This is a genomic window from bacterium, assembly GCA_019637795.1.
Lineage (GTDB): Bacteria > Desulfobacterota > Binatia > HRBIN30 > CADEER01 > JAHBUY01.
This window is the reverse complement of the sequence record JAHBUY010000003.1, coordinates 516013-746698: the sequence shown is the minus strand read 5'-3', so window position 1 is coordinate 746698 and position 230686 is coordinate 516013. Positions and strand designations below refer to the sequence as shown.

At 71.9% G+C, this 230686-nt stretch carries 192 protein-coding genes and 1 tRNA gene (2 of these 193 running past the window's edge); 93 read left to right on the top strand and 100 right to left on the bottom strand.

Annotation, left to right across the window (positions count from 1 at the left end; translation table 11 throughout):
- The 3 genes in view from KF840_13170 to KF840_13160 are tightly spaced (at most 52 nt apart) and all read right to left on the bottom strand, a layout consistent with a single transcriptional unit that may run on beyond the window.
- A protein-coding gene (locus KF840_13170; GenBank protein MBX3025852.1) for an SGNH/GDSL hydrolase family protein crosses the window boundary here: on the bottom strand, positions 1 to 528 show its beginning. 570 nt of this gene lie to the left of the window's left edge; only the first 528 of its 1098 coding nucleotides appear in the window; it begins with the start codon at positions 526 to 528; the stop codon falls past the left edge of the window.
- Positions 529 to 580: 52 nt separating this feature from the next.
- Positions 581 to 2191 (bottom strand): apolipoprotein N-acyltransferase, encoded by a 1611-nt coding sequence (lnt, locus tag KF840_13165; protein ID MBX3025851.1) that lies wholly within the window; start codon positions 2189 to 2191, stop codon positions 581 to 583.
- Positions 2192 to 2197: 6 nt separating this feature from the next.
- Complete coding sequence (locus KF840_13160; protein MBX3025850.1) at positions 2198 to 2938, bottom strand: hypothetical protein; 741 nt, start codon at positions 2936 to 2938, stop codon at positions 2198 to 2200.
- A gap of 41 nt (positions 2939 to 2979) precedes the next feature.
- Here KF840_13160 and arsC point away from each other — a divergent pair, with 41 nt between their 5' ends.
- Entirely contained in the window at positions 2980 to 3330 is a 351-nt protein-coding gene (arsC, locus tag KF840_13155; GenBank protein ID MBX3025849.1) for an arsenate reductase (glutaredoxin), read from the top strand.
- 26 nt (positions 3331 to 3356) lie between these two features.
- On the opposite strand, the gene KF840_13150 is transcribed toward arsC, so the two are convergent.
- Entirely contained in the window at positions 3357 to 4595 is a 1239-nt protein-coding gene (locus KF840_13150) for a hypothetical protein (GenBank protein MBX3025848.1), read from the bottom strand.
- 162 nt (positions 4596 to 4757) lie between these two features.
- Between KF840_13150 and KF840_13145 the strand changes: the two genes are divergently transcribed.
- Both KF840_13145 and KF840_13140 read left to right on the top strand, forming a co-directional pair.
- A complete protein-coding gene (locus KF840_13145; protein MBX3025847.1) occupies positions 4758 to 5561 on the top strand; it encodes an enoyl-CoA hydratase/isomerase family protein in 804 nt (267 codons plus the stop codon).
- Positions 5562 to 5671: 110 nt separating this feature from the next.
- Positions 5672 to 6559: a HupE/UreJ family protein gene (locus KF840_13140; GenBank protein ID MBX3025846.1), complete on the top strand. Its 888-nt coding sequence runs from the start codon at positions 5672 to 5674 to the stop codon at positions 6557 to 6559.
- A 7-nt stretch (positions 6560 to 6566) separates the two neighbouring features.
- Here KF840_13140 and KF840_13135 read toward each other — a convergent pair whose 3' ends face one another.
- From KF840_13135 to KF840_13125, 3 genes are all read right to left on the bottom strand, one after another.
- On the bottom strand, positions 6567 to 7010 hold the full coding sequence (locus tag KF840_13135) for a host attachment protein (GenBank protein ID MBX3025845.1): 444 nt from the start codon (positions 7008 to 7010) through the stop codon (positions 6567 to 6569).
- Positions 7011 to 7025: 15 nt separating this feature from the next.
- Positions 7026 to 7376 carry a TraR/DksA C4-type zinc finger protein gene (locus KF840_13130; protein ID MBX3025844.1) on the bottom strand — a complete coding sequence of 117 codons (351 nt, stop codon included), beginning with the start codon at positions 7374 to 7376 and terminating at the stop codon, positions 7026 to 7028.
- Positions 7377 to 7517: 141 nt separating this feature from the next.
- Complete coding sequence (locus KF840_13125) at positions 7518 to 7964, bottom strand: helix-turn-helix transcriptional regulator (GenBank protein ID MBX3025843.1); 447 nt, start codon at positions 7962 to 7964, stop codon at positions 7518 to 7520.
- Between the two features lie 106 nt (positions 7965 to 8070).
- Between KF840_13125 and KF840_13120 the strand changes: the two genes are divergently transcribed.
- The 3 genes from KF840_13120 to KF840_13110 are packed head-to-tail and all read left to right on the top strand — an operon-like array spanning position 8071 to position 11770.
- Positions 8071 to 10419, top strand: coding sequence for a molybdopterin-dependent oxidoreductase (locus KF840_13120; protein ID MBX3025842.1), 2349 nt, complete (start codon positions 8071 to 8073; stop codon positions 10417 to 10419).
- A gap of 50 nt (positions 10420 to 10469) precedes the next feature.
- Positions 10470 to 11054, top strand: a complete 585-nt coding sequence (locus KF840_13115; GenBank protein ID MBX3025841.1) for a 2-hydroxychromene-2-carboxylate isomerase — start codon at positions 10470 to 10472, stop codon at positions 11052 to 11054.
- Positions 11051 to 11770, top strand: a complete 720-nt coding sequence (locus KF840_13110) for an SDR family NAD(P)-dependent oxidoreductase (GenBank protein MBX3025840.1) — start codon at positions 11051 to 11053, stop codon at positions 11768 to 11770. Before KF840_13115 ends, KF840_13110 begins: the two co-directional genes overlap by 4 nt.
- Positions 11771 to 11807: 37 nt before the next feature.
- Here KF840_13110 and KF840_13105 read toward each other — a convergent pair whose 3' ends face one another.
- Positions 11808 to 12911 (bottom strand): TIGR04053 family radical SAM/SPASM domain-containing protein, encoded by a 1104-nt coding sequence (locus KF840_13105; protein ID MBX3025839.1) that lies wholly within the window; start codon positions 12909 to 12911, stop codon positions 11808 to 11810.
- Positions 12912 to 13133: 222 nt separating this feature from the next.
- On the opposite strand from KF840_13105, the gene KF840_13100 reads away from it, so the two are divergent.
- The 3 genes from KF840_13100 to rssA all read left to right on the top strand — a co-directional run bounded on the left by KF840_13100 (position 13134) and on the right by rssA (position 20036).
- Positions 13134 to 16454, top strand: a complete 3321-nt coding sequence (locus KF840_13100) for a hypothetical protein (protein MBX3025838.1) — start codon at positions 13134 to 13136, stop codon at positions 16452 to 16454.
- Between the two features lie 5 nt (positions 16455 to 16459).
- A complete protein-coding gene (locus KF840_13095; GenBank protein ID MBX3025837.1) occupies positions 16460 to 18673 on the top strand; it encodes a pentapeptide repeat-containing protein in 2214 nt (737 codons plus the stop codon).
- A gap of 463 nt (positions 18674 to 19136) precedes the next feature.
- On the top strand, positions 19137 to 20036 hold the full coding sequence (gene rssA / locus KF840_13090; GenBank protein MBX3025836.1) for a patatin-like phospholipase RssA: 900 nt from the start codon (positions 19137 to 19139) through the stop codon (positions 20034 to 20036).
- A gap of 38 nt (positions 20037 to 20074) precedes the next feature.
- Here rssA and KF840_13085 read toward each other — a convergent pair whose 3' ends face one another.
- The 3 genes from KF840_13085 to KF840_13075 all read right to left on the bottom strand — a co-directional run bounded on the left by KF840_13085 (position 20075) and on the right by KF840_13075 (position 23279).
- Complete coding sequence (locus KF840_13085) at positions 20075 to 21124, bottom strand: calcium/sodium antiporter (GenBank protein MBX3025835.1); 1050 nt, start codon at positions 21122 to 21124, stop codon at positions 20075 to 20077.
- Positions 21125 to 21148: 24 nt separating this feature from the next.
- Positions 21149 to 21430 carry a hypothetical protein gene (locus KF840_13080; protein ID MBX3025834.1) on the bottom strand — a complete coding sequence of 94 codons (282 nt, stop codon included), beginning with the start codon at positions 21428 to 21430 and terminating at the stop codon, positions 21149 to 21151.
- Positions 21431 to 22298: 868 nt separating this feature from the next.
- Complete coding sequence (locus tag KF840_13075) at positions 22299 to 23279, bottom strand: hypothetical protein (GenBank protein MBX3025833.1); 981 nt, start codon at positions 23277 to 23279, stop codon at positions 22299 to 22301.
- Positions 23280 to 24351: 1072 nt separating this feature from the next.
- Here KF840_13075 and KF840_13070 point away from each other — a divergent pair.
- Positions 24352 to 26535: a hypothetical protein gene (locus tag KF840_13070; GenBank protein MBX3025832.1), complete on the top strand. Its 2184-nt coding sequence runs from the start codon at positions 24352 to 24354 to the stop codon at positions 26533 to 26535.
- 602 nt (positions 26536 to 27137) lie between these two features.
- Here the strand turns inward: KF840_13070 and KF840_13065 are convergent.
- Entirely contained in the window at positions 27138 to 27617 is a 480-nt protein-coding gene (locus KF840_13065; protein ID MBX3025831.1) for an META domain-containing protein, read from the bottom strand.
- Positions 27618 to 27631: 14 nt separating this feature from the next.
- Positions 27632 to 29725, bottom strand: coding sequence for a CBS domain-containing protein (locus tag KF840_13060; protein ID MBX3025830.1), 2094 nt, complete (start codon positions 29723 to 29725; stop codon positions 27632 to 27634).
- Positions 29726 to 29946: 221 nt separating this feature from the next.
- On the opposite strand from KF840_13060, the gene KF840_13055 reads away from it, so the two are divergent.
- Positions 29947 to 31083 (top strand): glycosyltransferase, encoded by a 1137-nt coding sequence (locus KF840_13055; GenBank protein MBX3025829.1) that lies wholly within the window; start codon positions 29947 to 29949, stop codon positions 31081 to 31083.
- Between the two features lie 45 nt (positions 31084 to 31128).
- On the opposite strand, the gene KF840_13050 is transcribed toward KF840_13055, so the two are convergent.
- The 3 genes from KF840_13050 to KF840_13040 form a co-directional block, all read right to left on the bottom strand.
- Positions 31129 to 31341 carry a dodecin domain-containing protein gene (locus KF840_13050; protein MBX3025828.1) on the bottom strand — a complete coding sequence of 71 codons (213 nt, stop codon included), beginning with the start codon at positions 31339 to 31341 and terminating at the stop codon, positions 31129 to 31131.
- A 140-nt stretch (positions 31342 to 31481) separates the two neighbouring features.
- Complete coding sequence (locus KF840_13045; GenBank protein MBX3025827.1) at positions 31482 to 32675, bottom strand: glycosyltransferase; 1194 nt, start codon at positions 32673 to 32675, stop codon at positions 31482 to 31484.
- A 32-nt stretch (positions 32676 to 32707) separates the two neighbouring features.
- Complete coding sequence (locus tag KF840_13040) at positions 32708 to 34543, bottom strand: ABC transporter ATP-binding protein (protein ID MBX3025826.1); 1836 nt, start codon at positions 34541 to 34543, stop codon at positions 32708 to 32710.
- Positions 34544 to 34797: 254 nt separating this feature from the next.
- On the opposite strand from KF840_13040, the gene KF840_13035 reads away from it, so the two are divergent.
- Positions 34798 to 35577, top strand: a complete 780-nt coding sequence (locus KF840_13035) for a glycosyltransferase family 2 protein (GenBank protein ID MBX3025825.1) — start codon at positions 34798 to 34800, stop codon at positions 35575 to 35577.
- 31 nt (positions 35578 to 35608) lie between these two features.
- Here the strand turns inward: KF840_13035 and KF840_13030 are convergent, their stop codons facing one another.
- Positions 35609 to 37702, bottom strand: a complete 2094-nt coding sequence (locus KF840_13030) for an acyltransferase (protein MBX3025824.1) — start codon at positions 37700 to 37702, stop codon at positions 35609 to 35611.
- An 89-nt stretch (positions 37703 to 37791) separates the two neighbouring features.
- On the opposite strand from KF840_13030, the gene KF840_13025 reads away from it, so the two are divergent.
- Positions 37792 to 38640, top strand: a complete 849-nt coding sequence (locus KF840_13025) for an aminoglycoside phosphotransferase family protein (GenBank protein MBX3025823.1) — start codon at positions 37792 to 37794, stop codon at positions 38638 to 38640.
- Between the two features lie 20 nt (positions 38641 to 38660).
- On the opposite strand, the gene KF840_13020 is transcribed toward KF840_13025, so the two are convergent.
- The 4 genes from KF840_13020 to KF840_13005 all read right to left on the bottom strand — a co-directional run bounded on the left by KF840_13020 (position 38661) and on the right by KF840_13005 (position 43271).
- On the bottom strand, positions 38661 to 40979 hold the full coding sequence (locus KF840_13020; protein MBX3025822.1) for an MMPL family transporter: 2319 nt from the start codon (positions 40977 to 40979) through the stop codon (positions 38661 to 38663).
- An 11-nt stretch (positions 40980 to 40990) separates the two neighbouring features.
- Entirely contained in the window at positions 40991 to 41617 is a 627-nt protein-coding gene (locus KF840_13015; protein ID MBX3025821.1) for a TetR/AcrR family transcriptional regulator, read from the bottom strand.
- A gap of 92 nt (positions 41618 to 41709) precedes the next feature.
- Positions 41710 to 42327, bottom strand: coding sequence for a glutathione S-transferase (locus KF840_13010; protein ID MBX3025820.1), 618 nt, complete (start codon positions 42325 to 42327; stop codon positions 41710 to 41712).
- 74 nt (positions 42328 to 42401) lie between these two features.
- Complete coding sequence (locus KF840_13005) at positions 42402 to 43271, bottom strand: phytanoyl-CoA dioxygenase family protein (GenBank protein ID MBX3025819.1); 870 nt, start codon at positions 43269 to 43271, stop codon at positions 42402 to 42404.
- A gap of 120 nt (positions 43272 to 43391) precedes the next feature.
- Between KF840_13005 and KF840_13000 the strand changes: the two genes are divergently transcribed.
- A complete protein-coding gene (locus tag KF840_13000) occupies positions 43392 to 44423 on the top strand; it encodes a DUF354 domain-containing protein (protein MBX3025818.1) in 1032 nt (343 codons plus the stop codon).
- A 414-nt stretch (positions 44424 to 44837) separates the two neighbouring features.
- Positions 44838 to 46259: a hypothetical protein gene (locus KF840_12995; GenBank protein ID MBX3025817.1), complete on the top strand. Its 1422-nt coding sequence runs from the start codon at positions 44838 to 44840 to the stop codon at positions 46257 to 46259.
- Between the two features lie 165 nt (positions 46260 to 46424).
- Here the strand turns inward: KF840_12995 and KF840_12990 are convergent, their stop codons facing one another.
- Both KF840_12990 and KF840_12985 read right to left on the bottom strand, forming a co-directional pair.
- Complete coding sequence (locus KF840_12990) at positions 46425 to 46877, bottom strand: ester cyclase (GenBank protein MBX3025816.1); 453 nt, start codon at positions 46875 to 46877, stop codon at positions 46425 to 46427.
- Positions 46878 to 46956: 79 nt separating this feature from the next.
- Entirely contained in the window at positions 46957 to 47616 is a 660-nt protein-coding gene (locus KF840_12985; protein ID MBX3025815.1) for a cytidylate kinase-like family protein, read from the bottom strand.
- A gap of 511 nt (positions 47617 to 48127) precedes the next feature.
- Here KF840_12985 and KF840_12980 point away from each other — a divergent pair.
- The gene (locus KF840_12980) at positions 48128 to 49363 is read left to right on the top strand and encodes a glycosyltransferase family 2 protein (GenBank protein MBX3025814.1); all 1236 of its coding nucleotides are present in this window, start codon (positions 48128 to 48130) and stop codon (positions 49361 to 49363) included.
- A 66-nt stretch (positions 49364 to 49429) separates the two neighbouring features.
- Here KF840_12980 and KF840_12975 read toward each other — a convergent pair whose 3' ends face one another.
- From KF840_12975 to KF840_12935, 9 genes are all read right to left on the bottom strand, one after another.
- Positions 49430 to 50269, bottom strand: coding sequence for an MBL fold metallo-hydrolase (locus KF840_12975; protein ID MBX3025813.1), 840 nt, complete (start codon positions 50267 to 50269; stop codon positions 49430 to 49432).
- Positions 50266 to 50661 (bottom strand): hypothetical protein, encoded by a 396-nt coding sequence (locus KF840_12970; GenBank protein ID MBX3025812.1) that lies wholly within the window; start codon positions 50659 to 50661, stop codon positions 50266 to 50268. Before KF840_12970 ends, KF840_12975 begins: the two co-directional genes overlap by 4 nt.
- 201 nt (positions 50662 to 50862) lie before the next feature.
- On the bottom strand, positions 50863 to 51654 hold the full coding sequence (locus KF840_12965; GenBank protein MBX3025811.1) for an aminoglycoside phosphotransferase family protein: 792 nt from the start codon (positions 51652 to 51654) through the stop codon (positions 50863 to 50865).
- Positions 51651 to 51812: a hypothetical protein gene (locus tag KF840_12960; protein MBX3025810.1), complete on the bottom strand. Its 162-nt coding sequence runs from the start codon at positions 51810 to 51812 to the stop codon at positions 51651 to 51653. Before KF840_12960 ends, KF840_12965 begins: the two co-directional genes overlap by 4 nt.
- Positions 51813 to 51912: 100 nt before the next feature.
- The gene (locus tag KF840_12955) at positions 51913 to 53172 is read right to left on the bottom strand and encodes a sulfotransferase (GenBank protein ID MBX3025809.1); all 1260 of its coding nucleotides are present in this window, start codon (positions 53170 to 53172) and stop codon (positions 51913 to 51915) included.
- Entirely contained in the window at positions 53169 to 53537 is a 369-nt protein-coding gene (locus tag KF840_12950) for a nuclear transport factor 2 family protein (GenBank protein ID MBX3025808.1), read from the bottom strand. Before KF840_12950 ends, KF840_12955 begins: the two co-directional genes overlap by 4 nt.
- Complete coding sequence (locus KF840_12945; protein MBX3025807.1) at positions 53537 to 54292, bottom strand: SDR family oxidoreductase; 756 nt, start codon at positions 54290 to 54292, stop codon at positions 53537 to 53539. Before KF840_12945 ends, KF840_12950 begins: the two co-directional genes overlap by 1 nt.
- The gene (locus tag KF840_12940) at positions 54283 to 55293 is read right to left on the bottom strand and encodes a Gfo/Idh/MocA family oxidoreductase (protein MBX3025806.1); all 1011 of its coding nucleotides are present in this window, start codon (positions 55291 to 55293) and stop codon (positions 54283 to 54285) included. Before KF840_12940 ends, KF840_12945 begins: the two co-directional genes overlap by 10 nt.
- Before the next feature lie 7 nt (positions 55294 to 55300).
- Positions 55301 to 56557 carry an MBL fold metallo-hydrolase gene (locus KF840_12935; protein ID MBX3025805.1) on the bottom strand — a complete coding sequence of 419 codons (1257 nt, stop codon included), beginning with the start codon at positions 56555 to 56557 and terminating at the stop codon, positions 55301 to 55303.
- A gap of 227 nt (positions 56558 to 56784) precedes the next feature.
- On the opposite strand from KF840_12935, the gene KF840_12930 reads away from it, so the two are divergent.
- Positions 56785 to 58299, top strand: coding sequence for a hypothetical protein (locus KF840_12930; protein MBX3025804.1), 1515 nt, complete (start codon positions 56785 to 56787; stop codon positions 58297 to 58299).
- 110 nt (positions 58300 to 58409) lie between these two features.
- Here KF840_12930 and KF840_12925 read toward each other — a convergent pair whose 3' ends face one another.
- The 10 genes from KF840_12925 to KF840_12880 form a co-directional block, all read right to left on the bottom strand.
- The gene (locus KF840_12925) at positions 58410 to 59882 is read right to left on the bottom strand and encodes an SAM-dependent DNA methyltransferase (GenBank protein MBX3025803.1); all 1473 of its coding nucleotides are present in this window, start codon (positions 59880 to 59882) and stop codon (positions 58410 to 58412) included.
- Positions 59883 to 59886: 4 nt separating this feature from the next.
- Positions 59887 to 60348, bottom strand: coding sequence for a PIN domain-containing protein (locus KF840_12920; GenBank protein ID MBX3025802.1), 462 nt, complete (start codon positions 60346 to 60348; stop codon positions 59887 to 59889).
- The gene (locus KF840_12915) at positions 60348 to 61355 is read right to left on the bottom strand and encodes a hypothetical protein (protein MBX3025801.1); all 1008 of its coding nucleotides are present in this window, start codon (positions 61353 to 61355) and stop codon (positions 60348 to 60350) included. The genes KF840_12920 and KF840_12915 overlap by 1 nt, the downstream gene beginning before the upstream one ends.
- 57 nt (positions 61356 to 61412) lie before the next feature.
- Positions 61413 to 62837 (bottom strand): restriction endonuclease subunit S, encoded by a 1425-nt coding sequence (locus KF840_12910; protein ID MBX3025800.1) that lies wholly within the window; start codon positions 62835 to 62837, stop codon positions 61413 to 61415.
- Positions 62834 to 65560 (bottom strand): DEAD/DEAH box helicase family protein, encoded by a 2727-nt coding sequence (locus KF840_12905; protein MBX3025799.1) that lies wholly within the window; start codon positions 65558 to 65560, stop codon positions 62834 to 62836. The genes KF840_12910 and KF840_12905 overlap by 4 nt, the downstream gene beginning before the upstream one ends.
- Before the next feature lie 231 nt (positions 65561 to 65791).
- Positions 65792 to 69829 (bottom strand): Ig-like domain-containing protein, encoded by a 4038-nt coding sequence (locus KF840_12900; protein ID MBX3025798.1) that lies wholly within the window; start codon positions 69827 to 69829, stop codon positions 65792 to 65794.
- Positions 69830 to 70159: 330 nt separating this feature from the next.
- Positions 70160 to 73291, bottom strand: a complete 3132-nt coding sequence (locus KF840_12895) for a proprotein convertase P-domain-containing protein (GenBank protein ID MBX3025797.1) — start codon at positions 73289 to 73291, stop codon at positions 70160 to 70162.
- A gap of 316 nt (positions 73292 to 73607) precedes the next feature.
- Positions 73608 to 74177, bottom strand: coding sequence for a DUF99 family protein (locus KF840_12890; protein ID MBX3025796.1), 570 nt, complete (start codon positions 74175 to 74177; stop codon positions 73608 to 73610).
- 124 nt (positions 74178 to 74301) lie between these two features.
- The gene (locus KF840_12885) at positions 74302 to 75759 is read right to left on the bottom strand and encodes a DUF2867 domain-containing protein (GenBank protein MBX3025795.1); all 1458 of its coding nucleotides are present in this window, start codon (positions 75757 to 75759) and stop codon (positions 74302 to 74304) included.
- Positions 75760 to 76172: 413 nt separating this feature from the next.
- Positions 76173 to 76901, bottom strand: coding sequence for a Crp/Fnr family transcriptional regulator (locus KF840_12880; protein MBX3025794.1), 729 nt, complete (start codon positions 76899 to 76901; stop codon positions 76173 to 76175).
- Between the two features lie 117 nt (positions 76902 to 77018).
- Between KF840_12880 and KF840_12875 the strand changes: the two genes are divergently transcribed.
- Both KF840_12875 and KF840_12870 read left to right on the top strand, forming a co-directional pair.
- Complete coding sequence (locus tag KF840_12875; GenBank protein ID MBX3025793.1) at positions 77019 to 78611, top strand: arylsulfatase; 1593 nt, start codon at positions 77019 to 77021, stop codon at positions 78609 to 78611.
- 43 nt (positions 78612 to 78654) lie between these two features.
- Entirely contained in the window at positions 78655 to 79035 is a 381-nt protein-coding gene (locus KF840_12870; protein MBX3025792.1) for a hypothetical protein, read from the top strand.
- 198 nt (positions 79036 to 79233) lie between these two features.
- Here KF840_12870 and KF840_12865 read toward each other — a convergent pair whose 3' ends face one another.
- Complete coding sequence (locus KF840_12865; GenBank protein MBX3025791.1) at positions 79234 to 80454, bottom strand: glycosyltransferase family 1 protein; 1221 nt, start codon at positions 80452 to 80454, stop codon at positions 79234 to 79236.
- On the bottom strand, positions 80451 to 81311 hold the full coding sequence (locus KF840_12860; protein MBX3025790.1) for an aminoglycoside phosphotransferase family protein: 861 nt from the start codon (positions 81309 to 81311) through the stop codon (positions 80451 to 80453). Before KF840_12860 ends, KF840_12865 begins: the two co-directional genes overlap by 4 nt.
- 87 nt (positions 81312 to 81398) lie before the next feature.
- Between KF840_12860 and KF840_12855 the strand changes: the two genes are divergently transcribed.
- A complete protein-coding gene (locus KF840_12855) occupies positions 81399 to 81569 on the top strand; it encodes a hypothetical protein (GenBank protein MBX3025789.1) in 171 nt (56 codons plus the stop codon).
- Positions 81570 to 81739: 170 nt separating this feature from the next.
- On the top strand, positions 81740 to 82672 hold the full coding sequence (locus tag KF840_12850; protein MBX3025788.1) for a carboxypeptidase regulatory-like domain-containing protein: 933 nt from the start codon (positions 81740 to 81742) through the stop codon (positions 82670 to 82672).
- Positions 82673 to 82787: 115 nt separating this feature from the next.
- Here the strand turns inward: KF840_12850 and KF840_12845 are convergent, their stop codons facing one another.
- From KF840_12845 to KF840_12835, 3 genes are read right to left on the bottom strand one after another with little or no spacing between them, the layout of a single operon-like run.
- A complete protein-coding gene (locus tag KF840_12845) occupies positions 82788 to 83558 on the bottom strand; it encodes an enoyl-CoA hydratase/isomerase family protein (GenBank protein ID MBX3025787.1) in 771 nt (256 codons plus the stop codon).
- Between the two features lie 5 nt (positions 83559 to 83563).
- Positions 83564 to 85921 carry a CoA transferase gene (locus tag KF840_12840; GenBank protein ID MBX3025786.1) on the bottom strand — a complete coding sequence of 786 codons (2358 nt, stop codon included), beginning with the start codon at positions 85919 to 85921 and terminating at the stop codon, positions 83564 to 83566.
- Between the two features lie 34 nt (positions 85922 to 85955).
- Entirely contained in the window at positions 85956 to 87119 is a 1164-nt protein-coding gene (locus KF840_12835) for an amidohydrolase (protein ID MBX3025785.1), read from the bottom strand.
- 219 nt (positions 87120 to 87338) lie between these two features.
- On the opposite strand from KF840_12835, the gene KF840_12830 reads away from it, so the two are divergent.
- Positions 87339 to 88088, top strand: a complete 750-nt coding sequence (locus KF840_12830) for an outer membrane lipoprotein-sorting protein (protein ID MBX3025784.1) — start codon at positions 87339 to 87341, stop codon at positions 88086 to 88088.
- A gap of 96 nt (positions 88089 to 88184) precedes the next feature.
- On the opposite strand, the gene KF840_12825 is transcribed toward KF840_12830, so the two are convergent.
- The 3 genes from KF840_12825 to KF840_12815 are packed head-to-tail and all read right to left on the bottom strand — an operon-like array spanning position 88185 to position 89152.
- The gene (locus KF840_12825) at positions 88185 to 88700 is read right to left on the bottom strand and encodes a PIN domain-containing protein (protein ID MBX3025783.1); all 516 of its coding nucleotides are present in this window, start codon (positions 88698 to 88700) and stop codon (positions 88185 to 88187) included.
- Positions 88624 to 88872, bottom strand: a complete 249-nt coding sequence (locus tag KF840_12820; protein ID MBX3025782.1) for a ribbon-helix-helix protein, CopG family — start codon at positions 88870 to 88872, stop codon at positions 88624 to 88626. The genes KF840_12825 and KF840_12820 overlap by 77 nt, the downstream gene beginning before the upstream one ends.
- A 22-nt stretch (positions 88873 to 88894) precedes the next feature.
- Positions 88895 to 89152 carry a hypothetical protein gene (locus KF840_12815; protein MBX3025781.1) on the bottom strand — a complete coding sequence of 86 codons (258 nt, stop codon included), beginning with the start codon at positions 89150 to 89152 and terminating at the stop codon, positions 88895 to 88897.
- Between the two features lie 163 nt (positions 89153 to 89315).
- Between KF840_12815 and KF840_12810 the strand changes: the two genes are divergently transcribed.
- Both KF840_12810 and KF840_12805 read left to right on the top strand, forming a co-directional pair.
- Entirely contained in the window at positions 89316 to 89573 is a 258-nt protein-coding gene (locus KF840_12810; protein MBX3025780.1) for a DUF1902 domain-containing protein, read from the top strand.
- Complete coding sequence (locus tag KF840_12805; GenBank protein ID MBX3025779.1) at positions 89574 to 89768, top strand: type II toxin-antitoxin system HicA family toxin; 195 nt, start codon at positions 89574 to 89576, stop codon at positions 89766 to 89768. It begins immediately after the preceding gene.
- Positions 89769 to 90019: 251 nt separating this feature from the next.
- On the opposite strand, the gene KF840_12800 is transcribed toward KF840_12805, so the two are convergent.
- Positions 90020 to 90092: transfer RNA gene (locus KF840_12800), tRNA-Thr, on the bottom strand.
- Positions 90093 to 90167: 75 nt separating this feature from the next.
- Positions 90168 to 90560, bottom strand: coding sequence for a hypothetical protein (locus tag KF840_12795; GenBank protein MBX3025778.1), 393 nt, complete (start codon positions 90558 to 90560; stop codon positions 90168 to 90170).
- Positions 90561 to 90743: 183 nt separating this feature from the next.
- On the opposite strand from KF840_12795, the gene KF840_12790 reads away from it, so the two are divergent.
- The 4 genes from KF840_12790 to KF840_12775 all read left to right on the top strand — a co-directional run bounded on the left by KF840_12790 (position 90744) and on the right by KF840_12775 (position 95772).
- Positions 90744 to 92021, top strand: a complete 1278-nt coding sequence (locus tag KF840_12790) for an ISNCY family transposase (protein MBX3025777.1) — start codon at positions 90744 to 90746, stop codon at positions 92019 to 92021.
- Positions 92022 to 92161: 140 nt separating this feature from the next.
- Positions 92162 to 93253: a DsbA family protein gene (locus KF840_12785; GenBank protein MBX3025776.1), complete on the top strand. Its 1092-nt coding sequence runs from the start codon at positions 92162 to 92164 to the stop codon at positions 93251 to 93253.
- A 130-nt stretch (positions 93254 to 93383) separates the two neighbouring features.
- Entirely contained in the window at positions 93384 to 94976 is a 1593-nt protein-coding gene (locus KF840_12780) for a sigma 54-interacting transcriptional regulator (protein MBX3025775.1), read from the top strand.
- A 130-nt stretch (positions 94977 to 95106) separates the two neighbouring features.
- The gene (locus tag KF840_12775; GenBank protein MBX3025774.1) at positions 95107 to 95772 is read left to right on the top strand and encodes an enoyl-CoA hydratase/isomerase family protein; all 666 of its coding nucleotides are present in this window, start codon (positions 95107 to 95109) and stop codon (positions 95770 to 95772) included.
- A gap of 13 nt (positions 95773 to 95785) precedes the next feature.
- On the opposite strand, the gene KF840_12770 is transcribed toward KF840_12775, so the two are convergent.
- Genes KF840_12770 through KF840_12755 form a run of 4 tightly spaced genes read right to left on the bottom strand, consistent with a single transcriptional unit; the run spans position 95786 to position 99243 of the window.
- Positions 95786 to 96379 (bottom strand): membrane integrity-associated transporter subunit PqiC, encoded by a 594-nt coding sequence (locus tag KF840_12770; protein ID MBX3025773.1) that lies wholly within the window; start codon positions 96377 to 96379, stop codon positions 95786 to 95788.
- Between the two features lie 9 nt (positions 96380 to 96388).
- Entirely contained in the window at positions 96389 to 97324 is a 936-nt protein-coding gene (locus KF840_12765; GenBank protein MBX3025772.1) for an MCE family protein, read from the bottom strand.
- A complete protein-coding gene (locus KF840_12760) occupies positions 97305 to 98117 on the bottom strand; it encodes an ATP-binding cassette domain-containing protein (GenBank protein ID MBX3025771.1) in 813 nt (270 codons plus the stop codon). Before KF840_12760 ends, KF840_12765 begins: the two co-directional genes overlap by 20 nt.
- Positions 98107 to 99243: an MlaE family lipid ABC transporter permease subunit gene (locus KF840_12755; GenBank protein ID MBX3025770.1), complete on the bottom strand. Its 1137-nt coding sequence runs from the start codon at positions 99241 to 99243 to the stop codon at positions 98107 to 98109. Before KF840_12755 ends, KF840_12760 begins: the two co-directional genes overlap by 11 nt.
- A gap of 298 nt (positions 99244 to 99541) precedes the next feature.
- Here KF840_12755 and KF840_12750 point away from each other — a divergent pair, with 298 nt between their 5' ends.
- Both KF840_12750 and KF840_12745 read left to right on the top strand, forming a co-directional pair.
- Positions 99542 to 100705: a hypothetical protein gene (locus KF840_12750; GenBank protein ID MBX3025769.1), complete on the top strand. Its 1164-nt coding sequence runs from the start codon at positions 99542 to 99544 to the stop codon at positions 100703 to 100705.
- A gap of 79 nt (positions 100706 to 100784) precedes the next feature.
- On the top strand, positions 100785 to 101561 hold the full coding sequence (locus KF840_12745; protein MBX3025768.1) for an SDR family oxidoreductase: 777 nt from the start codon (positions 100785 to 100787) through the stop codon (positions 101559 to 101561).
- 23 nt (positions 101562 to 101584) lie between these two features.
- Here the strand turns inward: KF840_12745 and KF840_12740 are convergent, their stop codons facing one another.
- Entirely contained in the window at positions 101585 to 102799 is a 1215-nt protein-coding gene (locus KF840_12740; protein ID MBX3025767.1) for a CoA transferase, read from the bottom strand.
- A 134-nt stretch (positions 102800 to 102933) separates the two neighbouring features.
- Here KF840_12740 and glpX point away from each other — a divergent pair, with 134 nt between their 5' ends.
- The gene (glpX, locus tag KF840_12735) at positions 102934 to 103908 is read left to right on the top strand and encodes a class II fructose-bisphosphatase (protein ID MBX3025766.1); all 975 of its coding nucleotides are present in this window, start codon (positions 102934 to 102936) and stop codon (positions 103906 to 103908) included.
- 35 nt (positions 103909 to 103943) lie between these two features.
- Positions 103944 to 104924, top strand: coding sequence for a sterol desaturase family protein (locus tag KF840_12730; GenBank protein ID MBX3025765.1), 981 nt, complete (start codon positions 103944 to 103946; stop codon positions 104922 to 104924).
- A gap of 69 nt (positions 104925 to 104993) precedes the next feature.
- Here the strand turns inward: KF840_12730 and KF840_12725 are convergent, their stop codons facing one another.
- The 8 genes from KF840_12725 to KF840_12690 all read right to left on the bottom strand — a co-directional run bounded on the left by KF840_12725 (position 104994) and on the right by KF840_12690 (position 113169).
- Entirely contained in the window at positions 104994 to 105518 is a 525-nt protein-coding gene (locus tag KF840_12725) for a chromate transporter (GenBank protein MBX3025764.1), read from the bottom strand.
- Positions 105515 to 106105: a chromate transporter gene (locus tag KF840_12720; GenBank protein ID MBX3025763.1), complete on the bottom strand. Its 591-nt coding sequence runs from the start codon at positions 106103 to 106105 to the stop codon at positions 105515 to 105517. The genes KF840_12725 and KF840_12720 overlap by 4 nt, the downstream gene beginning before the upstream one ends.
- On the bottom strand, positions 106098 to 106961 hold the full coding sequence (locus tag KF840_12715) for a hypothetical protein (GenBank protein MBX3025762.1): 864 nt from the start codon (positions 106959 to 106961) through the stop codon (positions 106098 to 106100). Before KF840_12715 ends, KF840_12720 begins: the two co-directional genes overlap by 8 nt.
- A gap of 168 nt (positions 106962 to 107129) precedes the next feature.
- Positions 107130 to 108284, bottom strand: a complete 1155-nt coding sequence (locus KF840_12710; GenBank protein ID MBX3025761.1) for an acyl-CoA dehydrogenase family protein — start codon at positions 108282 to 108284, stop codon at positions 107130 to 107132.
- A 90-nt stretch (positions 108285 to 108374) separates the two neighbouring features.
- Positions 108375 to 109514, bottom strand: coding sequence for an acyl-CoA dehydrogenase family protein (locus KF840_12705; protein MBX3025760.1), 1140 nt, complete (start codon positions 109512 to 109514; stop codon positions 108375 to 108377).
- Positions 109515 to 109611: 97 nt separating this feature from the next.
- On the bottom strand, positions 109612 to 110805 hold the full coding sequence (locus KF840_12700; GenBank protein MBX3025759.1) for a CoA transferase: 1194 nt from the start codon (positions 110803 to 110805) through the stop codon (positions 109612 to 109614).
- Positions 110802 to 112139, bottom strand: coding sequence for an MmgE/PrpD family protein (locus KF840_12695; protein MBX3025758.1), 1338 nt, complete (start codon positions 112137 to 112139; stop codon positions 110802 to 110804). Before KF840_12695 ends, KF840_12700 begins: the two co-directional genes overlap by 4 nt.
- A 169-nt stretch (positions 112140 to 112308) precedes the next feature.
- Positions 112309 to 113169: a hypothetical protein gene (locus KF840_12690; protein ID MBX3025757.1), complete on the bottom strand. Its 861-nt coding sequence runs from the start codon at positions 113167 to 113169 to the stop codon at positions 112309 to 112311.
- Here KF840_12690 and KF840_12685 point away from each other — a divergent pair.
- The 10 genes from KF840_12685 to KF840_12640 all read left to right on the top strand — a co-directional run bounded on the left by KF840_12685 (position 113163) and on the right by KF840_12640 (position 127926).
- Positions 113163 to 113750, top strand: a complete 588-nt coding sequence (locus KF840_12685) for an RlmE family RNA methyltransferase (protein ID MBX3025756.1) — start codon at positions 113163 to 113165, stop codon at positions 113748 to 113750. The genes KF840_12690 and KF840_12685 overlap by 7 nt on opposite strands.
- 433 nt (positions 113751 to 114183) lie before the next feature.
- Positions 114184 to 115302 (top strand): type IV pilus assembly protein PilM, encoded by a 1119-nt coding sequence (gene pilM, locus KF840_12680; GenBank protein ID MBX3025755.1) that lies wholly within the window; start codon positions 114184 to 114186, stop codon positions 115300 to 115302.
- Positions 115299 to 115952: a PilN domain-containing protein gene (locus KF840_12675; protein ID MBX3025754.1), complete on the top strand. Its 654-nt coding sequence runs from the start codon at positions 115299 to 115301 to the stop codon at positions 115950 to 115952. The genes pilM and KF840_12675 overlap by 4 nt, the downstream gene beginning before the upstream one ends.
- Positions 115949 to 116578 carry a type 4a pilus biogenesis protein PilO gene (gene pilO, locus KF840_12670; protein ID MBX3025753.1) on the top strand — a complete coding sequence of 210 codons (630 nt, stop codon included), beginning with the start codon at positions 115949 to 115951 and terminating at the stop codon, positions 116576 to 116578. Before KF840_12675 ends, pilO begins: the two co-directional genes overlap by 4 nt.
- A complete protein-coding gene (locus tag KF840_12665; GenBank protein MBX3025752.1) occupies positions 116575 to 117270 on the top strand; it encodes a pilus assembly protein PilP in 696 nt (231 codons plus the stop codon). Before pilO ends, KF840_12665 begins: the two co-directional genes overlap by 4 nt.
- Positions 117271 to 117329: 59 nt before the next feature.
- Positions 117330 to 119435: a type IV pilus secretin PilQ gene (pilQ, locus tag KF840_12660; GenBank protein ID MBX3025751.1), complete on the top strand. Its 2106-nt coding sequence runs from the start codon at positions 117330 to 117332 to the stop codon at positions 119433 to 119435.
- A gap of 13 nt (positions 119436 to 119448) precedes the next feature.
- On the top strand, positions 119449 to 119979 hold the full coding sequence (locus tag KF840_12655) for an AAA family ATPase (GenBank protein MBX3025750.1): 531 nt from the start codon (positions 119449 to 119451) through the stop codon (positions 119977 to 119979).
- A complete protein-coding gene (gene aroB, locus KF840_12650; GenBank protein ID MBX3025749.1) occupies positions 119976 to 121061 on the top strand; it encodes a 3-dehydroquinate synthase in 1086 nt (361 codons plus the stop codon). Before KF840_12655 ends, aroB begins: the two co-directional genes overlap by 4 nt.
- Before the next feature lie 60 nt (positions 121062 to 121121).
- Positions 121122 to 121823, top strand: coding sequence for a hypothetical protein (locus KF840_12645; GenBank protein MBX3025748.1), 702 nt, complete (start codon positions 121122 to 121124; stop codon positions 121821 to 121823).
- Positions 121824 to 122001: 178 nt separating this feature from the next.
- Positions 122002 to 127926, top strand: coding sequence for an Ig-like domain-containing protein (locus KF840_12640; protein MBX3025747.1), 5925 nt, complete (start codon positions 122002 to 122004; stop codon positions 127924 to 127926).
- A gap of 94 nt (positions 127927 to 128020) precedes the next feature.
- Here KF840_12640 and KF840_12635 read toward each other — a convergent pair whose 3' ends face one another.
- The gene (locus tag KF840_12635; protein MBX3025746.1) at positions 128021 to 128461 is read right to left on the bottom strand and encodes a nuclear transport factor 2 family protein; all 441 of its coding nucleotides are present in this window, start codon (positions 128459 to 128461) and stop codon (positions 128021 to 128023) included.
- 106 nt (positions 128462 to 128567) lie between these two features.
- On the opposite strand from KF840_12635, the gene KF840_12630 reads away from it, so the two are divergent.
- A complete protein-coding gene (locus KF840_12630) occupies positions 128568 to 129107 on the top strand; it encodes an NUDIX hydrolase (GenBank protein ID MBX3025745.1) in 540 nt (179 codons plus the stop codon).
- A gap of 78 nt (positions 129108 to 129185) precedes the next feature.
- On the opposite strand, the gene KF840_12625 is transcribed toward KF840_12630, so the two are convergent.
- From KF840_12625 to purM, 3 genes are all read right to left on the bottom strand, one after another.
- Positions 129186 to 129590 (bottom strand): CoA-binding protein, encoded by a 405-nt coding sequence (locus tag KF840_12625; GenBank protein MBX3025744.1) that lies wholly within the window; start codon positions 129588 to 129590, stop codon positions 129186 to 129188.
- Positions 129591 to 129592: 2 nt separating this feature from the next.
- Positions 129593 to 132064, bottom strand: coding sequence for a hypothetical protein (locus tag KF840_12620; GenBank protein ID MBX3025743.1), 2472 nt, complete (start codon positions 132062 to 132064; stop codon positions 129593 to 129595).
- 77 nt (positions 132065 to 132141) lie between these two features.
- Positions 132142 to 133236, bottom strand: a complete 1095-nt coding sequence (purM, locus tag KF840_12615) for a phosphoribosylformylglycinamidine cyclo-ligase (protein MBX3025742.1) — start codon at positions 133234 to 133236, stop codon at positions 132142 to 132144.
- Between the two features lie 94 nt (positions 133237 to 133330).
- Here purM and KF840_12610 point away from each other — a divergent pair, with 94 nt between their 5' ends.
- From KF840_12610 to coaE, 10 genes are all read left to right on the top strand, one after another.
- On the top strand, positions 133331 to 133735 hold the full coding sequence (locus KF840_12610; protein ID MBX3025741.1) for a hypothetical protein: 405 nt from the start codon (positions 133331 to 133333) through the stop codon (positions 133733 to 133735).
- On the top strand, positions 133732 to 133956 hold the full coding sequence (locus KF840_12605) for a hypothetical protein (protein MBX3025740.1): 225 nt from the start codon (positions 133732 to 133734) through the stop codon (positions 133954 to 133956). The genes KF840_12610 and KF840_12605 overlap by 4 nt, the downstream gene beginning before the upstream one ends.
- Positions 133957 to 134102: 146 nt before the next feature.
- Entirely contained in the window at positions 134103 to 134363 is a 261-nt protein-coding gene (locus KF840_12600; protein MBX3025739.1) for a hypothetical protein, read from the top strand.
- 11 nt (positions 134364 to 134374) lie between these two features.
- The gene (locus tag KF840_12595; GenBank protein ID MBX3025738.1) at positions 134375 to 134707 is read left to right on the top strand and encodes a hypothetical protein; all 333 of its coding nucleotides are present in this window, start codon (positions 134375 to 134377) and stop codon (positions 134705 to 134707) included.
- Positions 134708 to 134875, top strand: a complete 168-nt coding sequence (locus KF840_12590; protein MBX3025737.1) for a hypothetical protein — start codon at positions 134708 to 134710, stop codon at positions 134873 to 134875.
- Positions 134876 to 134897: 22 nt separating this feature from the next.
- A complete protein-coding gene (locus KF840_12585; protein MBX3025736.1) occupies positions 134898 to 135482 on the top strand; it encodes a hypothetical protein in 585 nt (194 codons plus the stop codon).
- Between the two features lie 14 nt (positions 135483 to 135496).
- Entirely contained in the window at positions 135497 to 137044 is a 1548-nt protein-coding gene (locus tag KF840_12580) for an AAA family ATPase (protein ID MBX3025735.1), read from the top strand.
- Between the two features lie 160 nt (positions 137045 to 137204).
- Positions 137205 to 137489, top strand: a complete 285-nt coding sequence (locus KF840_12575; protein ID MBX3025734.1) for an HU family DNA-binding protein — start codon at positions 137205 to 137207, stop codon at positions 137487 to 137489.
- A 173-nt stretch (positions 137490 to 137662) separates the two neighbouring features.
- Positions 137663 to 138049, top strand: coding sequence for a hypothetical protein (locus KF840_12570; GenBank protein MBX3025733.1), 387 nt, complete (start codon positions 137663 to 137665; stop codon positions 138047 to 138049).
- 105 nt (positions 138050 to 138154) lie between these two features.
- The gene (gene coaE, locus KF840_12565) at positions 138155 to 138742 is read left to right on the top strand and encodes a dephospho-CoA kinase (protein MBX3025732.1); all 588 of its coding nucleotides are present in this window, start codon (positions 138155 to 138157) and stop codon (positions 138740 to 138742) included.
- A gap of 14 nt (positions 138743 to 138756) precedes the next feature.
- Here coaE and KF840_12560 read toward each other — a convergent pair whose 3' ends face one another.
- Positions 138757 to 139053, bottom strand: coding sequence for a hypothetical protein (locus tag KF840_12560; protein MBX3025731.1), 297 nt, complete (start codon positions 139051 to 139053; stop codon positions 138757 to 138759).
- Positions 139054 to 139360: 307 nt separating this feature from the next.
- Here KF840_12560 and KF840_12555 point away from each other — a divergent pair, with 307 nt between their 5' ends.
- Complete coding sequence (locus tag KF840_12555) at positions 139361 to 140860, top strand: hypothetical protein (protein MBX3025730.1); 1500 nt, start codon at positions 139361 to 139363, stop codon at positions 140858 to 140860.
- A gap of 18 nt (positions 140861 to 140878) precedes the next feature.
- Here the strand turns inward: KF840_12555 and KF840_12550 are convergent, their stop codons facing one another.
- Positions 140879 to 142216 carry an HTTM domain-containing protein gene (locus tag KF840_12550; protein MBX3025729.1) on the bottom strand — a complete coding sequence of 446 codons (1338 nt, stop codon included), beginning with the start codon at positions 142214 to 142216 and terminating at the stop codon, positions 140879 to 140881.
- 187 nt (positions 142217 to 142403) lie between these two features.
- On the opposite strand from KF840_12550, the gene KF840_12545 reads away from it, so the two are divergent.
- Entirely contained in the window at positions 142404 to 143420 is a 1017-nt protein-coding gene (locus tag KF840_12545; GenBank protein MBX3025728.1) for a hypothetical protein, read from the top strand.
- Between the two features lie 14 nt (positions 143421 to 143434).
- On the opposite strand, the gene KF840_12540 is transcribed toward KF840_12545, so the two are convergent.
- A complete protein-coding gene (locus tag KF840_12540) occupies positions 143435 to 144277 on the bottom strand; it encodes a hypothetical protein (GenBank protein MBX3025727.1) in 843 nt (280 codons plus the stop codon).
- A 225-nt stretch (positions 144278 to 144502) separates the two neighbouring features.
- On the opposite strand from KF840_12540, the gene KF840_12535 reads away from it, so the two are divergent.
- The 9 genes from KF840_12535 (at position 144503) to KF840_12495 (ending at position 158542) form a co-directional block, all read left to right on the top strand.
- Positions 144503 to 146968 carry a hypothetical protein gene (locus KF840_12535; GenBank protein MBX3025726.1) on the top strand — a complete coding sequence of 822 codons (2466 nt, stop codon included), beginning with the start codon at positions 144503 to 144505 and terminating at the stop codon, positions 146966 to 146968.
- Positions 146969 to 147045: 77 nt separating this feature from the next.
- A complete protein-coding gene (locus tag KF840_12530; GenBank protein MBX3025725.1) occupies positions 147046 to 148686 on the top strand; it encodes a cytochrome P460 family protein in 1641 nt (546 codons plus the stop codon).
- 5 nt (positions 148687 to 148691) lie between these two features.
- Entirely contained in the window at positions 148692 to 150017 is a 1326-nt protein-coding gene (locus tag KF840_12525) for a hypothetical protein (GenBank protein MBX3025724.1), read from the top strand.
- Positions 150018 to 150172: 155 nt separating this feature from the next.
- Positions 150173 to 150499 carry a His-Xaa-Ser repeat protein HxsA4 gene (gene hxsA4 / locus KF840_12520; protein MBX3025723.1) on the top strand — a complete coding sequence of 109 codons (327 nt, stop codon included), beginning with the start codon at positions 150173 to 150175 and terminating at the stop codon, positions 150497 to 150499.
- 25 nt (positions 150500 to 150524) lie between these two features.
- Positions 150525 to 155612 (top strand): hypothetical protein, encoded by a 5088-nt coding sequence (locus KF840_12515; GenBank protein MBX3025722.1) that lies wholly within the window; start codon positions 150525 to 150527, stop codon positions 155610 to 155612.
- Between the two features lie 107 nt (positions 155613 to 155719).
- On the top strand, positions 155720 to 156319 hold the full coding sequence (locus KF840_12510) for a hypothetical protein (GenBank protein MBX3025721.1): 600 nt from the start codon (positions 155720 to 155722) through the stop codon (positions 156317 to 156319).
- A 3-nt stretch (positions 156320 to 156322) separates the two neighbouring features.
- Positions 156323 to 156772, top strand: a complete 450-nt coding sequence (gene hxsD / locus KF840_12505; protein ID MBX3025720.1) for a His-Xaa-Ser system protein HxsD — start codon at positions 156323 to 156325, stop codon at positions 156770 to 156772.
- 22 nt (positions 156773 to 156794) lie between these two features.
- The gene (locus KF840_12500) at positions 156795 to 157037 is read left to right on the top strand and encodes an HxsD-like protein (protein MBX3025719.1); all 243 of its coding nucleotides are present in this window, start codon (positions 156795 to 156797) and stop codon (positions 157035 to 157037) included.
- On the top strand, positions 157034 to 158542 hold the full coding sequence (locus tag KF840_12495; protein ID MBX3025718.1) for a hypothetical protein: 1509 nt from the start codon (positions 157034 to 157036) through the stop codon (positions 158540 to 158542). Before KF840_12500 ends, KF840_12495 begins: the two co-directional genes overlap by 4 nt.
- A gap of 266 nt (positions 158543 to 158808) precedes the next feature.
- Here KF840_12495 and KF840_12490 read toward each other — a convergent pair whose 3' ends face one another.
- Entirely contained in the window at positions 158809 to 159102 is a 294-nt protein-coding gene (locus KF840_12490) for a hypothetical protein (GenBank protein MBX3025717.1), read from the bottom strand.
- On the opposite strand from KF840_12490, the gene KF840_12485 reads away from it, so the two are divergent.
- The 3 genes from KF840_12485 to KF840_12475 all read left to right on the top strand — a co-directional run bounded on the left by KF840_12485 (position 159079) and on the right by KF840_12475 (position 164938).
- The gene (locus KF840_12485) at positions 159079 to 162441 is read left to right on the top strand and encodes a DUF4215 domain-containing protein (GenBank protein MBX3025716.1); all 3363 of its coding nucleotides are present in this window, start codon (positions 159079 to 159081) and stop codon (positions 162439 to 162441) included. The genes KF840_12490 and KF840_12485 overlap by 24 nt on opposite strands.
- A gap of 54 nt (positions 162442 to 162495) precedes the next feature.
- The gene (gene hxsA4 / locus KF840_12480) at positions 162496 to 162822 is read left to right on the top strand and encodes a His-Xaa-Ser repeat protein HxsA4 (protein MBX3025715.1); all 327 of its coding nucleotides are present in this window, start codon (positions 162496 to 162498) and stop codon (positions 162820 to 162822) included.
- Positions 162823 to 162943: 121 nt separating this feature from the next.
- Entirely contained in the window at positions 162944 to 164938 is a 1995-nt protein-coding gene (locus KF840_12475) for a hypothetical protein (GenBank protein MBX3025714.1), read from the top strand.
- Positions 164939 to 165059: 121 nt separating this feature from the next.
- Here the strand turns inward: KF840_12475 and KF840_12470 are convergent, their stop codons facing one another.
- Positions 165060 to 166754, bottom strand: a complete 1695-nt coding sequence (locus tag KF840_12470) for a methyltransferase domain-containing protein (protein MBX3025713.1) — start codon at positions 166752 to 166754, stop codon at positions 165060 to 165062.
- 282 nt (positions 166755 to 167036) lie between these two features.
- Here KF840_12470 and KF840_12465 point away from each other — a divergent pair, with 282 nt between their 5' ends.
- Positions 167037 to 167609, top strand: a complete 573-nt coding sequence (locus KF840_12465; GenBank protein ID MBX3025712.1) for a hypothetical protein — start codon at positions 167037 to 167039, stop codon at positions 167607 to 167609.
- Between the two features lie 58 nt (positions 167610 to 167667).
- Here KF840_12465 and KF840_12460 read toward each other — a convergent pair whose 3' ends face one another.
- A complete protein-coding gene (locus tag KF840_12460) occupies positions 167668 to 168690 on the bottom strand; it encodes a radical SAM protein (GenBank protein MBX3025711.1) in 1023 nt (340 codons plus the stop codon).
- Positions 168691 to 168719: 29 nt separating this feature from the next.
- Here KF840_12460 and KF840_12455 point away from each other — a divergent pair, with 29 nt between their 5' ends.
- Positions 168720 to 169286, top strand: a complete 567-nt coding sequence (locus KF840_12455) for a hypothetical protein (GenBank protein ID MBX3025710.1) — start codon at positions 168720 to 168722, stop codon at positions 169284 to 169286.
- Here the strand turns inward: KF840_12455 and KF840_12450 are convergent.
- Genes KF840_12450 through KF840_12440 form a run of 3 tightly spaced genes read right to left on the bottom strand, consistent with a single transcriptional unit; the run spans position 169283 to position 174744 of the window.
- Entirely contained in the window at positions 169283 to 170866 is a 1584-nt protein-coding gene (locus tag KF840_12450) for a hypothetical protein (protein MBX3025709.1), read from the bottom strand. The genes KF840_12455 and KF840_12450 overlap by 4 nt on opposite strands.
- A 10-nt stretch (positions 170867 to 170876) precedes the next feature.
- On the bottom strand, positions 170877 to 172580 hold the full coding sequence (locus tag KF840_12445; protein ID MBX3025708.1) for a radical SAM protein: 1704 nt from the start codon (positions 172578 to 172580) through the stop codon (positions 170877 to 170879).
- A 52-nt stretch (positions 172581 to 172632) separates the two neighbouring features.
- The gene (locus KF840_12440; protein MBX3025707.1) at positions 172633 to 174744 is read right to left on the bottom strand and encodes a hypothetical protein; all 2112 of its coding nucleotides are present in this window, start codon (positions 174742 to 174744) and stop codon (positions 172633 to 172635) included.
- 118 nt (positions 174745 to 174862) lie between these two features.
- Here KF840_12440 and KF840_12435 point away from each other — a divergent pair, with 118 nt between their 5' ends.
- Genes KF840_12435 through KF840_12420 form a run of 4 tightly spaced genes read left to right on the top strand, consistent with a single transcriptional unit; the run spans position 174863 to position 179836 of the window.
- Positions 174863 to 175816: an aldo/keto reductase gene (locus KF840_12435; protein MBX3025706.1), complete on the top strand. Its 954-nt coding sequence runs from the start codon at positions 174863 to 174865 to the stop codon at positions 175814 to 175816.
- Positions 175817 to 175830: 14 nt separating this feature from the next.
- Positions 175831 to 176253: a gluconate 2-dehydrogenase subunit 3 family protein gene (locus KF840_12430; GenBank protein ID MBX3025705.1), complete on the top strand. Its 423-nt coding sequence runs from the start codon at positions 175831 to 175833 to the stop codon at positions 176251 to 176253.
- A complete protein-coding gene (locus KF840_12425; GenBank protein ID MBX3025704.1) occupies positions 176250 to 178805 on the top strand; it encodes an FAD-dependent oxidoreductase in 2556 nt (851 codons plus the stop codon). Before KF840_12430 ends, KF840_12425 begins: the two co-directional genes overlap by 4 nt.
- Positions 178805 to 179836, top strand: a complete 1032-nt coding sequence (locus tag KF840_12420) for an NAD-dependent epimerase/dehydratase family protein (GenBank protein ID MBX3025703.1) — start codon at positions 178805 to 178807, stop codon at positions 179834 to 179836. The genes KF840_12425 and KF840_12420 overlap by 1 nt, the downstream gene beginning before the upstream one ends.
- Positions 179837 to 179855: 19 nt before the next feature.
- Here the strand turns inward: KF840_12420 and KF840_12415 are convergent, their stop codons facing one another.
- The 10 genes from KF840_12415 to KF840_12370 form a co-directional block, all read right to left on the bottom strand.
- Positions 179856 to 181445, bottom strand: a complete 1590-nt coding sequence (locus KF840_12415) for a glycosyltransferase family 39 protein (GenBank protein MBX3025702.1) — start codon at positions 181443 to 181445, stop codon at positions 179856 to 179858.
- 36 nt (positions 181446 to 181481) lie between these two features.
- Entirely contained in the window at positions 181482 to 182786 is a 1305-nt protein-coding gene (locus tag KF840_12410; GenBank protein MBX3025701.1) for a hypothetical protein, read from the bottom strand.
- Between the two features lie 63 nt (positions 182787 to 182849).
- Positions 182850 to 184391: a His-Xaa-Ser system radical SAM maturase HxsB gene (gene hxsB / locus KF840_12405; protein MBX3025700.1), complete on the bottom strand. Its 1542-nt coding sequence runs from the start codon at positions 184389 to 184391 to the stop codon at positions 182850 to 182852.
- The gene (locus KF840_12400) at positions 184384 to 184620 is read right to left on the bottom strand and encodes an HxsD-like protein (protein MBX3025699.1); all 237 of its coding nucleotides are present in this window, start codon (positions 184618 to 184620) and stop codon (positions 184384 to 184386) included. Before KF840_12400 ends, hxsB begins: the two co-directional genes overlap by 8 nt.
- Positions 184617 to 185066 carry a His-Xaa-Ser system protein HxsD gene (hxsD, locus tag KF840_12395; GenBank protein MBX3025698.1) on the bottom strand — a complete coding sequence of 150 codons (450 nt, stop codon included), beginning with the start codon at positions 185064 to 185066 and terminating at the stop codon, positions 184617 to 184619. Before hxsD (KF840_12395) ends, KF840_12400 begins: the two co-directional genes overlap by 4 nt.
- 125 nt (positions 185067 to 185191) lie before the next feature.
- Positions 185192 to 186136, bottom strand: a complete 945-nt coding sequence (locus tag KF840_12390; GenBank protein ID MBX3025697.1) for a radical SAM protein — start codon at positions 186134 to 186136, stop codon at positions 185192 to 185194.
- A gap of 2 nt (positions 186137 to 186138) precedes the next feature.
- Positions 186139 to 188448 carry a radical SAM protein gene (locus tag KF840_12385; protein ID MBX3025696.1) on the bottom strand — a complete coding sequence of 770 codons (2310 nt, stop codon included), beginning with the start codon at positions 188446 to 188448 and terminating at the stop codon, positions 186139 to 186141.
- A 2-nt stretch (positions 188449 to 188450) separates the two neighbouring features.
- Positions 188451 to 189488, bottom strand: a complete 1038-nt coding sequence (locus tag KF840_12380) for a radical SAM protein (GenBank protein MBX3025695.1) — start codon at positions 189486 to 189488, stop codon at positions 188451 to 188453.
- Between the two features lie 98 nt (positions 189489 to 189586).
- Positions 189587 to 191464 (bottom strand): radical SAM protein, encoded by a 1878-nt coding sequence (locus KF840_12375; GenBank protein MBX3025694.1) that lies wholly within the window; start codon positions 191462 to 191464, stop codon positions 189587 to 189589.
- Positions 191446 to 193257, bottom strand: coding sequence for a hypothetical protein (locus KF840_12370; protein MBX3025693.1), 1812 nt, complete (start codon positions 193255 to 193257; stop codon positions 191446 to 191448). The genes KF840_12375 and KF840_12370 overlap by 19 nt, the downstream gene beginning before the upstream one ends.
- 504 nt (positions 193258 to 193761) lie before the next feature.
- Here KF840_12370 and KF840_12365 point away from each other — a divergent pair.
- From KF840_12365 to KF840_12330, 8 genes are all read left to right on the top strand, one after another.
- On the top strand, positions 193762 to 194310 hold the full coding sequence (locus tag KF840_12365; GenBank protein ID MBX3025692.1) for a hypothetical protein: 549 nt from the start codon (positions 193762 to 193764) through the stop codon (positions 194308 to 194310).
- 37 nt (positions 194311 to 194347) lie between these two features.
- Positions 194348 to 194674 carry a His-Xaa-Ser repeat protein HxsA4 gene (gene hxsA4, locus KF840_12360; GenBank protein ID MBX3025691.1) on the top strand — a complete coding sequence of 109 codons (327 nt, stop codon included), beginning with the start codon at positions 194348 to 194350 and terminating at the stop codon, positions 194672 to 194674.
- A 24-nt stretch (positions 194675 to 194698) separates the two neighbouring features.
- Positions 194699 to 199141 (top strand): hypothetical protein, encoded by a 4443-nt coding sequence (locus tag KF840_12355; protein ID MBX3025690.1) that lies wholly within the window; start codon positions 194699 to 194701, stop codon positions 199139 to 199141.
- Positions 199142 to 199595: 454 nt separating this feature from the next.
- Positions 199596 to 201659: a hypothetical protein gene (locus KF840_12350; GenBank protein MBX3025689.1), complete on the top strand. Its 2064-nt coding sequence runs from the start codon at positions 199596 to 199598 to the stop codon at positions 201657 to 201659.
- A gap of 390 nt (positions 201660 to 202049) precedes the next feature.
- A complete protein-coding gene (locus tag KF840_12345; protein MBX3025688.1) occupies positions 202050 to 202325 on the top strand; it encodes a hypothetical protein in 276 nt (91 codons plus the stop codon).
- Between the two features lie 261 nt (positions 202326 to 202586).
- Positions 202587 to 203075, top strand: coding sequence for a hypothetical protein (locus KF840_12340; protein ID MBX3025687.1), 489 nt, complete (start codon positions 202587 to 202589; stop codon positions 203073 to 203075).
- 128 nt (positions 203076 to 203203) lie between these two features.
- The gene (locus tag KF840_12335; GenBank protein ID MBX3025686.1) at positions 203204 to 203428 is read left to right on the top strand and encodes a hypothetical protein; all 225 of its coding nucleotides are present in this window, start codon (positions 203204 to 203206) and stop codon (positions 203426 to 203428) included.
- A 1216-nt stretch (positions 203429 to 204644) separates the two neighbouring features.
- A complete protein-coding gene (locus KF840_12330; protein ID MBX3025685.1) occupies positions 204645 to 205757 on the top strand; it encodes a hypothetical protein in 1113 nt (370 codons plus the stop codon).
- 477 nt (positions 205758 to 206234) lie between these two features.
- On the opposite strand, the gene KF840_12325 is transcribed toward KF840_12330, so the two are convergent.
- The gene (locus KF840_12325; GenBank protein MBX3025684.1) at positions 206235 to 206531 is read right to left on the bottom strand and encodes a hypothetical protein; all 297 of its coding nucleotides are present in this window, start codon (positions 206529 to 206531) and stop codon (positions 206235 to 206237) included.
- A 346-nt stretch (positions 206532 to 206877) separates the two neighbouring features.
- Between KF840_12325 and KF840_12320 the strand changes: the two genes are divergently transcribed.
- The 9 genes from KF840_12320 (at position 206878) to KF840_12280 (ending at position 215325) form a co-directional block, all read left to right on the top strand.
- Entirely contained in the window at positions 206878 to 207051 is a 174-nt protein-coding gene (locus tag KF840_12320) for a hypothetical protein (GenBank protein ID MBX3025683.1), read from the top strand.
- A 474-nt stretch (positions 207052 to 207525) separates the two neighbouring features.
- A complete protein-coding gene (locus KF840_12315; protein MBX3025682.1) occupies positions 207526 to 207846 on the top strand; it encodes a hypothetical protein in 321 nt (106 codons plus the stop codon).
- Positions 207816 to 208013: a hypothetical protein gene (locus KF840_12310; GenBank protein ID MBX3025681.1), complete on the top strand. Its 198-nt coding sequence runs from the start codon at positions 207816 to 207818 to the stop codon at positions 208011 to 208013. The genes KF840_12315 and KF840_12310 overlap by 31 nt, the downstream gene beginning before the upstream one ends.
- A gap of 35 nt (positions 208014 to 208048) precedes the next feature.
- Entirely contained in the window at positions 208049 to 208375 is a 327-nt protein-coding gene (gene hxsA4, locus KF840_12305; GenBank protein ID MBX3025680.1) for a His-Xaa-Ser repeat protein HxsA4, read from the top strand.
- Positions 208376 to 208399: 24 nt separating this feature from the next.
- The gene (locus KF840_12300) at positions 208400 to 210832 is read left to right on the top strand and encodes a hypothetical protein (protein MBX3025679.1); all 2433 of its coding nucleotides are present in this window, start codon (positions 208400 to 208402) and stop codon (positions 210830 to 210832) included.
- Between the two features lie 359 nt (positions 210833 to 211191).
- Positions 211192 to 211593 carry a hypothetical protein gene (locus KF840_12295; GenBank protein ID MBX3025678.1) on the top strand — a complete coding sequence of 134 codons (402 nt, stop codon included), beginning with the start codon at positions 211192 to 211194 and terminating at the stop codon, positions 211591 to 211593.
- A 37-nt stretch (positions 211594 to 211630) separates the two neighbouring features.
- Positions 211631 to 211957: a His-Xaa-Ser repeat protein HxsA4 gene (hxsA4, locus tag KF840_12290; GenBank protein ID MBX3025677.1), complete on the top strand. Its 327-nt coding sequence runs from the start codon at positions 211631 to 211633 to the stop codon at positions 211955 to 211957.
- 24 nt (positions 211958 to 211981) lie between these two features.
- On the top strand, positions 211982 to 214708 hold the full coding sequence (locus KF840_12285; protein ID MBX3025676.1) for a hypothetical protein: 2727 nt from the start codon (positions 211982 to 211984) through the stop codon (positions 214706 to 214708).
- Between the two features lie 227 nt (positions 214709 to 214935).
- A complete protein-coding gene (locus KF840_12280; protein ID MBX3025675.1) occupies positions 214936 to 215325 on the top strand; it encodes a hypothetical protein in 390 nt (129 codons plus the stop codon).
- 66 nt (positions 215326 to 215391) lie between these two features.
- Here the strand turns inward: KF840_12280 and KF840_12275 are convergent, their stop codons facing one another.
- Complete coding sequence (locus tag KF840_12275) at positions 215392 to 216183, bottom strand: enoyl-CoA hydratase/isomerase family protein (GenBank protein MBX3025674.1); 792 nt, start codon at positions 216181 to 216183, stop codon at positions 215392 to 215394.
- A 108-nt stretch (positions 216184 to 216291) separates the two neighbouring features.
- Positions 216292 to 217755 (bottom strand): sensor domain-containing diguanylate cyclase, encoded by a 1464-nt coding sequence (locus KF840_12270; GenBank protein ID MBX3025673.1) that lies wholly within the window; start codon positions 217753 to 217755, stop codon positions 216292 to 216294.
- A gap of 87 nt (positions 217756 to 217842) precedes the next feature.
- Between KF840_12270 and KF840_12265 the strand changes: the two genes are divergently transcribed.
- Positions 217843 to 218664 (top strand): RluA family pseudouridine synthase, encoded by an 822-nt coding sequence (locus tag KF840_12265; GenBank protein MBX3025672.1) that lies wholly within the window; start codon positions 217843 to 217845, stop codon positions 218662 to 218664.
- On the opposite strand, the gene KF840_12260 is transcribed toward KF840_12265, so the two are convergent.
- Positions 218639 to 219298, bottom strand: coding sequence for a TetR/AcrR family transcriptional regulator (locus KF840_12260; GenBank protein ID MBX3025671.1), 660 nt, complete (start codon positions 219296 to 219298; stop codon positions 218639 to 218641). The genes KF840_12265 and KF840_12260 overlap by 26 nt on opposite strands.
- 61 nt (positions 219299 to 219359) lie before the next feature.
- Between KF840_12260 and KF840_12255 the strand changes: the two genes are divergently transcribed.
- Positions 219360 to 219956: a CoA pyrophosphatase gene (locus KF840_12255; protein MBX3025670.1), complete on the top strand. Its 597-nt coding sequence runs from the start codon at positions 219360 to 219362 to the stop codon at positions 219954 to 219956.
- A 9-nt stretch (positions 219957 to 219965) separates the two neighbouring features.
- Here the strand turns inward: KF840_12255 and KF840_12250 are convergent, their stop codons facing one another.
- Positions 219966 to 220760 carry an iron-containing redox enzyme family protein gene (locus KF840_12250; protein ID MBX3025669.1) on the bottom strand — a complete coding sequence of 265 codons (795 nt, stop codon included), beginning with the start codon at positions 220758 to 220760 and terminating at the stop codon, positions 219966 to 219968.
- A gap of 126 nt (positions 220761 to 220886) precedes the next feature.
- Here KF840_12250 and KF840_12245 point away from each other — a divergent pair, with 126 nt between their 5' ends.
- Positions 220887 to 221672 carry an SDR family oxidoreductase gene (locus KF840_12245; GenBank protein ID MBX3025668.1) on the top strand — a complete coding sequence of 262 codons (786 nt, stop codon included), beginning with the start codon at positions 220887 to 220889 and terminating at the stop codon, positions 221670 to 221672.
- Positions 221673 to 221956: 284 nt separating this feature from the next.
- On the opposite strand, the gene KF840_12240 is transcribed toward KF840_12245, so the two are convergent.
- The 7 genes from KF840_12240 to KF840_12210 form a co-directional block, all read right to left on the bottom strand.
- Positions 221957 to 223510 (bottom strand): hypothetical protein, encoded by a 1554-nt coding sequence (locus KF840_12240; GenBank protein ID MBX3025667.1) that lies wholly within the window; start codon positions 223508 to 223510, stop codon positions 221957 to 221959.
- Positions 223511 to 223573: 63 nt separating this feature from the next.
- Entirely contained in the window at positions 223574 to 224383 is an 810-nt protein-coding gene (gene mutM / locus KF840_12235) for a bifunctional DNA-formamidopyrimidine glycosylase/DNA-(apurinic or apyrimidinic site) lyase (protein MBX3025666.1), read from the bottom strand.
- 6 nt (positions 224384 to 224389) lie between these two features.
- A complete protein-coding gene (rsmA, locus tag KF840_12230) occupies positions 224390 to 225202 on the bottom strand; it encodes a ribosomal RNA small subunit methyltransferase A (protein ID MBX3025665.1) in 813 nt (270 codons plus the stop codon).
- On the bottom strand, positions 225199 to 226221 hold the full coding sequence (gene tsaD / locus KF840_12225; protein ID MBX3025664.1) for a tRNA (adenosine(37)-N6)-threonylcarbamoyltransferase complex transferase subunit TsaD: 1023 nt from the start codon (positions 226219 to 226221) through the stop codon (positions 225199 to 225201). Before tsaD ends, rsmA begins: the two co-directional genes overlap by 4 nt.
- Positions 226218 to 226964 (bottom strand): tetratricopeptide repeat protein, encoded by a 747-nt coding sequence (locus KF840_12220; protein MBX3025663.1) that lies wholly within the window; start codon positions 226962 to 226964, stop codon positions 226218 to 226220. Before KF840_12220 ends, tsaD begins: the two co-directional genes overlap by 4 nt.
- On the bottom strand, positions 226919 to 229222 hold the full coding sequence (locus KF840_12215; protein ID MBX3025662.1) for a PBP1A family penicillin-binding protein: 2304 nt from the start codon (positions 229220 to 229222) through the stop codon (positions 226919 to 226921). Before KF840_12215 ends, KF840_12220 begins: the two co-directional genes overlap by 46 nt.
- A gap of 277 nt (positions 229223 to 229499) precedes the next feature.
- On the bottom strand, positions 229500 to 230686 hold the 3' portion of the coding sequence (locus KF840_12210; protein ID MBX3025661.1) for a DegQ family serine endoprotease. The gene runs 415 nt beyond the window's last position; the window shows 1187 of its 1602 coding nt (coding positions 416-1602); its start codon lies beyond the right edge, outside the window; its stop codon occupies positions 229500 to 229502.

Below are 230686 nucleotides of genomic sequence, written 5' to 3'. Positions count from 1 at the left end.
CGGCGCGTACTGGTTGATCGCCTGCATCGCGAGCTGCTGGTAGGTCGTGCAGGTGGAGAGCGCGCTGTCGAGGACGCCGTAGTTGCAGGTGCCGCTCTGGCCGGCGAAGCTCGAGCGCGCCTGCAGGAAGTCGTTGCCGCACATCTCGAAGGTCACCACCCGGGTGTTGCTCGCCTGCATGTACGAGCGCTCGGAAACGATCTTGTTGTTGTAGATGTCGTCGGCCTTGGCGCCCGACTTGGTGCGGCGGATGACCTCGACGTCGGTGCCCCATTTCTGCGACAGGTATTCGCCGTCGACCCACGGCGCGGCGCGCTTGGCGACGCTCGACAACGAGCCGCGATAGCCGGCGTAGATCGAGTCGCCGTAGGCGACGACGCGATACGTCGTCGACGTGCCCGGGCGGTCGATCGTCCATGACGTGTTCTGCGTGATGGTGCTGGCTGCGGCGACGCTCCCCCAGGCGAGCGCGGCGGCGGGCACCGTGAGCAGCGCACGTGCCACGTGCCTCCTGAGCTCACGAACCATGGCTCCCCCCATTGTGAATGGGCCGCATGAGCGCGGCCGATTTGGACGCGCGCTACCACCGCCCCCCGGCGGTGGTCAACTGCGATGTGGGCGCTGGCGCGCCGGCGGCTCGGCGAGCGAAGAGGGCCGCCGCCAGGGCGGCCGCGGCGAGCAGCGCCGCGGCGCCGAACCAGTCGCCCCAGGCGAGCATCGGCGACCCCGGGCTCGGCCGCGCCACCACCGTGGCGGCGATCGTGCCGCGCTCGCCGACGCCGAGCTGATCGCGGAGCTCGCCGCTCGGGCTGACGACCGCCGAGATGCCGGTGTTGGTGGCGCGCACCTGCCAGAGCCGGGTCTCGATGCTGCGGAACGCCGACACCACCAGGTGGAGCCGCGGTCCGCCGCCGCTGGCGAACCAGGAGTCGTTCGACAGCGTCACCAGCAGCTCGGCGCCGGCGCGGGCGGCGCCGAGCGCCAGCAGCGGATTGACGGCGTCGTAACAGATCTGCGGCGCGATCCGCAGCGTCCGGCCGTCGGCGAGGCGCAGCGGCAGCACGGGGTCGCCGCGGCCCGGCCGCCAGGTGCCGAGCCAGGGCAGGGCGGCGCGGACCGCCGCATGGTCGAGCCAGGCGGGGACGCGTTCGGTGAACGGGAAGAGCTGCGCCTTGCGGTAGGTCGGGTTGGCGCCAGGCGCGTCCCCGGGCTCGAGCACGAAGGCGGCGTTGTACTCGCGGCCGTGCTCGACGTCGTACGAGCCGAAGACCAGTGGGACGCCGAAGCGTCGCACCGCGTCGGCGATCTCCTCGTCGAAGGCGGCGCCGTCGGCGCTCTTCGGGGCGCCGAACGTCGTCGGATAGACGGTCTCCGGCCACACCAGCAGGTCCGGCCGCGCCTCCGCCATCAGTTGCGCCGACAGCGACTCGTGCGCCTCGAGGATCAGGCGCACCGCGTCGTAGGTGCCGATCTCGGCCGCCAGGCGGTCGTAGTGGCTGAGGTCCGCCTGCACGATGCCGGCGCGCAGGGGCGTGCCGGCGTCGTCCGCGAGCTGCGCCAGCCGCAGCGCGCCATAGCCCCAGAGGCCGGCGGTCAGCAGCGCGATCCCTGCCAGCGGTGTCAGGGCGGCGCGCGAGCCGCGCCGTCGCCAGGCGGCGAGCAGCGCTTCGTTGGCGAGCAGCAGGACGAAGGTGAGGCCGGCGGCGCCGACCGCGTCGGCGGCCTGCCGCAGATGGTCGGCGGCGAGAAAGCCGTGGCCGAGGGTGTCGGCGAAGAGCTTCGGCAGCGCCCATTCGGCGCCGACATACGCGCAGGCCGCCAGCGCCGCGACGTGCCAGCGCGCGGCGCCGCGCCGCTGCGCCAGGTGGCGCGCCAGGGCGTGGACGATGAACTGCGGCTGCAGCAGCGGCGCGGTGAGCAGGACCACCGCCAGTCCGACGCCCCAGGGCGCGTTCGCGTAGCCGGCAATCGCGGCGATGAACCACCAGAACACGCCGAGGCTGAAGGCGACGCTCATCAGCCACCCGGCGGCGAGCGCGCCGCGGCGGCTGCGCAACGCGTCGAGCGCCGCGAGCCAGGGGATCAGCCCGATCCAGCCGAGCAGGAACCACGGCCAGGCGACGCGCGCGTAGAGCGCGAAGGCGACCGCGCTCGCCGTGGCGGCGCCCACCGTGCGGGCAACGCGCAGCACGCGGGGTCAGCGATCGGGATCGGCCGGCTCGAACTCGGCGCCGGGAGGCGGCGCTTCGATCAGGTCGACGTGCGTGGGCGGGATCTCGAGCCGCTGCCGCGGCATCCCGGGGGGCGCCAGCTCCGGCGGCACGACGAGATCGGCGGGCAGCTCGATCGCGCGGCCGGCGGCGTCGACCCAGTCGAAGTCGGGGTTGAACATCAGGATGGGTGGCAGCGGCGTGCCGTCGTCCGTGACCTGATGGTGGCGGACGTACCCCGGCGGCAGCGCGAAGTCGTCGGGCACGATGAGGCCGGGCTTGGGCGGGTTGGTGCCGGGCGGTGGAAAGAGGGCGATGCCGCTCGGCTCCGCGCCGCCGTCGGCGCCGCTGCCGTCCGGTGCCCCGGCGCGCGCCGGCGGCGGCGCGGTCTCGGTGTCGGTGGCGGCGCGCGGCGGCGGCGCGGGATTGCCGCGCGGTACGGGGCGCGCCGGTCGCCGGTCGTCGGCGGGATCGGACGCTGGACGTCTGCCGCCCGCGGGCGCGCCGGCGCCGGTCGGCGCGGCCGCTGCGGGACGATCGCGCCCCGCGGCGTCGCGGGCGCCGAGCGGCGGCCGCGCCAGGAGGAGGATGGCCAGCGCGACCAGGGCCAGCGCCGCGGTCACCAGCCAGACGCTGCCGCGGATCTGGTCGGGGCCGTCGGGGGGCTGGCGCGCCATCGCCGCGACCATAGTGACGCCGTCGCCGCCGGTGCAAGCCGCGCCCGCCATGGCGCGTTGCGGCGCGCCGGCGCTTGGTCTAGGGGCGACGCATGGAGCGCGTGACGATCTACCACAATCCCGCCTGCGGCAAGTCGCGCGGCGCCCTCGAGATTCTGCGCCAGCGCGCCGTGCCCTGCGACGTCGTCGAGTACCTGAAGCAACCGCTGGACCGCGCCACCTTCGAACGCATCCTGGCGTTGCTGCCCGATCCGCCGGCGGCGCTGGTGCGCAAGGACAAGCGCTTCGCCGAGCTCGGCCTGGACGCCGCCGCCCATACCAGCCGCGAGGCGGTCATCGACCTGCTGCTCGCTCACCCCGAATTGATGGAACGGCCGGTGATCATCCACGGGGAGCGCGCGGTCATCGCCCGCCCCTCGGAGAAGGTCCTCGACATCCTGTAGGCGAGCCCCGCCGGCTCGCCGGGGAATCAGAAGGACCCGCGGGTGACGGCGCGTTCGACGTCGACGACGACGCCGCCGGTGGGAATCGACGCGCGCCGCGGCATGCCGGCGGCGTCGAGGGTCGCCTGCACCGTCGACTGGCCGAACGACATCTCGCAGCGCTGCTCGGCGGCGTCGTCGCGCGGCAGGCAGCGCATCGTCGCCTCCACCGGCTCGAGCGGCGCGACGTCGGGCTCCCACTTCGGCAGCGACAGCGTGCCGCCGCCCGGCTTCTTGGCGATCAGGCGGGCGATGGCGAGGTCGTCGCGCAGCGGTTCGCCGGCGCGCAGCGTGCCGTCGAGCGCCTGGCCGCCGACCTCGCCGGCGATCGCGTAGGTGCCGTCGGCGGCGCGCGTCAGCTCGAGCGAGTGCAGGGTCTCGCCGCCGCGGATCGCGTCCGCCGAGGCGGCGGTGATGCGCCCCGCCGCATCGGCTACCGTCAGGCGCACCTGATCGAGCCCGACGACCTCGTTGCGCGAGCGCGGACCGATCACCACCGTGCGCTGCAGCGACAGCCAGCCGCCGTCGTCCTGGCGGTAGGCGCGGAGATCGCCGAAGCCGCAGTGCATCGCGCCGACGCGCGCCAGGTAGACCTCGAGATACTCCGGCTGCTCCTCGTCGGTCACCGGCGCGAAGCGCAGCGAGGCCAGCAGGCCGCTGAGCACCCGCTGCACGGTGGCGCGATAGCCGACGCCGACGTGGACGCAGCGCAGGGCGCCGACGCCGACCGGCGCCGCGAACAGCTTCCCCTGGTAGAACGCGTCGCTGCCGTCCTGCTTCGCCAGCCCCATCACGTCGACCAGCAGATACGGGCGGTCGCCGACCACCGAGGCGTCGATGCCGCTGATCTCCTGCTGCGAGGTGTCGGGGAAGAGCTTGCTCGAGGCCAGCGCGCCGAGGGTCGAGCCGATCGCCACCGGGCGCGCGGTGAGCCAGCAGCGGATCGGCGTTTCGGTGCCGATCGGCACGTCGATCTCGTACGAGGCGGTGCCGCTGCCGTCGTCCGGCTGGCGCGCGACGCGCGGCTGGCTGGCCGCTTCCACCTGCAGGCGCACCTGCCCGTCGTCCGAGGTCACCTCGCGCAGCGGCATCGTCGACGGAGCCTCGCGCTGCAGCGCCTCGCGCATCGACGGTCCGCCGGCGCGGCTGCTGCAGCCGAGCGCCAACGCGGCCAGACACGCCGTGCCCACGAGGACCACGAGACGGCCGTGCGCGCACCCCGTCATGGGGTCACCCTGCCACGCCGCCGGCCCTCGTGCGAGGGGGTTTCCCGGCCCGGCCGGCGTTTGCTCAGGGGCGCCGCCCGCTCCCGGAGGGACGCCAGGGGCGCCGTCGTTCGACGCCCCCGGCGATTGACTTCGCCGCGGCCTTCCCGCGATGGCAACGGCGTGTCCTACGTCCTCGTCGATCGGCCGCGGCCGCACGTCAGTCGCATCACCCTGAACCGTCCGGAGCGGATGAATGCCTTGTCCTTCGACACGGTCGGGCCGCTGTACGACGCGCTGCGCGCGGTGGCGGTGGACAACGACACCTGGGTGGTGGTGCTGACCGGCGCCGGCCGCGGGTTCTGCTCGGGGCTGGACCTCGAGGATCACGGAGTGCCGCCGGACTGCGACGGCCTGCCGATGTCGCGCATCGCCATCCGCGCCATGGAGCTCATGTCGAACGTCGTGCCGGCGATGCGCGCCATCCCGCAGCCGATCATCGCGGCGGTGAACGGCGCCGCCTACGGCGGCGGCATGTGCCTGATGCTCGGCGCCGACATCCGGCTGGCCGCGGCCTCGGCGCGCTTCCGCAGCGCCGGCATCACCAACGGCCTGACCGGCACCGAGCTGGGCGTGAGCTGGCTGCTGCCCCGTCTGGTCGGCGCCGCGCGCGCCTGGGACGTCATCCTCAGCGGCCGCGAGGTGGACGCCGCGGAAGCGGAGCGGATCGGCATGGTGTCGCGAGTGCTCCCCGACGACGCGCTGGGCGATGCCGCGCTCGAGCTCGCGGCGCAGATCTGCGGCTGGAGCCCGCACGGCGTCGCCATGACCAAGCGGGTGCTGTGGGCGAATCTCGAGACCGGCAGCCTGCAGGCGGCGATCGACCTGGAGAACCGCAACCAGCTCCTGGTGCGCCTGACGACGCAGAATCTGCAAGAGGCGATCAGCGCCCGCCGGCAGAAACGGCGGCCGCGCTTCGAGGACTGACGATTCGCCACCGGGGGCTCCTCGCGGTCGCGGCCGGCGCGGCGGCGCTGCTGGGCGCGCCGCCCGCCTTCGCGCATGCCCTGGCGCCGGCGCTGCTCGAGCTGCGCGAAGTGGCCGACGGGCAGTACGAGGTGCAGTTCAAGATCTCGGCGCTGCAGGCGCCGGGCAGCGAACCGGCGCCGCTGCTGCCCGCGAGCTGTCGCGCGCTCGGCCCGCCGGTGGCGGCGATGGACGGCGACGCGCTCGTCCGTCGCTGGCGCGTCACCTGCGGCGATCTCGTCGGCGCGCGCCTCGGCATCGCCGGTCTCGACGTCGCGCGCATCGACGGCCTGGTGCGCATCGCGTTCGCCGACGGTCGCGTCGTGCAGGAGGTGGTGCGCGGCGCGACGCCGACCGTGACCGTGCCGGCGCGCGCGGCGCCGCCGGCGATCGCGCGCCGCTTCCTGCGGCGCGGCGCCGTCGCCGTGCTCGGCGCCCTCGACCATCTCTTCTTCCTCGCCGGGCTGTTGCTGCTGGCGCGGACGCGCCGCCTGCGCTGGGAGACGGTCGGCGCGTTCCTGGTCGGCGTCAGCCTGGCCCTGCCGGCGGCGGTCTTCGGCGCCGTGCCGGGGGGGCGCGGCATCGCCCTGGCGATCGCCGTCAGCGTCTTCTGGTTGGCGGTGGAGCTGGCGCGCGACCGGGGGCGGCGGCCGACGCTGGTGCAGCGGCGACCGTACCTCATGGCCGGGGGGTTCGGCCTCGTGCACGGCCTCGGGCTCGCCGCCGATCTGCAGACCGGCGGCCTCCCCTCCGGCGAGGTGCCGCTGGCGGTGATCGCCTTCAACGGCGGCGTCGCCGGCGGCGTGCTGGCGTGCGTCGCGGTCTGGCTGGCCGGCGCCGCGGCGTTGCGCCGGCTCCCCATCGCCTGGCCGCGCTGGCTGCTGCAGGTGCCGCTCTATGCCATGGGGTCGCTCGCCGCGTTGTGGTGCTTCGAACGCGCGGCGGCGTTGGTTCGCTGAGCGGCGGCTACAGCAGGTCGGCGAGGCGCCCGGGCAGATCGCGGTCGGCGACGGCCGACAGATCCTCGTCGCGGCCGGGCGCGAGCAGGGCGCTCACCGGCTTGTCGAGCACGGCGCGCAGGTGGCCGAGGAAGCGCGGCGGCGCGACCAGCACCACGCGCTGCGGGTGGCGGGCGGTCACCGCGTCCGCGAGCGCCGCCGCGAGCTGCCGGGCGAACACCTCGGCCTCGACCTCGTGCGGCGAGGTCTTGGGATCGGCGCCCGAGCGGCGGCCGTCGGCGGTGCTCTGATGGACGCGTCCGGGGCGATCGGTGAGGATGTCCCGATCGTGCACCGCGCCGCGCGGGTGGTCGAAGGCCTCGAGCAGCTCCCAGGAGGGGCGGCTGCGGTGGGCGGCGAAGAGCCGGGCGCGGGCGCTGTCGGCGACGAGTACCAGGGTCTCGACGGTCATGATCGACTCCATCGGTCAGCGGTTGCGCCGCAGATCCTCGCGGTCGGCGGCGCAGGTGACGCAGATGTCGGTGGTCGGCAGGGCGCGGAGACGCGCCTCGGGTATCGGCTGCCGACAGGTCCGGCAGATGTCGCCCTCGCGGCGTTCGATGCGATCGAGGGCCGTCTCGATGGCCGTCAGCTCGTCGCGGTCGTGCTGGTCGAGCCGCGCCGCGAGCTGCGCCAGCATCTCGTCCTGTCCCGCCTCGACCAGCTCCGGCTCGACGTCGCTGTCGAGCCACCGCAGATCGTCCTCGAGCCGCGCCACCTGCCGCAGCAGACGGCGCCGCCGCTCGAGCAGGTCGTGCTTCCTCTCGTCGTAGGACATCTCGACCTCCGCGGTGATTGTAGCGCACCCGGTTGTCCCGCCTAGTCGAGGCGAGGGCGAGCGACGAGAATCGCGTCGGCGGTCGGCGCATGCGATGCCCGGGCCGGCGCCCGACGCTCGCTCGGGATCGGTGGCCGACGCTCAGCGTTCGCGCAGCGCCGGCGTCAGGTCGCGGGGGCCGATCGGGTCGCCGCATTCGGGGCAGACCAGGGTCGGGTGCATGACGTGGCCGCAGGCCTTGTGCCGCAGGCGCAGCGGCGGGCCGGCGTCGTCGGCCATCCAGCGATCGCCCCAGCGCAGCAGGGAGACGATGACCGGGTGCAGCTCGAGACCCTTCTCGGTCAGCCGATACTCGTCGCGCGCCGGCTTCTCCTGGTAGCGGACCTTCTCGAGGATGCCGGCCTCGACCAGCTTGCGCAGCCGGTCGGCGAGCAGATGCCGGGTGACGCCGAGCTGGCGCTGGAAGTCCTCGAAGCGACGGGTGCGCAGGAACGCGTCGCGCAGGATCAGAAGCGTCCAGCGATCGCCGATCACCGACAGCGTCCGCGCCACCGAGCACGGCATCCCTCTGATCTCGTCCCAGCGCACCCCTGCTTCACTACACGAAGTGCTTGCGTTCTGAAAGAGAACGAATTAGTTCCGTTCTGGAACTGACGCTGAGGCCAGCGAGGCCCCCACCCTCTGGAGGAGCGAGATGTCGAGCCGAGCCGTCGACCCATCGATCTCGAAAACGCCGCTGCCCACCGATGCCACCGATCTCGCCACGGTCTGCGTGCTGTGCAGCCACAACTGCGGCCTGCGGGTCGACGTCGCCGGCGGCCGGATCGCCGACGTGCGCGCCGACGCGTCGAATCCGATCACGCACGGTTACATCTGCAACAAGGGCTTCTCGATTCGCCACTACGTCGAGCACGCGCAGCGCGTCCAGCATCCGTTGAAGCGCCAGCCCGACGGCGGCTTCGCGCGCATCTCGTGGGAGCAGGCGATCACCGAGATCGCCGCCCGCCTCGGGGCCATCCGCGAGGCGCACTCGCCGCGCGCCATCGGCCTGGTCGGCATCGGTGGCCAGGCGAATCACATGGACGCGCCGTACGGCCTCACCTTTCTCACCGCGCTCGGCTCCAAGCGCTGGTTCAATGCCTTCGCGCAGGAGAAGACGCAGCACTTCCTGATCGATCAGTGGATGTTCGACGCGCCGCCGTCGACCTTCTTCCACCCCGACATCGAGCAGACGCGCTTCCTGCTCATGCTCGGCACCAACCCCAAGATCTCCAACCGCGGTCACAACGCCACCGAGACGTTCAAGGCGCTCGCCGCCAACCCCCGGCAGACGGTGGTGGTGCTCGACCCACGCGACACCGAGACGACGCGCACCGCCGATCGCCACCTGCGCATCACGCCCGGCTCCGACGCCTACGTGCTGCTCGGCATGGCGGCGGCGATCGTCGCCAGCGAGGGATTGGTCGACGCGCGCGTCGTCGCCGAGCAGACGGTCGGCTTCGAGCCGCTGCGGCAGGCGCTGGCCCAGGTCGACATCGACGAGATGGCGCGCCGCGCCGGCATCGCGCCCGCCGAGCTGCTGCGCCTGGCGCGCGAGTACGCGGAGGCGGAGTCGGCGGCGATCATGTTCGACCTCGCCGTCGAGCACAATCTCTTCTCGACCCTGACCTCGTACCTGATCCACGTCCTCGCCGTGATCACCGGCAACGCCGGCCGCCGCGGCGGCAACGTGTTCTACGAAGCGCTCTCGCCGCCCGACCACAGCCCGAAGCGACACGCCGAGCCGGAGCGCGCGCTCGCCTCCGGCATCCCCGCGATCAGCGCCCTCGGCGGCTACGGGATGTTCTCGCCGTCGCTGGTTCCGGAGGAGGTGCTGCTCGATCACCCGCAGCGTCTGCGGGCGCTCATCGTCGAGGGCGCCAATCCGCTGCTCTCGTTCTCCGACACGGCGCGCTGGCGCGAGGCGCGCGAGCGGCTCGATCTCCTGGTGGTGATCGAGCCGGCGATGACCGAGACGGCGCAGCTCGCCGACTACGTCCTGCCGACCCCGGTCGGCTACGAGAAGTGGGAGATCGCCGGATTCCCCAAGGGCTACCCGCAGATCTACGCGCAGCTCCGGCCGCCGGTGGTGCCCGGCCCGCCCGAGGCGCTGCCCGAGCCGGAGATCTACGTCCGCCTCGCCGAGGCCATGCGCCTGGTGCCGCCGCCGCCGCCCGAGCTGACGGCGCTCGCCGCCGGCGCGCTCGAACCGGAGGGCGCCGCGGCCTATCTCGGCGCCGCCATGCAGGCCGCCGGCGGCAGCCAGGCGCACCTGCTGTTCTGGGGCTATCGCACACTCGGCCCGCATCTGCCGTCGCCGGCCCTGACGGCGGTGTGGGCGCAGGTGCACGCCAATGCCTTCGTCCGCCTCGAGTCGCTGCTGCGCACGCTCGGCGAGGAGTGGCGCCCGCGCGGCCCGTTCGCCGTCGCGCACGAGATCTTCCGCCGCATTCTCGTCCATCCCGAGGGGGTGGAGATCGGCCGCGTCGATCCCGAGCGCGGTCTCGCCGACATCATCGGCTTCGACGACAAGAAGATCCGCCTGGCGCCACCGCCGATGCTGGACGAGATCGGCCGCGCGGCGCGCACCGACCGGCCGCGCGATCCGCGGTTCCCGCTCGTCCTCGCCGCCGGCCTGCGCACGCAGTGGACGGCGAACACCATTCAGCGCGACCCGGCCTGGCGCAAGGGGCGCGGGCCGCACTGCGCCCTCAACCTCAGCCCCGCCGATGCCGCCGCGCTCGGCATCGCCGGCGGCGATCGCGTCCGCCTGGTCACCAAACGCGGCGCCCTCGAGCTGCCGGCCGCGATCGACAAACGCCTGCAGCCCGGCCACGTCTGGGTCCCGAACGGTTTCGGCGCCCGTTATCCGAAGGACGGCACCGGCGAGCTCGAGACCATCGGCGTGAACCTCAACGAGATCACCGCCAGCGACGAGCGCGATCCGTTCACCGGGTGTCCGATGCACAAGTACACGCTCTGCCGCGTCGAGCGCTGCGAGTGAGCCAGCCCTCGGGATCACCCCATTCCCACCCCAGCGCGAGGATTCCGCCGATGCCCCGCCTCGAATACTTCTTCGACTACGTCAGCCCCTTCGCCTATCTCGCCGATACGCAGTTGCCGGCGCTGCGCGACCGCACCGGCGCCGAGATCGTCTACCGCCCGTTCTTCCTCGGCGGCGTCATGCAGGCGTCGAAGAACGCGCCGCCGATCAGTGTGCCCAACAAGGGCCGCTACATGTTCACCGAGATCCAGCGCTGGGCGCGCCGCTACGGCGTGCCCGCCAATCCCAATCCGCACTTTCCGGTCAACACCCTGGGCGCGATGCGGGCCGCCGTCGCGGCGCTCGACGTGCCGGGATTCGCCGACTTCCACCGCGCGATGTTCCGCGCCGTCTGGGTGGACGGCCGCAATCTCGCCGACGAAGCGGTCTTGCGCGCCGCCATCGAGGACGCCGGGCTCGACGCCGCGCGCCTGCTCGAGCGCGCCAGGGACCCGGCGGTGAAGGCGCTGCTGAAGCGGAACGGCGACGAGGCGGTGGAGCGCGGCGCCTTCGGCGCGCCCACCTTCTTCGTCGGCGACGAGATGTTCTGGGGCAACGATCGCCTCGATTTCGTCGAGGAGGCGCTGCGCGCGTGAGCGTCGCCCTGATCGCCGGCGCCGGCGACGGGCTCGGCGGCGCCATCGCCCGCCGCTTCGGCCGCGCCGGCTACCACGCCTGCGTCGTCCGCCGCGACCGCGACAAGCTGGCGCCCCTGTGCGCGGCGATCACGGCCGCCGGCGGCGCGGCGACCGCCTTCGGCGTCGACGCCCGCAGGGAGGACGACGTCATCGCCCTCTTCGACGCCGTCGAGCGCGACGTCGGGCCGATCGACGTGGTGGTGCACAACATCGGCGCCAACGTCTGGTTCCCGATCCGCGAGATGACGGTGCGCACCTTCACCAAAGTCTGGGAGATGGCCTGCCTGTCGGGATTCCTGGTCGGCCGCGAGGCGGCGCGCCGCATGGGGCCACGCGGCCGCGGCACCATCCTCTTCACCGGCGCCACGGCGAGCCTGCGCGGGCGCGCCCAGTTCGCCGCCTTCGCCGGCGCCAAGCACGCCCTGCGGGCGCTGGCCCAGAGCATGGCGCGCGAGCTCGGCCCGGAGGGCATCCACGTCGCCCACGTCGTCATCGACGGCCCGATCGACATGCCGTGGATTCGCGAGCGATTCCCCGACCTGGCGCGCTCGCGCCCCGCCGACGGCCTCCTCCGCCCCGACGACATCGCCGAGACCTACTTCGCCCTGCACCAGCAGCCGCGCAGCGCCTGGACGTTCGAGATCGACCTTCGCCCCTGGGTCGAGCCCTGGTGAGCGCGCCGGACGCCGCCCCGCCGGCGACTCGCTGCGGCTACGACGCCGGTTGGTACGAGCACCAGGGGTCGCTGGCGAGGTGGTTGCCGGTCAACGCGTAGGCGCGCGAGCGCGAGCCGCCGCAGATGCCGCGATACTCGCAGCGCCCGCAGCGGCCGAGCAGCCGGTCGGGATCGCGCAGCTCGCGGAAGAGCGGCGCGTCGCGGTAGATCGCGGACAGGCGCTGCGCGCGGACGTTGCCCGCGGCGAGCGGCAGGAAGCCGCTGGGGAAGACGGTGCCGTCGTGGGCGACGAAGGCGAAGCCGTTGCCGGCGTTGACCCCGCGGGTCGCCAGCCCGACGGTATGGCCGGGTCCTTCGGAGCGCTGGAGCAGGCTCGGCAGCGCGGCGCCGGCGCGATGGTGCTCGCCGTTCGCGTGCTCGCGCTGGGCGACGTAGCGGCGGTAGTGCGGCGCCTCCGTGATCTTGACCACGAACCCGGCCCGCCGCTGCACCTGGTGCAGGATGGCGAACAGATCCTCGCACTGCGCCGGCGTCAGGCCGCCGAGGCGCTCGCCGCGGCCCATCGGCACGAGGAAGAACACCTCCCAGAAGACGATTCCCAGGCGTTCGACGAGCGCCGCCATCTCCGACAGGTAGGGCGCCGAGCGGCCGCACAGCGTGGTGTTGATCTGCAGCGGCAGTCCGGCGCGATGCGCCCACTCGACCGCCTCCATGGTGCGCGCGAAGGCGCCCGGCACGCCGCGGAACTCGTCGTGCAGCTCGCGGCGGGGGAAGTCGAGGCTGAGCGCCATCTGGTCGAGCCCGGCGCCCCGCAGGTCGCCGACCAGCGACTCGGTCAGCCGCGCCGTCGCGGCCGGAATCGTTCCCATGCGCAGCCCGCGCCGCTTGCCGTGGCGGATCAGCTCCAGGAGATCCGGCCGCTTCACGGGATCGCCGCCGCTGAGGATGCAGACCGGGGTGCCCATGTCGGCGACGTCGTCGAGCAGCGCCACGCCCTCGGCGGTGCTCAGCTCGGCCGGGTGTCGCAGCGGCTGCGCCGCGGCCCGGCAGTGCGTGCAGGACAGATCGCAGGCCTGCGTGGTCTCCCAGATCACCAGGAACGGCGCGAGCGCGAAGTCGACGGACAAACCCGGGTGCATACGACCTCCTCGATGATACCTTCGCAGTCGGCTGGGCTCCGGCAAGCGGCGGAAGGCGGTCGCGATGGCCATGCCCGGAGTGCGAGGCCGACCAGCCGGTTCTGGCGGGCGCGCGGCCTGGCGGCCGCGGATCGCCTTGACACGTTTGTTTTGCTCATCGAGTGTGAACGCATGTCGCGCTGAGCTGATCGATGCCCGCGAGGCTGCGGCGGAAGGAGGAACATGGGATCGACGCGACGAACAATCCGCCGCGCCGCCGAGCGCGCCACCGGCGAACGGGCGCAGCGCGAGCTGAGTCGGCGACGGTTTCTGGCCGAAGCGACGCTGGCCGGCGCGGCGCTGACCGTTCCGGGGTGGCTGGCGGGCTGCGGGTCCGACGACCACGGCGCCGTGCGGCCGACCGCGACGCCGAGCCTCACGCCGCCCCCGTCGCCGACGCGCACGCCGGTGCCGGCGCGGCCGCGCGAGCGGCGCACCTTGCACTTCGACTTCTCGCTCGCGCCGTTGCGCGACCTGCGCCTGATCGCGGTGATGAGTGAGTCGAACCGCGCGGCGATCGTCGCCCACACCGCCGAGTCGCGCGCCGCCGCGCGGCAGGGCGATCCGATGCTCGGCGCCGTGCCGGACGAGCGGCTGACGCACTACGTCGCCGACGTCGACCTGCCGGCGGACGCGCTGCAGTTGCTGATGGTGACCGGGGTCGACGCCGACGGCCGGGACGCGCTGGCGGCGCTCTACGTGCACATTCCAGCGTCCGCGCGTCCGGCCGCGGCGCCGCGCACCGTCGCGGCGCCTGCCGGGTCGGGACTGCAGAATCTGGTCATCGGCATCCCCGGCTACATCACGCCGTGGGACACCGCGGTGTCGCTCGTCTTCCACGGCCAGGAGATCATGAATCTCGACGTCGCGCAGGGCGCGGCGATCCTGAACATGATCGAGAGCGCGCCGTGCGGCGCCGCGGACCCGAGTTGCACGCCGTACCTCGCCACCCTGGCCTTCGACATCGCCGCCGCGTGGCCGGCGAAGACGACCGGCGGCTGGGCGACCCTGGTGCAGGTGACCGATCCGAACGGCAAGCCGGTGACCGACGACCAGGGCAACCCGGCCTATCGCTACGATCCCGACGACGCCGTCTCGCAGAGCGTCACGTCGGTGGCGCAGCAGATCAAGCAGGCCATCTTCGACGATGATAGGTTCGAGGGCACCAACTGGCACCCCACCAGCGGGATCACCGAGATCGACGCATCGGGATCGGACGCGCCGGGCGCGGCCGCCGCGGCGCCGTTCTCGGTGACGGCGGAATATCCGCCGGGCACCGGCGTCCACGGCGTGAAGTTCGTCGCCGCCACCGTCGTCGACGCCGCCACCCGCACCGTCGAGTTGCAGTTCCGCAACGACTACATCCGCTACCTGTCGGCCTATGTGGGGTTCGCCAACGAGTCGGGCGATCTGCCGGTGCAGAACCCGACCAGCGACGACACCAGCCGCGCCACGTACCTCGCCTGGATCAACAGCAACTTCACCGTGCTCGGCATTCCGCGCATCGGCGACGACGTTCCCCTCTCCAGCGTGCGCTTCGAGGTGCCGGCGGACGCGTCAATCGCCAAGGTCTACTTCGGCAGTCTCGGCGTCGGCGGCGCGGCCTTCTGCCCCGAGGCGGTCGGCGGCTCGATCCTGACGCTGATCTTCAACATCGGCATTCCGTCGATGATGCTGATCGCCGGCGTCGCCGTGAGCGCCAACATGCTCAGCAAGCTGTCGGGCCAGTTCGGCGTCGGCATCGTGCAGATTCTCAAGGCGTCGCTGCCGCTCATCCTCGGCCTCGCCGGCCCCGACCTCGCCAACGGCATTTTCGGCTCGGCCAACTCGCACAGCGCGAAGGAGGCGCTGATCAGTCTCGGCAATGCCGTGCTGAGCGCTTTCTTCGCCACCGGCGAAGGCGCCGCCGTGCTCGCCTACATCATCGCCAGCGCCATCGCCACCAACGTCGTCGAGTTCACCGGTCCGCTCGGGCTCGCCTTCCGCATCGTCGCCGTCGCCGCCGACGTGGCGACCATCGGCCAGAGCGTCGGCGAGGTGTTCGCCAGCCCGGCGCTGTTCACCAACAAGCTGACCTTGACGATGAACACGACGGTGATCCTCAACCGCGACCCGGCCGACTTCGAGTTCCCGGCGACGGCGCGCGCGTACGAGGTCACCCTGACCTACGATGCGGACTCGAAGGTGACCTTCAAGCGCACCGGCGCGATCGCGCCGGGCCAGGCCGATCCGATCCCGGTGATGTTCGACGGCGTGCCGTCCGGCGGCAACGTCACGGTCGACGTGTTCCTGACCAGCGCCAGCGGCTGCGTCGTCGGCGTGTGCACCGGCGCCAGCGGCGCGCCCGGCCCGTACGGTCCGGTGCCGGCGACGCAGGGCGAGATCAACATCACCATCAAGGAGCTGTTGATCCCGCTCACGTCGGCGACGCAGTACGCGCACGAGCTGAAGCTCGAGTACCAGGACGGCCAGCACGCGTGGGTCGAGACCGCGGCGCCGACCGCCACCATCGCCAGCTTGATGAAGGGGAGCGGCGACGCGCTCAACGACGTCACCGGCATCACCATCAGCCAGCGCACCGGCGCGGCCGGCTACGCCTACGAGGCGGGCGGGCAGGGAGTGCCGTTCTGCGGCGAGGGCAACGGCGGCATCATGCACATGATCCAGAACGTGTCGCTGGCGATCGATCCCGATTCAGGCCTGAAGCAACTGTCGTGCGGCCTGCAGCAGACCATCACCGCGGTCTACGACAAGGTCGGTCCCGCCGGCGGCAGCCGCAACTTCTTCCTCCAGCCGACCCAGCAGGGCTTCTATCTGCAGTCGGTGACGGTCGACGACGACTCCCCCTACAACCTCGACAACCCCCTCACCTGGGGCATCTTCGCCTACGCGCTCGATTCGCTGGTCGTCATGCCGAGCGGCCATGTCGTCGGCGTCGACCGCCAGAACCACAAGATGGAGATCCTCGAGCTCCCCGCCGCGCCGGACGATCCGAACACGGCGCCGCAGGCCGTGCCGTTCTCGTATTCGAAGATGGGCTTCGGCAGGCGGCCCGGCCTGCTCGACGCGCCGGTGGCGGTGACCGTGTTCCGCTCGACGATTCTGATTCTGGAGAACGGCAATCAGCGCATCCAGGCGGTCGACGTGTCGGGCAATCCGGTGGCCCGCTTTCAGGGCGGCACCACCAACATCGTCGAGCTGGAGCGGGGCGCCGGCATCGTCTACCTGGATCTCGGCGTCGAGGGCCTCGGCTACATGTACGTGCTGTCGTACGTGAACGACGGCGCCACGGCGGCGGACTACCGGCTCGATCTCTACGATCCGGCGGGTAACTTCCTGGTGCGCACGACCGGCGTGGCCGCGGCGCGCCTGGCGGTCGACACCTTCCGCAACGTGTACACGCTCAACTACGAGACCATCGCCGGCGCGCCGCGCGTCGAGCCCTCGCTGTCGCACTGGATTCCGGTGACGCCCGGCGGCTGTCCCGCGCTGCCCGTCGCATGAGTCGCGTGTCGATGCGTCGCGCGCTGCCGATCGCGTTCGCCGCCCTGACCCTGCTCGTCGCCGCGTGCGGCGGCGGCGGCTCGAAGGCGTCGAGCGGCGCGCCCGCCGCGCCGCCGCCCGGCGGCATCTCCGAAGCCTACCTGCTGCGGCACCCGCATCAGGCGCTGAACGCCACGCACACGGTCCTGCTCGACCTCGAAGCCGACGCCGCGATGTCGCCGGACACCGGCACCATCGAGGGCGTCGACGAGGTGCCCTACTACTTCGCCCGGCCGACGCGGCTGACCCTGGCGGTCGACGACTCGTTCGCGGCCGCCCCGACCCTGACGTTGCTGAACGAGATGGGCGCCACGGTCATGCAGGTCGGCGGCGCGCCGCGCGCGCAGACCGCGACCGTCTCCGGCGCGCTCACGCTCCAGGTCCGCCACCCGCGCGCCGGCGTGCCGGGGGCCGCGCCGCAGCCCGTGTTCCTGCGGCCGACGATCGGCGGCGCGGACGGCCCCAATCCGGCCGACGTCGAACGCCTGGAAGCCGGGGAGGATTGTGTCGGCTGCGACCTGCGCGGTCTCGTCATGGAGGGCTTTCTGGAGCTGCGGAACCTCGACCTCAGTACGTCCGACTTCACCGGCGCGTCGCTGAGCAGCGGCGTCTTCTTCTACGCCGACACGATGACCGGCGTGATCTTCGATCACGCCAGCTTCGACAGCGTGCTCTTCGGCAGCTCGGTCCTGACCGGCGCCAGCTTCAAGGGCGCGCGGTTCCTGCCGGCTGCTGGCGCGACGTGCCAGGGGCCGAGCTGCCGCACCCACAAGGATCTCGAGCCGAGCGGCTGCTGCGTCATCCACTGCAACACCACCTTCGCCAACGGACTGACGCCGATGGCGCTCGACCGGGCCGACTTCAGCGGCGCGACCTTCGCCAGCGCCTGCCTGGGCACCGCGACGCTGCAGGGGGCCTCGTTCGCCGGCGCGACGTTCGACTACGCGTCGAGCGCCTCGGCCGACTTCGCCGGCAGCGATCTGCGCGGCGCGGTTTTCGACGGCACCGACGTGATGGGGCGCGACGCGTCCGGCGAGCCGGCGGCGGACGGCGCCCCGGCGAGCTTCGCCGGCGCGACGCTGTCGGACGCCACGACCGGCGCGACCTTCAACGGCGTCGACCTCACCGGCATCGACTTCGCCGGCACGGATCTGCGCCAGGCGTCGTTCGCCAACAGCACGCTGACCGGCACCACCAACTTCGCCGGCGCCAACTTCTCCGGCAGCAACTTCGACGGCATCGATCTGTCACGGGTCGACCTGTCGGGCGCGACGCTCTCGTCGACCACCAGCTTCGCCGGCGCCACGCTGTCGGACGGCACCGCGCACGGCGTCAATCTCGCCTGCCTGCCGAGCGGCACCGGCGGCTGCCAGTTCCCGCAGCGGACGACGCAATTCAAGGGCGTCGACCTGTCGTACGCCAACCTGAACGGCGCCGGCCTCGAGGAAGCCGACTTGAGCGGCACCATCCTCGACAACGCCGAGCTGATCGGCGCGCGGCTCAATCTCGCCAGCCTCAAGAACGCCTCGCTGCGCGGCCTCGTCGCCGGCGTGCAGCCGGGCAGCAGCGGCCAGGTCACGCAGCTCGGCGGCGCGTACATGGTCAACGCCGACCTGACCGACGCCGACCTGCGCAGCGCCGATCTCTCCGGCGCGCATCTCTACGGCAGCGCGCAACTGGTGCGCACGCAGCTCGACGCCGCCGATCTCAGCAACGCCATCTGCGCCGGCGCCGCCTTCAGCGGCAGCCTCACCGACACCGTGTTCGACAACGCCGTGCTGGTCAACGCCACCTTCAACGGCGCCGACCTCACCAACGCCAAGCTCGACACCGCCTACCTCCAGGGCGCCGACTTCTCCTCCGCCAGCAGCGTTCTCGGCGCCACCCTGCGCAACGCCGCCGTCGCCACCGCCCCCGGCACCTGGACCTTCACGGAGCAGAACGGCCAACCGTTCAGCTTCGAGTACGGCGCCACCGCCCTCGGCGCCTTCACCACCGACGCCACCGTCATCTGCCCCGACAATGCCAACGGCCCCTGCGACACCGCGGCGTCGCTGGTCCCGGTCGAGAACGGCCCCTTTCCCCCGCAGCCGCCCTGCGTCCCGAGCTACGAGTTCTGCTACGAGAACTGCCTCGACCCACCGGTCTTCGACGTGAAGCCGCCGCAGTGCGGCGGGTAGCCGCTGCGCCGGCGCGCGCTGGCTCGCCCTGGCGGGCGGGCGGCGCGTGTCAGGGGCGCGGGGGCGGCGGCACAGCTTGCCAGGGTCGCCAATGGCCACGCGCGGTGGCGCGCCGGTCGGCCTGGTCGACGCACCCGGCGCACGCGCCCGCCGCGGTCCGGGGCCGGAGCAGGGCGCGCTCGAGGGGGCCGACGTGCCCTCGCACCCCGATCTCGAACGCCGGCAGGCGATGCGCACCCATGGGCAGGTCCTCCGCGGGCGCACGCCGGCTGGGCGCGCCGAAGGAGGAGGGGCGGTGGCCGCGTCCGCGCACCCCGTCGGCGTGCGGGGCGATCACGGCGGCACCGCTCCCGCAGCGAGTGCCTGCGGCATGCGGGCTGGAGCAGTACCAGGCCATGGCAAGGTGGAGTGCGCTGCGAGGACGTGGCGCCGTGATCCCCACGTTCTGATAGACGGTACGGACATGACTGCGCCGCACAGGCCGTGCATCGGGCTCGCACTGGGGAGCGGGTCGGCGCGGGGGTGGGCTCACATCGGCGTCATCCGCGCGCTCGAGCGGGCGGGCATCCAGCCGCAGATCGTGTGCGGGACGTCGATCGGTGCACTGGTCGGTGCGGCCTACGCGGCGGGAGATCTGGATCGACTGGAGCGCTGGGTCCTCGAACAGCGCGTCAGTGACGTGCTCGGGCTACTCGACGTCGGCCTCGGTGGTGGAGTGCTGAGAGGCGATCGCCTCACCCGGTTCTTTCGCCGACATTTCACGGACCGTCCGATCGATGAGCTGCGGGTGCCGTTCGCCGCCGTCGCAACGTGTCTACGGACGGGGGCAGAAGTCTGGCTGCGGCGCGGCTCGTCCGTCGACGCCGTGCGCGCTTCGGCAGCGCTGCCCGGGCTGTTTGCCCCGGTGCGCTGGGAGGGAACGCTCCTCGTCGACGGCGGACTCGTCAACCCGGTGCCGGTGTCGGTCGCGCGCGCCATGGGCGCGGATATCGTGATCGCGGTCGACCTCGGATCCGACATCCTCGGCCGTCGCTTTCGCGCCGCCTCGCAACCCAGCGCGCCACCCGGCGGCGTCGAGAAGTGGATGCGCAAGCTGCAGGAGAACCTCCGCGCCCTCGCACCCGCGGCGTCGTCCGACGAACCGGTGATGCCCTCGATGCTGGACGTGCTCACCACGTGCATGGACATCGTGCAGGTCCGGATTGCGCGCAGCCGCATGGCCGGCGAGCCGCCGGAGGTGGTTGTCGCCCCCCGGCTGGCGCACCTTCGCCTGCTCGATTTCCACCGTGGAAAGGAAGCGATGGAGGAAGGCCATCGCGCGGTGGAGCGGGTCGCGCAGAGTCTTGCTGCGCTCAACGGTTAGACGGCGCGTGATTCGCCGCGAGTCGCGAGCTGGCGAGCTCAGGCGGGGCGCCGCTCGCGCAGGAAGACGACCCCCAGGGTGAGGACGGTCAGCGGCAGGGCGAAGGCGAGCATGGCGCCGCTGAAGGCCGGCAGGGCATCGTGCCGGGAGGCGGCGAGGATCAGGTAGGTCGTGTACGCGAGGTAGTAGGCGAAGAAGATGCCGCCCTCGAGGCGGCTGATGCGGTGGCCGCTGACGAAGATCGGCAGGCAGGCGACGGCCGTGGCGACCATCACTGGCAGGTCGAAGGTGCGCAGCGATGGCGCCACCGCGAGATCGCCGGCGACCACTGCCGCGGCGCCGAGGATGCCGAGCAGATTGAAGATGCAGCTCCCGACCGCGTTGCCGACGGCGATGTCGCGCTCGCCGCGCAGGCTGGCGACCACCGAGGTGGCCACCTCGGGCAGCGAGGTGCCGGCCGCCACCACCGTCAGGCCGACCACCAGCTCGCTGATGCCGGCGGCGTGGGCGAGCGCCACCGCCCCCTCCACCAGCCAGCGGGCGCCGAGCACCAGCATGGCCAGTCCGGCGCCGATCCACAGGAGGTGCGCGGCGGTCGAGCCGCCCGGCGCGGCGTCGAGTTGGACCGCGGCGCCGGCGCGCCGGCCGAGAACGACCGAGTACCAGACGTAGCCGGCCAGGCCGGCGAGCAGCAGCAGCCCCTCTCCGCGGCCGAGGTGGCCGCCGAGGCCGAGCAGCAGGACCAGCAGCGAGACGCCGATCATCACCGGGACGTCCCACCACACCAATTGCGCCGAGACCCGCAGCGGCACCACCAGGGCGCACAGGCCGAGCAGGAAGAGCACGTTGAAGACGTTGCTGCCGACGACGTTGCCGAGCGCGATGTCGCCCTGGCCGTTCCGGGCCGCGGCGACGCTCACCGCCAGCTCGGGGGAGCTGGTGCCCGCCGCCACCACCGTCAGGCCGATCACCAGCGGCGACAGCCCGATCGCCAGGGCCAGGCGCGAGGCGCCGCGCACCAGCGCCTCGGCGCCGGCGATCAGCAGCACGAGACCGACGAGGAAACGGACCAACAGCTCGGCGTCCACGCGCGGCTCGTCACTGCCCCTCGATCAGCGGCAGGAGCTGGGCGACGTCGATGGTGCGCGCCTTCGATTCGACCTCGCGTCGGAGCGGACCAGGTCCTCGATGGTCAGCCCGAACAGCGGTGCCCCGAATGACTGCACGGCGCGCAGCGCGCGCTCGGCATTGTCGGGTGTCGGACGCACCCAGATGTCGATGTCGCCGGTGGCGCGGGGCAGGCCGTGCGCCGCCATGGCGTAGGCACCGACGACGAGAAACTCAACGCCCGCCGCGGACAACGCGGCCAACATCTCGGCGAAGTCGCGGTTCATCGTTCGTCCCCGTCTGAAAAGCCCACGCTTGGAGCGTGATCGGCCACACCAACGCCAATGCGTGCCGCCGGCGTCAAGCCCGCGACGTAGTCGTCATCTGGTTCCTCGCCGAGTCAGAACAGGCGAGTCCGAAGGTGGGCGCGGTCCATGCCGGGGACCATAGCCGCAAAGGCCTCCGCCCGCGACCAGATTGCCCGGGATGGCGAGGCACGAAGGGGTGAGGACAAGTCCGAATCGGCCGCGACTCGCGAGACGTCCGGTCGGGGGCCGGGTGGATCTTGAACAATTCCTGGAGGACTCGCGCCGCGGGTCGAGGGTGATGGACGGACCACGGGGAACTTTCATGCGTTGATCCGCAGAGGCGGTCGGTTCTCGCGCGTTCTCGGCTGGGGCGTCCTCGTCCTCGCCGCGGGGGCGCCCTCGCCGCGGGTGGCGAATGCCGCGTGCATAACGTCGCCGTTGCCGTTGGAACCGGAGTCGCAACGTTGCGGTGGTGTTGCGAACGCGGGCGCGCGGTCGAGCGGCGCGATCAGGGGCGCATGGGCCCGGCAGCTTGCCAGGGTCGCCAATGGCCACGCGCGGTGGCGTGCGGGTCGGCCTGGTCGACACCCGGCGCAGACACCCGCCACAGTCCGGGGCGCGCGAGCCGTTGGCGGGCGTGTGAGCGCTCGACCGAAGCCGGCGAGCTGTCCGGGAGGAAGACCACATTGGCGTCGTGGTCGTAGCACGGAGCCCATCGATCGTGCGCCGTGCGCGCGGAGGCGAGTCGGTCAGGTTTGTTGAGACCGCGCATTCCCCTGGACTCGGGTTGCCAACCACGGGCGTTCAGCCCGCCACGCGGGGGTTGGCATCTCCACCCACTCGACTGTCAGGGCACGCAACGGAGCCGCGAATGACGCCGCGTGCAATTCGTCAACTGGTCTGCCCCGACGTTCCCGTTCACACGGTCCTCGATCTCGATGCCGAGCGGGCCCGTCGCGCTCGCGGGGAGGTCGGTCGCCGTGACGCGGAGCCTCCAATCGTCCGCCGCTGCCGGCCGTTGCAGGCGCAGGCGAAGCGAGTGGTCGGCGTTGGTGCAGCGGACCTTGGTTTGGCTGGAGTTTGCTTCGCAAGAAACCAGCACCGCGGTCCGGGTCGTCGCCCCGACCGTCAGCGTGACATGGGTCACGGAGCCGATTCCCGCCAAGGTCCCGTGCAGGCGGGCGCGTCCGTGGGCGTTGACGCGCCCCAGCGAGAGCTCGAACGCGACGAGACACGTCTGAGCCGGATCGTAGTAGGCCGGACAGTCGTCGGCTGCGTCGCAGATTCCGTCTCCATCCCCGTCCACCAGCGTACACATCGAGGAGCAGCAGCCGTCGACGCCGTTGGCGATGCCGTCGTCGCAGAGCTCGTCGGGATCGAGCTGGCCATCACCACATAGCGTCGGCGTCAGCCGCGTGCCCGCGACCGGGTACACGAACCCGAACCACGGAAAATGCTGGACGTCGACCGGCGGAGTGATCTTGAAGATCCAATCGACGACGGTGGCGGAGAGATGGTCGCTGTCGCTGGCCGTGCCGTTCATCGTTCTGCCGGTGGGCGACGGCGGATATGGTGTTCCGTCGGGGAGGGCGCCGCCCGGCCTCGGCGGTGCTTCGAGCATGAACGTGCCCGTGACCGGATCGATCGCCCCGCTGAAGTCCCAGATCGTGAGTGACGTTCCGAACTGGACGGCGTCGACGGTGATGATGTCGAATCCGGTGTCGAGTCTCCAGGATCCGGTGAGATCGACGTCGCCTCGTGCAGGGCTTCCCCCGACCACGGCGATCACCGCCAGCAGCAGGGGAGTGACATACGTGCGTCCCGCCATCGCGACCCCCTGTCCGTCTTTCGCATCCGTACCAAGTGTCGGCGCCGAGCGTCAATGCTCGACCAGAGCACGATCCGATGACGGGCCGCGACCGCTGACGACGGTAGGGGCGGCTCGTCATCGGATCGGCTTCTTTGGCGTACCCAGACCGACTGAACTCCGAAACACTGCGGGCGGGATGGAGGTCGAAGTCATGGCGACCGAGTTGGCGGTGCGCGCTCTGCAATTATTGACGCCGCCGCTCTCTCCCTAAGACGGTTGCCATGACGACCACGCCATCGCCCCGCCTGAACCAGGAGGTGCGGCCCTCGCGCCAGCACTACGTTAATCCTGCTGCCCACTTGGGCGGGGTGGTTGTTCGATTTCTACGACCTGATCCTCTACTCGTTCCCGCTGGTTCCCATCTCGCACGATCTGCATGTCAGCCGGGAGGAATCGGGAGTAAGCAATGTCAGCAAAGCTGGCTACATCATGCAGTGAAGTGCGTGTTGAACGCCCGGCGGCGGGGCGTTTGCTCGTGAACCTGACTACCGGGGATGCAGGCAAGGGCGCCTTGTGCCGTGTCGAAGGAGCTCACGCGGTCGGGTTGGACGTGCATCCAGGAAACCTGGCACGTGAGTGCAGTCTGGGCTGCTGATGCGGAAAGGATATTCGTGATCCGCTGCGCCTAGGCAGATCGAACGCGAGAAGCAGCAGGAGACGGGGCAGGTGCGCGATCGATCCAGTCGCGGCGCGAGATCCCCGACGGCGGGCGGAGCGCGCCGTCGGGGGTCAGGTCGCGACTACGGGCGCGTCGGCAGGTGGGGCTCGACCTGCGAGTCGCGCACCACCGGCTCCCTCCACGGTGACGTCCACGAGCCGCAGGGCCTGCTCGGGGCGGTCGGGAAGCCGTGAGCCGCGAGTCCAGCCAGGGTCACTCCCGACAGCCGAGCGGCGTGCTCCTCCCCCGTGCCCAACCCGTGCCGCACCCATCGGGGCGGGAGCTCGGGGGACCGGGTCATGGACTTCTCGTCGCCAGTCCGCGTATGCCCGACGCATGGCGGCATGGAAACGGGCTGGGATCGGTTTTGCGGTGAGTCTGCTCGCGGCGCGGGTGGAGGCGGGACCGATCGATTCGCTCCACAACTACGAGACGCTGCCCCTGATGAGGGACGGCGCCTTTCCGACGGGCATCGTCGTGACGCCCAATGGTCAGGTCTGGTTCTGCGAGTCGCAGCGAAGCGCCATCGGTCGCTATACGCCCGGCGTCGGGTTCGCGGAATTCCCGACGCCGTCGAGCCTCAACACGCAGCCGGGTTTCATGGCGCGCGGCGCGGACGGCAACATCTGGTTCACCGAGTACAACGCGCACGCGATCGGGCGCATCACGCCGAACGGGACGATCACCGAGTTTCCGCTGCCGGGCGAGTTCACGGCGCCGCTCGATATCACCAGCGGACCCGACGGCAACATCTGGTTCACCGAGGCGCCGGCCAGCCGCGGCATCGACTTCGGCATGATCGGCCGCATCACGCCGTCGGGCACCATCAGCGAGTTCGTCCTCGATCGGCCGGTGCTCGGCATCACGCGCGGCCCGGACAACGCCCTGTGGTTCGCGACGCGCGGCGGCCGCTTCAACGGCCCCGCCGGCGAGGTCCTTCCGACCATCGGCGGCATCGGCCGCATGGCGACCAACGGGCAGAGCACGATCCGCGACGTCGACGGCGAGCCGCTGTCCCTCACCACCGGTGCGGACGGCGCGCTGTGGTTCACCAACATCAACGGCCAGTACCTGATCGGGCGCTACGCCACCGACGGCACGCTGACCAAATTCGATCGGCCGATCGCCCCCACCGGCGGCGGCGAGCCGATCGCGGGAACGCCCGAACGCATCATCCGCGGCCCGGACGACAACCTGTGGTTCACCAACTTCGACGGCGGCATCTGGCGCATCAATCAGGCCGGCACACTGGACGAGATTCTGCCGCTGCGCGACGAAGACCACGCCGAGGACATCACCGTCGGCACCGACGGGAAGCTGTGGTTCACCCAGCCCTACGTCGACGCGATCGGGCACCTCGACGCGCTCGCCTTCGCCAGCCTCAATATCGCCAACGGCGGCCCGCTGGCGCTGGCGCGCGGCGCCGACGACAGCATCTGGTTTGTCGACGCGGTGCGCTCGAGCATCGGCCGCATCGGCCCGCAGGGCGGTCTGCTGCAGTACGAGCTCGGCGCGGGCCACTTCCCGGTCGCGGTGGCGGTCGGACCCGACGGCACCGCCTGGTTCACCGATATCGAGCAGGACACCATCGGCCACATCACCGCCGACGGCGAGGTGATCTACTTCTCCATTCAGCCGAAGCCCAGCAACCCGCAGGACATCGTGCTCGGGCCCGACGGTAACTTCTGGTTCACCGAGTATGACGCGGGCAGCATCGGCCGCATCACGCCGATGGGCGTGATCAAGCACTTTCCGATCGCGCCGGCCGCCGGCCTCGGCGGCCCGCGCATCGCCGTCGACGTCAGCCAGCCGCAGAGCCTCGCGGTCGGTCCCGACGGCAACCTCTGGTTCACCGATCCGGGCCTCAACACGATCGGCCGCATGACCACCAGCGGTGCTGTGGTGGAGTTCTCCATCCCCTCACCCGGCGCCGATCCCTCCGGCATCGCCGCCGGCGCCGACGGCAACCTCTACTTCACCGAGGCCGAGCCCGGCCGCATCGCGCGCATCACCACCGCCGGCGTCATCACCGAGCTTGGCACGGCCGACCCGGACGCGTTCCCGCTCTACATCACGCTCGGGCCGGACGGCGCCATGTGGTGGACCGAGAGCGACGCCAACCGCCTCGGCCGCCTGGCGCGCGACGGACGCATCACCAAGTTCGACCTGGACCCCGACACCTATCCCGCCGGCATCGTCGGCCGCAGCGACGGCCGCCTGTACATCGCCATGCTGAACGCCGCCCGCATCGACTCCACCTACCTGGCCGCGTCCGAGCCGACCCGCACCGCGACGCGCACCCCGACGCCGACGCTGACCGTGCCGCCCGGCTCGACCGCCACCGCGACCCGGACCGCTGGCAGTCTCGGCTGCGCCGGCGATTGCGACCGCAGCGGCGCGGTGTCGATCAACGAGCTCATCGCCGCCGTGAACGTCGCCCTCGGCAATGCCGCGTACGACACCTGCGTCAACGCCGACGCCGACGGCTCCGGCGAGGTGCAGATCAACGACCTGATCGCGGCGGTGAACGCCGCCCTGCAGGGCTGCGGGGCGTGATCGGCGCCGCGCTGTGGCGCGAGGACGAGTCTTGGCCGTCCGTGAGCGGAGGCTCCCGCGGCCAGGGTTCGGGTCCGAACGGATCAGCCACAACCGGCGAGCGCACTGCTCACGGTCGGTGCTCGCGACGGTGACGGGCTCGAGGTGACCGAGACGGTCGTCGTCGCGGTGAGGATGGGGGTCGAGGTCGCCGCGGCGGTCGGCGTCGCAGTACGGCTGGCGCAACGGGATCGACCGCGCCGCGGATCGCCGGGTACCGCGCGATGGCGGCCGGGGCGCGCCGTCGCCGCGTGCGCCGGGCCTCAGCTCTGCGTCACATGCTCGATCGTGCCCTCGGCATCGATATCGAAGGTGCCGGTCGGCGTCTGACCGAAGCTGACGATCGGAGCCGGGACCATCGAGGCGACGAGGATCGACTGCTCGACGCCTGGCCCGGCATCGCGGTGACCGAAGGAACCCTCAACAAGTCGATCGGCGAGCTGCGCGATGCCCTGGGCGACGATCGCCGCAATCCCCGCTTCATCGAAACCGTCGCGCGGCGCGGCTGCCGCTGGCTCGGGCAGCCCGCGGACGTGGACGCTGGCGCGGCGGTCAGGTCGCGACTACGGGCGCGTCGGCAGGTGGGGCTCGACCTGCGAGTAGCGCACCACCGGCTGCCGGGCGTCGTCGAGCAGGATCAGCCGGTCGTTCTCGCGTTGCCAGCCGGTGGCGCGCGCCAGGGCGGCGAGGTAGCGGCGTTCCTGGTCCATCAGCGCCGGGGCGCAGGCGCGGCGGGTGGTGGCGAGCGGGCCGATACGGATGCCGGCGCCGTCCTCGGTCAGCGGTCCGCTGAAGCGGTTGCAGCCGGTGTCGCCGTCGACCTGGGTGGCGGCGGCGAAGCGCAGGGTCGAGTGGGAACCCTCGGCGACGCCGGCGCCGCCGACGTCCTCGGCCAGCCATTCGGTGCCGAGCAGGTCGTGCGCCGACACCGGACGCGTCGCCGGCGCCGGCGGCCGCGTCGCGCAGGCGGCGAGCGCCACTGCCAGGGCGGCGCCCCAGCCGATGGCGCGCATCGCCTGCCGTGTCCGCCGCGCCGCGTCCACGTTCGGCCCCTCCTTCACACCAGCGCCAGGGCGGCGCGCACCACGTCGCCGGCGCCGGCGGCGTGGCGCAGCAGGGCGTCGAGCTCGGCGCGGGTGGGAGCATCCAGGCGCGCCGGTTCGACGAGCAGTGACGGCACGCCGCCGGCCGCGGCGTCCGCGTCCTGCTGCGCCAGCGCCAGCTCGAGCAGCCGCGCGTGCGCCGCCGTCAGATCGTCGACGGTGGCGCGCGACATGCCGGTGAGGGATGCCGCGTCGGCGAAGCGCCTGGCGGTCGGCCGGGTGGCGAGATGCGAGGCGACGGCCAGGGCGCGCGCCGCCGACTCGAAAGCGCCGAGCGCCGGTCCGAGGTCGATGCGCCGCCCGTCGACCGCCGCCGCCGGCCGCCCGGGCGGCAGCAGCGCCCGCACCAGCGATGCGCTGCTGCCGGCGATGGCGACCGCCAGGTCGCGCAGCTCGTCGGCGAGCTCGCCGTCGCCGTGCGCGACGGTGAAGTCGAGCAGGGCCGCCGCCGCCGCCGCGTCGGGCGCGTCACCGGCCCACGCGGCCAGTTGGTGGCGCCAGTCGGCGAGGCTGCGGCACCAGGCGGGGTCGGCGGCGCGCGGGACGGTGTCGCCGCCCAGCGCGTCGGCTTCGGCGAGCACCTCGGCGAGCTGTCCGGCGAAGGCGGCGAACCACGCCGCCTCCGCACCGCCGGCGCTGCCGCTGGCGTAGACGATGGCGTGCGCCAGCTCGGGCGCCAACAGGCACTCGCCGCGCCCGAGGCGGGCGAGCGCCAGCAGCGCGTAGGGCACCGGCGGGCGGCCGTCGCCACGGCTCTCCATGCGCTTCTCCGCCTGCATCGCGGCGCGCGCGAGGAGCTCGCGCAGGTCGACGCTGATCACCGCCGCGATCTCGTCGGCCGGGACGCCGTCGGCGCGCAGCGCCCGCACCAGGTCGGGCAGCGCGGCGCGCGCCGCCGCCAGCTCGCGCGGCGAGCGCGCAGCGGAGAGCCGGTCATCGAGCGCCAGGGCATCGGCGGCCGGTCCGGCGAGCAGGTCGCGCAGCGACAGCACGCCGAGGCCGCGGTCGCCGGCGTCGGTGACCGCCAGGTGGCGGATGCCGAGTCGCTGCATGCGCGCCATCGCCCGGTGCAGCAGCGCGTCCGGCGGCAGGGCGCTCACCGGCGCGCTCATCACCGCCTCCAGCTTGCGCGTCAGCGCCGCGGCGCCGTCGGCGGCGACGGCGCGCAGCAGGTCGCGGCCGGTGACGATGCCGTCGACGCGGCCGCTCGCCGGGTCGCCGGCGAGCAGCGCGCCGCAGTCCTCGGCGAGCAGGCGCGCGATCGCCTCGGCGATGGTCGCCGCCGGCGGCACGATCGGCGCCGGCCGCATCACGTCGGCGATGCGATGGCGGTAGGGGATGGCGTCGAGGCGCGCCAGCGTCGCCGCGTCGCTGCTCGACTCCCCGTTCGCGAGCGCCTCGACCGAGGTGGCGTCGTACCAGCCTTCGGCGACCTGGCGGGAGCGGATCCGCGTCTGCGCGTTGGCGCGCGCTTCGGCGTCGGCGATCGTCGACACGCCGGCGGCGGCGAGGCGCGGCAGCAGGCGGACGAAGATCTCGGCGGTGACCAGGGCGTCGGCGAGGGCGCGATGGCGATCGCCGATCCGCACCCCGAGCCGTTCCGCCAGGGCGTCGAGCCCGAGCTCGCCCGCCTCGGGATCGAGCGCGGCGGCGAGCAGCTTGGTGTCGAGGAAGCGCGGCGGCTCCCAGCGCTGGCCGAGGCGGCGCGTCTCGCGCAGCAGCACCGCCAGGTCGAAGCCGATGCTCTGGCCGATCAGCACCGCGTCGCCGCGGAAGCGGTCGAAGGCGGTCTTGACGGTGGCGAAGGGCGGGGCCGCGGCGACCATGGCGTCGGTGATGCCGTGGATGGCCGTGGAGGCAGGGGGGATCGGCCCGCCGGGGTTGACCAGCGCGTCGAACGTCTGCTCGGCCAACACGCGCCCGGCGGCGACGCGCACGGCGCTGATCTGGACGATGCGCGCCTGGGCGACGTCCAGGCCGGTGGTTTCGGTGTCGAGGACCACCGCGTCCATGCGATCGAGGGCGGTGAGACGGCTGGGGCGCGGCATGGGCGGCCGGCATCATGACAGGGCGGATCGCAGGCGGCCAGGGCCGCCGCCCTCCCGGTGCCCCCTGGCTTGTAGTCGCGCCGGCAATTCGGAATGCTTGTCCGGCGTGGAATTCCCTGCGACAAACCCCGGTGGGCGCGCCGCGGGCGCCGCCCGCGAAAGGAGTCCTCGGGGTGAGCGGGCTGCCGGATGCGCGGCCGGGTGGCGGCGGGGGTAGGTGTATGCGGATCGCGTTCGTCACCGACACATACGAAGACGGCATCTCGGGCGGCGCGGTCACCGGGGTGCGCTTCGTCGAGGCGCTGCGCCGCCGCCACGAGGTCACCGTCGTCGCCACGGGCGCCCCGGCCCCCGGCAAGGTGTGCGTGCCCGGGTTCCAGGTGCCCATCCGCGCCATGCGTGAGAACCGCATCACCTTCGGCTGGCCGTCGCGCGACATCCTGGAGCGCGTCTTCGCCAGCGTCGACCTGGTGCACGTCCAGTTTCCCTTCTACTTCGGCATGGCGGCGGTGAAGATCGCCCGACGGATGGGGGTGCCGCTGGTCACCGCCTTTCACGTCCAGCCCGAGAATTTCGTCTACAACATCGGCATCCGCTCACCGCGCATCGTCGCCTGGATGCACCGCTGGTGGATCCGGCGCTTCTTCGAGCCCTCGGACGCCGTGGTCGTGCCATCGCCGTTCGCGGCCGAGCGGCTGCGGCAGTATGGCCTGACGACGCCGACCTGGGTGATCTCCAATGGCGCCCATGTGACGCCGCGGCCGCGCGCGCCGCGGCGCGAGCGCCGCCCGCCGCCCTACCTGCTGCTGTGCGTCGGCCGCCTGGCGCCGGAGAAGCGGCAGGACGTGATCATCGATGCGGTGGCGCGCTGCCGGCATCGCGAGCAGGTCCGGTTGGTGGTCGCCGGCGCCGGCCACCTCGAGGCGCGCCTGCGGGCGCGCGCCGCCAAGCGCGGACTGCCGGTGGAGTTCGGCTACGTGAGCGACGAACGCCTGCAGCAGCTCTACGACGAGGCGACGCTGTTCATCCACGCCGGCGAGGTCGAGCTCGAGGGCATGGCGGTGGTCGACGCCATGGCCGCCGGCCTGCCGGTGCTGGTCGCCGATGCGCCCGACAGCGCCTCGCGCGCGTTCGCGTCGGGGCCCGAGTTCCGCTTCCGCCCGGGCGACGTGGACGACCTCGCGGCGCACATCGATGCGCTGCTCGACGCCCCGGCGCTGCTCGCCGCCGGCGCCCGCCGCAGCCTCGAGCGCGCCAGCCAGCACGAATTCCAACGCTCCGCCCGCACCCTCGAGCAGCTCTACGAGACGGTGCTGGCGCAGTCGCGCTCGGGCGCGTCGCGGCGCGGCGCCGCGTAGGCGGCCCCGGGCGGGCGAGCGGCGGCGGGGCTCGCTCGCCCCGCGTCAGCGGTCCTCGTATTTGAACGAGACCCGCACCTTGGCGCGGAACACGGCGACCTTGCCCTTCTCCAGCGCCATGTCGAGCTCGACGACCTCGGCGACGCGCAGGTCGCGCAGCGTCTTCGACGCCCGCTTCACCGCCGCCGTCGCGGCCTTCTCCCACGATTCGGTGCTGGTGCCCACCAGTTCGATGACCTTGTAGACGCTTTCCGCCATGGCCGGTCTCCTTCGCGCAGGAGCGCGGGCCTCCTGTGCGCGTGGTCTGCGTGGTGCACCTTCCTTACCACGGTGGCACGGTCCGTCCAGCCGGCGATGTCGGCAGGTGCCGCGGCGAGCGCGCAGCGGCCGCGAGGGCCTCAGCAGTCGGAGGCAGGCGATTCCTCGCCGCGCCGCACGGTGGCGTCGGCGCCGGTCGCGGCGGTGCGGCGGGGCGAGATCGGCATCGCCCGCGGGGTCATCAGCACCGAGACCCAGAGCAGGCCGACCAGGCGCACCGCGGCGAGGCCCAGCCGCATCCGCGAGACGCCGAGCGCGGCCAGCGTGCGCGAGGCGAAGAGCGCCGCGGCGATCGGCAGCACGAAGGCCGCGCCAGCGAGCAGCGGCCAGGTCCAGTGTCCGGCGGCGAGCAGCGCCAGCCCCAGCAGCAGCAGACCGCCGGCGATGAAGGGCGAGACCATGAAGTGGAAGAGGCGGACGGCGCGGGCCAGGCGCCAGCCGTTCACCCCGTGCGCCGGCAGCGGCGCGACCAGCGCGCCGAGGTAGCCGGCGCCGCGGCGGCGGCGGAAACTGACGAACTCGGCGAGGGTGTGGGGGACGCGCGTCTCGACCGCGCCGGCGGCGCGGCACAGGCGCACGCCGTGGCCGTGCGCGCCGGCGGCGAGCGCGAAGAGGACGTCGTCGGCGCCCTCGGCGCGTGGCGCGGCGAGCACGACCGAGCGGCGCACGGCGTAACAGACACCGGAGACGATCGCCGCCGACAGCGCCTCGCCCTCGAGCCACCACAACGAGTTCAGGAACCACCAGTAGACGCGCTCCTCGAGCAGGTCCGTCCCCGGCCGCACCCGCGCGCCGACCACCGCGGTGGACGGGTCGCTCACCAGCAGCTCGACCAGGGCGCGGACGCAGCCGGGATCGAGCGCGGTGTCGGCGTCGGTGGTGACCACCAACTCCTCGTCGACCTGCTCGAGGGCGAAGCGTAGCTGCTCCAGCTTGGTCTGCGTCTGCGGGGGGCGCAGGAGCTCGATCGGCACGCCGGCCGCCCGCGCCGCCTCGATGCGGGCCACGGTGCCGTCGGTCGACCCGCCGTCGACGATCACCAGGCGCAGCCGTCCCGCCGGGTAGTCGCAGCGCGCCAGCTCGGCGAGCTTGGCGTCGATGTCGTCGATCTCGTTCAGCGTCGCCATCAGCACGGCGATCGGCGGCAGCTCGCTCACCGGCTGGCGCCGCCAGTGGCGGTGGCCGGCCAGGGCGAGGAGCGCCAGCAGGTAGCCGAAGACCGACAGCCAGAGCAGCGCGGCGGCGACGAGAAAAATGGTCAGCAGGGCGGTCATGGTGGCGGTGCCGATGGCGATGCCATCCGCGCTCAACCCGCGGCCCGCAGGCCGGTGCGCTCGTGCAGACTGTAGAGCGTGGCGTAGTGGCCGGCGCGGGCGAGCAACTCGGCGTGCGTTCCGGCCTCGACCACGCGGCCCTTGTCGAGCACGACGATGCGGTGCGCCATGCTGACGGTGGAGAAGCGGTGCGAGACGATGATCGTCGTCCGCCCCTCGGCGAGGGTGCGGAACTGCTCGAACAGGGCGTGCTCGGCGCGCGCGTCGAGGTTCGAGGTCGGCTCGTCGAGGATGAGCAGCGCCGCGTCGCGGGCGAAGGCGCGCGCCACCGCCAGCTTCTGCCACTGGCCGGCGGACAGGTCGGCCTCGCCGAACAGGCGCCCGAGATGGGTGTCGTAGCCGCGCGGCAGGCGGGCGAGCAGCGCCTCGACGCCGGCGGTGCGGGCGATGGCGGCGACCGCGTCGCGGTCCGCCAGCAGCCGCTCCCAGTCGCCGTACGCGATGTTGTCGCCGGCGCTCGCCTCGTAGCGGCCGAAGCCCTGGAAGACGAAGGCGATGCGCCGCTGCAGGGCGTCGCGCGAGAGGTCGCGCAGATCGCGGCCGTCGAACAGGATGCTCCCCTGGTCGGGGTCGTAGAGCCGCGCCAGCAGCTTCACCAGCGTCGTCTTGCCGGCGCCGTTCTCGCCGACCAGCGCGACGGTCTCGCCGGGCGCGATGCGCAGGTCGATGCCGCACAGCGCCGGCTCGCCGGCGCCGGGGTAGGTGAAGTGGACGTCGCGCAGCTCCAGCCCGACGCGGCTGGTCGCCGGCGGCGCCGCGGTCGGCGCGGCGTCGCGCCGCGGGCGCGCGGCGAGGAAGTCGATGACGTCGCCGACGTACAGCGTCTCGCCGATCGCCTGGGTCGCGAACTGCACGAACGACTCGAGCGTTTGCCGCATGCGGGCGCTGGCGGCGCCGAAGATCGCCAGGTCGCCGACGCTGAGCCCGCCGTGCAGCGCCCGCCAGCAGACGTGGACGAAGGCGGCGTAGATCGCCGCCGTGGCGATGGTGACGAAGCCGGCGCCGCGCCAGAAGCCGCGCCGCGCCAGGATCCAGTCCTGGGTCCGGAACTCCTCCATCAGGGCGCGGAAGCGGCGCGTCAGCAGCGGCGCCAGGCGCAGCAACTGCACCTCGGCGGCCGAGGCGGCGCTGGTCAGCGTGCCGACGAAGTACTGCGTCCAGCGCCGCTTGGCGGTGCGCGAGCGCTCGAGCGCGTGCTGTTCGCTGGTGAGGCGCGCCTGCGACCACAGGTACGGCACGGCGAGCACCAGCACCACTGCGACCACCCAGGGCTCGATGACCACCAGGATGGCGACCAGCGAGGCGATCTGCAGCGCATTGCTGGCCGCCGAGATGGCGTTGGTGAGGAAGGTGGTGACGTGGCCCGCCGGGTCGTCCTTGGCGCGCTGCAGCGCGTCCTGGGCGCGCGGATCCTCGAGGAAAGCGAGCTCGAGCGCCGCCGCGTGCGACATCACCTCGCTGGTCAGCCGGGTGGCGAGCTGATCGCGCAGGCGCTGGCGCAGCAGCGGTCCGGCGAGCCCGGCGAGCCCCTCGAGGACGGTGAGAACGAAGCCGAACAGCAGCCACGGCAGCACCGGCCCGAGCGCCGGCGCGCCGGCGTGCAGGCCGCCGACGGCGCCGTTGACGATCCCGCGGGCGCTCAGCGCCAGGCCGGCCGGGATGAGGCCGCGAACCAGCGACACCGTGGTGACGCCGGCGAGCAGCCCCGGACCCGTCGTCCAGGCCGCGCGCAACGCCCACACCGCACTGCGCCGCAGCGCCTGGACGCGCTGCTCGAGCGCCGAGGGAAGCAAACGCGAGCCGATCATCAGCCGCATCGCGCTATCCCGTATGCTCCCGGCGCGCAAGCCGGATTGCCGCGAAGCGCGCAGTCGGATCACCTGCCTGTCGTTCGTAGTGTGCGGCGGGCGGAGCGTGTCTCCGCGGCCGCGCGCGACGGCCACGCAGCCACGCCGCCAGCAGTCGCAGACGCCACCTGCGGCCACCCGCGGCGGCCCGCGGCGGGTGCGGTTGGCGGTCCCCGTTCCTTGCGCGCCGCGGGGCGAGGCCGTAGGAGAGCGGCGTGCGAGACGGTGAGGGGGTCAGCGTCATCATTCCCACCTGCGACCGTCCGCTCCTCCTGCGGCGCGCTCTCGCCTCGGTGTGCGCGCAGACGCGGCCGCCGACCGAGATCATCGTCGTCGACGACGGGCGCGCCGCCGCGGCGCCGCGGGCGCTCGACGACCCAGCCGTGCGGGTGGTGCGCAACGACCACGCCCGCGGCGCCAGCGGGGCGCGCAACTGCGGCGCGGCGCGCGCCCGCGGCCCGCTGCTGGCGTTCCTCGACGACGACGACGACTGGCTGCCGACCTACCTGGCGAGCGCGCTGGCGCGCATCGCCGCCGACGGGCTCGACGTCCTGTGCACCGACATCCTGTACGTCGACGACGAGGACGGCAGCGAGCGGCCGGGGAAGGCGGCGCCGGCGGCGCTCGATCCGGCGGCGTTCCTCACCCGCAATCCCGGCCTCGTCGGCTCGAACATCATCCTGCGCGCCGCCGTCTTCCGGGCGGTCGGCGGTTTCGACGAGACGCTGCCGGCCGCCAACGACATGGACTTCGGCATCCGCCTGAGCCTGCACGGGGGGCTGCGCTACGCGCCGCTGCACGCGGCGTTGGTCCGCCACCACCGGCATCGCGGGCCGCGCCTCGGCATGCACCGCGGCGACGCGATGCGCGCCGGCATCCGGCGCTTCTTCGCCCTGCACGGCGCCCGCATGAGCGCCGCGCAGCGCGACGAGTTCGCGCGCCGGATGCGACGCCTGTGGGGCATCGACGAGCACGGCCGCGACCGCGAGCCGTGATCCTCCGCGCCCGTCGCCGCGGGCGATGCGGCTACGGCGCCGCCGCGCGTCCGCCGGCGGCGATCGATCCGTCCGCGGGCAGGGCATTCGCCAGCCGCGAGGCGAGAAGCGTGACGAAGGCGGTCGACAGGTGATGGTCGTCGCGGAAGACGATGCGCGACGAGATCACCGGCGGGCAGGGATCGCCCGGGCACACCCAGTCGGTGGGATCGATGACCGACGCGCCGGCGTCCGTGGCGGTGGCGCGCTCGAGGGCGCGCCAGTGCTCGTCGACGGCCTGCGAGCGCGCGGTCGCGCACGCGGCGACGTCGTCGGCGTGCTTCGACAGGCAGGTCGGCAGGTCGCCGGCCGGGCGCGGCGTGTCGAGGATCATCACGACGGCGGCGCCGGTGGCCGCGATGCGGCGGATCGTCCGCGCCAGCCCGTCCGCCCAGGCGCGCTCCCGCTGCGGGCCGTCGATCACCCGGCCGTCGGCGACCACCGCCGCCGTCCGCACCGCGGCGAGGACGACGAGCGCCGGCGGCGCCGCCTCGATGGCGCGCAGCACGCCCTCGCGCCACGTCGCGCACTCGGCGTAGACGCGCTTGAGGCTCCAGTTCCAGACCGGTACGTCGGCGGCGGTGCAGGCCGACTTGGTGCGCGCCAGCAGGCGCCAGCCGCGCGCCGCGGCGATCGGCTCGAGGGCCGGAAACCAGTTCGCGGCGTGCGAGTCGCCGAACAGCACCACGGTGCGCGACGATGCCGGCGCGCCGTAGGCGCAGGCGGCGCCCTCCGTCTCCCGCGCCCCGAGGTGGCACTTGTCGGGATAGAGGCGCGCGATGTCCGCCGCCACCTCGGCGAGCGAAGGGTGGACATCGTCCGGCAGCGGTCCGCTGAGCAGCGGCACCAGGGCCGCGGGCGGCGCCGCGGCGCTGTCGACGCCGCGGCCGCCGAGCCGCCAGCGCGCGCCGCCGTAGGTGGCGAGGGCGACGGCGACGACGGCGACCGACAGCGCCGCCGCGTACGCCAGATTGCGGGCGGGTACCGTCCCGATGCCCCGCCCGCGTCGCAGCGGCTGCTCGACGAGCTGCTGACTGGCGGCGGCGAGCGGAACGGCGAGGGCGGCGAGCGCCAGGCGCTGCCACAGCGGCAGCGGCGCGTCCGCCGCGCCGGCGGGAATGACCAGCAGCGGCCAGCTCCACAGATAGAGCGAGTACGAGATCCGCCCGATGAAGCGCGGCACCGGCGTCGCCAGCAGCCGGCTCGGCGCCGCCGGCGGCGCCTGCCCGCCGGCGGCGATCAGCAGCGCGGTGCCGACGGTCGGCAGCAGGGCGGCGGTGCCGGGGAACGGCGTCGCGGCGGAGAGCGACCCCACCGCGATGCCGACCAGCGCCGCGCCGCTCCAGCCCGCCAGGGCGGCGAGCCCGCGCGGCAGCGCGACGCGGCGCGCGTCGGCGACGGCGAGCAGCGCGCCGAGGGCGAGCTCCCAGGCGCGCGTCGGCAGGGAGAAGAAGGCCCAGGGGAGGTTCGTCGCCGTCAGGCGCAGCGACAGGGCGAACGAGGCGCCGGCGACCGCGAACGCGAGCGCTCCGGCACGCGCCGCGCCGTTGCCGCGCCGCCGCACGACGAGCAGGACGAGCGCCGGCCACAGGAGATAGAACTGCTCCTCGACGCCGAGCGACCAGTAGTGGAGGAGCGGCGACGGGGCGCGGTCGGCCTGCAGGTAGTCCGTCGCCTGCAGGGCGAAGCGGAGGTTGGCCGAGAACAGGGCCGCCCAGCCGCCGTCGACCGCGATGTCCGGTACGCGCACCGGCGGCAGGCACAGCGCCGACGCGAGCAGCGTCGCCACCAGCACCAGCGCCGCCGCCGGCAGGATGCGGCGGGCGCGCCGGGCGTAGAACGCCGCCAGCGCGACGGCGCCCGTCGCCGCGGCTTCGCGCAGCAGCAGGCCGGTGATCAGGTAGCCGGAGAGGACGAAGAACACGTCGACGCCGACGTAGCCGCCGGCGAATCCCGGCACCGCGGCGTGATAGAGCACCACCGGCACCACCGCGAGGCCGCGCAGTCCCTCGATGTCCGGCCGGAAGCGTCCCGACCAGTCGGCGGTGACGGCGGCGGCCGTGGGGCGGGTGGCGGGCTGGCGCAAGGTCGCGAGCGTAGCCGGCGCCGCCGGAGAGCGGAAGCGCGGGGCGGGCGCGATTGGCGACGGCCGGCGCATCTGCTCTAGAGAGCGCGATGACGGCCGCAGCGGAGCTCGGCGCGGATCTCGCCGCGCTGGTGGAGGCGGTGGGGCGCCCGCTGGTCGCCGCCATTCCGCTGTCGCGTCGCGGCCCGGCGCGGGTCGCCACCGCCTTCCGGCTGCGCTTCGCCGATGGCCGCACGTTGAAGGGCGTGCGCACGCTCGAGGCCGCCACGGCGGCGCGGGTGGCGGCGCTGATCGACGACCTCGGGGCGCTGGCGCCCCGACTGATCGCGCACGGCGGCGAGGCGCTGCTGACCGAATGGGTCGAAGGCCAGCCGCTCGCCGCCGCCGGATGGCCGGCGGCGCTGCTGCGGCGCTGCGGCGCGGCGCAGGCGCGGGTGCACGCGCGCGCCCGCTCCGACGCCGACCCCGCGCAGGCGGCGGGACGCTGCGCCGCGGCGCTGCGCAGCGACCTCGACGCCCTCGTCGCCGGCGGCTCCCTCGCCGAGCACGAGGGGAGCGGGCTGCTGCGCCTGGCGCGGCGCCACGCGCCGGCGCGCGGCACGACGACGGTGGCGCTCGGCGACTACTGCGCCGACAACATCGTCTGCCGGCCCGACGGCGAGCTCCGCCTGGTCGATCTCGAAACCGTGGCGGTGGCGCCGAGCGAGTACGACCTCGGCCGCACCTGGTATCGCTGGCCGATGACGCCGGCGCAGCGCGCCGCCTATCTCGACGGCTACCGCGCGCATTGCGATCCCGACCCGTTCCTCGCCCACCTGCCGTTCTGGCACATGGTCGCCCTCGTCCAGGGCGCGGCGTACCGCCAGCGCCAGGGGCACGCCGACGTCGGCGTGCCCCTGGCCGGCCTGCGGCAACTGCTCGCCGACGCCGACCGCTGACGCGCTCGGCGGACGCGGCGTCAGCCCAGCGCCGGCCGGCGCTCGCCGGCGGCGGCGGCGCGGCGGCGGCCGAAGATGAAAGCCGGGCGGGTGCGCAGCACGAGCACCGGCATGAGCGACAGCGCCGCGAGACAGGAGACCGCCATGGCGAGCGGCATCAGGGTCCCGAACAGGCGCAGGCCGAAGAAGCGCGAGAACAGACCCATGGCGAGAAAGCCGGCGCCGATGCTGGTGGCGACGAAGATGACGGCGCGGCCGGAGGTCTGCATCGCGACGTGCAGCGCCGCGCCATCGTCGCTGGCCCGCGCCCGTTCCTCGCGCAGGCGGTAGAGGAAGTAGATGGCGTAGTCGGCGCCGATGCCGGCGGCGATGGCGAGCACCGAGGACGATCCCATGTCGAGGCGGATGCCGATCCAGCCGAGCAGCCCGAACAGCAGGACCATGCTGAGGGCGATCGGCGTGATCACGTACAGGCCGCCGAGCGGCGAGCGCAGCACCAGCGACGAGACGAGGTAGATCGCCGTCAGCACCAGCAGGATGTTGAGCACCTTGGTGTGGGTGGTGTGCTGGTTGACCGCCACCACGGTCGGACCGGCGCCGCCGGCGATCAGTACCCGCATGCCCGGCGGCGGCGGATGCGCCGCGACCCAGGCGCGGGCGCGCTCGATGAGCGGGCCCACCTGGGCGGAGTCGTCGCTGCGCAGGTAGGCGACCAGCAGCGAGTGCGCGTACTCGCGGTCGATGAAGCGCTCGAAGGCCGGCGAGTCGCCGAGGAACATCAACTGCGAGAGCAGCTCCTGGCTGTCCGGCAGCCGGTAGGGATCGGGCGCGTCGGCGTTGAACGTCTGATGCAGGGTCTTGATCAGGTCGACCAGCGAGGCGGTGCGCCAGACCACCGGATCGCGCTCGAGCTCGGCGCGCAGGCCGTCCAGGTGCTGCAGCTCGGCCAGGCTCTTGGCGCTCTCCGGCGGCCCCTCGTAGAGCAGCGTCATGGTCGTGGTGCCGGGAAAGTGCTGCTGGATCTGCTCCAGGTGGTCGCGCGGGATGCTGCCGTGCGCCAGGTATTCGCTGGTCGAGCCGTAGGTGCGGATCTGCGCCGCGCCGGCGATCGCCAGCAGCACCGCGATGGCGGTGCCGATCAGCACCGCGCGGCCGCCGCGGCGCATGATCGCCTGCTCGAGGCCGTCGAGCAGGCGTTGGATCGGGCCGTCGCGGCGCGGCATCGGCCGCGGCGCCGGCAGCAGCGAGCGCAGCGCCGGGACGAAGGTCATCTCCAGCACGACGACGCTGGCGATGCCGTAGGCGCAGGCCAGCCCGAAGCCCATGATGGCCGGGATGCCGGTGAGGCTGAGGGCGGCGAAGCCGAGCGCGGCGACGCCGCCGGCGGCGATCATCACCGGCCCCATGGTGACCGTCGAGCTGATCACCGCGGCGTGGTTGTCGCCGAGCCGCTCCACCTCCTCGATGTAGCGCTTGAGCATCTGCGCCGAGTGGCCGGCGGCGACGGCGATGAGCAGCACCGGCGTGGCGACGTTCCAGGTGTCGATGACCAATCCGGTGTGCCCCATGAGCCCGAGGCCCCAGATCGTGCTCAGCACCGCGGTGAGCATGGGGATCACCATCCCCTGCAGGTTGCGGAACGAGATCAGCAGCATGAGCGCGATCACCACGAAGGTGGCGGGGATGCGCAGCGCCACCTCCTGCGACTGCTCGACGTCGGTCAGGGCGATGATCGGCTCGCCGGCGAAGTAGAGGTCGACGGGGCGGTCCCGGAACTGGTCGCGCAGGCCGAGGACGCGGTGGGCGATGTCGATGCCGGCGTTGCCGTCCCAGAAGTCGAGCACCAGCACCGCGCCGCGCTGGTCCGGCGTCACCAGCATGCCGCGGAACTGCGGGTCGGCGTCGACCCGGGCGCGCAGCGCGGCCACCGCCTCCGGCGTCCGCGGCACGTCGTGCATGAGGTAGTTGACCTCGAGCCGGCCGTCGGTGTCGTCGACGACGCGCACGCTCGGCGCCGCCAGGCTGACCACGTTCTGCGCCATGATGCCCTCGAGGTGCAGCGCCGCGAAGGTCGCCTGCTGCACGACCTCCAGCACCTCCGGACGCCAGACGTCGCCCTCGCGGGGCACGATCAGCGCGATGACGGTGTTGCGGCCGCCGAACTGCCGCCGGATCTGCCGATCGATCTCGATCAGCGGATGGTGCGCCGGCAGGCTCGCCTCGATGCTGAACTCGCTGCGCAACTGCCGCAGGCCGAGGCCGATCCAGACGGTGACCAGCGCCACCGCGACGAGCACCAGGCCGGCGCGGCGGACGAGAAAACGGGCGTAGGCGTCCACGGCGGCTCCGATCAGGCGCGGCGCGCCGGGCGGCGCGGCGTTTCGAGGAACAGCGCGGCGAGCTGCCGCAGCTCGTCGCGCCGCTCGGCGAGCGGCTGCGGCGAGCTGGCGACCAGGCCGAACAGGCTGGTGAGGAAGAGGTGCGTGCCGAGCGCGGGGTCGACGCCGCGCCGCAGCTCCCGGCCCTTGGCGGCGGCGAAACAGCGGCCGATCTGCATCATCAACGGGAAGGCCTGCTCGGCGAGGTCGAGCCCCGGCGGGCGTTGGATGTAGACGCTCAACATGGCGCGCAGGAGGTCGCCGGAGGCCAGCGTCGCCTGCGCCTCGATCAGCGCCTCGATCAGCGCCGCCAGCGCGCCGCGCAGGGTGCGTTGCTCGCGCACCCGCTCGACCAGGGTGCTCTCGACCCGCCACTGCAGGTCGAGCAGCACCGCATCCTTGCAGGGGTAGTGGAAGTAGAAGCTGGCGCGCGAGGTGCCGGCGCGGCGGGCGATCTCGCCGATGCTCGCCGCCTCGACGCCGACCCGGCGGAACTCGTCCAGGGCGGCGGCGAAGAGCTGTTCGCGGGTGCGCACGCCCTTCGGCCCGCGCTCGGCGAGATGCGGGGCGCGCCCGGCCGGCATGACTTGATGCGTCATCGAGCTGACGTCTGTCAGAAAAAACTGGCAGATGTCAATTCGCGGTCCGCGCGCCGGCGCGCGGACCGCGCGGTTCCCCGGCGGCGGCGCGCTCAGGCGCTGGCCGCGGCGCTCGGCCGCGTCGCCACGCGCGCGAACCAGCCGTTGAGCCACGGCAGGGCGGGATCGAGCGCCTGGCCGACGGTGCGGCCGAAGTCGAGGAAGGCGAAGAGGAGGATGTCGGCCAGCGTGAAGCGCGCGCCGGCGATGAACGGGTTGTCGCGCATGAGGCCGTCGAGCCACGCCAGGTTCTCGCGGGCGATGGCCTTCAGGTCGTCGGCCGCCTGCGGAATGCAGTGGATGCGATCCTGGAACAGCGTCAGGCCCTCGGCGTAGCGGAAGCCGTTGGTCATCGGCTCGACGATGTTGAGGTCGATGCGCCGCGCCCACATGCGGGTCACGGCGCGCTCCTCGGCGGTGGTGCCGACCAGCGGCGGCCGCGGCTGCCGCTCCTCGACGTACTCGCAGATGGGGAGGATCTCGGCGAGCATCGTGCCGTCGTCGAGCTCCAGGCAGGGGAGCTGGCCGGCGGGATTCTTGTCGGTGTAGGGCGGGCGGCGATTCTCGCCGCTCATCAGGTCGACCTGGACGAACGGGATGGTCATCCCCTTTTCGGCGAGAAACATGCGGACGGCGCGTGGATTGGGGCCGAGCCCGGTATGCAGCTTCATGATCGATCCTCCGTGAGCGTGAGCGTGCGAGACGGCGCAGCGTAGCGCGTCGCGGAACGGAAGCCCACGGGATCCTACTCGGGCAGCCGGGCGCCGGCGGCGCGGGCCTGGGCGACGAGCGGGTTGCGGTAATCCGGGTCCAGCGCCTTGCGCGGGTGGCTGGCGCTGAGCTGGCCCATGAAGGGCGGGTGGATGGAGTAGCCGAGCATCTCGCGCAGGCGTTCCGGCATCTGGCGCGCCACTTCCGGCGGCACGGCGAGGACGAAGTTCTCCTGCTGGCGCGCCCACGGCTCGCAGTACTGGTTCGAGACGGCGCACCGTGGGTGGGGGCTGCGGTTGCGGCCGCCGCGGTGCAGCAGCGTGCCGGCGAACACCAGGCAGGCGCCGGCCGGCATGGTGACCGTGCGCGCCCGCTCCGCCAGCGACGCCTCGGCGCGCGCCAGCTCGGGCGTCGGCGCGGCGAGGACGTCGAACGGCCGGCCGAGCTCGGCGTCGCTCCAGCGGTGGCTGCCCGGCACCACCTCGGTGCCGCCGTTGTCGTCGGTGAAGGCGTCGACGGCGACGATGGTCGACAGCGACACCATCGGCCGCGGCCGCGGCAGGCGGTAGAAGGTGTCGTCGTAATGAAAGGGCTGCGGCGTTTCGCCGGGCTGGATGGCGATCGCCTGGCTGGCGGTGAGGAGGAAGCCGGGCTGCAGGAGGCGCTCGCACAGCGCCAGCACCCGCGGGTCGAGCACGATCGGCCAGAAGACGCGGCCGCGCGCCACCAGCGTGTACACGCGCTCGGTGCGCGTTCCCTCGAAGTCGTTCCGGCCCAGGTGCGAGCCGAGGTAGAAGGCGAGGACGCGGCGCGCCTCGGTGAGGGTCGCGGGGTCGAGGAAATCGGGGATGACCGTGAAACCGTCGGCCTCGATGCGGCGCAGATGGGCCTCGACGTCGAACATCGCCCCGCCCGTAGCGCGCGCCGCGGCGCTTCTCAAATGGCCGGCATCGACGGGTCGTCGGTTGTCGCCGGGTGAGCGGACCGATAAGCGGGTTCGAGCAGGCGGGACGCGGCGGACGGGATGCGCATCTGGATCGACCTGGCGAACACGCCGCACGTTCTGTTCTTCGAGCCCGTGATCGCGGCGCTCGAGCGCCGCGGCCACGAGGTGACGCTGACGGCGCGGCGCTTCGCCAACACGCTGCCGCTGGCGCGGGCGCGCGGCCTGCGCGTGCAGGTGATCGGCGCCGGGCACGACGCGGATCGCGACGAGGCGGCCAAGCAGGCGCGCCATCGCGAGCGCACCGCCGCGCTGGTGGCGTTCGCGCGCCGTCGCTTCGATATCGCCGTCAGCCACGTGTCCTACACCCAGGGCGCGGCGGCGCGCGCCCTCGGGATGCCGCTCTTCGGCGCCATCGACTACGAGCATCCGGGGTTGCGCACCTTCGGCCACGCGCGCTGTCTCATGGCCCCGGCGGTGATTCCGCCCCGCGCCTTCGCGGCCTGCGGCGTGCCGGCGCGCATCATCCGCCCCTACGACGGCCTCAAGGAGCACGTGTACCTGGCGGGATTCGCAGCCGATCCGACTGTCCGCCGGACCCTCGGTATCGCCGACGACGAGCGGCTGGTGGTGTTCCGGCCGATCGCCCACCACGCGGTCTACACCGACCCGCGCGGCGACGCGGTACAGCGGCGGCTGGTCGAGCACCTGGCGGCGCAGCCGGGCGTCCGCCTGGTCGTCCTGCCGCGCACCGCGGCGCAGGCCGACGAGTACGACGGTCTGGCGAATCGGCTGCCGGCGATACGCGTCCTGCGCGACGCGGTGGACGGCCCGTCGCTGATCTGCGCCGCCGATCTGGTGGTCTGCGGCGGCGGCACCATGCTGCGCGAGGCCGCCGTGCTCGGCGTGCCGGCGGTCTCGGTCTTCTCCGGGCGGCTCGGCAGCGTCGACCGCTGGCTGGCGGCCGAGGGGCGCGTCGCCGTCGTGCGCGACGTGGCCGCGGTGGCGCGCCTGCGCATGCCGCGGCGCGCGCCGCGCCGCCCCGCCGTCGTCGACGGCACCGCGCTGGCCCAGATCGTCGACGGCATCTGCGAGACGGCGGCGGCCGGTTGAGGCGCGTCGCGGTGCCCGCCGGCGCCGTGATTCTCCGCGGCGCGCATCCGCGCCGGCCCGCTGACGGGTGGACGCGTCGCGACCCGCGAGGTGCCCGCGCCCGCCGCCGTGGCCGGCGTGCCGGCCCCGCCGCGGCCGCCTCCACGCTGACCGCGGACCCGGAGGCGACCCCCGCCGCGGATCGCAAGGGCTACGTCCGAGGCGGCCTTGCCCAAGAATTCGCTGCTCGCGCGAGGCAGCCCCAGGTTGTTAGGTTGCTAGGTTGTTAGTTGTTAGGCCTGAACGGCCTCTGAGACTAACAACCTAACAACTAACAACCTAGCAACCTTTATTGGGCAAAGCCGTCCGAGGCATCACCTGTCGCTTGTAATCGACGTGGCCGCTGCGTCAAAGGAGGGATGGGAGGTGACGCCGATGCGGCGCACAGTGGGGCGAGCTCTCTCGGCGTTGCTGGTACTGACGACCGTCGGGTCGGCCGACGCGCAGACCTGTGGCGACGGCGCGATGAGCGGCGGCGAGACCTGCGACGACGGCAACACGGTCGGCGGCGACGGCTGCGCCGCCAATTGCACGCTCGAGCGCGTGGTCACCTGCACGCTCGCCCAGGAATCGAGCGCCACGGTCAAGACGGTGTCCTTCACCCTTCCCTCCGCGCTCGCCGGGCAACTCGTGCTCGCCGTCGGCGACCGGCGCGAGGATCGTCCGGCGGAGCCGGTGCCGTTCGTGATTCCCGCTGCCCACGCGCATCTGGCACCCAGCATGGTTCCCGGCCTCGGCTTGTCCTGCACCGTGCTCGGGGAGATTCCCGGCTGGGGCCCCGGCAACGCCGGCGGCGGACTGATCGACTGCGGCACGGCCCGGCTCGACGGCATCGATGCGATCGTCTCCGTCGATGCCTCGGCCGCCGACCCGACGCCGGCGACCGTGCGCAGCGGCACGGGGCCGGTCGGCTCGAGCGCCTTCGAGCTCGGGGTCTCATCCTACGCCCTGATCGACGCGGCGCCGTCCTGCGTCGCCTCGCCCGGGACAGGGCCGCCCAGTTTCGGGCCCGACGCCATCCCCTGCACCGGTGACGATGTGCCGCCGGTGGCGGCGGTCGCCTATCCCGGGACCACGGGCGTCGCCAAGGTCCGCGTCCTCAATGCCAACGGCGGCAGCACGCTGATCGAAGCGAACGGCAGCGGCCGGCCGCTTGCCTGCGCCCAGCTTGCGAACGGGATGGTCCTCAGCGGGACGACCCTGGTCGCCGCCGGGGCCGCCCTCGACCGACCACAGCTCGGCGACGCCGGCGTCGTGGTCACGCTGGTGTGCGAGCCGACGGCCGACGTGCCAACGCCGACGCCGCGCATCATCCGGACCTGCGTGCCGACGCCGACGCCGACCTCGACCCCGGGCGGCGATACCCCCACGGCCATGCCCACCGGCACCGCACTCTCCACCGCCACCGCGCCAGCCACCGCGACCGCGCCGATCGCGACCGTCACCGTCGCGTCCACGCTGCCGCCCGCGACGCTGACCGCCACGGCCGTGGCGCCGACGCCGACCGTCACCACCGGCGCGCTGGCCACCGCGACGGCGCCGGCGACCGCGCCGCCGGCGACGGTCACGGTGTCGCCGCCGGCGCCGACCGGGACCGCCCAGGTCGCGGCGTGTGTCGGCGACTGCAACGGCGATCGCACCGTCGGGATCGACGAGCTGATCCGCGGCGTCAACATCGCGCTCGGCAGCACGGCGCTCGACCAGTGCGTCAGCCTCGACGCGAATGGCGACGGCAGCGCTGGGATCGAGGAGCTGATTCGCGCGGTGAACAACGCCCTGCAGGGGTGCCCGTCCTGAGAGGGGCGGGGCGTCTTGCCGGCGGCGAATGCCTTGCCGCGAGCGACGCCGCGGCCGGGACAGGTGCGAGGACGGTCGCCGTCGACGACGTCGTCGGCATGCGTCGGCCCCTCGGGGGCGGCCATCGGGGCTCCGCATGGCGCCGCCGCCCCGGTGAGCCGGGGCTCACAGCGGCGAGCGGACGGCGCCGATCTGCTGCATCAGGCCGAGCAGGTCCCAGTTGGTCCAGGTCTCCACCACCTTGCCGTCGGCGATGCGGTCGATGCTGATGCCCTCGACCAGCATCGGCTTGCCGCTCGCCGCCACGCGCATCCACGGGCCGGTCTGGGTGCCGCGGCTGATCCAGCGGGTGGCGACCTTGTCGCCCTCCGCGATCTGATCCTCGACCGTCGTGCGGACGTCGGGGAAGCCGGCACGCCAGGCGCCGACCAGCGTCTTGAACATGTCCCTGCCGCAGATCTCGACCGCGCTCACCGACGGCGAGAGGTGCGGGTCGACGACGCGCTGATGGTTCACGTAGTCGCGGGCGATGCAGTGATCGATGATCGAGAGGTCGCCGTCGCCCCACAACTCCTCGTAGAGGCGGCGGACCAGGGCCTTCATGTCTCCGACTTCCATGGCGCGTTCACCTCGTGCCGCCGCCCGCTAATCATCCCCGTCCGGAGCGTCAAGAAACGGCGCGCGCGCCGGCCAGCGCTCACCGCGCGGCGAGCGCCGCGCTGGCGATCAGCGTCGCCGCCTGCGCCGGCGTGAGGGCGTCGGTGTTGACGACGATGTCGTAGTGCGTCGGCAGCTCGTCGGCGAGCCCGTGGAAGCGGAGGAAGTAGTCGCGGCGCTCGCGATCCGAGGCGGCGACGGCGGCGCTGGCGGCTTCCGCGGTCATGCCCTGGGCCGAGGCCAGGCGCCGCGCCCGGGTCTCGGCCGAGGCGGTGACCAGGACGCGGAGCACGTCGGCGCGCGTCGCCAGCGTCATCGAGGCGGCGTGCGCGAGGATGACCGCGCGGCCGTCGCTGGCGAGCTGCTGGATCGCGGCCTGGATGAGCACGCGCAGGTCCTCCGGCGTGACGCGGCGCGCCGCGTTGTCGGCGGCTCCGGTGCGGATCGGGACCCCGACCATCAGGGTCGCCGGGCCGATGAGATCGCGCGCCGCCGCCAGCTTGTCGATCACCCGGCGCAGCAGCGGCTGGCGCTGTTCCACCGCCGCGACCAGCGCCGGGTCCACCTGCGCCAGCCGCGCCGCCTGCTGGATCACCTCCTCGTCGACGTAGCGGAACCCCAGGCGCTCGGCGACGAGGTTGCCGACCGCCTCGCCCAGCGCCGCCTGCGTGCGCGAGATGCACACTACCTGCGTGGCCATGATGTCCTCCCCGACTCCGGCGCGCCGCATCGCGGCCCGGTCAGACGTCCGTCGCCAGCGGGACCGCCGCGCGGTCGGCCGCGACGACGGCGCCACCGGTGACCCGAGCGAGCGGGATCACGATACCGGCCATGGGCTGCCGCGCGCGCTGGCGCGGCGGTGCGGGTGCGGACGTCATGCGACCCCTCCGTGCCGAGCTCGTCCGGATCATTCATGAGCTCGCGTCGCGAGAGCGTCGAGCGTGCGCGGGATCGGGCCCAGCGCAGCGACGACCGACGCAGGCAGACTCGACCGGTCCGTCGAGGCTGACGGAGCGCGCGCGGCCAGCGATGGCGGCGGTCGGCGCTCGCAGGTGCGATGTCATGAATGATCCGGGCTAGCAGCGTCGCGGCGTGACCGTCAATCGGCGACGTCGGGATCGGCGACGTCGGGATGACTCGTCCCGGGCCGTTCGCGCTTGTCTCGGCGCGCGCGTTGCCGGTATCTTCCGGCCGTCCAGCCGCCGGCCTCCATGTACCAGTCTTCTCCCCACGCGACAGCGGGCTCGGCAGCGGCCGGCGCCGACGAGATCCGTCTCGCCGATCTCGCCGTCGTCGTCCTGAACTGGAACCGCCAGCAGGACACCCTCACCTGTCTCGACAGCCTGGCGCAGGCCGACCTCGGCGGAGCGGCCGTGTGGGTGGTGGACAACGGCTCACGCGACGGTTCGGTGGCGGCGATCCGGGCGCGACACCCGTGGGCGCGGGTCATCGAGCTGCCGGTGAACGAGGGCTTCGCCGGCGGCAACAACGCGGGCATGCGCGCCGCGCTCGAGGCTGGCGCGCGCGGCGTCTATCTCCTCAACAACGACACCGTCGTGGCGCCGGATTTCCTGCACCCGCTGTTGTGGATTCTCAACGGCCACGAGCGCGTCGGCGCGATCTCCAGCGCCGCCCTGCGCGCCGATCGGCCCGAGCTGCTCGACGCCGCGTTCCTCGACATCTATTTCGGCCACGGCATCGTCTGGCACTACGGCGTCAACGCCCTGCCGGGCGAGGGCTTCGACCAGCCGCGCGAGATCGATGCCGGGATCGGCTGCGGCATGCTGTTCACCGATGCCGCGCTGCGCGCCGTCGGCCTGCTCGACGAGGCGTACTTCGCCTATCACGAGGAGGTCGACTGGTGCTTCCGGGCCCGCCAGGCGGGGTTCCGCGTGTTCTATCAGCCGTTCTCCCGCATCTGGCACCACGGCTCGCGCAGCACCGACGTCGCGCGCGCCACGCGGCCGCAACTGCTCACCGGCGAAGCCCAGCTCCCCAATCCGGTGCCGCTGTCGTGGAGCCCGGTGCGCACGTATCTCGGCGCCCGCAACGCCGTGCGCTTCGTGAAGAAGCACGCCACCGCCTACCAGACCGCGTTCTTCTGGTACTCGACCCTGCGCGCCGTGCCGCTCGAGTATCTCGCCGCGGTGATGGGCCGCGAGGAGGAGTACGAGATCGGCAAGTGGACCTACCGGCGCGTCCTCGAGCTCTTCTTCCTGGCGCGCCACGGCATCCACAGCGACCCGACCGCGCCGCGCCGCGAGCGGCTGCGCGCCGTGCTGCGCGCCCTGCCGCACGTGCCGCGCGACCTGTTCCTCACCTTGCCGCGTCTGCTCTGGACGGCGCACCGCGAGCGGCACGTCGCGCAGCCACTGGCCGAGCTGCGCGGTCTCTGGGACGGGATCTGGAACCGGCCGCTGCCCCTGCGCCGGCTCGGGCTGCGCTAGCCGGCGCCGCCAACCGCTGGCGACTCGGGTCGCGGGGCCGTCCAGTCGCCGACGCGGGCGGCGGTGTCACGCGCCGACGTCGAACACGGCGCCTTCGGCGCCTGCCGTGACGGCGAAGGCCGGGCGGGCGCGCGCCGTCGCCTCGGCGGTCAGGCGATCGATGTCGTCGTCCGAGTGCGCCGGGTCGTGGTGACAGGTGACGAGATGGCGCACCGCCGCCAGGCGGGCGAAGGTCAACGCGTGATCGATCGCGCTGTGGCCCCAGCCGATGTGGGCGGGATACTCGGCGAGACTGTACTGCGCGTCGTGCAGCAGCAGGTCGGCGCCGCGCGCCAGGGCGTAGCCGGACGTCCAGTCGACGGTCTGCGGAAAGCGGGCGACGCCGAGCGCCGGCTCGTGATCGGAGAGGTAGGCGAGCACGCCGCGCGGGCTCTCGATGCGGAAGCCGACGGTGAAGCCGGGGTGGCAGATGCGGTCGGCGAGCACCCGCAGCTCGCCCACCGCGAACGGCTGGCGCGGCACGGCGTGCAACGTGAGGTTGGGGAGATCGCGCAGGTGGACGGGGAACAGCGGCGGCGACAGGTAGCGGCAGAGCCGGTCGCGCAGGTCGCGCGCCGACTGCGCCGGGCCCCACAGGTGCGACTCGACGGCGGGATCGAACAGCGGCTCGAAGAAGCCGAGCCCCTGGATGTGGTCCATGTGGAGGTGGGAGAGCAGCACGTCGACGCGGCGCAGCGTGCCGCGCGTCGCCGCGCCGAGGCGACGGATGCCGGTGCCGCCATCGATCACCACCAGCGTGCCGTTGGCGCCGTGGACGGCGACGCAGGAGGTGTTGCCGCCGAAGCGCGCGGTCTCGCCGCCGGGCGCCGCCAGCGAGCCGCGGGTGCCCCAGAGCTGCACCCTCACGCGCCGTCCTCCCAGAAGATCGCGGCGGCGCCGAGCAGGCGGTCGGGCGCGGCGACGATCGGAATCGCCATGACCTGGATCTGCCGCCGGCCGTCGGCGCGGCGGATCCAGAACACCCCCTGCGCCGGGCGGCGCTGGGCAATGGCGACCAGCAGCGGCAGTTCGTCGGCGGCGAGCGGCGTGCCGTCGGCGGCCGACGGCTCCCAATGGGCGGCCCACTCGCCCGCCGGCATCTCGCCGGTCTCGTCGAAGCGCAGGCCGAGGATGCCCTCGGCGGGCTCGTTGTAGAAGACCAGCGCGCCCTCGGCGTCGACGAGGAAGATCGGCATCGCGAGCGTGCTCGCGAGCTGCCGCATGAGGATCATCTCGATCGGCTTCTGGGCGGTCGCCACCGGTGTCGTCTTTCGAGTCCGCTCGTATGGCACGGCCGGCGGCCGCGTCAATTGCGAATTTCCGGCGCCCGGCGCGCGTGCCGCGCACGGCGCCGCCACATGGCGCTCGCGACGGAATACGGCGGCTCATCGGGATCGGCCGACGCGATCGCGACGAGCGCCGAGCCGTCGAAAGGCCCTGCGTCACGCACCGGCGGGCGATCAGACGAGCTGCCGCAGGCGGCGGGCCGCGTCGGCCACCGGACCGCCGAGGCGGTAGAAGGTGCCTCCGACCGCCGCCACGCCGGTCCAGAACGCCAGCGCCTCGGCGGCGATTGCGACGCCGCCGGCGCGGCGGTAGGCGGCGAGGAAGCGGGCCCGTCCGGCGGCGGACATCGGCCAGCGCCAGAGCGTGCGCCCGAGGTCGTAGCCGGCCGGCCCGACGAGCCAGCTCCCGTTGTCGATGATGCGCAGCGCGCCGTCGGCCAACAGCAGGTTCTCGGGACAGAGGTCGCAGTGCGCGAAGCGCGGGCGCTCCGGCGGCGGCGGCGCGAGGGCGAGGAGGCGGCCGGCGGTGTCGGGATCGACGAGTCCCGCCGCGACCAGACGGCGCGTGCGTTCGGCCAGACGCGCCGCCGCCGCCAGCGGCTCGAGATGCGATTCGACGACGAGACCGGCGGGCGACCGCGCGTGCACGGTGCCGAGCAGCGCCGCGGCCGCCTCGAGCATCTCGTCGCCGATCGGCACGCCCTCGATCCACTCGAACAGCAGCGCCCGCCCGCGCCGCCCGAGGACCCGCGGCAGGGCGGGCAGCCGCAGCCGGACGAGCGCGTCCTCGATGGTCGCCGCGCGCCGCGCGCTCGACGACTCGAGCGCTTTGAGGCGCGTGCCGTCCGGGAGATCGAGGCGGTACGTGCGAGTCAGATTGGCGGGGGTCTCCAGGCGCGCCAGGGGCACGAGCGCCTGCGGCGCCAACGCCCGCTCGGCCAGCAGCGCCTGCAGATCGTCGGTCACGCCCGCGCCAGCTCCCCGAGCCAGGCGGCACGCAGCGAGCGCGACGGCGGCGACAGTGGCAGCGCGTGCGCCGCGGCGCTCGCGGCGCCCATCCCGTAGCGGAACGTGCTGCGCAGGTCGCCGGCGAGGTCGCCCGGCGATGGCCGTGGTCCGGACATGCGCGCCTGTACTGTCGCGGCCGCGCCGACGGGTCAACCGGAGGGCTCCGCCGCGCCGCGGCACGGGTTGCGGCAAGGCGGCGCGCTGCCGGATCGACCCCTACGCCTCTTCGGCGCGGACGGGGAAGCGGTCGAAGTAGAAGCCGAAGCGGCGGCGCAGGGCGTCCGGGTCGAGGCCGAAGTCGGCGCGCAGGTCGTAGCGCACGCGGCCGAACTTGCCGCGCCGGTTGTCGGCCATGAAGGCGTCGAGCTGGGCGCGCGCCGCGGCGGTCATCGGCAGGTCCGCGAGGGCGTAGATGCGTTCGACCGTGCCGACGTCGTCGGCCATGAATTCGTGGAAGAGGACATCGAGGCTGGCGGCCGGCGGCAGCCGGTCGCGATCGCGCACGCAGGCGCGCAGCAGGCGTTCGATGCGGTCGATCCAGTAGGTGGCGATGTCGTCGAGGTCGACGCGGGTGCGGCGCAGGCGCGCGCCGTAGGCGAGCATGGTGATCGCCGACTGGATGACGTGCACCGGGTCGCGGTGGGTGAGCACGACGGTGGCGTCGGGGAAGGTGTCGTACAGCGGCCCGAGCTGCTCCAGGTGCTGCGGGCTCTTCAGCACCCAGCGCGCCGGGCCGCGCAGCCAGGTGAGCGCCTGCAGCGCGCGCTTGAGATAGGCGTAGCTCGGCCGCGGGTCGGCGGCGAGATAGCAATCGCGCCAGCGCGGCACGCGCGCGTACCACTCGAGGTTGTAGCTGCCGAAATCGAGGTCCTGCAGCTCGATCTCCTCGTGCACGTGCTCCGGCGTCATGTGGTGCATGGCGCGCAGGTGGGGCAGCAGGCGGTCGCCGCGGGCGTAGGTCTCGCGACAGCGCCGCAGGCGCGGGTCGACGCCGTCCGGGCCCGGCGCATCGTCCGGCGCCGGGATCGGCTCGAGGCTCTCCCAGTAGGGCAGGGAGCGCAGGCGCTGGTCGGCGGCGATCAGGTTCACCAGGTGCGTGGTGCCGGAGCGCGGCAGCCCGGCGATGATGATCGGGCGGTCGATGCGGACCGCGGCGATCTCCGGGTGCCGTTTGCAGAGGTCCTCGAGGCGCAGGCGGTTGGCGAGGTTGCGGACGCAGGTGCCGAAGACGGTGGCGCGTCCGACTGGCCCGAGCTCGGCATCCTCGTCGGCGGCGGCCAGCCAGACGCGCAGGCGGGCGCGGAATCCCTCGTCGCCGAAGTCCGACAGGCCGGTGCGCTCGCGCGCCGCGGCGAGGACGACGTCCTCGCGCAGGTGGATCGGCAGGCGCGCCGCGCCCTCGATCGCCGCCCGCTGTTGGTCGGTGAGCACCGGCCGGCCCAGGTCCGCGATGTGGATCTCGTCGCCGGCGCTCATTCCCGCACCATGGTATCGGCGCTCCAGTAGGCGCACATGCGGGTGATCAGGCCGGCGTCGTCGAAGCTCATGACGTCGAGCGTCTCGATGCGCAGCGACGGATCGGCGGCCGGGCGGGCGATCATCGCCGCCGCGCCGGCGCGGCCGGCGACGCGCACCCGGCCCTCGAGCTGGAGGCGCACGGCGCCGGCGGAGGCGCGGTAGAACTCGCGGATCGCCTCGCGGCCGCGGTGCGGCGGCGAGCCGACGGGATCCTCGACCGTCGCATCGGGCGCGTAGAGCAGCGCGATCCCGTCGCAGTCGCCGCGCGAGACGAGCTCGCAGTAGCGGGCGAAGACGTCGCGGATGTGGTCGGCGGTCACCATCAGGCGACCGAATAGCCGCCGTCGACCATCAGGGTGTGGCCGGTGATGTAGGAGGCGGCGGGGCTGGCGAGGAACAGCACCGCCGGGGCGACCTCTTCGGGCGTGCCCCAGCGGGCGAGCGGCATGCGCTCGAAGTCCCTGCGCGTGTACTCCGGATTGGCCTGGATGCGGGCGGTCATCTGGGTGCGGATGAGACCGGGTGCGACGGCGTTGACGCGGATGCCGTCCTTCGCCCACGCCGCCGCCAGCGTCTTCGTCATCTGCACGACGCCCGCCTTGGCGGCGCCGTAGCCGGGGACCGGCGCGATGCCGAAGAACGATGCCAGCGAGGCGATGTGCACGATGCTGCCGCCGCCCGGCAGGGCGCTGGCGGCGAGCAGCGCCCGGCACGCCGCCGCCATGCGGTAGGCGCCGAAGAGGTTGATCCGCACCGACTCCTCGAAGACGTCGGGTTCGTACTCGCTCCGCCCGCCCGGCAGGTTGGCGCCGGCGTTGTTCACCAGCACGTCGAGCCCGCCCAGCCCGCCCGCCAACGGCGCGATGGCGGCGCTGTCGCGCACGTCGAGTTGGCGGTAGGCGAAGCCGGCGAGATCCGTATCGTACTCCGGCGCGTCCGCCCGCCGGCCGGTGACGGTCACCGCCGCGCCGGCGGCGGCGAAGGCGCGGGCGATCGCGTATCCGATGCCGGCGGTGCCGCCGGTGACGAGGACGCGGGCGCCGGCGAAGTCGAAGCGGACGCCGGCGGTCAGTCCCATACCGGCTCCCAGCGACCGCTCTCGACCGAGCGATACAGCGCCAGGGCGACGCGCAGTTCGCCGAGCGCCGCCTCCGGGCCGGCGGCGAGCGGCGTGCCGTCGAGCACCGCGGCCTCGAAGTCGGCGAACTGCGCCGGAAACGAGCTCGGATAGCCGCCCAGCTCGCCGACCTCGCGTCCCGTCGGCTCCTCCGGCGACCAGAGCTGCGCGTAGCCGGCGCGCTCGACGGTGATCTCGCCGCGCGTCCCGGTGAGGCGGAACAGCGGCTCGGGCGCGAACGGCGGCTCGCGCATGATGCCGTCGAGCGCCGCGACGACGCCGGAGCGGAAGCGCAGCAGGGCGCGCACCAGCGACTCGCCCTGCATCGCCGCGTACGGGCGGCCGATCGCGCCGACCACCGCGTCGACCTCGCCCAGCCACATGCGCAGCGGCCGGATCCAGTGCGAGCCGGTGTCGAGCGCGATGCCGCCGCCGGCGACGGCGTTGTCGAGCCGCCAGGCGTTGGGCTCGCCGTAGAACTGCGGCAGCGGCGGGATGGCGAAGCTGCCGCGCGCCGTGACGACGTCGCCGATGGCGCCCTCGCCGAGCAGCCGCTGCGCGGTCAGCACCTCGGGCCAGTATTGCGTGTTCTCGCCGACCATGAACACGGTGCCGGCGCGCCGCGCCGCGGCGAGGATGCGCTCGCACGCCGGCAGCGTCGTCGCCATCGGCTTCTCCAGCAGGACGTGCAGGCCGGCATCGAGGCAGCGGACGGCGACGGCCTCGTGCAGGTGGTGCGGCAGCAGCAGGTCGACCGCCTCGATGCCGCCGCGCGCCAGGGCCGCGTCGAGGCTGGTGAACGGCGTCGCGCCTGTGCTCCGCGCCGCCGCCTCGGCGCGCGCCGGGTCGGTATCGACCACGGCGGCGATGGTGGTGCGGCGCGCGCCCTCGCGCAGCGCCGGCAGGTGGAGCTGCGAGATGGCGCCGCAGCCGACGACGGCGAGGTTCAGCGTCGCGGACATCGCCGGCTCACCCGTCTGCCGCGGCGTCGAGCCGCGCCCGGGCGCGGGCGATCTGGTGGCGCAGCCACCCGGTCTCCCAGAAGTTGATGCCGCCGCGCTCCGCCAGCAGGTGCTCGTGCGCCGCCAGGTAGGCGGCGAGCGCCGGCCGCGAATCGGGCGCGGCGGCGAGCGCCATCTCGGCGAGATGGATGGCGGCGACGGCGTCGCCGCTGGCGAGGCGGCGGCGGGCGCGCTCGGCGAGCGGGCCGGGGCCGCCGGCGAGCTCGACGACGTCGGCGTACACGTCGGCGACCGGCACCGGGTAGAGCTCGCTGGTCGAGCGCTGGTGGAACCAGCCGGCGTAGCCCTCCCAGATGGCGCGCACGCTCCACGCCACGCAGCCGTAGCCCTCGCCGACCTCGAGCGCCGGCGGCAGGCGGATCTCCCGCATCAGCGTGAACACGTCGCGGCCCTCGTTCATGCCGCGCACCGTCTCGTCGTGCACGAAGCGAACGGCGTCGCGCAGCCGGGTGAGCTCGGCGCCGATCAGGGCGGCGCCGCGGATGGGTTCGAAGTGGCCGGTGAGCAGCACCTCCGGTTCGAGGGCGCGGACGCGCTCGACGGCGTCGATGAAGGGCAGGGCGAAGCGATAGCGGTCGCCGCGCAGGGTGACGAGGTTGGGGAAGTGGCCGAAGAGGGCGCTGAAGACGTTGCCGACGAAGGCGATGCGCCGCTGCGGCAGCCAGACGCACATCGAGTCGGTGGTCTCGCCGCCCGGCGTCGCCAGCAGCTCGAAGCGCACGCCGCCGAGATCGAATTCGTGGCGGTCTTCGAACGTCACCGTCGGCTCCGGCCGCGCCTGCACGTGGCGGTTCTGCTCGGCGCGCTCGACCGCGGTCGGGAAGAACGGCGCCGAGTGGGCGACGCGGAAGGGATGGATGCGCTCGTCGTCCGCCTGGCAGGCGCGGTTGTTCGCCTGGGCGACGATCTCGGTGCCGGGCTCGCGGAACAGCTCGACGCCGCCGACGTGGTCGACGTGCGACTGGGTCAGCAGGATGTAACGCACCGGGCCGGCGTCGACGGCGTCGAACAACCGCTTGTGCAGCGGCGCCTCGAACCCCATGCCCGTGTTGATCACCACCCGGCCGGCCGCGGTGACGACGAGATAGGCGTTCGACAGCCCCTGCGACAACCAGATGCCGTCGGCCACCGGCGTCGCTTCGCTCTGGCTCGCCGGCCGGATGTCGAAACCGCCGGGGCGCGATCGATGGAGGGGTTCGGGCACGGGCGCGTGCTTAGCGCACTGGCCGGTGGCGACGCGAGCCCTCGGCATCGACACCCGTCTCCGCTTCTGGGGCCGCGGCGGCCAGCTCCCGCCAGCCGCTGACAATCCACGGCGCGCAAGATATTGGGGCGCAACGGGGGCCTCTGGTGGCCGTCCCGCGACTGCGCGGTCGTTGCACGGGTCAGCCATCGGCGAGGTCCGCCGATGCACGAGGCGAGGGGGTACGCATGCGTTGGAATCGCGATTCGGTCCGTCGATCCGAGGGGCGGTGGCGACTGGTGGCGGGCGGCGTCGCGCTGGCCCTGTTCGCGGCGCCGGCCGCGGCCGCGGTGCGGGTCACCATCGGCGCGGCGAGCGGCGCGCGCTCCGACATCGTGTGGCTGCCGGTGCAGTTTGAGAGCGGCGGCGAGGCGGTGGCGGCGGTCGACATGATCCTCGCCCTGCCCGACGACGGCGCCGAGGTGCTGCGCAACGGCCGCGGCGATCCGGCCTGCGCGGTCGAGCCCGGCATCGACAAGGGCTCGTCGGTGTTCCGCTTCCTTCCCGCCGGCTGCGGGGCGGAGTCGGCGACGCCCTGTCGGGCGCTGCGCGCGCTCATCCTGTCGCTGTACGACGTCGACCCGATCCCGGACGGTCCGCTGTTCACCTGTCGGATGCGCATCACCGCCAGCCAGGTCGGGGTCGTGCCGGTGGCGTGCGAGAGCGCCGCGGCGGGCTCGCCGGATCAGCGCCTGCTGCCGGTCGCCTGCGGCGGCGGCGGGGTGATCGTGCAGTCGGTGGCGACTCCGACGCCCACCTTCACGCCGACGCGAACCTGGACGCCGCGGCCGTTCGGTTCGCCGACCCCGACCCCCGCGGCGCGGCTGCGGATCGGGACCGGCGCCGGAAACCCCGGCGATCTCGTCGACGTGCCGGTGCGGCTGTCCGCCGACGCGCCGGTGGTCGGCGCCCTCGTCGATCTCGTGCTGCCCAACGGCGGCGCCGAATTCGCCGCCACCGGCAGCGGCCTGCCCGACTGCGCCGTCAACCCGCAGATCGGCAAGGAGGAGACGGCCTTCGCCTTCCAGCCCTACGGCTGCACGCCGGGTCTCGACTGCGCCACGGTGCGCGCCGTCGTGCTCTCCTTCCGCAACGTCGCGCCGATTCCCGGCGATGTGGAGCTCTTCTCGTGCCGCCTGCGCCTCGCCAGCGGCGCCGCCGGCGTCGTCCCGCTCGTCTGCGGCGTCGCCCAGACCTCGCCGCCGCAGGCAGGGAACCATCTGATCGACCTCTACCCGACCACCTGCAGCGGCGGCGGCATCATCGTGAGCTCCGCCGGAACCAGCACGCCGACCCGCACCCGCACCGCAACGCCGACCCCGGTTTCCACGTCCACCCGCACGCCGTTGCCCAGCGAGACCGCGAGCAGCACGGCGAGCGCCACCGCGACTCCGACGCCCACCGACTCGCCGCCGCCGACCTCGACCGAACCACCGCCGACACCCACCGACTCGCCGCTCCCGAGTCCGACGGCGAGCGCGACCCCGCCGCCGACGGCGACGCCGCCGCGCTGCCTCGGCGACTGCAACGGCGACGGGCGGGTGAGCGTCGACGAATTGGTGCGTGGCGTCGCCATCGCCCTCGGCAATGTGCCGTTTACCGAGTGTCCGGCGCTCGACCGCAACGGCGACGGCGAGATCGCGGTGTACGAGCTGATCACCGCCGTCAACGCCGCCCTCGCCGGCTGCCCGCGAGCGCCCTGATGGGCGCGGGGGCGCGGCTCGGCGCGCGGCCGCGCCCCCCGCCCGCGTTGGCCGTCTCCGGCGCATTCGCCGACGCGGAAGGCCCACGCGACCTCGAGCCCTGGCGCCGTTCAGTCCGAGGCGCTGGACTCCAGATCGTCGGCGACGGCGCCGAACTGCTCCAGCGCCGCCTCGAGATCGTCGACGATCTCGCGTGCGATGATCTCGGGCGGCGGCAGGTTCGCCGATTCCTGCAGGGCCTCGTCCTTGAGCCAGAAGAGGTCGAGGTTCACCTTGTCGCGTTTCAGCAGCTCGTCGTAGGCGAACGGCCTGAAGCGCTCGCGCTCGCTCCGCTCGTGGCGATTGCCCGGGTTGAAGGCGGCGACGAACTCGCTCAGGTCGGCGTCGGCGAGCGGATGCTCCTTGAGCGTGAAGTGCTGGTTGGTGCGCAGGTCGTAGATCCACAGCGTCGTCGTCCACGGCGCCTCGCGCGCCGGCTTGCGGTCGAGGAAGAGCACGTTGGCCTTGACGCCCTGGGCGTAGAAGATGCCGGTGGGCAGCCGCAGCAGGGTGTGCACGTCGGCCTGCTTGAGCAGGGCGCGGCGCACCGTCTCGCCGGCGCCGCCCTCGAACAGCACGTTGTCCGGCACCACCACCGCGGCGCGGCCGTGCTGCTTCAGGATGGTGAAGACGTGCTGGAGGAAGTTGAGCTGCTTGTTGCTGGTCGAGGCCCAGAAGTCGTCGCGCTGGATGGTCAGCGACTCGCGCTGGGTCTCGCCGGCGGCGGTGACCACGGTGACGCTGCTCTTCTTGCCGAACGGCGGATTGGTGAGCACGACCTCGTACTCGCCGTGCTTGGCGACCAGGGCGTCCCTGGTGAGCACAGGCACGTCGTCGCCGTCGCCGCTGCCGACGCCGTGCAGCAGCAGGTTCATGGCGCACAGGCGGGTGACGCCGTCGACCAGCTCGACGCCGCGCAGCGCCTCGCGATTGAGGTGCGCGAGCTGCTTCTTGTCGAGCTTGTGGCGGGCCCGCACGTGGTCGTGCGCCGCCAGCAGGAAGCCGCCGGTGCCGCAGGCCGGGTCGCAGATGATCTCGCCGGGCCGCGGGTCCATCACCGCGACGATGGCGCGGATCAGCGGCCGCGGCGTGAAATACTGGCCGGCGCCGCCCTTCACGTCCTCGGCGTTCTTCTGCAGCAGGCCCTCGTAGGCGTCGCCCTTCACGTCCGCCGACAGCGCCGACCAGTTCTCGCGGTCGATGAGGTCGGCGATCAGCCGCCGCAGCTTGGCCGGATCCTGGATCTTGTTCTGTGCCTTGCGGAAGATCGTTCCCAGCAGTCCCGGCTGTTTCCCCAGCTCCTCCAGCGTGTGCCGGTAGTGCGTCTCCAGCGCGTCGCCGTCGAGCTGCACCAACTTGTCCCAACCGAACTTCGCCGGGATCGGCGACCGCTTGTCGAACGGCGGCCGGCTGCGCTCGTCGGCCATCTTGAGGAAGAGCAGGAAAGTGAGCTGCTCGACGTAGTCGCCGTACGACAGGCCGTCGTCGCGGAGCAGGTTGCAGTAGTTCCAGAGCTTCTGGACGAGCTGGGCGGCGGCGGTCATGGCATCAGGGAAGCGGATGGCCGGTCGTGGCGTCGAGGACGACGCACGCCACATGGTTCCCATCCCGCAGGGGCAGGAACTCCTTGCGGTCCGTGGTGAGGAGCGTCGAGTCGCTCGCCCGAGTGGCGGCGGCGATCCACAGGTCGTTCTTGGCGTTCAGGATGGACAACCCCTTGCGCTGCGCCACCGTACTGATCTCCGCGTACGCCTGTATGACTGCCGGGTCGGAGATGTCCACGGTCACGATCCGGCGCTTCAGCTCCTCGAGCGCGGCGCGCTTGCGCGGTCCCCACTGTCGTCCGAGGGCGAAGGCCGCCAGCTCACCGAGCGTCACCTCGCAGATGAGCGGGCGGAACCCCGACGCGCGCAGGTCGAACGCCGATGCGATGACGGAGCCCACGGCGGTCTCGCGAATCAGGTGCAGCACCACGTTCGTGTCGAGCAGGTAGGAACCGGCCGTCGCCATCAGCTCAGTTCGTCGACCGCGCGGGAGAACTCCTCTTCCGATTCCGATTCGTCGGCGGGCAGCAGGCCGATGATCGACGCGTAGGGGCGCTCGCCGGGGCGCGTCGCCGCCGCCTCGCGCGCGTAATTGCGGCGACGCTCGCCGACCGGAAGCTGCGCGAAGAAGCGGTCCGCCGGCGCCGCCGGCCGGATGGCGTCGGCGTCGATGCGCAGCAGCGCCCCGGACGGCCGGAACTCGGCCAGGCCCTCGATCAGCACCTGCTGGTCGAGGAAGCGGGCCAGATCGACGAAGTCGTCGGCGATCCACACCGCGGTGACGGGGGTGCCGGACTCCGGCAGCAGTCCGAGGACGCGCTTGCTGACGCCCAGCATGTCGAGCCGCGCGCACAGGCGCACGCGGCGCGCCGGCGGCGTGTCGCGCGCCAGCGTCTGGGCGACCCGGCTCAACGGCGCGTCGATCTCGGCGAGGGAGGGCGCCCTGGCATCGACCAGCGCGACGGCGGTGAGCCCGCGGCGAAAGACCGGCCGGTAGCGGGCCAGGCGGCCGAGCAGCGCCTGGTCGAAGCGCTGGCTGTCGCGGACCTCGCCGCGCACGTCGCCGATGATCTGGGCGAGCAGGTCGATCGCGGTCTCGTCGGGGCGTGGCCGCGAATCCCAGAGCTGCCCCTGGCGGAAGAGCTCCTCGGCAACGGAGCCGAACTCCGGCAGCTCGAAGTGCAGCGCGGTGCACTCTCCGGAGGCGGCGGAGTGGCCGAGGTAGCGCACCTCTGAGGCGCGACGCAGCGCCTTGGGAACGGCGCCCCGCATCCGGCTCGAGTGCAGGAAGCCCATCCGCACGCTGTCGAGCAAGGTCGAGTGAATGCGGCCGAGGATCGGCCCGAGCAGCTCCGGTCGGGGCTTCTGCCCCAGGCCGGCGGTGCCTCTCAGCTCGAGTGTGCGTTCGACGTACGCCGTGGTGGATGCCTCCGAGCGCGGCCGAGGATAGTGCGACCCGGACGGGAATGCCACGGGAGCCCAGTCATCGGACGTCGCCGCCGGCATCGAGCCTTTGTGGCGGCGGCCTCGTCATTCCGCCGGCTCCGGCGGCACCAGCTCGCCGCGGAAGGCGCGCTGCAGGATCGCCTGCCGCAACCGCCCCGCCCGCGCCAGGTTCGCCGCCACCGCCGCCTCCAGCTCCTCCACCACCGACAGCCGCCGCTCCACCTCGGCGACGATGCGGTGCTGCTCGGCAAGGGGTGGGACGGGGATGGGTGTCATGCGAACGTCGCCGATGTTCACTCCCTTCACCGCGACGCCGCGTGCCACTGCCTTGAAAAAGCGCTGCACGGGCTCACTGCGGAGACACGTGGCCACATACCGCACATCCAGCAACGGGCTGACGTCGAGTCTTGCCGTATCTTGCGTGATGTTACCTCCGTCGAGCTCAGCGGGCGTTATGGCAACACGTCCGTAGGTCCCTCTGATCGCGAGAAGGAGATCCCCCGACCGGAGCGATGCGCGGTGGTACTTGGCAGCGATCGCCGGTGCGGTCCGTTGTAGACCATCGATGTCCACTCGGTCTCCCTTCAGGTCCTTCACCTTCACGTACAGGACGCCGTCGGGCACGTGCTCCTTCGGCATCAGGATGCCGTAACATATGACGCGAAACGCACTGGTCAGCTGTTCTAGCGTTGCCCACGTCCACCCCTCTGGGGTGTGGACTCTGTCGCTCCCGTCGATCGGCGGAGGAGGCTTGTAGCCCCTGCGATGCGCAGGTACCTGCCGCTGGAACTCGTCAAAGCGCAGGGCAAGCACACGACTGAGCAGCGCCTCGCCCGACTCGTACTCCCGCCCCTCCCGCCTGGCGAGCTCGGCTTCGGTGGGAACGAGGCGGCCTTCGCAGGCGGCGGTGAGGACGGCGGCGCGGTAGCGCTTGAGGTTCGCCTGCGCGCGCCGCAGCGCCGCCACGCCCGCCTCCAGGCGCGTCAACTGCTTCTCGATCTCCGCGACGATGCGCTGCTGCTCGGCGAGCGGTGGCTGTGGAAGCTCGGAATCCTCAAACCTGCCCTTGGTGATATGCGCCAGCCCGGCGCCACCGTGAGCAGCGCGAACATAGTCCGCTAGGTTCTGATTGATCGCGAGTCGCAGGAAGCGCTTGTCCCACTCGTCTTCGTCGAACAGCACGTTGAAGATATGCTGATTCAGCCAGGCGTCACCACCGCGCCAGATGTGTGCACCGAAGGACGTACCTGGAGTCCCAGACCACGCAAACAAGAGCTCGCCGCCGCGAAGGCGGAACTTTTGAGGGCGCTCGCCTGCGAAGCGATTGAAGGGCGCCTGCGGATTGTTGAGGTTCTGAATGCGCACGATAGGCAGGCCGTGCTCTGACCAGTCGCTGGGTTTGAACGCGACGCCGTTTATCAACCGCAACGTGTCCCCAACTCGCACGCGCTTCCATTGGTTGGGGTCGCGCGCGGATTGCGGGGCGACCATGAGTTCCACGCTATTCATGCCGCCAGCGCCAGGTTGAGCTCGTCCATCAGCGCCCACAGCCGTTCGCCAAACGTGCCGTACATCGGGCCCAGGACGTTGTCGGCTTCGAGGTGGTCGCGATCCACTGACCCCGAGGCGATGACGTAGTCGCGCATCTTCTCCAGCCAGGCGCGCTGGTCGGCTGTGAACGTCACGCCGGCGGCGGATTTCGCCGCCAGCCACTCGGCGAAGCGGCGTTCGACGTGGGCGGCGAAGGGCTCGAGGACGGGCTCCTGTTCGAGGGCGAAGCGGACCAGCGACACCAGGTCGGTGAAGCGGCGCAGTTGGCCGCGGACGCGGTCGGGCCGCAGTTGCCGGTAGGCGTCGGCGAGGCGCTCGGGGGTCCACTGGGCGTCGGCGGCGGCGAGCTTCTGTTCCAGCTCTTTGAGGGCGGCCTCGGTGAGGCGCTGCGCGTACGGGCGGCTGTAGAGGATCTGCAGGGCGGCGATCTCCGCGCGGTGCTGGTCGATGTAGGCGCGGAACGATTGCACGTGCCGCTCGGCCTGCTCGCGGGCGGCGGCGCTGAAGCCGCGCTCGGTGACCCGATCGCGGGTGACGACGTCGATAGTCTGCTCGGTCACCCGCTTGAGCTCGAGCAGGGCGTCGCGCACGGCGGGGCGCTCGAAGGGCGCGCAGGCGGCGGCGATCAGCTCGGCGCGAGCGGCGGCGAGGCGGGCCTCGTCGGCGCCCCCGCCGGCGCGCTCGGCGACGGCGTCGGGATCGACGGCGCGCAGCAGGGTGGCGGAGAGCGCGGCGGGCGGGGCGCCGGCTACCGCGGCGATCTGGCGGCGCTGCCCCGGGTCGAGGGCGCAGTCGAGGCGCGCCAGGCGGGCGGCGAGGGTGGTGAGCGCGTCCTCGTCGCGCTTGCCGAGGGCGACGCCGAGCAGGAGCTTGTCGAGCTTCACCGTCGGCTGGCGGTCGAGCGGGCGCGAGTCGGTCTTGTCGCTCTCGCAGACGCCGACGGCGTCGACGATGACGAAGTGGTCCTTCACCCGGGCGTCGGCGCCGCTCACCGCCTGCAGCTCGGTGGGCGACAGCACGCGCGTGCCGCGGCCCTTCATCTGCTCGAAGTAGACGCGGCTGCGCACGTCGCGCAGGAAGAGCAGGCACTCCAGCGGCTTGATGTCGGTGCCGGTGGCGATCATGTCGACCGTCACGGCGATGCGCAGATGCGGCGAGGTACGAAACTCCTGGATCAGGTGCTCGGACTTCTCGTAGCGCCGCGTCTCCGGATTGTAGGCCTTGTAGGTGATCTTCTTGCAGAAGTCGTTGCCGCGCCCGAACACCTCGCGGCAGATGTGGACGACGTCCTCGGCGTGCGAGTCGTCCTTGGCGAAGATCAAGGTCTTCGGCACCAGGGCGCGGCCGGGGAAGAGCTCGCCGGCGAGGGCGTCGCGGAAGGTCTCCAGCACGGTGCGGATCTGCGACGGCACCACCACCGAGCGGTCGAGCTCGGCGGCGGCGTAGGTGAGGTCCTCGTCCAGCCGCTCCCAGCGCAGGGCGCGGGTCTCCCGGCTGCGCCGATCGACGTAGTAGCCCTTCTCCACGGTCGCGCCCTGCTCCGTGACCGCGGTGCGGATACGGTAGACGTCGTAGCCGACGTTGACCCGGTCGGTGACGGCGCGGTCGTGGCCGTACTCCATCACCAGGTTCTGGTTGAAGAAGCCGATGGTCTGCTTCGACGGCGTCGCCGTGAGGCCGATCAGGTGGGCGTCGAAATACTCCAGCACCTGGCGCCACAGGTTGTAGATCGAGCGGTGGCACTCGTCGGTGACGATGACGTCGAAGGTCTCGATCGGCAGCGCTGGGTTGTAGCGCACCTCGCGCGGGCGGCCGTCGGCGGCGGCGAGCTCGAAGCCGGAGACCTCGTCGATGTCCTCGGCCAGCTCCTCGCCGCGCAGCATCGAGTACAGGCGCTGGATGGTGCAGATGGTGACCCGGCACACCGGATCGAGGGCGTTCGAGAGCAGGTGCTGGACGTTGTACAGCTCGGTGAGCTTGCGGCCGCTGTCGGGGACGGTGAACTGCTCGAACTCGGTCTTCGCCTGGCGGCCGAGGTTGGCGCGATCGACCAGGAACAGCACGCGGCGCGCTCCCGCGTGGGCGATCAACCGGTAGGTGAAGGCGCAGGCGGTGAAGGTCTTGCCGGCGCCGGTCGCCATCTGGATCAGCGACCGCGGCTGGTCGGCGGCGAGCGACCGTTCCAATGCCGTGATCGCCTCCACCTGACAGGCGCGCATGCCGGCGGTGGCGAGCGGCGGCAGGCGCTGCAAGCGGGCGCGCAGGGTGTCGGGGCGCGCCTGCCACTCCGCCAGCGTCTCCGGGCGATGGAAGGCGAAGACGCGGCGCGAGCGCGGCGCCGGATCGGCGGCGTCGCGGAAGAAGGTCTCGACGCCGGTCGACTCGTAGTAGAAGCGCAGCGGCGCGCTGCCCTGGAACAGATCCGGCAGGTTCTGGCCGTAGAACGCCGACTGCTCGACCACGCCGCTGAGGTGGGTGCCCGGCTTCTTCGCCTCGATGATGCCCACCGGCCGGCGGTTGGCGATGAGCAGGTAGTCGGCGAAGCCGGCCTTCATCGGCGCCTCGCGCAGGGCGACGCCCGGGCCTTGCGACGGATCGTAGCGCCGGTAGTCCTGCACCGCCCAGCCGCACGCCTCCAGCAGGGCGTCGATCTGCTGGCGAGCCTCCTGCTCCGGCGTCATGGTAGGGCGCTGACTGCCATGGAGCAGTCTCGGCGCGCAACGGCGGCCGCATCCGGTTCGTCTCGCGCGGGCGCGGCTGATGTCCGGGGGGGCACGGGAGGTGCGCATGGAGCGCGGAGTTGGACGGACGGCGCCGGCGACGGCCGGCGGCGGGTGGCATCGATGGGACATTGCGGGCGCTGTGGCACCCGCGCCCCCCGCGCGTTCGCCAGGGTTGCCCTCGGCGTCCGTTCAGCAGCCGGCGAGGGCGGCGTTGACGGCGGTGATCAGCTCGGCGATGTCGACGGTGCCGCTGCCGTTGGCGTCGAAGGACGGACACGCGGCGACCGGCTGGCTGCCGAGGGCGATGTTGACGCCGCGGATCAGCTCGTCGATCGACACCATGCCGTCGCCGTTGCAGTCGCCGACGCATTCGCCGACACGGAAGGTCCACGCGTACGCCGCCGGCAGCGGGTTGCCGCTGGCGTCCCGCGCCGCATCCGTGACGGTCGCCGTGTAGCGCCCGCGCTCCCACGGCGCGCGCGGCGCCAACAGGGCGCGGTAGGCCGCGGCGTCCCACGAGACCTGCGCCTCGATCGGGCGGCCGCGCTGGTCGCGGACCGCGAAGGAGTCGGCGTCGATGGTGGCGGCGTCCATGAGCTCGGAGAAGCCGATCGCCAGCGCCGGCCCGTACAGGGGCCCGCTGGCATCGCTCAACAGCGGCGCCGTTGGCGGAGCGGGCCACGCGGCCCCGTCGGGAGGATAGGTCCAGACCACCTGCGGCGGGCGGACGTCGGCCGGGGACGGCTGCACGACGATGATGACGGCGGCCGGGAGGCTCTCGCTGACGCCGTTGCTGGCGGTGAACGTCAAGCGGTCCTGGCCGACGAAGTTCTCCTCCGGGAGGTACATCAGGTTCGGGGGGGTGCCGGTGAGGACGCCGTTGGCGGGCTGGCGGTCGACGGCGAAGGCAAGCGCGGCGCCGGCGGCATCGCGCCCGCGCAGGGTGATCGCGATCGGGGTGGCGTAGTCGGTGGCGAGCGTCTGCGGCGTGGCGGCGACGGGCTGCACGGCGTTGACGACGGTGTTGGTCGCCGTCTCCTCCGGCACGCTGGGGAAGTAGACCACCGCCTGGTTGGCGATGACGGTGCCGCTCGCCGCGTCGGCGCGGACGCGAACCGTGAACGTACGCTCGCCTGTCGAGCCCGCCTCGCCCTTGGGCGCCAGCTCGCCGACATCCCAGAGGATGGTGCGGGTGGTCGGATAGAACGTGCCGGCGCCCATCAGGTCGAGGGTGCTCTCGTCGAGATGGGGACTGAGATCGTCGACGACGTAGACGCCGTAGGCGCGCCCCGCGCCCTCGTTCTCGAACGCCACCGTGTACGTGAGGAGGTCGCCGGGGACGACGTCGCCGCTGGCTCCAGCCTTCTCGTTGGGATCGCGCGCCACGCGCACGGTCGTCGACACCTCGGAGCAGTCCCCTTCGCCGAGCGTCGCGGCGGCGCTCACCAGGCCGGCGGCCGCCGGCGGCGTGCCCCAGTAGCCGGTGAAGCGGCGCGCGGTGCAGTAGCCCTCGTAGCCCTGCGCCACGGTGCGCGGCGTGTAGGTGTCGCCGCAGCGCGTCGCGCTCGTCGCCCGGTCGGGCACGGTGCTGCAGGCGACGCCGATGCCCTGCTGGGTGCACGTCACCTCGGCGCGCGAATCCTGCGCCAGGCAGAGGCACTCGAACGCCAGGCCCGGCTCGCGTCGCCAGGCGCCGGTGGTCTGATCGCAGCGCAAGACGGACACCGAGACGCCGTGCGCCGCGATTCCACCCTCGCAGACGAGGATCGGCGGCGGCTCGGGGGGCGGAAGCTGCCTGGTGTAGTCGCAGCGCGCCGTGCGCCGGGTGCCGGCGTCGTCGCAGCCGCGGCTGCAGGTGAACAGCAGGTCCTCGATCTCCGGCAGCCCCTGCTTCTCGTCGAGCAGCGCCTGCAGGCAGAGGCCGCAGTCGCCGAGGCGGGCGCAGATGGTCTGGCAGGCCTTCGAGGTCAGCGTCGGCCACAGGCGGCGGCTGAGGATCTGCTGGGTCGCGAGGCGCGGTGAGACGGCCTGGGGTGCCAGCCCACCCGTTTCGGCCAGGGAGATGCCGCCCTGGACGATGCAGTTGTTGAGGCAGGCGCCTTTGCTGATCGCCTCCGCCGCCGTCGTGGCGGGCGCCGCGGGCCCGGCCTCCGCCCACGCGCCGTCGGCGGTCACGGCGCCGTCGCCACTGTCGATGCGCAGGGCGCCGCTGGCGTCGGCGATGACGGCCCCCTCCGGGCGCAGCGCCAGGGCGAGCAGACCGGCATCGTCCCAGGTGATGCTGCGCGTCTCGGACGGGCCGATGAGCAGCGCCTCGAGGGAGCTGCGGTCCTGGCGCGCCCAGCGCGCCCCGCCGATCAGTGTCAGACCGGCGGCGCGGGCGGCGTCGACCATCGCGGCGACGTCGGTCCGGGCGGCGATCAGCGGCGCGATCTGTTCCGCGTCCAGCGTCTCCGCCGCGCCCGCCGGCGGGCGCGCGTAGGCATAGTACGGCGCGGTGTCGAATTCGTGCCCGCCGCCGTCGACGTTGCTGCCGTCGAGCAGCCCGCGCGCGATGCGCCGGGCTTCCGACAGGCCCCAGGGGAAGCGCAGGCGCACCGACCGGATACCTTCGCTGAACGGTGCCAGGTCGCCGAGCGTCCAGAACACCTCCCCGTTGCGGGCCCAGAACACGCCGTCGCCGGCGACGTACTCGGCGCCGGCCGGCAGCGCGACCTTCAGCACCGCGTCGTCGATCGCCTCGCCGGCGAAGTACGACACCGCATAGTCCACGGTATCGCCGGGACTGACGCGGCTCGGCCCGCCGAGCAGTACCTGGGTCGCCAGCGTGCCCTGTTCGTCCACCGCCCAGGGGAAGAACAGCACGCCGTCGCTGACCCGTCCGCCCTGGCCCGCCGGATTCCTGGTCGGATGCGCCGGGCCGCTCGGGTCGCCCCACCAGCAGCGGCGGGCGTCGACGGCCAGCGCCGGCGTCTGGTTGAAGACCGCGTGCTCGGCGTTGTCGGTGATCCGACCGCGGCGCACCAGCATGGGGCCGTTCTCGGCATAGATGCCGTAGCGGCCGCTGCCCGACAGCTCGACGCCGTCGAGCACGACATCGTCGCTGAAGGCACGGATCAGCGCCTTCGAACTGTAGTGGAAGTAGTAGCCGCCGCCGTAGCGGATGATCGCATCGCTGATGCGCCCGCGGCTGCCGGCGGCGAAGGTGATCGCCGACCACTGGCCGGGGGCTGCCGCGGTGAGCGCGCCGTCGCCGTTGGTATCGCCGCCCCAGGCGTCGTCCTCCAGGCTGGTGAACACCACCGGCGCCTCGGGACTGCCGGCCGCCTCGAGCGTGCCCTCGACGATCAGCTCGCCGCCGTTGAAGCTGCCGAAGGTGAGCTTGACGATGCTGCCGGGGGCCAGGCGCAACGAGCCGGATGGGGCGACCCGCAGGTCGCTGGAGACGATCATCACGAAGCTCGGGTCGTTGTCCCATTCCAGCGGCGCGCGCAGCTCGCCGCGCAGCGAGAACCCGCTCGCCGCGCCCTCGATCCGGTTGCCGCGCAGCGTCACCATGCCGTGTTCGCCGCCGAGCCGGAGCAGCCCCGGGTACGGCCCGGAGAAGACGTTGTCGACGATCGCCAGCGGCGCGCCGTCGCCGAGGCCGTCGTAGTAGAGGCCCCAGTCGCCGTTGTCGCCGACGACGCTCTCCGTGACGTTGACCGGGCTCGCGGCGTACAGCCCGTACACGGCGCTGCCGCGCAGCGTCACCCGCTCGAGCGCGACGTCGCCACCGAAGTTCCGCAGCAGCGCCTTCGAGCTGTAGTGGAAGTAGAAGCCGCCGCCGTACTGGAGAATCGCGTCGCTCAGGCGGCCGCGGCTGCCGGGGTTGAAGGTCAGCGCCGCCCACTGGCCGGGCTGGCCGGCGCTCGGCCCGTCGCCGTTGGTGTCGCCGCCCCAGGCGTCGTCCTCGAGGCTGGTGAACACCACCGGCGCCGCGGGCGAGCCGGCGGCGATGAGCTCGCCGTCGACGAAGAAGTCGCGCAGCCCGAGCTTCACCACCGCCCCCGGCTCGACGCGCAGCGTGCGGCCGGCGGGCACGGTGACGGTGCAGTCCATCACGTACACCTCGCCGCCAACCCAGGTCGCGTCGGCGGTCAAGGTCCCGCACACGTGGGTCACGGCCGCCGCCGGAGCGGCCGCCATGAGCAGGGCGCCGACCGCGAGAGCTCGAGGCCCGAGCATGATTGAGCCCATGTGAACACCGACCGGCACGTTCCGTGCCGCGTCGGCGCCGATCGGAGAGCCAATGCGAAATGAGCGAGCGATTGTCGCGGACGGGAAGCACGCCCCCGGTCAGAGGACGCCCGACGACATCGTTGTTCAGATCGTTCACTTCTCGAATCGGGCGTTCCAACTCGGACCCGCACGCCACCAACGCGGCCGAGAGCGTCGGGAATGGCCGGCGGGGGGCGTGTCGTTGCGACCCGACACGGATCGGCACGCGGTCTCGCGGTCTGCGGGATGCGCCCGACGGTCCGCCGCATCGAACCGGCGTCGGTCGGTCGCCCTCCGTCAGTACAGGCACTCCACCGTGCAGCGGAAGCCGTTGAAGTCGCCGCAGTGGAGGATGGTCGCCGTGTAGTCGGCGGTGGCGCCGGCGGCGTCGCGCACCTGCAGGGTGACGGTGTACTCGCGCTCCTCGACGCCGACGGTGCCGGCGATCTCGCCGGTGGTGCCGTCGAGCACGAACCCCGGCGGGAGGAGGCCCCCGGTGATCGTCCAGGCGTGCGGAATGGCGCCGCCGGTGGCGCACGGCGCGAGGCGGCAGGCCGTGCCCTGTCCACAGCAGAGGGCGGAGCCCGACGGAGCGGCGAGCTGCAGCGCGGCGGGGTCCGGCCACTCGGTGCCGTAACGGTCCTCGACCGTGACCCGCGCGCCGCAGCCGTCGACGAGCGCGGGGTTCTCGTACTGCCGCGCCGCCGGATCGATGCGGTCGGGGTTCACCCGCTCGCCGCGACTGTAGACGTTGAAGCCGGCGACGTAGGGCGTCTGCAGGAACCCCAGCGGCGGGATGCCGCGGTCGTCGAACGTCCACGTCACGCGCCCCATGGCGGGCGCGGTCGCCTGCGGCGCCTCGAGGAAGTAGAAGTCGAACACGTGCGGGTCCTCGCCGACGGGGCGGTACTGCTCGCCCGTGACGACGATCTGGTCGAGGATGGTGGCGTCGACGCCGCTGGTCATCGGCGCGCCGAAGTTCTTCACCGTCACCGGCTGGCCGGCGGCGAGCCCCGCTTCGAGAAAGGCGTCGATGTCCGCCACCGGACCGACCGCCTGGCTGGCGTAGGAGAAGGTCGTCAGGCCGCGCAGCGCGTCGTGGAGCTCGCGCTCGGCGACGGCGACGAGCAGTCCCGGCCGGGCGATCGAGGTGCGCAGGCTCAGGGCGCGCACGCTGTGGTTGAACTGGTTGAACTGGACGCGCCAGCCGCGCTGATCGGGCGTCAGCACCTGGAAGAGCTGGCCCGGGACGATCTGGTAGAGATAGCCGGGCTTGAGATCGTAGGCGCCGACGGTGGCCAGGCGCGCGTATTCGAAGAACAGCGAGTCGAGCGTGCGGCCGTGGCTCGCGGCGAGGAGCGCGGCGAGGCCGTCGATGTCGCGCGTGTAGTCGGCGGCGACGACGTCGGCGGCGAGCGGCGCGCCGACCTGGGTCTCCAGCCAGTCGAGGAAGTCGGCCGCCGCGTAGTAGCTGCCCTCGTCCGACTGGGTGAGCGGCACGCGCAGGTACGTGGCCATCTCGCGCCGGTAGTACGTCACCGCCTCGGCGCGCGAGAGGCGGGCGGCGCGCGCCGCCCAGAGGTTGGCGATGGCCTCGAAGTACCACCGGTTCAGCACCGCGCCGAGGATGGTGTAGTGCTGGTCGGCGAGGACGTGGACGAGCTCGTGCGGCGCCGTGGTGCGCATCTCGTTCCAGTCGCTCAGGCGGGCGTTGATGCGGAGCGGACCGCCCAGCGGCGAATCGCCGCTGGCGTCCGGCGTGTGGGTGACCACGACCGGGAGCGGGTAGGACGGCGTCGCGAAGAGCGCCGCGCCGGTCGAGGTCTTGATGGCCAACAGCGCGGCGAGGCCATCCTCCAGCGCCTGGGCGAGGTCCTCGAGGTAGTCGGGCACCTCCGGATCGCCGGCGTGGCCGCCGCCCACCGCGGCCCAGTCCGCATCCGCGCGCGGATAGATCGGTAGGACTGCCGGGTCGCCGTCGGCGGGGAGCTGGCAGGGCTCCTTGGTGCGACAGTAGAAAAGGAGGCGGAAGTGGCCGCTGGGAGCCGTCCAGCCGTAGAGGAAGACGTGGGGACCGCCGCTGGCGATCAGGCGCAGGCGGTAGGGCGACAGGTGCGGCGCCTGGAAGGTCACCGCCCCGTGGGCGGCGTCGTAGCGCGGCATGCCGTCGACGGCGACCCACTGCTGGCTGGCGGCATCGAACGTCTCGGCGTAGAAACCGTCGGGGTCGACAGGCCCCTCGATCACCGACGCGTCCACCGGCAGCGTCAGCAGCGGCCCGGAGAGTTGCGCCGCCGCGGCGCCGGTGGCGACGACGTCGTACTCGCGCGACACGACGAGGCCGCGTTCGTCGGTGAAACCGGCGGCGCCACCGACGGTGGCGGCGATCGCCACCACGCCCTGGCCGCTGCCGGGCAGGACCTCGACCACCGCGCCGACGTCGGTGGCGACGCGACCGCCGATGGCGAGGTCGATCAGGTTGCCGGGCGGGTTGGTCGGCGTCGCGGTGGCGGTGCCGGGAGCGGTCGGCACGCGCGTGGGCGTCGGCGTGAGCGACGCGGCGACCGTCGGCGTGGCCGGGATCGTGGGCGTCGGCGAGGCGCCGCTGCTCGGCGTCGCGGTCGGGGTGGCGGCCGGCCGGGTCGGGGTGGCGGTGCGGGTCGGCGCCGCCGCGGTCGCGGTGTGGGTCGGCGTCGCCGGCGGCGCCGCTGCGGCCTCCAGGCACCAGCCCTGCAGCGCGCCACTGTCGCCCGGCGCGAGGTCGGCCACCTGCAGCCGCCACGTCCCGGCGAGCGGCTCGCCGGCGAAGGCCGCCAGCGGTTCGGCTGGACGCAGGCGGCCGGCCAGCGCCGGGGGCGTGTCGGCGCACTGGTCCTCGGCGGCGAGCGCCGCGTCGTCGGCGAGGGTGCAGTCGACGTCGTCGGCGCTGCAGCCGACCGGCTCGGCCGGCTCGCCGGGGCGATCGAGCAGCAGCACCGCGCGGCCGCTGTCGAGGTGCGTGAGCACCGCGCGCAGGTCGCCGACCCAGGTGTGGGCGATGCGCAGCGACACCGACAGCGTCGTCACCGCGGCGGGATCGGCGACGACCAGGTCGCTGGCGACCCCGTCCGCGTCGTCGTCGGGCACGGCGAGCGGCGCGGCGAGGGCGGCGCAGCGCGCCGACGATTCGCCGCAGCCGCTCTGCGCGGCGATGACGGCGGCCACCAGCTCGGCGGCGGTGACGCGGCCGTCGGGGTCGCGATCGAACGCGGCGACGCAGACCCCAGCCGCGCCGGGATCGAAGATCGCGGTCACGCCGGCGCGCAGGTCGTCGGCCCCCACGCCGGCGCGGCCGACGCAGTCGCCGAGGCAGACGTCGGCTCGAGCCGGGCCGGGCGCCGACAGCGCGAGGACCCAGGCGATGACGATGGTGATGACGACGCAGCTCATGACCCTGGTGGGCGCGCGCCGGTGCGCGCCCCGCCGCCTTGCAGCCCGTTGAAAGACAGCTCGCCTCCTGCGGGTGGGTTTCGTGCGCCAACTCTTCGACAACACCGACCGGTTCGCCTCCGGTTCGGCGCCTCGATCCGGCGCACGATCCATCGCCCCCGCGACGCCGCCTGTTTTCCAAACGGACTACGGTCCAAGTTGCGTGCCGCGCGGGCGACGACCGGCCCGGCCCGAGCCGCCGTTGCGCCCGTCGCACCGACGCGAAGGCGGCGAGGGCGGCGGTGGCACCGGTGGGACGGACGCGGGTGACGGCGCCTCAGGGGCGGCCGCGGCTGGCGCCGCGCCCGACCGCGCCGGCGATGAGGTGCGCGACCCGCAACGGCTCGGGGATGCGGCTGTGGAGCGCCAGGCGCTCGACTACGACCCGTGCCTCCTCGGCGGAGAGGCCGACGCGCTGCACGCACACGCCGCCGCAGGGTTCCATCGCCCCCAGCCGCTCGATGGCCCGCCAGCGGGCATGGCCACCGGGCAGGCGGTTCTCGAGGGCGCGGCGGACCGCGGCCAGGTCCGGGCGCCGGCGCGCGACCACCAGCACCGGGCGGCCGACCTGCTCGCGCAGCGCCACCGCGTCGACCACGTTGAAGCCCGCCAGCGTCACTCCCTGCAGCAGCACCAGGTGGACGTGCTCCTCGAAACGCGAGCCGGTGAGCATGGCCGCCAGCACGGCGGTGGCGTCGGTGCCGTCCTTTTCCACCGCCGCCAGCAGCACCCCGTCGAGGCGGCGGTCGGCGAACACCGCGCCGACCACCGGCACCGGGCCGCGGTGCGTGCGCGCGAAGGGCGCGTCGTCGAAGCCGACGGTGTTCGAGAGCCGGCGCGGGCGCACGACCGCAGGCTACCACCACCGCCGCGCGCCCACGACCGCGCGGAGCGCGGTGGGCGGGCCGGCGGGTCGATTGGCCCCGTTTTCCGCCAGGAGCGCGGCGCGGACAGTCGCGCGCGGCCCGCGGTCAGGCCGCGGCGCCGCCGCGGTCGTCGCGCTCGGCGGCGGCGACCAGGCCCCGCAGCATGCCGGCGAACACGAGCTGGTGCAGCGGATAGATGCCGTACCAGTAGGCGAGGCCGGCGAGGCCGACGGGATCGAAGATCGCCGTCTGGCGGACGCGCGCGCCGGCGGGGTGCGGTTCCACCTCGAACTCCAGCCAGGCGCGGCCGGGGAGCTTCATCTCGGCCGCGAGCCGCAGGCGGCGGTCGGGCTCGTAGACCTCGACGCGCCAGCAGTCGAGCACGTCGCCGACGCGCAGCGCGTCGGGATCGCGGCGGCCGCGCCGCATGCCGGCGCCGCCCAGCAGCAGGTCGATCCAGCCGCGCAGCGTCCACAGCCAGTCGGCACAGTACCAGCCGGTGCGGGCGCCGATGCGGCGCACCGGGGCGAAGGCGCGCGCCGGCGGCACGGCCGCCACGGCGCTCCGCGCGTCGACCAGGCGGCTGCCGAAGCGCACGCCGCCCCAGTCGCGCGGCTCGCCGAGCGACGACAGCGCGTCCGACCACCGCGTCTCGTCGAGCTCGCGCTCCTCGGCGCGCAGCGCCTCGGCGATCGCGGCCTGCATGCCGCGCGGGCGGATGCCGAACACCTCCGCCGCCGCGGGGTCGCGTACCACCGTGGCGTGGACGATGCTCTCGATCAGTTTGCGGCCGATGCGGGCGTAGACCGGCGTCACCAGCCCGAGCCAGAGGCTCGACAGGCGCGGTGTCAGCACCGGCACCGGGATCATCCAGCGGCGCAGACCGCGCAGCGCGGCATACTCGCGCATGAGGTCGGCGTAGGTGACCACGTCGGCGCCGCCGATCTCGAACACCCGGCTGGGTCCCGGAGGCAGGTCGCGGGCGGCGATCAGGTAGGCGAGCACGTCGTCGATGGCGATCGGCTGCGCCGGCACCGACACCCAGCGCGGCATGATCATCACCGGCAGGCGCTCGACCAGGGCGCGCACCAGCTCGAAGGAGAGGCTGCCGGAGCCGATGACGATCGAGGCGCGCAGCTCGATCGTCTCGACGCCGCTGTCGCGCAGGATGTCCCCGACCTGGAGACGGCTGCGCAGATGGGGCGAGAGCGTCTCGGCGGGGTCACCGAGACCGCCCAGATAGATGATCCGCCGCACGCCGGCCGCGCGCGCGGCGCGACCGAAGTGCTGCGCCGCGACGCAGTCGCGCTCCTCGAAGGGCTCGGCCGAGCCCATCGAATGGATCATGTAGTAGGCGGTGCCGACGCCGGCGAGCGCCGCCGGCAGCGTCTCCGGCCGCAGCACGTCCCCCCCGACCACCTCGACGCCCGGACCGACGCGCGCCCGCAGGATCTCCGGCCGACGGGCGAGCCCGCGGAGCGCCGCGCCGCGTGCCGTCAACGCCCGCAGGAGCCGGCTCCCGACGTAGCCGGTGGCGCCGGTGACGAGGATGCGGTCGCTCATCGGAGCTCCATCGACCATGCGCGTCTCAGCGCTCCGGGGAGTGCAGCGCCGGCGGCAGCAGGCCGGCGAGCGCGTGGCGGACGCGCGCGCTCGCCCGCGGCGGTCGCTGGACACCATCCGAGCCCCGAGGAAGCGGTGGCCGTCCCGCTCGACGATCTCGCGGCGCGGCCGGCGCAGATGCGACGGCCGCTTCACCTCCGAGACCAGCTCGTGAATTGTTCGGCAGCCGCTCGAACCACGGCCGCGGATCGAGCACTGCCACGTCGCAGTCGGCGGACAGCGCCATTGCCGCGCTCAGGCCGGCGATGTTGACGCCGACGATGAGCACCTCGTGCCGCGTCCGCGCCGGTCTCATGCTGCGGATGATAACACCGCGGGCGCCGGGCCGGGCCCCGCCCGACAGCGACGTGCGGTCAGATGACGCGCCGCGGCGCCGCCAGCGGAAGCGGTGCGGTCGCGCACAGGGACGCCGGATCGGGGATGCGCAGCGAGCGGAAGCCGATCTCGACCAGGCCCTCGTCGCGCAGACCGGCGAGCAGCGCATTGAGCGTCTGCCGCGACACGCCGACGATGCGCGCCAGCTCCTCCTGCGAGAGGCGCAGGACGACCGGGCCGACGCCGAAGCGCTCCGCCCGGCGCAATTCGACGAGATCGGCGAGGCGCATCCGCAGCCGCTCCTCGGGCGACAGCGCGCGCGTGTCGGAGAGCTGGCGGATGCTCAGGGCGTACCGTTCGAGCGCCAGCGTGGCGAAGGGTCGGAACCAGCGCGGCTCCTCGTCGACCAGACGCTCGAACTCGCGGCGCGGCAGCAGCAGCACCCGCGACGCCGTCGCCGCCACGGTGCCGACCACCGCGGGGGCGCCGGTGAGGAGCGAGTACTCGCCGATCCAGAACCCCGGCTCGCCGACGTGGATGAGATCCTCGCCATCCGCGCCGACCGGCCGGATCACGCGCAGCCGGCCCTCGAGCAGGCCGTGGAGCCCCTCCAGGCGGATGCCGGCCCGGGTGACCACCTGCCCGCGGCGGTAGGCGCGCACCACCGAGCGGCGCACGAACTGTTCCTGCAGAGCCTCGGGGAGCTGCCGGAACCAGGCTCCATCGCGCAGCAGGCGCAGCATCCACGGCGTCGGGTCCCCGGTCACGGGCGACGCGCTATCACCTCCCCCGCCGGCGCCGCAAAGATTCTGCACGGCTTGTCGCGCCCGCGACAGCTTTCGCCCCGGGACGCTGCCAAGAACGGGCCCGTGAAGGAGGTCCCCATGCCCCACATCCGAGGTCCGCTCGCGATCCTCGCCCTGCTGACTGGCCTGTGCGCCGCGGCCGAGGCGCAGCCGGCCGCGCCTGCCAGGAAGCCCAACATCCTGGTGATGTTCGGCGACGACGTCGGCTACTGGAACCCGAGCATCTACAACCGCGGCATGATGGGCTATCGCACGCCCAACATCGACCGCATCGCCCATGAGGGCGCCGTCTTCACCGACGCCTACGCACAGCAGAGCTGCACCGCCGGTCGCGCCGCCTTCATCACCGGCCAGTCGCCGGTGCGCACCGGCCTCACCAAAGTGGGCCTCCCGGGCGCGCCCGAGGGACTGTCGGCGAAGGACCCGACCATCGCCGAGCTGCTCAAGGCGCAGGGCTACGCCACCGGCCAGTTCGGCAAGAACCACCTCGGGGACCGCAACGAGTTCTTCCCCACGGTGCACGGCTTCGACGAGTTCTTCGGCAACTTCTACCACCTCAACGCCGAGGAGGAGCCGGAGAACGAGGATTATCCCAAGGACCCGGCGTTCAAGCAGACGTTCGGACCGCGCGGCGTCTTCAGGTGCGTCGCCACCAGCACCGTGACGCCCGGCGATGACCCGCGCTTCGGCCCCTGGGGCAAGCAGAGGTGCGAGGACACCGGCCCGCTCACCACGCAGCGCATGGAGACCTTCGACGGCGAGGTGATGGACGCGACGCTCGACTTCATCGACCGCCAGAACGCCGCCAAGAAGCCGTGGTTCGTCTGGTTCAACACCACCCGCATGCACATCTGGACGCATCTCAAGCCGGAGTCGCGCGACAAGACCGGCGTCGGCGTCTACGCCGACGGCATGGTCGAGCACGACGCCCAGATCGGCCATCTGCTGCAGAAGCTCGACGACCTCGGCATCGCCGACAACACCATCGTCATCTGGACCACCGACAACGGCGCCGAGATGATGAGCTGGCCGGACGGCGGCACGACGCCGTTCCGCGGCGAGAAGAACACCAACTGGGAGGGCGGCTATCGGGTTCCGCTCACGGTGCGCTGGCCCGGCGTCATCAAGCCCGGCACGGAGATCAACGACATCATCTCGCACGAGGACTGGCTGCCGACCCTGCTCGCCGCCGTCGGCCAGCCGGACGTCAAGGAGCAGTTGCTGAAGGGCACCACGGTCGGCGGCACCAACTACAAGGCGCATCTCGACGGCTACAACCTCATGCCGGCGCTCGGCGGGCAGGGCGAGTGGCCGCGCCACGAGTTCCTCTACTGGACCGACGACGGCGATCTCGCCGGCCTGCGCTACAACCCGTGGAAGGTGGTGTTCATGGAGCAGCGCGCGCACGGCTTCGACGTCTGGCAGGAGCCGATGGTCACCCTGCGCGTGCCGAAGCTCTTCAACCTGCGTTCCGACCCGTTCGAGCGCGCCGATCACGAGGGCATGGGGTACAGCCGCTGGCGCATCGACCGCGTCTACGCGCTGGTGCCCGCCCAGGTGTTCGTCAAGAACTGGTTGGCGAGCTTCAGGGAATTCCCGCCGCGCCAGAAGCCCGGCAGCTTCAACCTCGGCGACGCCCTGGAAAAGCTGACCGCGAACAGCGGCGAGTGAGAGTCTCCCGCGCGGGCTCGGCCGGGAGAACGTTGAGGTGGTGATGACCAAGATGGTGACGTCGTCGATTCTGCTGGAGGGCAACAGCATCGCCAACCTGGCGCACATGCTCGCCGGCGGCGAGCCGGTGGCGGCGCAGCAGCCGGCGGCCTGCGTGTGGTCGCCCGAGAAGTCGCTGGCGGCGGCCGTTCTCGCCAGCGCGCTGATCGAGATCCGCGATCACTCCGGCGATCCCAAGCGCGCCGCACTGGTCGCCGCCGAGCTCGACTGGGTGCGCTCGGACCTGGTCGATCACTTCTACGCGTTCCGCCACCTGTGCGAGCTGCTGAACCTCGATCCACAGTGGGTGCGCGCCGCGGTCGAGCGCTGGCACGCGGCCGGCCGGCGGCGCCGTGCCGCGCTGAGCTGGCGCACTGCCGCCTGAGGCCGGTCGGCGCGCGCCGGTGGTCGTGGCACGCCGCACGCCGGGCCAGGGGTCGCCCTCGCCCTCGCGCGGGCCCGGGTCTCGCGGCTCCGCGCGACCGTGCACGGGTGCGGCTCGGAGCTGACCCCGGGACCTTCACACCGAACGGCGCCGTCTGGTCGCACCGCCGCGGCGCTGGGAGGCGATCCCCGGGACAGATCAGCGGTCGGCCAGTGCCAGCACCCGATCGATGACCCGTGGCCGTTGGGCGACGACGTCGAGCTCCCAGGCGCGGGCTTCGCGCAGGCGATCGCGCAGCCGCTCGCGCGCCGCGGCCACCGTCGCCAGGGCCGACCGCACGTCGTCCACGGTCACCGGTCCGCGCCGCGCCTCCACCAGCGGCACGGCCAGGCCGAGCTCCCGGCATCGTGTGGCGAGCGCCGGCTGGTCCCAGAAGATCGGATACGAAATCATCGGGACCTCCTGACAGATCGCCTCGTGCGTCGAGTTCAGTCCCTGGTGCGTCAGGAAGAGGTCGGCGTGCGCCAGCACATCCCACTGATCGACGTAGTCCTCGACGCGGACGCGAGCGTGCCGCAGCGCGTCCGCCCACGGCCCGGGCGTGGCTCCGCCGAGGCTGATGATGGCGGCCGTGTCCGGCTGCTCGGCCACGGCTCTGCTCACGGTCTCCAGCAGCTCCCGTCCCAGCGCCTCGTACCGGCGCCAGACGACCGTCCCCAGGCAGACGAAGAGGCGGCGCCGGATCGCCGGATCGGCGCCGAACGGTTGCGTGGAGGACGGTCCGCGGGCCAGGTTCTGCGGCGACAGGGAGCCGATGAACTCCAGCGGCGCGAAGGCCGGGCGCTCGTCCGGGCGCAGGAACTGCGGCGGCTCGCAGTAGAGGTTGAGATCGGGGCTCGGCGGCGTGGCGAAGGCGAGCGGGGTCGCGTCGGGCAGCAGATCCCGGGTGCGCAGCGTCTCGACCGCGCGCTTGCAGGCGTCCGAGAAGACGAGTCTGGCGTAGTCGGAGAGGATCTCCTGGATCGTGGCCGGGGTGACGTTGTGCCCGGCGCACACGTTCACGCGCGGCAGTCCCAGTCGCCGCGCCACGATCTGCCCGATCACCGCGAAGCTGTCATGGACGATGAGCGACGGCTCGAGTGCGGCCACCTCGCTCAGGATGGCCTCGGCATGGAGCCCGGCGAAGGTCACATAGCGGCACGGCGTGGGGATCGACTCGGCATCGGCCTCGGCGAGCGAGCCGCGGGAGTACAGGTCCATGATCTCGCCGCCGGCCTGTTCCACCTCCTCGCGGTAGCGCCGCTCCGCGAACACGCAGACGCGCAACCCCGCCGCGGCCAGGCCCGCCACCACGGGCAGCAGTCGGCGGAGATGACCGTGCCCTTCCATGCTGAAGAACACCGCGGTTGGCGCTGTCACGTGGCCATCTCCGCCATCAGTCGGCGCAGGCAGACCAGCGGCGCCTCGACGTTATCCGGTGTGTAGCGCAGGCGGATCTCCAGCGCCCGCACGGCCGCCACGATCTGCCAGAACCGGAACGGCTCGGGCGCCCCGGGTGCCGCAAGCGCCGTCCTGTAGGCGTCGAGAAAGCCGCTCCAGGCGTCCGGCGCCAGGGCCCAGCGGTACCAGGCGCGGCCGAGGTCATAGCCCAGCGCGTCGCGTCCGAGACGCTCGTTGTCCACCACCCGTAGCCGGCCCTGCCGATCGGCCACCATGTTCACGCCGCAGAAATCGGTGTGGATCAGACCGTAGAGGCACGTCCCCGGATCCTCGCGGCGCAGGGCTCGCGCCAGGACGGCCGCGTCTTCTCGGCGAAGCAGGCCGGCGCGGCGCACCGCGTGCACCGCCTGCACCGTCGCCCGGCGCTGCTCCGCCGTGGACTCGCGCCCGAACAGCGTCCGTCCGTCGAGCGTGGGCCGCATGTGCAACTCCGCGAGGACGCCGGCAGCCCGGCGGACCGTCATCGCGTCGGGAGCCGCGCCCACCACCTCGCCGTCGACCCACTCCTCGAGGAGCACGCGTCCGTGCCGGACCAGCACCGCCGTGAAGGCGTCGGGCAGGGCGCTGCGGATCTCGGCCTGCACCCGCGCCGCTTCCTCGCTGGGCATCCGTCGGGCCTTCACGGTCGCCGCCGGTCCGCCGTCGGTCAGATCGATGCGGTAGGTCACGCGATCGAGCGCGGGGCTCATGAGGCTCGACAGGCACTCCCATCCGGACCAGCGCAGGTCGTTCGCCCTCAGGGCGGCCTGGACCTCGGCATCGAGAACGCCGGTCACGGCGCGCCGCTTCCGGGCCGCCGGCAGCGCGCAACGCCACGCCCCCGCGCCTTTCCGGTACGCGCTCCGGCCGCGCGCCGCAGCAGGATGTTCGCCGGCATGCTGGAGCGCGAGCGCGCGGCGCCGTGCGGGCCGAAGTCGACGCCCGGTTTCCAGCAGCGTGCGCTCGCCGGCGGCTGCGGATTCTCCCGCGACGCGTCCAGGCGCGCGACGTGCCGCGGTTCCTGCGACGAATCGACCACGATCCTCGATACCTGAGCCTGACGTCCGCTTCGAGCACTTGCCGCGCCGCAGGCAACGGCGAGGAGGGGTTCGCGCTCCAGGGCGACACCATCGTCGTGCGCGCCTCGCGGCGCCAGTCTGGTGCCTGGCGCCAACGCCGCGCGCGGCGGTTGTCCCCCGACGCGGCATGCGGCATCTGTCTGGCGATGGATCGGAGCGCAGGGGCACCGACGGACGGACGGCGCGCGGCGCCGCGGATCGCGGCGGCAGGCGGCGCCGCGCTGCTGCTCTGCGCGGGCGCGGCGCGGGCCGCGGTCGTGACCGGGACGGTGGTCGGCGACGGCGCCGTCCCCATCGGCGGCGCGCTGGTCGAGGTCCTGCGCCCGGCTGGCGAGCCGCCCTGCGCGACCCGCAGCGCGGCCGACGGCAGCTTCGCGCTCACCTGCGAGGCGACCGGTACCTACGCGCTGCGCGCCTCCTCCGGCGGCCTGCAGCCGTGGCGCATCGAGGCGGTCGAGCTGGCGCCGGATCGCGCGCTGCAGCTCAACTTCCTGCTCCGCGCCGACGCGCCCCCGGCCGCCGCCGCCGTGCCGCCGGTGACCGCCGCGCGGGCCGAGCCCGACGGGTCGCCGCTGATGCAGCCGCTCGCCAATCCGCTGCTGGCGGTCGTCCACGGGCGGCCGGTGTCCCTGCGCCACGCCGGCGCCGCGCTGGCAGCCTTGGCCTTCGTGCTCGGCGCGGCGGTGATCGTGTCCGTTGGGCGCCACCTGCGCCGCACCAGCGGCCCCCTCGCCGCGGCGGAGGCGGCCGACCTCGTGGTCAACGCGCGCCGGCGTCTGGGGCAGCGCCTGTCGCCAGTGGCCGCCGGCGCCCGCGGCGCGCACGCCGACGTGTCGTACGGCGCCGAGGAGATCGCCGCGCTGCTGGCGCAGCGGCGCTACGGCGTGCTCGGCGCCTGCCTGCTCGCGCCGCTGCTGTTCGCCGCCGCCGCCACCGGGTTCGCCGTCGCGCTGCTCGTCGGCCAGCCGCTCTACCTGCTGCTGGCCATGCTGCTGGTTCCCATCGGATTCCTCGTGACGCCCCTGGTGATCCTCATCCAGGCGCGCCGCCTGCTCGCGGCCGCCCCGCCGATCGCCTGAGCGGACGATCCGCGGCGGCAGCACGGGCACGCCGGTCCAGGCGCCACGGTCGGGCGCGGGAGCGGGGCCGGGCCTGGCGCCGCCCGCCCGTGCCCGACGTCTCGCGCGCGGCGCGTCAGTCGCGCGGCCAATTGGGCGGGCGCTTCTCGAGGAAGGCCTGGAAGCCCTCGGCCATCTCCGGCGACATGATGGCGCGGCGGAACAGGTTGACGTCGGGCGCCGGCAGGCGGCGGTTGAGGTCGTCCTTCACCGCGGCGCGCGACTTCGGGCCGGTGCGGCGGATCTGCTCGAGCGTCCAGGCGAGCTCGGCCGCGAAGTCGGCGTGCGGGACGACCGTGCCGACCAGCCCGAGCGCGGCGGCCTGGTGGGCGTCGAGCAGCGCGCCGGTGAACAGCAGGTACTTCGCCTTGCCGAGGCCGACGTATTCGGCGAGGCGGGCCGCGATCCAGGGATCGGGGACGCCGCGCCGCAGCTCGGGAGCGCGGAAGGTCGCCCGGTCGGAGGCGATGCTGAGGTCGCTGAACAGGACGAGGTTGAGCCCGCCGGCGTGACAGAGGCCGTTGACGGCGGCGCACACCACCTTGCGGCACTGCTCGAGCTGGCGGAACGGGAAGTGGTCGGTGGGGTCGAGCTCCTGCGCCAGCTCCTCGGGATGCTCGCTCTCGCCGCTCATGTCGCCGCCGACGGCGAACGCGTCGCCGCTGCCGGTGAGGCAGAGGACGTCGACCTCCGGCTCGCCGTCGGCGAGGATCGCGGCGCGCTTCAGGCCCCGGTACATGTCCTGGGTGATCGCGTTGCGCTTGTCGGCGCGGTCGATGCGCACGTGCAACACGCGCTCCGCGACGTGGGCCTTCAGAAACGACGTGCCGAGGTCGATGTCGCGCATGCGGATCAGGCTCCCTGTGGGCGCTCGCCGATGACGCCGGCGGCGGCGAGCGCGGCGATGGCGTCGTCGTCGAGCGCGAGCAGCTCGGACAGGATCTCGCGGTTGTGCTGGCCGAGGGTTGGCGCCGGGGCGTGCAGCCAGCGCGCCACGCCGGCGAAGCGGAACGGCACGGTGGGGATCGGGTGGGTGCCGGCGATCGGATGCGCGCACGGCTCGAAGAAGCCGCGCGCCGCCAACTGCGGGTGGCGGCTGATCTCCCGCGGGTCGGCGACCGCGCCGGCCGGCACGCCAGCGGCGATCAGCAGCGCGACGGTCGCGGCGAGGTCGCGGTCCGCCGTCCACCGCCGCAGCTCGCGATCGATGCGGTCGTGCGCCGCGCGCCGCCCGGGGCGCGTCCGCAGCGACGGGTCGCCGCTCCACGCCGGCCGGCCGAGGACGCGGACCAGCGCCTGCCACTGGGCGTCGGTCGCCACCGACAGCGCCAGCCAGGCGTCGGCGCCGCGGCAGCGGTAGAGGCCCTGCGGCGCGGCGGCGGGCGAGCGATTGCCGTCCCGTTGCAGAACGGCGCCGTAGGCGCTGTGCTCGATCACCTGCTCGGCGGCGGCGTTCAGCGCCCCCTCCACCATGGTCGCCTCGACGTGCGCGCCGACGCCGGTCACCTCGCGCTCGGCGAGGGCGACGAGCAGCGCGAAGGCGGCGTGCATGCCGGCCAGGGGATCGCAGGGGCCGCGCTGGATGCGCGGCTGGTCGTCGCGATGGCCGGTGACCCAGGCGAGGCCGGTCAACTGCTCCATGGTCTGCGCGAAGCCGGTGTTGTCGCGCCACGGTCCGGAGAGCCCGAAGGCCGGCATGCGGACGAGGATGGCGCGCGGGTTGGCGGCGTGGATGGCCTCCCAGGTGAGGCCGAAGTTGTCGAGCACGCGCGGGCTGAAGTTCTCCACCAGGGCGTCGGAGCGGCGCAGCAGCCGCAGCAGCAGGTCGAGGCCGGCGGGGTCGTTGAGATTCAGTGTCAGGCCGCGCTTGTTGGTGTTGGCCGCCAGGAAGAAGGGGCTGTGCTCCCACCAGCGTTCGTGCCCCATGAAGGCGCCGCCGGCGTAGCGCATGCCGTCCGGGCGTTGGATCGACTCGACGTGGATGACATCGGCGCCGAGCGCCGCCAGGACGTGCGTCGCCGACGGCCCGGCCCACCAGTTGGTCAGGTCGAGAATGCGCAGGCCGGCGAGCGGCGGCGGCTTCGGCCCGTCCGCCGTCGGGCGAGGCAGCGGGCGCGGCTCGATGCGGCCCGTGTGCTCGCCCAGGCGTGGCGCCGGCGCCGTGGCGCGCGGCCGCTCGCCGTCGATGGCGTAGGGCGCGCGCGGATGGGTGAAGGTGTCCTCGGGGTCGCGGACGAAGACGCCGCGCGCCACGAACTGCTCGTGCCGCTGCACCGTCTCGCCGTTGCAGATCGGCGCCACCGGGATGCGCAGCGCCGTGGCGCGGGCGACGATCTCCGCGGTGGTGTGTCGCGTCGTCCAGGCGTGGACGATGTCGTTCCACTCTCGGAAGCGCTGCATGCGCCCGAAGACCAGCGCCAGCTCCGCATCGTCGAGCAGGTCGGGGCGTTCGATCAGCACCAGGAAGTCGCGGAACTGCTGGCCGGAATTGGTACAGAAACCGACGTGCCCGTCGGCGGTCGGCTCGATCGACGGCGTCTCGATGGTCCGCGCCGGCCCCGGCGGCTCGGGGCGGCCGAACAGGCTCCAGAAGAGATCGAGGAAGTTGGTCGAGGCCAGCGCCATGGCCTCGAGCAGCGAGCAGTCGACGTGCTCGCCGTGGCCGGTGCGCCGCGCCCGGTGCACCGCGGCGAGCGCCGCCACGGCGGCGAAGGTGCCGCCCAGCCACTCGAGGATGCGGCCGCCGGCCTGGAAGGGTTCCTGATCGGCGAGGCCGCGGGTGCCGATCGAGCCCGATTCCGCCTGGATGGTGAATTCGGTGGCGGGGCGATCGCGCCACGGCCCGCTGCGGCCGAAGGGAGAAATCGAGACCAGGGTCAACCCGGGATGTCGTGCCGGCAGATCGAGGATGTCGGTCGCGGCGGGGGCGAAGCTCTCGACCACCAGGTCGGCGCCGGCGACGAGATCGCGCACCGCGGCGTCGTCGAGCCCGCCGACGACCGAGCGCTTGCCGGCGTTGAGGAAGCGGAACAGGGCGCCGTCGCGTCCGCGCCGGTCGGCGCCGGAGGCGGACCAGCGGCGCAGCGGGTCCCCGGCGGCGTCCTCGACCTTGATGACGTCGGCGCCGGCGTCGGCGAACAGCTTGGTGCAGTAGGGGCCGGCGATCTCGGTGGAGAAGTCGACCACCCGCAGGTCGCGCAGCCCGTGCATCGCGCTCGCCGGCCGTGCGTCGCTCGACACGCGGTTACTGCAGGCCGTACAGCGCGGCGGCGTTGTCGTGCAGCACCTTGCGCACCGTCGCCTCGGGCGCCCGCGCCAGCGCCCGCTCGGCGTAGGCGCGCGGCGGCGAGGCGGCGCTCTGCGGTCCCGGCGCCATCGACGTCGGGTGCGGGAAGTCGGTCTCGTACAGGAGATTGTCGGGGAACAGCTCGAGCGCCGTCGCGAGGCCCCTCTCCTCGAACCAGAAGCAGCCGAAGATCTGGCGCCGGAAGTACTCGCTCGGCCGCAGCTCGTAGTCGGGATGCTCGCGGAAGGCGCCGCCGTTGGTCCACTGCCAGTCGAAGGCCTCGAGGACGAACGGAATCCAGCCGGCGCCGCTCTCGACCGAGACGAAGCGGAGGCGCGGGAAGCGGTGGCAGACGCCCCCCATGGTGAGATCGCCGATGCAGCGGGTGTTCTCGAGGAAGTAGTTGGCGGAGTTGCGCGCGAACACCGTCTTGATGCCCATGTTGGCGGGATCGTCGAAGATGTCGCCGCCGATGGTGCCGGAGCCGACGTGGAAGCTGATCGACAGCCCGGCCTCCTGGGCGGCGGCCCAGATCGGGTCCCAGTGGCGGTCGGCGAGCACCGGCTGCCCGAACGCCTGCGGCTGGCTGCAGAACAGCACCGCCCGGTGGCCGCGCGCGGCGCAGCGGGCGATCTCGCCGACGGCGGCGGCGACGTCCCAGAACGGCGTCGCCATCACCGGCACCAGCCGCCGCGGCGCGGCGCTCGTCCAGTCGATCAGGAAGTCGTTGTAGGCGCGCACGCACTCGAGCATCAGCGCCGGTTCCTCGAGCTGCAGGAAGCCCGCGGAGCCGAAGCCGCCGACGTTCGGGTAGAGCACCTGCGCCCACAGGCCCTCGCGATCGAGGTGCGCCAGCCGCGCCTGCGCGTCGTAGGTCGCCGGGGCGCAGTCGGCGTAGGTGTCGGGAAACTCCGGAATGGTGCCGTCGAAGCCGGCCATCGAATAGGCGCCGGGGGCGCCGACCGGACGTCCGGCGACCATCCACACGTCCTTGTCGCCGAGGCGCTCGACGTGCGGCACGCGGTCGCCCCAGCGGCTGGAGACGCGGGCCGTCCAGACGTCGGCCGGCTCCGTGACGTGCGCGTCGACGTCGATGACGCGGTAGCGATCGAACAGGCTCATGCCGCCGGACATGCGCCGAAGCGCCGGCAGCGGTCAAGGACGGCGCGCGGCGCGGGCAATGGACGCCCCGAAGTTCTTGTGTGACCGGGCCTGATCCTCTAGGAGCGCCGCAGCCCCGGCTGACGACGCGGCGTCGATCGGTGGACGACTGACGCGAAAGGAGGCGGCATGGTCGCATGTTGCGAGGCGGTTCGACGGGCGCGAATGCGGTGTCGGCCGATGGGCCGCGCCGCCCTGGCGGCGACGATCGCCGGCGCGTTGTGGAGCGGGGCCGTTCGTGCCGACGACGCGGCGCGCGACCTGGTGCGACGGGTGCTCGACGCCCTGCCGAAGCAGACGAGCCAGGCGACGGTGGACCTGACCGTGAAGGGACAGCCGACGCGGACGCTGGCGATCAGCAACAAGATCGTGAACGGCGCGCGCGGCAGCTACATCGAGGTGACGGCCCCGAGCGAGCTCGCTGGCATGCGCTTCCTCTTTCTGCAGCCGGTCGACGGACCGGCCCAGCAGTACCTGAAGGTGACGGCGAGTCGGAAGGTGATCCTCGTCGCCGAGGAGATCCGCAAGCAGCCGTTCCTCGGCTCGACGTTCTACGTGTCCGATCTGGTCGAGCCGAAGCTGGACGATTTCGACTACGCCGTCGTGGGTGAGGAGACGCTGCTCGGCCGTCCGTGCACGCTCGTCGAGGCGCGGCCGAAGAACCCCGACGGGATCTACAGCCGGACGGTCCTGTCGCTCGATCCCAAGGATCTGCTCATCCTCAGGCGCCAGTTCTTCGCTCCCGACGGCACACTGTCCAAGGTGTGGACCATCGACCAGGTCGATCAGGTCGACGGCGTGTGGACGCTGATGCGGCAGACCATGGAGGACGTCCGGGAGCGCGCGTCCTCCCGCCTCGACGTGAAGACGGTGCAGTACGGCATCGACCTGCCCGACGAGATGTTCACCCCGAAGTACCTGGCGCGGTAGCGCGCTCGCCCCCCGCGGCAGGAGTCTGGCTGTCGCAGGATGTTGAGCCGGTCCGCAGGAATTGGAACGGTGCGGCTCGGCTCGGGCGGAAGCCGATCAGACCTGGCCGACGGACACGTCGACCGGGAGCCGGGTGAAGCCAGCCGCGGCAAAGTGCTGGTCGAAGGCGAAGGCGTGGCGGATGCGCTCGGCGCGCATCACCGCGAAGCTCGTCGCGTCCACGAAACTGAAATCCTGATCGGTGTACTGGCGCAGCAATCGGTAGGCGCGCGCCTCCTGCTCCTTGCCGACGAAGATGCGCTCGACCCTGCGGGACTCATCCAGCCGGTCGAGGAACGCCAGGGCGGCGGTGTGCCCGCACGTGACCCGCAGGAGCGTGTAGGTCTCGCCGATCACCTGATTGCTGGTCGCCAGCGGGTGGTGGGAGACCACCAGCTCGCGGAGTGTGCCGACGGCGGCCTCGTGCCATTCGTCGTCGCTGACCTGCAGCGCATACCAGGCCCCGGTGTCGACGAAGACCCCCGCGGTCCCATGGTCACCGCGCGCCGCGGCGCCGTGCGCCCCCGGCCAACAGCCGGTCGTGATCCCGCGCTCCGTGGCGCGTCCCCGCACGTCCCACCTGCCCAGCCAGCGCCAGCAGCGGCTCGTCGTCGCGCTCTTCAAGTTGCAGCAACAGATCTACCGCCCGCCGAACGAGGCTCGACTTCGATTCCCCGCGCGTTGCGGCGAGATCTTCCAAGCGCCGGTCTGCGTCTTCCGTGAGCAGAACCTGGACGCGAGTCATGGTGTGTACCCTTTTGATCAGCCTACACAGCCAACGACAACGGTTCAATTACAGGTGATGTGACACGACGTCCCGGCAGGTTGTCGAAGTGCTCGGAGCCGTCGTGGATGCGCGGGTCGCGGATCTGCGAGCCGCCGGGCAGCGGCGCGGAGGAGATCGCGGCGGCGTTCATCTTCTCAGCCGTGGCACGCCAGGCGATGGCAGCCGTGCGCCGAAGGAGCTCACCCGCGTCCTGGACGCGGTCGGTCTGCGCCGCGTCCGGCTCCGTGGCCTGCGGCACATGTACGCCAGGCTCCTCATCGTGCAGGGCGAGAGCCTCGTCTCCGTGAAGGACCAGCGCGCCCCGACGGCTCGAACCCCGAGGGCAGCGTGGTCGCGCCGCGCCGACACGGGAAGCGAATGCCGTTGCGCCAGCGGGCGCGGAGGCGCTAGCCTTGCTGCGAATGACGCACCCTGATGCGCCGCCAGTCTACACCGTGACCGCCGAGTGGGATGCCGAGGCCGGCGTCTGGGTGGCGACCAGCGATGACGTGCCCGGGCTCGCCACCGGCGCCGACACCTTCGAGGCACTGGCGGAGAAGTTGCGCGTCATGGTGCCCGAGCTGTTGGAGCTGAACGGCGCCTGCTCCGCCGCCGCCGCCGCGACCGCGCGCTTCCGCATCGTCGCGGAACGCGCCGAGCAGGCGCACGCCATCGCCTGAGTGGCCGACTACACGCCCGCGCTCAAGCGGCTGCTGCGCGCCGCCGGCTGCAGCTTCGAGCGCCACGGCAAGGGCGATCACGAAGTCTGGTACAGCCCCCACACGAAGCGCCGCTTCCCCGTAGACGCGGCGATCAAATCGCGCCACCTGGCGAATGCCGTGCTGAAGCAGGCCGGCTTGCCCAAGCAATTCTGACCGGGGGCGCCGCTCGTGCTCGCATCTGCGCGTCACGCATCTCCGAGGTCGCACCGCGACCCCCCGGGGCGCACAGCGACTGACTTTTTGCGCCTCAAGTCGATTCCGCAAGGCGGCGCCGGCGCGTGGCAGCGCTACCTCCGCGACGTGCGACCGGGTGCTTACCCAGTGCTTACCCGGCCAGATGGCGCGCTCGGGGCCCGCGTGCGTGAAAGCTGCGGAAACGCTTGTGGCACATGGCCTAGATGAGAAGCTGGCGCGCGGATTCGAACCGCGGACCTGCTGATTACGAATCAGCTGCTCTACCAACTGAGCTACGCCAGCGTATTGGGTGGGGCCGCGGCCGGTGCGGCCGCGATTCGGCCGTATAGCGAAAGCGGCGGGGAGAGGGAAGCCAGGTCAGCGGTCGCGGTCGAGGTCGTAGGTGCCTCGTTCGAACGGGTTGGCGCGCAGGGTGCCGGCGCGGCGACCGTCGGCGCCGCGGAGGTCGTACTGGTCGGCCAGGAAGGGGTTGCGCTCGACGGTGCCGGTGCGGCGGCCGTCGCGCTCGATGTCGTAGCGGTCGGGCGTGAAGGGGTTCTGGCGCACGGTCTCGGTGCGGGTACCGGCGCGATCGTAGACGTCGTACTGGCCTTCGTTGAAGGCGTTGGGTCGGACCGTGCCGATCCGGTTGCCGTTCTCGTAGATGTCGTACTGGCCGCGGTTGAAGGCGTTCTCCCGCACCGTCCGCTCGCCGGCCATGGCGAGGGCGGGGGCGAGGAGGAGCAGGGGGAGCGTCAGGGCGGCACGCATGCGCGCAGCATAGCGCAGGCGCGGGCGGATGGGATCCCTTGCTCCTTGCTCCCAGCCCATCGGCGGCCGGTGCTCCGCGGTCCAGTGTTCCGCGTTCGAGTGTTGAAGCTCAGTGATTTTGTCCGCCTAACTGCTCAGTGAAAATGTCCGCCCCTCCGCGGCAAAGAAGGAGGGATGGAGAGGATGAGCAAGCGGCAATGGAAGCGGCTGGACGCCGTGGAGCGGATCGAGCGAGGGGCGCTGACGGTGGGAGAAGCGGCGGAGGTGCTGGGACTGTCGAAGCGGCAGGTGCGACGGCTGCGGCGGGCGGTGGGGCGGCGTGGGGCGAAAGGAGTGCAGCACGGGAACACGGGGCGGGCGCCGAAGCACCGCTTGGGGGAAGCGGTGCGGGAGCAGATCCTGGAGCTGCGGCGCAAGAAGTACGACGGGTTCAACGACCAGCACTTCACCGAGAAGCTGGGGGACGTGGAAGGGGTCAAGGTCTCTCGGGCCAGCGTGCAGCGGCTGCTGCGCGCGGCGGGCATCGGGCCGCCGCGCCGGCGGCGCGCCCCGAAACACCGCCGGCGCAGAGACCGCAAACCGCAGGCGGGGTTGATGATCCTCTGGGACGGCAGCCGACACGAGTGGCTCGAGGGGCGCGGGCCGATGCTGTGCCTGATGGGAGCGATCGATGACGCGACCGGCGAGCTGCTGCCTGGGGCGTCGTTCGTGGAGCAGGAGTGCGCGGCAGGGTACCTGCGGGTGCTGCGAGCGATCGCGGAGGCGAAAGGACTTCCGTACAGCGCCTACATGGATCGGCACGGGAGCCTGAAGCGCAACGACGCGCACTGGACGCTGGAAGAGGAGTTACGCGGGGTCCAAGACCCGACGCAGGTGGGCCGGGCGCTCGCGGCCTTGGAGATTGAGGTGATCTACGCGCTGTCGCCGCAGGCGAAGGGCCGAGTGGAGCGGCTGTGGGGCACGCTGCAGGATCGGTTGGTCTCCGAGCTCCGGTTGGTGGGGGCCACGACCGTGGAGGAGGCCAATGCCGTGCTGGAGGCCTTTCGGGCGGAGCACAACCAGCGGTTTGCCATTCCCCCGGCCGAGGCCACCCCGGCGTGGCGGCCGGTGCGACGGGGGACCGATCTGAGCCGGATCTGCAGCTTCCAGTACGAGGCGACCGTGCTGAACGACAACACCGTGCGGATCGGCGGCCTGGTCCTCGACATCCCGCCCGGCCCGCGCAAGCGCAGCTATGCGGGGACGCGCGTCGAGGTGCGCCAGCTCCTCGACGGCAGCTGGCGCGTCTACGGCGGCGACACGGTGATCGCCACGGCCGCCGCCACCTCGCCCGGCGCCCTCCGCACGCTCAAGCGCCGGCGGCGGCGGCCGCCGAGCGCCGCCTCGGTGGGGAAAACTCCAGTCGCCCTGCGGGCTCCTTCCGTTTCCCCCACCGACATGATCCCGTCACCACCACGATGAACCCCGGGGGGACGGAATCACTGAGCAGTTGAGGGCGGACAGAATCACTGAGCAGCGACAGTGTTCCGCGTTCGAGTTGACGGGACAGGTGGGGGACCCGTACGGTGGGGGATCATCGTCTCGAACCCCCAGGAGGATCCATGCGCATTGGCACCTTGACGCTGCTGGCGGTCGCCGTGTTGGCGACCGGTGGCTGTGACCAGAAATCGGCCGCTCCGGGCGGCGCGGCGGCGCCGGCGGCGGTCCAGCACGCGGCCGCCCCCGCGGCGGCGCCGGCAGCGGCAGCCCCAGCGACCGAGGCCGGCAGCGACGTGCTCGCGACCGCCGGCAACAAGACGATCACCCGCGCCGACGTCGAGGCGTCGGTGAAATCGGAGCTCGGCGAGGTCGAGGCCGCCCGCTACAAGATCCTCCGCGGCGGCGTCGACGAGTTGGTCGCCACGGCGCTGTTCGAGCAGGAGGCCACGGCGCGCGGCGTGTCCCTCGAGCAGCTCCAGCAGACCGAGATCGTCGAAAAGGTGCCGGCGCCGAGCGACGACGACGTCAAGAAGCTCTACGAGGACAACAAGGAGCAGCTCGGCGGACAGTCCTTCGACGAGGTGAAGGAGAAGCTGGTCGAGTACATGAAGAGCCGCTCCGCCCAGGGCCGCTACACCGAGTACATCGCGGAGCTGAAGAAGAAGTATCCGACGAAGATCGCGCTGCGGCCGCCGACGGTCGACGTCGCCGTCGGCGAGCTGCCGCCGCTCGGTCCCGCCGACGCCAAGGTCACGATCATCGAGTTCTCCGACTACGAGTGCCCGTTCTGCAAGCGCGCCGAGGCGTCGGTGGAGCAGGTGAAGGAGACCTACGGCGACAAGGTGCGCATCGCCTATCGCAACTACCCGTTGCCCTTCCATCAGAGCGCCCGCCCCGCCGCGCAGGCGGCGCTGTGCGCCAACGAGCAGGGCAAGTTCTGGGCGATGCACGACAAACTGATGGCCGCCAAGGACCTCTCGGCGGCCAACCTGCAGCAGATCGCCAGCGACGTCGGCCTCGACCGCAAGAAGTTCGACGAGTGCGTGGCCGCCGAGCGTGGCAAGGAGATGATCGAGCAGGATCTCGCCGCCGGCCAGGCCGCCGGCGTCAACGGCACGCCGGCGTTCTTCATCAACGGTCGCCTGCTCGACGGCGCGCAGCCGTTCGAGAAGTTCCAGGAGATCATCGACGAGGAGCTCGAAGCGCACGGGTGAGCACGCGCGCGGGGGGCGCGGGGGCCAGCGCGCCCTCCGCCCCGCCCCGCGAACCCACCACGCGCGTCCCCGCGCAGGGACCGCCGTTGCCGTGGCGGAGCGCCTCGGGTAGACGTTGCCGCGGGGAGACATGGCTTTCGAAGGCGGCGGTGCGCCCAGCGAAAGCACCACGCGGTTCCGGGTGCTGTACGATCTCGCGTGCGCGTTCGCGGCGCGCATCGAGCTCGACGAGCTGTTCCCGTTCGTCGTCGGCAAGTGCCGCGAGGTGTTCGACGCGATGGGCGCCTCGGTGCTGCTGCTCGACGCCGACACCAACGAGCTCTACTTCCCGTTCGTCGCCGAGGACGACCCCACCGTCCTCGCCCGCCTGCTCGAGCTGCGCTTTCCCGCCGACCGCGGCATCGCCGGCTGGGTGCTGAGCCACGGCAGCGCGGTGCGGGTCGACGACGTCCAGTCCGACGCCCGCTTCTTCACCGGCATCGATCACGCCACCGGCTTCACCACCCGCGCCCTGCTGTGCGCGCCGCTGCGCACCTACCAGGGGGTGATCGGCGTCATTCAGGTCCTCAATCACAAGCACGGGCTGCCGTTCTCCGACGACGACCTCGCCTTCCTCGAGGCGCTCGCCGGCAGCGTCGCAGTGGCGATCGAGAACGCCCGCCTGTTCGCCCGGGTGAAGGCCAGCGAGGACCTGCTGCGCGCCCAGGTCGGCGCGCTGCGCCGCGACATGGCGCACCGCGACCGCTTCCACGAGATCGTCGGTTCGAGCCCCGCCATGCTGGAGGTGTTCCAGTTGATGGAGAGCGCCGCGGCGACGCCGATCACGGTGCTGATCGAGGGCGAGACCGGCACCGGCAAGGAGCTGGTGGCGCGCGGCATCCACCGCGCCTCGGCGCGCGCCGAGGCGCCGTTCCTCGCCGTCAACTGCGCCGCCGTGTCGGAGACGTTGCTCGAGAGCGAGCTCTTCGGCCACCGCCGCGGCTCGTTCACCGGCGCCACCCAGGACCACCGCGGGCTGTTCGAAGCGGCGAGCGGCGGCACCATCTTCCTCGACGAGGTCGGCGAGATGCCGCTCGCCATGCAGGCCAAGCTGCTGCGCGTCCTGCAGCAGGGCGAGATCGTTCCGGTCGGCGACACGCGGCCGCGCAAGGTCGACGTGCGCGTCGTCTCGGCGACCAACCGCGACCTGCAGGCCGAGGTCGGTCGCCAGGCGTTCCGCCAGGATCTCTACTACCGGCTCGCCGTGTTCCCGATCACGCTGCCGCCGCTGCGCCAGCGACGCGAGGACATTCCGGTGCTGGTCGACCGGCTGCTGAAGAAGCACGCCGACCGCCACCACACCGAGCTGCGCGGCGTCGACCCGGCGGCGGTCGATGCCCTGCAGCGCTACGACTGGCCCGGCAACGTGCGCGAGTTGGAGAACGTGCTCGAACGGGCGGTCGCGCTGGCGCGCTCGAACGGCGTCATCACCACCGCCTACTTTCCACCCAAGCTGCGCGGCAGCGACGTCGACCGCCACGCCGCCACCCCGGCGGATCTCCCCGCGACCGGCCCGGCGCCGATGACGCCGCTCCGCCAGGCGCGCGCCGAGTTCGAGGCCGACTACATCCGCCGCGTGCTGCAGGCCAACAATCGCAACGTCTCGCGCTCCGCCCGCGCCCTCGGGCTGTCGCGCGTCATGCTGCAGAAGAAGATGAAGGAGTACGGCCTGCGAGAGGAGTGAGCGGCGGCCCGACAGCCGAGGGCTGGCGGGTGCCGCCGCGCGCCAAGCGCCGACGGTGGCTGAAGGCCCCGACCGCCAACCCCCGAGCGCGCGACAGCCTGACGCAGCTCCGTCACGCCGAGGATTCCCGATGATCGATCTCACCCGCACCGGTCCCGTGTTCGTCCTCGCCATGCAGAGCGGCGAGAACCGCTTCAACCGCGCCTTCCTCGACGCGCTGAACGGCGCCGTCGACGAAGTGGAGCGGAGCCGCGGCGCGGCGGCGCTGGTGACGGTCGGGAGCGACAAGTTCTACTCCAACGGCCTCGACCTCGACTGGCTGATGTCGCCCGCCGGCGAGGGGCCGAGCTTCATCGGCGACTTCCTCGCCTTCTTCGGCCGTCTGCTGGCCCTGCCGGTGCCGACGGTGGCGGCGATCAATGGCCACGCCTTCGCTGGCGGCGCGATGTTCGCGCTCACCCACGACTTCCGCGTCATGCGCGCCGACCGCGGCTTCTTCTGCCTGCCCGAGGTCGACCTCGGCATGCCGTTCGCTCCGGGGATGAACGCGCTCATCACCGGCAAGCTCGGGCGCCGCAGCGCCACCGATCTGATCCTCACCGGCCGCCGCGTCGGCGGCGCGGAGGCCCTGGCGCTGCGCGCGGTGGACGAGACCGCCGCCGCGGAGGAGGTGCTGCCGCGGGCGGTGGCGCGGGCCGAGGCGCTGTCGGGGAAGGATCGGGCGATCTACGGGCGGCTGAAGCGGGATCTCTTCGCCGAGGCGATCGAGCTGCTGGCGACTCGGCGGATGCCGTAGCCGAGGGCTGCGGCTAGCGGACCGCGGCCACCCGGGCGGCGATCTGCCCCGAGATGTCCTGCGCGGCGCGGCTCATCGCGGCGACGAACGACGTCGGGTCGCCGAGCACGCACGGCTGGTCGCTGGTGAACAGCTCCTCGAAGACGGGGCCGCGCGGGCCGCTGGCGGCGACCCGCACGAGCAGGGCGCGCACCCGCAGGTGCGCGGTGCAGCCGTCGCTGTCGAGCTCGTCGATCTCCTCGACCCGACCGCTGAGCTCGTAGTCGGGCGCCAGCGCCGACGGTCCCTGCAGCACCGCCGAGGCGACGCCGGCGCTGCCGAGATCACGCGCGATGAGCTCGCCGATCATCGCGCTCGGCGCGGCAATCCAACTGTTGTAGTTGTCGACGCCGACGTCGTACGGGCCCTGGCGGTAGATGAAGCCCAGGCGGTCGTACGCGGGCGCGACGCTGAAGGGCGCGACGCGCACGATGCCGGCCGGCGCCTCGTGGGTCGCGGCGGGTGCGGGGTAGGCGAGCCGGTAGGTGCGCGCGACCGGCGGCGCGCCGCCGAAGGTGGAACAGGCGCTGACCAGAAGAGCGATGGCGAGCGGAGCCAGGCGGCGCATGGGCACTCCTCAACGCGCCGGCGTCGGACGCGGCGGCGGCGGGTTGGAGAACAGCAGGCTCGAGGGCTGCTGGCGGAGCGAGTCGCTCAGGAGCTGCAGGTTGTCGATGGTGCGGTTGAGGCGGCCGATGACGCCCTGCAGGTCGATGATGAACGACTGGCCGGTGCGCGCCAGGCCGTCGACCTCGCGCACGGCGCTGCGCAGATCGCGGCCGGTGTCGCCGCTGCGCAGGTCGACCATCAGCGCCCTGGCCTCGGCCGTCGCCTCGCGCAGATCGGCGACCACCGGCTGCAGGCGCACGCCCTCGGTGGCCTTGTCGAGATTGAGCGTCACGCGCGATGCCGAGTCGGTGATGTTGGTCAGATTGGTCAGGATGTGCTGCACGCGCTCGTCGCGCAGCAACTGGTCGGCGGCCTGCAGGGTGGCGCGCACGTCGTCCGAGATCCCCGGCAGATCGATGCTCATCACCCGCTGGTAGATGTCCTCGAGCGCCTCCTGGATGGCCTTGAACTGCGACGGCGTCGACGGGATCAGCGGCGCCGAGGGCTCGAAGGACAGGGTCGGCGCCTTCTCCAGCGCATCGCCGGCGTGGCGGTCGATCTCGACGTAGCGCAGCCCGGTGATGCCCGAGAGCTGGAGCTGGGCGCGCAGCGTCGGGTCCTTGAACAGCAGATCGGCATAGCGGTTGTCGATGCTCATGCGGACCTCGATGAGGTCGCCGTCGGGCGCGATGTCGATGCGCTCGACCCGGCCCGCCGGCACGCCGCGGTACTTCACCGCGGCGCCGCGGTCGAGGCCCTGCACCGATTCGGAGAAGTAGGTCACCGCCGCCGATTCGTCGGCCAGGTAGCGGCTGGCGCCGAGCCAGATCGCCGCCGCCAGGCCGATCATCAGGGCGACGATGACGAAGATGCCGACGCGGAGCTTACGCGCCTCGGTCGCCACGGGTGGCCCTCCTGTGCTGCGCCTGCTCGCTCGGCTGGCGGTTGAAGAACGCATGGACGCGCGAATCGGGGTGCCCCTCCCGCAGCTCGAGCGGCGGCCCCTCGGCGATCACCGACTTGGTCGCGGCGTCGAGCATGATGCAGCGGGTGGCGATGGTGAAGATGCTCGGCAACTCGTGCGACACGACGACGATGGTGGTGCCGAGGCTGCGGTTCACCTGCACGATGAGCTCGTCGAGCTCCACCGAGGTGATCGGGTCGAGGCCGGCCGAGGGCTCGTCGAAGAAGAGGATGCGGGGGTCGAGCGCCAGGGCGCGGGCGAGCGCGGCGCGCTTCTTCATGCCACCCGAGAGCTCGGACACCATGAAGTCCTCGAAGCCGTCGAGGCGCACCATCGCCAGCTTCATGCGCACCAGCAGCGCGATCATGTCCGGCGGCAGGGTGGTGTACTCCTCGAGCGGCAGGGCGATGTTCTGGCCGAGGGTGAGCGAGCCGAAGAGCGCGCCAGCCTGGAAGCTGACGCCGAAGCGCTGCTGAATGCGGCGCAGTTGCTCCTCGTCGGCATGCGCCACGTCGTCGCCCTCGATCAGCACCCGGCCGCCGGCCGGGCGCAGCAGCCCGATCATGTGACGCAGCAGCGTCGTCTTGCCGCAGCCGGAGCCGCCGACGATCGCGAACACCTCGCCGCGCCGCACGGCGCAGGAGACGTCGTCGAGGATCACCTTGTCGCCGTAGCGCGCCACCAGGTGCTCGACCGTGATCGCCGCCGGCGCGGCGCTCGGCTCACCAGACATTGAACAGCACCGTGAAGACCGCGTCGCTGAGGATGATCGCGAAAATGCCGGAGACGATCGCCGAGGTGGTGATGCGGCCGACGCTCTCGGCGCTCTCGCGCGCCTCGAAGCCGCGCAGGCACCCGACCAGCGCGATCAGGATGGCGAACACGAAGGCCTTGATGAGCCCCTGCCCGACGTCCCAGAAGACCATGTAGTACTTCATGGTCGAGAAATAGACGACGGTCGGGATGTTGAGCTGGACGACGGCGACGAAGAGGCCGCCGAGGATGCCGACGAGATCGGCGTAGAGGGTCAGCAGGGGCAGCATGAGGATGAGCGCCAGCACCTTCGGCGTCACCAGGAAGCGGGTGCGGTCGAGCCCCATGGCCGCCAGCGCGTCCACTTCCTCCGACACCTTCATGGTGCCGATCTCGGCCGCGAAGGCGGCGCCGGAGCGGCCGGCGGCGATGATCGCGGTCATCAGCGGCCCGAGCTCGCGCGTCACCGACAGGCCGACCAGGCTGGCGACGTAGATGTCGGCGCCGAACTGGCGGAGCTGCACGGCCGCCTGGAAGGCGGTGATCAGGCCCATCAGGAAGCTGATCAGGGTGACGATCGGCAGCGCCTCGTAGCCGGCGCGCTGCATGTAGATCCAGGTCTCGCGCCAGCGGATCTGGCGCGGGTTGCGGGCCGCGTCGAGCAGGCCGATCACCACTTCGCCGCTGAAGGCGGTGAAGTCGCGCAGGCTGGCCATGGCGCGCTCGCCCCACTCGCCGGCGCGCTCGATCAGCGTCGTCGGCGGTGCCGGGCGCGGCGCCGCGGCGCGCAGGCGCTCCTCGTCGACCAGACCGAGGAAGCCGTCGATGTCGGGCGTGCTGCCGGTGATGCGCAGCGCCGCGCCGCGGCGCTCGAGCTGCTCGCGCAGCCGGATCAACAGCGCGCCGCCGCCGCTGTCGAAGTAGTCGACGCCGGACAGGTCGAGCCGCACCTCGCGCGCGTCGGCCGGCACGGTGGCGCTGATCTCCTCGAGCAGGCGCTGGGCGTTGCCGATCGCCACCCGCCCGCGCACCGCGATCGTCGCCGCTCCGTTCCGCCGCGCCGCCTGCAGCTCATAGCCCGCCGCATCCGCCACGGCGGGGTTCATACCTCCTATGGCCCGCTTTCACCACCGAGGGGACGGGGCGGCGCCGGTTGCCAATCGGCCCGCCCCGGACAGCGGGCCGCGGCGATGATGCCTCGGGTCCACCGAGTTTGACGTCCGAGGTCCAGTGCCTGTAGGAGCGGCGCGAACCACATGCGCGGTATGCTGCCGCAGCGAGGAGGGTGGGGTGAGCCAGCCGTCGCGAATTAGTGAGGGGGCAAGCGGGGTTGCGGATCGACGCCGTTCTCGCGCGCCACGGACCCGTGCCTGGGGCTGCGTCCGCGTCGCCGCCGTGTGTCAGATGGCGGTGGCGGTCGCCGTGCTCCAGGCGGTGGCGCCCGCGGGCGCGGACATGATGAATTTCAGCGTCCCGCAGAGCGCCTACGACGCGGGCCTCAGCCGGAGCCGCACCGCCCTTCCGCCCACCAACGCGTTCGGCGACGCGGTCATCGTCAACAGCAGCAACACCACGATGACCATGACCAAGCAACTCACCATCAGCAACGCGCAGTACATCTACAACGTGGGCGAGATGCGTTGGGACACCTCCGCCCTGCCCGACGACGCGATCATCACGGGCGTCAGTCTGCTCGTGCGCATCACGTCACTGAGCAACACCAACAGTCGTAATCTGGTCTGCGAATGGGTGGTCGACGGCGCGATCGTGGCCGGCGACTGGACGGATCCCGTGGGCACGACGGCGCTGAACATCGCCATCTCGAGCCTGACCAACGGCGCCGACAACACGCTCACGCTCTCCGGCTTCAACGGCTCCCCCGGAGTCAGCACCACCGGCAACACGAAACTGCGCTGCGGCATCAGTGGCGGAGCGCCGACCGGCATCAGCAACCCCACCAACCTGGTGCAGTGGGCCACGTTCGACAACACGTCGATGTTCGTGGTGCCGCAATTGCAGGTGACCTACTCGCTGCCGACCAGCACGCCGACCGTCACGGACACCCCGACGGTCACCGAGACGCCGACGGCGACCGGCACCGCGACCTGCACGTCGACCGCCAGTCACACCTCGACCGCCACGTCGACGGTGACGGCGACGTCGACCGGCACGGCGACGCGCACCGCGACCGCGACCCAGACGCACTCGATGACGCCGACGGCGACCTCCAGCCGCACCGCCAGCGCGACCGGGACAGCGACCTCGACGGCGACCGTCACGAGGACCGCGACCGTGACCACGACGCCCACGGCGACGCCGCTGGTCCCCAATGGGGGCTCCTGCACGAGTGGCGGCGAGTGCGCCTCGATGCACTGCGTCGACCAGGTGTGCTGCGACACCGCCTGCACGCAGCCGGCCCACGCGTGCAACCTCGCGGGGCAGCGGGGGACGTGCGCGCCGATCATCGCCCCGGCGCCAGCGCTCTCGGTCCGCGCGCAATGGATCGGCGCCGCCGTGCTGCTCCTCGTCGCGGCATCCGCGTTCCGCCGGCGGGCCATGCGCCGCTGACGCGAGCTGGCACGTCAGCCGGCGCGGTGCCCCCATCGGTCCTCGGGAGGGTACGTTGTCGCTGATTGGGGAGGGACACATGCTCGAGGGCAAGGTCGCGATCGTCACCGGCGCGGGATCGGGGTTGGGGCGCGCCGGCGCGCTGGCGTTGGCCTCGGCGGGGGCGCGGGTGCTGGCGTCGGACATCGACGAAGCCGGGGTGCGCGAGACGGCGGCGCGGATCGGCGCCGCCGGGGGCGTGGCGCGGGCCGTGGTCGCCGACGCCGGCAACGCGGCCGACGCCGAGCGCACGGTGCGCGCCGCGGTGGACGCCTTCGGCGCCCTGCACGTGCTCTACAACAATGCCGGCGTCGCCTGGCCGGGGCGCGATGGCTTCGCGCCGATGATCGACGTCGAGGTCTGGGACACGGTGATTCGCGTCAATCTGTCGAGCGCCTTCTACCACGCCAAATTCGCCATCCCCGAGATCGCCCGCGCCGGCGGCGGCGCGATCATCAACACCGCTTCCTCGATGGCCCACCTGCCGCTCGGCGGGCTCGACGGCTACGCGGCGTCCAAGGGCGGCGTGGCGCTGCTCACCAAGTCGCTGGCCGTCGGCTGCGGGGCGATGAACATCCGCGTCAATGCCATCAGCCCCGGGTACGTCGACACGCCGATGAACGCGCTGATCTTCGGCAACGACGCCTTCCGCGACGGCTTCGCCAAGGGGCACGCCACCGGCCTGCAGAGCGCCGAGGAGATCGCCGAGGTGGTGGTCTTCCTCGCCAGCGACGCCGCGCGCAGCCTCACCGGCGCCGTGCTCAACTGCGACCGCGGCTGGACCGCGTTCAAGCAGCCGGAGGTCATCCGCGGATAGCCGCGATCGCCGCGGGGCGAGCGTCAGATGATGCCGTCAGCGCGGAGCTGCGCGATCTCCGGCGCCGCGAGGCCGAGCAGCGCCCCGTAGATCTCGTCGTTGTGCTCGCCGAGCCTGGGCGCCCCGCGGCGGATCTCGCCGGGCGTGGCGGAGAGGCGGGGGTAGACGGCGGGGTGCTTGAGCGGGCCGAGGGTGGGGTCGTCGACGGTGACGATGTCGCCGCGCGCCGCGTAGTGGGGGTCGGCGGCGATGTCGGCGATCGAATAGGCGCGCGACACCGGCACCTCGGCGGCGACCATGATCGCCTCGATCTCGGCCGCGCTGTGTCGCCGGCACCACTCGCCGACGATGCCGTTGATGGCGTCGCCGTTGGCGACCCGCGCCTTGAAGGTGGCGAAGCGCGGATCATCGAGCAGCTCGGGGCGGCCGATGGCCCGAGCCAGGCGCGGGAAGAGGCCGTCACCGGCGGCGACGATGCAGACGAACTCGCCGTCGGCGGTCTCCCAGTTGTCGAGCGGCGCCGAGTTGCGCAGCCGATTGCCCTCGCGGCCGCGGACGACGCCCAGGCGGTCGTAGGCGGGCAGCGTGTGCTCGAGGATGCGGAACACCGACTCGTACAGCGCCAGGTCGACGGTCTGGCCGCCGCCGCGGTGCACGTCGCGGTGGTACAGCGCGATCATGATCGCCAGCGCGTTGAAGATCGCCGTCAGGTAGTCGGAGATGATGATGCCGGGGCGCACCGGCGGCCGGTCGGGGTAGCCGGTGAGGTGGAGCAGGCCGCCGAAGCCGATGCCGTTGCGGTCGAGTCCGGGGCGATCGCGATAGGGGCCGGTCTGCCCGTATACCGAGGCGCGGGTGACGATCAGGTCCGGATGCTCGCGCGCCAGCACCTCGGGGCCGATGCCCCACGCCTCGAGGGTGCCGGGCTGGAAGTTCTCGACCACCACGTCCGCTCGCCGCGCCAGGGCGCGGAACAGCTCCTGGCCGCGCGGCCGGCGCAGATCGAGGGTGATCGACTTCTTGTTCCGTCCCTCTACCGCCCACCACAGCGAGCCGCCGCTGGGGTCGAAGGGCCCGATGCCGCGCATGAAGTCGCCGCTGCCGGGCAGCTCGACCTTGATGATTTCGGCCCCGAAGTCGCCCAGCAGCGTCGCCGCGAAGGGCGCGGCGATGCGGGTGCCGATGTCGAGGATGCGAATACCGTCCAGCGGCAGAGCCACGGAGTCCTGAAACCACAAATGAACGGGAATGACCACGAAGGACACGACGGCGTGGCGGGCGTCGCGGTGATTCGCATCGTTCGGGCGCTTCGGCGATTGCGATACGGCACCCCGTCGGCTAACCAGCCAGCGGTCGGGACAAAGGGGGCGTCATGGATCTGCAGCATTTGTTGCGGGAGTTTCTCGCCGTCGTCGAGGACGCGGCCGTCGCCTGCGCGCGCACGATGGGGCAGGGGGACCGCAAGCACTCCGATGCGGTCGCGGTCGAGGCGATGCGCAAGGCGATGGACCGCTTGTCGATGCGCGGCACGGTGGTGATCGGCGAGGGCGAGCGCGACGAGGCGCCGATGCTCTACATCGGCGAGAAGGTCGGCGCCTGGCGGGACGGCGATCCCGAGGTGGACATCGCGGTCGACCCGCTGGAGGGCACCAACCTCTGCGCCACCGGCTCGGCGAACGCGATCGCCGTGCTGGCGGCGTCGAACAAGGGCGGCCTGCTGCACGCCCCCGACTGCTACATGGACAAGATCATCGTCGGCCCGTCGGTGAAGGGCGCGGTCCACCTCGACGCGACGGTGAAGGAGAACCTCAAGGCGATCGCCGGCCGCCTCAATCGTTCGGTGAGCGACCTGGTGGTGATCGTCCTCGACCGGCCGCGGCACGAGAAGCTGATCGAGGACATCCGCAGCGCCGGCGCGCGCATCCGGCTGATCAGCGACGGCGACCTCTCGGCCGGCATCAGCGCCGCGGTGCGCCGCACCAACGTGCACGCGGTGATGGGCATCGGCGGCGCGCCCGAGGGGGTTCTCGCCGCCGCCGCGCTGCGCTGCCTCAACGGCCACATGCAGGCGCGCCTGGTGCCGACCAAGGAAGGCCAGGAGGAGCGCTTCCGCGCCATGGGCATCACCGACATGAAGCGCATCTACAGCGAGCGCGACCTCGCGCCCGGCCCGTTCCTGATGTTCGCCGCCTGCGGCGTCACCGACGGCAACCTGCTGCGCGGCGTCCGCTTCTTCGGCCACGGCGCGCGCACCAGCTCGGTGCTGATGTCGTCGTCGGAGAACCTCATCCAGTTCGTCGACAGCGTGAAGCTGGACGGCGATCCGGGGACGGTGGTGGAGTTCTGAGCGGGGGATCGGTGCGGCAGCCCGCGGATGAGCCGGTGAGCTCGGTCGAGCCGCGCGTTCCGGCGCAGGGGCGCACCGGCGCGCGACCGCCCGTCGCCCCGGTGCTCGCGTTCCCGCTCATCCTCGGCGCGACCCTCGCCCTGGCGCTGATCCTGCTGCCGCGCCTCGGCGCGCCGCTCACCCTGCTGATCGCGCAGACGTTCGGCCTGGTGGCCGTGGCGGTGGTCGAGCACCGGCTGCCGTTCCGCCGCGAGTGGAATCGGTCGCACGGCGATGTCGGCACCGACGTCGTGCACGCGGTGGTGTCGGGGGTGGGCTCCACCCAGTTGGCGCGGCCGCTGGCCGGCGTCCTCGGCGTGCTGCTCGCGGGCGCCCTGTCGGGCTCCGTCGGTCTCGACCTCTGGCCGCGCGGCTGGCCGCTGCTGGCGCAGCTCGTCCTGGCGCTGGTGATCGTCGAGCTGCCCCAATACTGGCTGCACCGCTGGCAGCACGAGCACGACTGGCTGTGGCGGTTCCACTCCGTGCACCACAGCGCGCCGCGCCTGTACTGGTTGAACGCGGCGCGCTTTCACCCGGTCGACCTCGGCCTGCTGTACCTCGTCGGCTACGTGCCGTTGATCGCCCTCGGCTGCCCCGAGGAGACGATCATGCTGTTCGCGCTCTTCGATGCCGTGTTCGGCATGCTCCAGCACTGCAACATCGACGTCCGCCTCGGGCCGCTGAACTACGTCTTCAGCATGGCCGAACCGCATCGCTGGCATCACTCGCTGGTGCTCGAGGAGGCGAACACCAACTACGGCTCCAACCTCATCATCTGGGACCTGGCGTTCGGCAGCTTCTTCCTGCCGACCGACCGCGAGCCGCCGGCGGCGATCGGCATCGCCGACATGCCGGACTTTCCGCAGACCTGGCCGTCCCAGATGGCGGCTCCGTTCCGCTGGCGGTCCCTGCCGCGCCTGGCGGGCGGCGCTCCCGCGCCGCCGCCGCAGCGCGCCTCGTCGCAGCCAGCGCCATAGCGGATCACGCGCCTTCGGATCGTCCGGCCGCGAACGCGGCCAGCGCCGTTCGGCGCCGGCGCGGCGGACTCAGCCGGCCAGCATCACCCAGCCGAGCGCGGCGCTGGCGAGGATCAGGTACGCCGGGTTGACCTTGCGCCACAGCAGGATGCCGGTGACCGCCAGGGCGAGGGCGATGGTCCGCGGATCGGTGACGGCGATCTTGGCGATGGTGATGGTGCCGGCGAGCATCAGGCCGATGGAGATGGGCGCCAGCCCGCGCTGGATCGACTCCCGCCACGGCCAGCCCTCGAGCCGGTCCCACAGGTGGCCGGTGGCGAAGGTCAGCACGCTGGCCGGCAGGAAGAATGCCAGCAGCGCCACCAGGGCGCCGGCGCCGCCGGCGATGCGCTCGCCGATGATTTGCACCATCAGCATGTTGGGGCCGGGCGCGATCTGCCCGAGGCTGTAGATGTGCACGAACTGGTCGGCGGTGAGCCAGTGATACTGGCCGACGACCGTCTCCTTCATTTCCGGCAGCACCGCGGCGCCGCCGCCGACGGCGAGCAGCGACAGGATCCCGAAGGCCGCCGCGAGCTGCGCCAACGTGTTCATTGCGCGCCTCCCGCCGCGGCGGGGTCGGCGACCGGCGGCTTCGCCGGCCGGTACCACCAGATGGCGAGCGGTCCGAGGGTGAAGAGGGTGAGCGGCAGCGAGACGTGGAAGACGCTCACCGCGGCGGTGGTGAGGGCGACGAAAATCAGGTCGACCCAGCCGCCGAGCTCCTTGCGGCCGAGCTGGTAGGTGGTCGCCAGCAGCAGCCCGGTGGCGGCGGCGGCGACGCCGTTGAGCATCGCGATCACCGCCGGCCGCGCGTTGTGCTGGCCGTAGAGCGTGCCGAGCACGAACAGCAGCAGGCTGCCGGGCAGGCACATGCCGACCAGCGCCACCGCCGCGCCGGGGATGCCGCGCAGGCGGCTGCCGACCAGCACGCTCATGTTGGTGGCGTTGAGACCCGGCAGCGTCTGGCTGATCTCGAGCGCGCTCATGAACTGGTCGTCGTCGAGCCAGGCGCGCTGCACCACCAACGCCTGCCGCAGATAGGCGACGACCCCACCGCCGAAGCTGGTGGCGCCGATGACCAGGAAGGTCTGGAAGATCTCGGCCAGCGCGACGACGCGGCCGGCCGGCCGTTCACTCACGGTTGCGGACCTCGGTCGCGCCCAGGCCGTACACCACCCGCGTCTTGGTGGTGCCGAGCTGGACCCAGTTCCGCACCGCGTGCTGCAGGCCGACGAAGAAACGGTCGGCGTGCTTGCTCGCCTTGGCGTGCAACTCGTCGGCGCGCTTGAACTTGCACTGGAACGCGAACTCGCCGATCAACGGCTTCTCGTCGGCGCGCCGCCGCCACACGGCGACGTTCGCGTTGCCCTGGACGCCGTGCCCGAAGTGCAGCTCGCCGAGATCGTGCAGCACCTCCTCGACCGCGACGTCGTTGACCAGCGCCAGGGTGCGGCCCTGCAGATCGACCCGCTGCAGGCACGGGAAGGTCTGGGCGATGTGCTTGACGCTGGGATCGATGGTCGCCGTGGTCAGCGTCAGCACCACGTTGTGCGAGTACAGGTTGCGCGCCCCGCCCAGCTTGTCGGTGAGCGGCAGGATCTCCTCCTTGAACTTGATGCGCGCCGTGCCCGAGCCCTGCGGCCGCACATCGACGGCCGCCGCCGTGTCGAGGTCGACGTGACGGAACTTGAGCGCCAGCTCCGGCGCGCCGCTGGCGAAGCCGTCCTCGTAGAGGGTGCGCTTCCGCAGGATGTAGGCGTGGTTGTAGAGGTCGAAGTGGTGCGTGTCGTAGAACACCACCTCGCGCAGTTGATTCTTCGTCGCCAGCACCTTGTCGGTGTAGAGCGCGACGTCGAGCTCGGCGGTGGCGTGCCGCAGCAGCTTGCCGAACTCCTTGAACTGGTGCGCCTGCGTGAAGTGATCCGGCTTGAGCAGGATCTTGAACTCCCGGTAGTGCACCTCGTCGAGCGGGTGACCGTCGGAATAGGACTTCACCCCGTGTTTCGTAACGGCCACGGCCGCTCCCCTTCGTTCGTGGGGCCGCAGCCTACTCCCGGCGGCGAATTCGTCAAAGGGGGATTGATTCATCCGCCACCGGTCGCGGCGATCGTCCAGGCGCCGTCGGGGAGGGCGGACGCGGCAGTCGCGCCACGGAACCGGTGCTCAGCGCGGCAGGCCGAGGACGCGTTGGGCGATGATGTTGCGCTGCACCTCGGAGGTGCCGGCGAAAATGGTGGCGGCGCGGTAGTAGAGGAAGGAACGCAGCCAGCGGCCGCCCCCGACGGCGCGCGGCTCGCCGGGCCAGTGCTGGCCGTGCACGCCGAGCACCTGCATGGCGGTGTCGTGCAGGCGCTGGCTCATCTCGCTCCAGAACAGCTTCACCAGCGAGCTCTCCGGCCCGGGCGCGCCGGCGCGGCGCAACTGGGTCAGGGTGCGCCAGTTGTGCAGCTTGGTCATCTCGACCTCGATGATGGTCTGCGCCAGGCGCTGGCGGACGATCGGGTCGTCGGCGGCGCCGGTCTCGCGCGCCAGCGCCAGCAGGTCGGCGAGCAGCATGCGATGCACGACCAGTTGCCGCGGCGACGTGCCGCGCTCGTGGCTGAGCGTCGTCTGCGCGATCGCCCAGCCCTGGTGCAGGCCGCCGACCAGGTTCTCGGCCGGCACGCGCACCGCGTCGAGGAAGACCTCGTTGAACTCGTCGCTGCCCGTCATCTGGGTCAGCGGCCGCACCGTGATGCCGGGGCTGCGCATGTCGACGATCAGGAAGCTGATCCCCTTGCCGCCGCGCGAGGCGGGATCGGTGCGGGCGAGCAGGATGCCCCAGTCGGCGAACTGCGCGTAGCTGGTCCATACCTTCTGGCCGGTGACGACGAAGCAGTCGCCATCGCGTTCGGCGCGGCAGCGCAGCGCCGCCAGGTCGGAGCCGGCGTTGGGCTCGGAGAAGAGCTGACACCACAGCTCGTCGGCGGCGAGGATGCGCGGCAGGTGGCGCGCCTTCTGCGTCTCGCTGCCGGCGTGGATCAGCGTCGGTCCCACCAGGTTGACGCCGATGCGGCCGATGATCTCCGGCGCCTGCGCCCGCGCCAGCTCCTCCTGCAGGAGGTAGTTCTCGGTCGTCGAGGCGCCGCGGCCGCCGTACTGCCGCGGCCAGTGCACGCCGACCCACCCCGCCGCCGCCATCCGTCGCTGCCAGCCGACCAGGAACCGCACCTCGTCGGCGAGCGTGGCGAGCTCCTCGGGCGGCGGCACGTTGGCCGCGAGCCAGGCGCGCACCTCGGCGCGAAAGGCCTCTTCCTCAGCAGAGAACGTCAGATCCATGGAAGATTTCCCGCCGCAGAGACGCGGAGACACGGAGATCGCGGATCTCGAAAGCCGTCATCTCTGCGTCTCCGCGTCTCTGCGGTGAAATCAGCTTCTGGGTAGTCCCAGCAAGCGTTGGGCGATGATGGTGCGCTGGATCTCGTTGGTGCCGCCGGCGATGCTGGCGCAGCGCGACCAGAGCAGGCGCTGCGGCCATGGCCCGGCGGCGAGCTGGCCGGCGGGGCCGAGGCTGTCGAGGCCGAGCTCGTGCAGGCGCTGCGACAGCTCGGCCCAGAACAGCTTCACGATCGAGCTCTCGGCGCCCGGCAGCTCGCCGCGCGCCAGGCGGGTCATGGTGGCGCAGTTGTGCAGGCGCAGGATCTCGACCTCGATGCAGCTCGCGGCCCAGCGCTGGCGCAGCACGGGATCGCCGGCGGCGCCGCTGGCGCGCAGGCGCTCGGCGAGCTCGTCGAGCGCGATCTTCTGCAGCACCTGTTCCTTGAAGGAGAAGTTGGTGCCGCGCTCGTGCGCCAGGGTGACCGTCGCCACCCGCCAGCCGTCGTGCTCGGCGCCGATGAGGTTGGCGCGCGGGACGACGACGTCGTCGAAGAAGGTCTCGCTGAACTCGGCGCTGCCGGTGAGCTGGCGCAGCGGCCGGATGGTGAGCCCGGGCGCGCGCATGTCGACGATGAAGCAACTGATGCCGCGATGCGGCGGCGCGTCGGGGTCGGTGCGCGCCAGCAGGATGCCGAAGGCGGCGAACTGCGCGTAGCTGGTCCACACCTTCTGGCCGCTGACGACGAAGTCGTCGCCGCGCTTCTCGGCCCGGCAGCGCAGCGAGGCGAGGTCGGAGCCGGCGTTGGGTTCGGAGTAGAGCTGGCACCAGATCTCGTCGCCGCTGAGGATGCCCGGCAGGTAGCGCCGCCGCTGCGCCGCGGTGCCGTGCGCGATCAGCGTCGGGCCGACGTTGTTGACGCCGACCCGGTTCATCACCTGCGGCGCGCGCGCCCGCGCCATCTCCTCCTGGTAGATCGCGGTCTCGGTCAACGAAGCGCCGCGTCCGCCGTATTCCTTCGGCCAGTGCACCGCCACCCAGCCGGCGTCGTACAACCGCCGCTGCCAGGCGGTGAGAAACGCCGCCTCCTCCTCGAGCGCCGCCGGCACCGCCTCGCGCGGCACGTTGGCGGCGAGCCAGGCGCGCAACTCGGCCCGGAACGCCTGCTCGTGATCGGAGTAGGAAAAATCCATCAGAAATCTTCACCGCAGAGACGCAGAGGCGCCGAGATGACGGCTATCGAAATCCGTGATCTCTGCGTCTCCGCGCCTCTGCGGTGAAAGTCTTCTCTTAGATCGCCCCATCGCGACGCAACTGGTCGATCTCCTCGTCTCCGCAACGCAGCCATTCGCGGAGGATGGCGGTGGTGTCGGCGCCGAGGGCGGCGCCGGGGGTGTAGCGGGGCCGGACGTCGTCGATCCTGATCGGGCAGCCGACTTCGCGCAGCGGGCCGAAGCGGGGATGGTCGACGGTGATCAGCATGTCGCGGGCGGCGACCTGGGGATCGGCGAGGGCCTGGGAGATGGTCTGCACCGGGGCGCAGGGCACCTGACCGCCGAGGCGCTCGATCCAGTCGGCGGTGGGGCGGGCGCGGAAGACCGCCGACAGCTCGTCGACCAGGGCGGCGCGGTTGGCGAGGCGTTCGGCAAAGCCGGCGTAGCGCGGCTGGCGTGCCAGGTCCGGGCGTTCGATCAGCGCGCAGAGGCGCTGCCAGAACTTCTCCTTCATGCACATGACCATCAGCCAGCCGTCGGCGGTGGGAAACGTCTGCGATGGCACCACCGAGGGATGCGAGCCGCCGGGCAGGCGGGGCGGCTCGACGCCGGTGCGCAGGTGGTGGGTGGCCATGTGGGTGAGCATGGAGATGGCGGTGTCGAAGAGGCTGACGTCGACGTCGCCGCCGATGCCGGTCTCGCGCGCCCGCAGCAGCGCCACCATGAGGCCGAGCGCCGAGGCGAGGCCGCCGGCGAAGTCGATGGTGGCGACGCCGCTGCGGATCGGCGGCCCGTCCGGCTCGCCGGTGACGTGCATGAAGCCGCTCAGCGCCTGGATCAGATAGTCGTAGGCGGGGTCGGCGGCGCGCGGTCCGGTGCGGCCGAAGCCGGTGAGGGTGCAACAGACGAGGCGGGGATTCACCTCGCGCAGGCTGGCGTAGTCGAGGCCGAGCTTCGCCGGCAGATCGCCGCGCGGGTTGGCGTAGACCGCGTCGGCCACCGCCGCCAGGCGGCGGAACAGCGTCCGGCCGGCGGCGGTGCGCAGGTCGAGCGTGAGGCCGCGGGTGTTGCGGTTGAACGATTGGTAGTAGAGCGAATCGCCGTCGCTCGCCGGCGGCACGGCGCGCGCCTCGTCGCCGCCGGTGGTCGGGTCCTCGACCTTCACGATCTCGGCCCCGAGGTCGCCGAGCACCTGCATGGCATAGGGGCCGGCGCCGAGCTGGGTGAGGGCGAGGATGCGCAGGCCGGCGAGCGGCAGGGGCGCGGTCATCGCGGGCCTCGCAGCGCGGTGGCGAGCGTCGACACGTCGGCGGCGCGGTCGAGGCCGGCGACCGCATCGCCGATGGCCTCGACCTGGGCCGCCGGCAGGACGCGCGTCGCATTGCGGCGGAACTTGTCGCGCACGTCGGCGTCGCCGAGCGGGCGCAGGAAGCTGCCGCGGTTGACCGGCTCGTCGCGCGCGAGGACGCGGCCGTCGCGGAGGTGGACGCGCAGCCGGCCCGGGAAGCAGCGGGGGTAGTCGGCGGCCGGATCGGGAAGGCAGGTGACCCGGCGTGCCAGGTCGAGCACCGCGGGGTCGCTGATCGCCGCCGGGGTGAAGTCGTCGAGGTCGATGTCGCCGCGCACGAACGTCGCCGCGACGGTGTAGGGCAGGCTGAACTTGGCGTCGTAGTCGGTCCGCGGCGTCTGCTTGCTCGCCGCCGGCTCGCACACCACCGGCATCTCGCGCGGGTGGATGTGGCATTCGACGGCGGCGATGTCGGCCGCCGCCAGCCGCTCCTGGGCGCGCAGCGCGGCGGCGGCGTCGATGAAGGCGTGCGTCATGTGGCAGCACGGATAGGGCTTCATGGCGATGTCGAGCAGGTGCCAGCGCTGCCCGAGCTCCCGCGTGATGCCGCCGGCGTCCCAATCGCCGCCGAGGTGGCTGCGATAGAGCCCGAAGCGGCCTTCGAACGTCTCGCGCGGGCCGCTGAATCCCGCCGCGGCCAGCGCCGCCGCCGTCAGGCCGGCGTGCGCGGCCCAGCCGGCGTGGACGCGCTTCGCCCAACTGCCGTCGGTGAGGAACTCCATCGTTCCCGACGCCATGCTGCCGGCGAGCCCGAGGGCGTGGGCGAGGCGCGGCGCGGCGAGTCCGCCGAGCCGGCCGGCCACCAGGCTGGCGGCGTAGGCGCCGCACACGCCGGTGGGGTGGAAGCCGTGGTCGTGGAAGGCGCCGCGCGCCACCAGGCCGATGCGCACGGCCGCTTCCATGCCGAGCGCCAGGGCGGCGAGGGCGTCGGCGCCGCTCCGGCGATGCTGCTCGGCGGCGGCGAGCATGGCCGGGGCGACGCTGCAACTGACGTGGGTCACCGCCGCTTCGTGGGTATCGTCGTAGTCGAGCCCGTGTGCGAGCACGCCGTTGAGCAGCGCCGCCCAGGGCGGCGGCAGGCGCCGCGCGCTGCCGATGACGGTGCCGTCGCCGTCGCCGCCGGCGAGTTCGGCCACCGCCTCGCGCGCCGGCGCGGCGAACGGATCGGCGGCCGCGGCGAGGGCGACACCGAGCAGGTCGAGCAGATGGCGCTTCACCTGCGCGACGACCAGCGCCGGCAGGTCCGTGAAACGCAATTCGCTCGCGAAACGGGCGAGGGACTCGCTGCTCGACGGCACGCGAGTAGCTACCACAGAGACCCTGCCGGAACACCAGAGCTCGCGGCGCGCCGATGTGGCTGCACCGCGGACGCCATGGGCGCGTGCTTCCCGGCCGTGGGGCGGATCTGCCGGCGGCGGTGTTCGCTCAGCGCGCCTTGCCGCGCTTGCGCGCCCCGGCCGGAGTCGGTGTCGCCGCCGGGGTCGGGGTCGGCGGCAGGTCGGCGTCGGACACCGGGCGCAGATAGCGGATCTCGCCGGGGAAGGCGCCGAACGGGGTGCGGCGCAGGCCGCCGTTGAGGGTGGCGGAGACGACGCCGTCATCCGATTCGACCACCGCCACGTGATAGGGCACGCCGGCGGCGTAATAGAGTGCCAGATCGCCGATGTTGGCGGTGCGCTCGGCGCGCAGTCCGAAGGCGGTCGGCAGGTCGAGCGTGTCGGCGTACGGCAGGTCGAAGCCGGCGTCGCGCAGCAGGTGCCAGGCGAAGGCCGAATTGCTCTCGTAGGCGCCGTCCTCCGGCGCCAGCAGCGCGGCCAGGGCGTCGGGGTCGGCCTGCGAGGCGAAGACGTAAGGTGGCGGCGGCGGACCGCGCAGGCGCCAGCCGCGATCGCCGGCGGGTTCGAGGATGTAGCGGCGGGTCTCGACCCGCGCCTCGCCGCGCGCGCCGCTGCTGCGGATGGTCTGCGCGAGGTTGTACAGGACGTCGACGACGATGGTGCCGTCCTGGCCCGTCGGCGTGCCGATCTCGTAACCGTGGATCAGGGAGAGGCGGTCCCAGGCGGGTTCGAGACCCCAGGCGACCAGCGGCGCGATCGCCGGCCAGGTCGCCGGCCGCAGCCGGGCGCCGTTGCCGTCGGCCTGGCAGAAGGCGCGCAGGACGTCGAGCGGATCGACGGCGGCGGCGCCGCGAGGCAGGGCGGCGAGCGCCGCGGCGGCGCACGCCGCGAGCATGGTCGTGTGGACCAGCGAGCGGCGGCGGCTTATGGAGTCGGCGGGCGATGGCATATCAGCGCAAGGATACATTCTACGCGCGCGCCAAGGCCGAGGGCTACCGATCGCGGGCGGCCTACAAGCTGATGGATCTGGCGCGCCGCTATCAACTGGTGAAGCGCGGCGATCACGTCGTCGACCTCGGCGCCTGGCCGGGCGGGTGGCTGCAGGTGGCGGCCGACCTGGTGGGGCCGCGCGGCGTCGTCGTCGGCGTCGACCTGGCGCCGATCGATCCGCTGCCGCAGGCGTGGGTGTCGCTGATCGTCGGCGATGCCGGCGATCCGGAGGTGCTCGCGCAGGTCCGCGAGCGCTGCCGCGGTCGGGTCGACATCGTCCTCTCCGACATGGCTCCCAAGCTGAGCGGCATCCGCGACCGCGACGCCGCCCGGGCCGCCGAGCTGGCGGAGACGGCGGTCGCGTTCGCCGATCGACTGGTGGCCCCCGGCGGGCGCCTGGTGATGAAGGTGTTCAGCGGCGCCGAGTCGGAGGCCCTGAAGCTCGCCCGCGGCGTCTTCGCCACCGCCAAGCTCACCAAGCCGGAAGCGAGCCGCAAGGAATCGGCGGAGATGTACCTCATCGCCTCCGGTCGCCGGTAGGCGCCCGCCCCCGGGATCCCGTTTCCCATCCCGGCCCCCCTCGGACGATCCGCGGGTCGGACGGCTCGAACCGGCACGAAAGTGTCATTCGCGTACCAGAGTGCCCACCGGCTGACGCATCATCTGCGCAGCGAAAAGCCCACGGTTGGTCAGTTGATATGGATGGCCGCAGGTTTTTCGACATTTTGGTGTCATAAGTCGAACAATTGTGGGGTGGCGCACTGCCCGGGGCCCGATCCCTGGGGCACCTGAGCAATCAAATGCCTACCGCGCCCTTTTTGGCCCGCTTTTCGCTTTGAGCCCACGCGAGATGGCCGGTGGGAGGGCATGTGGGGAGAGATTCTCTGTCCGTGGATGTACGCCCCGCAGTGATTGTCCGCGTCGAGCGGAATATGCGAAGTCGCATGCGATGGCGGGTCGGTGAGGAGCGTCGATGAGCGTTGCCGCTGAATGGCAGGACCGGCTGAAGCGCCTGTTCACGGTGTCCCTGGAGGACCTGAACCCCTTCAAGCGGCAGGAGACGTACGCCGCGATCGACATCGGTTCGAGCTCCATCAAGGTCCTCGAGGTCCGCACCCTGAGCGACCAGTTGGAGCTGCTCAACTGGGGCTCCATCCCGACGCCGCCCTCGGCCATCCAGAGCAACATGGTCAGTGAGCCCGACCGGGTCGGCGAAGCCATCAAGGCGCTGCTCGAGGCCAAGGGGATCCGCGCCCGCAAGGCGATCACGGCGGTGCCCGGCCCGGCGGTCATGATCAAGCGGGTGACGCTGCCGGGACAGAGCGCCCAGGAGACCGAGCAGACGATCATGCTCGAGGCCGGGAACTTCATCCCCGAGGAGCTCGAGAACGTCAATCTCGACTACCAGGTGATCGACACCAAGCCGGAGTCGAGAGAGATGGAGGTCCTGCTGGCGGCGGCCAAGAAGGACATCGTCCACAGCTACTCCGAGACCCTGCGCGCCGCCGGCCTGCAGCCGGTGGTGGTGGATGTCGATTACTTCGCGCTCGACAACCTCTACGAGCTCAACTACGACCCCGTCGCCGATCAGGTCGTGGCGCTGGTCAACATCGGCGCCCGCTACTCCTCGATCAACATCCTCAAGGGGGGCCGCTCGGTGTTCACCGGCGACGTGCCGGTGGGCGGGCGCGACATCACCGAGGCGCTGACCCGCGACCTCGGCATCCCGGCGGACGAGGCCGAGAAGCTGAAGACCGGGCGCGGCAACGGCGCCATCGATCAGGAGCAGCTCAGCATGGCGCTCGGCCCGGCGGTCGACGCGCTCATCGAGGAGATCCACTACGCCCTCAGCTTCTTCTGGACCGCGGCGACCGACGAGCGCATCGACGTCCTCTACCTGAGCGGCGGCGCGGCGCAGACGCCGGAGCTGGCGACGCGCCTGGCGGAGCGCATCGAGGCGCCGGTGGAAGTGACGGATCCCTTCAGCCGCATCGCGCTGACGTCGTCGATCGATCCGGCGGCGCTGCAGCGGCGGGCGTCGGAGTTCGCGGTGGCGCTGGGCATGTCGGTGCGCCGGCCGGGGGACAAATGATCCGCATCAACCTCCTGCCCATCAAGGAAACCGAGCGCGCGCTCGGGCGGCGCCAGCAGATGTCGCTGGTGGCGCTCGGCCTGGCGACGACGCTGCTCATCATGGTGATCCCGTACCTGATCCAGGGCCGCAAGATCGGCGCCCTCGATGCGAGGATCGAGACCCTGACCAAAGAGATCCAGGCGATGAACCTGCAGGTGCGCGAGGTGCGCGACATCGATCGCCTGAAGCGGGAGGTGCAGACCAAGCTGCAGATCATCGAGGATCTCAACCGCAAGCGCGTCGGACCGTCGCGGGTGCTCGATGACCTGAGCCTGGCGTCGCCCGAGAACCTCTGGCTGATCGACTTCAACGAGGTCGGCAGCGCCGCCACCTTCACCGGCCTGGCGCTCGACAACGAGACGATCGCCAAGTTCATGCGCCAGTTGCAGGCGTCGCCCTACTTCTACAGCGTCGACCTGGTCGAGACGTCGCAGCAGCAGCCGGCGAGCCCGGGCAAGGAGGCGCCGGCGACGGCGCAGTTCACGCGCTTCATCGTCAAGGCGACGATCGACTACTTCGGCCGTGGCGGCAAGCCGCCCGAGCCGCCGCCGGACAGCAAGGCCAAGGCGGTGCCGGGCCAGACCGCGAAGCAGGAGCCGCAGGCATGAACGAGATCTTCGACCGGATCATGGACATGCCGGTCCGGCAGCGCGTCCTGCTGCTGGTCGGCTCCGTCTTCCTGCTCTTCTTCCTCTACGGCTATCTGCTGTACCTGCCGCGCAACGCGGAGATCGACGAGAAGCAGGAGAACCTCAGCGCGCTCGAGAAGGACCGCGATCGCAAACAGGCGCTGGTCGCCAACCTGCCGCAGCTCCGGCAGGAGGTCGCCGATCTCAACGCCGCCCTGAAGAAGGCGGTGGCGCAGTTGCCCGACACCAAGGAGATCCCCGATCTGCTGAGCGGCATCTCCGCCGTGGCGCGCGAGTCCGGCCTCGAGATCCAGCAGTTCCGGCAGAAGCAGGAGAACTACCAGGACTTCTACGCCGAGGTGCCGGTCGAGATCCTGGTCAAGGGCACGTACTGGCAGGTCGAGCAGTTCTTCAAGAAGGTCGCCGATCTGACCCGCATCGTCAACGTCGGCGACATCGGCATCAAGGCGCCGACGCTGATCGAGAACGACCCCGTGCAACTGCAGACCTCGTGCGCCGCGACGACGTTCCGCTTCCTCGACGAGGAGGAGCGCGAGCGGATCCGCAAGGAGCGCGAGAAGAAGCAGAAGGAGGGGAAGCGATGAGACCCCTCGCGCTCATCGCCTGTGTCGCGTGGCTGTCGATCGCCGGCGCCGCCGCCGCGCAGACGCTCGGCGAGCTCGGCACCGCGATGGCGATCAACCAGAACGCGGAGCAGAACATGGCCGCGCAGGCGCGCGGCGTGACCAAGTCGGCGATCGCCACGGTCTTCGGCGCCACCGCGCCGCCGCAGGGCAGCGTCCCCGCGCCGGCCGGCAACGCCGGCGCCTGGGCGGCGGAGGACGCGCGCGCCGCCGCCGGCGAGGCGCCGGCGGCCGGCGAACCGGCGCTGGCCGGCGAGGGCGTCGAGGGGCAGCCGGCGCCGGCGGCGGCGCTCGGCGACGGCCGGCGCGATCCGTTCCGGCCATTCACGCTCGACCTGCAGCGCAGCGAGGCGCCGGAAGCGGAGATCCTGTCGCCGCTGCAGCGCTACGAGATCGCGCAGCTCAAGCTGACCGGTCTGGTGCTCGACATGCGGCCGCCGCGGGCGATGCTGCAGGACAACAGCGGCATGGGCTACATCGTCACGCCGGGGACGCCCATCGGGCGTCGACACGGCGTCGTCAAGTCGATCGAACCGGGTCGCCTCGTCGTGGAGGAAATCGTCCTCGACTACTACGGGCGCCAGCAGCCGCACCAGGTCGTCGTGGAGATGCCCAGGGACGACAAGAAGGACGACAGCGGGGTGAAGCGATGAAGCGAGTGGGCAGTGGGTTGGGTGTGGAGCGTCGCCATCTCGCGGTGCTCGGCGCGGCCATGTTGCTGGCCGCATGCGCGCCGCCGCAGGCGGCGCTGGACGAGGGGGGGCCGCGCGAGCGCGCCGCCATCGAGTCATCCGAGAACGTCACCAACGTCAGCGTCGCGCCGGCGCCGGCGGACGCCGACGTGTTGCTGATCCGCGAGCTCAAGATCATCGACGACAACGGCCAGCAGGGGGTCTTCGCCAAGCTCAACCGGCCGCCGCAGGACGTCAGCCACGTCCTGCTCAGCAACCCCAATCGCCTGCTCATCGAGATCTCGGGCCCGACCGGCGAGAACGTCCTCGCCGAGCGCTACGCGGTCGAGAACCCGCTGGTGTCGCAGGTCCAGATCGGCAGCGACCCGGGCAAGATCCGCCTGACGCTGATGCTCAAGGGCGACCAGGCGCCGGTGTACACGGTGGACGATCTCAAGGACACCATCGTCGCCTTCCTCGGCGAGCCCAGGGGCACCGACCAGCCGGTGCGCGAGGCGATCGTCTTCACCCAGCGCGCCGTCCCCGGCGTCGCCGCCGCGCCCGCGCCGGTGCCGTTGGCCGCCGTCGCGCACGCCGCGGCGCCGCCGCCGCGCGCCATGGCGGCCGCGCCGCCGCCGCCGGCCCCGCCGGCGATTCCGCCGCCGCCCGTGCAGGTCAACGTCGAGAGCACCGCCAACCCGCGCGGCAAGCGCCTCTACTACGGCCAGCCGATCTCGCTCGACCTCAAGGACGCCGACGTCCACAACGTCATCCGCCTGCTCGGCGACGTCAGCGGCATCAACATCGTCGCCACCGACGACGTCACCGGCCAGATCACGCTGCGCCTGAACGACGTCCCCTGGGACCAGGCGCTCGACATCGTCATGCAGGCGCAGAACCTGGAGAGCGTGCAGGAGGGCAACGTCCTCCGCATCTCCACCGTCAAGCGGCTGCGCGAGGAGCGCGAGGAGCAGCAGAAGGCGCAGCGCGCGGCGCAGACCGTCGAACCGCTGCAGGTCGCCTACCTGCAGGTGAACTATGCCAAGGCCAAGAAGCTCGCCGATCTGATCAGCGGCGCCGCCCGCTCGCAGCTCCAGACCCAGGGCGGCCGCGGCACCGGCAAGAGCGACAACGACGAGGAGTACGGCGTGCTCTCGCGCCGCGGCAGCGTCATGGTCGACGAGTTCACCAACACGCTGATCGTGCGCGACATCGCGCGCGGCATCCGCAACGCCCGCGATCTCGTGACGCGGCTCGACGTGCAGATCCCGCAGGTGCTGATCGAGTCGAACATCGTCGAGGCGACCAGCGACTTCGCCCGCGACCTCGGCGTCCAGTGGGGGTACAAGGCCAACATCGGCCCGCAGACCGGCACCAGCACCGGCGCCAACTTCCCCGGCACCATCAACTTCGGCGGCTCCGGGCTCGGCGGCAGCAACGGCGTGCCGTTCCTGGTCGACTTCCCGGCCAACAACGTCGCCCCCGGCGCCGGCACGGCGCTCGACCTGGCGCTCGGTTCGCTCAATGGCGCCAATTCGCTCGACGTCCGCCTGACGGCGCTCGAGCGGCGCGGCAAGGGCCGCATCATCTCCCGGCCGCGCGTCGTCACCCTCAACAACGTCGCCGCCACCATCCAGAGCCTGACCATTCTGCGCGTCCGCCTGCCGTCGACCGGCACCGTGGTCAACACCGGCGCCGGCGGCAGCGCCGGCACCGCGACGACCGCCACCGAGAAGATCGAGACCGGCATCACCCTCGAGGTGACGCCGCAGGTGTCCTCGGACGGGTTCGTGCTGCTCGACATGTTCGCCAAGTCGAGCCAGGCGGACTTCACCCGCACCGTCGACAACATCCCGACCGAGATCACCCGCCAGGCGACCTCGCACGTGCTCGTGCGCGACGGCCAGACGGTGGTGCTCGGCGGCATCTACCGCGACACCCAGACCGACAACGTCAACGGCGTGCCCTGGTTCATGGACATCCCGGGCATCAAGTGGCTTTTCCAGGCCGAGTCGAAGCAGAAGCGCCGCGAGGATCTGCTCGTCTTCCTCACCCCGCGCGTGCTGCACACGGCCTCCGGCGCCGCCACGGCGCTGCCGACGGCGCAGCAACTGTGGGAGAATCGCGACGGCGACCCCAACGGATGAGTCGCGGAGCGCGATGACGATCGTGGTGCTGACGGGCATGATGGGCACGGGAAAAACCGCCGTCGGGGAACGGCTGGCGACGCGCCTCGGCGCGGCGTTCGTCGACACCGACGCCCTGGTGGAGCGCGCCGCGGGCCGGTCGGTGGCGGAGATCTTCGCCACCGCCGGCGAAGCCGCCTTCCGCGCCGCCGAGCGGCGCGCCATCGCCGACGCCCTGGCGGTGCCGCGCGCCGTGGTGTCCACCGGCGGCGGCGCCATCGTCGATCCCGACAATCTCGCCGCGCTGCGGGCGGCGGCGCCGATCGTCTGCCTCACGGCGCGGCCCGAGGTGATCCTCGAGCGGGCACGCGCCGCGCGCGTGGTCCGGCCGCTGCTCCAGGGCGATGATCCCGCCGCCCGTCTCGCGGCGCTGCTCGCCGAGCGCGCCGCCGCCTACGCGCAGGCCGACCTCACGCTCGACACCTCGGGCCGCGGCGTCGACGACGTCGTCGCCGACGTGCTCGCCTTCCTCCGCCGGCGCGGCGGATCGGAGATCCCGGCATGAGCCCGCGCGCGACCGTGACGGTCAACCTCGGCGAGCGCTCGTATCCGATCGACATCGGCGCCGGGACCCTGCCCGCGCTGGGCAGCCGGCTCAAGGACTTCGGCCTCGGTCGCCGCCTCGCGGTGGTCACCAACCCGACGGTCGGCCGGCTCTACCGCGACGCCCTCGTCCAGAGTCTCACCGGCGCCGGCTTCGAGCCGACGGTGCTCGAGGTGCCGGACGGCGAGGAGCACAAGAACCTCGCCTGGCTGACGTTCCTCTACGACCGCCTGGTCGACGCGCGCATGGATCGCGGCTGCGCCCTGGTGGCGCTCGGCGGCGGCGTGATCGGCGACCTCACCGGCTTCACCGCCGCGACCTTCATGCGCGGCGTGCCCTTCGTGCAGGTGCCGACGACGCTGCTGGCGCAGGTCGACTCGTCGGTCGGCGGCAAGACGGCGGTGAACCACGCCGGCGGCAAGAACCTGATCGGCGCCTTCCACCAGCCCTGCCTGGTGTGGGTGGACGTGCGGACGCTGAAGACCCTGCCACCGCGCGAGGTCAGGGCCGGCATGGCGGAGGTGATCAAGCACGGCGCCATCCTCGGCCCGGCGCTGTTCGCCCTGCTCGAGGAGCGGATCGAGGACGTGATGCGCCTCGACGAGGCGCTGTGCATCGAGGTGGTGCGGCAGAACTGCGCCATCAAGGCGGCCGTCGTCGCCGCCGACGAGCGGGAGGGCGAGTACCGCGCGGTGCTCAACTTCGGCCACACCATGGCGCACGCCATCGAGGTGCTGACCGACTACCGCGGCTACCTGCACGGCGAGGCGGTCGCCATCGGCATGGCGTTCGCGGCCCGGCTCTCGGTGGCGCGCGGCATCTGCGCGCCGGCGGTGGCGCAGCGCATCGAGGGGCTGCTGCGGCGCGCCGGCCTGCCGACCGAGATCCCGGCCGAGTTGCTGACGCCGAATCTCGCGCTCGCCGCCGCCGCCGACAAGAAAGCGGCCAACGGCCGGATCAAATTCGTGGTGATCGAGGACATCGGACGCGTCCGCTTCGAGCTGGTGAGCGGCGAGGAGGTGCTGGCGCACGCCAAGGCGTGAGCGGGCACCACATACCGTCCCGGCCGCCGACCGGTCGCCGGGATCTGTTGGGAGGTTGTCATGCGGTGGATTTCTATCGTGCGGGTGACGTGCGCCCTGAGCGCGGCGGTGGCGGTGGCGAGCTGCGGCAGCTCGGGGTTCGACTCGAGCGGCGGCCAGGACTCGCTGACCATGCAGTTCATCACCTTCAGCGGCGAGGGCATCACTCAGCAGGATCTGGTCGGCAACACCGACGCCGACGTGGACGTCTGCCAGAGCATCTGCAACTTCACCGGCGACCTGTTCAACATCGAATTCGAGACGTTCACCCAGACGCGCGCCAACGCGATCTTCATGAACATGGGCGCGTCGCCGATCCTGCTCGACAAGTACACCGTGTCGATCCCCGGCAGCGGCGTGCCGCCGCGGACCGCCAGCATCGCCGCCATCCTGGCCGGCGGCTCGTGCAGCAACTCGAGCCGGCAGTGCGGCAGCGACAGCGACTGCGGCGTGCTGGGGACGTGCCAGCACGTCGAGACCTCGGTGGAGGTGCTGCTCTTCGATTTCGTGACCAAGGAGCTGGTGCGCGGCGATCATCGCTGCCCGCGGATCAACTTCGACACCGGCACCATCGACCAGGGCAACGTCGTGCCGCAGACCTACCAGACCAACGTGACGTTCTCCGGCAGCGACGCCAGCGGCAAGCGCTTCACCATCAAGGCGGGCCTGGTGGCGGGATTCTTCGACGCCAACAACTGCCAGAACACCAACAGCGGCAACTGAGCATTCGGCCATGCGGAACGGCGGGCGGACGAGGCGCGGGGCTGTGATCGTGGGAGGTGTCAGGATGAGCCGACGGGGAATGAGTCTGGTGGCGGGGGCGTCGCTGATGCTGCTCGCCGGGTGCGGCGGTGGTGGCGGCGGTGGTGGCGGTGGCGGCGGTGGCGGCGCGCCGACGCCGTTGCCGAATCAGCTCTGCGACAGCAGCAACCGCATCTGCATCGGTCTCGCCAATCTGATCATCCTGCCCGGGGCGGGCAACGCCACGACCTTCTCGGTCGTCACCAAGGCGGGCGGCAGCGCCCAGGGCGGCGTGCCCGTGACCGTCACGAGCTCGACCCTGAGCGTCAGCGTCAGCCCGACCAGCGGCAGCACCGACGGCGCGGGACTGTTCGGCGGCACGGTCACCGGCAACTTCGGCGGCAACGCGACGATCACCGCGACCCGGACCGATCTCGGAATCGCGGTGCAGATCCGCGTCGCCGTCCAGGGCACGCCGCCGACGCCGGTCGGCACGCCGACCGCGACGCACGGCAGCGGGGGGACGCCCACCGCGACGCCGCAGGACATCGGCGAGGTGACGACGATCTACATGGAGGCCGATCCGTTCTCGATCAGCTCGCAGAACGGCGGCACGGTGAACGTCTACGCGATCGCCTTCGACAAGAACAATCGTCCGCTCGACAACATCAGCATCATCTTCGACTTCGATCCCAAGGTCGGCTACCTGCGCCCGATCGCGACCACGACCCGCACCGTCGTGCTGCCCGACGGCGCCGTCCAGGAGGGCGTGGCGCAGGTGCAGATCGTCGTGCCGCCGGGCGTCGCCGCGCCCGGTGAGATCACCGTCAACGCCAAGGCGGGCGACAAGCAGGGGAGCGTCAGCTTCCGGGTCAATCCGGGCGCCGCCACCCGCACCATCGCCACCGTGCTGGCGCAGGTCAGCGACGCGACCTGCGGCACCGACCTCGGCGGCAGCGTCACCCTGCGCGCCATCGTCTTCGATCCCGACAACAAGCCGATCGACAACGTCAATGTCCTCTTCGTCTCGCCGCTCGGCCAGGTCATTCCGCTGGTGGCGACCACCGGCGAGGTGAACGGGCAGCGCGGCACCGCGACCACGACGCTGCAGGTCCCGGCGGGGTCGCCGGTGCTGCGCGACGACAGCGGCAACATCCTGCCCTACAGCATCAAGGCTCGCGCCGGCGGCGTCGAGGGCGAGGTCAACCTGTTCGTCGTCCCCGGCCGCGACGAGTGCCAGCGCGGCGACACCGGCGCCACCATCCGGGGCGAGGCGGCGAGCGCCACCATGAGCGCCAGCCCGAACCGCATCCGCGTCCGCGGCAGCGGCAACCGCGAGCTGAGCAGCGTCGTCGTCAACGTCTTCGACAACCAGGGCTCGAAGCTGCGCGACGCCGAGGTGCGCTTCTCGCTGTCGTCGCTCAGCAGCGCCGCTGGCGCGGTGCTGCTGCCGCTCAACCAGACCGGCGGCTACTGCACGGTGTCGCACCTGATCTGCGAGGACGACAACGGGTGCCCGCCGGGCGAGACCTGCGACCTCAACCCGGCCAATCGTTTCATCGCCTACACCGACCAGGCCGGCAACGCCCAGATCCAGTTGCGCTCCGGCACCGGGCTGGGGACGGCGGTCGTGCAGGCGGAGATTCCGACCACGATCGGCGCCGAGTTCAGCGAGCCGTGCAGCAATCCCAAGACGCCCGGCGAGCAGTGCATCATCAGCCGGGGGCTGCTGGTCACCGTCACCGCCGGCCTGCCCGGCCGGCTGTCGCTGACCGTGAACCCGCTGGCGATCGACAACAACGACGGCACCCAGTTGAGCACGTTGACGGCGATCGTCACCGACGCCTTCGGTAACACCGTGGAGAACGGGACGCCGGTGTCGATGACCGTGGTGCCGTTCGGCCCGACCGACACGCAGTCGCGACGCACCAGCGTCATCGGCTTCCCGACCACCAACGCGCCGCCGCCCTGCGATGTCACCCAGTACGTCTCGCAGACCGGCTCGCCGGTGATCGCGCAGCCCGGCAACGCCACCACCTGCCTGATCTTCCCGCGGGACATGGCGGGCGCCGAGCTGCAGGTCCAGGTCGAATCGGCCTCGGTCACCAGCATGCGGACGATCACCCTGCCGGGCGTCGTCCAGGACTTCCTCGCCCTGGCGAACCCGAGCGAGGTCGTCGTCACCGACCTCAATCCGGGTCTCTCCCTGATCACCGCCCTGGCGCGCAATCGCAACGGCGACCCGGTGCCGAACGTGAAGATCAACTTCGAGACCACGCTCGGCGCCTTCCGCAGCACGCCGCCGGTGTTCACCAGCAGCGCGCTGACCGATGCCAGCGGCCTCGCCAACGCGACGCTCACGCTCCCGGCGGGGACGCCCGACGGGACCGAGGTCACGGTCACCGTCTACGGCGGCGGCCTGCCGCGCAGCGCTGGCCTCACCGAGAAGCTGACCGTCGCCTCCAGCGGCCCGAGCCCCGGCGCCGGACCGGCGGTGATCACCCTCGAGGGCGCGACGCCGGAGGTCATCGGCGTCCAGTCCTCCGGCCGACCCACCCAGTCGGTGGTGTCGTTCGCGGTCAAGAACCGCCTGAACCAGACGATCGCCAACGTGCCGGTGCGCTTCTTCCTCGCCGCCGTCGGCGGCGCCAGCATCACGCCGGAGGCGATCAGCGATGCCGACGGCATCGTGCGCACCACCGTGACGTCCGGCACGCTCGCCTCGGCGGCGCAGATCACCGCCACCATCGACGTCAACGGCGACGGCATCAACGAGGTGGTCAACGTGTTCACGCCGGTGAACATCGTCGGCGGCCCGCCGAGCGCCGACCGCTTCAGCCTGGCCGCCAACTTCGTCAACATCGCCGGCCGCGTCACCTTCGGCATCGAGAACGAGATCACCGCCTTCCTCAACGACCACTTCGGCAACGCGGTGGCGCCGGGCACGGTGGTCAACTTCACCTCCAACGGCGCCAGCGTCTTCAACCAGGAGCAGACCGACGACGCGGGCCGCGCCACCACGACGCTGATCAGCGAGGGCGGCGTGCCGCCCGACGGCATCGTCACCGTCCTCGCCACGACGCGCGGCGAGGAGTCGTTCGTCGACAGCAACGGCAACGGCATCCACGATGCCGACGAGGTCTTCGTCGACGCGCCGGAGCCGTTCATCGACGCCAACTTCAACGGCCGGTACGATCCGCCCGAGCCGTTCACCGACACGAACCGCAACGGGCGCTGGGACGCCGAGGAGCCGTACTCGGACACCAACGGCAACGGCGTGTTCGACGTCGGCGAGCCGTACGTCGACACCAACCAGAACGGCCGTCACGACGACGCCGAGCCCTACACGGACACCAACGGCAACGGCCGCTACGACAGCAACGCGGCCGAGCGTTTCATCGACGTGAACGGCAACGGCGTCTGGGACAGCGCCCAGTCGCCGGGGGTGTGGGACGGCAACGCGCTGCTCTCCGCCTCGATCCCGGTCACCTTCTCCGCCCCCACCGTGCTCACGCTGGAGCCCCGCACCTTCACCATCGCGGACGGCGGCGAGCAGCAGTTCACGCTCACCGTCTCCGACCGCGACCTCAACCCGCTGGTCGGCGGCTCGACGATCTCCGTCGAGCTCGCCGGCGAGGGCGCGAAGCTCTTCGGCATCCCGTCCGAGATCGTGCTGCCCGACTCCGAGAGCTTCGGGTCGTACATCGCCGGGCTCAACATCTTCACCTTCCGCGTCGTCGACGAGAAGGAAGGCGAGCCGACGACGCGGCAGAACCTGTCGGTGAACGTCAGCGTCGACTCGCAGGCCAGCGGCAGCGCGCCGGGCGGCAACGGCTCGCGCTTCATCTCCGCCGCCGGCGTCCTCCTGCCGGCGCCGACCGGCACGCCGGTGCCGACCGACACGCCGACCCCGACGGCGACCTTCACCTTCACGCCGACCTCGACGCCGACGCCCACCGACACGGCGACGCCGACCGCCACCGCGACGTTCACGGCGACGCCGACCGACACGCCGACGCCGACCCCCGGCCTGCCGGCGATCGCGCCGCCGCAGGCCGACCTCCTCGCCGGCGTCAGCGGCGCGCCGTCCTGTGACGGCACCAGCCAGACCTTCACCATCACCGGCGCGCGGCCGCCGTTCACCCTGTCGGCGCCGAACCTCTGCCTGAGCAGCAGCTCGGTCGGCGACGGCGGCACGGTCACCGTGCGCGCCGGCTCGCAGGTCGGCGACGCGAGCCTGACGGTCACCGACGCGCTCGGTCGCACCACCGAGGCGCCGATCGCGGTGCACGGCAGCAACGCCGCGTTCATCAGCGTCGACCTGTTCGTCAACCAGCGCTCCGACAACGGCGACGGCACGTTCACCAGCGTGCTCGGCGCCCTGGTCACCAACTCCCTCGGCGTCACCGTCGCCGACGGCGTGCCGGTCAGCTTCAGCCTGGTGACCCCGGTGCCCGGCGTGTCCGTCACCAGCCCCGGCTTCACCAACGGCCAGGCGCCGTGCGATGTCGGCTCGCTGACGGTGATCCCGCAACCCGGCGACGCGCTGTCCTGCATCAAGTACACGCAGAGCCAGCAGGGCACTTCCGTGCAGGTGCGGGCGCGGGTGCGCACCGCCGCCGGCATGGTCATCGAGGACGTCACCACCATCGTCCTCCCCGACTCGCGGCCGGCGACGCCGACCGCGACCCAGCCGACGGCCACCGCGACGCCGACCGGCACCAGCACCGGCACGCCGACCGAGACGGTCACCGGCACGCCGCCGGCGACCAGCACCCCGACCGCGACCGCGACGCCGACCCTGCCGGCCGCGGCGGTGGCCTTCGTCAGCGCCCAGCCGACCCAGATCGGCGTCCGCGCCTCGGGCCTCACCGAGCAATCGGTGCTGACCTTCAAGGTCACCGATCAGCACACCAACCCGGTGCGCAACCTGCCGGTCACCTTCGTCGTCACCGCCATCGGCGGCGAGACCATCGCGCCGCTGTCGGGCGTCACCAACGACCAGGGCCTCGTCAGCACCACGCTGACCAGCGGCATCCGCACCACGTCGGTGCAGGTGATCGCCCAGGTCGACGCCAACAGCGACGGCACCCCCGACCTCTTCGCCCAGTCGACCCAGGTGAAGATCGTCGGCGCGCCGCCGGCGCAGACGCGGTTCAGCATGGCGGCCGAGAAGCTGAACGTCGCCGGCCGCGTCCGCTTCGGGATCGAGGACAAGGTCTCGGCCTACGTCAACGACCGCTTCGGCAACGCCGTGCCACCGGGGACCTCGGTGTCCTTCACCACCAACGGCGCCTCGATCGTCGACCCGGTCTCCACCAATTCCGCGGGCGTCGCCTCGGCGACGCTGATCACCGAGGGCAACATCCCCGACTCGGGCATCGTCACCGTGCTCGCCTTCACCCGCGGCGAAGAGGGCTTCCTCGACAACAACGGCAACGGCAGGTTCGACGCCGGCGAGCTCATCACCACCGACATGGTGCGCGAGCCGTTCATCGACTACCGGCCGCTGCCGTCGGACCTGGCTCGCCCGATGCGGCCGACCGACACCCTGTGCAACTACTTTGCGCCGAGCTCGCTGTGCAACGGCGCCTTCGATCCCGACACCGAGTTCGAGCTCTTCATCGACACCGGGTCGCTCGACGGCGTCTGGGGCATCCAGGGCACGCCCGGGGTCTGGGACAACAACATCCTGGTCTTCGCCCAGTTCCCGGTCACCTTCTCCGGGCCGACCCAGTCGCCGCTGGCCTTGCCGACCTCGTTCGACATCCCCGACGGCGGCGGCCAGACCTTCGAGCTGCTGGTGCACGACGACCTGCGCAACCCGCTGGTCGGTGGCTCGACGATCTCCGTCGAAGCCAACGCCGGCCAGGTGATCGGCGGCGACATCACCATTCCCGATGGCCAGTCGTTCAACCAGTTGGTCGAGGGTCTCACCCGCTTCCACTTCACCCTGCTCGACGACACGCCGGGCCAGGGCGATGCGGACACGCCGGTGACCATCACCGTGAAGGTGACCTCGGAGAACGGCAGCCTCTCGGCAATCGTCGCCTCCGGCGTCATCCGCAAACCGGCGGCGCCGTAACTCGCCCGTCTCCTCCAGGCTGCGCGGGGTGCCGGTCGCCGATCGGCACCCCGCGCGCGTTTCGGCCGGCGAGCCGGGCGCGGCGGCGGGCCGCTCAGCGGCGCCGCTCGGCGACCCAGCTCGTGGCGGCGTAGCCGTCGAGGCGCACCCGGCGGTGGGCGAAGCGCCACCCCTCGGCGCCGCGGACGTAGCGATCGCGGTAGCGGCCCCAGTGGTCGGGGCCGCGCTCGGTGACGACGAAGAAGTAGGCGGCGCCGGTCGCGTCGTCGGCGCCGCTGACCGCGATGCGCAGGTTGCTGACGTGGTGGCGGATGAGCGGCGCCGCGGTGACGCTGGCGAGGGCCGCGCCGGTGCCGCCGAGAAAGGCGCGGATGCCGTCGCGGCCGCGATGCTCGACACGGTCCGGCGTCTCGAGCACGCCGTCGGCGGCGAAGAGTCCGGCGACCTCGTCGAAGCGCCCCGAGTCCGCCGCGTGCGCGTAGGCGGCGACGAGCTCGCGGATCGCCTCGCGCGCCGCCAGTTCCCACGGTTCCATGCCGGGAACATGCGCCGCGCCGGTGCCTCATGCAACGCGCCCGTCCCGTCTGGCGGGAGCCGGCGCGCCCCTTGTCCGTGCGCAGCCGGCCGTGCACACTCCGCCCATGGCGAACCCCCAGCATCCCGACCATTTCTCCCGCCGCACGCCGGACGGCGACAACCGCGAGCGGCTGGTCTGCGACACCTGCGGGTTCGTCAGCTACGAGAATCCGAAGGTCGTGGTCGGCTCCGTGTGCACGTGGGGCGACCGCATCCTGCTCTGCAAGCGGGCGATCGAGCCGCGACGCGGGTTCTGGACCCTGCCGGCGGGGTATCTCGAGGCGCGGGAGGCGACCGTCGACGGCGCGGCGCGCGAGGCCTGGGAGGAAGCGCTGGCGCGCATCGAGATCGACGCCCTGCTCGCCGTCTACAACATCCCGCGCGTCAGCCAGGTGCAGGTGATCTACCGCGCCCGGCTGCTCAGTCCCGACGTCGCCGCCGGTCCGGAGAGCCTGGAGGTCGGGCTGTTCACCTGGGACGAGATCCCCTGGGGCGACCTCGCCTTTCCCACCGTGCGCTGGGCCCTCGGCCACTTCCGCGAGGTGCAGGGCCAGCGCGAGTTCGCGGCGCGGACGAATCCGCCCGGCGAGCACGGCGACCACTGAACCGGCGGCCTTCAGCCGTCGGCCGGCAGCTCGCAGGCGACGCGGTCCGCGCCTGGCGCCGACGGGCGAGGCGGATCGCTAGCGCAGCAGTCGCTGGTGCTCGCGCAGCATGCAGCGGTCCATCACCACCAGCAGGCCGGCGGCGCGCGCGCGCGCGGCGGCGTCGGCATCGGTGACGCCGATCTGCATCCACACGGCGCGGGCACCGGCGGCGATGGCCTGGTCGACCACCGCGCCGGCGTGTTCCGAGCGGCGGAAGATATCGACCACTTCGAGGGGCGGCGGCACCGCGGCGAGGTCCGGGGCGCAGACGAGTCCCTCCCAGGTGGCGAGCGCCGGGTTGACCGGCAGGATCTGGTAGCCGGCGTGGCGCAGATAGGTCGCGACCTCGTGTGAGGGCCGGCTGGGGTCGGCGGAGATGCCGACCACCGCGACGCGGCGGAAGCGCCGCAGGATCGCCTCGGCGGTCGCGTCGTCGTTCATCCTCAGCAGCCGGTCAGCGCCGCGTTGACGGCGGCGATCAGCTCGTTGATCGACACCGCCCCGTCGCCGTTGCGGTCGAACGAGGGGCAGGCGTCGGCGGCGCTGTTGCCGAGGGCGATGTTGACGCCGGTGATCAGCTCGTTGACGGTCACGCTGCCGTCGCCGTTGCAATCGCCGGCGCACGCGGGCGGCGCGCTGGTGGCGGTGGCGCTCGCCGTCGCGGACGGCTCGAGCGTGGCGCTGGCGGTCGCGGTGGCGGTCGGCGGCGGCGTGACGCTGTCCACCGGCGTGGCGGTGGCGAGCGGCGTCGGCGTGTCGGCGGCGGTCGCGGAGGCAGACGCGCTGGGCGTTGTGGTGCCGGTGGCGGTAGCGGTTCGGCTCGCGGTGGCGCTGGCGGAGGCCGTGGCGCTCGCCGTCGCGGTTGCCGTTGCCGTGTCGCTTGCCGTCGCCGTGGCGGTCGGCGTCGCCGTCGCGGAGGGCGTCGCAGACGGGGTGGGCGTGGCGCTCGGCGGCACGGTGGCGCTTGGGGTCGCGGTCGGGGTCGCGGTCGGAGGCGGCGTCGGGGTCTCCGTCGCCGTCCGCGTGGCGGATGGGGTGGTCGTCACGGTGGCCGTGGGCGGCGTGCCGGTGGCGGTCGGGCTCGGCGTCGGCGGCTCGGTGCACGCCGGCGTGACGCGATGGCGGCAGCCGATGGTGGGCAGGCACTGATCGCCGGTGCAGGTCAGGCCGTCGTTGCAGTCCTCGATCTGGCAGAACGCCGAGCATCCGTTGCAGCTCGTCGGCGGCATGACGCCGAGGTCGCAGGTCTCGGGGTATTCCACCTGGCCGTTGCCGCAGGTCGGGCAGGGGTCGAGGCAGGCCGGCATCGTCGGTCCCTGGGTCGGGCAGGTGGTGAACGCCTGGATCTGCGGCGCCGGCCGGAAGGTGGCACCCACCAGGTTGGGGGATTTCCGCGCCGTGTGCTGGAGGAGGGTCTTGCCGTTGAGGCCGCTGCCGAGGGTACGGGTGGCGTCGACCAGGCCCTGGATGCTGAGTTGCTCGCGGGCGGTGAGGGTGTGCTGGCCGCCGTACGGCGCGGTGGCGAGGAGAGACGCGGCGTTGGTCAGGGTGACGTTGCAGCCGAACAGATCGGTGCTGCCGCCGGTCCCGTCGTCGAGCGAGCAGGCGCGGGCGCTGCTGACGTCGATGGTGGCGCCGAGGGTGAGCTGGCCGGGGCCCTTGTTGCCGGCGCGCAGGACGGCATCGCCGCCGTAGGCGCATTGTTCGCGGCCGCGCAGGTCGACCTTGCCGTTCACCGTGATGTCGCGTCCGGCGATCATCTCCAGCGCCCCGCCGGCATCGCTGCCGCTGGCATCGAGCGTCGCGTTGTTGGCGTTCGGTCTGGCGTTGACGGTCGCGTCGAGTCCGGCATCGATGCAGATGTCGCCGCCGCAGGTGCCGCCGTCGATGCCGCCCGTCGGACCGCGCGCCTGGATGGCGCCGCTGACGACGACCGAGCCGGCGCTCACCAGCGACACCTGACCGCCGCCGCCGTCCGGCGAGGCGCCATTGGCGTTGATGGCGGCGCTCGACGCGACGGTCAGGGTCCCCGCGTCGCCGTCGATGCAGATCAGGCCGCCGCAGCCGCCGCTCATGAAGGAGCCGGTCGTGCCGTTGGCGGTCACCGTGCCGGTGATCGTCGTCCCGGCGCCGCCGCTGAGATCGATGCAGCCGCCGCTGCCGGCATCGCCGTTGCCGGTGGCGTCGGCCGCCGCGAACGTCAGGGCGCCCTCGGCGCGGACCTCGACGAAGCCGCCGTCGTAGCCGCTGACCCGGAGCTGCGGCTGGACCGTCATGTTGCCGCCGGCGGTGAGGTCGATCTCGCCGCCGCCGTCCGAGTCGTTGCCGCCGCGGGCGGAGACGGTGCTGTCGCTGGTCAGGGTCATGTCGCCGCCGGCGGTGAGATCGATCACGCCGCCGGCGGCGCCGGCGTTCAGATAGTCCGCGAGGATGATGCCGGCGATCACCACCGTGGTGCCGGCGCGGACGATGAGCGTGCCGCCCATGCGATTGCCGGAGAGATTGATGCGGCTGCTCTTGGCGGTGCTGAAGCTGCCGGTGACCTCGACGATCACCAGGCCGCCGGTCTCGTCCGCCGCCTGGCCGATGCCGTCGATGAAGCCGCTGGCGGCGATCGCCAGGCTGCCGGCGCGAATGGTGGCGCTGCCGACGTGCTTGCGCTCGTCGGGCGTGCCGCTCATCACGTTGGTGATGTTGAGGCGTCCGGTGAGCGCGACGGGGCGCGGGCCGAAGTCGAGCGTGCAGCCGTCGTTGACGCTGTAGGTGGCGGAGATGGTGCAGGGGCCCGTGCCGGCGGGACAGCTCGGGTCGACGCCGACGATCTGCGACGCGGTGCAGATCGCGCCGGCGCCGCGCGCCGCGAGCAGCAGGAGCGAGACGGCGGCGAGCGCGCGGATCAGCGGACGGGCGGGCATGGAGCGATCGGCTCACGCATAGCGGCTGCGCCGGGCTAACGCACCCGAATTCTGCGCGGCGATCGACCGGCCGGCGATCAGGCCGCCGGTGGCGGCCCGTCCAGGGGAAGGAACCGCTTGCCGGCGCCGACCAACCCGGCGGCCGGCAGCCAGATGCGCCGCTCGGCGTCGGGGGTCGCGTAGCCGATGACCTGGGCGCGCTGCCCGTGCTCGGCGGCGATGCCGATCGCCCGCTCGGCGGCGGCGGGCGGCACGACGACGCCGAGCCCGGTGCCCATGTTGAAGGTCCGGTACATCTCGGCCTCGCTCACGTCGGCGGCGCGCTGGATGAGCGCGAAGATCGGCGGCGGCGGCAGGGGGCGGTCGATGACGAACCCCATGGGCGCGGCGATGCGCGACAGGTTGAGCAGTCCGTCGCCGGTGATGTGGAGCAGCGCTTTCACCGGCAGTCCGGCGTCGAGCATCGCCATCGCCGGTCGCACGTACATGGTGGTCGGCTCGAGCAGCTCCTCGCCGAGGGTGCGCCCGAGCTCGGCGATCCGGCCCTCGAGGCGCAGACCGGCGCGTTCGAGCAGCGCGTGGCGGGCGAGCGTGTAGCCGTTGCTGTGCAGGCCGCTGCTGGCGATGCCGACGACGACGTCGCCGGCGTCGACCGCGGCCCCGATCAGCAGGCGCTGCGGGTGCAGCGTGCCGATGCAGGTGCCGACCAGCTCGAACGGATACCCCTCGCTCTCGTGCACCATCTCGCGCAGTTGGGCGATCTCGCCGCCGGGGATGTTGAGGTCGGCGAGGCGGGCGCCGTCGTGCAGCCCTTTGGCGATGGCGGCCAGCGCGTCGCCGTCGACGTGATGGACGGCGATGTAGTCGACCAGCGACAGCGGTCGGGCGCCGACGCAGATCACGTCGTTGGCGTTCATCGCCACGCAGTCGATGCCGACGGTGTCGTAACGCCCCAGCCGCTGGGCGATCAGCAGCTTGGTGCCGACGCCGTCGGTGGAGATCGCCACCGCCAGCTCTGCGCCGACCGGGAGCACGTTGGCGTAGTATCCGAGCGGCAGCATCGGCCGCGCCGGATTGAAGGCGAAGGTGGCGTTGATCCACTCCGCCAGGCGGCGCAATCCGCTGTCCACGCCCTCGGTATCGACCCCCACCGCTTCGTAGGACAGCGCCATCGCCGGACCATTAGCGCGGATCGCCGTCGGGCTGCCAGTGGGGAGACGACGCCACTTGCTTTGCCGGATCGATCGGGCGAGGATCGGCCGCGCCGTGGCCCGGCGTCCGCTCTACATGATCGTCCGTCTCACCAGCGTCGTCCTCGGCGTCGCCGCGATGGGCGCCCTGGTGGGCGCATTGCTCTTCGGCATGCGCCCCGAGGCGCAGGAGCCGGCGCCGTCGCCGGGCGAAGACGTGACGCCCGAGGAGCTGCAGCTCTACATCGACGTGTACACGGCGATGCAGGCCAACCACGACCTGACGCTGGACCAGGAGCTGGCGACGAAGAACGTGCCGCTGGCGCAGTTCCGCAGCATCGAGCGGCGGGTGCAGCAGCAGGATCGCCTGGTGCACAAGGTGCGCGAGGCGCTCACCGCCCAGGCCAAGGCGCGCGCCGACCAGATCGCGCCGTTCGCGGCGCCGGGCACGCCGGCGCCGCAACCCCGGCCGACGTCGTGAGCGGGCGACCCGTGCGGGTCGACGTGGCGTGCAAGAAATGCGGCCAGCGCCAACGGGTGGACCTCGGCCTGCCGCCCGGCGGGGACCTCGCGACCCATCGCCATCTGCTCACCGAGCGCCTCGCGCACCAGCCGAGCTTCCAGTGCTTCGGCGGCCACTTCGAGCTGCGACCGGCGATCCCCGAGTTCTGGGAGATCGACTGGGACTCGGTCGGCGACTGACGGGCAGGGGACGAGCGGCGGGACACGATCGGCGTCGGTCGATCGGGCGGTCGCCGTTCCACGGCGGGCGCAACTCGGCTTGCACTGCGTATGGTGGCGTGACAGCTTCGCGCTACCCGGCGACGGTCGGGCCCAGGGAGGACGCGATGTCAGACGAGCACCAGGATGAGGGGCCGATCGATGCCCAGGAGGTGCTGCGGACGCTGGAGGACGTGCGGAGCCGGTTGCGCACGACCATCTGGGCGCTGCACGGCATGCACCAGGACGTCTCGGCGCTGACCGTGGACGACCTGTCGGATCTGGAACACCTGCTCACCGAGACGCTCGACCATCTGCTGTCGCCGGCCTACGACGCCGTGAGCCAGATGCTGGGCGCGACCTCGGGCGGAGCCGTCACCACGCATTGAGGATTGCTGCCATGGCGCGCGTCTGGTTCGTGCGACGTCGCGGCGGACAGTGGATCGCACCCGGCGGCGCGCCCGCCCACGAGATCCCGTTCGCCGATCTCATCTTTCCCCTCGACATCGGAACCCACCGGGCGGTCTCCGACGAGCGGCCGGTGCCGGCGCCCGACGAGCCGGCGGCGCTGCCGGAGGGGTTGCAGCGGGTGTTCGTCGAGGTGGACGCCCACGACCTCGAGGGGTTGACCTTCACCGGGTACCGCCCAGGCGTCTACGACTCGCCCTATTCGCCGAGCGAGGTGGCGCGCCGCCTGGCTCGGTCGCGCCGTCCGGCGCGTTCCGCCGCGTAGATGGCATCGCGGCGCTGGCCCGCGGCGGGCGCGGCGCTGGCCGTCTGGCTGCTGCTCGCGGCTCCCGGGTGCGATTCCGGCGGCCGCGGCGGCTCGCCGTTCCGCAATCTCGGCAAGCGCGGTGACGGCGCGCTGCGGGCCGGCGCGTCGCGGCCCGCGCCGCGGTGAGGACGTCCGGCGGCTGCGGTCCATGGCCAACTTCCGCCACCGCCTCTCCCGCGCCCAGCAGCGCGAGTACGACCGCAGCAACGCCGTCGCCGCCATCCCGGTGCGGGTGACCGCCCGCCTGGCCAAGGCGGTGGCGCTGCTCGAGTGGGCGTTGGCGCACGCCGATCGCCCGCGCACCGCGCGGGTCGCCCAGGTGATCTGCGACGAGCTGTGCGCGACGCTGCGGGTGCGGTCGCTGCGCGTCGAGGTGAAGGCCGAGCGCCCCTCCGACGCGCGCGGCGAGTTGCACGGGCTCTATCAGTCCGCCGGTCAGCGCGAGGTGATCAGCATCTGGATGCTGACCGCGAAGCGCGGCCAGGTGGTGGCCTACAAGACCTTCCTGCGCACCCTGGTGCACGAGATGGGGCACCACCTCGACTATCAGTTGCTCGGACTGCGCGACTCGTTCCACACCGACGGCTTCTTCAAGCGCGAGTCGAGCCTGGTCACCCAGCTCCTTCGCGCCGTGCCGCGCGCCGTCCTCGACCCGTCGGGCGATGGCGCGGCGGCCACGGCGGCCGACGCCGCGGCCCCCGCCGACCGCCCGTCGCTTTCGCGCCGCTTCTGAGGTACGCTGCGGGCGTGCGATCCACCACGGCCGTTGGGGTTCGAGCAACGCGCACGGAAGTCACGGACAACCTCGACCAATTGCTCGCGGTGCTGCCGCCGCGGGTCTGCGATGCGCTGCGGGCCGACCCGCGTGCCGCCGAGGTGATCGAGGTCGTCTGCGACCTCGGCCGCCTGCCGGAAGCGCGCTTCGCCGACGGCGTCACGCCGCTCGCCGCGGACGTGGTGACGCGCGAGGACCTCGACTACGTCGCGGCGCGCGTCGGCCAGTTCAACGCCGACAACCGCGCCGGCATCGAGCGCACCCTGCACCGTATCTCGGCGTTGCGGAACCGCATGGGCGACATCGTCGGCGTCACCTGCCGCGTCGGCCGCGCGGTCTACGGCACGATCGACGTCGTGCGCGACGTCGTCGAGGCCGGGAAAAGCATCCTGCTCGTCGGCCGCCCGGGTGTCGGCAAGACCACCTTGCTGCGCGAGGCGGCGCGCGTGCTCGCCGACGACCTGCAGCGGCGGGTGATGATCGTCGACACCTCGAACGAGATCGGCGGCGACGGCGACATCGCGCACCCGGGCATCGGTCGCGCGCGCCGCATTCAGGTGCCGGCGCCGGAGCGCCAGCACGCGGTGATGATCGAGGCGGTCGAGAACCACATGCCCGAAGTGGTGGTGATCGACGAGATCGGCACCGAGGCGGAGGCGCTGGCGGCGCGCACCATCGCCGAGCGCGGCGTGCAACTGATCGCCACGGCGCACGGCAACTCGCTCGAGAATCTGGTCGCCAATCCGACGCTCGCCGATCTCGTCGGCGGCATCCAGCCGGTGACGCTCGGTGACGAGGAGGCGCGGCGGCGGCGGACGCAGAAGACGGTGCTCGAGCGCAAGGCGCCGCCGACCTTCGACGTCGTCGTCGAGATCCGCGACCGCGAACGCTTCGCGGTGCACGTCGACGTCGCGATGACCGTCGATCGCCTGCTGCGCCACCAGGTCGTCGAGCCGGAATGGCGCGTCCGCCGCCCCGACGGCAGCGTGTCGGTCGAGGCCCCGGCACCGTCCCCCGCCGTGCCGCAGCCGGCGCACGCCGTTGCGCCGCAAGGCGAACGGCCGCTGCGCATCTTCCCGTACGCGCTCCGGCGCGAGCGCGTCGAGCGCGCCGTGCGCGCCCTGCAGGTGCCGGCGGTGGTCGTCGACTCGCCGCAGCAGGCGGACGTCGTGCTGACCCTGCGCGCGATCGTTCGCAAGCAGCCGCGCCGCCTGCGCGACGGCTTCGCCCCCGGCGCGCGCGTGCACGCGGTGGCGTCGAGCAGCCCGGGCAAGATCGAGCTCGCCCTGCGCGAGCTGTTCGACCTCGACGCGCCGCATCCCGACCAGGACGAGGCGCTGCGCGAAGCGGAGGGCGCGGTGATCGAGGTGATCGCGCAGCGCCGCCCGGTGGAGCTGTCGCCGCGCCCCGCCTACCTGCGCCGGCTGCAGCATCAACTCGCCGACGCGTACGGTCTCGATTCGCAGAGCGTCGGCCGTGAGCCGTCGCGCCACGTGCTGATCCGACCGGCCGCGGACTGACGGGGCGCTCAGGTCCGGTTTCACCTACGGGCACAAGCGAATCCGCGCCCCGTCAACAACAAGAATACTCTTGACAGGAGGTCCGGGCTGAGGGCAAGTAAGGACCGATTTTGCCGGGCAGTTAGGACAACGGTTTACTCAACTGAAAGGTGGGGATCATATGACGAAGTCGCAGCTGATTGAGCGGTTGGCCAAGGCGGGAGATGTGACGAAGAAGCAGGCGCAGCAGATTCTGGAGGGGTTGGTGTCGACCGTCGTCAGCTCGGTGAAGAAGGGCGACCCGGTCAAGATCCCCGACCTCGGTACCTTCCGGAAGGCGCAGAGCAAGGCGCGCATGGGCCGCAACCCGCAGACCGGAGAGCCGGTGAAGATTCCGGCGCGCAAGAAGGTTCGCTTCACGGTCGCCAAGAGCTTCAAGGAGCAGGTGCTCGGCGCGAAGAAGTAGGCCGGGCGCCCTCGCGCGACCACTCTCGCGCCGCCGCCGACAGACACAGCGCGGCGCGGCGCTCGTCATTAGGACGGGCGCCGCGCCGAGCTTGACGTTTTCATTTGTCCCGGTTCGGGTCTTCAGTAGAGTGGCGGACGTTTCCAAGTGTTGCGGAGGTGGGGGCTTCTACGATGACCGATCGCTCGTTCGGACTCTTCGAGCCTGACGCGCTGTTGCCGGCCCAGTTCTATGCGGCATTCCGGGGCGGTAGCGGGGTGCGCGGGGAAAAGCGGCTGATGTTGGCGGTGCTTGAGGATGCGCTCGACTGCTTCCAGAAGTATGCGGTGGCGCGCGACGGGCACGGCCAGCAACTGTTCGACGAGGCCCAGCAGTGGATCACGTCGAACGATCGCGGGTGGTTCTTCTCGTACGAGAACATCTGCGAGACGCTGGAGATCAATCCGGAGTACCTGCGTCGCGGGCTGGCGACTTGGCGACACGACGTCGCCACCGGCACGCGTCCGGCGCCGCGCAGTGCCGCCAAGCCCGAATCGCCGGTCCTGCAGGCGGCGGGCTGATCGGACGGGAATCGACCGGAACGGCGCGCGCGCCGCGGGCCGTCCGGTGGCTTCCGGTCACTCGACCGGTGTGCGGGTGTGCCGGTGAGCAGCCCAGTTCGCGTCATCGGCGTCACCGGCGGCATCGGTTCGGGCAAGAGCAGCGCGGTTCGACTGCTGGCCGGGCTCGGGGCGACGGTCATCGACGCCGACCGCGTCGGCCATGAGGTGTACGCACCCGGCACGCCGGGATTCGACCAGGTGGTCGCGGCGTTCGGGAAAGACATCGTCGGCGCCGACGGCGCCATCGATCGCAAACGGCTCGGCGCCATCGTCTTCGGCGATGCCGCGGCGCTGGCGCGACTGAACGGCATCGTCCATCCGCTCATCCGCGACGCGGTCGCGCAGCGGGTCGCGGCGGCGCGGGCGAGCGGCGCCGCACCAGTCGTCGTCGAGGCGGCACTGCTCATCGAGGCGCGCTGGGACACGTTGGTCGACGAGGTGTGGCTGGTGGTGGCGCGCCGCGAGGTCATCGTGGAGCGCCTGGCCGATCAGCGCGGGATGGATCCGGCGGCGGTCGCGGCGCGGATGCGGGCGCAGCTCTCGGACGAGGAGCGGCGCGCGCACGCCGTCGTCGTCATCGACAACAGTGGCAGCCGCGAGCAGTTGCGCGAGCAGATCGAGCGCCTGTGGCGCGCACGCCTGAAGGCGTGAACGCCGGCCGGCGCTCACGCGGCCTGGCGCAGAGCCTTGCCCTTGGCGAGCGGGCGCTGCTTCAGCCGCCGGCGCACCTCGCCGCGAATGGCGCTCGACGAGAGGCGGAACTGGGCGCACACGGAATCGAGGCTGAATGCGCTGCTGTCGGCTTCATAGGCCAGAAAGTAGGCCTCGGCATCCGCGCGCACCGCCGGACAGCCGCTCTCGAGATCCGAAAAGGCCTGTTCCAGCACGGCCAACATCAGCACCTCTTCGGACATGAGGCTGCGGGAATCGATCTGCGGGGTGAGAATCCGTCCACGAACCATGCGCCGTCCCTCCACTGGACGCCGCGTTGGAGCAGGACGCATGCCAGCGTCACAGAAGCGTCGCTTGTCATTCGAGAACCAGGGAGCGTGACAAAATTGTCACGCTCGATCCGTCGGCGAGCCGCAGAGTGACGAAAAAGTGCGATGTCGAGTCGCTCAGCAAATGGTGGGTGAGCCGCCCTGCGCCTGGCGCCGGGCCTGGCTCAATTGACGACTCGGATCACTCATTTACAGTGCCGAAGCGGCCAGCGGGCCGGTGCGCGGGGGCCGGCGGGGTTCATGCGCTGGGGGATACCGAGGTGAGGACATGGCGGAGTCGATAGGGCTGCGGGTGGACCATCCCAGGTTCTGGGACGCCGCCGACCTGCGGCAGGAGGTCGACCGGATCTTCGATATCTGCTGGGGCTGCCGTCTCTGTTTCAAGTTCTGCGGCAGCTTCCCCACTTTGTTCGAGCTGATCGACGGCAAGACCGAGCGCAAGCGCGCCGAATACCTGGCCGTCCATCCGGAAGTCGCATCGGCGGCGGAAGCGAAGCGGCGCGAGGCGGCCGCCGCGCCGGCGCTCGCGGAGCATCACGACGGTCGCGAGGTCGGGGTCACCTACGGCGACGAGCTGCCGGAGCTGCAGGCGCACGCCCGCGACCTCGGGAGCCAGGAGGTCGATGCGGTCGTCGACCGCTGCTTCCAGTGCAAGCTCTGCTACCCCAACTGTCCGTACACGCCGCCGCACGAGTTCGCGGTCGACTTTCCGCGCCTGCTCCTGCGTTGGAAGGCGCATCGCACGCGGCGCGAGGGGGTCCCGCTGCAGACGCGGCTGATGCGCGACACGGCGACCATCGGTCGAGTCGCCAGCGCCACCCCAGCGCTCACCAACTGGGCGCTGCGCAACCCGGCGAACCGGGCCGTGATGGAGCGCGTGGTCGGCATCCACCGCGACAAGCTGATGCCGACCTATCACCGCGAGACCTTTCCGCAGTGGTGGGGCCGGCACACGCCGCGCGTCGAGGCGCTGCAGCCGTTGAAGGAGGGCGTGACGCAGGCGACGCCGACCAGGGTGGCGCTCTTCTCGACCTGTCTCATCGACTACAATGACCCCGCCGTCGGCATCGCCGCGGTGCGGGTGCTCGAGCACAACGGCATCGAGGTCGTGCGGCCGCCGCAGCAGGCGTGCTGCGGCATGCCGTTTCTCGACGGTGGCGACGTCGACGCCGCCGGGACGAAGATCCGCGCCAACCTCGACGTTCTCGCCGCATACGCCGAGCAGGGCTATGCGATCGTCATCCCGTCGCCGAGCTGCAGCCTGATGGTGCGCGAGGAGTTTCCCCAACTGGTCGCCGATCCGCGCAGCGCGCTGATCGCCGGCCGCGCGCACGATCTCGACGAATACCTCTACCGGATCGCGCGCGAGGGGCGGCTGAAGCGCGACTTCGTCCGCCGCTTCGGATCCGTCCGCTACCACGTCCCCTGTCACATCCGGGTGCAGAACATCGGCATCCGCGGGCGCGACCTGCTCGGGCTGATCGCCGACGAGGTCACGACCGTCCAGGAGTGCTCCGGACACGATGGCACCTGGAGCATGCAGAAGGCGCACTTCGCCGAGTCGCTGCGCTGGGGCGAGAAGGCGTTCGCCGGCATGCGCGCCGACGCCGGCGAACCGTGCGCGCTCGCCTGCACCGACTGCCGCCTGGCGGCCCTGCACATCGAGCAGGGAGCCGGCCGCGCGACCGTCCACCCCGTCGTCGCGCTCGCCCACGCCTACGGCTTCGACGTTCCCGGCGTGGCGCTGGAGAGTCGCCCGGCGTCGTAGACAGGTCCTGCCGGTCCGCTAGCGAAGGACCCAGGGGGCGGGCCAGAGGGACAACTCGGCCTTGGCGAGATCGGCGGTGGGGTCGACGAGCGGCCGCTCCGGCTGGCCGTTGAGCGAGCAGAGCCAGGTGACGTTGATCACCGGGTCGGCGCCGGAGGCGCGCAGCTCGTCGCGCTTGTAGTGCACGTACTGCAACAGCATGTCGGGGAACGTGAACACCTTGCGCAGTTGGCGATCCGTGAGATCGTCGCGCGGATCGAGCTGGAAGGTGGTGTGCGTGGCCGGCAGCGTCGCGATGATCATCATGCGGCTCTGTTTGCCGCGCAGCTTCATGTGCCAACTGAAGCGGTGCCCCTCCTCGGTCCAACTGACGTAGCCGGGGTAGAGGAAGTGGCGCAGCGGCACCAGGATCTGGAACGCCACGTAGGCGCCGAGCCCCGCCAGCACCAGCCGCCGCGATGTCGCGCGCGGCGCCGCGGTGATCGCGGCGGGCGCCGCCGCGGCTGACACCCAGCCCCAGCGCGCCGCCAGGCGGCGCGGCCAGTCCGGCTCGAAGAAGATCGTGTCGGCGACACTCATCAGATACGAGAAGATGCCGATGCTGAGGAAGATCTCATTCAGCAGGTGGAACACGAGCGCGCACAGGAAGCCGAACACGCGGGTACGACGGAACGAGAGCATGATCGGCACCAGCGCGTCATTGAGGATGCCGCCGTAGGCGATGGCGTAGGCGAGCAGCGCCGGCGGGAAGTGCGACGCGATCTCCGGCACGCCGGGGACGCGGGCGGTGATCGCCGACAGCATCGGCTCGCCGCGCAGCCAGTCCGGATTGATCTTGGCGATGGCACCGTAGAAGTACACGACGAAGAGCTGGAAGCGCAGCAGGTACACGGTCCAGCGCGGCACGGTCTGCGGCCATTCGGGATGGCGGCGGCGATCGAGCGACCAGGTGTGGTGGGCGGGAATGAAGATGAAGAGGAAGCAGAGGAGCCCGATGAGATAGTAGTGGTTCATGTACACCGACTTCTCGATCAGGAACTTCCAGGTGTAGAGGAACCACACGACGATGATCGCCGGCCGGTAGAACAGGCCGAGGCAGACCAGCGTCGCCGCGATGCCCATGACCGCGAAGTGGACGTACATCCAGTCGCCGGGCAGCGGACGCACCCACTCCAGGTAGATGTACCCGAAGTGGTACTTGGGGCGGATGTAGTACTCGTGGATCCAGCCGTACTGCCAGTAGCGGACGACGTCCCAGGCGATGACGAAGCCGAGCGCGATGCGGAACACGGCCATCGAGCTGCCGTCCACCGGGTCGAACAGGCTCCTCGCCCACCGCCGCGCGCGCTCGCTCATGTTCCGCCTGCTAGCGTTCGGCGCGCGGCATTTCCAGGGCGCGAACGCGGCCAGCGGCTTACATTACCGCGACGCGTCACCTATCGTTCGCCCGACCGTGCGCGCGCTCGCCTGCATCGCTCTTGCCGCTCTCCTCGCCGGCCCTGCGGCCGGCGTTTGTGTCGGCGACTGCGACGGCGATGGTGCGGTGCGGATCAACGAGCTGGTGGCCGCCGTCGCCATCGCGCTCGGCCAGGCGCCGGTTGCGAGCTGCGCCGCCGTGGACGTGAACGCTGATCGCGAGGTGTCGATCAGCGAGCTGATCGCCGCCACCAACGCGCTGCTCTCGGGCTGTCCGGTCGATGCGCCTACCCCGACGCCGAGTCCGAGTCCCACCGTGCCCGGCAACCACCCGCCGCTGCTGCCCCCGCCGTTCGTCTACCGCGGCGTCGTCGGCCAGGCGATCGCGCGTCCGATCGGCGCCGTCGATCCCGAGGGCGGTGCCGTCGCCTGCGCCGCCGAGGCCCTGCTCGCCGGCATGACGCTCGAGGACGACGTCCTGCGGTGGACGCCGGCCGACGAGCAGCTCGGGCTCGTCGCGGTGCCGGTGCGGTGCCAGGATGCCGCCGAACCGCCGCTGAGCGCCAGCGGCGATCTGCCGTTCCGCATCGCGCCGCGCGATCCGTGCACGGTCCCGGTCTGCGATCCGGCGAGCGGCTGCGGCGAGTCGGTGGTGGGGCTCGCGCAGCGCTGCTGCGACAACGTCGATCTGCCGCGCCTGCCCGAAGCCGAGGTGTTCTGCCCGCAGGGCCGGCTGCTGCAGATCGGGACCAATACGCTCGGCTTCGGCCCCTTGCAGAGCTGCGACCACCTGCGCTTTCGCCAGCGCGCGCAGACCAGCGCCGATGTCCGCGTCCACATCCGGGTGAGCTGCGTCAATCCGTTGAATCGCGTCGCCGTCAGGATGCGGCTCGACAGCGCGGTGCTCGGCGTCCTGGTCGATGCGCAGGCGAACGTCTTTCTGCCGACCGTTCCGACCGATGGCTTCTACGAGCGCCGCGCCCTGTCGTTCCCCTTCGACCGGAGCGGACCCTTCCTCGCCATCGAAGAGACGGAAGCCAACCTGACCGTGACCGTGCGCGATTCCGACGACGTCGAGGTCAGCAAGACGGTGCGCGTCATCCTGACCTCGGACGCGCTGCTGCCCGATCTGCCGGATCCCTGAGCGGCGCCGGCCCCTCAGCGCGTGCAGGACGCCGGGCAGGCATCGCCGTCGTCCGTGTTGCCGTCGTCGCAGTCCTCGTTCGTCTCGACGACGCCGTTGCCGCACAGCGGCGGCGCGCACAGCACGCGATCCTGGATGTAGAAGGCGCCACCGACGCAGTCGGCGCGGGCGGCCACGGTGGTGAGCAAGTCCCCCGGCGAACGGCCGGAGCGACTCACGAAGTCCGGGCAGCGAGCCGCCAGGCGCAGCGCGGCCTGTTCGACGGCACGGCTCAGGTGGCGGTCGGCGCCCGCGAGCAGCGGCCCACGGGACGCGGCGCCGCCAGCGCTGGCGGCGACCCGATCCATGCAACGGCGTCGGCTGCGCAGCGCGTACTGCATGACGTCGCTGACCGCGGCAGCGGTGGCCGATGCGCAGGCGTTCCCTGTCCCCAGCGCGCCGAAGGCGGCGGAATCGGCGGCGCGCTCCCAGTCGCGACAGAAGTCGATGAGGTCCTGTTGCAGATCGAACGAGCCCAGGAACTGCAGGGTGGAGGCCTGGCGTTCGGTGCAGGCGGTGGCGACCTCGTCCTGCGACCGACGGCGCGCCTCGGCGATGCGCGCCGTCGTCGCCGCCTCGTCGCAGACGCCGCCGTCGAGTGCGGTCTCGCGACAGGCGCGGCGCGCCGCCCAGGCGTCGGACGCGCAGCGCGCCGCTGCCCGTGCGATCACCCGTTGGCAGCGCAGCACGTCGCCGGTGAACCCGCCCCAGGAGTCGAACGGCAAGCGCCCGCCATGGGCCAGCGCGGAACCCGCGACGGCAAGTGAGACGACCAGCGAGGCGAGCTCGGGCCGCGCCGCCCGGATCCATCGAGCCATCGGTCGGACGAACGCTACGACAGGCAAAATACTGTGGCAAGCACGCGTCGCGCAGGGGGTTTCACGCTTGAGGCAAATTTGACTCGATGGAACCCCTCCTCTAACGTCGGCTGCATTCATGCGGTCGGACCGAATGATTCCGCGCCGTCGTGCGACGCCGGTGCGGCACGTGCCGCAGGTCGGACGGGCCGCGGCGCGCTGACGGCGGCCGTGGAGGAGGGGCGCATGACGACTCGGAGTGCCCGCTGGTCGGCGGGCTGGCTGGTGGGCATCGGTGCCGCTCTGCTGCTCGGCGGCGCGGCCCCTGCGGCGGCGTGCTGCGGCGATTGCGACGGCAACGGCGAGGTTGCGGTCAACGAGCTTCTGCAGGGCGTCAACATCGCGCTCGGCGCACAACCCATGTCCCTCTGTCCGGTCTTCGACCTCGGCGGCGACAACCAGGTCGACATCAGCGAGTTGCTGACCGCCGTCAAGGCGGCGCTCGAAGGCTGCCCGGCGCCGACCATCACCACGATCGCTGGTACCGGCATCGCCGGCATCACCGACGAAGGAATCCCGCCGCTCGAGTCGAACCTCTACCTGCCGCAGGACGTGACCGTCGGTCCGGACGGCTACGTGTACGTCGTCGACTGGAACAATCACCGCGTCCGCCGCATCAGGAACGGCATCCTCGAGACCGTCGCCGGCACCGGCGAGCTCGGCGACGCCAAGGACGGCGTCGCCCTCTACACGCAGTTCAATCATCCCACCAACGTCGCCTTCGACCACGAAGGCCGGATGATCATCGCGGCCTGGCACAACAGCCTGGTGAAGCGGCTCGACCTCACCACCGGTCTGGTCACCAATCTCGCCGGCACCGGCGCCCGCGCCTTCGGCGGCGACGGCGGCCCCGGTAACAACGCGCTGCTCGATCTGCCGAGCTCGGTCGTCATCGACAGCAACGACAACATCATCATCTCCGACCAGGCGAACTACCGCCTGCGCATCCTCGAGCCGAGCGGCATCATCAACACCTTCGCCGGCATCGGCACGCCGGGCAGCGCCGGCGACGACGGGCCGGCGATCCAGGCGCAGCTCAATGGGCCGAAGGGCCAGTCGGCTCCCCCCGCGAGCCGCATCGCGATCGACGACCGCAATCGGATCTTCATCGCCGACACCGGCAACCACAAGATCCGGATGATCGACGAGGTCGGCACCATCCACACCGTGGTCGGCACCGGCCAGCGCGGCTACGGCGGCGACAACGGGCCGGCGCTCGCGGCGACGCTCGACACGCCGAGCGACGTCGCGGTGGCGCCGAACGGCACGCTCTACATCGCCGACACGATGAACAACGTCGTTCGCGTCGTGAACCCGGCCGGCATCATCCATACCTTCGCCGGCACCGGCACGCGCGGCTTCAGCGGCGACGGCGGTCCGGCGGCCGCGGCGCAGCTCGATCGCCCCTACGGCGTCGGCCTGGCGCCGAACGGCGACGTCTACATCGCCGACACCCACAACCAGCGCATCCGCGAGGTCACCGGCCTCAACCTGCCGCCACCGCCGACGCCGCGGCCGACGCCGACGCCGGAGATCATCCCCTGCAGCGACGTCGTCGGCTCGATCTGCACCTTCGCCGGCAACGGCGGCGAGGGCTACGACGGCGAGGGCAGGGATCGCCTGCTGACGACGCTGTACTGGCCGTTCGACATCTCGTTCCTGTCCAACGGACGGCGCATCTTCCTCGACTGGAACAATCACAAGGTGCGCGAGATCCTGCCCGACGACACCATCCAGACCATCGCCGGCTCCGACTTCGTCGGCGATGGTCCGGCCGATCTCAGCGACCTGACGCCGGCCGGCGCGCCGCCGCTGACCGTCGACCTCAACCATCCCACCGACGTCCTCGAATTCCCCAACCACGACGTCATCTTCATGGCCTGGCACAACCACAAGATCCGCGTCATCGACCACGAGACCGGACGGGTGCGGGTGCTCATGGGCGCCGGCGCCGCTTTCGCCGGCGACGGCGGGCCGGCCAAGGACGCGCGCGTGAATCAGCCGCCGCACGGCACCTGGGACGACCGGGGCAACTTCTTCATCATCGATCAACGCAACCAGCGCATCCGCGTCCTCTACGATTTCGCCACCCAGCGGGAGAACGCGATCATCGATACCATCGCCGGCACCGGCACCGCCGGCTTCAACGGCGACGGCCCGGCGCTGGCGACGCAGCTCAACTTCCCCGCCGGCGGCAATCCGGAGCCGTCGGGTGGCCTGTCGTTCGGTCCGGACGGCGCGCTCTACTTCTCCGACAGCAACAACAACCGGATCCGCAAGATCGTCTTCGGCGGCGCGGCTGACTACAAGGACGGCCAGATCGTCACCGTCGCCGGCACCGGGGAGCGCGACTTCGGCGGCGACGGCGGGCCGGCCGTCGAGGCGAGGATCGCCTACCCGGAGGATCTCGAGATCGGGCCGGACGGCAACCTCTATTTCGCCGACACCAACAACAACCGGGTCCGCATGATCGACCTGGCGACCGGCGTGATCAGCACCGTCGCCGGCACCGGCGAGAAAGGCTATGCCGGCGACGGCGGCCAGGCCGTCGACGCCAAGCTCAACCGACCGTTCGGGGTCGCCTTCGACGACGACGGTGACCTGTACATCTCGGACACGTTCAACAGCCGCATCCGCAAGGTGAAGCGATAGAAGCAGCGATCGTGACGCGGCGGCGCGGAGTCGACGAGAGACGCCGCGCCGCCCCGCGCCGCCGCGATTCTCCGTTGATGTCCGTGAAGCGATTTCTTCTCGGGGTTCTCCTTCTCTTTCTCGCGGCGCCGGCCACTGCCGCCTGTCCCGGGGACTGCAACGGCGACGGCAGCGTCGACATCGGCGAGCTGATCCGCGGCGTCAACATCGCGCTCGGCAGCGCGCCGGCGTCGGTCTGTCCGGCGCTCGACACCAACGGCAGCGGCTCGGTGTCGATCTCCGAGCTCATCGCCGCCGTCAACGTGGCGCTCACCGGCTGCCCGGTGGTGACGCCGACGCCGATTCCCACCGCCACGCCGACCGGCGGCGTCGATGCGATCTTCCCCGCCGACTACCGCGACACCTTCATCGAGGTGCGCGACTGCCGGCTCAGCGTCGAGCACGGCGGCGTCAACATCCGCGTCCTCGCCAATCCGATCGCTGCCGAGCCGTACCTGCGCAACGAGAGCCCGCTGCCGGTCGGCAGCATCGTCGTGAAGGAGGAGTACGACGGATCCGGCTGCGCCGACCGCGATCTCAGCCGCTGGCGGGCGATGCGCAAGGAGGAGCCGGGCTTCGATCCGGACGACGGCGATTGGCACTGGCAGTGGGTCGACGCGCCGTCGCGCCGCGTCCGCTTCGACGACAAGGCGACCTGCATCGGTTGCCACGTGCAGCCCGAGTGCCTGGCGCGGGACCACATGTGCACCGTCGGGCAGACGCGCGGCCGGCTGCGCCCAACCTTGGAGAACCTGCCGGCGGCGCTGCTCTCGGTGTCGGGCACCGGGCCCAAGGACGTCTACGCGGTCGGCGCCGATCCGCACGACGGCAGCGGCCCCCTGATGTTGCACTACGATGGCGCCGGTTGGGATCGCCTGCTCACCGGCGCCACCGGCGACCTCTGGTGGATCGGCGTCGCGCCGATCGGCAACGCCTTCTACCTCTCCGGCGATGGCGGGCTGATCCTGCGCTACGACCTCGCGTCGCGTCAGGTGAGCCGCGACACGACCCCGGGTCGCGAGCGCATCTACGGGACGTGGGGCGCCTCGGCGAGCGACGTCTGGGCGGTCGGCGCCGACATCGACCGCCCCGACGCCGGCGGCGTCATCTGGCACTACGACGGCGTCGCCTGGGCGCCGGTCGACCTGAGCGGCGTGCGCCCGAGCGGCATTCCACAGCTCTTCAAGGTGTGGGGGCGGGCGGCCGACGACGTCTATGCCGTCGGCTTCCGCGGCGTCGTGCTGCACTGGAATGGCCGCGCCTGGTCGGTGGTGACCACGCCCAACATCAACGACCGGCAGCTCTTCACCGTGCACGGCAATGCCAGCCGAGTCGGCGCGGTCGGCGGCTTCTTCGCCGAGGCGTTGCTGCTCGAGCGCGAGGGCGCGGGCGACTTCCTGCTCGCCAACCCCGCCAACAGTCCGCAGTTGAACGGCGTCTTCTACTCGCCGGACGATCGCGCGGTCGCGGTGGGCAACAGCCTCGCGGTGGCGACGCGGGACGCCGCCGGCTGGGTCACGGTGGACGAAGGGAGCGACGACCAGGGGCGCGATTTCCACGCCGTCTGGGTCGACAGCGAGGACGGCATCTGGGCGGTCGGCGGCGACCTCGCGGACCTGAACAACGGCGTCCTCCGCTATGGCGGCCCGCAACTCGTCAGCGGGACCGTGCGACCGTAGGTTCCATGCGCAGGGTGCGTGTCGCGGCGCTGTGCGCCGGCGTCTCGGTGCTGCTCGCCGCGTGCGGCAGCGGCGACGCCTCGGGGCCGGTCGCGACGCCGACGGGAACGTCGCCGGCGACCGTCACCGCCACCGGCACGCGTGCCGCCAGCGCAACGCCGGTCGCGACGGCCACCGCGACGGTCGCCCCGAGCCGCACCGCGACGCCGGTCGCGACGGCGACCGCGACCGCCACGCCGCTGGCCACCGACACCGCCGCGCCGACGCCGACCGCCGGGCCCGACTGCGCCGCGCTCGGCACCATCTGCACCGTCGCCGGCACCGGCAAGGCGCAGTTCGACGGCGACGGCCGCCCGGCCCGCGACACCTCGCTCTACTTCCCGATCGACGTCCTCTTCGACCGCGCCGGCCGCCTGCTGATCATGGACTGGAACAACCTCCGCCTGCGCCGGGTGAACGGCGACGGCACGGTGGAGACGATCATGGGCACCGATTTCGAGGACTTTCCCGCCGACGGCGCCCTGGCCAAGGATTCGCCGCTGCACCACGCCAGCAACATGGAGTACGACGTCGCCGGCAACCTCTACATCGCCGGCGACCACGTGCCGGTGGCGTTCATGGTCGACACCACCGACCACGTCTACACGGTGGCCGGCAGCGACGCCTACGGCTACGCCGGCGACGGCGGCCCGGCACGCGAGGCGGCCCTGAGCACGCCCTTCGGCGTCCTGCCGGACTCCGACGGGGGCCTGTTCATCAGCGACGTCGACGCCAACGTCATCCGCTACGTCGACGCCGCCAGGATCATCCACACCGCGGCGGGCACCGGCGACCGCGGCTACGCCGGCGACGGCGGCCCGGCGACCAGCGCGCTGCTCAACGGTCCGTCGCGCCTGCAGTTCGGGCCCGACGGCGCGCTGTACTTCTGCGAGATCAAGAACCACGTCATCCGCCGCATCGACGCCAGGGGCGTCATCTCCACCATCGCCGGCACCGGCCAGCGCGGCTATAGCGGCGATGGCGGCCCGGCGACCGCCGCCCGGCTCGACACGCCGTACGACATCCAGTTCGCCCCCAACGGCGACCTCTACCTGGCCGACACCGGCAACAACGTCATCCGCCGCATCGACACCGCCGGCGTCATCTCCACCGTCGCCGGGAACGGCGAACCGACCTTCGCCGGCGACGGCGGCCCCGCCGCCACCTGTTCGCTGCGCCGACCCTCCGCGCTGTTCCTCGACCCGGAGGGCTCGCTGTGGATCGCCGACACCTCCAATCACCGCATCCGCCGCATCTCCCGCTTCCTCGACGCCGTCCCCGGCCGCCGCTGATCGACCGCCGCGATCCCGCCCCTCTGCGCGGCGCCGCGGTGGAATGCGTCTTGACAGAAAATGCTCAGACCGTGCTAACCAGGGGCAGGGGGTCACCTGCCACGGCTGGCACCCGATCGGTCGGTTGAGTCGGTTCGGGGACGGAGGACAGCACGATGAGCGAGAAAAAGGGGGGACTGCCCTCCCTGCGGAGGTCGCCGTTGGATTTCCTCAGCCAGGAGGAGGCGCGCCAGGCGGTGAAGCCGGTGGCCGCGCTGGACGCCGACGAAGCGGCGCGGGCCCTGCGCACGGAACCGAACAGCGAGAAGCTGTTGCTGGCGCAGCACATGTCGCACGCCTCGCACGGCAGTCACGGCTCGCACGGCTCCCACGGCTCGCACGGCAGCCACGGCAGCCACGGGTCGCACGGCTCGCATGGCAGTCACGGTTCGCACGGCAGTCACGGCTCGCACGGCAGTCACGGCTCGCACGGGTCGTGGTGAGCGGCGTCGCGAGAACCGATCGTCGATGAGGGGGATCCTCCCCGTCCGCCCAGGCCTGCTGCTGGGGATCGTCGCGGTGCTTGGGGTGGCGCAGGGGGCGTCCGCCCTGATCATCACCGGTGGGCCGGTCTACAGCCTGCCCGGCGGCGGCACGTGCGCGGTCGCCAACCAGCCGACGCGCGGCACCGGCGCGACCGTCACCTGCACCGGCGTCAACCTGGCGGCGCACACGAAGGTGTACTTCGGCCTGCGCGTCGACCAGTCGGTGAACGGCAACACGATGACCGGCGCCGCGCCGGCGGCCGCGAACCGCTTCACCTATTCGACGACCTCTGGGAGCACGATCACCTACACCGGGTCGACCTCGGTCTCCTCGTTGTCGGGGTTGGGGGCGCCGAGCGTCACCAACACCCTGAACATCACCCTGATCGGCGGGTCGGCGTCGATCGTGGCCACCGGCGGCACGCCGGCCAACAACGGCAGCAACGGCGACATCGAGCGGCTGTTCCAACTCACCAGCGGTTCGAGCTTCACCTTCGACGTCGACATCCTCGCCAATGCCACCGGCATCGGCTCGGGGCAGGCGTGTCCGGCCGTGTACGACCCGGCGCACGCCAGCGCCGGCAACAATGGCGACATCAGCCGCGTCGACCTGGCCTTCTACTACTCGGACTGCGGCGATGGGGTGGTGGACAGCCCCGAGCAGTGCGACGGCGGGGCGTGCTGCACGAGCGCCTGCGCGTACGCCTCGGCGAGCACGGTCTGCCGCTCGGCCGGCGGCGTGTGCGACGTGCCGGAGACCTGCACCGGGTCGAGCGCGGCCTGTCCGGCGGATGCCAAGAGCACGGCGCAGTGCCGCGCCTCGGCCGGTGTGTGCGACGTAGCGGAGTCGTGCGACGGGGCGGGCAACGACTGCCCGGCGGATGCCAAGAGCACGGCGCAGTGCCGCGCCTCGGCCGGCGCCTGTGACGTGGCGGAATTCTGCGACGGCGCGAGCAACGCCTGCCCGGCGGATGCGAAGAGCACGGCGCAGTGCCGCGCCGCGGCCGGCGCCTGCGACGTGGCGGAATTCTGCGACGGCGCGAGCAACGCCTGCCCGGCGGATGCGAAGAGCACGGCCCAGTGCCGCGCCGCGGCCGGCGCCTGCGACGTGGCGGAATTCTGCGACGGCGCGAGCAACGTCTGCCCGGCGGATGCGAAGAGCACGGCCCAGTGCCGCGCCTCGGCCGGCGCCTGCGATGTCGCGGAGTCGTGCGACGGCGTTGGCAACGACTGCCCGAGCGATGCCCTGCAGCCGAGCGGCACGGTCTGCCGCACGTCGGCCGGCGCCTGCGACGTCGCCGAGGCCTGCACCGGATCGAGCCCGACGTGTCCGGCCGACGGCTTCCAGCCCAACACCACGGTCTGCCGCGGTGTCGCCGGCGTGTGTGACGTGGCCGAGACCTGCACCGGGACGGGGCCGACGTGTCCGTCGGACAGCTTCCAGCCGAACAGCACGGTCTGCCGCGGGGCGGCGGGCGTGTGCGACGTCGCCGAGACCTGCACCGGGGCGGGCGCGGCGTGTCCCAGCGACGCCTTCGCTTCCAGCAGCGCCGTGTGCAGGTCCAGTGCCGGCGTGTGTGACGTGGCCGAGACCTGCACCGGGACGAGCGCCGCCTGTCCAGCGGACGCCAAGAGCAGCGGGGTGTGCCGCGCCTCGGGCGGCGTCTGCGACGTGGTCGAGGTCTGCGATGGCGTCGGGAACGACTGTCCCGCCGATGCCAAGAGCACCGCGGTGTGCCGTGCCGCGGCCGGCGTCTGCGACGTCGCCGAGGTCTGCGACGGCCTCGGGAACGCCTGTCCGAGCGATGTCTTCCAGTCGAGCAGCACCGTCTGCCGCGGAGCCGCGGGGGCGTGCGACGTTGCCGAGACCTGTACCGGGACGAGCGCGGCCTGTCCCGCGGACGTCAAGAGCACCGCGGTGTGTCGCGCCGCGGCCGGTGTCTGCGACGTCGCGGAGGCGTGCGACGGCCTCGGCAACGACTGTCCGGGCGACGTCAAGAGCACGGCCCAGTGTCGCGCCTCGGCCGGGGTCTGCGATCCCGCCGAGGTCTGCGATGGAGTCGGCAACGCCTGTCCCGCCGACGCCTTCGAACCGGCGAGCACCGTCTGCCGCGGCGCTGCCGGCGTCTGCGATGTCGCCGAGCACTGCACCGGATCGAGCGCCGCGTGTCCGGCGGATGTCTTTCAGCCGAGCGGCACCGTGTGCCGCGGCGCGGCCGGCGCCTGCGACGTCGCCGAGACCTGCACCGGGGCGAGCGCCGCCTGTCCGGGCGATGCCAAGAGCACCGCCGTGTGCCGCGCCTCGGGCGGCGTCTGCGACGTCGTCGAATCGTGCGACGGGGTGAGCAACGACTGTCCAGCGGACGCCAAGAGCACCGCCCAGTGCCGCGCCACGGCGGGCGTCTGCGACGTCGCCGAATTCTGCGACGGCCTCGGCAACAACTGCCCGGCCGACGCCTTCGTCCCCAGCAGCACGGTGTGCCGGGGCGTGGCGGGCATCTGCGACGTCGCCGAGCACTGCACCGGGGCGAGCGCCGCCTGTCCGGCGGACGCCTTCCAGCCGAGCAGCACCGTGTGTCGCAGCGCCGCCGGCGTCTGCGACCTGGCGGAGACCTGCACCGGGGCGAGCGCCGCCTGTCCGGGCGATGCCAAGAGCACCGCCGTGTGCCGCGCTGCTGGCGGGGTCTGCGACCTCGTCGAGTCGTGTGACGGCATCGGCAACGACTGTCCTGCGGATGCCAAGAGCACGGCGGTGTGCCGCGCCTCGGGCGGGGTCTGCGACCTCGTCGAATCGTGCGACGGCGTCAACAACGCCTGTCCGAGCGATGCCAAGAGCACGGCGCTCTGCCGCGCCGCCGCGGGCGTCTGCGACATTGCCGAGTGGTGCGATGGCATGAACGACGGCTGCCCGACCAATGCCGTCGAGCCGGCGACCACCGTCTGCCGCGCCGCGGCGGGGGAGTGTGACGTCGCCGAAACCTGCGACGGCGCCGGCGTGGCCTGCCCGGCCAACGCGTTCGCGCCCGCGACCACCGAGTGCCGCGCCGCCGTCGACGTCTGCGACGTCGCCGAGCACTGCACCGGCGCCGCGGTGGCCTGTCCGAGCGACGGCTTTGCGCCGGCAACCACGGTCTGTCGTGCCGCCGCCGGCGTCTGCGACCTGGCGGAGCAGTGCACGGGATCTGGCGCGGTCTGTCCCGGTGACGCCAAGAGCAATGGCGTGTGTCGCGCCTCCGCGGGGATCTGTGACATCGCCGAGAGCTGTGACGGCATTGGCGACGACTGCCCGGCGGACGCGGTCGAGCCCGCCGCCACCGTGTGCCGGGCCAGTGCCGGCGTCTGCGACGCCGTCGAGACCTGCGACGGGGTCGGCGTGGCCTGTCCGGCCGACGCCTTCCAGCCGAGCAGCGTCGTGTGCCGTGCCAGCGCCGACTTCTGCGACATCGCCGAGTACTGCACCGGCAGCGGCGTCGCCTGTCCGAGCGACGCCGTCGCGCCCGCCACCACCACCTGCCGCGCCAGCGCCGGCGTCTGCGATGTCGCCGAGCAGTGCACGGGGGCGAGCGTGAGCTGCCCTCCCGACGCCAAGAGCACGGCCGTGTGTCGCGCGGTCGCCGGGGAGTGCGATGTTGCGGAGAGCTGTGACGGCATCGCCGACGACTGTCCCGCGGACGCCTTCGCGCCGCCCAGCGTCGAGTGCCGGGCCAGCGCCGGCGTCTGCGACGTCGCCGAGCACTGCTCCGGCGCCGCCGCCGCGTGTCCGGCGGACGCGTTCCAGCCGGCCACCCTCGTCTGCCGCGCCGCTGCCGGCGTCTGCGACCTGGTCGAGCAGTGCACCGGCTCCGCCGCCGCCTGTCCGGCCGACGCCAAGAGCATCGCCCTCTGCCGGAGCAGCGCCGGCGTCTGCGACGTCCTCGAGGTGTGCGATGGCGTCGCCGACGATTGCCCGGCCGACGCCGTGCAGCCGACCAGCACGGTCTGCCGCGCCAGCGCCGGGGTGTGCGACGTCGCCGAGCACTGCGACGGCGTCGGGACCGCGTGCCCGCCGGACGCGTTCGAGCCGGCGACCACCACCTGTCGCGCCGCCGCGGACGTCTGCGACCTCGCTGAGCAGTGCACCGGATCGAGCGCCGCCTGCCCGGGGAACGCGTTCGCGCCGGCGACCACCACCTGTCGCGCCGCCGCCGGCGAGTGCGACGTCGCCGAGCAGTGCACCGGCACCAGTGCCCCGTGTCCCGCCGACGCCAAGAGCACCGCCGTCTGCCGCGCCGCGGCGGGGGTCTGCGACGTGGTCGAGATCTGCGATGGTATCGGCAACGCGTGTCCGGCGGACGCCAAGAGCACCGCGGTGTGTCGCGCCGCGACCGGCGTCTGTGACGTCACCGAATCCTGCGATGGCAGCGGCGATGACTGTCCGGCCAACGTCCTGAAGCCCGACGGCACCTCGTGCAGCGACACGCTCTTTTGCAACGGCGCCGAGACCTGCCAGGCGGGCACCTGCATCGACAACCCGGACCCGTGCGTGCTCTGCGACGAGGTCTACGACACCTGCCTCAACGACCTCTGCCCGCTGGCGCCGCAGTCCGGCTGCCGCCACTCGGCCAAGTCGCTGCTGATCATCACGAACAAGGAAGACGACGCGGCCGACCGCTTCACCTGGAAGATGATCAAGGCCGAGGCGACCTCGTTCGCCGACTTCAGCGACCCCATGGGCAGCGCCGACTACGCGCTGTGCCTGTACGCGGGCACCAGCGGCGCGCTGGTGATGGAGATGGGCGTGCCGCCAGGCCCGGCCTGGACGGTGCTCGGCGCGAACAAGGGCTACAAGTACTACGACCCGCCGGCGATCGCCGGCGGCGCGCAGAAGATGACCCTCAAGGCGGCGAACGCCAACAAGGCGAAGCTGATCGTCCGCGGGCGCGGCGTCAGCCTCGGCGATCCGCTGACCAACCCGCTGCTGCCGCTGCCGGTCACGGCGCAACTGACCAACTTCCAGACCGGTGTCTGCTGGGAGACGATGTACGCCGCCCCGTTGCGCAACTCGCCAAGTTCCTTCCGGGCGAAGGAGTGAGGATGCGATCGCGGGCGATCGGGATGGGCTCATGCGCGGCGCTGAAATTGGCGTTGCGCCTCAACTCAGCGCTGTGGTAGGGACCCGTTCAGGGGAAGGAGGAGCAAATGCTGTCACGCCGGGACGTCGTAGGAAAAATTGCCGCCAGTGGGGCCATCATCGTCGCTGCCAAGGCGGCGGGGGCCAGCATGGCGCCGCGTCAGGGTATGGTGGCGGAGCCGAATCGGCTCGAGCCAAAGGCGCCGCAACCGAGTGTCGACATTCCGGAGCAGCCGAGCGCCCTGGCGCCGACCGGTGCCGGTGGCCTTCCCGAGACCGCGCTCGCCGAGGCGCCGTGGGATCTCCTGCGGCCGCTCGAGATGGGCTCCTCGCTCGGCAGCGGCTGGCAGGTGTCAGGTCTGACCGGCGCGGTCGACGGCACCTGCGTGTTGACGCTGCAGAACGAGCGCGGCCGCACGCATCGCATTCACCTGTGCCGCAATGACGGCCGCCCGCAGGGGCTCGTCTTCACCGACGGCATCGACTTGGTGGTGATGAACGGTGGGCAGGGCGACCTCGCGACCGACGAGAGCCTGGCCCAGGCCATCGCCCAGGTGGCGCACGTGTTGGCGGCCAACGAGCGGAAGCAGGCGACCGTTCTGGCCGCGCTGCTGCCGCACGAGGAACGGCTGCGCCGCTTCACGGGCGCGGATCACCGTCTGAGGTAGGTGGTGAGCAAGGAGACGCGTCTCGGATTCTCCCTGGGTCAGGATCACATCTCGTTCGAAGTCGACGAGAGCGTCTACCCGCTCGAAGCGCTCTACGGAGCCTGCTACCTCTTCCTCGAACGCTGCTACGTCTTCCTGTCCCGCACGTCGTCGGGCGCGGTGCTGACGCGTCTGACGGCGCGCGAAGAGGCCAGTGAGCAAGCCCTGGAAGCGCTGGCTGGGGAATTCGCCAACGAGCTGCTGGCGCAGGCGACGCGGCTGCAGCTTTCCCAATCGACCGCCCGCATCCGCGAGTATTACACGGCGGCGGCGCTGCGCGCCGTGACGGCGGCGCCGTCGGTGGACGAGCTGCTCGCCGAGCTCGAGTCGGAGGAGCTGCTCGAGGATCCGCTCGAGATCATGGTGCCGTGGGAAGAGAAGCACGGGAAGACGCCCGGCGACGCCGAGTCGTGATCGCCGGCACGGGTCTCTCGCGATGACGGAGCGGATCACCTTCGATCGATCTCTCTATCTGCCCGAAGCGGTGGTGGCGGCGGCTGAGGTCTACAATCCGTATGCGACGGTGGCGGTCGAAACCGCTGCCGAGGCGACGGTGGCGGTGATCTCGGACGCCCGCGAGTACGATCTGGCGACCGTGGTGCACGCCTTCGCCAACCACGTGCTCTACGAGACCATCGCGCGGCGCCGCCAGGCAGCGCTCGACGAGGGCGCGGCGTGACGGAGCGCAGCCTGACGTTGACGGCGCCGGAGCTGGTCCCGGAAGCGCTCGGGTTCTTCCGCTGGGGGCGGGTCGCCGACCGCGTCGTGGTCACCACCGATGGCGGCGATTGGGCCCTGCTGAGCGAGGCCGAGTTGGCCGATCTGCTCGCCGGGCGGATCGTCGAGGGGCATCCGCTCTTCGCCGAGCTGCAGCGTCTTGGGGTCCTGCGCGACGGGCTCGACCTCGACGCGCTGGCGGCGCGGATGGCGCAGCGCAGTCGCACGGCTCGCCGCGGCGCGGCGCTGCATGTGGTCACCGTGACCCTGCGCGGCACGCCGGGCAGCACCGGCGCGGCGGGCGGGGACGCCGGGCTCGACATGGACCTCGACACCGCGGAGCGGATCGCCGAGCGCGCCCTCGAGAGCACGTCGCCGGCGGTGAGCCTCGAGCTGCAGGGACAGTGCGGCGAGCCGTTGCGCAATTTCGACGCCGTGCGCCGCCTCGTCGAGGTCGCGCGGGAGCGCAATGCGCGTTCCACGGGCAAGCAGTTGACGATCGGGGTGCTGACCAACTTCGCCGAGATGACCGAGGAGCGGGCGGAGTGGCTGCTCGCCAACGACGTGCAGATCACCACCAGCCTCGACGGGCCGGCGGCGCTGCACGACGCGGTCCGCGCCTGGAAGGGCGGCGCCGCGCACGCCGACGTGGTGCGCTGGCTCGACTATTTCACCCGCCGCTACGCCGAGCTGAAGCGCGATCCCGAGCGGTGGCAGGTGCGGGCGCTGCTCACCGTGACGCGGGACACCCTGGGGCGCGGGCAGGACGTGGTGGACGAGTACGAGGCGCGCGGCCTGCGAACCATCCACCTGCAGCCGCTGCCGGCGTGGCGCGTGCCGGCGGCGACGTGGCCGAGCGTCGGCTACGCGATGGACGCCTACCTCGACTTCTACCGCCGGACGCTCGACGATCTGCTGGCGCGCAACCGCCGCGGCCTCGATCTGCGCGAGCAGACCGCGTCGATCGTCCTGACGAAGATCCTCAGCAGCGACGACGTCGGCGCCGTCGACCTGCAGTCGCCCTACGGCGGCGGCACGGCGCAGCTCGCCTACGGCGTCGACGGGCAGATGTTCCCCGACGACGACGCGCGCCTCGCCGACGCGATGGGCGACGCGCTGTTCGCGATCGGCAACGCGCGCGATCTGGCGCTGCCGGACGTGGTGAAGCATCCCACCGTCCGCGCCATTGCCGCGGCCTCGCTGCTCGATGCGCAGCCGATGTGCGCCACCTGCTGGAACAAGCCCTACTGCGGCTTCAGCCCGGTGCAGAACTATCTCACCCAGCGCGATCTCTTCGGGCACCGGCTGCGCTGTCTGCAGTGCAAGGAGCACTTCGCCATCTCGACCCGGCTCTTCGAGCTCCTGGGTGACGAGAGCGACGCCGCGACGCGCGAGATACTCGGTCGCTGGTCGGCGGCCGCGTTGCGCGTCGCGGCGCCGACGCGCATTTCGATCCCGCCCCCTTGAGTCCGTTTCGGGCACCGCTTGGGTGCCGGGACAACCGCCTGCGACCCGGTCCGGCGCGGCGATCCGTTGGGAAAAAGCGGCGCCCGTTGGTCACTGGTCGTACCACCAATTCGACATCGCCGATCAGCTTTTTCGTGGACTTGCGAGGGCGGGCAGTGTTAAGGGACCGGCGAGGGGGAATGCGAGTGGCGAAGCGCAAGGTGTGGGCCATTGCCGCGACGTTGCTGGGCGGATTGATGTGCGCCAGCGCAACGACTGCTCAAGTCTCACCGCTCGATCAGCGGTGTATCGCCGCCTTCAATCAGGGACTGAGAAAAGTCGCCGCGGCGCAGAGCAAGATCGTCAGCCAATGTCTGGCTGACTTCGCCAGCGGGCGGCTCGCGTCGATGACGCCCGAGGATTGCGTCCGATCGGACGTCAAGCACCGATTGGAGAAGGCGGCGACGAAGGCCGCCACCAAGGCCGCCCAGCTCTGCAACGGCAGCACCCCCGCGTTCGGCATCAGCCCAATCGATGTCGGATACCCGCGAGCCGCGTTGGCGCAGATCGACCTCGCGCACGAGACGATCGCGCGCAACCTCAACACCGGACTGATCGGCAACGCGATCGGCGCCTCCTGTCAGGCGAGGGTCGCCTCCACCCTGCTCAAGTGTACCGACCGACGCCTGCGGGAATATCTGAAGTGCCAGAAGAACGCCCTGCGCAAAGGGATCGCGACCGACGCCGCCAGTCTGACCGACGCCTGTCTCGGCATCGGCACCGCCGGCCAACCCGATCCGCTCGGCCACATCCTCGCCGATTGCGACTCGAAGATCGGCGGCGCGATCCTGCAGAACTGCGCCGCGGTGAATGTCGGCGCCGCCTTTGGCCCCTGCGATGCGAGCGATGCCAATGCCGCCACCGACTGCCTCAAGCGCGAGTCGGCCTGCCAGCTCTGTCTGACGATGAATGCCGTCAATGGGCTCTCGCGCGACTGCGACCTGTTCGACGACGGCGAGTCGAACAACGGTAGCTGCGGCAGCGAGTGTCCGGACGGCATCCTGCAGAACGGCGAGTCCTGCGACGACGGCAACACGAACGACAACGACGGTTGCTCGAGTCACTGTTCGATCGAGGGCGGGTGGTCGTGCAGCGGCCAGCCGAGCGTCTGCACCCAGCAGTGCGGCAACGGCGTGCTCGACGCGGGCGAGTCGTGCGACGACGGCGGCACGGCCAACGGCGACGGCTGTTCCAGCGGCTGCCTGGTCGAGAGCGGCTACGAGTGCAGCGGCGCCCCGAGCGTCTGCCAGAAGAAGTGCGGCAACGGCACCGTCGAGGAGGACAACGGCGAGGCCTGCGACGATCACAACCGCAACAACGGCGACGGCTGCTCCAGCACCTGCCAGGTGGAGGACGGCTACAACTGCACCGGGACGGCGCCGAGCGTCTGCACCTTCGTGTGCGGCAACGGCTCGATCCAGCCCGGCGAGACCTGCGACGACAACAACGCCGCGTCCGGCGACGGTTGCAGCAGCACGTGCAAGATCGAACCGGGCTGGTTGTGCTCGGGCGTGCCGAGTGTCTGCGCGCCGAAGTGCGGCGACGGCCTGAAGCGCGGCGCCGAGGGGTGTGACGACGGCAACCTGATCAGCGGCGACGGCTGCTCGTTCCTGTGCCAGGTCGAGCCCGGGTTCCAGTGCACCGGCACACCCAGCAACTGCACCGCCGTCTGCGGCGATGGCTTCATCCGCGGCTTCGAGACCTGCGACGACCACAACACCGTGAGCGGGGACGGCTGCTCCGGACAGTTCTGCCGCCAGGAGCCCGGCCACACCTGCTTCGGCCAGCCCAGCGTCTGCACGGCGGACTGCGGCAACGGTCTCCTCGACCCGGGCGAGGAGTGCGACGACGGGAACCACGTCAACGGCGACGGCTGCCGCGCGAACTGTCGCGTCGAGGCGGGCTATTCGTGCAACGGGCAGCCCAGCCTCTGCGTGCCCACCTGCGGCAATGGCATCCTCGAAGGGGCCGAGCAGTGCGATGACGGCAACACCGTCAGCCGCGACGGTTGCTCGGCGGGATGTCGCAACGAAGCCGGCTGGCTGTGCATCGGGACGAGCTGCAACCAGTACGAAGTCGTGATCGATTCGCCGGCCAACGGCACCTTCACCACCGCGGGCACGCAAGTGATCACCGGCCATTACACGCTGCTGCCGCCCGGCCAGGTGGCGATCACCGTCAACGGCGTCCCGGCCCAGTCGGTGAACACCGCCAACCGGACCTTCTCGCACACCGTGACGCTCAACTCGTCGGCGATCTTCAACCCGGTGCGGGTGCGCGCGACCAACACCGCCAACGGCGACGGCGTCAACGATCGCATCGTCATCATCAACGGTCAGTCGGTCGCCAACGGGGCCTTCTCGCCGCAGAGCGTCGCCCTGCGCATCAACGACAGCGGCCTCGACTCGCTGGAGCCCCTGGTCGCCGGGCTGGCCGCCGGCCAGTTCGACTTCGCGCAACTCCTGCCGCCGGGCACGGTGCTGATCGATCAGTGCTTCATCTCCGTCATCGGCTGCTGGGGCAGCGCGCAGGTGAAGATCGCCAACCCGCCGCCGTCGTTCGGCAGCTTCCAACTGTTCATGGACTCGCAGGTCAACTCGGTGTTCGGCGACATCCGCATCAACAACCTGCGCGTCGACGTCGACATCGTCGGCAGCGGCCTGGTGCCGAATTGCGGCCTGCGCCTGACCGCCAACCAGTTGCGATTGTCGGGCAACTTCACGCTCGAGCCGGCGGGCAATCCGCACAACGACATCGACGTGAACCAGATCACCAACCCGCTCAACACGCAGTTCTCGGGCTTCAACTACTCGTTCACCTACGGGTTGTGCAGCGCGCCGGTGATCGGCGACATCATCCAATCGCTGCTGCCCGACATCCAGCAGGCGACGACCGATGGGATCGCCGGCTTCCTCAAGGACCCCGACGGCCCCGGACCGCAGGACAGCCCGATTGCCGCCGCCATCCAGTCCACGCTCGCCGGCATCTCGATTTCCGGCCCCGTGGGCGAAGGGCTGGGCCTGAATTTCGAGGCGCCGATGTTCCTGGTCGCCGAGGACAACGATGGGATCACCATCGGCGCCCATTCGCGCTTCACGGTGTCGGTCGGGACCGGGCCTGGCCAGTGCATGCCGCCGCCTGGCGCCCCGATCCTGACGCGCTCGTACTCGAAGGCGGAGGCGTTCCCGACCTTCGGTCCCAACACCCCGGTCGCGCACGTGCCCTACGGCATGGGGATCGCCATCTCGACGGCGGGATTCAACCAACTGCTGCGCGGCCAGACCGAGTGCGGCATCATGCGCACCTCGCTCACCGAGATCGATCTGGACGGCCCGGGCGGTGCGCCGCCGCTGCCGCTCGACTCGACGCTGCTGTCGCTGATCGTGCCCGAGTTCGCGCAGCTCCCGCCGGCGACGCCGCTGCGCATCGATGTCCTGCCGACGATCGCGCCGATCGTCACCGGCAACAATGGCCCGGCGGGCGAGCTGACGGAGCTGAAGCTGGCCCAGGTGCTCATCAACATCGTCCAGCCGGGACCCGAAACCGTGTGGATGTCGGGCGCCTTCGATGCGCGCCTCGGTCTCAGCCTCACCTTCGGAGGGTCCGGTCTGTCGATCAACCTGACCCCGCCGCCGCTCAGCGATCTGACGATCGCGATCATCGACAATCCGATCGGCGCCAGCGAGGCGCAGGTCGAGGCGGTGCTCCCGGCGCTCGTGCAGCCGCTGATCCCGAGTCTGGCCGGGGCGCTGTCCGGATTCCCGTTGCCGCAATTCTTCGGGCTCAGCCTGCAGGGCGTCGAAGTGTCGCGCAGCGGCCAGTTCATGTCCCTGTTCGCGAATCTGACTCCAGCGCCCTGAATTGCGTCTGATCGTTGAACCCTAGGCAGAGCCGAAGAGGACGAAGAGGACACCATGAGTGAAAAGAAGAACACGCTGCCCTCGCTGCGAAAGCAGCCCTTGGACTTCCTCAGCCGCGAAGAAGCGCAGCAGGCCGTGAAGCCGGTTGCGAATCTCGACACGGCGGACGCGGCCAACGCGCTGCGCAGCGAGCCCAACAGCGAGAAACTGCTGCTGGCCCAGCACATGTCGCACGCCTCGCACGGCTCGCACGGCAGCCACGGCTCGCATGGCTCGCACGGCTCGCACGGCAGTCATGGGAGCCACGGCTCGCACGGCTCACACGGCAGTCACGGCTCGCACGGCAGTCACGGGAGCCACGGCTCGCACGGCTCGTGGTGAGCCAGCACCAGCCGGCGAAGTGGATGATCGCACCGGAGGCACAATGATGGGAGCTCGGTTCCAGGGGGGATGCACGGCCGCCAGGCGCGCCGTGAGAGGAACGGGAAACCGGCGCCGCGCTGTGGCGGTCGCCGTCGGGCTGATCGCGCTGATCGGCTTCGCCGCCAACGCTTCGGCGCTGATTCTGACCGGTGGGCCGGTCTACAATCTGCCCGGTGGCGGTAGCTGCACGGTGGCGGGCACGACCGGCATCGCGAGTGGCGCGACGCTGACGTGCACCGGTGTGAATCTGTCAGCCCACACCAAGGTGTATTTTGGGCTGCGCAACAACACCAGCGCCAACGGCAACACGATGGACAACACCCAGCCGTCGGGGGCGTCGATCTTCCGCTATCTGACGAGCTCCGGCAGCTCGATCACCTACTCCAGCACGACCAGCATCAACGACGTGCTCAACGGCATTCTGGCCGTCAACAATCGGCTGGTGCTGACGTTGACCGGCGGGAGCGGAACCGTGGTCTCCACGGGGGGAAATCCTGCCGACAATGCCAATGGCGACATCCAGCGTCTCTTCCAGATCACCAGCGGCAGCAGTTTCACCGTGCGGGTCGACGTGCAGGCCAGCAACGTCAACTTCGCCCTCGGCTATGCGCTGAGCGGCCTGTACAATCCGACGCACACCAGCTCGTCCGCTCCCCCGTCGGACATCAGCCGTGTCGACGTCGCCTTCTATTACTCCGACTGCGGCGACGGCGTGGTCGACAACCCCGAGCAGTGTGACCAGGGCGCCGCCAACGGCACCCAGGGCTCCTGCTGCACATCCTCCTGTACGTTCCGCTCCGCGGGCGAAATCTGCCGCCCCGGCGCGGGAGCGCCCTGCGATCTCAGCGAGCAGTGCACCGGCGTCAGCGCTCTCTGCCCGGCCGACGATGCGCCGCTGAACATGGGCAACGTCTGCCGCGCCGGCTCGGGCGACATCTGCGACCAGAACGAGCTCTGCACCGGCGTGCCCGGCCAGGGCTGCCCGCCCGATGACGCCCCGACGAACACCGCCGTCGTCTGCCGCGTCGGCTCGGTCGGCGACTTCTGCGATCTGCCCGAAACCTGCACCGGCGTCCCCGGCGCGACCTGCCCGGCCGACGACGCGCCGACCAAGATCAACGTCATCTGCCGTCCCGGCTCCGGCGACGTCTGCGATCCGGAGGAGCGCTGCACCGGCATCCCGGGTCAGGGCTGCCCGGCGGACGTCGTCGCCAACCCGTCGACCATCTGCCGCGTCGGCTCGGGCGACATGTGCGACCCGAACGAGTACTGCACGGCGATCCCGGGGCAGGCGTGCCCGGCCAACGTGGTGCTGTCGAGCAGCACGGTCTGCCGCGCCTCGTCCGGCGCCTGCGATCTGGTCGAGCAGTGCCCCGGAAGCGCCGGTCAGAAGTGTCCGGGCGACGCGAAGGCGGTGGCGAACACGCCCTGCAACTACGACAACGACGTGTGCACGATCGACGCCTGCGACGGCAATGGCGCCTGCGTCTTCGGCAGCAACCGCGATTGCTCCGATGGCAACTCGTGCACCCAGGACTCCTGCGATCCGCTGCAGGGCTGCCAGTACAGCGGCCAGCCGTCCAACACCTGCACGACGGCCAGCAAGGCCGTGCTGAAGATCCGCGATGCCTCGTCCAACAGCGGCGACAGCGTGAAGTTCCTCTGGAAGGGCGGACCGGCGTTGGTGCCGGACATGGGGAATCCGACCCAGAGCACGCGCTACGAGCTCTGCATCTACGATGGACGCGGGGTGCAGATGGCGATGGGCGTTCCGCCGGGCGTCGGGTGGTCGCCACTCGGCCCGCCGCTGGCGCCGAAGGGCTACAAGTACCTCAACAGCACCGCGACCGCGGACGGGGTCAAGCTGATCAAGACCAAGGGCAGCAATCTGGACCGCGGCCAGGTGAAGTTCGTCGCCAAGGGCAACGCGCTGCCCGATACCGAGGATCTGCCCTTCCAGTACCCGGTCATCGCGCAGGTCTACGCCAGCGACGGCATGTGCTGGGACGCGCAGTTCTCGCTGCAGCAGACCAAGAAGAACGACTCCGGCAAGTTCGGAGCCATCGCGCCCTGAGGCGCCACGGGATCAGGGTGGGCGCGCGCCGCGCGCCCACCCTGCGTACCCCGACCCCCACGAGCGGTCCGCCGTCTTCACCGCGACGGCGTGGAGCCGGGCCGCCCGACCGACGTCGCGCTCACACGCGCTCGAGCACCAGGATCCACTGATTGGTGGATGCGAAGCTCGACGGCTCGTGGGTGACGACGCGCATCCGGTGCCGTCGCACGAAGGGCAGCACCTCGTCGCTGGCGACGTTGCGGAAGTGCTGATGCCCGGCGCGCGGCGCCCGGTCGGCGGCGGCAACCTGCTCCGGCCGGCGCACCATCGCAAATGGCGTCGTTTCCACCATCAACAAAGCGCCGCCGGGTTTGAGCAGCCAGGCCATGCGCGCGAACGCCTCGTCGAGATCGAAGACGTGGTTCAACGAGCGCAGGCACAGCAGGTGGTCGTAGCGCCCCCGGGGCGCCGTGAAATCCTCGATGCCGCCGAGTTGGAATCGTCCTCCCGGCAGTGCGGCGCGCGCGCGTTCGAGGCTGCGCTGGTCGGGGTCCAGGCCGGTGTAGCGGACGACGCCGGAGCGCAGCAGCGGCGCCAGCACCTCGCCGTACGGCTGCTCGCCGCAGCCGACGTCGAGCACCTCGCCGCAGAGTCCGGCGACGTAGTGGCCGATCCATGCCTCCTGGCGCGCGAACGGCGCTTCCTCGACGAGGCGGAAGCGCCGCCCGCAGCCGGCGCGCTGGATGCATGAGCCGCACAGCGGGTCGGGCAGGATCCGCCGCATGCCCTCGCTGATGTCATCGAGCGTTCCCGGCGCGGCGCGGTCGAAGAACAGATGGCTCGAGCGGTCCTTGACGGCCGCGATCTCTCGGTCGTCGAAGTCGCCGGTGTCCGTGACGTGCTGGAGCAGGCGGTCGCCCTCGATCAGCCAGAGCTGGCGCAGGGGATCGATGCCGGCGCCCTTCGCGTACGCGTCGCAGGTCGCGGCCCGATCGGTCGCCGCCACGCTCAGCCCGCTGCGCACGTAGTTGAAGGAGTTCGCGCGCGGCCGCGCATCGGCGGGCGCGCCCGCGCGCGCCAGCGCGGCGCTGGCGCCGAGGCACGTCGCCGGCGGCGCCGGACCGATGAAGACGGGGCGCGGCGGCGCGATCCGCAGCGACAGCTCGGCGAGCCCATCGGCCGCGACCTCCCAGACGAGGAGCGGTCGCGATTCGTCGGCGTTCCAGTCCGCCAGCGCCGCGGCGCCGCGCCGGATCGCCGCGCCGGCGGCCGGGTCTCCGGGGTCGACGGCGACGACGATGGCGGCCTCCGCGGGCTCGAGGTCGGCCGCCAGTTGGCGCAGGGCCGGGAGCAGTTGATCGAGGTCCGCGCCGCGCGTCGACAGCGCGACGTCGACGTCACACGCCCCCGCCCCCTCGCGCTGCCACGCCTGCAGGCCCGCGATGGTCTGCGCGTAGGCGCCGGCAGTGGCGGTGGCGCGATCGTGGGCCTCGCCGACCCCGAACAGTTGCACGCGCAGATACTCGACGCCGGCGCGCCGGAGGCGCTCGCGCCATTTGGGATACACCAGCGCCCGTCCCGTGGTGACGAGTCCCGGCACGCCACCCGCGGCACGGATCATGGCCAGCAGCCGCGGCAGATCGCGCCGCAGCAGCGGCTCGCCGCCCAGCAGCACGACCAACCGTCCCGGTGCCGCTTGCGCCAGCAACGGCCACAGGGCATCGGCGGCCATGGCGTCCGCGCCTGGTGGGGAGGCGATGATCGGACAGGCCGGGCAGCCCGACGAGCAGGCCCCCCCAGTCCAGACGAACAGCGAATCGCCGTGCGGTCTCATCGGCGGAGCAGGGGGAAAGCGGCGCGATGGCTTCCGCCAGGGAGGCCGGCCGGGAGGCGGAGGGCGGGGTGGCCGGGCGTGTCCCCCGACCGGCGCCGCGCCGTCCCCACCCCCACCCCTTGGCGGAGCTCGCTCATCGCTGTCGTTGTGTCACATCGCGCGGCGACTCGAAACGCAATCGTGCATCGCCGGACGCGTGACGCGCTCGGCGCTCCCGCGCCCCAGCGACCCCCACGCCGCGGCGATTTGACCGCTTCCGTCCGGTCCGGTTAGACGGCGCCGATGCCGCGCGTTCTCCCGCCGCTGCTCACCGGCTGCGCCGTGATGGCGCTGGTCGCCGGCGGCGCCGCTCCTCACGCGACGCTGGCTGTCGATGGCGATGGGACGGAGGACGTGTTCATCCCGGCCGGCCTCGAGCCGCTGTTCGCCGACATGCTGGGCACCGGCCAGACGTTGCCCGGGAACTGCACGCTCGCGCACGGCGAGATCGCGCGCACCGCCGTGTCGGCGACGTATGCCTGTCCGAGCGGCGAGGTCGTGGTGCAGCTCGTTCACCCGGACGTGGCGCCGGCCGCGAGCCTGCGCACCGACCGCTTCGCGATCGCGGTGAAGAGCGGCGGCCCGCCGCCCGGGCTGGTCGACGCGCTGGCCCAGCGCGTCCGCGAGCGCGAACGCGACTTCGCGTGGATGCGCACGGACGGCGCCGGGCCGCGGCCCTCGTCGAGGATTCTTCCGACTGCGGTCGCCGGCGCCATGGCGGTGATGCTGGCCTCGGCGGCCGGCCGCGCCCTATTGCGACTCTTCGGGCGCCGGCGCGCGAGGGGGGATCGGCGGCCGGCGGCGAACGACCACTGACCCGCGCCGCCTGCGGCGTCGGTGTGACCGCGCGCACTCCTGCTGGTCGCGCGGTCGCTCAGGCGACGGCGCCAGGCGCGGCTACGTCGTCCGATGCCGTGAACGGCACCAACTCGGCGTCGCCGTGGCGCCGCAGGTAGGCGAGCGCGACGCCCGGGCAGCGGCGCAGCGCGGCGCAGTCGCGGCAGTGCTCGCCGTAGCCGGAGAGCTGCGCCTCGATGTGGCGCATCGAGTAGACGCGATCGCCGGTCGCGTCGTCGAGATAGTGCGATTCACCGAACGCCGAGCGCCCGAGGTTGTGGGCCCTGGCATCGCCGAGCACGCAGCTCGGAAACGATTCGAAGAACAGCCGCGTGCCGCGCGCCGCCGCCTGTGCGCGCAGCCGCTGCATCGTGTCGCGCACGTCGCGAAAGCGCAGGGCGGCGATGGCGGACCAGCCGCCGCCCTTGCCGATCGTCGACGGGAACACGAGCTTGAACGTGGTCCGCGGGCCGAAGCGGTCCCGCGCCCACGAGACGTATTCCTCGAGGTGCGGCAGGTTGAGCTCGTTGAGCACGCAGTTGACCATCACCGCGACTCCGGCGGCGAGGAGCTGCTCGATGCCGGCGACGGTGCCGTGGTGGGACGCCTCGCGGGTGCCGAAGATCGCCGCGCTCGTCGCCGGGATGTGCGAGTGCAGCGAGACGATGGCGCGCCGCAGGCCGGTGCTGACGGCTCGGGTCGCGAATCCCGGCGTCGCGTACGTGCGGCCGTGGGTGTTGGTGTCCCAGACCATGCCGTAGCCGAACAGGCGCTCCACCACGGTCCAGAACCCGGGATGGATCGTCGCCTCGCCACCGGTGATGACGGCGCGCCGGAAGCCGAGCCCGTGCAGGAAGGCGGCACGGCGCAGCAGCTCATCGGTATCGCGGAAGAACAGCGCCCGCTCGCCGGTGTTGCTGCACATCGGGCAGTGGTAATTGCACTGCTCGCCGAAGCGGAACAGCACGGCGCTGCGGGCGGTGATCGGCGCGTCGTCGCTGACGCGCTTGCGCAGCACCTTGAGGGTCTGCGGCGCCGGGGGGCGGTCGGTCGCGGGCATGGTGCCGCGGTCGCACGGGGCGGAGGCCCGTGCCTGAGCGTTCAGCCCGGCTCGTCGGTGCGCGGCGGCGTCGCGGCCGTCTCGCGCGCGCCCAGTCGGCGATCGAGCTCGTCGGCCACGACCTCGCGCACGTGCTCCGCAACGCGGCGGACGATGAGGTCGATGATGCGCTTCTCGTCGCCACCGTCGTGACGCTGCCCGGCCGCCCGACCCTCCCGGTCCTCGAGCAGGCGATCGACGCGCTCGGCGACCAGGTGGACGATCGTGTCGATGACCCGCTTCTCGTCGAAGTCGCGATCGTCGCGGTGATGATCGTCGCGATGGTCATGGCCACCGCGATGGTGGTGGTCACAACCGTGCTGGCCGTGGCCACAGTCGTGGCGATCCCGGCCGCGGTCGCGGTGCTCGCCGTGGTCGCCGCAGTCGTGATGGTGATGGTGACAATCGTCGTGGCCGTGCCCGTAGCCCATGTGCGTTCCCTCTCAACCGAGCTAGCCCACCGTGGCGAAGCCGCGCAAGCCATTTCTTCCCCCGCCGGCGCGAATCCCTGGGATGCCGCGCCGGCGGCCAGGGGGCGCGGGCCGGCGGTGCGCTAGCGGGGCGGCTCGACGCTGGCGTGGTACCGGCTGTCCGGGCAGCGGGGCGGGGCGGCGCCTGGCCTGCCTGGCAGGACGCGGTACAGACCGTAGGTCCGCGTGTTCAGGCCGACCTCGATCGCCGGCACGAGGCTGAACCGCCGCAAGATCCCTTCGCAGGGCGCGCCGCCGACGGGGTAGCCGGGCTCGCAGAACATGTCGCACAGGAAGTACACCGGCCGCGGGGAGGCGACCGCCCCTGCCAGGCGGGCGTCGTCGCCGAGCGCCTCCGTCAGTGGCATCACCGGCGGCAGGCCGCTCGCCGCGAGCACCGAGGGGTGCGGCGCGATCAGCAGCGCTCCGGGGGGCAGCGGCACCGCCGCCGCGCTCACCGCCACCCGTGTCTCGAGGACCTGCGTCTCCGGCACCTCCGACAGGGCGCGCAGCGGGGTCGACCACAGCGCGCCGGCCAGGACGACGGCGACGCCGGCGATTGCCGCGTCGGCCCGTCCCGCCACCCGCCCTCCGGTGCAGCAAGCCAGCGGCAGCAACAGCACCGTGGCCGCCAGCAGCATGCGCTCGTCGAAGCGGTCGTAGGCCAGCACGACCAGGGCCATCGCGATGCCGGTGGCCAGCAGCAGCGCCGCGGCGGCGGCCCGTCGCCGCGCCAGCAGCCCCGCGCCGACGCCGGCCAGCAGGAGCACCGGCGCGTGCACCCGCAGCCCAGCTCCGCCCGCCAGGCGCGCGATCGCGGGGACGATGTTGCCCGCTGACAGAAAGGCGCCGCCCGACAGCGATGCGTTCATCGTCCACAGCGGCAGGCCCGACAGCGCCGCGAGCAGCGCCACCGCGACGACGGCGCCGGCGACGCCGCGCCGCCGGCGCCGCGGGAGATCGCCCGCGCCGGCGATGACCGCGCCGGCGATCACCGCCGCGACGAGGGATTCGGGGCGCATCGCGGTCGCCGTGCCGAGCCCGGTGATCGCCAGGGCGGCAGCGGCGGGGCCGCCGCCGTCGAGCAGGCGCAGGGCTCCGGCGATGCCGGCGAGCAGCGCCAGCGCGGAGGGGACGTTGGTCTCGCCGGTGGCCGACCAGGCGACGTGCGTCGGATGCAGTGCCAGCAGCGCGGCGGCGGCGACCGCCTGCCACCACCGCGCGCCCGCGCAGCGGGCCGCCACGGCGATCAGCAGGATGCTCAGCGTGCCGAGGATCCGGTTGAGCTCGATGCCGAGTCGCGTATCGCAGCCCGCGAGCCGCGCCCATCCGGCCAGCACCAGCGGCCAGCCGAGGCCCTTCTCGTAGGGGGTACAGACCGGACCGTTCCAGGTTTCCGTGCACAGCGACGCCTCGCCGGTGCGCGCCAGCGCGCACGCCGCCTCCGCGTACCAGGGCTCGTCCAGGTACATCGCGTGGTGCGGCGGGACCAGGGCGTAGCGCAGCCACCCGCCGCCGCCGATGACGCACGCGAGCGCCACCGCCACTGCCCACGATGGCGCGGACGCGGCGCGGCCGTGGCGCCAGATCTCGACCACGCACCACGCGCCGCTCGCCATGGCAGCGACGACCAGCGCTGTCACGAACAGCGCGGCGGCCGGCGGCATGCGGTCGGTGTCAGGACAGGGCGGCAGCGCCTGCCGCCGGGCGGTCGGCGGCCGGGGTGCGGCGCAGCAGGGCGACGAGCTGATCGACCACCGGTCGGGCGCGCCCATCGGCGGCGGGTTCGTTCACCCCGAAGTCGATGCCGACCTGCGAGCGGGTCCCGCGCACGCCGAGGCTGAAGCGCACGGTGATGCTCGAGCCGGTGGGGCCGCGCGCGATGAGCTCGGCGGTGGTGTCGTGCGGCCAGCGCAGGGGGTCCAACCGCCAGCCGGGGGCGGCGAACCCGTGTTGCAGGAGGCTCGTCAGGCGGGCGATGCGCTGCCGCCCGTGCGCCAGCAGGGCGTTGCGGCGGGCGCGCGCGACCGCGTCGTCGGCGCGGGTCACCTCCACGCCCGCGCTCGTCAGCCGGGTCCGCAGCCAGTCGAGGAGGGCGGCGATCGCCTCCTCCGGGACGGCGAGATCGGCGTCGGCGGCGACGTCATAAGCGGCGCTCGTCAGCACCGGCCGTTGGCCGCGGCCCGGGGCGACGAAGGTGACGCGCATCTGACCGCCCGACGCCGGATGGGCGACGGTGACCTCGATGCGGCGGCGCCGGTCTTCGGTGGCCTCGCGCTCGAGACGCCACCCCGCCGGCATGGCTCCGGCTGCGAACGCCTGGCGCAGCGGCACGAGGAGCGGCTCGACGAGGATGACGAAGCCGCGCTGCTCGGGATCGATCGCCAGCAACTGCTCGCGGCTGATCGGCTGGAACTCGTCGCCGCCGTGCAGCTCGAGATAGACGCGGAAAATGCCCGTGCAGCGCGAGCGGAACACGCAGGACGCACAGCCGGGCAGATGGGTCCGCAGCGAGGCCTGCCAGTCGTACTTGTTCATCGCGTCCTCGAGCCCGGTGGCGTCGGAGGACTTGGTGACCGTCTGCTGCCCGCCGTGATGAATGCGCGACGCCCAGTCGGGAAGGATGCAGTACGGCAGGTTGCCGACGTTGACGTCGAAGTCCGGGTCGCGGCGCTCGAAGCCGGCGAGCATCGCGGCGTAGAACGGCGCCATGTCGGAATAGCGCGGCATGATGTCGCGCAGATAGGCCTCGTCGCGCTCGCCGGTGCTCTCGGGGCGGACGATGTCGACGTGGAGCTGGCGCACGCCGTAGTGCGTGAGCAGCTCCGGGTAGTGCGGCAGCGAGCGGTAGCTGCGCTCGTTGACGCACATGTTCGTCGTCACCAACTGCCCCCGCCGCTGCAGCTCGCCGAGGCCGTGCACGATGCGCTGGAACGAGTCGGGGCGGCCGGTGGTGGCGACGTGCGCCTCCTCGGTGGCGCCCTGGATCGAGATGCGCCACTCGAACTTCCCCAGCGCGGTCACCGAATCGATGAATCCGGGATGGGGGAACATGACGCCGTTGGTGAAGATGACGATGTGCTCGAAGCCGAGCGCCACCGCCTTGGCGACGGCGTCCAGGAAGCGCTTGTGGATCGTCGGCTCGCCGCCGAGGAAGGTGAGGTGGTTGGCGCCGCTGGCGCGGGCCTCCTCGAGCGCCTGGGCGATCGGCTCGAACGGCACCGGCCGGGCCAGTTTCATCTGCGTGAGCTGGCCGCTGGAGCAGAAGACGCAGCGGTTGTTGCACAGATGGCCGAGCTGGATCTCGAAGCGGTGCCCCGTGCCCGACGTCGTCACGACCGCCGCGGCGCGGCGATCCTCTTCGCTGATGTGCACCCCCATTGCGCATCCGGGATCGTAGACCAGCGGGGTTCCGTATCGCAAGAAAATAGCACTACTTAGCCGGGGCTGGGCGATCATCCCCGGGTGGTCCGTCGGGGCCGTGCGGCGCCGTCGCGGGGGCGGCGGGAGGCGCGACGTCGTCGCGCGATGTGAGGCGGAAGAAGCCGATGCGGTAGGGCGGTGGCGCGTAGGCCATCGCCGAGTAGCCGACCGCGTCGAGCTCGCTGACCGCCAGCGGCTGCAGGTGGTAGCGCTCGTGCACGGCGCGGCAGGGCGGGCTCAGGGGCTGCGGCGGGGCCTCGTCGGAGAAGGCGAAGTAGCAGAACATGCCCTGGTACCAGAGCAGGTCTCCGTCGCTGGCCGGCCAGGGCACGTCGCCGGCCGTGGCCCGCCGCACGTCGATCAGCTCGTAGTGCTTGCCGGCCCGGCGCAGCAGCAGGTCCGGAAAGGCGTCCAGATTACGGCCGCCGATCTCGACCGTGGTCAGCAGCCGGCCGCGCTCGGGCAGCGCCGGCACCGTCCGTTCGAGGAACGCCCACTGCAGTTGCTGGTCGCCCAGGGCGGTGATGAAGCGCCGCGCCATGGCGACCTCGACCGTCGCCAGCGCCACCAGCGCCAGCGCGCCGACCGCGGCCGCGCCGCGCCGGCCGCGCCATGACGCCATCCACAGCGGCGCCACGGCGGCGGCGATGAGTACGGTCAGGCAGGTGGGCAGGAGCTGCGAGCGCAGGTTGTAGGGCGGGTTGTCGAACAGCGACAGCGCGAAGACGGTGTAACCGGTGAAGACCCCGGCCACCCACAGCAGCAGGGCCGGCCGACGGACGGCGGTCCACAGCGCTCCCAGGGCCAGCAGCGCCAGGTAGAGCGGCGGGGTGACCGCGGGATCGAACAGCACCAGGTGGCTGGGGAAGCGGTGCCGGTCGGGCAGCGCCGCCGCCGGGGCGTCGCCGACCGCGTGTGACAGGTCGAGCAGGCGCGGGATCAGCAGGGCGGTGAGCAGCGCGAGCGCCGCCAGCGACCGCCAATCGCGCAGCCGGCGCCAGGCGCCCGGCGCGCACAGGAGCAGCAACGCGCCGAGGGCGACGGGGAAGAACAGCCCCTCCGGTCGCATCTGCACGGTCAACGACAGGGCGACGGCGGCCATCAGCGCGTCGAGCAGGCGGCCGCTGCGGGCGTAGGACATCGCCAATGCCGCGGCCCACAGGGTCAGGGTGACCAGGATCACGAACAGGTCCTCGGCGGCGGCGTAGCGCAGGCGCAACGGCAGCGCGCCGAGCAGCACCGCCGCCGTCAGGGCGCGCGGCCAACTGGCGAAGATGGTGAGGTCGAGCACGGCGATGGCGGGGATGGCGAGCGAGGAGACGACCGCCGTGGTGAGGAAGATCATCGCGACGTCGTCCGGCCGTCCGCTGAGCGCGGCGACGGAGCGGAAGAGCGCCGGACCGGCGTTGCCGTAGGTCGGTGGATTGCTGCCCGCCAGGTAGGCCGAGATGGTTTCCGCGACGTGGTAGTACTCGTGCAGGAAGGTGCGCGGCGACAGCAGCAGTTGCAGCGCGAGCCCCGCCGCCCAGATGGCGAGCAGCGCCAGCGTCGCCGCCGGCGGCGGTCGACGCGCCCGCAGCTCGCGCAGCAGGATGACGATCGTGCCGACCAGCAACAGGAGGTAGCTGGCGGCGAGCAGGCGGTCGTTCACCTGCGCCACGCGGTGGCGATCGACGCCCAGCGGCCGGTCGGGCAGCGCCGTCTCGGCGAGGATGCGCTCGACTGCCGCCAGGGTCGCCGGGCAGTCGCGCGCCAGCTCGTCCGAGACCGCCAGCGCCCACGGCCCGACGCGGCGCGCGTCGCCGTCGAACATGCTCGCCGTGGCAAGCTCCGCGCGCCGCTCGCCGCCGGCGGGCGTCGCCCACCCCATGGCGATGCGGAAGCGCGTCGTGTCGAGCCGGGCGAGCGTGCAGCCATCGGCCTCGCGCAGCGGTCCCAGGCGCGCGAACAGGAGTTGCGCGACCTCGGGCGAGATCGCCGCCCCATCGCGGACGGCCGCATCGCCGCCGTCGACCGGGCCCGCCGCCCGGCCGCCGGCGGGGAGCAGCGCGAGCACCGCCACCGCGAGACCGACGACGTGCAGCGTGCACGGCCACGCACCGCCGCGCCTCGGGTGCGCCATGATTCGGCCGCATACCCGCTCCATCCCGGGAAGGAAAGCCGGCGCACCGGCGGGAGCGGCGCGCTTGCGAAACCGCCCCCGAGCTGCCACTCAACGCGGACCACCCGGTTTCCGCGTCATGCCTCCACGCGTGCGTCTCGGCCACGGTCCGCTGGAAGTCGCGCCGCTCGGCGTCGGCTGCTGGGCGTGGGGCGATCGCGAGTACTGGGGATACGAGCGCGATCTCGGGCCGCGAGACGTGGTCGAGGCCTTCACCGCGAGCATCGACGCCGGCCTCGACCTGTTCGACACCGCCGAGGCGTACGGCTGGGGCAAGAGCGAGCAACTGGTCGGCGCTCTGGCGCGGCGCAGCGGGCGGCCGTTGGTCGTGGCGACCAAGTATGCGCCGCTCGCCGGGCGGGGCGGCCCGGCGGCGATCAACAAGGGGATCGACGGCAGCCTGAAGCGGCTCGGCCGGCCGCGCGTCGACCTCTACCAGATGCACTGGGCCGATTCCGGCGAGGTGCCGATCGCGGCGGCAATGGACGTGCTCGCCGCGGCGGTGCGCGATGGCCGCATCGCCGCCGTCGGGGTCAGCAACTACCGGGCTGGCGAGATGCGCGAGGCGCACGCCGCGCTCGCCCGCCACGACGTGCCGTTGGCGAGCAACCAGGTGCGCTATTCGCTCCTGCACCGGGCGCCGGAGGTCGACGGCGTGCTCGACGCCTGTCGCGAGCTCGGCGTCGCGCTCCTCGCCTACAGCCCGCTCGAGCAGGGGCTGCTGACCGGCAAATACCCCCCGGGCACGGTCCCCGAGGGGCCGCGCGGCGAGGCGGGGTGGTTCGCCGCCGACAATGTCGCCGCGGCGCAGCCGCTGCTCGCGGCGCTGACCGCCATCGCCGCCGCGCACGCCGTCGATCCCGCCGCCGTCGCCCTCGCCTGGTTGCTCGCCCAGCCCGGCGTCGTGCCGTTGGCCGGCGCCAAGACCGGCGAGCAGGCGGCAGCCAACGCCCGTGCCCTGGGGCTGCGGCTCGGCGAGGCGGAGCTGGCGACGCTGGACGCCGCCAGCGCGCCGTGGCGGGTGGCCGCCTGAACCGCCACCGGTCGTTGACGACCTCCGCGCTCTCCGCCGACGCCACGATCGCGCAGATCGTCGCCGTCGTGCTCCCCGACTTCCCGCCGCTGCAGGCCGCGGTACGCGCCGGCGTGCAGCGCGACGTCGCCGCCTACGTCGGCCGCCAGGTCGCGGCGCAGCCGCCGTACCTGCGGATGCCGCTGCGACTGGCGTTGGCCGGCTTTCAGCTCCTGCCGATCCTCCGCCATGCCCGACCCTTCGCCGCGCTCTCCGCCGCGCAGCAGGCCGCCTACCTGGCGGCGTGGGCGGGCGCGCCGTTGGCGCCGATGCGCGACCTGGTGAAGCTGATCCGCGGCACCGCGCTGTGGGTCTACTTCGATCATCCCGCGGTGCTGGGCCGCTTGCCGGCCTCGGCGCCGGCCGGCGGGGGATCGCTCGGCGGCGCATGGCGATGACGACCGCAACCGCCGCCGCCCTTCCGGCGCGCGCCCAGGTGTTGGTGATCGGCTCCGGCGCCGGCGGCGCCGCCACCGCGGCGATCCTGGCCGAGCGCGGCTACGAGGTCGTGGTGCTGGAAGAGGGACCAGACCTCGACACCAACTCCCTCACCACCAATTCGCCGGAGGCGATCGCGCGGCTCTATCGCAACGGCGGCGTGACGCCGGTGCTCGGGGTGCCGAACATCGCCCACGTCGAGGGCCGCTGCGTCGGCGGGTCGACCGAGGTCAACAGCGGCTTCTGGCACCGGCCGCCGGACGAGGTGTACGAGCGCTGGGCGCGCGACGCGCGATTGGCCGACTTCTCGCCGGCGGGGCTCGATCCGTACTTCCAGCAGCTCGAGCGCGCCCTGTCGGTGTCCTGTCTGGCCGCGCCCGAGCCACCGCCCAGCTCGCGGGTGTTCCGCCGCGGCATCGAGCGCCTGCAGTGGCGCTACGCCGAGGTGCCGCGCTGCCAGTCGCCGAACGACGGCGTCAGCTCGTTCGTTCCCGGCAACAAGCAGTCGATGCAACGCACCTTCCTCCCGCGCGCCCGCGCCGCCGGCGCCCGGGTCGTCCCCGACTGCCAGGCGCTGCGGCTCGAGCGCGACGGGGACCGGATCACCGGCGTGCTCGTCGAACGCCAGAGCGCGAGCGGACGCGAACGGGCGGTGATCCACGCCGGCACGGTGTTCGTCTGCTGCGGGCCGCTGCAGACGGCGGCGCTGCTGCGGCGCAGCGGCATCACCCGCAACGTCGGCGACAATCTCTGCCTGCACCCGATGATCAAGGCGGCGGCGCTGTTCGACGAGCCGATCCGCGCCCACGCCTCGGTGCTCCCGATCTACCAGGTGAAGGAGTTCGCGCCGGCGATCGCCATCGGCGGCTCGGTGTGCACGCCGGGCTTTCTCGCCATGCACCTGGCGGAGTCGTGGCCGGCCACGGCGCCGGTGCTGCGCGACTGGGAGCGGGCGGCGATGTTCTACGCCGCCACCTGCAGCGCCAGCCGCGGCACGGTGCGCGCGCTGCCCGGCCTGCGCGACGGGGTCGTCGTCCGCTACCGGATCACCGACGCCGATCGCGTCAACATCTCGGCCGGCCTGGCGCGCCTGGGCGAGATCCTGTTCGCCGCCGGCGCCAGGGCGGTGTATCCGTCGCTGCGCGCGCCGTCGCTGCTCGCCTCGGTCGAGCAGTGCCGCGCCTTCCTGCGCGAGCCGCTCCCCGCCGCGGTCATGGGCCTGTCGAGCATGCACGCGTTCAGCAGTTGCCCGATGGGCGAGAACCGGGCTCTGTGCGCGACCGATTCGTTCGGAAAGGTGTGGGGTCTCGCCAACCTCCACGTCAACGACGCCAGCCTGCTGCCCGACTCGCCGGGCGTGAATCCGCAGGCGACGGTGATGGCGGTGGCGCTGCGCAACGTCGATCGCTTCGACGACGCCCGGCGGTCGCGGCGCCCCGTGGGGCCGCGCCCGACGGCGCCGCCGTCGATCCTCGTCACCGGCGCGCCGGGCTGGCTCGGCACGCGCCTGGTCGAGGTGCTGCTGGACGGGCTGCCCGGCGTGCCCGCGCTGCCGCCGCCGGATGCGGGACAGGTGATCCGCTGCCTGGTCCACCCGGCGCTCGATCCCGAGCCGCTGCGCGACCGCTCGCCGCGGCTGCAGACCGTCTCCGCGGACATCGCCGATCCGAACGCGGCGACGGCCCTGTGCGCCGACGCCGCCGGCGCGGTGCTCTTCCACCTTGCCGGCGTCGTCCATCCCACGCACGGCGTGGCGGAGCTCGAGCGCGTGAACGTCGACGGCACCCGTTATCTGCTCGACGCGGCGCGTCGCGCCGGCGTGCGCCGGGTGGTGGCGGTGTCCTCGAACTCGCCCTTCGGCTTCAATCCAGGCCCCGAGCACGTCTTCGACGAGCGGGCGCCGTACGCTCCGTACATGGCCTACGGCCGGTCCAAGCGGCGCCTCGAGGAGCTGGTGCGCGCGGCGCAGGCGACGGGCGATCTCGAGACGGTGATCATCCGTCCACCCTGGTTCTACGGCCCGCATCAGCCGGCGCGGCAGACGCAGTTCTTCCGCCTGATCCGCGCCGGGCGCTTTCCGATCCTCGGCGACGGCACGCAGAAGCGCTCGATGGCCCACGTCGACAACATCTGCCAGGGCCTGCTGCTGGCGGCGGCGACGCCGGCGGCGAACGGCCGGGCGTACTGGATCGCCGACGCGCGGCCGTATGCGATCAACGAGATCGTCGCCACCGTGCGGCGGCTGCTGGAGGACGAATTCGGCCTCGCCTGCGCCCGGCGCCAGTTGCGGCTGCCGGCAATGGTCGCCACGGCGGCGGGCCTCGCCGACGGCGCCCTGCAGGCGCTGGGCCGCTACCAGCAGGCGCTGCACGTCCTCGGCGAGATGTCGCACACCATCGCCTGCTCGATCGACGCGGCGCGCCGCGATCTCGGCTATGCGCCGACGGTCGCACTGGAGGACGGCATGCGCGCCTCGATCCGCTGGTGCCTGGCCAACGGGCTCGCGCTCTGATGGCCCGCGTCTTGATCACCGGCGGCTCCGGCTACTTCGGCTGCGCCCTGCGCGACCGCCTGCGCGCCGCGGGCGCCGCGGTGCGGGTGTTCGACCTGGTGGATGCGGACGACCGCCCGGCCGACGTCGAGTTGGTCCTCGGCGACATCCGCGACGCGCCGGCGGTGCGCGCCGCCTGCGCCGGAATCGATGTCGTCTACCACAACGTCGCCCAGGTTCCGCTCGCCAAGGATCGCGCCCTGTTCGAAGCGGTGAACGTCGGCGGCACCCGGCATCTGCTGGACGCGGCCCGCGGCGCCGGCGTCGCCAAGGTGGTGCACACCTCGTCGAGCGCCGTCTTCGGCATCCCGGCGCGCAATCCCGTCGATCTCGGGGTGGCGCCGCGGCCGCTCGAGGCCTACGGGCGGGCCAAGCTGGAGGCGGAGCACGCGGTGGCGGCGGCGGTGCGCGACGGGCTCGACGTCACCATCATCCGTCCGCGCACCATCCTCGGCCACGGCCGGCTCGGGATCTTCGCCATCCTCTTCGACTGGGTCGCCGAGGGGCGGCGGATTCCGCTGCTCGGCCGCGGCGACAACGTCTACCAGTTCGTGCACGCCGATGACCTCGCGGACGCCTGTCTGCGCGCCGCCGCGCGTCCCGGGCCGGCGACGTACAACATCGGCGCCGCCCGCTTCGGCACCATGCGCCAGACGCTCGAGGCGCTGTGCCGGCACGCCGGCACCGGCAGCCGCGTCTATGCGCTGCCGATGGGGCTGGCGACGGCGGCGATGCGGCTCACCAGCGCCGTCGGCCTGTCGCCGCTCGGCCCGTACCACGCGCTGATGTACGGTCGCAGCCTCTACTTCGACATCGCGCCGGCGGTGCGCGACCTCGAGTGGCAGCCGCGCTGGTCGAACGAGGAGATGATCTGCCAGTCCTACGACTGGTACCTGGCGCACCGCGACGCGGTGCGCGCCGTCCGCGGTCGGTCGGCGCACCGGTCGCCGGCGCGCGAAGGCATCCTCGCCCTGTTGAAGCGCCTGTCGTGAGGGCGCCGGGCGGCGGTCGTCAGGGGCGCAGGTCGTAGACCAGCGCCGGTTCGATGCCCTCCGGCGTGCGGTAGGCCACGCGGGCGTGGGAGCGCAGCGCCTCGTACACCGCGCACACCTGCGGGAACGCATCGCACTGGCGCTCGAGGTAGCGCTGGTTCCGGGGGGACACGACGACGAAGTCGTAGCGGCGCGCGGCGATGGCGGCGGGGTCGTAGTAGCTCGTGCCGCCGATGAACACCGCGCTGTGAAACTCCTGGGAGAGGGCCGGCCGGGCGCGCGCCAGCGCGTCGCGCAGGGCCGGGCCGAACGGCGCCGGCTCGTCGAACGCGTCGAGCAGCGGCACGATGCCGGATTCGACCAGGACCCGCGCCCGCGGCGGGGCGTTGGCGGCGAACCAGTCGAGCAGCGGCGCGCGCGCCGGCTCGAGCTGCTCGTGGCGCGGGATCGGGATGGCGCGCGGCGCCAGCACGGCGAGGTTGGCGGCCAGCAGGGCGAGGGCGGCGATCGACAGCCCGCGGGCGACGATGGGCTGGCGGCGGGCGGCGCGCGCCAGCACGAACGGCAGGCCGGCGGCGTACAGGAGGAAGAGCGCCAGCGCGGGCAGGATGAACCGGTCGTACTTCGTGTCGATCAGCGAGAACAGCGCGAAGTAGACCACCGGCAGGGTCGCTGCGAAGCGCTCGAGGCGGGTGCCGAGGACGGCGATCGCCAGCCCGCCGGCGGCGATCGTGCCCGCCAGCAGGGGATCGCTCGCGATCAGGTCCTGCGCGTAGAAGAGCAGGCCGCGGCCCTCGCTGCCGGGATGCGGGCGCAGCGCGAGGCTGCTCTGGAACGCGAACTGGCGCGCGAAGGTGGGCAGGTCGAGGAGGACGAACGGACTGGAGATCAGAAAGGCGGCGGCGCTGAGCAGCGCCGAGCGCGCGAGCCGACGGGCGCGCGCCCGCGGCGGGTCGCCGGCGCGCCGCAGTTGCGCGGCGGCCAACCAGGCGATCAACAGGCCGCCGTTGTAGTTGGCGCCGGTCGCCAGGCCGACGGCCGCGGCCGCCAGGTCGTCGGCGCCGCGGCTCGGCCGGCGCGCGGCGAGCAGGATGCGGCCGAAGGCGAACAGGAAGAGGGCGAGGAACAGGCTATCGACGCGCGCCGCGTCGGAGTACGCGGCGTGCAGCGGCAGGAGCGCCAGCAGGGCGGCGGCGGCGAGGCCGCTGGTGCGATCCCAGAGGGTGCGGCCGATGGCATGGAGCGCCCACAGCGCCAGCGTCGCCGAGAGCACCGATACGGCGCGCGCCGTGAAGACGAACCAGCGGTCGTCGACGACGAAGAGGTCGGCCATCGCCAGTGACGGATCGACCAGGCCGAGCGCGCGCGCGGCGCCGAACACCGCCGCATAGGCGCCGGCGGTGAGGTGGTAGTACAGCGACGGGTGCAGGAAGGTCGCCGGGTTGCCGTGGTTGTAGAGCACGCGCAGCGGCGTGATCGTGTTGCCCCACTCGTCGCCCGAGTCGGGGACGTACGACGGCAGGGCGACGATCCGCGCCAGCACGCCGCCGCCGACGACGGCCAGCAGCGCCAGCTCGACGGCGGCGCGGAAGACGCGCGAGAGGGGCACGGCGCTGCGAGCGAGCGGGTCGCGGCGGGCGTCCGCTCAGGCCAGGTGGCTCGCGGTCGGCGTCGTGTCGACGCCGCGCCCCCGGTGCTCGGCGAGGTGGCGGCGTTCCAGCGCCTCGAGATCGTCGAACAGCGCCTGGCCGGCCGGCGTGAGCTGCGCGTTGGCGCGCAGCATCTCCATGCCCTCGTGGTTCTTGAGATCGATCTCGAGCATGCGGCGTTCGAAGTCCGGATGGCGGGCCCATTCGTGGTCGTCGTCGCGCATGCGGCGGTAGAGCTCGGCGACCGGCAGGAAGGCGTGCACGGCGAGCAGGATGCCCCACAGCGGCCGCGGATCGGGTCGGACCGGGCTCTTGTACAGCGGGTGGAAGGCGTTGACGAGGTACGCGGCGTCGTAGGCGGAGACGTTGATCTTGTTGTGCTGGAATTCGTGCACCACGGCCTCGGTCATGATCATGACGCTCGGGTGCAGCGTCATGTACACGGTGCCCACCGCCTCGCGGTAGGACGCCGAGAGATGCTTCACCGCGTCGAAGCCGACCGGGATGATCTCGTGCAGCAGCATCCGCATCTCGGCGTATTCGCCGGGCAGGTAGCGTTCGACCAGCGCCAGGCTCTGGCCGAGCACGTCGACCCATTCGGAGACCGGCCGGCCGCCGAGGTCGACCGGGTTGCCGGCCTTGTCGGGGTGCGCCTCGAAGGCGGCGATGGGGTTGTGATCGACGGTGGCGAGGTGGGTGGCGGTGCCGATGCGGTGGAAGCAGCGCTGCACCGCGAAGCCGCCGCCGTCGCCGGCCAGCGCCCGCGTCAGCGCGTCGCGCTCGACCGGCAGGCGGGCGACCTCGTCGCCGCCGGCGATGGCGCTGACGTGGCTGCGCGAGACGCGCAGGCCGGTGGCGCCGGCGGGCGGTGTCAGCTCGGCGCCGATGGCGATCGCCGCCAGCGGCGGCGCGCCGTGCTCCCAGAGGACCGACTGGCCGTCGGGGATGAGGCCGCGCAGCGCCAACTCGAAGAGGAGATGCGGGACCAGCGCCGCCGCGGCGGCATCGATGCGCGCCGCGAAGGCGGGCAGGTCGCCGCGCAGGAACAGGCACTGCAGCGGGGTGCCGACCATCGGCGAGGCGAAGCAGGTGAGGGTGGGCCACTGGCTGCGGCGCAGCGCGTCGCGGACCAGCGCCGCGCTGCGCGCGTGCGCCGGGCGGAGCGCCGCCGGCAGCATCTCGCCGGCGGCGAGGAACTGCTGGCAGGTGGTCGCGAGGTAGCGCGCGTACGCCGTGCGCAGCGCCTGCGTGTCGGTCGCCTGTTCGGGCAGCGCCAAACCGTGGCCGGTGAGCGGGGTCATGGAATGTCACCGCCGCGGCGCGGAGCGTCGGCTCCGCGCCGCGGCGTCTCGGCGGTCAAGAGCTCAGACGATGAAATGGTCCAGCGTCCGGTTGGTGGTCCACAGGCGGAACATCTCCATGTCGCGCTCGTCGGCCGATTCCAGCTTGTGCATGAGGTAGTCGAAGATCGACTTGTGCTTCTTGCACCAGGCCGAGTCGCGCATGTGGCCGTGCAGGCTGCCCTGGGTCTTGTAATTGTATTCGACCTGCTGGCCGCACCACGGCTTGTAGACGCAGCTCACGCAGTCGGGCTGGGCGTCGTTCAGCCCGGCCATCACCAGCGCCCGGGTGGCGGCGTTGGTCATCAGGTCGTAGTAGCTGTCGTTGACCGTGCCGATCTTGAACATGTCGTCGCCCATGGAGGCGACGAATCGGCCCTCGTCGGAGGAGTAGATGCTGCCGTCGGGCGCGTAGCCGAGCTGGCCGATGCAGGCGCCGCCGGGGATGCGCAGGTCGAGGTAGTTCGGCTCGTCGTCGCAGAGGATCTTGTTGAGCATGATCGCCGCGTGCCGCTCCATCACCTGCACGCCCTGGCGGTTGAGCTCGATGATGTAGTCGACGGCGTTGGCGTAGAACTCGAGGAACTCGTCCATCGAGTAGCCGAGCGTCTTGACGCTGCGGGCGGCGAAGCCGAAGGGGTCGAGCTTGCGCAGGAAGACGGCGCGGCAGCCGGCGGCGACGAAGGTATCGACGATGTCCTTCCAGCGCGTCAGGCTCGGGCGGGTGATCGTCGGCAGCGCCTCGACCCGGTACTGATTGGTGTCCAGCCCCATCTCGGCATAGCGCTCGTTGATGCGCTGCATCCAGCTCATCAACGTCTGGTGGCTGTTGCCGCCCTTGAAGATGCGGATCTTGTTGTGCAGGTCCTCGGGGCCATCGAGGCTGGTGCAGATCTGGACGCGGCGGTCGAGGAGGAACTCGAGCTTCTCCTCGTCCATCAGCGACAGGTTGGTGACCAGGGCGAACGACAGCACCTTTTGCGCGGTCTCGTTCTTCTTCCGCGCGTAGTCGACGATGTGCTGCAGCACCGGCCAGTTGGCGGTCGGCTCGCCGCCCTGGAACTCGATCGTCAGACCCCAGGCGGTGGTCTGGAAGGCGAGGTCGACGCCGCGCTCGGCGGTTTCGATCGACATGTCGGTGTCGTACCGATCCATGCCGACGATCGAGCTGTGGCAGTACTGGCAGCCGTGGTTGCAGCGGTGGGTGAGCACGAACGCGTGCAGGGTCGGGCCGGCATACAGGTACTGTTTCTTGCGCCGCCAGCGCTGCGCCTGGGCGTTGAGGTCGACGCGGTCGGCGATGAAGTTGGCGCGCGCGAGCTTCTCGAACAGCGGCTCGCCGGGCTGCGGGCGGCCCTCGATGAAATCGCGGAACTCCTCCTGGCTGAGCATCAGCCAATCGCCGAGGTCGTTGCTGATGACGATCTTGCGGCCGATGACCCGTTGATTGAAGGGCACCGCGTACTCGGGCTGCCAGCGGCTGGGGTCCGAGAGGGCGGCGAGGTCGACCTGGCGGCCGCGCGGCAGCAGGGGCGGCGCGCCGCTGGTGGAGGCGCTCTCAAGCATTGGCGTACTTCCTGCGGATGGCGGTGTTGGCGAGGGCGAAGTTGCAGAACTCGGCGACCACGTCGCCGTCGACCTCCTGGTCGATGTCGCTGACGTCGACCACCCAGTGATCGCCGTCGGCGCGTACCGCGAAGGCGGCGAAATCGGTGAACGTCTCCGCCGCGCGGCGGATGCCGTCCTCGGCATAGAGGGCGCGGTGCAGGCGCACGGTCGCGGTCGCGGCGCTCATTGCTCGCCGGCTCCCTTCTTGGCCTCCCAGGGCACGGCGATGCCGAGCGGGTCGTCGAGGAAGCCGTCGTCGCCCGGATCCTGGAGGTCGATCAGCGCCGACTCGTCGCCGTGGACCGCGCCGCCGGCGGCGCTGGAGATGGCGAGGCTGGCGATGTCCTCGATCAGCTTCTGGTTCTGGCGCACCACCCGCAGGCGCAGGGCCTGCGCGAGCAGCTCGTTGGCGAGCTCGCCGGCCATGGCGCGCAGGGTCGGCTCGTCGGTGGCCTGCTTGCCGCGCAGGTGGACGAGGTAGCGGGCGCCGTCGCGGTCGAGCAGCACGTAGGCGCGATCGAGGAAGACGTACGCCGCCGCGTACAGCACGTCGCGCGGATAGAGGCCGACGTCGAGCGACAACGTCATGGTCGCGGTCTGCGGGTCGAGGGTTTCGATCTGGGGCTGGGACATGGGCTCGGTACTCTCTTTCACAGAATTTTCACACGGAGGCACGGAGACACGGAGGAATCACGTCCGTCTCCGTGTCTCCGTGCCTCCGTGTGAAAGATTTATCCTCTACTCTCAGCTTTCCCGTTTCACGCGGTCGCGCGCGTGGCGTATTCGGGCTGGAATTCGAAATCGCCGTAGCGCTCCAGGTAATCCTGGCGGGCGCCGAGGCAGATGCCGTGGTGGTGGATGCAGCCGTCGCACTTCGGGCTGTAGGCGTTGGGCGAGATGCGCGATTCCCACAGCGCGAAGGTGGAGTGCGGGGTCACCACCAGCACCTTGTCGTCGCGCAGGTCGGCGATGTGCTCCTCGTAGCCGTACAGCAGGCAGCGCGGGATGTGGCGGGACAGCACCGTCACGCCGAGCTGGCGGCCGCGCTCGAAGGCGCCGACGATGCCGTCGCGCATCTCGCTCACCGGCAGCAGCGAGGCGAGGTTGTGCTTGTTGCGGTCGGACAGCGAGACCAGCCAGAGGTTGAACTTCTCCACTCCCAGGCGCGCCCAGTGCTCGACGATGTCGGGCAGGTGCATCCAGGTGTCGCTCTTGATGATCAGGTCGCCGACCGGCTTGTGGCCGAGTCCGATCAGGTTCGAGAGGCCCTGGGTCGCCAGCGCCATCGCGTCGGCGCGGCCCATGATCCTGGCGTAGAGCTCGGGCGTGTGCGCCATGAACGAGATGTGGAAAGTCGTGATCCCGGCCTCGCTCGCCTCCTTCGCATAGTCGGCGTACGAGTAGAGCAGCGCGTTCGACGACACCTTGATCGACGTCCAGCCGCGGTCGCGGCACCAGCGCACGAGTGGCAGCAGGCTGCGGCGGATGGTCGGCTCGCCGCCGCCGAAGGCGACCTTGGTGGCGCCGCGCGCCCGGGCGTCGCGCAGGATGTCCATGATCGCCGGCGTCAGCATGTTCTCGCGCCGCATCTCGTCGGTGATCGAGCAGTAATCGCACTGGACGTTGCAGGCGTAGCCGATCATGACGTCCACGAGCACGTCCTGGTACTCGCACCACTGGTCGCGCAGCTTGACCGCGGTCATCGTCAGGCCACCGCCACCACCGGGCGGGCGCGCTCGACGCGCATGTCCGGCTTCTCCTGCGCGAACACCTGGAAGCCCTCGCACACCGTGGTCCACGGGCAGGTGTGGCAGACCTCGCGCTTCTCGCGCTTGGCGCCCAGCCAGTCGTGCAGATTGACCTGCTCGGGAAAGCGCGGGTCGGCGGCGAAGATCATCGTCCGGCCGAGCTTCTGCAGGTCGCCGGCGACGTACTGTTCGTAGCCGGGGAAGGCGCAGAGCTGGGCGTTGATGACGTGGATCGGGATCTGGTCGGCGTAGCGGTCGATCACCCGCATCACCGCCTGCGCCGCCTCGTCGAGGGGCGGCACCACGTCTTCCCAGGCGCGCCCGAACGGCGTGGTGAGCTGGAAGTTGATCTTGCCGAAGCCCTTGGCGATCGCCAGCGCGGCCAGCGGCAGCAGGTGGTCGACGTTGCCGCGCACGATGGTGACGTTCATGCCGGTGTCGACGTGCGCCGGCCGCAGCGCCATCACGTTGTCGATGCCGGCCATCGTCTGATCGAAGGCGCCGGGCACGTCCACCGCGGCGTCGTGCACGGCGGCGTCCGGCCCGTGCACCGAGATCAGCAGGTGGGTGATGCCGCTGTTGACCAGCCGGTCGGCGAGCGCGCGGTCGCGCAGCAGGCGGCCGTTGCTGGTGACGTTGATGGCGCGGTAGCCGAGGTCGCGCGCCAGCGTGATGGCGTCGATCAGCCGAGGGTGGGTGGTCGGCTCCCCGCCGTCGATGTCGAGGAGCTCGGTGCCCTCGTCGCGATGCTGGCGCAGGATGGCGTCGATCCTCTGCCACTCCAGCGCCGCCGTGATGCGGTCGCCGGTGGCGCAGAAGACGCACCGGTTGGCGCACTTGTAGGTGATGTTGACGATCAGCTTCCGCGCCGCGCGGGCGGCGATCTTGGTGTCGAAGGCGGCGCGCGCCCGGGCGAGGTAGCCCGGCGGGCAGTGCGGCGGCTCGTAGGCCGGCTTGTGCTGGAAGAGGGCGCCGTCCTTGAGGTCGATGCCGGCCTCGTCGACCAGCCCGAGCTGCACGCACTGTTCGTGCAGTTGCGTGCCGCGGATCGGGGTCGCGAACTGCATCGACGGCCAGACGCCGTACTTGTCGTGCAGCTCGTACGCCATCTCCAGCGTCCGGGTGACGTGCGCCGGCGTCTCCCAGGGGAAGCCGATGATGTAGTGCGACATGAGCGGGATGCCGAGCTCGTGGCACCACTGGGCGACGCGGTAGATGGCGTCGAGCTTCTGCCCCTTGCCGATCGGCCCGTCGAGATCCTCCTGGGTGGCGCTCTCGGCGGAGATGCTGAGCGTCGTCACCCTCCCGACCATGAGCTCGAGATCCTCGCGATCGAGGTGGTCGGCGCGCATGCCGTTGGGGAAGTCGTAGGTCAGGCCGAGGTCGTTGAAGACGCGCAGCATGGCGTTGAAGTCGGGCCGCACGTTCACCATCTCGTCGAGGACGAGCAGCTTCCGCGCGCCGAACACCGCGTGCAGCAGATACGTCCAGTGCTGCAGCCGCTGCAGCGGGATCGGCTGGTAGAGCTTGCGCCCGTTCGTCCGCCATCCCGGGTTGCTGGTGCAGAAGATGCAGCGGTGCGGGCAGCCCATGCTGGTGAGCAGCGAGCGGGTGCCGGGGCCGATGCCGAAGGTGTTCTGCCAGCGGCCGTCGAAGCAGCGGCCGAGGAAGCGGTCGAAAGCGACGGTGTCGATCTCGTCGAGCAGGTAGAACGCGGCGTGCGGATCGCCGGGGCGGGCGCCGCCGTCCTCGAGCACCTGGCGGACGCCGCGCAATTGCGCCAGCGCGTCGGGATCGCCGAAGCGGCGTTCGCCGGGATACTTGAGGATCGCGTCGAGCTCGGGATAGGCGGCGAGCACGGCGGCGCCGTCGTAGCTCATGTAGTGCTGGCCGCCGACGTAGCCGTCGCTGAGCAGCAGCACGGCGTGCGGGTACTGGTCGCGGAGGGCGCGGATGAGGTCGCGCGTTTCCTGGTGGGCGTCCTCGATGCGGACGAACACCGAGGCGCCGAGCACCACCACGTCGTAAGGCTTGTCCGGCAGGCCGGCGACGAAGTCGCCGTGGTCGATGCCGAGGGTCCAGCCGCCGGCGAGCCGCGGATGGCGACCCGATTCGGGCAGCGCGAAGGCGTCGTACACCTCGACCCGCGCGCCGCGGCTCGCCGCCAGGCCGGCGCAGGCGAGCAACCCGTGATTGGCGAAGTACGGGTAGTCGATGAAGTCCTCGTCGAGGACCAGCGGCGGGTTGACGAAGAGGAATCGCGCCATGCTCACAGCGCTCGCTGCAGGGCCTGCTCCCGTTTGGCCTGCGACGGCTGCTCGGTCTTCGAGCGCCGGCCGCGCCGCGCCTGCAGCCGTGCCATCAGCTCCGGCGACGGCGCGTGCCCGAGCACGGCGGCGATGACGTCGGTGGGGTCGTCGAAGATCGGCGACTGCTCGCGCTCGTCGAACGTCTTGGCCATGGAGAACATGCCGGCGCAGATGGGATCGAAGCGGCAGACATCGCAGGCGGCGCCCTTGCCGTGCAGGAACTCCTTCTGGTGGATGAAGCCCTTGAAGTCGAGGAAGCGGATGCAGCGCTCCTCCTCCTTGACGATCTTGCGCGTCTCGGTGGAGGCCCAGGCGAAGCGGCGCATGTAGCAGAGCGGCACGCGCTCGGCGCGGAAGCTGCGCCCGGTGCTGACCAGGTAGTCCATCGCCCGCTCGAGCGAGACCTGGAACTCGTAGTGGCGCGGAATGCAGTCGGGGTGCTGCTCGGCGCGGTTGCCGTCCGGATCCATGTTGTTCCAGACGAAGTGGCGGATGTGCGGAAAGGTCTCGCAGATCCACTGCACGGTCTCGTGCAGGTGGTCGCAGTTGTAGACGTTGATCACCGTGTTGATGTCGGAGGTGATGCCCATCTCCGGCACGAGCGCGAGGCAGTCGACCAGCAGATCCCAGGCCCCCGGGTACTGCGTGATGTAGTCGTGCACCTCGCGCCGGTAGCTGTGCAACGAGACGTGGATGTGCGTCAGCCCGGCATCGACGCACTCGCGGAAGAAGTCCCGGTCGGCGAGCTTCTGGCCGTTGGTGATCATGCGGCTGAACAGTCGGCGCTCCCGCGCATATCGCAGCGCCGGCAGCAGCAGCTCCGAGATGCTCGGCTCGCCGCCGGTCAGGATGACGCCGTCGTAGCCCATCTCGACGAGCTGATCGATGTTGGCGCGCATCTCCGCCTCGTCGAGATGCACGCCGGTCGGCGGGTTACTGCAGAACTGGCACTTCTGGTAGCAGTTCCGGGTGAGCTGCAGGTATCCGAGATTGGCCATCGCTGATTTCTTTTTCACACGGAGAACGGAGCAACGGAGAAACCCGTCCTCGGCCGCGCCGCTCCGCTTCTCCGTTCTCCGTGTGAAGTCTTTTTTGTTCAGTTCTCCGGCACTGGCTGCGCCGCTTCGAACTCGAGGCGGCGGCGTTCCTTCGCCTCCTTCGCTTTGCGGCCGAATTCGATGAGCGGCTCCTCCGGCGCCGGCTGGGCGGGGGCGTAGCCGGGAAGGCTCGGCGCCACCGGTTCGAGCGGGCGGCCGTCGCGCAGGCGGGACGGCTTCTCGGGGTGCAGCGCCAGCAGTTGCGCCTCGGCGGCGTCGGCCCACGGGCCCTCGCGCAGCGGCTCCATCTCCCGGAAACCCTGGTCGCGGATGAAGTTGATGTGCGCCCCCTCGCAGCGATCGGTGACCCGGCAGTCGCGGCAGCGCAGCGACTTGCCGGTGTAGCCGTCGACGACGTGGGCGCGCGCCAGCTCCCGGGTGGCGAGGCGCCCGGTCTCCGGATCGAACATCGTCTGCCGCAGCACCGCCAGGCCCTCGGCCAGCCGCGCTCCCGGCGTCATGCAGGCGGGCAGGCCGCTCACCGGGATGGGCAGCGCCAGTTGCTCGAAGAACCCCTTCGGATGGCGGACGTCGTTGGCGACGGCGTCCTTCATGAGCTCGTAGGTCGGCTGGCGCAGGTGGATGCGGTCGAGCAGCGCCGCGACGCGATCGCGATGCGCCAGCAGCCACGGGCCGGTCGAGACGTTGAGCTCGATCTCGACCCGCACGCCGTCCGGCAGACCGGCGCCGGCGAGCAGCGCGTCGAGATGCGCCGCCTCGCGGGCGACGATGACCAGACGATTGGTCACGACGTCGCGCTCGACCATGCGGGTGATCGTCTGCGGCCTGACGTAGATGCCGATGTCCTGCGCGACCGGCAGGTGTTCGAGGTCGGCGAGGTCGTCGACCTCGAGGCCGACGTGGCGCGAGCCGAAGGGCAGGGTCGCACGGCTCAGCGCCGCGGTGGTCGCCGCGCCGTCCGGCTTGCCGATCCACCAGACGTCCCACGTCGCCTGGTTCTGGCGCGCGATGATGCGGTCGGCGCTGGTGCAGAACGACTCGATGAAACAGTACTGGCAGCGCTCGATGTCGCGGCACTCGAGCGGCGTGCCCTCGTCGAGGTACCTGCGCACCTGGAAGCGGCGCCCGTTCACCTCGTCGAGCATCTTGTGCGGATCCTGGATGAGGTCCTCGAGGCCCTCGAGGAATTCGAGCGGGAAGCGGTTGGTCCAGATCACCACGCCGGGGTGGCGGTTGAGGCGGAACACCTTGTGCAGCCGCGGCAGGTGCTCGATCGGATCGTAGAACAGGTCCTTGCGGTTCTCGAACGCCACGCCCTGCGGGATCACGTGCAGGAGGTCGAACTCGCGCACCCCGACCTGCAGGCAGAGATCGACGATCTGGTCGATGTAGGGGACGTTCTGCTTGTTGATGCAGACGTCGACGTTGACGATGATGCGGCCCTCGCGGATGGCGCGCATCATCCCCTTCATCAGCTTGTGGAAGGCGCCCGGCGTCGCGGTGAGGCGGTCGTGCAGCTCGGGCGTGTGGCCGTGCAGGCTGTAGGTGATCTCGCCCAGGCCGGCCTCGACGGCGGCGTTGTAGAACTCCCGCTTCGACAGCATCACGCCGTTGGTGACGGTCTGGATGCGGCTGTACCCGAGCTCCTTGGCGAAGCGGATGAAGTCGATGAACTTGGGATGGATCGACCCCTCGCCGCCGGAGAGGATCACCTTGTCGGCGTTCAGCTCGGTGCGGCCGCGGATCAGCTCGCGCCGCACCTCGTCCTCGGGCAGGTAGACGCCGCGCGGCGTGTCGGTGTCGAGACAGAAGACGCAGCGGCTGTTGCACGCCGTGACCAGGCGCACCCAGTGCTTGCGGACGTTGGCGACGCGCTCGCGCGCCAACATGCCGTCGGTTAGATGCTGCTGCCCCATCGCTGTGACCTCGCTGTGCTGTGCCATCCGATTGCCAACCCGGGACATCCGGCGATGCCGCACCCTCTTCCGCCCGCCGGGCAGGGCGCGAAGGGGCCCAGCGGATCCGAACCGCCGGGCGCGTACGGCACGCTCTTGCCGAACTGCATCCGCTGCTGTGGCGCCGCCGCCGCGTCGGCGCTGACCGCGTCGGCGGCCAGGCCCGCCGCGGCCGTCAGGCAGCGCGGGAGGACGGCCAGCAGCGCCTGGCGCGTTCTGCCCGCCGGCAGAGCGCGCGCCGCGTCGACGAGCTCGTCGAGCGAGCCGCCGCTCGCGGCCAGCCGGAAGCGCGGCTCGCCCGGCAACTGCCCGTCCGCCCAGGCGGCGGCGTAGGCCGCGACGGGGCTCGCGTCGTGCAGGATGGCGTAGGCGCCGACCCGCAGGTTGGCCTTGGCGCGCAAGCGCTGCGCGGCGCGGATGGTGGCGGCGAAGCCGCCGGCGATGCCGCAGTGGGCGTCGTGCGCGGCCGCATCGGGGCCGTAGAGCGCGACGTCGAAGCGCTGCACGTCGCGCAGCCGGCGGAGGTCGACGTCGCTCCATTCCGCGACCGCGCTCGCCTCGCCCGCCACCTCGACGCGCGGGAACAGCCGCACCGCGTCGTAGAGCAGCTTCGCCGCCTCGGGATGCGCCAGCACGTCGGCGCCGACCACCCGCAGCGCGGTCGGACGATGCCGGGCGGCGGCCACCATGCGGGCGCGCACGGCGCGCGTCGACTCGGGCGCCGCCCCGGCGCCGGCCGGCGCATCGCCGCAGCTCGCGCAGGCGAGGCGCGCCGGCGCTTCCCAGTCGAACACCATCGGCGGCGAGGGCGCGCCCGCGCGCTGCGCCGCGACGCTCTCGGCGATGCGCGCCGCCGTGTCATCGCGGCCGAGGAATTCCTCCCATCCGAAGCGCTGCGTGTAGTCGAGCGGCGCGCCGGCGCAGTACGGGGCGCCGGGACAGCTCGGACAGCCGGGCGCGCCGGCGGCGGGCGCCGCGGGCGTGTCGTCGGCGCCGATCCACCGCTCGCTGCCCGGCGGCGCCAGCAGCGGGCGCAGGCGCGGCGCGGCGCAGAGCGGCAGCTCGCGCAGAACCAGCCGCACGCGCCGCTCCAGGGCGACGGCGGCGGCGTGCTCGAGGGAGGGCTCGAGCAGGGCCAGGCGCGGCGACAGGGTGACGAACTGCGGCCCGGGCGCGTCGGCCTGGGTCAGGCGGCGGACGCTCACCGCGCGCACGCCGAGGCGCGCCAGCACCTCGATGGTCTCGGCGAGGTGGGCCGCGGTCGGCCGCGTCAGCACGACCTCGGCGACCACCGGCAGCTCGCCCTCGACGCAGGCCCGGATGGCGCGGTGCGCGGCCTTCAACGCGCTCGCCTGGCCGACCAGCCAGTCGTGCGCGTCCTGGCGCGCGCAGTGGAAGGGGATGTGGACGCGGCGTACGCCGGCGGCGCGCAGGCGCGGCACCGTCGCCGCGGAGAGGGACTGGCCGGAGGTCCAGAGGTCGACGCCATCGGCGCGCAGCGCCGCCGTCGCGGCCAGCAGCTCCCAGATGTCCGCGCGTCCGAGAGGATCGCCGCCCAGCAACACCAGCGTGCCCGGCTGCGCGCTGCTCGCCTGCGCCGCGGCGAGCACCTCGCTGGCGGGTCGCTCATCGACGGCACGATCGACGCGCCAGGGCAGCGTGCCCTCGCGGCGGATGAGCGCCAGCAGGAGATCGATGCGCGGTGTGCGCCCGGCGGCGCGCGCGCGGAGCGGGCTCTCGTCGGGCCTACGCATCAGATAGCAGCCGGCCGCGCCTCAGGAATTGGCAAGTCACAGACGTTCGTCGCACGCGCGTCAGTCGATTCTGGTCGTTTGCGGATTCTGTCCCGTCGGCGAAGCCCCGAACGGCCGGCGCCGATGTCCGCCCGGCTGTCGCAGTCGCTCGCCGCCCCCCGGATCCCGAAGACCCGGGTACCACAGCAGAAATCGAGACGCCACCTTATTTTCGGCGCCGTCGACGGCGCCGCGCGTCGACGGCGCGCCGGTCTCGTCGGCGGCGCGCGATGCGGGCGCAGCGCCGCCGCGTCGCGCTCGTCCGCCCGCGGCGCCGAGGGGCGGCGGTTCCGTCGGAGGGTCGCTCCGCGGCGTGCAGTTTTTCCGCGCCTCCGTCGATTTCTTATTTACTATCCGTCTGTCGCCGTGGTAGCGCCGGCAACGGGGACCAAGGTCATCATTTTCAGGGGGGAGAGCATGCTGTCGCGGCGCGCGTTCGTCGGCAGGCTGGCCGCGGGAGCGGCCGTGGCCGGCGCGGTAACGACCATGGGGAGCCGGGCGCAGGGGCGCGCGGTGGCGGAGCCGGCGAGCGGCGCGCCGACCGCGGGCGCGCGGCCCGGCCGGACGCGCTGGCGCACGGCGCCAGCGCCGGCGCCGAGCGCGGCGGCCGCGGTGGCGGGCACGGGACCGACGGCGGCGGCGCCGTGGGGGCTGCTGGCGCCGCTGACGGCGGGCGCGGCGGTGGGCGAGGGCTGGCAGGTGGCGGAGCTGGGGCCGGTGCAGGCGGGAGCGAGCGTGCTGACGCTGGCGCACGCCAGCGGGCGGACGCGGCGGATCCACCTGTGCCGCAACGGCGGCGCGCCGGTGGGGCTGGTGCACACCGGGGCGGTGGACCTGGTGGTGATGAACGGCGGCGCCGGCGAGGAGCCGACCGAGGAGAGTTTGGCGCAGGCGGTGGCGACGGTGGCGCACGCGGTGGCGCGCAACGAAGCGGCGGCGGACGTGGCCGCGGTGGGATTGCTGGCGCACGCGGAGCGCCTGGAACGGTTTGGCGCCAGCGCGCAGTTGCGCTGAGGGCGCGGCGGCGAGCGAGCGAGGGGAGAGGCGAGCGATGAGCGAGAAGAAGAACGGGCTACCCGCGTTGCGGAAGACGCCGCTGGACTTTCTCAGTCAGGAGGAGGCGCGGCAGGCGGTCAAGCCGGTGACGGCGGTGGACGCCGGGGAGGCGGCGGCGGCGGTGCGGCAGGAGCCGCACAACGAGAAGCTGCTGCTGGCGCAGCACATGTCGCACGCCTCGCACGGCAGCCACGGCAGTCATGGGTCGCACGGCAGCCACGGCTCGCACGGCAGTCACGGCAGCCATGGCAGCCACGGCAGCCACGGTTCGCACGGCAGTCACGGATCACACGGCAGTCACGGCTCGCACGGGTCGTGGTGAGGAGGCGACATGGGAGCGCGCTCGGTGTGTAGGCAAGCGATCCTCCTCGGGTGGAGCGCCGCGATGGCGGTGGCGGCCATGGTGGTGGCCCGGCCGGCGACGGCGGTGGTGCTGACCGGTGGACCGGTCTACACGCTGCCCGGCGGCGGCACTTGCACGGTGGTGAACGTTCCGAGCCGCGGCACGGGCGCGACGGTGACCTGTACGGGGGTGAACCTCGGCGTCCATTCGCGGGTGTACTTCGGGTTGCGGGTGGACCAGTCGGTGAACGGGAACACGATGACCGGGGCGGCGCCGGCGGCGGCGAACCGGTTCACGTACTCGACGACGTCGGGGAGCACGATCACGTACACGGGGACGACGTCGGTGACCTCGCTGTCGGGGCTGGGGGCGCCGAGCGTGACCAACACGCTGAACGTGACGCTGATCGGCGGCGGCTCGGCGACGATCGTGGCCACCGGAGGCAATCCGGCGGACAGCGGCACCAACGGCGACATTCAGCGGCTGTTCCGGTTGGACAGCGGTTCGAGCTTCACCTTCGATGTGGACGTTCTGGCCAATGCGACGGGCATCGGCTCGGGGCAGGCGTGTCCGGCGGTGTACGACCCGGCGCACGCCAGCGCCGGCACCAACGGCGACATCAGCCGGGTGGACGTGGCGTTCTACTACTCGGACTGCGGCGACGGGGTGGTCGACACGTCGATCGAGCAGTGCGATCTGGGCGTCGACAACGGCAGCGCGACGTCGTGCTGCACGGCGAGCTGCCAGTACCGCGTCTCGGGCCAGGTCTGCCGCACGGCGGCGGGGGTGTGTGACATCGCGGACACCTGCACGGGGTCGAGCGCGACCTGCCCGGCGGACGCCAAGAGCACGGCGCTGTGCCGCGGCTCGGCCGGCGTCTGCGACGTGGCGGAGTTCTGCGACGGCAGCAACAACAACTGCCCGGCGGACGCGAAGAGCACGGCGCTGTGCCGCGGCTCGGCGGGCGTCTGCGACGTGGCGGAGTTCTGCGACGGGTCGAACAACGACTGCCCGAACGATGGGAAGAGCACGGCGCAGTGCCGGGCCTCGGGCGGGGTGTGCGACTTGGCGGAGTTCTGCGACGGGTCGAACAACAACTGCCCGAACGATGCGAAGAGCACGGCGCAGTGCCGGGCCTCGGGCGGGGTGTGCGACATCGCGGAGTTCTGCGACGGGTCGAACAACAACTGCCCGACGGACGCCTTCGTGAGCGCCGGCACCGAGTGCCGGGCGTCGGGCGGGATCTGCGACGTGGCGGAGACCTGCACGGGGTCGAGCCCGACCTGCCCGACGGACGGCAAGAGCACGGCGCAGTGCCGGGCGTCGGCCGGGGTGTGCGACGTGGCGGAGTTCTGCGACGGGTCGAGCAACAACTGTCCGGCGGACGGCAAGAGCACGGCGGTGTGCCGGGCCTCGGCCGGCGCCTGCGATCTGGCGGAGAGCTGCGACGGGGTCGGCAATGACTGTCCGACCGACCTCAAGAGCACGGCGACCTGCCGCGCTGCCGGCGGCGTCTGCGACCTCGCCGAGGTCTGCGACGGCGTCGGCGACAACTGCCCGGCCGACGCCAAGAGCACGGCCGAGTGCCGCGCCTCGGGCGGCGTCTGCGACGTGGCGGAATTCTGCGACGGATCGAACAACAACTGTCCGGCGGACGGCAAGAGCACGGCGCAGTGCCGCGCCTCGGCGGGCGTCTGCGACGTGGCGGAGTTCTGCGACGGATCGAACAACAACTGTCCGGCGGACGGCAAGAGCACGGCGCAGTGCCGCGCCTCTGGCGGCGTCTGTGACGTGGCGGAGTTCTGCGACGGCTCCAACAACGACTGTCCGAACGACGCGAAGAGCACGGCGCAGTGCCGCGGCTCGGCCGGCGTCTGCGACGTGGTGGAGGTGTGCGACGGCGCCAACAACGACTGCCCGGCGGATGCCAAGAGCACCTCGACCTGCCGTGCCGCGGCTGGCGCCTGCGACCTCGCCGACGTGTGCGACGGCGTCGGCAACGACTGTCCGGCGGACGGCAAGAGCACGGCGCAGTGCCGGGCGTCGGCCGGGGTGTGCGACGTGGCGGAGTTCTGCGACGGATCGAACAACAACTGTCCGGCTGACGGCAAGAGCACGGCCGAGTGCCGCGCCTCGGGCGGGATCTGCGACGTGGCGGAGTTCTGCGACGGGTCGAACAACGACTGTCCGAACGATGCCAAGAGCACGGCGCAGTGCCGCGCTTCGGGCGGGGTCTGCGACGTCGTCGAAGTCTGCGACGGCGTCAACAACGCCTGCCCCGCCGACGACGTGCTGCCGAATGGCACCACCTGCCGCGCCTCGGTGGGCGTGTGCGACACGACCGAGGTTTGCGACGGCGTCGGCAAGAACTGCCCGGCGGACGCCAAGAGCACGGCCGAGTGCCGGGCCGCCGGCGGCCTCTGCGACGTCGCCGAGACCTGCGACGGCGTCAACAACGACTGCCCGGCGGACATCAAGAAGACGTCCCAATGCCGCGCGTCGGCTGGCGTCTGCGACCTCGCGGAATTCTGCGACGGCGTCAACAACAACTGTCCGGCGGATGCCAAGAGCACGGCGCAGTGCCGCGCCTCGGCCGGGGCGTGCGACGTGGCGGAGATGTGCGATGGCGTCGGCAACGCCTGTCCGGCGGACGCCAAGAGCACGGCGACCTGCCGCGGCGCGGCGGGCGCCTGTGACATCGCCGAGGTGTGTGACGGGCTGAGCGACACGTGTCCGGCGGACGTGAAGAGCACGGCGGAGTGCCGGGCGTCGGGCGGGGTGTGCGACATCGCGGAGTTCTGCGATGGGTCGAGTGACGCCTGCCCGGCGGACGCGAAGAGCACGGCGGAGTGCCGGGCGTCGGGCGGGGTGTGCGACGTGGCGGAGTTCTGCGATGGCGCCAACAACGCCTGCCCGAGCGATGCGAAGAGCACGGCGCAGTGCCGGGCGTCGGGCGGGGTCTGCGATCTCGCCGAAACGTGTGATGGGCTGACCAACGACTGCCCGGCGGACGCCAAGAGCACGGCGACCTGCCGCGCTGCCGCCGCGTTCTGCGACGTCGCCGAGACCTGCGACGGCGCGACGGACGACTGCCCGGCCGACCAGGTGCTGCCGAACGGGACGACCTGCCGGGCGTCGGCGGGGATCTGCGACGTGAGCGAGACGTGCGACGGGGTGGACGTGGACTGCCCGGCGGACGGGTACGCGTCGGCGGGGACGGAGTGCCGGGCGGCGGCGGGGGTGTGCGACGTGGCGGAGACGTGCACGGGGAGCGGGGTGGACTGCCCGAGCGATGGGTACGAGCCGGCGAGCACGGTGTGCCGGGCGGCGAGCCCGGGCGAGGTGTGTGACATCGAGGAGTACTGTCCGGGGACGGGGGTGGACTGCCCGGCGGACGCGGTGGAGCCGGCGAGCACGCTGTGCCGGGCGTCGACGGTGGGCGAGGTGTGCGACATTCCGGACTACTGCGACGGGACCAACAAGACCTGTCCGCCGGATGCGGTGGAGCCGAGCAGCACGGTGTGCCGGGCGGGGACGGTGGGCGAGGTGTGCGACGTGACCGAGACGTGCGACGGGGTGAATCGGACCTGTCCGGCGGACCAGGTGCTGCCGAGCGGGACGCCGTGTCGGGCGTCGGCGGGGGTGTGTGACGCCACCGAGGTGTGCGACGGGGCGGGCAAGACGTGCCCGGCGGACGCGAAGAGCACGGCGGTGTGCCGAGCGGCGGCGGGGGTGTGCGACGTGGCGGAGGTGTGCGACGGGGTGGGCAACGACTGCCCGGGCAACGCCTACGTGAGCGACGGCACCAACTGCGACGACAGCAGCTTCTGCAACGGGGTGCAGACCTGCAGTGGCGGGGTGTGCGGGGGGGGGAGCAGCCCGTGCGGGATGGGGCAGAGCTGCGATGAGGCGAGCGACCTGTGCTTCACCGGCAGTTGCCCGACGAGCCAGGCGACGTGCCGGACGGCGACCAAGAACAAGGTGCTGATCAAGAACAAGAGCGACGACGGGAAGGACAAGCTGATCTGGAAGTGGACCAAGGGGGCGGCGACGACGCAGGCGGAGTTTGGCAATCCGACGACGACGGCGGAGTACGCGCTGTGCTTCTACGCGGGCGGGGCGTTGCTGCAGCAGGCGGCGGTGCCGCCGAGCGCGAGCAAGTGGGCGGCGATTGGCGACAAGGGGTACAAGTACAAGGACGGCGCGGGGGCGGCGGACGGGATCACCAAGATCATCGTCAAGGGCGGCGCGACGGGGAAGAGCAAGGCGCTGGTGAAGGGGAAGGGGGCGGGGCTGCCGGACTTCGACAGCAACCTGCCGATCCCCAATGGGAACCTGCCGTTGGTGGTGCAGTTGCGCGACAATGCCAGCGGGGTGTGCTGGGAGGGGGCGTTCGCGACGCCGAAGAAGAACCAGCTCGACCAGTTCAGCGCCAAGACCCCCTGAGCGCGCTCGGAGCGGCCTGATCCGACGCCCCGGTGTGCCCCGCGCACACCGGGGCGTCGCCGCTTCTGCCTCTGGAGGCTTCCTCTCCCGGGGCCGGCGCCCGACGCCGGAAGCGGGCGGATGATCGTCGCGCGCGGCCCGTGGCACGAGCGCGAGATCTCGCGGGCGGGACGGCGACGCGCATCCTGGGGCGACGGCAGTGCCATCAGGCCGCTTTCCTACTTGCTTTTTAGTCGAAGCGTCTGCGAAGGGTGATTCACATCATCACTTGAGCTGTCGAGCGGCTCGGGAGGCCCGTCGGACGACGGGAGAGGGGGACAGGATGGGCGCGCCAGTACGGGGGAGCGTGCGTGGACCGGCACTGCGAGTGTCCGCGCAGAGGAACGGCGATCTGGTTCGAGCAGACGTCGCTGTCGAGTCGACGTGGTCGTCCGCTGGACGCGCCATCGTCGTGATGGTCGCGTTCGCGGCGATGCTCGCCGGTGCCGCCGGCGCGACGACGATCGGGCCCGACACGTTCGGGTTCACGGCGACCAACGCCGCGCCCTTCTCCTTCGAGGACATCTCGGGCACCGGCACGCGCGTCCTGGCCAGTAGCGACGACGATTTCGTCGCCGTCCCGATCGGCTTCACCTTCAACTTCTACGGCGCGAGCTACACGTCGCTGTACGCCTCCTCCAACGGCCTGATCACCTTTGGCGCGGGCAACATCTCGTTTGCCAACGACAACCTGACCACGGCGGCTGCACCGACGCAGGCTCCTCCCAACGACCTGCCGCTGATCGCGCCGCTCTGGGACGATTGGTACAACGGCGGCACCGGTGCCGACGCCGTCTACTACGAGACGTTGGGCAGCGCCCCGTCGCGGCGCCTGGTGATCCAATGGCACATCACCGCCGGCTGTTGCGCAGCGAACCCTCCCGCCGCGGACTTCATCACGTTCGAGGCCATTCTCTACGAGGGCTCGGGCAAGATCCTCGTGCAGTACCTCGATGCGACGACGACCAATTCCTACAGCCACGGCGCCAGCGCGACCGTCGGCATCCGCGACGTGGGCGGCCAGTCGAATGGGCGCAACCTGCAGTGGTCCCTCAATTCCAACGTCATCAACGACGGGACGACCGTGCTGTTCGAGCCCAACTGCGGCAACGGTGCCGTCGACGGTGGCGAGCAGTGCGACGAGGGGGTCGGCAACGGCACTGCCACCTCGTGCTGCACGGCCGGCTGTCAGTTCCGCAGTGCCGGCGAGACCTGCCGGGCTTCGCTCGGCGTCTGCGATCTCACCGAGACCTGCACCGGCTCGAGCGGGGCGTGTCCGGCGGACGGCAAGAGCACGGCGGTGTGCCGGGCGTCGGCGGGGGCGTGCGATCTGGCGGAGAGCTGCGACGGGGTGGGCAACGACTGCCCGGTCGATGGCAAGAGCACGGCGGTGTGCCGCGCCGCGGGCGGGGAGTGCGACATCGCCGAGGTGTGCGACGGGCTGAGCGACACCTGCCCGGCGGACGCCAAGAGCACGGCGGAGTGCCGGGCGTCGGGCGGGGTGTGCGACATCGCGGAGGTGTGCGATGGCGTGACCGACGCCTGCCCGAGCGATGCGAAGAGCACGGCGGAGTGCCGGGCGTCGGGCGGGGTGTGCGACATCGCGGAGTTCTGCGACGGCGCGAACAACGCCTGCCCGAGCGATGCGAAGAGCACGGCGCAGTGCCGGGCGTCGGCCGGGGTCTGCGACCTCGCGGAGCTCTGCGATGGCGCCAACAACGCCTGCCCGAACGACGCGAAGAGCACGGCGCAGTGCCGGGCGTCGGCGGGAGTGTGCGACGTGGCGGAAGTGTGCGACGGCGCCGCCGACGACTGTCCGGGGGATGCGGTGCTGCCGAACGGGACGACCTGCCGGGCGTCGGCGGGGATCTGCGACGTGAGCGAGACGTGCGACGGGGTGGATGTGGACTGCCCGGCGGACGGATACGCGTCGGCGGGGACGGAGTGCCGGGCGGCGGCGGGGGTGTGCGACGTGGCGGAGACGTGCACGGGGAGCGGGGTGGACTGCCCGAGCGATGGAATTACGAGCTCCGGCGGCCTGGTGTGCCAGGCGCGACCAGGCGGGTGTGACATCGAGTACTGTCAGGGACGAAGTGGACTGCCCGGCGGACGCGGTGGAGCCGGCGAGCACGCTGTGCCGGGGCGTCGACGGTGGGCGAGGTGTGCGACATTCGGACTACTGCGACAGGACCAACAAGACCTGTCCGCCGGATGCAGGTGGAGCCGAGCAGCGGTGTGCCAGGCGGGGACGGTGGGCGAGGTGTGCGACGTGACCGAGACGTGCGACGGGGGTGAATCGGACCTGTCCGGCAGACCAGAGTGCTGCCGAGCAGGACGCCGTGTCGGGCGTCAGCGGGGGTGTGTGACGCCACCGAGGTGTGCGACGGGGCGGGCAAGACGTGCCCGGCAGACGCAAAGAGCACGGCGGTGTGAAGCAACGGCAAGGAGTGCGACGTGGCGGAAGTGTGCGACAGGGTAGGCAACGACTGCCGGGCAACGTGAGCGACGGCACCAACTGCGACGACAGCAGCTTCTGCAGCAGGGTGCAGACCTGCAGTGGCGGGGTGTGCGGGGAGCAGCCGTGCGGGATGGGGCAGAGCTACGTGAGGCAGGCGACCTGTGCTTCTGCCGGCAGTTGCCCGACGAGTGAGCATTGCGTGCCGGACAGCGACCAGAACAAGGTGCTGATCAGAACAAGAGCGACGACGGGAAGGACCAGCTGGTCTGGAAGTGGACCAAGGGGGCGGCGACGACGCAGGCGGAGTTTGGCAATCCGACGACGACGACGAACGCGCGCTGTGCTTCTACGCGGGCGGGGGCGTTGCTGCAACAGGCGGCGGTGCCGCGAGCGCGAGCAAGTGGGCGGCGATTGGCGACAAAGAATTACAAGTACAAGGACGGCGCGGGGGCGGCGGACGGGATCACCAAGATCATCGTCAAGGGCGGCGCGACGGGGAAGAGCAAGGCGCTGGTGAAGGGGAAGGGGGCGGGGCTGCCGGACTTCGACAGCAACCTGCCGATCCCCAATGGGAACCTGCCGTTGGTGGTGCAGTTGCGCGACAATGCCAGCGGGGTGTGCTGGGAGGGGGCGTTCGCGACGCCGAAGAAGAACCAGCTCGACCAGTTCAGCGCCAAGACCCCCTGAGCGCGCTCGGAGCGACCTGATCCGACGCCCCGGTGTGCCCCGCGCACACCGGGGCGTCGCCGCTTCCGGCCTTCAAGGCGGTCGCCTACGATTCTCTCTTTACTGTTCGTCTGCGTCCGTGGTAGCGGCCGAGAGGGGACTGTCGTCACAACGTGACAAGGGGGGAGAGCATGCTGTCGCGACGCGCGTTCGTCGGCAGGCTGGCCGCGGGAGCGGCCGTGGCCGGCGCGGTAACGACCATGACCAGGCGCTCAGGGACTGGTGAGAACCGGCGAAGCAACGCGACCGCGGGCGCAGCCCAGGCGGACGCCGGCGGCGGCCGAGCGCGCCGGCACCGCGCGAAGCCGCGGTGGCTGGGCACAGGACCGACGACGGCGGCAATGGGGGCTGCTGGCGCCGCTGGCGGCGGGCGCGGCGGTGGGCGAGGGCTGGCAGGTGGCGGAGCTGGGGCCGGTGCAGGCGGGAGCGAGCGTGCTGACGCTGGCGCACGCCAGCGGGCGGACGCGGCGGATCCACCTGTGCCGCAACGGCGGCGCGCCGGTGGGGCTGGTGCACACCGGGGCGGTGGACCTGGTGGTGATGAACGGCGGCGCCGGCGAGGAGCCGACCGAGGAGAGTTTGGCGCAGGCGGTGGCGACGGTGGCGCACGCGGTGGCGCGCAACGAAGCGGCGGCGGACGTGGCCGCGGTGGGATTGCTGGCGCACGCGGAGCGCCTGGAACGGTTTGGCGCCAGCGCGCAGTTGCGCTGAGGGCGCGGCAGCGAGCGGCGAAGGGAGAGGGCGAGCGATGAGCGAGAGAGAACGGAGCTACCCGCGTTGCGGAAGACGCCGCTGGACTTTCTCAGTCCAGGGAGGAGGCGCGGCAGGCGGTCAAGCCGGTGACGGCGGTGGACGCAGGCGGCGGCAGCAGTGCGGCGCGAGCCACGCAACGGCTACTGCTGGCTGGCACATGTCGCACGCCGCACGGCAGCCCGGCAGCCATGGGTCGCACGGCAGCCACGGCTCGCACAGCAGTCACGAGTAACAATGGCAGCCACGGCAGCCACGGTTCGCACGGCGGTCACGGATCACACGGCAGTCACGGCTCGCACGGGTCGTGGTGAGGGCGACATGGGGCGCGCTCGGTGTGTAGGCAAGCGATCCTCCTCGGGTGGGCGCCGCGATGGCGGTGGCGGCCATGGTGGTGGCGCCCGGCGGCGGCTGGCGATGGTGCTGACCGGTGGACCGGTCTACACGCTGCCCGGCGGCGGCGCGCACGGTGAGCAACGAGACGACGCGCAGCACAGGCGCGACAGTGACCTGTACAGAGGAGTGAACCTCGGCGTCCATTCGCGGGTGTACTTCGGGTTGCGGGTGGACCAGTCGGTGAACAGGGCACGATGACCGGGGGCGGCGCCGGCGGCGCGAACCGGTTCACATACTCGACGACGTCGGGAGCACGATCACGTACACAGGGACGACGTCGGTGACCTCGCTGTCCGGGGCTGGGGCGCCGAGCGTGACCAACACGCTGAACGTGACGCTGATCGGCGGCGGCGGCGACGATCGTGGCCACCGGGGCAATCCGGCGGACAGCGGCACCAACGGCGACATTCAGCAGCTGTTCAGGTTGGACAACAGCCGACTTCTCACCTTCGACGTGGACATTCTGGCGAGCGCGACGGGGATCGGCTCCGGGGCAGGCGTATCCGGCGGTGTACGACCCGGCGCGCCAGCGCCGGCACCAACGGCGACATCCAGCCGGGTGGACGTGGCATTCTACTCGGACTGCGGCGACGGGGTGGTGACACGTCGATCGAGCAGTGCGATCTGGGCATCGACAACGGCAGCGCGACGTCGTGCTGCACGGCGAGCACGCCGAATGCGCGCCTCCGGGCCAGGTCTGCCGCACGGCGGGGTATGTGACATCGCGGACACCTGCGCGGGTCGAGCGCGACTGCCCGGCGGACGCCAAGAGCAGCATGTGCCGCAGCTCCGGCCGCCGTCTGCGACGTGGCGGAGTTCTGCGACAACGCTGCTGCTGCCGGCGGACGCGAAACACGGCCTGTGCCGCCAGCTCGGCGGGCGTCTGCGACGTGGCGGAGTTCTGCGACAGGTCGAACAACGACTGCTTGAACGATGGGAAGAGCACGGCGCAGTGCCGGGCCTCAGGCGAATTAATGCGACTTGGCAGGTTCTGCGACGGGTCGAACAACAACTGCGAACGATGCAAAGGCACGGCGCAGTGCCGGGCCTCAGGCGGGGTGTGCGACATCGCGGGTTCTGCGACGGGTCAGACAACAACTGCCGGCGGACGCCTTCGTGAAGGCGCCGGCGCGAGTGCCGGGCCTCAGGTGGGGTCTGCGACGTGGCGGAGACCTGCGGTCGAGCCCGACCTGCCCGACGGACGGCAAGAGCACGGCGCAGTGCCGGGCGTCGGCCGGGGTGTGCGACGTGGCGGAGTTCTGCGACGGGTCGAGCAACAACTGTCCGGCGGACGGCAAGAGCACGGCGGTGTGCCGGGCCTCGGCCGGCGCCTGCGACCTGGCGGAGAGCTGCGACGGGGTCGGCAACGACTGCCCGACCGACCTCAAGAGCACGGCGACCTGCCGCGCTGCCGGCGGCGTCTGCGACCTCGCCGAGGTCTGCGACGGCGTCGGCGATACGTGTCCGGCCGACGCGTTCGTGAACGCCGGCACCGAGTGCCGCGCTTCGGGCGGTGTCTGCGACGTGGCCGAGAGCTGTACCGGTTCGGGCCCGGCGTGTCCGGCGGATGACAAGAAGACGTCCCAGTGTCGCGCGTCTGTCGGCGTCTGCGACGTGGCGGAATTCTGCGACGGCATCAACGACAACTGTCCGGCGGACGGCAAGAGCACGGCGGTGTGCCGGGCGTCGGCGGGGGCGTGCGATCTGGCGGAGAGCTGCGACGGGGTGGGCAACGACTGCCCGGTCGATGGCAAGAGCACGGCGGTGTGCCGCGCCGCGGGCGGGGAGTGCGACATCGCCGAGGTGTGCGACGGGCTGAGCGACACCTGCCCGGCGGACGCCAAGAGCACGGCGGAGTGCCGGGCGTCGGGCGGGGTGTGCGACATCGCGGAGGTGTGCGATGGCGTGACCGACGCCTGCCGAGCGATGCGAAGCGGCGGATGCCGGGCGTCGGGCGAAGTAATGCGACATCGCGGAGTTCTGCGACGGCGCGAACAACGCCTGCCCGAAGCGATGCGAAGAGCACGGCGCAGTGCCGGGCGTCGGCCGGAAGTCTGCGACCTCGCGGAGGTGCGATGGCATAACAGCGCCTGCGAACGACGCGAAGAGCACGGCGCAGTGCCGGGCGTCGGCGGGAAGTGTGCGACGTGGCGGAAGTGTGCGACGGCGCCGCCGACGACTGTCCGGGGATGCGGTGCTGCCGAACGGGACGACCTGCCGGGCGTCGGCGGGGATCTGCGGCAATGAGCGAGACGATGCGGCAGGGTGGATGTGGACTGCCCGGCGGACGGATACGCGTCGGCAGGGGACCGTGCAGGCAGCAGCGGGAAGTGTGCGACGTGGCGGGGCGTGCTGAGGCAGAGGGTGGACTGCCGAAGCAGTAGGTACGAGCCGGCGAGCCTGAGTGTGCCAGGCGGGCGAGCCAGGAGCAAAAAGATGTCTTGACATCGAGGAGTACTGTCCGGGGACAGGGGAGTGGATTGCCCGGCAGACGCGGTAGACCAGCAGAAGCTCTGTTGTGCCGGGCGTCGACGGTGGGCGGGTGTGCGACATTCCGGACTACCGACGGGACCAACAAGACCTGTCCGCCGATGCGGTGGAGCCAAGCAACCTGGTGTGCCAGGCGGGGCGGTGGGCGAGTTGTGCGACGTGACCGAGACGTGCGACGGGGTGAATCGGACCTGTCCGGCAGACCAAGTGCTACCGAGCGAGACACGCGCCGTGTCAGGCGATCAGCGAGGTGTGTGACGCCACCGAGGTGTGCGACGGGGCGAACAAGACGTGCCCGGCGGACGCGAAGAGCACGGCGGTGTGCCGAGCGGCGGCGAGGAGGTGTGCGACGTGGCGGAAGGTGTGCGACAGGGTGGGCAACGACTGCCGGGCAACGCCTACGTGAGCGACGGCGCAAGGCGACAGCAGCTTCTGCAGCAGGGTGCAGACCTGCAGTGGCGGGGTGTGCGGGGGGAGCAGCCCGTGCGGGATGGGGCGGGCTGCGATGAGGGCGAGCGACCTGTGCTTCACCGGCAGTTGCCCGACGAGCCAGGCGCTGACGATGCCGGACGGCGACCAAGAACAAGGTGCTGATCAAGAACAAGAGCGACGACGGGGAAGGACAAGCTGATCTGGAAGTGGACCAAGGGCGGCGGCGACGCAGGCGGGACTGGCAATCTGACGACGACGGCGGAGTACGCGCTGTGCTTCTACGCGGGCGGGGCGTTGCTGCAGCAGGCGGCGGTGCCGCCGAGCGCAGCAAGTGGGCGGCGATTGGCGACAAGGGCTGTACAAATGCAAAAAGGACGGCGCGGGGGCGGCGGACGGGATCCTGAATCATCGTCAAGGGCGGCGCGACGGGAAGAGCAAGGCGCTGGTGAAGGGGAAGGGGGCGGGGCTGCCGGACTTCGACAGCAACCTGCCGATCCCCAATGGGAACCTGCCGTTGGTGGTGCAGTTGCGCGACAATGCCAGCGGGGTGTGCTGGGAGGGGGCGTTCGCGACGCCGAAGAAGAACCAGCTCGACCAGTTCAGCGCCAAGACCCCCTGAGCGCGCTCGGAGCGACCTGATCCGACGCCCCGGTGTGCCCCGCGCACACCGGGGCGTCGCCGCTTCTGCGACCGGTGGACAGCGTCCTTCGGGCGAGCGGCGGTCTCCTGTCTCCCTCAACTGGCGTGCGTCGGCAGTCGCAGCGCGCGACTCCCACGCGCTTCCGGAATCCAGCCGGTGATGGCGGCCTGCTTCACCCGGCAGCGCCTGGTGCCGACACGCGAGCGTTGGGCCTGCTCAGTACGGGGAGATCCCATTTTCGCTTTCGCGGTCCCGTCTTCGATTCTCTCTTTACTGTTCGTCTGCGTCCGTGGTAGCGGCTCGATAGGCTCGTCCGTGACAAGGGGGGACAACATGCTGTCGCGACGCGCGTTCGTGGGTCGGCTGGCCGCCGGAGCGGCCGTGGCCGGCGCGGTGACAACAGTGGGAAGCCGGGCGCCAGCGGGCGCGACGATGCGGCTCGACGGCGGCGCAATGCCGGACCCTGTCGCGGCACGCATCGCGAGCGCGCCGAGCACCGCGTCGGGATCCTGCGGCGCGCCGGCGCCGAGCGCGGCGGCCGCGGTGGCGGGCACGGGACCGACGGCGGCGGCGCCGTGGGGGCTGCTGGCGCCGCTGGCGGCGGGCGCGGCGGTGGGCGAGGGCTGGCAGGTGGCGGAGCTGGGGCCGGTGCAGGCGGGAGCAGCGAGCGATGCTGACGCTGGCGCCAGCAGGCAGCCGCGGCGGATCCACCTGTGCCCTGCTGGCAACGCCGGTGAGCTGAAGTGCACACCAGGGCGGTGGACCTGGTGGTGATGAACGGCAGCGCCGGCGAAGGGAACCGACCGAAGAAGTTGGCGCAGGCGGTGGCGACGGTGGCGCACGCGGTGGCGCGCAACGAAGCGGCGGCGGACGGCCGCGGTGGGATGCTGGCGCACGCGGAGCGCCTGGAACAGTTTGGCACTCCAGCGCAGTTACGCTGAGGCCTGGCAGCAGCGAGGCGAGGAGAAGGCAGGCGATGGCAGAAGAAGAACGGACTACCCGCGTTGCGGAAAGACGCCGCTGGACTTTCTCAGTCAGGAGGAGCGCGGCAGGCGGTCAAGCGGTGACGGCAGTGGACACTCAGGGAAGGCGGCAACGGCAATGCGGCAGGAGCCACGCAACAAGAAAGCTGCTGCTGGCGCAACACATCTGTCGCACGCCTCGGATTGGCAGTGGCAGCCATGGGTCGCACGGCAGTCACGGCTCGCACGGCAGTCACGGTAGCCATGGCAGCCACGGCAGCCACGGTTCGCACGGCAGTCACGGATCACACGGCAGTCACGGCTCGCACGGGTCGTGGTGAGGAGGCGACATGGGAGCGCGCTCGGTGTGTAGGCAAGCGATCCTCCTCGGGTGGAGCGCCGCGATGGCGGTGGCGGCCATGGTGGTGGCCCGGCCGGCGACGGCCCTCGTCATCACCGGTGGACCGGTCTACTCGCTGCCCGGCGGTGGTAGCTGCACGGTGGTGAACGTTCCGAGCCGCGGCACGGGCGCGACGGTGACCTGCACCGGCGTCAACCTGACTGCGCACTCGCGGGTGTACTTCGGGTTGCGGGTGGACCAGTCGGTGAACGGGAACACGATGACCGGGGCGGCGCCGGCGGCGGCGAACCGGTTCACGTACTCGACGACGTCGGGGAGCACGATCACGTACACGGGGACGACGTCGGTGACCTCGCTGTCGGGGCTGGGGGCGCCGAGCGTGACCAACACGCTGAACGTGACGCTGATCGGCGGCGGCTCGGCGACGATCGTGGCCACCGGAGGCAATCCGGCGGACAGCGGCACCAACGGCGACATTCAGCGGCTGTTCCGGTTGGACAGCGGTTCGAGCTTCACCTTCGATGTGGACGTTCTGGCCAATGCGACGGGCATCGGCTCGGGGCAGGCGTGTCCGGCGGTGTACGACCCGGCGCACGCCAGCGCCGGCGACGGCGGCGACATCAGCCGCGTCAACGTGGCGTTCTACTACTCGGACTGCGGCGACGGCGTCACCGACAGCCCGGCCGAGCAGTGCGATCTGGGCGTCAACAACGGCAGCTCGACGTCCTGCTGCACCTCGGCCTGCCAGTTCCGCGCCGCCGGTCTGATCTGCCGTGTGGCGGCCGGCGTCTGCGACCTCGCGGACACCTGCACGGGGTCGAGCGCGGCCTGCCCGGCGGACGCCAAGAGCACCGCGCTCTGCCGCGGCTCGGCGGGTGTCTGCGACACGGCCGAATTCTGCAATGGCGTGAGCAACAATTGCCCGGCCGACACCAAGAGCACGGCGGTGTGCCGCGCGTCCGCCGGCGCCTGCGATCTGGCGGATGTCTGCGACGGCGTCGGCAACGACTGCCCGGCCGACATCAAGAGCACCAGCGTCTGTCGCGCGGCGGGCGGCGTCTGCGACGTCGCCGAAGTCTGCGACGGTGTCAGCGACACCTGCCCGGCCGACGCGAAGACCACCGTCCAGTGCCGCGCCGCGGCGTCGTTCTGCGACGTCGCCGAGTTCTGCGACGGCGTCAACAACGCGTGTCCGAGTGATGACTTCCTGCCCAGCAGTACCGAGTGCCGCGCCGCCGCCGGCGTCTGCGACATCGCGGAGAACTGCACCGGCTCGAGCGCTTTCTGTCCGGCGGACGCGAAGAGCACCGCGCAATGCCGAGCGACAGCGGGCGTCTGCGACGTCGCCGAAACCTGCGACGGCGTCGGCAACGACTGTCCCGCCGATGCCAAGAGCACCGCGCAGTGCCGCGCGGCGGCCGACGTGTGCGACACGGCGGAGCAGTGCGATGGTGTCGCCGACGACTGCCCGACCGACGTGAAGCAGCCGTCCGGCACCATGTGCCGCGCTTCGGCTGGCGTCTGCGATCTGGCGGAAACCTGCGACGGCGCCAGCGACGCCTGTCCGGTCGATGCCTTTGCCTCACCGAGCACGCAGTGCCGCGGCGTCGCCGACGTGTGCGACGTCGCCGAGTTCTGCACCGGCTCCGGGGTCGACTGTCCCACCGACGGGTTCGCCCCCAACACCGTCGTCTGCCGCGCCGCGACGCCGGGCGAGGTCTGCGACGTCGACGAGATGTGCACCGGCAGCAGCGCCGCGTGTCCGCCAAACGGCGGTCTCCCGGATGGGACGCCGTGCGACGACACCACCTTCTGCAACGGCGTGCAGACCTGCTCCGGCAACGTCTGTGGCGGAGGCAGCAATCCCTGCTCGCTGGGCGAGAGCTGCGACGAAGCGACGGACTCCTGCTTCCTCGGCAGTTGCCCGCCGAACGCGGTGGCCTGCCGGCCGTCGGACAAGAACAAGATCCTGATCAAGAACAAGAGCGACGACACCAAGGACAAGTTGATCTGGAAGTGGGCGAAGGGTGCCGATTCGACCCAGGCGGACTTCGCCGATCCGAAGAGCGGCGCGGAGTATGCGCTGTGCTTCTACGCCGGTCCCTCGGCTGCGTTGCTGAAGCAGATCGGCGTGCCGCCGAGCGCTTCGAAGTGGTCGTCGGTGGGCTCGAGCGGCTACAAGTACAATGACGTCGCCGGCACCGCTGGCGGGATCACCAAGATCCTCGTCAAGGGCGGCATCTTCGGCAAGAGCAAGGCCATGGTGAAGGGCAAGGGGAGCGCGCTGCCGGACTTCGACGGCAACCTGCCGATCCCGTTGGCCGATCTGCCCCTGATCGTGCAACTGCGAAACAATCAGACCGGTCTGTGCTGGGAGGGCGAATTCCCCTTGCCGAAGAAGAACAGCAGCGGCCAGTTCAGCGCCACTTCGCCCTGATCGTGTCCGCTCATGGCAGGAGCACGGCGTTGCGCGCCATGCAGAGCGATTCTTCTGGGGGCGCCCTTGCGATTTTTCTTTACGATTGGTGTCGGCACGTGATAGCGGCTTCTTGGGATCATTGCCGGACCTGACATTAGTCACTGTCGGACCTGACAAGGGGGGAAATATGCTGTCGCGACGCGCGTTCGTCGGCAGGCTGGCCGCGGGAGCGGCCGTGGCCGGCGCGGTAACGACCATGGGGAGCCGGGCGCAGGGGCGCGCGGTGGCGGAGCCGGCGAGCAGCGCCGACCGCAGGCGCGGCCCAGGCCGGACGCCGGCGGCACGGCGCCGAGCGCGCCCGGCGCCGCGCGGCGGCGGTGGCGGGCACGGGACCGACGGCGGCGGCGCCGTGGGGGCTGCTGGCGCCGCTGGCGGCGGGCGCGGCGGTGGGCGAGGGCTGGCAGGTGGCGGAGCTGGGGCCGGTGCAGGCGGGAGCGAGCGTGCTGACGCTGGCGCACGCCAGCGGGCGGACGCGGCGGATCCACCTGTGCCGCAACGGCGGCGCGCCGGTGGGGCTGGTGCACACCGGGGCGGTGGACCTGGTGGTGATGAACGGCGGCGCCGGCGAGGAGCCGACCGAGGAGAGTTTGGCGCAGGCGGTGGCGACGGTGGCGCACGCGGTGGCGCGCAACGAAGCGGCGGCGGACGTGGCCGCGGTGGGATTGCTGGCGCACGCGGAGCGCCTGGAACGGTTTGGCGCCAGCGCGCAGTTGCGCTGAGGGCGCGGCGGCGAGCGAGCGAGGGGAGAGGCGAGCGATGAGCGAGAAGAAGAACGGGCTACCCGCGTTGCGGAAGACGCCGCTGGACTTTCTCAGTCAGGAGGAGGCGCGGCAGGCGGTCAAGCCGGTGACGGCGGTGGACGCCGGGGAGGCGGCGGCGGCGGTGCGGCAGGAGCCGCACAACGAGAAGCTGCTGCTGGCGCAGCACATGTCGCACGCCTCGCACGGCAGCCACGGCAGCCATGGGTCGCACGGCAGCCACGGCTCGCACGGCAGTCACGGTAGCCATGGCAGCCACGGCAGCCACGGTTCGCACGGCAGTCACGGATCACACGGCAGTCACGGCTCGCACGGGTCGTGGTGAGGAGGCGACATGGGAGCGCGCTCGGTGTGTAGGCAAGCGATCCTCCTCGGGTGGAGCGCCGCGATGGCGGTGGCGGCCATGGTGGTGGCCCGGCCGGCGACGGCGGTGGTGCTGACCGGTGGACCGGTCTACACGCTGCCCGGCGGCGGCACTTGCACGGTGAGCAACGAGACGACGCGCGGCACGGGCGCGACGGTGACCTGTACGGGGGTGAACCTCGGCGTCCATTCGCGGGTGTACTTCGGGTTGCGGGTGGACCAGTCGGTGAACGGGAACACGATGACCGGGGCGGCGCCGGCGGCGGCGAACCGGTTCACGTACTCGACGACGTCGGGGAGCACGATCACGTACACGGGGACGACGTCGGTGACCTCGCTGTCGGGGCTGGGGGCGCCGAGCGTGACCAACACGCTGAACGTGACGCTGATCGGCGGCGGCACGGCGACGATCGTGGCCACCGGGGGCAATCCGGCGGACAGCGGCACCAACGGCGACATTCAGCGGCTGTTCCGGTTGGACAGCGGCTCGAGCTTCACGTTCGACGTGGACATTCTGGCGAGCGCGACCGGGATCGGCTCGGGGCAGGCGTGTCCGGCGGTGTACGACCCGGCGCACGCCAGCGCCGGCACCAACGGCGACATCAGCCGGGTGGACGTGGCGTTCTACTACTCGGACTGCGGCGACGGGGTGGTCGACACGTCGATCGAGCAGTGCGATCTGGGCGTCGACAACGGCAGCGCGACGTCGTGCTGCACGGCGAGCTGCCAGTACCGCGCCTCGGGCCAGGTCTGCCGCACGGCAGCGGGGGTGTGTGACATCGCGGACACCTGCACGGGGTCGAGCGCGACCTGCCCGGCGGACGCCAAGAGCACGGCGCTGTGCCGCGGCTCGGCCGGCGTCTGCGACGTGGCGGAGTTCTGCGACGGTGCCGGGGTGGACTGCCCGGCGGACGCGTTCGCTTCCGCCAGCACCGTCTGCCGCGCCTCCGGCGGCGCCTGCGACATCACCGAGTTCTGCCCTGGAACCGGTCCGAACTGTCCGGCGGACGCCAAGAGCACGGCGCAGTGCCGGGCCTCGGGCGGTGTCTGCGACATCGCGGAGACCTGCGATGGCGTGAACGACGCCTGTCCGGCGGACGCGAAGAGCACGGCGCAGTGTCGGGCCTCGGGCGGGGTGTGCGACATCGCCGAGTTCTGCGACGGCGTCGCCAACAACTGCCCGGCGGACGCCAAGAGCACGGCCCTCTGCCGCGGTGCTGCCGGCGTCTGCGACGTCGCGGATTTCTGCGACGGCGCCAACAACAACTGTCCGGCTGATGCCAAGAGCACGGCCGTCTGCCGCGCCGCCGTAGATGCCTGCGATGTGGCGGAAGTGTGCGACGGAGTCGGCAACGATTGCGCTGCTGATTCGATCGCGACGGCTGGCACCGAGTGCCGCGCCGCCGCCGGCGGCTGTGACATCGCCGAAACCTGCGACGGAGTGTCCACTGCCTGTCCGGCCGATGTCATCAAGACGGCCGGCACGGAATGTCGCGCGGTTGCCGGGGTCTGCGACATCGCCGAATCCTGCGATGGCGTGAGCACCGACTGCCCGACCGATGACTTCGAGCCGGCGACCACGGTCTGCCGCGCCTCCAGCCCGGGCGAGGTCTGCGACATCCCAGAGACCTGCACCGGAACCGGCGCCGCCTGCCCGGCGGACGCCGTGGAGCCAAGCACGACCGTTTGCCGCGGCTCTGCTGGTGTCTGCGACATCGTGGAAACCTGCGACGGTACCAACAAGACCTGTCCGGCGGATGCCGTCGAGCCGAACAGCACGGTGTGTCGTGCCACCAGCTCGGGTGAGACCTGCGACATCGCCGAGACCTGCGACGGCACCAACGTCAACTGCCCGACCGATGCGGTACTCCCCAACGGGACGGTCTGCCGCGCCTCGGTGGGCGTCTGCGACGCGACCGAAGTCTGCGACGGTTCGTCCAAGCTCTGCCCGAGCGACGCCAAGAGCACGGCGGTGTGCCGTGCCGCGGCCGGTGCCTGCGACGTGACCGAGGTCTGCGACGGGTTGAACGATGACTGCCCGGCGAATGCGCTGCAGCCGGACGGCACGAACTGCGACGACAGCAGCTTCTGCAACGGCGTTCAGACGTGCACCGCCGGCGTCTGCGGCGGCGGCAGCTCGCCCTGCGGGATGGGCGAGAACTGCGACGAGGCAACCGACCTCTGCTTCAGCGGCAGTTGCCCGGTCAGCGCCACTACCTGCCGGACCGCTCAGAAGAACAAGGTCCTGATCAAGAACAAGGCGGACAACACCAAGGACAAGCTGATCTTCAAGTGGACCAAGGGCGCTGCTACCACGCAGGCGGAGTTCGCGGATCCCACGACCACGGCGGAGTATGCTCTCTGCTTCTATGCCGGGACCTCGGCGGCTCTGATCCAGCAGGTCAGCGTGCCGGCGAGCGCCACCAAGTGGTCGCTGATCAGCAACAAGGGGTACAAGTACAAGGACAGCACCGGGGCCGAGGACGGAATCACCAAGATCATCGTCAAGGGCGGCGCGGCCGGGAAGAGCAAGGCGCTCGTGAAGGGCAAGGGCACGAACCTGCCGGACTTCGACAGCGACCTGCCGATCGCCGGCGGCAACCTGCCGCTGATCGTCCAGTTGCGCGACAATGCCACTGGCATCTGTTGGGGAGCGCCTTTCGGGGCTCCGAAGAAGAACACGGCCGATCAGTTCAACGCCAAGACGCCCTGATCGCGGGGTAACCTGACCTGACCCGACGCCCCGGTGTGGTGACACACCGGGGCGTCGCTGCTTCCAGTACCGGGCGCGCGGCGGGCTTCCGCCCCTACCCGGCGCGCGCCCTCCATCCCCCATCACCGCGCCATCGTGGAGATGCGCCGCTGTTGCCGCGGGCCTGGCTGCCTCGGTTCGCGATTCGTTGACCCCGACGCGTCGCGATCCTAGAGTCCGCGGCGTCCATGCAGGATCGTCCAACCGCCTCCGAGCTGCTCGACGCGGTCCGCGGTTTCGTCGAACGCGATGTCGTCCCGGCCCTCGACGGGACCGCGAAGTTCCACGCCCGCGTCGCCGCCAACGTCCTGGCGATCGTCGCCCGCGAGCTCGCGCTGGAGGATGGGCACGTCGAGGCCGAATGGCTCCGCCTCGACGACGTGCTGGAGCCCGCGATCCTTCCAGCCGATCCCGCCGAGCGCCGCGCCGCGCTGCGGGCGCGCACCGAAACGCTGTGCGCGCGCATCCGCGATGGCGATGCCGACGCCGATCCGTTCCGCGCCGCGGTGCTCGCGCATCTCACCGCGACCGTGCGCGAGAAGTTGGCCATCGCCAACCCGAAGCTCCTGTCGCGCTGAGACCGTCGCACGGTCCGCGCGCCGGTCGGACCGCCGGTCGGCGACCGCCACCGCTCCGTCAGGGGCTCAGTCGTCGCCGTAGACGGGCGCTCGCTTCTGCAGGAAGGCGCTGACGCCCTCGCGGAAGTCGTCGGTGCGGGTGCACAGGATCTGCGTCCGATCCTCGAGCGCGATCACCTGCTCGAGGCTGCCGGCGTCGAGGCTGGCGTTGAGGCACTCCTTCGTCAATCGCAGGCCCAACGGCGAGTTGCGCAGCATGTCCTCCGCCATCGCCTGGGTCGCTGCCTCGAGCTCGACATCAGGCACGACGCGCGACACCAGGCCGAGGCGCTCGGCGCGCGCCGCATCGATGAAGTTGCCGGTGAGCAGCAGCTCGGCAGCCACCGACGCCCCCACCATGCGCGGCAGGAAGTAGCTGACGCCGACGTCGCACGCCGACAGGCCCAGGCGGATGAACGCCGCGTTCATCCGCGCCGACTCGCCGGCGATGCGCACGTCGGCTCCCAGCGCCAGCGCGAAGCCGCCGCCGCACGCGGCGCCGTGCACGGCGGCGATGATCGGCTGCGGGGCGCGGCGCATCAGCATCACCAGCTCGCTGATGCGGCGCTGGCCTCGCAGCCCACCCTGCACCGAGCCGTCGATCCCGGCGCCCTGCTTGAGATCGAGGCCGGCGCAGAAGGCGCGCCCGGCGCCGCGCAGCACCACGAGCCGCGCGGCCCGACGTTCGTCGAGGCCGCTGAACAGCGTCCGCAGCTCGTCGACGAGCGTTGGATTCATCGCATTGAGCGACTCGGGGCGATTGAGCGTCACCCAGAGCGCGTGGCCGCGTTGCTCGGTGAGCAGGGTGGTGAAGGACATGAGGGCTCCTTTCGACAGCGGTGTCTGGACGGTGCTCCAGTAGCCGGGTGGCAACGGCGTGTGCACAACCCTATGCGGGGATCGGCGGGCGGGCGGCCGGTGAACGACTCAGCGCCTCTCCGCCACGCCGACGCCGTTCTTCGCCGCCCGCTTGACCGCGAACATCGCCTGATCCGCGGCCTGGAGCAGCGCCACGGCATCGCCGGCGTGGTGCGGGTAGACGGCCACGCCGATGGAGGCGGTGACGCAGGAGATGTCGATGTCGTTGCCGTCGACGGTGCGCGCGGCGGCGACCAGGTCGCGGATGCCTTCGGCGATCGCGATGCCGGTGGTCAGGTCGGTGTCCGGCAGGATGAAGGCGAACTCGTCGCCGCCGAAGCGGGTGGCGATGTCGCCCGGCCGCAGGCGTCCGGCCATCAGGCGGCCGAGGAACGCCAGCACCTGACTCCCGGTCGGGTGCCCGTAGCGGTCGACGACGTCTTTGAAGTGGTCGAAGTCGAGGACCAGCAGCGCCAGCGGTCGTCCGTCGGCGAGCAGCCGCGGCAGCAGCCGGTTCAGGCGGCGGGCGTTGCCCAACCCGGTCAGATCGTCGGTGACGGTCGCCTCCTCGAGCTGCCGGAACAGGCGCGCGTTTTCCATCGCGATCGCCGTGTGGTCGGCGAGGATCTGCGCCAGGCGGAGCTGGCGCTCGTCGAAGGGGCGGCCGTCGAGTCGGTTCATGACCTGGATCACCCCGAGCAGGACGCCCTTGCTGACCAGGGGCACGCACAGCATGGCGCGGGGCCGGAAGCTGGTGTGCGCTTCGATGGGGCGATGCCAGCGCGGGTCGGCGCTCGCGTCGTCGAGCAGCAGCGGCGTGCGATGGCGCGCCACCCAGCCGGCGATGCCGACGTCGGCGGGGAGGCGGAGACCATCCACGGCTCCGGGCTCCAGCCGCCGCGAGGCGGAGAACGCCAGCCCGCGGCCGGTCGGTTCGATGAGCAGGAGCGATGCCGCCTGACTCGGCACCGCCGCCGTCACCTCGGCCAGCAGGCCGCGCAGCGCGGCGGGATCTTTCGGCAGGCGCTGCGGGTCGCAGCGCGCCGCGATCGCCGCCGCGACGGCGTTCAGCGCCGCCTCGTCGGCGTCGCTGAACGGCTCCTCGTCGTAGCGGTCGGCGAGCTCGAGGACGCCGACCACCAGGCCGTCCCGCCAGACCGGAACGTCGAGCAGGTGGGCGGCGTGACGGCCGGCCAGCGCGCCGGCGCCGGCGCAGCGCGGGTCGGTGGACGGATCGGCGACGCGCGCCGGCCGGCCCGTACGCGCCACCCAGCTCGCCAGGCCGCCGGCGTAACGGGCCGGGGCGTCGTCGAACGTCGCCTCGCGCAGCGTCTCGGTCGCCGCGAACACCAACTCGTCACGGTCGGCGTCGTAGCGGAGGAGCGAGATCGCCTCCGCCGAGGCGAGCATCTTGATGCGGCCGAGGGCGATGCGGACGATCTCCGCGAGATCGAGGGTGGACGTCACCGCCGTGGTCATCTCGTTGATGACCTCGAGGTCGCGCGCGAGCACCTGCTCCGCGGGCGCGCTCATGCTCCTGCGCGTAGCACCGTCGCACCGTTGGTGCCACCGCGCGGATGGCGTATGGCGTAGAGCCTGGCGCACCGCGACGCACCGCGCATGTCTCAGCCATCCTCCGTTCGCGACCAACTCCATGCCGGGCCCGCCGACCGTCTGGACCGGGCGGTCGCGGCGGCCGCCGCGATCTCGCGCACGGCGGCGCGCGGCCTGATCGCCGCCGGGGCGGTGTTCCTCAACGGCCGCCGCTGCAAGGTCGCGTCGCGCACCGTCCATCCCGGCGATCGCCTGCGCGTCGGCAGTGCCGCTCCCACCCCGGCGCCGGCGTGTCTGCCGATCGTCTTCGAGGGCGACGGCGTGCTGGCGATCGACAAGCCGGCCGGCATGCCCTCGGCCCCGACGCGCGCCGCCGCGACCGGTACCGCGCTGACCACCCTGCAGGCGGCGCGTGGGCGCCGGCCACTGTGGCTGGTGCACCGGCTCGACGCCGCCGCGTCCGGCGTGATGCTCTTCGCCACCACCCGCGCCGCGGCGGCGGCGTTGTCGGCGGCGTTTCGCGATCAGCGGGTCGAGAAGCGCTACCTGGCGCTGGTCGACGGCTCGCCGGCGGCGGATGGCGGCGTGATCGAGGAGCCGCTGCTGGCGCGCGCCGGCCGCGCCCACGTCGACCCGCACGGGCGTCCGGCGCGCACCGCGTGGCGGGTGGCGGAACGCCGCGGCGCGACAACCGTCCTGGTGGTGGAGCCGAGCACCGGGCGCCTGCACCAGATCCGCGCCCACCTCGCGGCCATCGGCCATCCGATCGTCGGCGATCGTCTCTACGGCGGCTCGCCGGCGCCGCGCCTGATGTTGCACGCGCGCGATGTCGCCGTCGCCCTCGCCGGCCAGCGTCTGGCGATCAGCGCGCCGTGGACGCCCGGATAGCGGCGTCGGGCGTCCGCTCGGCGCCGGGCGCCACCATGCCGTGCAGCGCGAGGTCGCTGAGCGACGCGGCGACGTCCTCGATGGGGACGTTCTCCTGCTCGATCCACCAGGAGACGACCTGCAGCGACATGCCGATGAAGGCTTGGGCCCAGATCATCGCATCGCCCTCGCGCAGCGCGCCGGCTTTCATGCCGGCGGCGATGATCTCGTGCAGATCGCGGATGAAGCCTTCCTGGCAACGGCGCACGACGTCGTGGAACGACGCGCCGTGGCCGAACACGATGCGGAACAGCTCGCGGTTCTCCTGCGCGAAACGGAAGAACGTCAGCGTCCGCACCCGCGACTGCTCGATCGGGTCGGCGACGCTCGAGCGCACGCCGTCGAGCTCGGTCTTCAGCCGCGCCACCGTATCCTCGACCAGCTCGAGGAACAGCGCCTCCTTGGTCGGGTAGTAGAGGTAGAACGTTCCGACGCCCACCGACGCCGCGCGGGCGATGTCGACGATCTTGGTGCCGTGATAGCCCTTGGCGGCGAGGACGCGGCGCGCCGCGTCGAGCAGGGTGCGTGCCGTCTGCTCACGGCGGCGCTGCGAGCGATCCGTCGTTCCGCCGTTGTCCGGCTTGTGTTGCGACATGAGTACCAACTCGAACCAGAATTCGGTACGGTCCGCAAGAACTCCGACGGCGATTCGCGCGATGGGACTCGAATATATCCGGACGCGTCTGGCGGCTTTTCGACCGAGCGTCATCGACGAGCCCAAGGTCGCGCGCGCCGCCGTGGCGCTGGTGCTGGCGGAGGCCGCGCCCGATGTCGAGCTGCTGCTGATCCAACGCGCCATCCGCGACGACGACCCGTGGTCCGGGCACATGGCGCTGCCCGGCGGGCGCCGCGATCCGGGCGATGCCGATGCGATCGCCACCGCGACCCGTGAGACGCACGAGGAGGTGGGCGTCGACCTGCGCCACGGCGCCGAGGTGATCGGCCGCCTCGACGAGCTGCGCGCCGTCGCGCGTCACCGCCCGCTCGACCTGGTGATCACGCCGGTGGTCTTCGCGCTGCGGCACCCGGTCGCCCTGCGCCCGAGCCCGCGCGAGGTCGAGAGCGCGCTCTGGGTCCCGCTCTCGTTCCTCGCCTCCGCCGAGGCCGCCGCCACCTACGAGCGCACGCTCGACGGGATCACCAGCACGTTCCCCGCCTACCGCTACGGCCGCTATACGATCTGGGGTCTGACGCACCGCATCCTGCAGGGCTTCCTGGAGTTGGTGCGCGAGCCCGGCGTGGTCATGGGGTGACGCGGGGGCTCACCGGCGCTTCGCCTTCCGCGTCCCCATCTCGTCGAGCACCCGGTTCAGGGCGCGCGAGCGCGCGTCCCGCGTCACCATCGTGTTGCGAATGGCCTCGCGGCAGCGGCGCTGCACGGCGGCGGTGACGGCGATCTTGCGGAACAGCGCCTCCGCCTTGTCGCCGTGGTCGGGCTCGGCATAGGCGTGGACCTCGAAGTTCCGCACCGTGATGCCGTAGTGTTTTTTCAGCCCCTCGTACATCGTCTTGGCATAGCCCGAGCGCGCCGCCAGGCGCTCGCCGGCGAAGCCGAAGACGGCGAGCCCCTCCTCGTAGGAGCGGCGCACGTAGTACAGCATGGTGAACGTGACGCCGATCGTTTCCGGCAGCGGAACGTAGCGTTCCAACTCGTCGGCGGTGATGCCGAGCTGCTGGCACCACTCCCACTTCATGGCGACGTGGTTGGGATCGCGCAGGTAGCCGACCTCGTCGGCGAAGTTCTGGCACCAGTGCGCGTAGTGTTCGGAATGGTCCAGGGTCAGCGCGTCGGTGTCGGGCGCGTTGGCGATGAAGAGCGGGAACTCCGGCGTCATCCACTTCCCGAGGTAGTAGTACTCCTTGGCGAGCAGCTTCACGTATTCGAGCGGCGCGCTGCCGTCGCCGATCGCGGCGGTGCTGCGATCGCGCGCGGTGAAGGTCGCGGCGATCAGGCGATCGAGGTCGCGGAGGTAGGTGCCCACGGGCATCGGCCGCTCCTCGGCGACCGAGCGGATGACGTTTCGGAACTTGCCCCGGGTCCCTGCTGCCTTCGCCATGCCGTCTCCCTGCGCCCCGCGGCGCGGTTGCCTTCAATCGGTTGATTGAAATATCCGGGGACGTAGTCGACGTCATTGGGGCTGTCAATTTGTGAGCCGGGTGCCACAGGCCGGCGGGGGCGTGTCATGCGATTGAAGGACCAGGTAGCGATCGTCACCGGGGGCGGGCAGGGGATCGGGCGCGCCTACGCGCTGCGCTTCGCGCGCGAGGGGGCCACGGTGGTGGTGGCCGACATCAACCTCGAGCACGCGCAGGCGGTGGCGGCCGAGGCGGAGGGCAGCGGCGCGCCGGGCGTCGCGATTCGCGTCGATGTCAGCGACGAGACGAGCTGCCACGCCCTGGCGACGGCGACCGTCGAGCGCTTCGGGCGCATCGACGTGCTGGTCAACAACGCCGCCATCTTCCACGGCCTCGATCGCGGTAACCAGTCGCTCGACTACTTCAACAAGATCCTGTCGGTGAACATGACCGGGGTCTGGCTGATGACCCGCGCCGTCGAGCGCACCATGAAGCACCAGCGCCGCGGCAAGATCATCAACCAGTCGTCGACCGCCGCCTACATGAGCAACGTCGGCTTCATCGACACCAGCAACCCGGACCAGCCCTCGCCGCCCTTCCATTACAGTCTGGCGAAGCTCGGTGTCAGCGGCCTGACCAAGTTCTTCGCCGGCGCCCTCGGCCCCTTCGGCATCAACGTCAATGCCATCTGTCCCGGCGTGACTCTGACCGAGGCGACCAGGACGGTCGTGCCCGAGCAGATCATGCAGGCCATCGTCGGCAACACCGCGCTCAAGCGCGCCCTGCAGCCGGAGGACCTGACCGGCACCGCGGTATTCCTCGCCTCCGCCGACAGCGACCTGATGACCGGCCAGGTGCTGGTGGTGGACGGCGGGATGGTGATGCTGGGGTGAGTCGGAGGTTGTTAGGTTGTTAGCCTTGATGCGACAAAAGACTTTCACCACGGAGGCACGGAGACACGGAGAGTACTGATCTCGAAGCCCGCCCAGTGGTCCTCCCAAAGTTCATTAGAAATGGAGTGAGAAGAGGCCCCGCGCCTTCGCTATGGCACCGAGCCCTCCGTGTCTCCGTGCCTCCGTGTGAGGAGTTTTCTGTCTCACCAAGGTTAGTTGTCAGCCAGAGGTTCGGATCGGATTGGCCTGACAACCAACACCCCAACAGCTAGCAACCTGTCCGCTCACATGCCCATCGGCGCGATCCAGATGATGTCGCCGTTGTTGTCGTTGCCGAGGAACATACGGCCGTCGGGGGCGAAGGTGATGTTCGCCGGCCGCCCGTGGATGCGTCGGCCGTTGTCCCAGCCGGTGGCGAACTCGGCGAACGACCCAGGGCTCTCCAGCGGCAGCTCGGAGCCCATGATGACCTCGCCGGTGATCGGGTCCATGCCGATGCTGACGATGCGCGCGCCCTCCCACGTGCCGAACACGCCGTGCATCGGCACGTAGACGCGGTTGTTCCAGGGCGGCGGCCAGCTCGCGGGAGCGAAGTCGAGGTCGAAGGGCGTGTGCCCGACGACGAAGGCGCCCCCCTCGGCGTCGACCTCGGAGCAGTCGGGCACCGGCGTGAGGTCGGGGTAGGGCTGGTTCGCCGTGGCGCAGCAGGGATGGCCCCAGTCGTCGCCCTCGCGCACCGGCACCAGCTTCTCGCGCCCGCCGACGGCGGCCGTGTAGTCGCGCGCCAACTCGATCGCGAAGCAGCGGTTGAAGCCGCGCGCGCAGCGGATGGCGATCGGGTTGCGAAAGCCCTTGGCGATCTGCCGACCGCCCGGGGTACCGTCCACGGCGACGATGCCGCCGCGGAACGGATGATCGGGCTCGCAGTTCTCGCTCTGCTCGCCGCCGTTGGACACGTAGATCGTGCCGTCGTCGGCGATGTCGAGCACTTTCGGCCAGTGCAGCCGTGACTCGTAGTAGCCGTTGGCCCGGTTGATATTGATCACTTCCTCCGCGGGCCCGCCCGGCGTCCGATCGCCGGCGCTGTACGGGACGCGCAGGATGCGCAGGCGATCCTGGTAGTAGAAGTACCCGTTCGCGAACATGATGCCCTGCGTCGACGGCAGGTTGCCGATGAACGTCAGGGCGGCGTCGGCCAGCCCGTCCAGGTCGTCGTCCGGCAGGATGACGACCGCGTCACGCCCGAGGTCGCCGCGACCGCCGGTGGTCAGCGTGCTCGGCGAGGCCGCAAAGAGCTCGCCGCTGGGCGCGACCCGCATCTGCCGCACGTTGCCGACGTTGGCGTAGTAGTGGGCGCAGAAGCCGACCGGCAGATGCAGGAACGAGAGGTCGGGTGTCGTCGGGCCGCCGGGCACCAGGACCGTTCCCTGCTCCGTGAACTGCAGCGAGCCGGGCAGGTCGCAGAACGGCTTGAACGGCCCGCTGGTCGGCGTCGGCGACGGGGTTTCGGACGGCGGAGCCGTCGGCGTGTCCGCCAGGACGGTCGGCGTGTCGACGGGCGCGGTCGGCGTGTCGGCGGCACTGGTCGGCGTCGGGCAGCCGCCGAGCGCATTGGCGACCGCCAACACCAGCTCGTTGATGGTGATGCTGTCGCTCCGGTCGGCGTCGAAGACCGGGCAGCTCGCCAGATTGCCGTTGCCGAGGGCGATGCTCACGCCCTGGATCAGCTCGTCGATGCTGACGCTGCCGCCGCCGTCGCAGTCGCCGACGCAGGCGGTGGCCGGTCGGCCGGCGAGACAGAGGAGTCCGAGGATGGCGGTGGCGATGACCCTGCGCATCCATGGACCCTACTGGAGCGCCTTGCCTTCAGGCAACGGCGCCGCGTCCCGGCGCGGTCGAGCTCACCTCTGGCAGCGCGGGCAGTAGAAGGTGCTGCGGCCGGCCAGGACGATGCGTTTGATCAGGGCGCCGCAGGCGCCGCAGGGCTGGCCGGCGCGGTCGTAGACGGCGTGATGCACCTGGAAATAGCCGGGGTTGCCGTTGCCGTCGCGGTAGTCGGAGATCGAGCTGCCGCCGAGGGCGACCGCCCGTTCGAGCACCGCGCGCAGCGCGTCGGCCAGGCGCGCCAGCTCGGCTCGGGTCAGCGCCGAAGCGCGCCGGCGCGGGCGCACGCCGGCCTGGAACAGGGCTTCGCTGGCGTAGATGTTGCCGACCCCGCCGAGCGCGCGCTGGTCCATCAGCACGCACTTGATCGGCGCCCGGCGGCGAGTGAGCGCCCGCCACTCGGCGAGCGTCGGCGCGTCGGCCAGGGGATCGGGGCCGACGGCGCGCAGCTCGCCGAGCTCGTCGCGTCGTCCGATCCGCATGAGGCCGAAGCGGCGCGGATCATTGAAGACGAGCTGGCGGCCGCGGTCGAGCGCGATGGCCACGTGGTCGTGGCGAGCCGGCCGCGTCGCGCTCGCGGTGAGGCACAGGCTGCCGCTCATGCCGAGGTGGACGAGCAGGACGCGATCGTCGTCGAGCGTGAAGAGCAGGTACTTGCCGCGCCGCTCGATGTCGGTGACCGTCCGGCCGCGCATCTGCGCCGCGAAATCGCCGGCCAGCGGGCGGCGGAGACGGTATTCGCGCACCGTGACGTCGACGACGCGGGCGCCGACGACGTCGGCGAGCAGCGAGCGGCGCGTCGTCTCGACCTCCGGCAGCTCCGGCATGGCGTCTCAGGGGGTCTCGCTGTCGCCGGCCACGGCATCGAGCGCATCGGCGAGCTGGACGAACTGCGCCGGCGTCAGCGTCTCCGGGCGCGCCCGCGGATCGAGCCCGAGGGCCGTCAGCGCGCGGCGCGGATCGTCGCTGAGCGGGGCGATGACGTTCACGAGCTGCTTGCGGCGGCGGGCGAAGGCGGTGCGCACGACGCCGCGCAGGGCGCGGCGCCGCGCCGCGTCGAGCGGCGGCGGGCGGCGCGGCGTGATCACCACCACCGCCGACTCGACCTTCGGCACCGGCGCGAAGGCACGGGCCGGCACGCGCAGCGCGATCCGCGCCTCGGCGATCGCCTGCACGACGACCGACAGCGCGCCGTACGTCTTGCCGCCGGGCGCCGCGCACAGGCGCTCGGCGACCTCGCGCTGCAGCATCAGCACCAGGCGCCCGAACAGCTCCGGCGTGCCGAGGAGCTGCATGAGCACCGGCGTCGAGATGTTGTACGGCAGGTTGGCGATGACCGTCGCCGGCGCGTCGCGGCCGAGCACCTCGGCGAGGTCGAGGCGCAGGACGTCGCCCTCGATCAGCTCGACGTGCGGAGTGCCGGCGAAGCGGGTGCGCAGCGCGGCGGCGAGATCGCGGTCGACCTCGACCAGCACCAGGCGGGCACAGCGCGCCGCCAGCAGCGCCGTCAGGGCGCCGCGCCCGGGGCCGATCTCGAGCACGCGCTCGTCGCCGCGCAGCGCCGCGAGCTCGACGATGCGCTCGGCGATGCCGGGTTGGACGAGGAAGTGCTGGCCGAAGCGCTTGCGCGCGAACGGGGCGGTCACGGCGTGAGCGGGCGCGGCTGGGTGAGATCGGCGACGGCGGTGGCGTTGAGCGTCAGGTCATCGCGCTCGCCGCGCGCCAGCCGGTGGTGGGCGGCGAGGCCGATCATCGCCGCGTTGTCGGTGCAGTAGCGCAGCGAGGGAATGACGAGGTCGATGCCGCGCTCGCCGGCCGCGGCGGCCGCGCGGGCGCGCAGGCGCGAGTTGGCGGATACGCCGCCGGCGAGCACCAGCCGCTCGGCGTTGCAGGCGTCGGCGGCGGCGAACGACTGCTCGAGCAGCATGTCGATCACCGCCTCCTGGAAGCTGGCGGCGATATCGGGGTGGTCCTCCTCGTCGGCGCCGTGCTCGCGCACGTGCAGCGCGACCGCCGTCTTGATGCCGCTGAAGCTGAAGTCGAAGCGGCGCCGGCCGGCCGGCTTCAGGCGGGCGCGCGGAAAGCGGATCGCCTCGGCGTCGCCGCGTCGCGCCAGCGCGTCGAGCACGCGGCCGCCCGGGTATCCGAGGCCGAGCAGCTTGGCGACCTTGTCGAACGCCTCGCCGGCGGCATCGTCGCGGGTGGCGCCGAGCAGCTCGTAGTCGCCGAGGGCGCGTGCCAGGTAGAGACTGGTGTGGCCGCCGGAGACGAGCAGCGCCACGTAGGGGAAGGCGACGACCTGCTCGAGCTGCACCGAGAGCAGGTGTCCCTCGAGGTGGTTGACGCCGATGAAGGGCAGGCGGCGCGCGTAGGCGATCGCCTTGGCGGCGCAGAGGCCGACCAACAGGGAGCCCACCAGGCCGGGTCCGTAGGTCGCGGCGACGGCATCGATGTCGTCGAGGGCCGCTCCCGCGTCGGCGAGCGCCCGGGCGATCGTCGGGGTGATGGCGCGGATGTGGCTGCGCGACGCCAGCTCCGGCACGACGCCGCCGTACTCGCGGTGGACGTCGTCCTGCGAGGCGACGATGCTCGAGCGCACCGCGCCGTCCTCGAGCACCGCCGCCGCGGTGTCGTCGCAGGAGCTCTCGATCGCGAGCAGCCTCATGGCGGGCTGCCGCCGCTGGTGCGGGCGAGCCCGGCGAGCGCCGCGGGATTGCCGGGCGACGCCTGCGCCGCGCGCAGGTACGCCTGGCGCGCGTCGGCGAAACGGCCGGCGGCCTCGTAGGCATTGCCCTGCAGGACCCGGGCGCGGCACGTCCACTCGGGGGAGGTGCCGGCGCTGAGCGCGGCGGCGCGGTCGGCGAAGGCGATGGCCTGGTCGTAGCTGCGGGTGCGGAAGTGGACCTGGGCGAGGAAGAAGTAGGCGTAGGGGTTGGTGGGGTCGATGGCGATGGCGCGCTCGAGTTGCTCGAGCGCCGCGGCATCGTCGCCGGCGGCGAGGCGGACGCGCGCCGCGTCGGCGAGGCGGGTCGCGGCCGCGACGTTGGGCGGGGTGTCGGGGCGGATGGTGTCGAGCGGCGACGGCAGGGCGGACGTCGCCGGAGTCGGCTGGCCGGTGGCGGGCGGGATCGCGCCCGTCGCGGGTCCATTGGCCGCACCGCCGACCGCCGGCTCCGGTGTCTCGGTCGGGGGCGGAGTCGTCGCGGCCATTTCCGGCAGATCCTCCTCCGAGAACGAGCGCGACGCGACCGTCGGCCGCGGTTCGTCGTGCGGCACCACGCGCGGTGGCGGATCGGGATCGGCATCGAGGGGAAGCGGCGCGACCCGCGGCCGGCACCCCGCCAGGGCACAGGCGAGCACGCTCAGGACGGCGAGGGCGTGGGAGCGGTGTCGCTGTGGGCGGGGCATGGCGCGGTCGGCTCGCGGCCGCGCGGGAAGGCCTCGAGCACGGTGTCGGGGCAGCGCGCGGTGGCGATGCCTCCCGTGTATGGGTCGATCCGCACCAAGGCAACACCGGCCGGCGGCACGAAGTCCGATGGCGGCGAGCCCGCGGTTGCCGACTGCATGAAGGCGGTCCAGATCGGCAGCGCGGCCTCGGCGCCGGTCATGCCGAGCGGCTCGCCGTCGTCGAAGCCGACCCACACGACGGCGACCAGGTCGGGCGTGAAGCCGGCGAACCAGGCGTCGCGGCCGTCGTTGGTGGTGCCGGTCTTGCCCGCCGCCGGCCGGGTGAAGCCCCGACTGCGGGCGGCGCGGCCGGTGCCGCGGTCGAGCACGCCCTGCATCAGGTAGGTGACGAGAAAGGCCGCTTCGGGACTGGCGGCGCGCGTGACGGCGAGCGGGTGGCGTTCGACCACCTGGCCCTGGCGATCGACGACCTTGGTGATGGCGCGGGCGGTGGCGCGCAGGCCCTGGTTGGCGAGCACGGCATAGACCTGCGCCACCTCGAACGGCGTCACCTCGGCGGCGCCGAGGACGACCGACGGCACCTCGGGCAGCGGGCTGTCGATGCCGGCGCGGCGGGCCGCGTCGATGATCGCCGGCAATCCGGTGCGCTCGGCGAGGCGGGCGGTCGCCGCGTTCAGGGACTGCTCGAGCGCGGTGCGGGCCGGCACGAGCCCGAGGTAGCGGTTGCCGTAGTTGGCCGGTCGCCAGACCTGGCCGTCATAGCGCCAGTCGAAGGGCGCATCGAGCAGCTCGGTGCGGGCGGTGAGCGGTTCACCGTCGCGCTCGGCGCGCTCGTAGGCGGCGAGGAAGACGATCGGCTTGAACACCGACCCCGGCTGGCGGTGCGCCTGGGTGGCGCGGTTGAACTGCGAGGCGGCGTAGTCGCGGCCGCCGACCATCGCGATGACGCCACCGGTCTGCGGCCGCAGCGCGATCAACGCGGCCTGGACGCGGCGGCTCGGGTCGGCGGTGAGGGCCGGATGCCGACGCTCGAGCTCGGCGAGCCCGTCGCGCACGGCCTCCACGGCCTGTTGCTGCAGCTCGACGTCGAGGCTGGTGGAGATGCCGAGGCCGCGCGTCGTCAGCAGCTCGCCCGGATAGGCGCTCTCCAGCTCGCCGCGCAGGTAGTCGACGAAATAGGGCGCGGCATTGCCGGTCGCCAGCCGCGGCGCGCGCGGCAGCGGCTCGGCGAGCGCGGCGCGATACTGCGCCTCGTCGATGGCGCCGTCGTCGCGCAGCAGGCCGAGGACGACGTCGCGGCGGGCGCGCGCCCGATCGGGCCAGCGGAACGGCGAATAGAGATTCGGGGCGCGGATCATGCCGGCGAGGAGGGCGATCTCGCCGACCGTGAGCTCGTCGGGGCGGCGCGCGAAGTAGAACTGCGCCGCCTCCCAGACGCCGAAGACGCCCTGCACGCCGTTCTGGCCGAGGTAGATCTCGTTCAGATAGGCGTCGAGGATCTCGTTCTTCTCGTAGCGGCGCTCGACCAGCAGCGCCATCGTCGCCTCGGTGAGCTTGCGCCGCAGGGTGCGCTCCTCGCTGAGGAAGAAATTCTTGATGAGCTGCTGGGTGAGGGTCGAGCCGCCCTGGACGACGCCGCCGCTGCGCACGTTGGTGGCGGCGGCGCGCAGGATGCCCATCGGATCGATGCCATGGTGCTCGTAGAAGCGCCGATCCTCGACCAGCAGCACGGCGCGTGGCAGCAGCGGCGGCAGGGCGTCGAGGTGGACCTCGCGGCGCGCCTCGAACGTGGTGTCGAACAGGCCGCTGACGACTTCCGGTTCGAGCTGCAGCGAGAACAGCTCCTCGCCCGAGCGCGGATCGCGCATCGCGGTGAGCACGCCGCCGTCGACGGTGAGGTGGACGGCGTGCTCGCTCGGCGGCTCGCCCGGATAAGCGAGGTCGTGCAGGACGAGGTCGAAGCCGTCGCTGGTCTGGCGGTAGTCGCCCTTGCGCAGCGGCGCCGGCCCCTCGGCGCGGCGATAGCCGAGGCGCTGCAGGCGGTCGAGGAAGCCGGCCGCCGTCAGGTCGAGGCCGGGATAGAGCAGGAAGGCATCGCTGTAGATGCGCGACGGAAAATCCCAGCGGCGGCCGTTGAGGGTCTCGACGACCTGCCGGTCGAGCGCATGGAGGATCGGGAGGGCGATGACCGCCGCGACGAGGAGCAGGACCGCGCCGGCGGCGGCGACGATGCCCAGCGCGCGGCGCCACCGCCTCATGCGTCGCCCCCCGCGGCTCGCTCTCATCGGCTCCTCGCGCGTCCCCTACGCTCGGAGGGAACGGCCGAATGCGCCGTCGCGGACGCAGCCGCCCCGCGACGACGAACCCCGATCACCCGGGCGTCGCCGGGCCGGAGGGCACGAAGAGACACCGACGACCATGCCGCCCATGCGGAAGGCGGATTGGCGATCGCCGCTGCGTGCGCTGCTCGGTCATCGGGAGTCGCGTGTGCAGCAACCCGCCGGCACCGCGGTCGGTGCCGGCGGGTGGGGCGAGTTACTCCTGCGCGTCCTTCGATGGCTTGAGCGCCATGAAGATCGTGTTGTCGCCGCGGCGGACCAGCAGCAGCGCGCTCTTGCCCTTTTCGAGCTTCTTGAGCGCCTTCTTGTAGGCGGCCTCGTTGGCGACCGGGGAGCGGTTGACCTCGAGGATGACGTCGCCGCGCTGCAGGCCGGCGTCATCGGCCGGGCTGCCCTGTTCGATGCCGGCGACGACCACGCCCTTGGTCTTGGGATCGATGCCGAGGCTCTCGGCGATCTCGGGGGTCAGGTTCTGCACCGCGATGCCGAGCTCGGAGGAGCCACCGGCGGCGACCGCCACTTCCTCCTCCTTCAGCTCGCCGACCGTGACGGTCAGGGTCTTCTCGACGCCGTCGCGCACGATCCGCATCTCGGCCCGCTTGCCGATCGGCGTGCGCGCCACGAGCAGCGGCAGGTCGGTGGATTCCTTCACCGGGTGTCCGTCGAACTCGACGATGACGTCGCCGACCTGCACGCCCGCCTCGCCCGCGGGGGTGTCGTTCATCACGTCGGCGACCAGTGCGCCGTGCGACGAGTCCAGCTTGAGCGACTCGGCGATCTCCGGCGTGACCTTCTGAATGTAGACGCCGAGCCAGCCGCGGACGACCTTCCCCTTGTCCTTGAGCTGCGGGATCAGCTCCTTCGCGAGGTTGATGGGGATGGCGAAGCCGATGCCGATGTTGCCGCCGGAGCGGCTGTAGATGGCGGAGTTGATGCCCACCACCTCGCCCCTGAGGTTGACCAGCGGGCCGCCCGAGTTGCCGGGATTGATGGCGGCGTCGGTCTGGATGAAGTCGTCATAGCTGCCCTGACCGATGAAGCGGCCCTTGGCGCTGACGATGCCGGCGGTGACGGTGTTGCTGAGGCCGAACGGGTTGCCGATGGCGAAGATCCAGTCGCCGACCCGCAGCTTGTCGGAGTCGCCGAGTCTCACCGGCGTGAGCTTCTCGCCATTGGGGTCGATGCGGATCACGGCGAGGTCGGTCTTCTGGTCGCGGCCCACGACCTTGGCCTTGTACTCCTTGTCGGTGGCGGTCTGGACGACGATCTCGTCGGCGTTTTCCACGACGTGGTTATTGGTGACGATCAGGCCATCGGCATCGATGACGAATCCGGAGCCGAGGCTGCGCTGCTTCTGCTTGCGCGGTTGGCCGAAATAGCGCT

Bases quoted from the DNA above. Each gene is read 5' to 3' on its own strand.
- KF840_13160 (MBX3025850.1), bottom strand. From the start codon at position 2,938: ATGGCGGGCGCGGCTTGCACCGGCGGCGACGGCGTCACTATGGTCGCG.
- arsC (MBX3025849.1), top strand. From the start codon at position 2,980: ATGGAGCGCGTGACGATCTACCACAATCCCGCCTGCGGCAAGTCGCGC.
- KF840_13150 (MBX3025848.1), bottom strand. From the start codon at position 4,595: ATGACGGGGTGCGCGCACGGCCGTCTCGTGGTCCTCGTGGGCACGGCG.
- KF840_13135 (MBX3025845.1), bottom strand. From the start codon at position 7,010: ATGACCGTCGAGACCCTGGTACTCGTCGCCGACAGCGCCCGCGCCCGG.
- KF840_13130 (MBX3025844.1), bottom strand. From the start codon at position 7,376: ATGTCCTACGACGAGAGGAAGCACGACCTGCTCGAGCGGCGGCGCCGT.
- KF840_13120 (MBX3025842.1), top strand. From the start codon at position 8,071: ATGTCGAGCCGAGCCGTCGACCCATCGATCTCGAAAACGCCGCTGCCC.
- KF840_13115 (MBX3025841.1), top strand. From the start codon at position 10,470: ATGCCCCGCCTCGAATACTTCTTCGACTACGTCAGCCCCTTCGCCTAT.
- KF840_13105 (MBX3025839.1), bottom strand. From the start codon at position 12,911: ATGCACCCGGGTTTGTCCGTCGACTTCGCGCTCGCGCCGTTCCTGGTG.
- KF840_13100 (MBX3025838.1), top strand. From the start codon at position 13,134: ATGGGATCGACGCGACGAACAATCCGCCGCGCCGCCGAGCGCGCCACC.
- rssA (MBX3025836.1), top strand. From the start codon at position 19,137: ATGACTGCGCCGCACAGGCCGTGCATCGGGCTCGCACTGGGGAGCGGG.
- KF840_13080 (MBX3025834.1), bottom strand. From the start codon at position 21,430: ATGAACCGCGACTTCGCCGAGATGTTGGCCGCGTTGTCCGCGGCGGGC.
- KF840_13075 (MBX3025833.1), bottom strand. From the start codon at position 23,279: ATGGCGGGACGCACGTATGTCACTCCCCTGCTGCTGGCGGTGATCGCC.
- KF840_13060 (MBX3025830.1), bottom strand. From the start codon at position 29,725: ATGCCGCGCCCCAGCCGTCTCACCGCCCTCGATCGCATGGACGCGGTG.
- KF840_13055 (MBX3025829.1), top strand. From the start codon at position 29,947: ATGCGGATCGCGTTCGTCACCGACACATACGAAGACGGCATCTCGGGC.
- KF840_13050 (MBX3025828.1), bottom strand. From the start codon at position 31,341: ATGGCGGAAAGCGTCTACAAGGTCATCGAACTGGTGGGCACCAGCACC.
- KF840_13045 (MBX3025827.1), bottom strand. From the start codon at position 32,675: ATGACCGCCCTGCTGACCATTTTTCTCGTCGCCGCCGCGCTGCTCTGG.
- KF840_13040 (MBX3025826.1), bottom strand. From the start codon at position 34,543: ATGATCGGCTCGCGTTTGCTTCCCTCGGCGCTCGAGCAGCGCGTCCAG.
- KF840_13025 (MBX3025823.1), top strand. From the start codon at position 37,792: ATGACGGCCGCAGCGGAGCTCGGCGCGGATCTCGCCGCGCTGGTGGAG.
- KF840_13015 (MBX3025821.1), bottom strand. From the start codon at position 41,617: ATGACGCATCAAGTCATGCCGGCCGGGCGCGCCCCGCATCTCGCCGAG.
- KF840_13010 (MBX3025820.1), bottom strand. From the start codon at position 42,327: ATGAAGCTGCATACCGGGCTCGGCCCCAATCCACGCGCCGTCCGCATG.
- KF840_13005 (MBX3025819.1), bottom strand. From the start codon at position 43,271: ATGTTCGACGTCGAGGCCCATCTGCGCCGCATCGAGGCCGACGGTTTC.
- KF840_13000 (MBX3025818.1), top strand. From the start codon at position 43,392: ATGCGCATCTGGATCGACCTGGCGAACACGCCGCACGTTCTGTTCTTC.
- KF840_12995 (MBX3025817.1), top strand. From the start codon at position 44,838: ATGCGGCGCACAGTGGGGCGAGCTCTCTCGGCGTTGCTGGTACTGACG.
- KF840_12990 (MBX3025816.1), bottom strand. From the start codon at position 46,877: ATGGAAGTCGGAGACATGAAGGCCCTGGTCCGCCGCCTCTACGAGGAG.
- KF840_12985 (MBX3025815.1), bottom strand. From the start codon at position 47,616: ATGGCCACGCAGGTAGTGTGCATCTCGCGCACGCAGGCGGCGCTGGGC.
- KF840_12980 (MBX3025814.1), top strand. From the start codon at position 48,128: ATGTACCAGTCTTCTCCCCACGCGACAGCGGGCTCGGCAGCGGCCGGC.
- KF840_12960 (MBX3025810.1), bottom strand. From the start codon at position 51,812: ATGTCCGGACCACGGCCATCGCCGGGCGACCTCGCCGGCGACCTGCGC.
- KF840_12955 (MBX3025809.1), bottom strand. From the start codon at position 53,172: ATGAGCGCCGGCGACGAGATCCACATCGCGGACCTGGGCCGGCCGGTG.
- KF840_12950 (MBX3025808.1), bottom strand. From the start codon at position 53,537: ATGGTGACCGCCGACCACATCCGCGACGTCTTCGCCCGCTACTGCGAG.
- KF840_12945 (MBX3025807.1), bottom strand. From the start codon at position 54,292: ATGGGACTGACCGCCGGCGTCCGCTTCGACTTCGCCGGCGCCCGCGTC.
- KF840_12940 (MBX3025806.1), bottom strand. From the start codon at position 55,293: ATGTCCGCGACGCTGAACCTCGCCGTCGTCGGCTGCGGCGCCATCTCG.
- KF840_12930 (MBX3025804.1), top strand. From the start codon at position 56,785: ATGCGTTGGAATCGCGATTCGGTCCGTCGATCCGAGGGGCGGTGGCGA.
- KF840_12925 (MBX3025803.1), bottom strand. From the start codon at position 59,882: ATGACCGCCGCCGCCCAGCTCGTCCAGAAGCTCTGGAACTACTGCAAC.
- KF840_12920 (MBX3025802.1), bottom strand. From the start codon at position 60,348: ATGGCGACGGCCGGTTCCTACCTGCTCGACACGAACGTGGTGCTGCAC.
- KF840_12910 (MBX3025800.1), bottom strand. From the start codon at position 62,837: ATGAATAGCGTGGAACTCATGGTCGCCCCGCAATCCGCGCGCGACCCC.
- KF840_12905 (MBX3025799.1), bottom strand. From the start codon at position 65,560: ATGACGCCGGAGCAGGAGGCTCGCCAGCAGATCGACGCCCTGCTGGAG.
- KF840_12900 (MBX3025798.1), bottom strand. From the start codon at position 69,829: ATGCTCGGGCCTCGAGCTCTCGCGGTCGGCGCCCTGCTCATGGCGGCC.
- KF840_12895 (MBX3025797.1), bottom strand. From the start codon at position 73,291: ATGAGCTGCGTCGTCATCACCATCGTCATCGCCTGGGTCCTCGCGCTG.
- KF840_12885 (MBX3025795.1), bottom strand. From the start codon at position 75,759: ATGAGCGACCGCATCCTCGTCACCGGCGCCACCGGCTACGTCGGGAGC.
- KF840_12875 (MBX3025793.1), top strand. From the start codon at position 77,019: ATGCCCCACATCCGAGGTCCGCTCGCGATCCTCGCCCTGCTGACTGGC.
- KF840_12870 (MBX3025792.1), top strand. From the start codon at position 78,655: ATGACCAAGATGGTGACGTCGTCGATTCTGCTGGAGGGCAACAGCATC.
- KF840_12855 (MBX3025789.1), top strand. From the start codon at position 81,399: ATGTTCGCCGGCATGCTGGAGCGCGAGCGCGCGGCGCCGTGCGGGCCG.
- KF840_12850 (MBX3025788.1), top strand. From the start codon at position 81,740: ATGGATCGGAGCGCAGGGGCACCGACGGACGGACGGCGCGCGGCGCCG.
- KF840_12845 (MBX3025787.1), bottom strand. From the start codon at position 83,558: ATGCGCGACATCGACCTCGGCACGTCGTTTCTGAAGGCCCACGTCGCG.
- KF840_12840 (MBX3025786.1), bottom strand. From the start codon at position 85,921: ATGCACGGGCTGCGCGACCTGCGGGTGGTCGACTTCTCCACCGAGATC.
- KF840_12835 (MBX3025785.1), bottom strand. From the start codon at position 87,119: ATGAGCCTGTTCGATCGCTACCGCGTCATCGACGTCGACGCGCACGTC.
- KF840_12830 (MBX3025784.1), top strand. From the start codon at position 87,339: ATGGGCCGCGCCGCCCTGGCGGCGACGATCGCCGGCGCGTTGTGGAGC.
- KF840_12820 (MBX3025782.1), bottom strand. From the start codon at position 88,872: ATGACTCGCGTCCAGGTTCTGCTCACGGAAGACGCAGACCGGCGCTTG.
- KF840_12810 (MBX3025780.1), top strand. From the start codon at position 89,316: ATGACGCACCCTGATGCGCCGCCAGTCTACACCGTGACCGCCGAGTGG.
- KF840_12795 (MBX3025778.1), bottom strand. From the start codon at position 90,560: ATGCGTGCCGCCCTGACGCTCCCCCTGCTCCTCCTCGCCCCCGCCCTC.
- KF840_12790 (MBX3025777.1), top strand. From the start codon at position 90,744: ATGAGCAAGCGGCAATGGAAGCGGCTGGACGCCGTGGAGCGGATCGAG.
- KF840_12785 (MBX3025776.1), top strand. From the start codon at position 92,162: ATGCGCATTGGCACCTTGACGCTGCTGGCGGTCGCCGTGTTGGCGACC.
- KF840_12780 (MBX3025775.1), top strand. From the start codon at position 93,384: ATGGCTTTCGAAGGCGGCGGTGCGCCCAGCGAAAGCACCACGCGGTTC.
- KF840_12775 (MBX3025774.1), top strand. From the start codon at position 95,107: ATGATCGATCTCACCCGCACCGGTCCCGTGTTCGTCCTCGCCATGCAG.
- KF840_12770 (MBX3025773.1), bottom strand. From the start codon at position 96,379: ATGCGCCGCCTGGCTCCGCTCGCCATCGCTCTTCTGGTCAGCGCCTGT.
- KF840_12760 (MBX3025771.1), bottom strand. From the start codon at position 98,117: ATGTCTGGTGAGCCGAGCGCCGCGCCGGCGGCGATCACGGTCGAGCAC.
- KF840_12755 (MBX3025770.1), bottom strand. From the start codon at position 99,243: ATGAACCCCGCCGTGGCGGATGCGGCGGGCTATGAGCTGCAGGCGGCG.
- KF840_12750 (MBX3025769.1), top strand. From the start codon at position 99,542: ATGGCGGTGGCGGTCGCCGTGCTCCAGGCGGTGGCGCCCGCGGGCGCG.
- KF840_12745 (MBX3025768.1), top strand. From the start codon at position 100,785: ATGCTCGAGGGCAAGGTCGCGATCGTCACCGGCGCGGGATCGGGGTTG.
- glpX (MBX3025766.1), top strand. From the start codon at position 102,934: ATGGATCTGCAGCATTTGTTGCGGGAGTTTCTCGCCGTCGTCGAGGAC.
- KF840_12725 (MBX3025764.1), bottom strand. From the start codon at position 105,518: ATGAACACGTTGGCGCAGCTCGCGGCGGCCTTCGGGATCCTGTCGCTG.
- KF840_12710 (MBX3025761.1), bottom strand. From the start codon at position 108,284: ATGGATCTGACGTTCTCTGCTGAGGAAGAGGCCTTTCGCGCCGAGGTG.
- KF840_12705 (MBX3025760.1), bottom strand. From the start codon at position 109,514: ATGGATTTTTCCTACTCCGATCACGAGCAGGCGTTCCGGGCCGAGTTG.
- KF840_12700 (MBX3025759.1), bottom strand. From the start codon at position 110,805: ATGACCGCGCCCCTGCCGCTCGCCGGCCTGCGCATCCTCGCCCTCACC.
- KF840_12685 (MBX3025756.1), top strand. From the start codon at position 113,163: ATGGCATATCAGCGCAAGGATACATTCTACGCGCGCGCCAAGGCCGAG.
- KF840_12690 (MBX3025757.1), bottom strand. From the start codon at position 113,169: ATGCCATCGCCCGCCGACTCCATAAGCCGCCGCCGCTCGCTGGTCCAC.
- pilM (MBX3025755.1), top strand. From the start codon at position 114,184: ATGAGCGTTGCCGCTGAATGGCAGGACCGGCTGAAGCGCCTGTTCACG.
- KF840_12675 (MBX3025754.1), top strand. From the start codon at position 115,299: ATGATCCGCATCAACCTCCTGCCCATCAAGGAAACCGAGCGCGCGCTC.
- pilO (MBX3025753.1), top strand. From the start codon at position 115,949: ATGAACGAGATCTTCGACCGGATCATGGACATGCCGGTCCGGCAGCGC.
- KF840_12665 (MBX3025752.1), top strand. From the start codon at position 116,575: ATGAGACCCCTCGCGCTCATCGCCTGTGTCGCGTGGCTGTCGATCGCC.
- pilQ (MBX3025751.1), top strand. From the start codon at position 117,330: ATGTTGCTGGCCGCATGCGCGCCGCCGCAGGCGGCGCTGGACGAGGGG.
- KF840_12655 (MBX3025750.1), top strand. From the start codon at position 119,449: ATGACGATCGTGGTGCTGACGGGCATGATGGGCACGGGAAAAACCGCC.
- aroB (MBX3025749.1), top strand. From the start codon at position 119,976: ATGAGCCCGCGCGCGACCGTGACGGTCAACCTCGGCGAGCGCTCGTAT.
- KF840_12645 (MBX3025748.1), top strand. From the start codon at position 121,122: ATGCGGTGGATTTCTATCGTGCGGGTGACGTGCGCCCTGAGCGCGGCG.
- KF840_12635 (MBX3025746.1), bottom strand. From the start codon at position 128,461: ATGGAACCGTGGGAACTGGCGGCGCGCGAGGCGATCCGCGAGCTCGTC.
- KF840_12630 (MBX3025745.1), top strand. From the start codon at position 128,568: ATGGCGAACCCCCAGCATCCCGACCATTTCTCCCGCCGCACGCCGGAC.
- KF840_12625 (MBX3025744.1), bottom strand. From the start codon at position 129,590: ATGAACGACGACGCGACCGCCGAGGCGATCCTGCGGCGCTTCCGCCGC.
- KF840_12620 (MBX3025743.1), bottom strand. From the start codon at position 132,064: ATGCCCGCCCGTCCGCTGATCCGCGCGCTCGCCGCCGTCTCGCTCCTG.
- purM (MBX3025742.1), bottom strand. From the start codon at position 133,236: ATGGCGCTGTCCTACGAAGCGGTGGGGGTCGATACCGAGGGCGTGGAC.
- KF840_12600 (MBX3025739.1), top strand. From the start codon at position 134,103: ATGTCAGACGAGCACCAGGATGAGGGGCCGATCGATGCCCAGGAGGTG.
- KF840_12595 (MBX3025738.1), top strand. From the start codon at position 134,375: ATGGCGCGCGTCTGGTTCGTGCGACGTCGCGGCGGACAGTGGATCGCA.
- KF840_12590 (MBX3025737.1), top strand. From the start codon at position 134,708: ATGGCATCGCGGCGCTGGCCCGCGGCGGGCGCGGCGCTGGCCGTCTGG.
- KF840_12585 (MBX3025736.1), top strand. From the start codon at position 134,898: ATGGCCAACTTCCGCCACCGCCTCTCCCGCGCCCAGCAGCGCGAGTAC.
- KF840_12575 (MBX3025734.1), top strand. From the start codon at position 137,205: ATGACGAAGTCGCAGCTGATTGAGCGGTTGGCCAAGGCGGGAGATGTG.
- KF840_12570 (MBX3025733.1), top strand. From the start codon at position 137,663: ATGACCGATCGCTCGTTCGGACTCTTCGAGCCTGACGCGCTGTTGCCG.
- KF840_12560 (MBX3025731.1), bottom strand. From the start codon at position 139,053: ATGGTTCGTGGACGGATTCTCACCCCGCAGATCGATTCCCGCAGCCTC.
- KF840_12555 (MBX3025730.1), top strand. From the start codon at position 139,361: ATGGCGGAGTCGATAGGGCTGCGGGTGGACCATCCCAGGTTCTGGGAC.
- KF840_12550 (MBX3025729.1), bottom strand. From the start codon at position 142,216: ATGAGCGAGCGCGCGCGGCGGTGGGCGAGGAGCCTGTTCGACCCGGTG.
- KF840_12540 (MBX3025727.1), bottom strand. From the start codon at position 144,277: ATGGCTCGATGGATCCGGGCGGCGCGGCCCGAGCTCGCCTCGCTGGTC.
- KF840_12535 (MBX3025726.1), top strand. From the start codon at position 144,503: ATGACGACTCGGAGTGCCCGCTGGTCGGCGGGCTGGCTGGTGGGCATC.
- KF840_12530 (MBX3025725.1), top strand. From the start codon at position 147,046: ATGTCCGTGAAGCGATTTCTTCTCGGGGTTCTCCTTCTCTTTCTCGCG.
- KF840_12525 (MBX3025724.1), top strand. From the start codon at position 148,692: ATGCGCAGGGTGCGTGTCGCGGCGCTGTGCGCCGGCGTCTCGGTGCTG.
- hxsA4 (MBX3025723.1), top strand. From the start codon at position 150,173: ATGAGCGAGAAAAAGGGGGGACTGCCCTCCCTGCGGAGGTCGCCGTTG.
- KF840_12515 (MBX3025722.1), top strand. From the start codon at position 150,525: ATGAGGGGGATCCTCCCCGTCCGCCCAGGCCTGCTGCTGGGGATCGTC.
- KF840_12510 (MBX3025721.1), top strand. From the start codon at position 155,720: ATGCTGTCACGCCGGGACGTCGTAGGAAAAATTGCCGCCAGTGGGGCC.
- KF840_12500 (MBX3025719.1), top strand. From the start codon at position 156,795: ATGACGGAGCGGATCACCTTCGATCGATCTCTCTATCTGCCCGAAGCG.
- hxsA4 (MBX3025715.1), top strand. From the start codon at position 162,496: ATGAGTGAAAAGAAGAACACGCTGCCCTCGCTGCGAAAGCAGCCCTTG.
- KF840_12470 (MBX3025713.1), bottom strand. From the start codon at position 166,754: ATGAGACCGCACGGCGATTCGCTGTTCGTCTGGACTGGGGGGGCCTGC.
- KF840_12465 (MBX3025712.1), top strand. From the start codon at position 167,037: ATGCCGCGCGTTCTCCCGCCGCTGCTCACCGGCTGCGCCGTGATGGCG.
- KF840_12460 (MBX3025711.1), bottom strand. From the start codon at position 168,690: ATGCCCGCGACCGACCGCCCCCCGGCGCCGCAGACCCTCAAGGTGCTG.
- KF840_12450 (MBX3025709.1), bottom strand. From the start codon at position 170,866: ATGCCGCCGGCCGCCGCGCTGTTCGTGACAGCGCTGGTCGTCGCTGCC.
- KF840_12445 (MBX3025708.1), bottom strand. From the start codon at position 172,580: ATGGGGGTGCACATCAGCGAAGAGGATCGCCGCGCCGCGGCGGTCGTG.
- KF840_12440 (MBX3025707.1), bottom strand. From the start codon at position 174,744: ATGGCGCACCCGAGGCGCGGCGGTGCGTGGCCGTGCACGCTGCACGTC.
- KF840_12435 (MBX3025706.1), top strand. From the start codon at position 174,863: ATGCCTCCACGCGTGCGTCTCGGCCACGGTCCGCTGGAAGTCGCGCCG.
- KF840_12425 (MBX3025704.1), top strand. From the start codon at position 176,250: ATGACGACCGCAACCGCCGCCGCCCTTCCGGCGCGCGCCCAGGTGTTG.
- KF840_12420 (MBX3025703.1), top strand. From the start codon at position 178,805: ATGGCCCGCGTCTTGATCACCGGCGGCTCCGGCTACTTCGGCTGCGCC.
- KF840_12410 (MBX3025701.1), bottom strand. From the start codon at position 182,786: ATGACCCCGCTCACCGGCCACGGTTTGGCGCTGCCCGAACAGGCGACC.
- hxsB (MBX3025700.1), bottom strand. From the start codon at position 184,391: ATGCTTGAGAGCGCCTCCACCAGCGGCGCGCCGCCCCTGCTGCCGCGC.
- KF840_12400 (MBX3025699.1), bottom strand. From the start codon at position 184,620: ATGAGCGCCGCGACCGCGACCGTGCGCCTGCACCGCGCCCTCTATGCC.
- hxsD (MBX3025698.1), bottom strand. From the start codon at position 185,066: ATGTCCCAGCCCCAGATCGAAACCCTCGACCCGCAGACCGCGACCATG.
- KF840_12390 (MBX3025697.1), bottom strand. From the start codon at position 186,136: ATGACCGCGGTCAAGCTGCGCGACCAGTGGTGCGAGTACCAGGACGTG.
- KF840_12385 (MBX3025696.1), bottom strand. From the start codon at position 188,448: ATGGCGCGATTCCTCTTCGTCAACCCGCCGCTGGTCCTCGACGAGGAC.
- KF840_12380 (MBX3025695.1), bottom strand. From the start codon at position 189,488: ATGGCCAATCTCGGATACCTGCAGCTCACCCGGAACTGCTACCAGAAG.
- KF840_12375 (MBX3025694.1), bottom strand. From the start codon at position 191,464: ATGGGGCAGCAGCATCTAACCGACGGCATGTTGGCGCGCGAGCGCGTC.
- KF840_12370 (MBX3025693.1), bottom strand. From the start codon at position 193,257: ATGCGTAGGCCCGACGAGAGCCCGCTCCGCGCGCGCGCCGCCGGGCGC.
- hxsA4 (MBX3025691.1), top strand. From the start codon at position 194,348: ATGAGCGAGAAGAAGAACGGGCTACCCGCGTTGCGGAAGACGCCGCTG.
- KF840_12350 (MBX3025689.1), top strand. From the start codon at position 199,596: ATGGTCGCGTTCGCGGCGATGCTCGCCGGTGCCGCCGGCGCGACGACG.
- KF840_12315 (MBX3025682.1), top strand. From the start codon at position 207,526: ATGCCGGACCCTGTCGCGGCACGCATCGCGAGCGCGCCGAGCACCGCG.
- hxsA4 (MBX3025680.1), top strand. From the start codon at position 208,049: ATGGCAGAAGAAGAACGGACTACCCGCGTTGCGGAAAGACGCCGCTGG.
- hxsA4 (MBX3025677.1), top strand. From the start codon at position 211,631: ATGAGCGAGAAGAAGAACGGGCTACCCGCGTTGCGGAAGACGCCGCTG.
- KF840_12280 (MBX3025675.1), top strand. From the start codon at position 214,936: ATGCAGGATCGTCCAACCGCCTCCGAGCTGCTCGACGCGGTCCGCGGT.
- KF840_12275 (MBX3025674.1), bottom strand. From the start codon at position 216,183: ATGTCCTTCACCACCCTGCTCACCGAGCAACGCGGCCACGCGCTCTGG.
- KF840_12270 (MBX3025673.1), bottom strand. From the start codon at position 217,755: ATGAGCGCGCCCGCGGAGCAGGTGCTCGCGCGCGACCTCGAGGTCATC.
- KF840_12265 (MBX3025672.1), top strand. From the start codon at position 217,843: ATGTCTCAGCCATCCTCCGTTCGCGACCAACTCCATGCCGGGCCCGCC.
- KF840_12260 (MBX3025671.1), bottom strand. From the start codon at position 219,298: ATGTCGCAACACAAGCCGGACAACGGCGGAACGACGGATCGCTCGCAG.
- KF840_12255 (MBX3025670.1), top strand. From the start codon at position 219,360: ATGGGACTCGAATATATCCGGACGCGTCTGGCGGCTTTTCGACCGAGC.
- KF840_12250 (MBX3025669.1), bottom strand. From the start codon at position 220,760: ATGGCGAAGGCAGCAGGGACCCGGGGCAAGTTCCGAAACGTCATCCGC.
- KF840_12245 (MBX3025668.1), top strand. From the start codon at position 220,887: ATGCGATTGAAGGACCAGGTAGCGATCGTCACCGGGGGCGGGCAGGGG.
- KF840_12240 (MBX3025667.1), bottom strand. From the start codon at position 223,510: ATGCGCAGGGTCATCGCCACCGCCATCCTCGGACTCCTCTGTCTCGCC.
- mutM (MBX3025666.1), bottom strand. From the start codon at position 224,383: ATGCCGGAGCTGCCGGAGGTCGAGACGACGCGCCGCTCGCTGCTCGCC.
- tsaD (MBX3025664.1), bottom strand. From the start codon at position 226,221: ATGAGGCTGCTCGCGATCGAGAGCTCCTGCGACGACACCGCGGCGGCG.
- KF840_12220 (MBX3025663.1), bottom strand. From the start codon at position 226,964: ATGCCCCGCCCACAGCGACACCGCTCCCACGCCCTCGCCGTCCTGAGC.
- KF840_12215 (MBX3025662.1), bottom strand. From the start codon at position 229,222: ATGAGGCGGTGGCGCCGCGCGCTGGGCATCGTCGCCGCCGCCGGCGCG.